This window comes from Geodermatophilus saharensis, from assembly GCF_900188205.1.
Classification (GTDB): domain Bacteria; phylum Actinomycetota; class Actinomycetes; order Mycobacteriales; family Geodermatophilaceae; genus Geodermatophilus; species Geodermatophilus saharensis.
In genome coordinates this window covers 1-226,834 of record NZ_FZOH01000004.1, presented here as the reverse complement: position 1 = coordinate 226,834, position 226,834 = coordinate 1, and the positions used below count along the sequence as shown (strand labels likewise).

Below are 226,834 nucleotides of genomic sequence, written 5' to 3'. Positions count from 1 at the left end.
CGACCTGGCGACGGGCCGTCACGCTGGTTGCTGCACGTCGGTGCGTTGGCCGGTGGGGACGTCGAGTGGCTCCGAGACGGGATGCGGCAGGTCCTCCGGGCCGTGGGGGACTCCGGTGAGAGGCCGACAGGGCGTCCCCGACGGATCGCGCTTCCCGTCATTGGTGTCGGTGGCGGTGGCCACGGGAGGCAGCGGGGCGCCGTCATCCGCGGCCTCCTCGAGGAGGCGCAAAAGGGGCCAGACGGTCTGGACGTCGTGATCGTCGCAGCTAGCCGATCGGACTACTCGGCCCTGCAGGCGCAACGTCGCGCCATGGGCCTCCCTCCGCTGCCCGGCCGACAGGACGGGCTGGCCTCGCGTCTGGCTGAACGTGCGCGCAGCGGGGACCTTGCCCTGTTCATGGGTGCCGGTACGGGTGTCGCGGCCGGACTCCCCACCTGGCGCGGGCTGCTGTCGGCAGTGGCCCGACGGATGGACGTCCCGGGCGGAGTTGATGCCCTCATGCGGCTCAACCCGCTCGACGCAGCGGAGGTCCTGCGTCGGCTGGCCGGTGCTCCGGCCAGCGGAGGAGGCCGCCGGCCGGCTGGCAAGAGCCTCGGTGAGCACGTCGTCGACGCCCTCGGCAACCCGACCCGGTACGCACTCGGACACGTACTGCTAGCGGCATTAGGTGTCGAACAGGTAGTGACCACCAACTTCGACGACCTGTATGAGAAGGCGGTCAAGGCGGTGAACGGCCGGGACGTCCCCTTGGTCCTTCCGGGCGCAGACGCGCGGACCACGCTCACCCAAGGCCGCAGTTGGCTGGTCAAGATGCACGGCGACGCCCGGCGGCCGCACGACATCGTCCTGGACCGCCGTTCGTTCGTCCGCTACGACGCCACGCAACGTCCACTAGCGAGCGTCCTCCAGGCGACATTGATGACAAAGCACCTCCTCGTCGTCGGCGCCTCGATGACCGACGACAACGTCATCCGCCTGGTGCATGAGGTGGCTTCCCTCAACGAGGACCATGGCGCCAGGACCACCATGGGAACCCTGCTGATGCTCGAGCGGGACGACCTCACGGCCCGCCTGTGGCATCCCGAGTTCGAGTCGGTGGCCGTTGGTCCTGCGGCTCCCCCTGAGGAGTCGGACGATCAGCGCCAGCGGCGGTTGACGGCCGCCGGTCGCGATCTCGAGATCCTCCTCGACCGAGTGGCGGTCCTGGCGTCGCGCGAGTCGGCGCACTTGCTCGACCGCAGGTATGCCGACCTTCTCGACGATCCCGCAGAGCGGGAGCTAGCGGAGGCGCTGGCCCGGCTGGAGGGACAGGTGCGGAAGGTCGCCGGGACGACGCGTCGGACGTCTGAGTGGCAGGAGGTCTTGGACGCGCTCCACCGGTGGGGTGCGCACGAGGGCCCGTGACCCGGGCGACGCCGATCGCTGTCAGGCGCCTGCCGGGGCCTGGTCCTTGGCCCACCACAGGAACGCGGATGCGTGCTGGAGGTCGGTGAAGCGCTCTCGCAGCAGGCCGACCAGGAGATCGTTGCTCCAGGCGACCAGTCGCCCGATCGTCCACGAGACCTTCTCGCGTGCCGGCAAGTCCAGGCCGTACACGAGCAGGGCGATCTCCTTCTTGCCACCGGATGGCGTGGAGTACTTGAGGATCGGCAGGAAGCGGTTCGGCTCTACGACGCAGAGGACCCGGGTGAGCAGGGACTCCTTGAAGCCGACCATGCCCAGGCCCCTGCGCTCCTCGACGAGGTCGGTGAAGCGGTCCTCGAGTCGAGTGCCGGCAGGACCGCGGAGCAGGTGGTCGATCGTCCGCCGGAGCCGCTGGGCGGCCTTCTCGGTGCCCATCTCGTTCCAGCCCTGGTTGAACACAGACATGTTTCCGGGATGAGCCCCGACGCTGTTGTTGGCGAACGCCTTGAGGTCCTCCGGATCGGCCTCCCACAGGCCGTCCTCGCTGAAGATCTGCTGGTACTTCGCCCAGTACGGAGCTACCTGCGGGTCCGTCTGCGGTTGCGTCTCGAGAAAGGTGTCGATCAGCGCTTCGACGCGCTGGCGGACCTGGGGGCGCACGTCGTCAGCCGTGGGGAAGGCGCCTTTGAGGCTCTCGTAGCTGGCCGCCAATGCCGGCTTGGCGGGGACGAGAGCCTCGCCGCGTACCCACTCGTGGTCGCAGGCAAGGCAGCGGACCACCAGGCGACCATCGGGGAGCTTCTCGACCCCGTCGAGATCGCCGCTGTCGCAGACCGGACAGGTGGGCAACGCCATGTCGGGGCCTCCGCAGGTGAGTCGGGTGATCGCCGCAGCGGGCGCACGCTGGATGAACTGGCTGACGACGAGGGATCAGGGCGCTGTCATGCCTGGTGTCGCGTGGGGAGTTCCGTGGCGACGGACGCGCGGTCGGCGCCGGCCGCGGCCAGCAGGTCGTCGACCGCCCGGTGCAGCGCCACGGTGATCGAGTGACCCGGCAGCCGCTGCGCGACCGCCTGCTCGACGCTCGTGTAGTACCAGAGCAGCTCGTCACGTGAGGCGTTGAACGTCTTCCAGAAGTCCTGCCCGTACCGGCGGACGTCTGCGGCGATGCACAGCCCGTTGTGCGTCTTGTCCGCTGCGGTCACGAGCAGGGCGTCGAGGGGCTTGTCACTCAGCCCGGCGACGTACGGCCGCTTCCGCTCGGCCCACGTGCCCCTGCGGTTGCCGTCGGCGTCCAGCCCGTCCGAGCAGGCTCGCACTATGTCCGCGACGTCCTCGCCGAAGCGCTCACGGATCTCGGTCAGGACCGTGCCGCCGGTGCCCTTCGGCGCGTCCTCGACGGCATCGTGCAGCAACCCGGCGATCGCCTGGTCCTCGCTGCCGCCGTGCTCGAGGACCAGCGCGCTGACGCTCATGAGGTGCGTCAGGTAGGGCACCCGCGAGCCCTTTCGCAGCTGCTTGCGGTGGTGCTCCGACGCGTATGCCAGCGCCTCGTCATAGCGGCTCGACAGCGGGCCGCTGCCCATCTCCTTGCGCTCCTCGAGTGTCGTCATCCGTCCCGTCCTCTCATCCCTCGGCCACGGCCGCGCCGACCGTCGCCATGTCGTCGTCGTTCATGGGCCGCCCGGACGGCGGCCGGCTAGCTGTCGGGGTCGTCGCCCTCGGCTTGCCTGATCAGGTCCGGCGGTCAGTAGCGCACGGCCCTCATGTCTTCGGTATCCGGCACACGGGTGACGGCCGATGACGACCGACCGCCGGCCGCGGCCACGTCCCTCAGGCGCACGAGAAGCACACGCCGCTCGGGGAGAGCGGAACGTGGTGCACGGGACAGAACTTCTCCGGCCGTTGCGACGCCGCTGACTTCGCACTGCCGCTGTGGCTTGACATCGGCCCCGCGGCCTTCCAGTCGTAGGCAGCAAGCGCCCAACTGGTCATGTCGTTCGTGTGCTCGGCCAGGACGTCGGCGCCCACTCGCAGGTAGACGGTCGACTCCTTGTCCTGGAGTGTTGCGCCCTCGATCTGCAGTGCGGCCGTGCCCGCCTTCTCCGGCGGCAGCGCGATGGAGACGCGGTTGCGGTGCAGGTAGACGGCGATCTCCGACTGCGGCGGGGCGAGGCTGACGTAGTCGTCGCGCCGGCCGGCGTCGACGGACCGCTGCCGGGCGATCGCCAGGGCGAGCGCCCTGATCGCCGGGGCGGGGTCCAGGTCGTCGAGGTGCTCCTGCAGCGTGCTCACACGTCCTCCTCGTCGGTACGGCAGTCGCGGCGGTCGGCCAGCCGGTGCAGCGCCGCGGTGAAGCTCTCGTTCCACAGACCGAGGTGCGGCCAGCGCTCGCGGACGGACTCGGTGGCCTCCTCGACGTCCATGCACTTCTCGCGGATCAGCCAGGCGCAGAGGATGAAGCCGGTGCGCGACGCCCCGCCGTGACAGTGCACGAGGACGCGGTGCCCCTCCTCACGGAACGCCTTCATGTCGCCGAGGACGTCGTCCAGCAGGCCGTCGAGATCCGGATTGTGATCGTCGTCGGTCAGGTAGACCAGCCGGTTCACCTCGTGGGGGAAGGGCTCGCCGAGCCGGCAGAGGGAGACGACGGCGAAGTCCTCGTCGGCGTACCGGGCACCGTCCAGGTCGGCGGCCCAGAGGCCGTCGATGACCTCGGTCGGGCCGAGCCGCTGTGTGGGGCCCGGGTCGTACGTGACCAGCGGGCCGCCGTCGAGAGCGGTGGCCAGCTCCTGCAGCCCGGCCGGCCGCCACACTTTGTCCCCGTATCCGGGGACGGTGCCGTGCACGGCCGTCGCCCAGCGCGCCGGGATGCCGGTGATCCCGTACACGGCCCCGGCGAGGCCACCGGCGACACAGGCGACCGTGTCGGTGTCGCCGCCGAGGTCGATGACCAGCCGCATGACCTCGGCGAAGTCCCTGCCGCGCCGGAGCGCCCACAGGGCCTGACCGAGCGTCGGCCACACGGCGCCGTTGGACTCGGTCGCCTTCCGCGGCGTCCAGTCCTCCGCGAGGACGGCGGACCACTTGCCGCGGTGCTCCTCCGAAACCAGCGACAGGGCCGCAGGGACGGCGGCCAGCGGGTCGCCGTCGTCGAGGGCGACACGCACGAGCTCGTGGAAGACGGCGCAGCCCTCGCCGGCCGACGGGTCGCCGTGCGTGAGAGCCGAGATGCGCCGGGCGGCGTCCACGGTGGCCTCGGTTCCGAACCGGGAGAACCAGATGGCCGCCGGCGTCGTCCGCATGAGCGACCCGTTTCCGGCCGCGCGACCGGTCCGCGCGAAGTGCTCCGCCGCGGCCTGGTCCCACGGCAGGCCGGAGCGGAGGACGGCGCTGGTCTGGATGCCGACGTCCGGCGGGCCGGCCGCGGCCCAGGCGCGGAAGCGGTCGAAGACGTCGGCCTCGTAGAGCCCCCCGTGCTCGACCAGCGAGGTGGCCACGAGCAGCGCCATCTGGGTGTCGTCGGTGAACTCGCCGGGCTCCCAGCCGAGTGAGCCACCACCGCGCATCTCGGTGCGGGCCCCACGGGCCGGGGAGGGGAAGTCGGCGGAGAAGCGGCCGGGCGGTCCGAACTCGAACGGTGCGCCGAGGGCGTCGCCGACGGCCGAGCCGACGAGGGCGCCGGCGACTCGGTGCCGGCGGGAGAGGGGGGCGGTCATCTCAGGCCTCCAGGACGAGGGCGGTCAGGGCGACGGTGCGGCCGTTCCAGTGCAGGGTGTCGACGCGGACCCGGGACCCACCTTCGAGCCGGCGGCCCAGCCCGGGCGTCGGGACCTCGCGCAGCGGCGTCCGTTCGACCCGCTCCGCGAGGGCTCGGGCACGGGCAGCGGGCATCCGGACCGGTGGTGTCCCGACGGCGTCGAGCGCCGCAGCCTGCAGCAGGGCGTCCCAGCTGTCGAGGAGGGTCGTCCTGCTGTCGTACAGGTGCAGGGCGGCGGGACGGCCCCCGATGCCGATGATGACGCCGCGCTGGCCGGCCAGGGGACGCAGTCCGGCAGTCAGGTCGCGGGTCGCGGCCTCCACCCGGTCGAGCCGCTCGGGCAGCGACTCGGTGGCCGAGGGGCCCGCGACGGCGTCGTATCGAGAGACCTGGGCCCAGACCTCGCCCTGGGCGTCGTCCCTCCGCGTCGCGGCCTGCACGGCCAGCGGCGCCCGGCGGGCACGCCGCCGGTGCGCCGAGAGGTCCGTGTGCCAGCGGCGCGCCTCGACGCACCGGCTGGACACGGGCACCACCTGACCCGGCGGGACGAGGAGCGTCTCGGTGAGGACGCGGTGCTGGGCGCCGCCCTCCATGAGCTCGCCCTCGACGAGGAGCGCGGGCCGGGTGCCGCGGTTGCGCACGAGCAGCCGGTCGATCCGGGGCGTGGGCAGCTCCGAGACCTCGACCGAGGCGCTCGTGCCGCTCAGGTAGCCGCGCGGCGTGGACGGCCAGTCGCTGAACAGAGGGGCGATAGACAGTGCACCGCGTGCCTCGACCTGCCCGCAGTGGATCCGGGTGTCCAGGGAAGTAGTCATGTCGTCCTCCGATGGCTCAGAAATACTGAGAGCGGGTGGAGCGGTGCCTGCAGGTGTCACGGTAGAGCGGGGGTCTGACACTTTCCGCAGAACTGCTCGGTGTGGAGCGACCGGTCGGCCGAGGGATCCTGCGGAGGGGGAGCGACTTGGCGCAAAGTAGCGCTATCCTAGGCCCATGGTCAACAGGAAGCGCTCCGGGTACCGCGACAGCTCGGGGCGGACGCTCCAGGACTACCCGCGTCCGTCGGTCGCCGTCGACACCGCCGTCCTCACCGTCGACCGTGCCCAGCAGCGCCTCGAGGTGCTCCAGCACCTCCGCGAGGACGACGGCGAGTGGGCGCTCCCCGGTACGTTCCTCCACCCCGGGGAGACGTTGGAGGCAGGGGTCCGGCGGTCACTGGCCGCCAAGGCCGGGCTCGAGGAGGGCGCCCTCAGCGGGGTGCACATCGAGCAGTTGCGCGTCTTCGACGAGCCGGAGCGCGATCCGCGCGGCTGGGTCCTGTCGGTGGCGCACCTCGCCGTCGTCCCGCGGAGCCGGCTCGAGCCGGTGCTGAGCGACGGCCGGCTCCGTCTGCGGCCGGTCGACGACGTCCGCGGGCTGACCTTCGTCGATCACCCGGCGATCGTCCGCGTGGCCGTCGACCACCTCCGCCGGGAGTACGCGGTGCGACCGGACCCGGCCCGCCTGCTCGGTGCGGACTTCTCCATCCGGGAGCTCTTCGACCTGCACAGCGCCGTGGCCGGCCCACCTCGGCCCGGCGAGCAGCGGCCGTCCATCGACACCTTCCGCCGGTACATGACCCAGGGGGGCTTCATCGAGCAGGCGGAGGGGACGACGGCGGACCGGCGCGACGGCCTCATGGGCGCCCCGGCCCGCCTCTACCGGCGGAGCGCGGCCGCTGCGGCCGAGACCGCGGTCGTGGGGGTGCGGCCGACCCGCCCGACCCGCACGCCGTCCCGCTGGCTGACGCCCGACACGGGCAGGTGGGCGGAGCTGTTGGAGCAGCACCGAGTCCGGCCCGCCCTGCGCACCCTCCTGACCAAGCTGGCGGCCCGTACCCGCCTGGTGGTCACCGACCGCCCGAGCTACCTGACGCTGCACCCCGCCGAGGACCGGCCGGTCGCGGCCTACGTCCACGCCCACCGCATCTCGATGGTCCTGGACCCCGCCGATGCTCAGGCCTTCGCCGAGGAGGACCCGGCGGTGCGGGTGGAGCAGGTCTCCGCGCGGTCGTGGCACGTGCATGTGCCCGACGTGGCGCTGCTGGAGAAGGCGACCCGTCGTCGCACGAGGGCGCACCTCGATCGCGCCCTCGCCCGGTCGGCCGGTGGTACCGCGAAGGGCGGTCCGTCCGGCGACGGACCGCGCTCGTGAGACGCCTGGGACCCCGCGAGACGTTCGACGGCGACACGGGCGTCGCGTGCCCCACCGTCTCGGACGGCCCTGTCACCCTCGACGGCGGGCCGACACCACGGGGGTGCACATGACGGCGCGGGTCTTCCCGGCCGAGCCGGTCTTCGAGTCGCACGCGGAGCGGGAGTTCGCGGAGGCTCTGCGGGACCAGTTGCCCGACGACGCCGTCATGGTGTGCGGTCAGCGGTTCAGCGACCGGCGCGAGGACCGCGAGGCCGACGTCATCGTCGCCTGGCCAGGCTTCGGGATCGCCGTCGTCGAGGTCAAGGGCGGCAGCGTCTCCCTGCAGGGCGCCGAGTGGCGCCAGTCGAGCAACGGTGTGGACCGGCGCATCCACCCGGTGGACCAGGCGGTGCGCTGCAAGTACCTGCTGCGCGACTACCTGCGCCAGGACCGTCGGTGGCGGGCCGGCGACCCGCGGATGGTCCACCTGGTCGCGCTGCCCGCGACCGTGGTCCCCGACGGCTTCGCCGCACCCGACGCCCCGCGGTGGACGGTCATCGACCGGACCAACCTGGCGCAGGCCGCCGCCCGCGTCGCGTCCGCGCTGCGCCAGTGCGAGACGGAGACCGAGCCGCCGACCGCCGACGACGTCGAGGCGTTCGTCGACTGCCTGGCCGGGGTCGGCATCCCGCAGCAGGACCTCCTCGCCCAGCTGCACGAGCGCGAGGCCGAGTGCGACCTGCTCACCCGCGACCAGGCGCGCGTGCTCGACCTGCTGGAGGGCAACCGCCGGGTCGAGATCCGCGGCGGGGCAGGCTCGGGCAAGACCTGGCTGGCGCTGGAGAAGGCGCGCCGTCTCGCCGTCGCGGGGGAGCGGGTCGCCGTCATGTGCTACTCGCGCGGGTTGGCGGAGTTCCTCCGCCGGCGGGTGGCCACCTGGCGGCCGAGGGAGCGCCCGGCCTACGTCGGCACGTTCCACGGCCTCGGCATCGACTGGGGCGTGCCCGCGGGCACCGACGACGACAGCGGCTACTGGGAGCACCGCCTCCCCGAGCAGATGGTCAGCCTGGCCGGAGCCCTCCCCGAGGACGAGCGCTTCGACGCCGTCGTCATCGACGAGGCGCAGGACTTCGCCGAGAGCTGGTGGCCGGCCGTCGTCGCGACACTGCGCTCACCGGAGGAGGGGCAGCTCTACGTCTTCGCCGACGAGGGGCAGCGGGTGTTCGCCCGGCAGGGCCGGCCGACCGTGGCACTGACGCCGGTCAACCTCAACGAGAACCTGCGGAACACCAAGCAGATCGCCGGGACGTTCAGCAGCCTGACGCCGACCCAGATGCGCAACCGCGGCGGCAACGGCGTGCCCGTCCGGTTCGTCCCGTGTGCGAGTGAGGACGCCGTCGGTGTGGCCGACGACGCCGCCGACGCGCTGCTCGAGGAGGGCTGGCCGCACGAGGCGGTCGCGCTGCTCACGACCTACCACCGCCACCCGGTGCAGGTCGAGCGCCAGCGGGACGGGCAGGACGCCTACTGGAAGACCTTCTGGGAGGGCGACGACCTGTTCTACGGGCACGTCCTCGGGTTCAAGGGCCTCGAGCGGCCGGCGGTCGTCCTGGCGGTCAACGGCTTCCGGGACGAGGCGCGCGCTCGGGAAATGCTCTACGTGGGCCTGTCCCGAGCGCGTGACCTGCTCGTCGTCTGTGGCGACCTGGAGCTGATCCGCCGCGTGGGCGGCGAGGCCGTCGTCCGTCGGCTGACCGACGGTTCCTGAGTCAGCGCACCTCGAGACGTCCTACGGGTCGTCGTCGCATGGCACGCTGCGCCGCCCCATTGCACGCCACGACTCGAGGTGAGGCTGACTTGCCGCTGAACACGTCGCTCGCCGTCACTCGCCCCTACTCGGAGCGGCCGGACGCGGACGATCGCGAGCTCTCGGCCGTCAGGCTGGTCCAGGCGCTCCTCGCGGCCCCGGACCTGCTCGTGACCCACCGCAACGAGATGCTGAGGATCGCGCTCTACAAGTACACGGAAGCGCGAAGCGGCAAGTTCGGGCTGCGCTATCGGACCGTCGCAGTGGCCGACACCGCCGTGCCGGTTCCCGTGGTCCACGAGCACGTCCGCCCGCGCCAGGCCGTCGTTGCGGACCTGTGCGCTGTAGGTGACCCGGTACTCGTTCCCCTGATCCTCAGCACCGCAGTCACCTGCCTGGTCACTGACGCCGAGCACAGTGTCCTCAATGCCGTGCCGACGTCGGTGCACGGATGGGCTCGTTACGCCGCCGCAGGGCTCAAGGTGGTCGACCACCTCACCGGCGACGTCGTCGATCCCGCTGTAGAGCCGATGATGAGCCCCGTCGTCGACCTCGACCGTCTGTCGTTCCTGCGAGGTGGAGGTGCGACACCAATCGCTCTTCTGATGGCGTGCCGCCTGGTGAACCTGCAGACGAGCATGGCCTGGGCGGGGTACGCGGCAGCACGGGACTCGAACAGTCCGATAGGGGACTGGCTGAAATCTCGCATCGACACCGGGTGCGAGACCGGGCTGGCGCCGATCACAGCGGCATACCGACTGGGCGCCAGGATCTTCGACACCGCAGTCCTCGCAGCCGCGTCGGACGCGATGGAGGCCGTGTCGACCGGCGTCCTGGGGCGACGGCAGGCAGCTGACCAGCTCGTCCGGACACTCGAGCGCGACGGCGCCCGCCTCCCCCGAGGCGATGCAGCGGTGCTCGCCCGCGCGGCGCTCGAGGCCTCGTGTGCCGATCCTGTGCCGCCATTGCACGAGGTGCTGCGGCGCGCTGACCTGCGATGGCCGCGAGGGGTGGGGGAGGACGCGGACACCTACTCGGTTGTCGACGCATTGACCAACCGGTACAGGGAACCCCTGCTGGACCTCGCTCTCTCCATGTACACATTGCGCCTCCGCGGAGCTCTGCCCGTACCTCCGCCGGGCTCGGTCGTCGACTGGCTCGAGCAGCGCCTCCCGTCCTGAGCGCGACGCCGCGAACCGCGGGGGTGGCGACCTTGCGGGCTCAGGGCACGAGCAGCCCGTGCACCACACGGGTGAACCTGCGACGCCGCGCTCAAGGTTCCTGGGCCCGGCATCGACGGCAGGAGGGTGACGGAGCTCCTTAACCTGGGATCTGGGGTCGAGCTAGCCGGCGACGTCTTCGGTGGCCTGATGGACGGCATCCTGGAGCAGGCCGCGGCGGAGCCGTGGCTCGGTGCGCTGGTGGGCCTGCTGCTCGTGCACGCCGTCGTCCGGAGGATCCCGGGCCTCCTCCACGGGCGGAGCCGTCGCGACCCGCAGCGGTGCTTCCTGCGCGCTGACAAGCGGCTGATCCTCCGGCGTGCCGGTCACCGCTGCGAGCACCACTCCTGGCTCGGCGGCCGGTGCGGGGCGACGGAGGACCTGCAGGCCGATCACGTGCACCCGCACAGCCGGGGCGGGTCGACCAGCGTCGCCAACGGACAGGCCCTGTGCCCGCGGCACAACACGCGCAAGGCGGCGCGCGTGCTGTGGGACTGGGAGCTCCGTCGACTCGAGCGCCGGCGCGCGGCCTACTTCCCGGCCGGTGCTCCGACCGCCGTCGTCCGCCACGCGGACCGGCCGGCACCGATCGGCCCTCCCTACTTGGGATGACGGCAAGCGTCGACGAGGGTCCGCGGGTTTACGACACGAATACGTTCCGGTCGTCGTCCGTCCCCGTCGTGTGTCACGGCGCGTCCGGCGACCAGGGGAGCCGTCACCCACGAGCACCCCTCGTGTCATCCAACTGCGGGCGGTGCGCCTGGGACAGGAGCGAGCGTGGCCGGGCTCATCACCGATCAGGTCGACCTCGGTTACCGCACCCTGCGCATCCCGTGGCGGCGCCAGCTCCGGCTGCGCTGGTACGCCCGCACCGACCGCCGCGCCGGCCTCCCGGTGGGCCTCGACGCCGCCAGCACCCCGGTCCTGCACGAGCTCGTCGCCGAGTTCGGCGACGCCTGCGAGCGGGAGCGCACCCGGTACCTCGCCGACGTCGACGACCTCGTCGTCCGCTCCGGTCAGGTCGAGGCGCAGCTGTCCGCCCTCACCAGCGCCCTGGTGCGCCAGGCCGCCGAGGTCGAGCGCTGCGCCCAGCCGCCGAGCGAGCAGTGGCTGGCGATGCGCTACCCCAACGAGGACGCGATGTCCCCGGCGGCCACCCGGGAGCGCCGGGCCGTCGCGCACCGCCGCCAGCTCGACCGGGCGCGCGCTGCGCACGCCGACCTGCAGGCGCAGCTCGACGCGGCGCTGGCCGACCAGGCCGACCTGAAGGCCCGCCTGCGGAGCAAGGCCGACGTCGCCCGGTCCCGCGTCGTCCGGCTCAGCGAGTTCACCAACCGCCAGGCCGCCGTCTACCGCCGGGCCCTCATCCGTCGGCACGCGGAGCGCGACGAGCTGGTGCGCCGGTGGAGCACCGACCTCGCCCGGCCGCCGGCCTGGGCCGCGGGGGACCCGTCCTTGCCGACCCACGAACCCCAGGGAGTCCTCGCGTGAGCCGTCCGTGGTCCCGTTCCCCGCAGCACGGGCAGCCCGCCGTCACCATCGACGTCGCCTGGCCGCCGGCCGCGCGTTCCGACGTGCGCGAGGACGTCCGGGGCCGGGTGGCCCAGCTCGCCTCCGCCGGCTCGCTCGACGCCGCCAACGGGGACGTCCTCGACGCCTGGCTGGAGGGCACCCGCCGCACCCGGCGCGCCGTCGCCGAGGCCGAGCGCACGCAGGCCGCGGCCGCCGCACAGCGCGACATCGCCCGCCTCGAGGCCGAGGTTCTCGTCGCCGACCAGCGGCTGGAGTCCGCGCAGGCGGAGGTCGAGCACACCGAGCGCATGATCGGCATCCTCGAGGCGCAGCTCCTCGAGCCGGCCGAGCGCGCGCCGGTCGAGTCCCGCGAGCGACGCCGCCGCCCGCGGCCCACCCTGGACCCGCTCGAGGGCCTGGTGCGGCGGCCCTGGCACAGCGCGATCGTCATCGTCCTGCTGCTGCTCGCCGCGGCCGGTGACCTGGCCACCTTCTACATCGTGCTCGCCACCGCCTACCGCGAGGCCGGCGAGCTGATCATCGGTGCGCTGACCGCCGCGTTCGCCGCCGCGTCGGTCGGCCTGATGCACGGCATCGGCCGGGCGGTGAAGGACCTCCGCGAGGCCCGCGGGGGCATCGGCCGGGTGGCCATCGCGCTCATGACGGTCGGCTGGGTGGCGCTCGGCAGCGTCGCCTTCTTCTTCCGGCTCGAGTCGGAGGACGCCGGCGCCACCACCTCCGGCTTCGGCGACGCCGCGACCACGACCACCGGCACGGACCCGCTGCTGTCGGCCGTGCTGCTGGCCGGGCTGTTCCTCGCCTCCGGGCTGCTGGCCTACTACGCCGGCTTCTCCGAGCACCACCCGCGGATGAAGACCTACCTCGCCCTGCGCAAGCGACTGCCGAAGCAGCGCCGGGACGTCGCCGTCGAGACGCGGGCCGTCAACGACGCCCGGCAGAAGCTCGAGCTTGCCCGCGGTGACGCCGAGCGGGCCGCGGAGCGGACCCGCGCCGAGCTCGTCCGCCTCGACGCCGAGATCGACGAGCTCAAGGAGCTGGTGCGCGTCGAGGTGGCGGCCCACCTCGGCCTGCCCGAGGCGACGACGGGTCTCGTCACCGGTCGCGCCGTCACGTCCTGAACGCTGCTCGCACATCCAGAACGGAAGAACCGCACGTGTCGACGTCCCGCCCTGTGCGCCGCCTGCTGACGGTCGCCGCCTCGCTCTCCCTCGTCGTCGGCCTGGCCGCCTGCGGTGGGGACGACGGCCCCGACCCGACCGGTGGCGTCGCCTTCGTGGTCGGTGCCCGCAGCAACATGCCGGCCCCGCACCTGGACGGCCGGGCGCTCGAGGCGCTCGACACCGCGGTCGAGGACCAGTCGCTGGTCTCGATCGTGGTGGCCGACGGTGAGCCGTCCCTGCTCGGGACCATGCAGCTGGTCGCTGAGGGAGCGAACGGCCATGCTCAGGGGGCCAGCCGCGCGGAGAACCGACGGTTCGTGGTCGACGGACTCACGTCGGCGCGGGCCGACGACGAGGAGACCGACCTCCTCGCCGCCATCGACATGGCCCTTCGGAGCATCTCGTCGGCGTCCGGTCAGCACACGGTCGTCGTCATCGACTCAGGCCTGTCCACGGCAGGAGCCTTGGATCTCCGAGAGCCAGGTCTGCTCGACGCCGATCCTGATGCGATGGCTGCTGACCTGAAGACGGCCGGCCACCTACCGGACCTCGAGGGAGTCACGGTCGTGCTCCAGGGGATCGGGGACACCTTCGCGCCGCAGGCTCCGCTCGACCGGCCTCAGCGGACGCAGCTGGCAGACGTGTGGACCGCCATCGTCCGGGCTGCCGGGGCTGATGACGTCGTCGTGGAGGAGTCCCCGCTGACCCAGCCGCCGGTCGGTGTGCTCCCCGTGGTCACGCCGGTGGAGGTGGCCGACGCACGGACCTGCACCGTCACGCTCACCAGCAACGACGTCCGCTTCGCGGCCGACAGCGCGGAGTTCCTCGACCGGGACGCGGCCGTCGGGGTCCTCGCCCCGCTCGCGCGGCAGCTCGGCACGCCCGGCGTCTCGGCGGTGCTCACGGGCACGACGGCGGATGTCGGAGACATGGGCGGGCAGGTCGCGCTCAGCCAGAGCCGCGCCGAGGCCGTGCGGTCACTCCTCGCGGAGCTCGGAGCCCAGCAGGACGCGATGGCCGCCGTCGGTCTCGGCAGCGACTTCCCGGAGTACGTCGAGGACCGCGACGCCAACGGGGACCTGGTCGAGGAACACGCCGCGCAGAACCGGAAGGTCGTCGTCCAGCTCGTCGGCGGCGCCGGCCTCACCTGCGGCTGACCGGGTCCGCGCGCGACTGCTCGGTCGCTACAGCCACGCCTCGATCTCGTCCAGCTGCTCGTGGGTGAGGCCGACGTAGAGGTCCGGCGCGACCACCAGCACGTGCGGGTTCGCGGCCAGCCAGTCGCCGGTGTCGGCGGCCTGCTCGGCGAGGTCGTCGTCGATCCACACGATCCGCCGGTCCGGCTCGGCCGCGGCCACCTCCTGGGCGACGGTCAGCTTCCACCAGCCCGACGCCCCGCCGAACACGCCGAGGAACCCGGTCGGCGCGGCGTCGGCGCGGGCGTGGGTGCGCAGCCCCCGCGGCAGGCCCATCGGCTCGGCCAGCAGGCGGTCGGCGTCGGTGGTCCAGGTGGTCAGCCACTGGATCTCCACCCGGCCCGACTCGTGCAGCTCCCGCAGCCGCGCCGTCACCGTCGGGTCCCACGACAGCACGAACCCGTTGAACGTGCCCCGCCGCCACCCCTCGGGCAGCTCCCGGCGGGGCGTGTTGAGCACACCGTCGACGTCGAGCAGCAGGATCGGGCGGTCACCGGTGGAGCCCATGCCCGATCCTGCGCCCGCGGGAGGCGACCCGGCGACCGGGCGGCTCAGCCGAGCAGGACGGCCAGGTCCTGGTACTCCCGCCCGTCCAGGCACGCGACGCCGGCCGCCAGCGCGCTGCCGTCGGCGGTCAGCGCGACCGGCGCGGGGATCCCGTCGTCGCACAGCGGCACCTCCGCCACCGTCTCGCCGGTGGCGAGGTCCACGGTCGACAGGGCCACCCCGTCCTCCGGCGAGCCGTGCTGCACGTACGCGTGCTCCTCGCCGGGCCCGACCACCAGGTCGATCCCCGGCCCGGGCAGCGAGGCCGAGTCCGCCACGGCGCCGTCCCGCACCGTCACCAGCTGCGCCGACCCCGTCTCCCGGTCGCCGGCGAGCACCGAGACGAGCACGGCCCCGTCGGACAGCACCTGTAGCGCGTAGCCGGTGCTGTCCTGCTGCTCGACCAGCTCCACCGGCGCGCCGACCGGCCGCAGGTCCGCGTCGTACGTCGCCAGCACGACGCCGTCCACGGTGCCCTCGGCGTCGCGGTCGACGCTCACCAGCGCCGCCAGCCCGCCGTCCGGGCGCAGCGCGACGTCCCGCGCCACAGTCTGCCCCGGCGTCGGCACCTGCAGCTCGGCGGACGCGAGCACCTCTCCGGTGGCGACGTCGACGGTCGCCAGCCGGTTGACGGTGTCCCCGTCGACGTACCACTGCAGGCTGGCGGACAGCGTCGCGCCGTCGGGGGAGAGGACCCCGCTGCCGGTGTCGGGCGTGCCCAGCTCGGCGTCGGCCGCGACGCGCACCACCCCCGGCCGGTCGGCGCCCGGCGCGAGCACCGCGAGGGCGAGGTCCTGCTCCCGGCCGCCGTCGCCGCTGCCGGCGTCCCCGCGCTCGGGCAGCACGGGAGCCAGCGCGACCACGGTGCCGTCGGGCGCCACGTGCACCTCGCCGAGGTCGGCGAACGGGGCGCCCTGGACGGTGCGGCCCACGGTCAGGCCGTCGTCGCCGGGGACGAGCTCGACGAGCACGCTGCGTGGCGGGGCGCCCAGGTCACCGGTGAGCAGGGCGACGAAGCCGCCGTCGGGCATGGCGGCGATGTCGGCGAGGCGCACGTCGCGCTCCACCGCGGCGTCGACCTGCACCCGCCCCACCTCGTCGGTGAGCGGTCCGGCGTCGGCGGGCGAGGCCGGACCGGCGACGGCGGCGGACGAGCATCCGGCCGCGAGGACGGCGGAACCGAGCAGGGCGGCGCGGAGCCGGGACGGGCGCATGGGGCGGAGCTCCTGGGGTGCGGGGATCGACGGAAGCACCCTGCGCGGCCGCGCTTGCGAGCCCCTTGCGGATCACCTCGCCGCTCCGATCCGTGCGCAGCAGACCCAGCCGCTCTGCCCCTTGCTCCTTAGACCGTAGTGCTGCGGTGCGTCGTGGCGCCGAAGCCGATGCGGCGGCTCCGTGCTGTTGGCCAAGGTCGCGTCCACAGGAGGACGCTGGATGAAGCAGAGCCAGTTCGACACCTGATGGGGAACAGGGTGAACAGGGGAGTTCTGAGCCTCGCGGCGCCAGTATTGGCCGCTGTCATCACTGTGGGGGGCGCGTGGTGGAGGGAATCTCGACAGAGACGTAGCGCGGAGGAGTACCAGCAACGGCTCCTGAGTCGGGTGAAGACCGAGATGGAGATCATTGACATCTGGATCAAGGCGCAGGCTTCCTTAACTCCTTCATCCCAGGTACCCGAGGGTGTGGCAGATAAGGCCCGTCGTGATCTGGATCAAGCATACGAGCGGATGCTCGCAGTTGGCCCCGAGCGGCAGCGTTCCGTGTCGCTCAGGACTGCCGTATCACGCGTATTGCTCCGCCATGTAAGAGTCACGCCAGCGACTCGTATCCTCCGCTACGTCTACTACATCTTGTTATTCATGGCCATCTTCTGGGGTTCTGTCGGCTTCTCGCAGCCTGGGGCCTGGCGAGGTGTGGCGGCGATCTTCGCAACCCTCACGGCTTATCTGATCCTCGCCGTGTTGCCGGCGCTGATCGTCGCGTGGATCGTCGTCTCCATCTCTAAGCGCCACATCTCGGCTACGGCTCAATGACGTCAGCAGCCGTCAAGCTCGACCCTGCGATTCGCCATGTAGCCGTGCCGGGGTTGGATTCGTCTCGCGAAAACATCGCAAAGATGGCTCGGCGAGGCGGATGGACGAATACGTCGGCCTCAGCCACCTAATGTCCCGAATCGTGTCGGCTACCCTTGCGGCCGGGGCACCGGGATCTCAGTCGAGCAGGTACAGCGCGGTCCCCTCGCCGGCGCAGTCGGCGCCCGCCACCAGCGAGTTCGCGTCGGGAGCCAGCGCGAGGTCCGCGGCGCTGCCCAACAGGCTCTCGCACAGCACGACGTCGGCGACCAAGGCGCCGGTGGCGAGGTCGACGGCGGCAACGGCGGCCCCGTGCTCCCTGCCCGTGTAGGACAGGTACGCGAGCCGCTCGCCGGCAGCGACGGCGATCCCGGCCGCGTGACCCGGCGCGGCCCACCGCTCCAGCACCTCGCCGTCCCGCACGGTGACCAGCTCCGCGTCCCCGCGGTCGCCGGTGAGGGCGACCGCGGCCAGCACGGTGCCGTCGGCGAGCACCTGCAGCGCGGTGCCGGTGCCGGTGGCCTCCGGCAGGTCGTCGGCCAGCCCGACCGGCTCGCCGACCAGCCGCAGGTCGGCGTCGTACTCGGCCAGCGCGACGCCGTCGGCCCGGCCGTGCACCAGCGCGGCCACCCCGCCGTCCGGGCGCAGCGCCAGCCCGTCGGCCACCGGCGGCAGCACCGCGTCGACCTGCAGCCCGGCGCTCGCGGTGACCGTCCCCGTGGCGACGTCGACGGTGGCGAGCCGGCTCCCGGCGGCGGTGTCCCACGCGAGGCTCGCGTACAGCGTGCGGCCGTCGGGGAAGAGGACGCCTGTGGCGTCGTCCGGGGTGCCGAGGTCGGGGTCGGCGGCGACCGGGACCACCTCGGCCTGGTCCGCGCCGGGCCGCAGGACGATGAGGACGACGTCGCGCCGCTCGCCCGACACGACCGGGCCCAGTGCGACGACCGTGCCGTCGTCGGCGACGTGCACCTCGCCGTCGGCATAGGAAGCGATCCCGGTCTCCCGGCCGGCGGTGGGGCCGCTGTCACCGGGGACGAGCGCCACCAGCGCACCGTCGTCGCCGGTGAGCAGCGCGACGAACGAGCCGTCGGGGAGCGCGGCGACGTCGGCGAGGCCCGCCAGGTCGACCCGCCCCAGCAGGTCGCTGAGCGCGGCCTCCTCGGCGACGGCGGAGCAGCAGCCGGTGGCGAAGAGGGCGGCGACGAGCAGCGAGATACAGCGCATCAGCCGAGCAGGAACAGCGGGTCGGCCTCGGCGCCGCCCGGGCACTCGGCGCGGGCGGCCAGGCTGCTGCCGTCGGCGGCGAGCGCGAGCTCCGCGCCGGTGCCGAGCCCGTCGCAGAGGACGACGTCGGCGACCACCTCGCCGGTGGTCAGGTCGACCGTGGCGACGGCGGCGCCGTTCTCCTCCCGCGTGTGGTTCACGTAGGCGTGTCGTCCGGCGGCGTCGACGACGACGTCCCATGCCTTCCCCGGGATGGCCGTGCCGACCAACGCCTCGCCGTCCCGCACGGTCACCAGCCGGTGGTCGGCGCCGTCCTCGTCGACCCGCAGCGCGACCACCGCGGTGCCGTCGGGGAGCACCTCGAAGGTCTCGCCGAGGTCGTAGGACTCGTCGGGCAGCACCTCGACCGGGTCGCCGACGGGCTGCAGGTCGGCGTCGTACTCGACCAGCTGGGCGCCGGACTCCGCGCCCGTGCGGTCGCGGGTGTTCTGCACCAGCGCGACCACCCCGCCGTCGGGTCGCAGGGCCAGCTCGTACACGACCGCGACGCCGTCGGTCTCCACCTGCACCTGCTCGCTGGCGACCAGCTCACCGGTGGCGACGTCGATCGCGGCGAGCCGGTTCACGTACCGGTCCACCTCGACCTCCCAGCGAAGGCTCGCGTAGAGGGTGGTGCCGTCGGCGGACAGCACGCCGGTGCCCTCGTCGGGCGTGCCGAGGTCGGGGTCCGGGGCGACGAGCGCGACGTCGACCTGCTCGGCGCCCGCGGGGAGGAGGGTGACCGCGAGGTCGAAGCCCGCGCCGTCGGCCGACACGACCGGGCCCAGCGCGACCACGGTGCCGTCGGCGGCGACGTACACCTCGCCGCCCAGCCCGTCGCCGGCGTAGGCGGCGCCCTCGGTGACCCGGCCGACGGTCAGGCCGCCGCCGCTCGGGAGCAGCTCGACCAGGACGCTGCCCTGCCGGTTGGCGGTGCCGAGGTTGCCGGTGAGCAGGCCGACGTAGGAGCCGTCGGGGGTGGCGGCGACGTCGTAGAGATCGAGCGTGTCGTCGACGGTGGCGAGGTCGAGCCGGCCGGTGATCTCGGTGAACGGCCCGGCGCCGGCCGGCTGCGCGGAGCCGGCGACGGTGGACGAGCAGCCGGCCACGAGGACGGCGGAGCCGATCAGCGCGGCTCTGGAGCGGGTCGGGCGCATGTGCGGGGCCTCCTGGGCGGTGGGGTCCTCCGCACCCTCGGCCGCGGGGCTTGCCATGGACTTGCCGATCACGTGGGCCCGGCTTCAGCCGATCGGGAAGGCCGCCTCCCGGGGTACGTCTGCTGCACGTTCCTCGGTCAGCCCTGTTGACCGCTTTTCCTGCACCTGCCGAGGACCGTCGCCGCACCGACCTGGTGGTGCACGGCGTGACTCCCGGGCCTCACGGTGCACGTGCGAGCGCTCGCTTCTCGCGTGGTGCCACTGTTCCGGAACTGCGAGGGGTCAAGGTGTCCCGGACCTCGACCCGTCCGTGAGGAGCACCGTGCGCATCGGCACCTGGAACCTGGATCGCTGCCCCAGTTCGACGTCAGAGAAGGGGCAGGAGGTCGCCGCCCGTCTCGACGAGCTGAAGGCCGACCTGTGGCTGCTCACGGAGGTGCACCGGGATTGGGACCCGCGTGGCGGGACCTTCGCCGTGTCGCGTCCGCGCAGCTTCGACCCGGACGCGCCGAAGCGCTGGGCCGGGGTCGAGACGTCGCTGCCGCTGACCACGCTCCCGTCCCAGAGCGAGCACCCCGGCGAGGAGGGTCTCGTGTTGGCCCGAGTGCAGGTCGACGGTCGGGACGTCCTGGTCGCCTGCTCGGTCCTGCCGTGGAGAGGCGCGGAGCAGTACTGGTACGGCCTCCCGGACGGCCAGATCGCGCAGTTCCACTCCGTGCTGGAGCACCACGTCGAGCGCATCCGCACCGAGCGACGTGAGGACGAGCCGCTCGTCTGGGGCGGGGACTTCAACCAGGCGCTCCGACGCCCGGTCTACGGGGGCACGGTGGAGGGCATGACGGCGCTGCAGTCGGCGTTCGAGTCGCTCGGGCTGGTCGCGCTCACCGTGGACGCCGAACACCGCAACGGGCACATGCGCTCGATCGACCACCTCGCCGTCAGCGAGCACTTCACCGTCGCCTCGGCGGAGACGCACCGCCTCACCTGGTCCGACGGCAGGAACCTGAGCGACCACGCCGCCTACACGGTCGACGTCGAGCTGACCGGTCCGGACACCGGGCCGGGTCCGACCGCGGTCGCCACGAGGGACGAACGGTCCAGGTGGACGTCGTGGGCCGGCGTCCGCGGCGTCCTCAGGAAGGGCGAGCAGCCCCCTGCCGACGACGACCTCGACGACTTCGACGAGCAGTCGGTCGTGGCCAGGGCGGGGCAGGAGCTCGTCGAGCGGCTGCTGCGGACCGGCATCGACGGCTTCGGCCCGTTCAAGCCCGCGGCCGAGTCCGCCCGTGAGGCGCTCGAGGGCCGCACGCCGGAGCAGGCCGTGAGTGCGCTCATTCGCAACCACTGCGCGCTGGCCGGCGCCCAGGGCTTCGTGACCAACGTCGGTGGTCTTGTCACGCTGCCCGTCACCCTGCCCGCCAACGTGGGGGCCTCCTACCTCGTCCAGGCCCACTTGGCGGCGTCGATCGCCGCCGTCCACGGGCACGACCTGGGCGGCGAGCAGATGCGGTCGGCCGTCCTGCTGTGCCTGCTCGGCAACGCTGGGACCGAGGTCCTCAAGAGGGCCGGCGTGACCGTCGGGACCAAGATGAGCACGGCGCTGATCAAGCGGATCCCGGTCACGGTGATCCGGGAGATCAACAAGCGTGCCGGGTTCGCGCTGGTCGCGAAGTTCGGGACGAAGCGGGCTGCGCTCACGCTTGCGAAGGGCGTCCCCGTTGTCGGCGGCGTCATCGGCGGGGGGTTCGACGTCGTCGCCACCCGGGCGGTGGGCGCCTACGCCGACCGGACCTTCCGGCCTGTCGTAGCGGACGACGTGCCTGTGTCGTAGCGCGGCGCGGCGACCACGTCGCACGGCTGACGCCGTCCTGCCGACCCCCTGCCGACTCCCTGACGACTCCCTCCGCCTTCCCATCGGGACCTGGGTCCCTACTCCGGCCGGCGCCGCGGCCCTACGTTCCGGGAACCGGGCGCATCGAGACGAGTGGGGGACGGGATGGGCGTTCGCAGGTGGTCGACGGGAGCGGTGCTCACCGTGGGGCTGGTCCTGGCCGCGCCGGTTGCGGCGAGCGCGGCGCCACCGGAGACGACCCCGCCGACCACACCGGCGCAGAGCGGGGGTGGCTGCGCCGCGAACGGAGCGGTCATCGCGGGTGCCGCCCGGGGCGAGGAGCCGTTCGGGGAGACGGTCAGGGAGAACACCCCGATCGCTCCGCTGAACGCGGCGTTCTTCCGGATGTTCTGCACGGAGGCGGAGGACTGATCGCTCTGCCGACGCCGTCCTGACTGTCCGGGGCCCGTGCCGGCCGGGACGGCGTCAGGCGCGCTCGGCGACGGCCGCCAGCCGGTGGAGCGAGGCCTGCAGCCGGTCGGCGGTGGTCGCCCGCGCCCGCGGCAGGCGCTGCTCGTCGGTCAGCTGCGACCAGTCGTAGGTGTGCGTGACGAGGGTCCGGTCCGCGTCGATCGGCTCGAGCTCCCACCGCCAGAGATGTCCCGGCGGTGCCTGACCCGGCTCCGCGGGCCGCCACGCGATGCGCCGGCCCTCCTCGAACTCGACCACGTGGTTCTCCCGGATGTTGCCCCCGGTGAGCGTCATGGTGAAGACGTCGCCGACGGCCCGGACCCGCTGCCCGCCGGCCGCCTCGGCGAGGTTGTCGTTGCCGTCCCACCGCGGCTGCTGAGCCGGATCGGCGATCAACTCGAAGACGCGGGCAGCACCCGCAGCGATCTCCCGGTCGGCGCTGACGACGCGCGGGACCTCCTCGGAGCCGGTCATGCCGTCATGGAAGCACCAGAGAGCGCCAGCCACTGCCAGCACGGTGCTGCCCCCGCTGCTAATCTGCATGCATGCCCGTGTCGATGACCATCCGTGACGTTCCGGACGAGACGCGGGACGAACTCGCCGCTCGAGCTGCTCGGGTCGGTCAGTCGCTGCAGGAGTACGTGCGCGCACAGTTGAACGAGCTGGCCCGGCGGCCCAGCCCCGTAGACCTCTGGGACCGCGTCGAGCACCGGGTTCGGGCGACGGGCAGCCGCCTGACGTCGAAGGAGATCCTCGAGCTCCGCGACGACGACCGGAGGTGACGGTCGTCGTCGACTCCTCCGTGGTGGTCGCCGCGCTGGTGGACGACGGCACGGACGGGACGTGGGCCCGCAGCGGCCTGCGCGGGGAGATGCTCGTGGCGCCGGCTCACCTGTACGTCGAGGTGTCGAACGTGCTCCGGCGCGCGGTCCTCACCGGCCGGCTCGGGCGGGACGCCGCGTCGCTCGCGCACCGCGACCTCGTGCAGCTGCCCGTGACGGTCTTCCCCTTCGAGCCGCTGGGCGACCGCGTCTGGGAGTTGCACCACACCGTCACCGCCTACGACGCCACCTACGTCGCGCTGGCCGAGGAGCTGGACGCCGTCCTGTGGACCCTCGACCGCAGACTCACCAGGGCATCTGGGCCGCGCTGCCGGTTCCGGACGCCGGATCGCTGAGGTCGACCAGCGGGAACGGACCGTTCCGACCTGCGTCGTGGGACGGGTGTGACGACGACGTTCCGGCTCGCGGCCCGGCTGCCGATGGGGCAGGGGAGCGGCGGTCAGACCCCCGTCGCCTCGGGGGAGTGCTTCCGCATGGCTGGACGACGACGGCTCCAGGACCGCCTCGCGGTCCTCGGTGGCGCGCGGCCCGACCTGCTCGAGGCGGCGCCGGGCGCGCGGCCGCGGTTCGCCGCGCTCGGCGGTGTCCTGCTCAGCACGGGCGGCCTCGCCGTCGCCTCGGCGGCCTTCGCGCTGCACATGGCCCTCGGCGTCTGGTGGCCGTTCGCGCTGGTGCTCGGCCTGGGCTGGGGCGCCGTGGTGGTCAACCTCGACCGGATGCTGCTGGTCGGCATGGCGCACGACGCCTCGCTCAAGCGCAACCTCGCCCTCGCCGTCCCGCGGGTCGGGCTGGCGCTGGTCCTCGGCGTCGTCGTCGCCACCCCGCTGACGCTGCAGGTGTTCCACAAGGAGATCGACGCCGAGATCACCGTCATGCAGGCCGAGGCGGCCGACGCGTACCGGCAGTCGCTGGAGGCCGACGCGCGCTTCGCGGGCCTCGACGAGCTGCAGCAGCGGGTGACGCAGGAGCAGGACGTCGTCGCCACCGGCGGGCAGGCCGACCCCGCGCTGGCCGCCGTCCAGACCGAGCTGACCGCCCGGCAGCAGGCCTACGACGCCGCCCTGGCCACCCAGCGCGACCTCGAGGCGCGCGCCCAGTGCGAGCTCGACGGCACCTGCGGCACGGGCGAGGCCGGTACCGGCACCGCGTACGTGCAGGCCCGCGCCGCCGCCGACGCGCAGGCCGCCGTCGTCGCCTCCGCGCGGGCGGAACTCGACGACGCGACCGCGGCCGCCGCGGACGCCGAGTCGCGCAGCGCCGACCTCGCCGCCGCCGCGCTGGCCACCGACTCCGCCGAGCTGAACCGGCTGACGGCGGAGCTCGACCGGCTGCAGGCCGCGTTCGACGCCACCAACGAGGGCTCCGGCGGCATCCTGCTGCGGCTGGAGGCCCTCGACCGGCTCAGCGACCGCAACGCCACGCTGGCCGCGGCGAAGTTCATGCTGTCGCTGCTGTTCATGTGCGTGGAGATCCTGCCGGTGCTGATGAAGGTGCTGCTCAACTTCGGCCCGCCGACCGCCTACGACCGGCTGGCCGCGCTGCGCGACGGCGGCGACGTGGAGATCGAGCAGCTGCAGCAGCAGTCGCGGCGCACGGTGGCCGAGGCCAAGGAGGAGCTGCTGGTCATGGCCGAGCAGGAGCGCCTCGACCGGCAGAAGGCCGCCATCCGCACCCGCCACCTCGCCGCGATGGCCCAGGCGCAGGCCGACGCCGAGGAGGCCGCCCGTCCGCCGGCGCCGCGGCCCGCGCCGCCGGTCGAGGAGCCGGGGCGGCCGCTGTGGGACACCGGCCCCATCCGCCTGGCCCGCTCCGCCGCCCGCACCATCCGGCCGTCCCGGCGGCCGGGCAACCGCGTCCCGGCGTGACGGCGACCTGGGGTCCGCTGCCCGCGAGCGGTTGAAGCGTGTGCGCCGACGCTGCCTCACACGTCCCGTGGTGCGGCGTCGGCGCACACGCTCTCCAGGCCTGGCCGGGCCGCCGGTGGGCTGCGCCGGGTTGGCCGCTCGGATCCGCGAGGTCGTCGTCGGCCCCGCCTGAGTCAGCGCAACGGATCGTCGTCGAGGGACGGGAACTCGGGGACCAGCTCGTCCCAGTCGTCGGGCGCCATGCCCAGTTCCCGGCGGACCCGCCGCCGGGCGACCAGCAGGTGAGCGGCCTCCCGTGCCGCTTCGAGCGACTGGAGCTCATCGGTGTCCTCGACGTCGCCCAGGGCCCTGCGGATGCCCATCGTCAGCCAGCGGTGGGCCTCGCGCAGGTCGCCGTGCAGCTCGTAGTCCTCGCCGATGAAGAGGTAGACGTCCCCGTCGGACGGCCGCTCCCGGCGCACCTCCTCGGCCAGCGCGCGGGCGGCGTCGGCGTCGCCGGCCTGGAGGAGGGCGTGGTGCAGGTAGCAGCGCACGTCGGGCTCGACGGGCTCACCCGTCCCGACGGCGCGGCGGAGCACGCGGACGGCGTCGTGGGCGTCGCCGACCCGGACGAGCTGCTCCCCGGCGGCGACGAGCAGGTCGGCGGCGTTGACCTCGTCGCCGGCCCGCGTCCCCTCCGCTGCCCACGCCTCGAGCCGCCTCGCCACCGCTCGGCTGTCGTCCGGCGTCTGGCCCGGGTGGTGCAACGCCGCCAGGTCGTCCTGCGTGCGCGGCCTCCGCATGCGCCGACCGTAGGGCAGCCGGACGGTGGCCGGCCTCGCGCGGTCGGCCTGTTCAGCCGAGCAGGAGACGCCAGGTCGTGAAGCCGTCCCCGGCCGCGTCGCCCAGCGCTCGCCACTCGGCCGCGTCGGGATCGCCGAGCACGGCGTCGAGGCGCCGGAGCCGCTTGCGGTCACTGCCGACGAAGCGGGCGCGTTCGGCGAGCGGGTCGGACACGAGACTGGTCAGGAACGCGGCGTCGCCGCTGTGCCGTCCCCGGTCACGGTTGTCGGCCGTCCACGCGGCGGCCTTGAGCACCAGGGCGCCGAGGACGTCCGGCACCGGTACGACCGCCGACCTGGCTCCTCTGACGACGGTCAGCCGGACGGCCCGTTCCAGCGCTTGGCGACCACCCTCGACGCGGATCGTCTCGCCCCCCGCCGCCGTGCGCAGGGACCAGCGTGGTGGGGAGTGGTCGGGAGCCAGGACGTCGACGACGGCACCGTCCGCTCCCCGACGGAAGCGGTAGACCTTGCCGGAGCTGTCCGGTTGGGGCTCCAGGTCGAGTTGGCGCACCGCCTGCACGCACCGGCTCAGGCCGGCAGGGTCGGTGAGGAGATCGGCGAGCAGGTCGACGTCCTGACTGGCCCGCGTGGGCGTCCGGCCGGCGGCCAGCCCGTGCAGCATGACCATCTGGCCCCCCACGAGGACCCACCCCGACGGGTCCAGCCGTCCGGCCAGGTCGAGGACGAGGTCCCACAACCTGTCGAGCGCGCCGGTGAGCGGTGGCAGCACGACCTCCTGCGGGACACTCACCCGCGGAAGCCGGCCAGGGCCGTGGTCAGCAGGTCCAGTCCCGCACGTCGGGTGCGGACGTCGGCCGACTCGGCGAGGTCGACCGCCACGACGGCGGCCGGCATGCGGTCCCGACCGATCAGCGGCAGGTCGCTGAACCGGGGGACGCGGACGAGGAGGTTCGGCTCCCCGCGGTCGGACAGACCCAGTTCGCGGCGGAGGGCGCCGAGCGTCTGCGCCGTGCAGTACAGCTCCGCACGAGCGCCGGCGGCGACGACGTCCGCCCCGACGGCATCGGCCGCGGTGATCCCGGAGGCGAGGACTCCCTCAGCGGCCAGCACCCGGTCCCGGTAGGCCGGCAGGACGCGCATGTCACACCGATCGGCGCGCTCGCGGACGGCCGCGACCACCTGCTCGGCGTCGGAGGTCTGGAGCCGCCCTCGCAGCCGCGAACTCGCTGCCCTGTCCACCCAGGGAGCACCCTCACCGGACAGCTCCCAGAGCGTCGCCCAGGCGACCGGGGCGGACAGGACGCGGCCAGGCGTCACGGTGAGCCGGGCGCGCTCGTCGACCGCGTCCTCCGTGAGGACGAGGGTGCGGCCCACCCGCTCGGCCGGCAGTGTCCCGGTCCGGACGAGGCGGCGTACTTCCTGTGTGCTCACGCCGAGACGGGTTGCCGCCTGGTCGACCGTCAGCACGGCTGCCTCCGCTGCAGAAATGACGCGCTAGCGCATCAATTCTGCAACATCGACTCGATGAAGCCGGCTGACACGCCCGCACGGGCAGCTCTCCGGCCGACTCACTCGTTGACGTCGGCGATCCCGATGTCGTTCAGGTCGCTCAACTGTTGCCAGCCGCAGGGGGGGCGCCGTCGGCGCTCACGCTCCGCTGGCCCAGGTGGTGCAGCGCCTCGAGGTCGTCCTGCGTGACCGGTCTCCACGTGACCGCCCCAGGGCCGGATCGGACGCCTGCGACTGATCGTGGGCGCTTGCCCGGCGGGTCAGCTAGGTGCCCATGCCGTGGTCGCCTGCAGCACCGCCTCGGTCAGCGCCTCCGTACGGAGATGCGTGACCTGCTGGTACTCGGGATCGGCCACCATGCGGCTGAACGCCTCGCGGGAGGGATACCGGACGAGCAGCACGGCATCCCAGTCCTGGCCCTGCTCGGCCACGAGCGGGGTGCCGCCGTCGCCGGCGCAGAGCACCTCACCGCCGTAGCGGGGGAGGAAGGTCTCCGACAGCGCCGCGGCGTACCGGTCGTAGGACTCGCGGCCGCCCTCGGCGAACCGGAGCAGGTTGAGCATCACCACCGGCCCGCCCGGGTCCTCCTGCAGGTACCGCTTGAGGTCGGCTCCACGCGGGTCGACAGCCATGTCGCGACGCTAACAAGGTCGTCTGGCGTGCACTTCCGCGGAATTGCACGTCTCTCAGCGCCGCGCGGCGGCCAGGCGCTGCAGCGCGGCGGTGAAGCTGTCGTTCCACAGCCCGAGGTACGGCCACCGCTGGGCGACGTGCGCCGTCGCCTCCTCCACCGACATCCCCCGCTCGCGCACCAGCCAGCCGCGCAGCACCAGCCCGGTGCGGGAGGCGCCGCCGTGGCAGTGCACGAGCACGCGGTGGCCCTGGGCGTGCAGCGCGGCGAGGTCGTCGAGGACGTCGGCCAGCACGACGTCGATGTCGACGTTGTGGTTGTTGTCGGCGATGTAGGCCGTCCGGTGCAGCGTGTGCGGGAACGGCTCGGCGAGCCGGCACAGGCTGATGACGGCGAAGTCCTCGTCGCTGTAGCGGGCGCCGTCGAGGTTGCCCGCCCAGATGCCCGGCAGCACCTCCGCCGGGCCGATCTGCGGGATCACCCCGGTCTCGGCCTGGAAGAACTCCTTGCCGTCGAGCGCGGCGGCCAGCGGCAGCAGCTCCGGCAGCCGCCACACCCGGTCGCCGTGACCCGGGACCCGGCCGTGCACGACCGAGGCCCACCGCATCGGGATGCCGCCCATCCCGTACACCGCGCCGGCCAGCCCGCCGGCCACGCACGCCACCGTGTCGGTGTCCCCGCCGAGGTCGACCACCAGCCGCAGCACCTCGGCGAAGTCCCGCCCGTGCCGCAGTGCCCAGAGCGCCTGACCGAGCGTCGGCCACACCGCACCGTTGGACTCCGTCGCCATGGCCGGCTCCCACTCGGGGGCCAGCACGGTCGCCCACCGGTCCCGGTGCTCGGGCGCGACGAGCGACAGCGCGGTGGGGACGGCGGCCAGCGGGTCGCCGCCGCCGAGGGTCACCCGCAGCAGCTCGTGGAGGACGACGCAGCCCTCGCCGGCCGCCGGGTCGCCGTGGGTGAGTGCTGAGATCCGCCGGGCCGCGTCCGCGGTGGCCGCGGTGCCGAACCGGCTGAACCAGATGGCCGCCGGCGTCGTCCGCATGAGCGAGCCGTTGCCCGCCGCCCGTCCGGTGCGGGCGAAGTGGTTGGCCGCCGCGCGGTCCCACGGCAGGCCCGAGTCGAGCACCGCGCGGGTCTGCACGCCGATGTCGGGCGGGCCGGCCGCCGCCCACGCCGCGAACCGGTCGAACAGGTCTCCCTCGTCGAGCCCGCTGCGCTCGACGAGTGAGGCTGCCACGAGCAGCGCCATCTCGGTGTCGTCGGTGAACTCGCCCGGCTCCCACCCGAGCGCCCCGCCGCCGCACATCTCGGTCGCCGACCCGCGCGCAGGACCGGGGAAGCGGGCGGAGAACGCGCCGGGCGGGCCGAACTCGAACGGCGCTCCCAGCGCGTCGCCCACCGCCGAGCCGACGAGCGCGCCGGCCACCCGGTGCGAGCGGTGCAGTCCCGGTGTCACGCCCGCCAGTCTCCGACGGCGTCGTCGTCCCGCCGCCCCCCGGGTGCCATTAGCGCTACAAAGGCACCAGAGGACCGGCGCGGAGCGACCCGATTCCGGCGCGCACGTGAGACCGTCCCGTCCCGATGTACCGCTCCGACGGCTCCCTGGTCCTGAGCCTTTCCGACCTGACCCGCCACCAGGCCTGCCCGCACGTGACGACGCTCGAGCTCGCCGTCGCCGACGGCCGGCTCCGCCCGCTCGCCGAGGGTCCCGACGACCACGCCGCGCTCATCGCCGACCTCGGCACCGCGCACGAGCTGGCCTACCTCGACGCGCTCGAGGCCGAGGGGCGCAGCGTCGTCCGCATCCCGCCGCGGCTCGACGTCGCCGGCCGCCGCGAGGCCGAGGCGATGACCCTGCGGGCCATGCGCGCCGGCGTCGACGTCATCTCCCAGGCGTCGTTCTTCGACGGCGTCTGGGGCGGCGCGGCCGACTTCCTGCTCAAGGTGGCCACGCCGTCGGATCTGGGCGACTGGTCCTACGAGGTCGCCGACGCCAAGCTCGCCCGCCGCGTCAAGGTGCCCGCCCTGCTGCAGATGGCCACCTACGCCGATCGGCTCGCCGTCCTCCAGGGGAAGCAGCCCGACCGCGTCTGCGTGATCACCGGCGACGGCGTCAGCAACCCGTGGCGGCTGGTCGACGTCGCCGCCTACGCCCGCCGCGCCCGCGCCACCCTCACCGCCTTCCTCGCCGACCCGCCGCCGACCGGGCCCGTGCCGGTCGGCTACTGCAGCCAGTGCACGTGGAAGCCGCGGTGCGACGCCGAGCTGCTCGCCGCCGACGACCTGTCCCTCGTCGCCGGGATGCGCCGCGACACCCGCGAGGCGCTGCGCGCCGCCGGCATCACCACCCTCGAGCAGCTCGCCGGTGCCGACCCGGAGACGCTGCAGGCCGCCCGCATCGGCGCGGCCACCCGCACCCGGCTGCAGGAGCAGGCGCGCCAGCAGCTCGACGAGCGGCGCACCGGCGTCCCGAGCCGCACGCTGCTGCCGCCGTCGGGACCCACCGGCCTGCTCCGGCTGCCCCCGCCCAGCTCCGGCGACCTCTACCTCGACTTCGAGGGCGATCCGCACTCCGCCGACGGCGCGGGCCTGGAGTACCTCGCCGGGATCGGGGACCGCGACGGCGGCTTCACCGCGCTGTGGGCGCACGATCCCGTCGCCGAGAAGCAGATGGTGTGCGACCTGGTCGACCTCGTCCTCGACGCCTGGCGCGCCGACCCCGGCATGCACGTCTACCACTACGCCGCCTACGAGGTCAGCGCGCTCAAGCGGCTCACCGGCCGCTACGGCGTCCGCGAGGCCGAGCTCGACCAGCTGCTGCGCGCCGAGCGGTTCGTCGACCTCTATCCCGTCGTCAGGCAGTCGATGCGGATCAGCAAGGGCTCGTACTCGATCAAGAAGGTCGAGGCGTTCTACGGCCGGCAGCACATCGGCGACGTCGCCGACGCGATGGGCAGCGTCATCGCCTACGAGCAGTGGCTCGCCGACCGCGACCCCAAGCGGCTGGAGGCGATCGAGCTCTACAACAAGGACGACGTCGACTCGACCCGCGAGCTGCACGACTGGCTCGAGGAGCAGCGCGCGGAGCTGGAGCGGCTCTACGGCGGCCAGCCGCGGCCAATGCTGCCCGAGGCGACCGGCCCGGCGCCGCGGTCGGAGGCCGAGGTCGAGGAGCTCGCGCTGGTCGAGCGGCTGCAGGCGGTCGGCTCCGACCTGCTCGGCGACCTCGTGCAGTGGCACCGCCGCGAGGCGCGGCCGGGCTGGTGGGAGTTCTTCGCCCGCGCCGACCTCGACGACACCGCCCTGGTCGAGGACGGCACCGCGCTCGGCCGGCTGACCGCGCCGGTGGAGGTGGGCCAGGAGAAGCGGTCGAAGCTCTACGAGTACCGGTTCCCGCCGCAGGACACGAAGCTCTCGGTCGGGTCGAGCGCGGTCGACGTCGACCAGCGGGTGAGCGTGGGCACCGTCGTCGCGCTCGACGCCGTCGCGGGCCGGGTCGTCGTCAAGACGGCGAAGCCGCCGGTGGCCTCCCGCGGGCTCGGGCCGAGCGGGCCCATCGACGACAAGGGCATGCGGGCGGCCATCGCCGACACGGCCGAGGACGTGCTCGCCGGCCGCGACTGCCTCGGGCAGGCGCTGCTCGAGCGGCGGGTGCCCGCCGACTGCCGGCGGCTGCCGGGGGAGGAGGCCGGCGACGCCGTCGTCCGGCTCGGGCTGCGGCTCGACGGCGAGGTGCTCGCCGTGCAGGGCCCGCCCGGCAGCGGCAAGACCCGGGCGGCGTCGCGGCTGATCCGGGAGCTGCTCGACGCGGGCAGGAAGGTCGGCGTCACCGCCATCTCGCACGCCGTCATCGGCAACGTGCTGTCCGCCGTCGGCCGGCCGGCGCTGCAGAAGTGCGAGGAGAAGCAGGCCTGCGGCGCGCCGGGCGTGGAGTGGTCGAAGGACGGCAAGGAGGTCGCCGCGCGGCTGGTCGACGGCGACGTGTCGCTGGTCGGCGGGACGGCGTGGTTCTGGACGCAGCCCGACCTCGCCGAGGCCGTGGACGTGCTCGTCGTGGACGAGGCGGGGCAGTTCTCGCTGGCCAACGCGGTGGCGGTGGCGCGGGCGGCGCGTTCCCTCGTGCTGCTGGGTGACCCGCAGCAGCTGGCCCAGCCGACGCAGGGGGTGCACCCCGGCGAGTCGGGACTGTCGGCGCTGGAGCACCTGCTCGAGGGCCACCCGACCGTTCCGGTCGGTCGCGGCGTCTTCCTCGACCGGACCTACCGGATGCACCCGGCGCTGACCGCGTTCGTGTCCGACCTGGCCTACGAGGGCCGGCTTGAGTCGGCTGAAGGCCGCGACCGGATCACCGTGCGGCCCGGCGGGCTGGTGTCCGGCTCGGGGCTGGCGGTGCGGGAGGTCCGGCACACGGTGGCGTGCGCGGCGTCGTCGGCGGAGGAGGCGGCCGAGGTGGCCGCCGTGTGGCGGTCGCTGCAGGGCGTCGGCTGGGTGGACGCCGAGGGCGCGGAGCGGCCGATCGGGCCGGAGGACGTGCTGGTCGTCGCGCCGTACAACAACCAGGTGGCGCTGATCCGCTCGCTGCTGCCCGACGGCGCGCGGGTGGGCACGGTCGACCGGTTCCAGGGGCAGGAGGCGCCGGTGGTCGTCTACTCGACGACGTCGACGTCGGCCGAGGAGGCGCCGCGCGGGGTGTCGTTCCTCTACGACCTCAACCGGCTCAACGTGGCGGTGTCGCGGGCGAAGGCGCTGGCGGTGGTGGTGATGAGCCCGCTGCTGCTCGACGCCGCGGTGCGGACGCCGGAGCAGCTGCGGCAGGTCAACGCGATGTGCCGGCTGGCCGAGATGGCGCAGGTCTGACCGGGCCCGCGGGGGGACCGGAGCGGGCCTCCGGCGCGTAGGCTCCCCGCCTCGCACGGGTGACCCCCGACGGCAGCGGAGGCACCCGCGACCTCGTCGAGTTCCCCGGGGGTCCGCGCACATGACCGACCACCCCGTCCCTCCCGACCGGCACCGGCACGCCCACCGCCCGGCGCGCACCGACCGCCGCAGGCCCGTGCTCCTGGCCGCCGTCAGCGCGCTCGTGGTCGCCGCGGTCGTCACGGCGCTGCTCCTCGCCTCGTGGGACGGGCCCGAGGACGCGGCCACCGCGGAGCGGGCGGTGGCGACCCCGGTGGCGAGCACGTCGCCGGGCGCGCCGCCGAGCAGCCTGCCGGTGACGGCACCCGCTGCGACGACGGCCGAGGCGGCGGCGCCCACGCCGGAGGTCCCGCAGGAGTTCGCGGACGCCGTGCAGCGGATCGGCATCCCGCTGGACCCGCACACCGGCTGGGTCCTCGCCGAGGGGATCTGCGTCCGCCTGGGGCAGCCGGAGTACGACCAGTTCCGGATGGCCGAGGGGGTGGAGCGGCTGTTCCCCTCCGTCTCCGACGACCAGGCGCACGAGTTCGTGGCGATGGTGGCCGAGTCGGTCTGCGGGATGTGATCCCCAGGCCCACGGCGAGCACCCGAGGGACCGGCTGCCGGCCTGGAGGAGTGCCGATATCGCGATAAAGGCACTTATGGGGGCGGGGGCTGGCCGCCGAGCACGCCGGCGACCACCGCGGCCGCCTCGTGCCCGGTCCGGACCGCGGCCAGCACCGGCTCCCCGGCGCGCCAGCCGGCCAGCACCCCGGCGGCGAGGGCGTCACCGCAGCCGGTCGTGTCGCGCAGCCGCCCCTCGGGCAGCGGCGCCACCGGCACCTGCCACACACCCGCCGGCGTGAGCACCCGGGTGGGGCGTGCGCCGGTGTGCACGACGACCAGCGGCGGCGCCCACGGGGGCGGGTCGCCGAGCAGACCCAGCACCGCGGCCTCGGCGGCGTTGCAGAACAGGAGGTCCGGCCGCAGCCCGGTGAGCAGCTCGCGGTAGGCCTCGACCCCGTGCCGCTCGATCCGCGCCGCGGCCGCGACGTCGGCGCTGACCGGCACGTCGGCGTCGCGCGCGAGGGAGGCGACGGTCATCAGCGCGTCCGGGAAGCGCAGCAGGTCGTAGCCGTCCAGGTGGACGACGGCGGCGTCGGCGAGCCACCCGGCGCGGACGTCGTCCGGCGTCAGGCCGCCCTCACCCCGGTCGGTGAGCGGCGTCCGCTCGCCGTCGGGGTGGACGAGGACCGTCGACAGCGGCGCCCGGCCGCGGCGGACCACCGCCGTCTGCACGCCCCGCGCGGCCAGGCCGGCGAGCAGCGTGTCGGCGAGCGGGTCCGCCCCGGCCCACCCGGCCAGCCGCGCCGGGGTGCCGAGCCGGGTCAGGGTCGCCGTGACGTTGGCCGGCGCCCCGCCCGCCGTCGTCGTCCGCACCACCCGCTGCTGACTCCCCGCCCGCAGCGGCTCACTGAGCTCGAGCAGCTGGTCGGCGACGAGCTTGCCCACCGCCACGACCGGACCGGAGCCGGCGCGCCGGGGCCACCCGGGGTCGGTCCCGTGGTCCACGGCAACCAGGGTGCCCCGGCCGGGGAGGCCGGCCGGGGCACCCTGCCTGAGGTGCGTCAGGCGACGCGGCGGGCGCCCGCGTAGCTCGGCATCGAGTCGAGGTCGACGACGGCGACCGGCTTGCCGGCGGTCGAGGCGTGGACCATCTGGCCGTTGCCGATGTACATGCCCACGTGCGACACCGGGCTGTAGAAGAAGACCAGGTCACCCGGCTGCAGGTCGGACTTGGCCACCGCGGTGCCGAAGGTCGACTGGAGCTTCGAGGTGCGCGGGATCGAGATGCCGGCCGCCTTGTAGGCGAAGCTGGTCAGGCCCGAGCAGTCGAAGGCGTTCGGACCGGTGGCGCCGTAGACGTACGGGTCACCGACCTGGGCGAGCGCGGTGTCCACGGCGACCTGGGCCGCGGCGTTGGGGGCGACCGCCGGGGCGGCGGCCACGGTCGCGGTCGCCGTCCCACCACCCGAGTTCGCCGAGGCCGGGAGGGGCGAGAGGACGATGCCGGCTCCGGCGATGGCGGCGACGGCGATGCCGCGGAACGAGCGGCGGGTGGTGGACGTGCGTGCAGTCGTCATCGACGACGGTTCTCCTGTTCTCCACGGCCGCCTACCGGGTTAGCTGACGGGTTCGGACGGGGGAGTCGCCCGGCGCGACGGATCGCGCTCCACCCCAGGACTGCGGTGGGTCCCCGGCCCGGGTACCGGCTCTCGTGCCGGTGCCCGGTTCGGCGTGTCCGGCGGGTGTCACACAGGGCGTGACGGAGGACCCTGGCCGGACCGCGACGACGGTAGGGAGGGGTCCCGGACCCCTCAACCGGACCGGGGGTCCGCCACGCCCGGACCGGCTCCCGGGACTTGACACCGGTCGCGAGACGGGACACCGGCTCCGACCAGCACGGACACCGGGATCCCCGCCGTCCTCCCGCCGACGCGCCGTCGCGGACACGCCGGGCGGGAAGAGAAAGGACGCAACGGTGCGTCTGCACGCGCCGTCAGCGGCCCGCCACGCACGGGGGAGCCCAGGCGCCGGGATCCCCACGGTTGCACCGCACGTTGACGGGGCACCGGACAGGCAACCGACAGAGGAGGACCCCGTGGGGATGTTGAGGAAGCTCGTGGCTTCGGGTGTCGCCGCCAAGGTGGTGCAGGAGCTCCAGAAGCCGCAGAACCAGGCCAAGATCAAGCAGTTCATCCGCGACTACCAGAGCAAGAACAAGAAGCGCGGGACGAGCGGTCGCGCCTACTGAGCCACACCGCTCCTCACGCCCCCCGTCCCACACCCGGGACGGGGGGCGTGGTGCGTCTCCGGACCACCCGCGGGTCGGGGGCGACCGGTGGGGACGTAGTGAGTCATGAGGACGACTCGGTTCCGGCTTTTGCCAGTTCCGACACGAGAGCGTGTCAGGGTGCCACCGTCACGCCCGGAGGCGACGCGGCACGTCGTGAGTGCAGCCATCCTCCGCCCCGGGCTCTCACCCTCGGGGGATGTCATGACCTACTCTCCGCCGGTTCCGCAGCAGCCCATGCCGGCTCCCGCCCCGGCCAAGAAGCCGTTCTACAAGAGGGCCTGGTTCATCGTCCTCGCGGTGATCGCCGTCATCGCCATCGTGGCGCCGAAGGGCGGCGACTCGTCGGGTGACTCCTCCACCAGTGGGGACGCGGCGACGACCGGCGGTTCGGCCCCGGCTGACGGTTCTGCCGCACCGGCCGACGAACCGGCCACCTCGGGCGAGTCGGCAGCCGACGAGGCGAGCGTCGGCATCGGCCAGCCCGCCCTCGACGGCGACTTCCAGTTCGTCGTCAACGGCGTCGACTGCAGCCAGACCTCGATCGGGAGCGAGTACCTGAACGAGCAGGCGCAGGGCCAGTTCTGCATCGTCGACCTGGCGGTCACCAACATCGGCAGCGAGGCGCAGAGCTTCCTCGGTGACAACGCCAAGCTCTTCAACGCGGAGGGTCAGGAGTTCAGCGCCGACACCGAGGCCGCGTTCTACCTGCCGGAGTCCTCGTCGCTGTACGAGGAGATCAACCCCGGCAACACGCTCGCCAGCAAGGTGGTCTTCGACGTCCCGGCGGGCATGGTGCCCAGCTCGATCGAGCTGCACGACTCCATGTTCTCCGGCGGCGTCACGGTCGCCCTGGGCTGACCACGACACCACTGCAGGGGGTTCCGCCGTGCCGGCGGGACCCCCTGCAGTGATTCCGGCTGAAGATCACGGTCGGCCGGCGTGGGGGACGTCGACCTCCGTGGCCAGCAGCACCGCCTCTCGGGCCGGCGCGCGGTTGTGCTCGAGGAAGTCCGGCGCCGCGCACATGAGCAGCGTCCGGCCGTCCTCGCCGCCGAGCATGCAGGCGAACACGCCCAGCCCCTCGGGCGCGGCGACGGCGTCGAGGATCTCCCCGCCCTCGGCCACCCGCACGACGCGGCCGCCCACGGCGTCGGCCGCCCAGACGCGCCCCTCGGCGTCGAGGGTGCAGCCGTCGGGCGCGACGACGAGCTGCGCGAGCGCCTCCTCGGTGGTGCGCCCGGTGACCTCGGGGCCGAGGGAGGCCCACACCCGGCGGTTGGTGAGCGAGCCGTCGGGCGCGAGGTCGAACGCGGTGTAGCGGTTGCCGAAGCTCTCCCCGACGAGGAGCGTGCCGCCGTCGGGGGTGATCACCGAGCCGTTCGGGAACCGCAGCCCGTCGGCGGCCACGGACACCGTCCCGTCGGGGTCGACCCGCTTGATCGACGCGGCCGTGGGCGTCCCGCCGCCCATGAGGTCGAAGCCGAAGTCGCCGACGAAGACGTGCCCGGCGTCGTCGACCACGAGGTCGTTGAGGTGCCCGCCGCAGTGCTCCGAGAGGTCGGCGTGGGGCGTCAGCGACGAGCCGTCCCACCGCAGCAGCTCGTGGGTCCTCATGGAGACCACGACCAGGGACCCGTCGGGCAGCCAGCCCAGGCCCGAGGGCTGCCCGGGGACCTCGAACTGCACCGTCTCGTCGCCGTCGGCGGTCACCCGGCTGACCGTCCGCCGGTAGAAGTCCGACACCCACCACGTGCCGTCGTGCCAGCGCGGGCCCTCGAAGAACCCGCCGCCGGTCAGCACCGTCCTGATCGCGCGCTCGGCCATGAGCCACCGTAGGGCCCGGGGAGGACTCAGTCGCCCTTGACGTTGACCACCTGGCGCAGCGTGTGCCGGATCTCCACCAGGGCGGCGGCGTCGGCCATGACGACGTCGATCGCCTTGTAGGCGTCCGGGTGCTCGTCGAGGAACGCGTCGGAGCGGCCCCAGGCGATGCCCGCCATGCGCCGGTCGAGGTCGGCCCGGCTGAACTGCTTGCGCGCGGCGGTCCGCGAGAACGCCCGGCCGGCACCGTGCGGCGCCGACGTCAGCGACTCCGGGTTCCCCCGGCCGACGACGACGTAGGACGCCGCGCCCATCGACCCCGGGATCAGCCCCCACTGACCCCGCCGCGCCGAGATCGCCCCCTTGCGCGACAGCCACACCTCGCGGCCGGCGTGGGTCTCCCGCTCGGTGTAGTTGTGGTGGCACTGCACCACCTGCTCGCGCCGGACCTCCTCGGTGAGGAACCGGGAGACCTGCTCGGCGACGCGGTCCATCATCTCCTCGCGGTTGAGCGCGGCGAACCGCTGCGCCCAGTGCAGCGCCTCGATGTAGGCGGCGAACTCCGGCTCGCCCTCCTCGAGGTAGGCGAGGTCGCGGTCGGGCAGGTCCGTGCCGGCGCAGCGGTCCCGCGCCACCCGGATGTGCCGCTGCGCCAGCCGGTTGCCCACCCCGCGCGAACCGGAGTGCAGGAACAGCCAGACCCGGTCGGCCTCGTCGAGGGAGACCTCGATGAAGTGGTTGCCCGAGCCCAGCGACCCCAGCTGCAGCGGCCAGTTCGAGGCCGCGCCGTCGGCCTGGTCGGCCCCGGGCATCGCCCGCAGTTCCTCCGCGCGCACGGCCGCGGTGTCGCGGAGCTTCCGGTTGTACCGGCCGGCCGACAGCGGGATCGCCCGCGCGATCTGCCCGTGCAGCGTCGCCAGGTTCCGGCCGCGGACGTCGTCGCCGGTGAACTGGGTGCGGACCGCCATCATCCCGCAGCCGATGTCCACCCCGACCGCGGCCGGGATGATCGCCCCGTCGGTGGGGATGACCGAGCCGACCGTGGCCCCCAGCCCCAGGTGCGCGTCGGGCATGAGCGCCACGTGCGGGTGGATGAACGGCATCGAGGCGGTGCGCTCGGCCTGCTCCCGGGTGGCCGGCTCGAGGATGGACGCCCAGTTGAGCAGGCGTTCGGTGATCTGCTCCATGGTCCTTCTTCTTCTCCTGTGCGGGGCCCGGTCCCCGCGGTGCGTCGGTGGGCCGGTGCAGCGGACGCGCTCGGCTCGCGCGCCGCGAGCCGATTACCCCGACGCCGGTCCGCGGACCCCGCCGCACGGTCGCGGTGGTGAGCGAACGGCTTGGGAGGCGCGGTCACCGCCGGTAGCGTCGTCCTCCCCAGTCGTGACCGGGACGAGCGAGGCGACGGGCGCATGGACGGGTCTCCCGACCGCTCGCGGGGCACCACCCTCGGCGAGCGCCTGCGCCGGGAGCGCGAGCGGCTGTTCACCGGCCGGGAGCGGGAGCTGGCGGCCTTCCGGGCCGCCCTGTCCGACGACGCCGTCGCGCTGCTGTTCCTGTGGGGTCCCGGCGGGATCGGGAAGTCCGCGCTGCTCGACCGGTACGCCGAGACCGCGCGCCGCGAGGGCGCCCGGGTGCTCCGCCTCGACGGCCGCGACGTACCGGTGTCGTCGGAGGGCGTCGAGGCCGCGCTGCGGCAGGCGCTGCACCTGCCGGACGACGCCGACCCGGTCACCGCACTCGCCGAGGGGCCGCGACCGGTCCTGCTGGTCGACACCTACGAGCGGCTGGCCCCGCTCGACCCCTGGATCCGGGAGTCGCTGCTGCCGCGGCTGCCGGGGGACGCGCTGGTCGTCGTCGCCGGCCGCGACCGCCCCGCGGCCGGGTGGACCGCCGACCCCGGCTGGCACGGCCTCGCCCGCGTGCTGCCCCTCGACCCGCTCTCACCCGCCGAGGCCCGGGCGTTCCTCACCGCCCGCGGCCTGCCGCGCGAGCGGCACGAGCAGGTCCTCGCCTTCGGCCGCGGTCACCCGCTCGCGCTGGCCCTGGCCGCCGAGGTCGACGGTGACGGCGACGGCGGCTGGGAGGCCGGCGCGGCCGACGTCGTCGCGCGGCTGGTGGAGCGCTTCGTCAGCACCGTCCCCGGCCCGGACCACCGCCGCGCCCTGCAGGTGTGCGCGCACGCCGAGTCGACCACCGAGGAGCTGCTGCGCGCCGCCCTCGACGTGGACGACGCCGGCGCGCTGTTCACCTGGCTGCGCGGCCTGTCCTTCGTCACCCAGGGCCGGTCGGGACTGCACCCGCACGACCTCGTGCGCGACGTCGTCGACGCCGACCTCCGCTGGCGCGACCCCCGGGCCCACGTCGAGCTCAACTGGCGGGTGCGCCGGCACGTGGTGGGGCGGATCCTGCGCAGCCGCGGCACCGAACTGCTCCGGGCCGTCCACGAGCTGTACTACCTGCAGCGCAGCGAGCCGTCGTTCGCCCGCTACCTGCCGTGCGAGGACACCGACTCGGTGTGGGAGGACCGGCCGCGCCCGGGAGATGCCGAGCGGCTGCTCGCGCTCGTCGAGCGCGCCGAGGGACCCGCGAGCGCGGCCGTGGCGCGCTTCTGGCTGGCCCGCCGGCCCGAGGCCTTCCGGGTCTACCGCCCGGCCGGCCGCACCGAGCCGGTCGCCGTCGGCGCCTGGCTGCTGCTGGACACCCGGGACGACGACGAGGTCCGCGCCGATCCCGTGGTGGCCGCCGCGTGGGCGCACACCGACCGCGCCGGCCCGGTCGGCCCGGGCGAGCGGATCGGCATCGCGCGGTTCCTCGAGGACCCCGACCGCCACGAGCGCCCCTCGCCGGTCACCACCCTCATGTCGGTGCGCACCTCGGCGGGCTGGGTCGCCGACGGCGCGGCGTGGACGTTCTGCACGTTCCGCGACGCCGACCTCTGGACCCCGCACTTCGCGCACGTCGACCACGCCCGGGCCGTGGACGCCGAGGTCGGCGGGCGCCGCGAGACCCTGTTCGCCCACGACTGGCGGGCGCGGTCGGTGCGGGCGTGGTTCAACGTGCTGGGCCAGCGCCTCGTCGGCGGCTCCTTCGACCCGGCGGCCGCCGCGGCCGCGCCCCTGCCCGCGCCGCTGCTGGACGAGGCCGCCTTCACCGCGGCGGTGCGGGCGGCCCTGCGCTCCCTGCCGCGGCCGGAGGCCCTCGCCGGCAACCCGCTGCTGGGCTCCCGGCTGGTCCGGGGCCACGAGCCGGCCGTGCACCGCCTCGTCGACGTCGTCGGCGAGGCGGTCGACGCCCTGCGCCGGGAACCGGACGGCGACAGGCTGTACCGCGCCGTGGACCGGACGTACGTGCGGCCGGCGCCCACCCAGGAGCGGGCCGCGGAGCTGCTCGGCGTCCCCTTCAGCACGTACCGGCGTCACCTCGCCGGGGGCGTGCAGCGGGTCGCCGCGCGGCTGTGGCAGCAGGAGCTCGACGCCCGGTCCGCGGCGTGCCGCGGCCGGGCGGGCACCGGTGGGCAGGGGTGAGCAGTCGGCGGGCTGGTGGGTGAGCACCGCCCGGCGGCACCGTCCCTGGCGTCGGACTCGAGGGGAGAGACACATGGTCCCGACGTCGCTGCTGGCCGCCGAGACGGCCGAGCGCTACACCCGTGCCTGGAACGCCCACGACGGGGCGGAGGTCGCCGCCTGCTTCGCCGAGGACGGCACCTACCTCGACCCCACGCTGCCCGTGCCACTGCCCCGGGCGGCGGTCGCCGGGATGGTGGCCGGCCTGGTCGCCGCCTTCCCCGACCTGGTCTTCGCCGGTGAGGACCTCGCCGTCGACGGGAACCGGGTGTTCGCCCGGTGGCGCCTGCAGGGCACCAACACCGGCCCGTTGCCGGGGCTGCCGCAGCCGACCGGAGCCCGGTGCGACCTGCCCGGGATCGACGTCATCACCGTCGACGACACCGGCATCACCAGCGTCGTCGGGTACTTCGACCAGAAGACCTTCGCCGAGCAGCTCGGGCTGCGCGCGCTGGTCGTGCCCGGGGACGCACCCCCGGTGCGGTTCGGGTTCTCCGCCCGCACCGAGCTCGGCCGCACGCAGGTGCCCGGCGCCCTCGCGATGACCACCATCGCGGTGCGGGAGGGGGAGGAGGACGAGCTGAACGCCCGCACCGGTGCGATCGTCGAGGCCCTCGCGGGCGACCCGGACTTCCTGGGGATCGTGGCGACCAACGGGTCCGGCCGGGGGCACACCTTCACCGCCTGGGCGAGCCCCGAGGCGGCGGAGCGCGCGGTGGCCGCCGCCCGGCCGCACCGGGACGCCGTGGCGCGGGTCGAGGACGGCTTCGGCACCGGCGGCTCCACCGGCATCTGGGTCCCGCACCGGCTCAACCCGCAGTGGGCGCGGTGTCCCGGCTGCGGTGGGCGGGTGCGCTTCCCCGCCGGCGCCGCGACCGCCGCCTGCCGCTGCGGTGGCGAGGTCCGCGTGTCCGCCTACCTGTGAGGGCGCCGCTCCCAGGGCGGACCCCGGCGTGCCGTTTCCGTTCCGCCGCCGTCGGGCAGCCCGCTTGGGAGCGGCCCCACAGGGAGGACGAGGACATGCAGGTCGGACTGAAGCTCGCCACCGAGGCCTTCGGGCCCCAGGAGGTCATCCGCCAGACGGTGCGGGCCGAGGAGGCCGGCTTCGACTTCGTCGAGATGAGCGACCACTTCCACCCGTGGCTCGACACGCAGGGGCACAGCGCGTTCACCTGGTCGCTGCTGGGCGCGATGGCGGCGAGGACCGAGCGGATCGGCCTGGTCACCGGCGTGACCTGCCCGATCATCCGGTACCACCCGGCGGTCATCGCGCAGGCCGCGGCGACGGTGCAGATCCTCTCGGGCAACCGCTTCACCCTCGGCGTCGGCGCCGGCGAGCGGCTCAACGAGCACGTCGTCGGCCAGGGCTGGCCGGCCGTGCACGTGCGCCACCAGATGCTCACCGAGGCGCTGGAGATCATCAAGCTGCTCTGGCAGGGCGGCTACCAGACCTACGAGGGCAGGCACCTGCAGCTGGAGGACGCGCGCGTCTTCGACCTGCCCGACGAGCTGCCGGTGATCGCCGTGGCCAGCGGCGGGCCGAACGCCAGCCGGCTGGCCGCCGAGCACGGCGACGGGCTGTTCGCCACCGAGCCGCGCGAGGACCTCGTCGCCGCCTACCGCGACGCCGGCGGCGACGGGCCGCGCTACGCCGAGGTGCCGATGTCGTGGGCGCGGGACGAGGAGTCCGCCGTGCAGGAGGCCCTGGAGAAGAGCCGCTGGGCGCTCACCGGCTGGAAGGTCATGAGCGAGCTGCCCAACCCGGTCAACTTCGACGCCGCCAGCGCCACGGTCAAGCCCGACGACATCCGGCAGCGGTTCTCCTGCGGCCCTGACCCGGAGAAGCACCTGCAGCAGGTGCAGCCCTACCTCGACGCCGGCTTCGACCACATCGTGCTGCAGAACGCCGGCCCCGACCCCGACGGCTTCATCGACGCCTGCGCCGGGGGGCTCCTCGAGCAGGTCAGGAACCTGAAGGCCTCCTGACGACGGCGGCGGCGCGGTGCGTCAGTCGCCGTCGAGCAGCCGCAGCGACGGGCGCGAGGACAGCCGCTTCTCCAGGCTGACCCGGTGCCGGCCCTCGGCGTCGCGGCGGAAGGACAGCGAGTCCACCAGCGCCTGCATGAGCCGCACGCCCGCGCCGCCGTCGCCGTCGAGCCCGGCCCGACTCTCGGCCTCGGCCCGGTCGAAGCCGGACCCGTCGTCGACCACCGTGATCCGGCACAGGCTGTTGTCGATCGCGACCGACACCTCGTACTCGGCGTGCTCCCCGGCGTGCTGGACGACGTTGGCGCAGGCCTCGGTGAGCGCCAGCGTCGTCTCCTCGACCACCGGCCGGGCCACGTGCAGGTGGTCGAGCGCCTGGCGGCACAGCCCCCGCACGAACGGCACGCTGTCGACGTCGACGGGCAGCCGGACGGTGAACGAGATGTCCACGCCGAGCCCCCCTCTCCGACGCCGCGTTACGCTCCCTGGGTCCGTGTCCGTGGCAGAGGGAGCCCGATCGTGCAGTTCGCCGTCCACCGCGCTGCGGGACACGGGCGACCCGCGCTGAGGGTACGCGGTGAGCTCGACATCGCGACGGTGCCCCAACTGGCCCAGTGCGTCGACGCCGAGCTCGCCGCCGGGCCGCGGTCGCTGGTCATCGACCTCACCGACACCGTGTTCATGGACTCCTCCGGCGCCCGCCAGCTCGTCCGCGCCGCCCGCCGGGCGGCCGAGGCCGGCACCTCGCTGCAGGTGGTGTGTCCGCGGGAGAACAAGGCGGTCCGCCTGGTCATCGACCTGCTGGAGCTGCAGCGCCTGGTGCCGGTGGTCGAGTCGGCGAGCCTGACCGACGGGGAGGTCGGGTCGTAGGGTCGGCGGGGTGACCCGGCCGCCCGCGACAGCACCCGACCCGCTCGGCCGACTGGTCGACGGTGACGCCCTCGCCCGCTGCGCGCAGGAGCCGATCGCCGTCCCGGGCGCGATCCAGCCGCACGGCGCGCTGCTCGCGGTCACCGAGCCCGACCTCGCCGTCGTCGTCGCCTCGGCCAACGCCGCCGACGTCCTGGGCACCGACCCCTCCGGGGCGACCCTCGCCGACCTGCTGACCCCCGCCGAGCTCGACCGGCTGCGCGCCGCGCTGGCCGGCGACCTGGCCGAGGCCGATCCGCTGCAGGTCACCGTCGGCGGCCGGGAGGCCGACCTGGTGCTCTCCCGCAGCGGGGGCCTGCTGGTCACCGAGTGGGAGCCGGTCGCCGGTGCCGGGCAGGCCGGCGCCGCCTGGCACCGGCGGCTGCCGAGGGTGCTGCAGCGGCTGTCCGCGCCCACCAGGCTCGAGGGGCTGACCGGCGTGCTCGCCCGCGAGGTGCGCGCGCTGACCGGGTTCGACCGCGTGATGGTCTACCGCTTCGACGCCGACTGGAACGGCGAGGTGGTCGCCGAGGACCGGCGGGCCGACCTCGAGCCCTTCCTCGGCCTGCACTACCCGGCCGGGGACATCCCCGCCCAGGCCCGCGCGCTGTACGCGACGAACTGGCTGCGGCTGATCCCGGACGCCGGCTACACGCCGGTGCCGCTCGTGCCACCGGTCGTGCCCGGCACCGGGGCGCCGCTGGACCTGTCGGGTGCAGTGCTGCGCAGCGTCTCGCCCGTGCACCTCGAGTACCTGGCCAACATGGGCGTCACCGCGTCGATGTCGGTCTCGCTGATCGACCGCGGGACGCTGTGGGGCCTGGTCGCGTGCCACTCCTACAGCGGCCCGCACCGGCCCTCGTACGCCGACCGCACCGCCGCGGAGTTCCTCGGCCGCACCGCCTCGCTGCTGCTGCACACCGCCGTCGAGGCCGCCGACCGCGACGCCGTCGTCGCGGTGGCCCGGCGCGAGGCCGACCTCGCCGGCGCCGTCGGCCGCAGCCCGCGCGCGCCCGCCGCGGCCCTGGTCGACGGCGAGGTGACCGCGCTGGACCTGCTGCCGGCCGCGGGTGCCGCGGTGCGGCTCGACGGCCGGCTGCACCTGCTCGGGACGACGCCCCCGGCCGACCGGGTCGCCGCGCTCGTGCCGGCGGTGCTGCGCGCCGGTGGCGCCACCGACCGGCTGACCCTCGACCTGCCCGGCTTCACCGACCTCGCCGCCGACGCCAGCGGGGTGCTCGCCGTCGAGGTCGGCGGCGGCCGCGGGGACTACCTCGCCTGGTTCCGCCCGGAGACGCCGCGCGAGGTCAGCTGGGGCGGCGACCCGCGCACGTCGAAGGTCACCGACGGCCGGCTGTCGCCGCGGCGCTCGTTCGACCGCTGGACCGAGACCGTCCGCGGCACCGCCCGGCCGTGGCGCGGGCACGAGGTCGCCGCCGCCCGGTCGCTGGCGCGCCACCTCGGGGAGGCGGTGCTCGCCCGCGCCGGCGAGGACGACCGGCTGGCGACCGCGCTGCAGCGCACCCTGCTGCTCGAGGAGTTGCCGAAGGTGCCCGGCGTCGCGCTCGGTGCGCGGTACCGGCCGAGCGAGGCCGACGTCGTCGGCGGGGACTGGTACGACCTGGTGCCGCTGCCCAGCGGGCGGCTGGCCGTGGTGCTCGGCGACGTCGCCGGGCACGGGCTGTCCGCCGCGTCGGTGACCGCCCAGCTGCGGCACGCGCTGCGAGCCGCGCTGCTGCGCGACGAGGGGCCGGCCGCCGCGCTGGCCGAGCTCAACCGGCTGGTCACCACGCTGCTGCCCGGGGAGATGGCCACCGCGGTGGTGGCCCGGCTGGACCCGGCCAGCGGCGAGCTGGCGCTGGCCAGCGCCGGGCACCTGCCGGCCGTGCACGCCGCCGGCGGCTCGGCCGAGCTGGTCGGCGACGGCCGCGGCCCGGCCCTGGGGCTGCTCGACGACGCCGACTACCCGCAGGCGCGGCTGTGGCTGGGCGCCGGCGAGCGGCTGCTGCTCTACAGCGACGGCCTGGTCGAGCGCCGCGACCGCCCGCTGCCCGACCGGCTGGAGGCGCTGCGGCACGCGGCCCTCGCCGCCGAGGGCGGTCCGCAGGAGGTCGTCGACGCGGTGGTCGCCACGCTCGACCCGGCCGGCACCGACGACGTCACCGTGGTCGGGCTCGCCCGCGTCTGAGCCGGCTCAGCCCGGGACCCCGCCGCGGACGAGGTAGCGGTAGGCGGGGGAGTCGGGGTCGAGGTGCTGGATGCGCAGCGGGCTGGCCTCGATCCGCCCCAGCAGGCCGGGCAGGGTGTCGGCGCTGCCCAGCTCGATGCCGGTCAGCGCGGCGCCGGTCTCCCTGTCGTCCCGCTTGACGTACTCGAACAGCACGATGTCGTCGTCGGGGCCGAGGACGTCGTCGAGGAACCGGCGCAGCGCGCCGGGCTCCTGCGGGAACTCCACCAGGAAGTAGTGCTTGAGGCCCTGGTGCACCAGCGACCGCTCGATGACCTCGGCGTAGCGGCTCACGTCGTTGTTGCCGCCGGAGAGCAGGCACACGACGGTCTGCCCGGGCTCCACCCGCACGGTGCCGCCGGTCAGCGCGGCGGTGGCCAGGGCGCCGGCGGGCTCTGCGATGACGCCGTCGACCTGGTAGAGGTCGAGCATCTCGGTGCAGATCCGGCCCTCGGGCACCGCGAGCAGTTCGGCGCCGCAGTCGCGCACCAGCGGGAAGGTCACGTCGCCGGCCCGGCGCACCGCCGCGCCGTCGACGAAGGTGTCGATCGCCGGCAGCTCCACCGGCGCCCCGGCGGCGAGCGCGGCGGCCATGCCGGCCGCCCCGGCGGGCTCCACGCCGACCAGCCGGGTGCCCGGGCTCGCCTGCGCGAGCCAGGTCCCGCAGCCGGCGAGCAGCCCGCCGCCGCCGACCGGCAGGACGACGACGTCGGGGACACGGCCGAGCTGCTCGAGCACCTCGACGGCGACCGTCGCCTGCCCGACGACGACCGGCCACGCGTCGAACGCGGGCACCAGCGTGGCGCCGGTGCCGGCGGCGTGCGCGGCGGCGGCCGCGGCGGCGTCGTCGTAGGTGTCGCCGGTGACGACGAGGTCGACGACGTCCCCGCCGAGCGCGCGGATGCGGGCGCGCTTCTGCCGCGGGGTGGTCCCGGGCACGAACACCGCACCGCGCACGCCGAGCACGCGGCAGGCGTGCGCGACGCCCTGGCCGTGGTTGCCGGCGCTGGCGCAGACCACCCCCGCGGCGCGGGCGGCGGCGTCCAGGCCGCTGATCGTGTTGTAGGCGCCGCGGACCTTGTAGGAGCGGCCGACCTGCAGGTCCTCCCGCTTGAGCCACACGTCGGCGCCGGTGAGCGCGGAGAGCCGCTCGTTGCGCTGCAGCGGGGTGCGCTCGGCGACCCCGGCCAGCCGGCCGACGGCGTCGCGCACGGCGGCGGGGAAGCGGGCCAGCTCCGGCGCCACGGTGGTGCTCACGGCCGTCCATCCTCCCTGCCCCGTGGGGTGCTCCTGCGCGCAGTCGTGCTCTGCACACAGGTGTGTGCAGAGCACGACTGCGCGCGGCGGCCCTCCTGCAGGGTCCCGCCGCGAGCGTGCGAGTGGCGGGGGCAGGAGGGCCCTTCGTCAGGCAGTGACCCGGCCGTCGTCGTGCACGGTCAGCCGGCCGGAGGCGGCCGCGCGGTCGAGCGCCGCGGTCAGCAGCGGGGCCAGCGACGGCGTGCGGCGGCGGTAGCCGAACACCTCGGCCGTGCGCAGGAACAGCTCGTCGTGGCCCAGGCCGCCGGCCTCGCGGCACAGCGCGACCATCGCGTTGCCGACCTCCTGCGCCGGCACCTGCTCCAGCGGCCGGACGCTGCTGGCGCTCTGGCGGCGGTAGACCGTCCAGGTCGCCGGGTCCAGCGACGCCGGCCAGACGACGTCGCCGTCGAGGGTGTGCGCGGGCAGCAGCGCCAGGAGCGCGTCGCGCCGGGCCTCGCCGACCCGGGTCAGGCCGAAGGCGCCGGCGGCCAGCCGGACCAGGCGGTCGCGGTGCACTGGGCCCTCGGCGCGCAGGCCGGCGGCGAGCACCCGGGTGACCAGCCGGGCGTTGCGCGGGTCGACGAGGCCGTCGAGGACCTTGCGGTCACCGGCCGGCTTGGGCGCCCAGGTGCGGAACCGCTGCTCGACCGGCGCGGGGGTCGCCTCGTCGGCCGGCGGCTCCTCCGGGACCGGCGGGACCACGCTCAGCGTCACCGGCGGCGTCACCGGGGCGGGCTCGTCGGTGGCCGGGGCGGGCAGGGGGCGGGGCGCCGGCAGCGCGGCCACGGCGGCCGAGGCGACCGACCGCAGCACCGGAACGCGCGCCGCCGGTCCTGAGCCGGGCGCCGGATCGGGAACGGGCGTGGGCTCGGCGGCCGGCACGTCCTCCACCACGGACAGCGCCGGGGGAGCGGCGGCCGGCGCCGGGACGGCGGCCACCGCGGCGACCAGCCGGTCGAGCACGGCCTCGCGGTCGCGCAGCCACGCGGGCAGCCACACCCGCTCGACCGCGGGCCAGCCCAGCACCCCGGAGAGGACCTCGGCGGGCAGGCCGTCCCGGTCCCCGACGGTGGGCCGGCGGGCCCAGGCGGGGCCGTCGAGCAGCACGGCGACGACCGGGGTGTCCGGGGCGTCGGCGCGGGCCAGCGCCAGGTCGACGCGGCAGTCGGACAGGCCGACGTCGGTGCGCACCCCCAGCCCGCGCCCGCGCAGTGCGGCGGCGATCTCCTCGCGGTGCCGGTCGGGGACCCGCGGTGCCCGGGCCTCCCGCGGCAGCGCGTCGGTGCCCAGCGCGGCCAGGTCGAGGTAGGCGCGCAGGTGCTTGACGCCCAGCGACGAGGTCTGCTCGGCGCGCAGCGCGGTGGGGTCGAAGGAGGTGAAGACGACGACCTGCCGGCGGGCGCGGGTGATCGCCACGTTGAGCCGCCGCTCGCCGCCGGCCCGGTTGAGCGGGCCGAAGTTCAGCGGCAGCACGCCGCGGTCGTCGGCGCTGTAGGCGGTCGACAGCAGCACGACGTCGCGCTCGTCGCCCTGCACGTCCTCGATGTCCTTGACGAAGACCCCCTCGCCGTCGGTGCGCTCCAGCGCCGCGGTCAGCCGCTCGTCGCCGGCGTCGCGCAGCAGCGACTCGACGTAGGCCCGCTGCTGGGCGGTGAAGGTGACCACGCCGATCGAGGGCACCGCGTCCGGGTCGGCGTCGAGGCGGCGGCGGATCTCCGCGACGACGGCCTTGGCCTCCATCGGGTTGGTGCGCAGCAGCCGGCCGGCGCCGGTGCGGTGGAAGGTGCCCTGCACGCGCACCAGCGAGATCCCGTGCCCGCCGACGTCGGCCGAGGGCCGCCCGGCCGCGGGCGCGGGGAACGAGGAGAGCCGGTTGCCGTAGTAGTGGGCGTTGCTGAACGCGAACAGCGACTCGTCGCGGCTGCGGTAGTGCCAGGACAGCCGGTGCCGCGGCACGCCCGCGCGCAGGCACTCGGACAGGACCGACTCCGCGTCCTCGACGGCGGTGCCCGGCAGGCCGGGCAGGTCCTCGCCGGCCGCGGGACCGGACTCGGCCGGCGGCGCGGGGGGCAGCTGCCGGGGATCGCCGACCACCACGGCCGCGCGGGCCCGGCCCAGCGCGCCGACCGCGTCGGCGACCCGCAGCTGGGAGGCCTCGTCGACCACCACGAGGTCGAACAGGCCGGCCCGCGCCGGCAGGAACCGGGCGACCGCGTCGGGGCCGGCCAGCACGCACGGCAGCACCGCGGTGACCAGGTCGCCGTGCCCGGCGAGCAGCGCCCGCACCCCCGGTGCGTCGTCGGTGGGGTCCAGCGCGCGCCGGAGAGCGGCGACCCGCTCGCCCTCCTCCGGACGGCGGGCCGCGACGGCGGCGGGCAGCGCGGCGACGAGCCGGCGGCGCACCGCGCGGGAGGCAGCGGTGTGGCGGGCGAGTGCCCGGTCGTGCGCGTCCGCGTCGAACGCGTCGAGGCCGGTGGCCGCGTGGCGCTCGGCCGCCGAGGCGGCCGCCAGGCCGTGCTCGAGCGCGCGGGTGGCGTCCTCGGCGGGGAGCCGGCCGCTGACCAGCGCGGCGCGGGCCTCGGTCAGACCGGCCGCGCGCAGCGGCTCGAGCGTGTCGAGGAACTCCGCCCACCGCCGCAGCGAGATCAGCCCGCTGTGCTCGACGCCGCGCTCCGGGCGGGTCATCGCCCAGCGCAGCAGCACGCCGTCGTCACCGCACCACTCGGCCAGCCGCGCCGGGGTGCTGCGGCAGACGCGCAGCAGCCGGTCGAGCTCGTCGCGCAGCCGCCGCACCGCGGTCGCGGCCGCGGCGTCGGTGCCGGGCCGGGCGACGACGTGGCGGCGCAGGGCGACGGCGAAGCCGCGGGCGCTGTCGACGACCGCGCCGGCCCGCCGCAGCCAGGCCACCTGCCCGTCGAGGACCGTGGGGTCGAGCAGCGGGTTCCAGCCGGCCGGCACCGACAGCCCGGGGATCACCGCGGCGCGGGCGGCGAGGCCGGCGGCGGCGGTCTGCAGCCGCCACAGCGACGCGGTCAGCTCCGGGACGTCGCCGAGCTTCACGGTCACGCCCGGCCGCAGCACCGGCGCCAGCTGGTCGCGCACCGCGCGCAGTCCCTGCCGGCGGGCCCAGGTGCGGGCGGCCTGCGCGGTCTGCGCGGCGACGTAGAGGTCCGCGAGCGGCAGCGCCAGCGCCTCGGGCGTGGCCAGCTCCAGGCCGGGGTGGACGGCGGAGGTGAACGCGGCCACCTCGGCGAGCACCGCCGTCGTCGCCGCGGTCCAGCGGGCGGTCGGCACCTCGTCGAGGACGTCGAGGCCCACCGGCGGGCCGGCGAGCAGGTGGGCGAGGTCGTCGAGGTCGCCGGGGGTGCGCACCTCGCGCAGCGCCCGCGCCAGGTGCTCCTCGGCCGGCAGCGCCCGCATGGCGGCGTCGACGGCGCAGGCGGCGGCGTGGGCGGCGCGCAGGTCGACCTCGGCGGTGTCGACGAAGGCCCACGGGTGCCGCGGCGAGGGCCGGACGAGGTCGGCGACGTCGGGCAGCAGCGCCAGCGCGCGGCGCACCGCGGCCATCGTCTCCGCCGGCGCCGCGGCGGCGAAGGCCGGCGGCAGCGGCAGCGGCGGCACGCCGTCACCGAGGGCCAGCTGCGCGGTGCGCGCCGAGTAGCAGGACAGGCCCGCGGCGTTGGGCGCGTGCAGCCGGTCGGCGTAGCGGGCCAGGGTCCGGCGGGCGGCGCGCAGGTCGGCGAGGTCCGCGGCGCCGTCGTCGGCCGCGCCGCCGTCCGCCGGCTCCTGCGGGACGCCGTCGAGCGCGGCGAGGACGCGGGCGCGCACCTCGGCGGGGCGGGCGCGCTCGTCGTGCAGGGGCAGGGTGGCCCCGCCCAGGCCGACCGCCTCCAGCCGGCGGGCGACGACGTCGAGCGCGGCCCGCTTCGCGGCGACGACCAGCACCCGCCTGCCCTCGGCGACGGCGCGGGCGACCAGGTTGACGACGGTCTGCGACTTGCCGGTGCCCGGCGCGCCCTCCAGCACGAACGTGCGGCCGGCCACCCCCTCGGCGACGGCGCGCAGCTGGGAGGAGTCGGCGGGCAGCGGGCAGCGGGCGGCCAGCTCGTCGAGGTCGACGTCGACCGCCGCGGCCGGCACCGGGTCGCGGAACGGTGCGGCGGCCGCGCGCGCCAGGTGGTCGACCAGCGGTGCGGCCGTCAGCTCGGCCCACGACGCGTCCAGGTCACGCCACCGGCGGTGCCCGGCCGGCCGCAGCAGGGCGAGGTCGGCGGTGGCCTCGACGCGGAAGGGCAGGCCCGCCTCGGCCAGCGCCTGCCGGACCGCGTCGAGCGCGCCGTCGACGTCCGTGCCGTCGACGGGGTCGAGCCCGGGGACGGTCAGGCCGTGCGCCCGGCGCAGCTCGTCGAGCAGGAGCCCGTTCGGGCTCGCGCCGGCGGTGGGGTCGGCGGTCAGCCGGTAGCCGTCTCCGTCTCCGTCTCCGTCGGGGGAGAGGACCACCGGCAGCAGGACCAGCGGCGAGCGCAGCCGCCGCCCGTCCTGCTCCCACGCCAGGGTGCCGACGGCGAGGTGCAGGTCGCCGGCGCCGGTCTCCTCGCGGGCGGTGCGCGACCGGTGCGCGAGCCCGCGCAGCCGCGGCAGGTAGCCGCCGTCGGTCACGTCGGCGTGCACGGCGCGCCGCTCGTGCAGCACCTCGCCGAGCACGCCGACCGGCAGGCCCCGGGCCGAGCGCACGCCGCCCTCGGCGCCGGAGACCACGAGCCGGTCGCTGGGCAGCAGCGCGACCCCGCCCTCCTCGGCGAGCAGCTCGGTGAGGGTGGCGAGGTAGAGGCCGGGGACGACCAGCGGCAGGCCCGCCCCCTCGGGGAGGTGGAGCAGCCGGTCACGCGCCGCGGGGCCGAGCAGGTCGTCCTGCCACTGCCGCACCCGCGCCGGCACGCCGGCCCGCGCGCCGGGGGCGGGAGCCGCGTGGCGGCCCGCCGGGCGCGCGGCCGGCGGGCGGTACTCGACCACCTGCAGCGCCCCGCCGGGCCCGCGGGTGCGGGCCGGCAGCGGCAGGATGCCGTCGCGGCGGGCGCGGTGGACGTCGGTGACGCCCAGCACCCGGTCCGGGCCGCCGGCCAGCCACGCGTCGCGGGCGGCGCGGTGCAGCTGCTCGGCGTCGGGCTCCGCCGGCTCACGGCTGGTCAGCAGCGTCGTCTCCACCAGCCGCACCAGGCCGAGGTCGACGAGGTCGGCCAGCGGCGCGACGTCGGTGGTGGCGGCGCTCTCCGCGCTGCGCTCCTCCCGCCAGTACCCGAGGAACGCGTGTCCTGCCCCCACCCCCCCGCCGATCCCCTCGGTCAGCCACAGCAGGGTGCGCACCCCGGCGGCCTCCAGCGCGGCGGCGAGCACGACGGTGGTGTCCAGCGGGGTGCCGACCCGCCCGTCGAGGACGTCGCCGGGGGTGCGCACCTTCTGCGCGATGTGCGCCCAGTCCGCGGCCGCCTCGCCGTACCGGACGCCGCGGGCGCGCACCGCGGCGGCGACCGCGGCGACCACCTCGTCGACCCGCTCCGGGCCCGCCGCGTAGCCCTCCAGGGAGGGGGCGCCGGTGCGGTCCCCGAGCAGCGCGGCGGCCTCCTCCAGCAGCGCGCCGACCGCCGGGTGGTTGGGCAGGACGTGCGCGGCGAGCATCTCCAGCGCCAGGGGCAGCGGAGCGGCCAGCCACTGGCCGGCGGCGAGCACCTGCACCGGGACGGCGGTGCCGCCGACGTCGGCGCCGTCGACGGTCACGTCGATCTCGATGACGCCCGGTCGCTGCTCCTCGATCTGCAGCACCGCCGCGGCGTCGACGACCAGGTCGACGTCGCTGAGCACCGTCGTCGCGTCGGCGTCGAGGTCGACGGTCAGCTCCACCGGGCGCCCGATCGGGCCCTCGGCGTCGCGCACCCCGATGCGGACGAGCGCACCGGACACCGCCGTGCCGTGGGTGGCGAACGCCAGCCGGGAGACCACCGGGACGCGGTTGTGGGCGAGGGCGTGGGAGAGCACCGGGGTGCTCGTGGCGGTGATCGCCACGGCCACCCGGGGGGCACCGTCGTGCGGATGCGGCCGGGCGTCGGTGGTGCTCACGGCGCTCTGTCTACCGGCCCGGACGGACCGGTCCGGTCATCGCCGCGAGCGTCTGGGGCGGGTGTGACAGGAGCGCCGAGACGTTGTCCCGCGCCCTGGCGCGGCTGCCGATGGTGAGGTGCCGGAACGGCCCCGTCCCGAGGCTCACCCCGAGCGTGCGAGGGGTGAGGAGGACGGGGTCCTTCGTCAGACGCCGAAGCGCTGCTCCAGGTCCTGCACCTCGGGCAGGCCGACGAGGTCGGTGAACTCGCCGAACGACGGCAGCCCCTCCAGCGGCGGGACGCCCTGCGCCCGCAGCGCCGCCAGCAGTGAGCGCATCCCCGCGGTGGCCGCCAGCAGCGTGCCGATCGGGTAGATGACCAGCGCGAACCCCAGCTCGGTCATCCGCTGCAGCGACAGCGGGGGCGTGCGGCCGCCCTCGGCCCAGTTGAACACCAGCGGCGCCACGCCGGCCAGCGCCGTTGCCACCTTCTCGACGTCGGCCTCGGTGGTGGGCGCCTCGACGAAGAGCAGGTCCGCGCCGGCGTCGGCGTAGGCCCGGGCCCGCTCCAGGGCGTCGTCGGTGCCGCTGACGGCGACCGCGTCGGTGCGGGCGACGATCACCAGGTCAGGGTCGCGGCGGGCGGCGACGGCCGCGCGGATCTTGCCGGCCATCTCGTCGGCGCCGATGAGCGCCTTGCCGGTCATGTGCCCGCACTTCTTGGGCATGACCTGGTCCTCGAGCTGGATCCCGGCCACCCCGGCCTGCTCGTAGAGCTGCACCGTGCGGACGACGTTGAGCGCGTTGCCGTAGCCGGTGTCGGCGTCGGCGACGACCGGCACGTCGACGGCCGCGGCGATCCGCCGGGCGTTGTCGACCATCTCCGCGCCGGTGAGCAGCCCGACGTCGGGGCGGCCGATGAGCGAGGCCGTCGTCCCGAAGCCGGTCATGTAGACGGCGTCGAAGCCGGCCTGCTCGACCAGCCGGGCCGACAGGGCGTCGTAGGCGCCCGGCGCCACCAGCGGTCCCGGCCCGGCGAGCAGCTCGCGCAGCCGGGCCCGCGGAGCCGGGCCGTTCCCCAGCAGATTCCCCACGACGGCCTCCTCGGGCGTGCGGTCCCCGCCGGCCGCGGCGGGGCGCACGCGGCCGGCGGGACGTGTCAGGGACGGGTGCTCAGTGCAGGACGTTGACGCCGTCGCTCATGTAGACGAACACCCGGTGGAAGCGCAGCCCCTCCAGGTAGAAGAAGTTGCAGTTGGTCAGGGTGGTCTCGGTGCCGTCGGTGTCGGTCAGCTCGACGGTGAACTGCGAGGCGATCCGGTTGTTGGCCGGGTCGGCCACGTGGGTGAAGTGGATGTGCCGCATCCGCGGCTCGTAGGTCTTGAACAGGTCCTCGTACATCTGCCGCAGGCCCTCGTCGCGGCCGCGGTGCGTCGAGTGGGCGGACTGGATGGTCAGCTCCGCGTCCTCCGTGAAGCAGTCGAGCACGCCGTCGAGGTCGTTGGCGTCGACGCACGAGAAGTACCGCTCCACCAGGTTGACCAGGTACCCGTAGGTGGCGACCTGGTCGGCCGGACGCGTCAGCGTTGCAGTGACCATGACCTGTCCTCGCTTCCTGGGAGGTCGGCCGGGCGGTCCGGCCGCAGGTGCCGGCAGGGGACGCCGACACGGCCGTTGCATACAGCGCCGACCCGAGGGCGTCATCGGCGGAAGCAGTTTGCACTCCCGGCGACACGGATCGCAACCTCGTGAACTGCTCCGTTCCATCCCCGGTCGCCCTCTTGTGCGTCCTGCGCCGAACCCCTACTTTGCATGCAATCCGACGAGGGATGTGAGCTGTGACACGTCCGCAGACGTCCGCCGAGCGGACGCTGGCCGCGCTGCGCGAGCTGATCATGGGCGGGGACCTGGCGCCCGGTGCGCGCCTCGGCGAGGTCGAGCTGGCCGACCGGCTGGGGGTCAGCCGGACGCCGGTGCGCGAGGCGCTGTCCCGGCTGGCCGCCGAGGGGCTGGTCGAGGTGGTGCCCAACCGCGGCGCCCGGGTGGCCACCTGGACCGTCGCCGAGCTCGAGGGCGTGTTCGACCTGCGGTCGGTGCTCGAGCCGCAGCTGACCGCGCACGCCGTGCCCCGGGCCCGCCCTGCCGACGTCGAGGAGCTCGACGCCCTGGCCCGGCGGATGCACGAGGTCGGCGCGCCCGGGCCGGATCAGGACCTCGACGCGCTGGTGCCGCTCAACCGCGCCTTCCACGACCGGCTGGTGGCCCTCGCCGCGCACCCCGCGCTGGCCGCCGCGCTGGCCGCGGCCATCCACCCACCGATCGTGCGCCGCAACTTCCTCACCTACGACGAGGCGTCGCTGCGCCGCAGCCTGGCGCACCACAGCGAGATCGTCGCCGCGCTGCGCGCCGGCGACCCCGCGTGGGCCCGCGCCGTCATGACCTCGCACATCGCCAACGCCCGCGCCGTCATGGTCCGCGCGGCCCGGCTGCAGATGACCGCCACCGCGATCCGCCAGGAGGAGACCGCATGAGCTACCGGCTCGGAGTCGACGTCGGGGGCACCTTCACCGACGTCCTGCTCGTGGACGAGGACAGCGGCGCGACGTGGCGCGCCAAGACCGCCTCGACCCCGGCCGACCAGGCGGTCGGTGTGCTCAACGGCATCGGCAAGGTGTGCGCCGACGCCGGCATCTCGCTGGGCGAGGTGGCGCAGGTGCTGCACGGCACCACGGTCGCCACGAACGCGATCCTCGAGGGCAAGGGCGCCCGGGTCGGCCTGGTCACCACCCGCGGGTTCCGCCAGGTGCTGCAGATCGCCCGCTCCTTCGTCCCCGGCGGGCTGGCCGGCTGGATCATCTGGCCCAAGCCCGAGCCGCTGGCCGACCTCGAGGACACCGTCGAGGTCGGCGAGCGCATCGCCAGCGACGGGTCGGTGGTGCGCCCGCTCGACGAGGCCGACGTGCGCGCGCGGCTGCAGCACCTGGCCGGCCGCGGCGTGCAGGCCCTCGCCGTCAGCCTGGTCAACTCCTTCGCCGACGCGACGCACGAGCGCCGCATCCGCGAGATCGCCGGCGAGGTGCTGCCCGGCGTCCCGGTGTCGCTGTCCTCCGACGTGCTCCCCGAGCTGCGCGAGTACGAGCGCACGCTCACCACCGTCGCCAACGGCTACGTGCAGCCGCAGGTGGACAAGTACGTCCGCCACCTCTCCGACGGGCTGCGCGAGGGCGGCGTGGCCTGCGAGCTGTCGATCCTGCGCAGCGACGGCGGCCTGCAGTCGGCCGAGGCCGCGGTCGCCGCGCCGGTGACCATGCTGCTGTCCGGCCCGGCCGGCGGGGTGACCGGCGCGGTGTGGGTGGCCGAGCAGTGCGGCCACCGCGACCTGATCACCTTCGACATGGGCGGCACCTCCACCGACGTGGCGCTGGTGCGCGACCTGTCCCCGCGCATCGGCCGCGAGACCAAGGTCGGCGACCTGTCGGTGCGGGCCTCCAGCGTCGACGTCCGCACCGTCGGCGCCGGCGGCGGCTCGATCGCCCACGTGCCCGAGCTGACCCGCGCGCTGCGGGTCGGCCCGCAGTCGGCCGGCGCCGACCCCGGCCCGGCCGCCTACGGCAAGGGCGGGGTGGAGCCCACGGTCACCGACGCCAACGTCGTCCTGGGCTACCTGCCCTCGGCGCTGGCCGGCGGGGAGATCACCCTCGACGTCGAGGCCGCGCGCGCGGCGGTCGGCAAGGTCGCCGAGGCCATGGGGCTGGACTCCCCGGAGGCGGCGGCCGCGGGCATCGTCGACATCGTCAACGAGAACATGCTCGGCGGGCTGCGGCTGGTGTCGGTGCAGCAGGGCTTCGACCCGCGCGACTTCGCGCTGGTCGCCTTCGGCGGCGCCGGCCCGCTGCACGCCAACGCGCTGGGGAAGCTGACCGGGGCGTGGCCGGTGATCATCCCGCCGGGGCCCGGGCTGCTGTGCGCGCTCGGCGACGCCACCACCAGCCGGCGCGACGAGTCCGCCCGCACCGTGCTGCGCCGCTTCGGCCAGCTCACCGACGGCGAGCTCCGGCAGATCCTGCGCGAGCTCGCCGACGAGGCCGGCGAGCGGCTGGCCGCCCAGGGCCTGGCGCGGGCCGACCAGCGGGTCGGGTTCCAGGTCGACGTCCGGTACCACGGGCAGGGCTTCGAGATCCCCGTGGAGGTCGACCCGGCCTGGCTCGACGGCGACGGTGCGCTGGCCGAGCTGGGAAAGGCCTTCGACGCCGAGCACGACCGGCTGTTCTCCTTCCTCCTCGACGTCGACCACGAGCTGGTCAACGCCCGCGCCACCGTCACCGGCCCGCGCCCCGACGTCGCCCCGGTGTGGCTCGAGGAGGGCGACGGCGACCCGAAGGGGGCGCTGGTCACCGAGGCGCCGGTGCACGTCGGCGGCGGGCAGGTGACCGCCTCGGTCTACGACCGGGCGCGGCTGCGGGCCGGGGACGTGGTGCGCGGCCCCGCGATCGTCACCGAGATGGACTCCACCACCCTCGTCCTGCCCGGGCACGCGGCGGAAGTGCACGCGTCCGGGTCCCTGCTGATCACCCCCTCGGAGGGCTGACCCGTGGCCCGGATCATCGAGACCGCCACCGGCGAGGTGGAGCGGGTCGACGTCGACCCGGTCACCCTCGACCTGATCGAGAACGGGCTGCGCAACGCCCGCTACGAGATGGACGAGGTGCTCTTCCGCACCGCGCTCTCGCCCGGCATCCGCGAGCAGCACGACGAGTTCCCGCTGATCGGGGACCCGAGCGGGAAGATGGTCGTCGGCCAGTTCGGCCTGTCCATCCCCGACTTCCTCGACGGCTTCGACGACACCGTCGAGGAGGGCGACGTCCTGCTCACCAGCGACCCCTACGCCTGCGGCGCGGCGATCAGCCACGCCAACGACTGGCTGCTGGTCATGCCGGTGTTCCACGAGGGCCGGGTCGTGGGCTGGGCGTCGATGTTCGGGCACATGTCCGACGTGGGCGGCAAGACGCCGTCGTCGATGCCCACCGACGCCCGGACCATCTACGAGGAGGGCGTGGTGATCCCGCCCTTCAAGCTCTACCGCAGGGGCGTGCTCAACGACGACGCGCTGCGGATCATCCTCAACCAGGTCCGGATGCCCGACTGGAACCGAGCCGACCTCAACGGCCTGGTCGCCGCGTGCCGCACCGCCGCGCGGCGGGTGGTGGAGATGTGCCAGCGGTTCGGCACGGCCACCTACCTGTCGGCGCTCGACGCGCTGCTGCAGCGCAACCACGACGCCATGAAGGTGCTGTTGCAGATGGTGTTCGAGGAGGGCCGCACGCTCTCCTTCACCGACTACATCTGCGACGACGGCGTCGGCAACGGCCCCTACGAGCTGAAGCTGTCGCTGACCCGCACCGGCGAGAAGGTGCACCTGGACTTCACCGGCTCCTCGCCGCAGGCGGCCGGGCCGATCAACTACTACATCAACGAGAACCTGACCCGGATGTTCTTCGGGATCTACATGATCACCGTCGCCGACCCGCAGATCCTGTGGAACGACGGCTTCTACCCGCTGATCGACGTGACCATCCCGGACGGCTCGTACTGGAAGCCCAAGCACCCGGCGGCGCTCAACGGCCGCAACCACGGCATCGGGCGGGTGTTCGACCTGTTCGGCGGGCTGCTGGGGCAGACCAACCCGGCGCTGCTCAACGCGGCCGGCTTCTCCTCCTCGCCGCACTTCATGTACTCCGGCCACTACTCGTCGGGGGAGCGCAAGGGCGAGTGGTTCCAGCTGTACTCGATCGGCTTCGGCGGCATCCCCGGCCGGCCGCTCGGCGACGGGCCCGACGGGCACTCGCTGTGGCCGAGCTTCGTCAACATCCCCTGCGAGTACCTCGAGTCCTACTACCCGCTGCGGATCGAGACCTGGCAGACCGTCCCCGACACCGGCGGCGCCGGGCTGCACCGCGGCGGCAACGGCGTCGACGTCGCCTACGTGTTCGAGGAGCCCGGCGAGATCGCCATCCACGACGACCGCTGGCTCACCTACCCGTGGGGCGTCAACGGCGGCGAGCCCGGCGCGCGCGGCCGCAAGTGGATCGACCGGGCCGACGGCACCCGGGAGGTGCTGCCGAGCAAGTGCCACGGCGTGCCGGTGCGGCCCGGCGACGTCCTGCACTTCGTCACCTGGGGCGGCGGCGGGTGGGGCGACCCGCTGCAGCGCGACCCCGAGCTGGTGGCGCGGGAGGTCCGCCGCGGGCTGGTCACGGCCCGGGGCGCCGAGCGCTACGGCGTCTGCGTCACCGAGGACGGCGAGGTCGACGCCGAGGCCACCGAGACCCTGCGCGACACGATGCGCGCCGACCGGCCGGCCGAGCTGCCGGTGTTCGACATGGGACCGCCGATCGAGGAGCTGCTCGCCCGCTGCGAGGAGGAGACCGGGCTGCCGGCCCCGAAGCGCCCGGTGTGGGCGGCCGGATGAGCGTTGCCGGGCCCGGCCCGCACGGGACGGCGTTCTCCGGGCGGCTGGGCTGGGGCGCCCGCCCGGCGGTGGTCGTCGTCGACCTGTGCCGGGCCTACACCGAGCCGGGCGGGCCGTTCGCCCTGCCCGACCCGGGCCCGGCGGTCGAGGCCGCCGGGGCGCTGGTCGACGCCGCCCGCGCCGGCGGGCACCCGGTGGTGTGGACGGCGGTGCGCTACGCCCGGGGCCTGGCCGACGGCGGGCTGTTCGTGCGGAAGGTGCCGGCGCTGGCCGCCTTCGCCGAGGACGCGCCGGGGGAGTGGGGCGAGCTCACGCTCGAGCCCGGTCCCGGCGAGCCGGTGGTGGTCAAGCAGTACGCCTCGGCGTTCTTCGGGACCACGCTCGCGCCGACCCTCACCGGCCTCGGCGTGGACACCGTCGTGGTCGCCGGTGTCTCCACCTCCGGCTGCGTCCGGGCCACCGCGATGGACGCGCTCAACTCCGGGTTCCGCCCCCAGGTGGTCCGCCAGGCCTGCGCCGACCGCAGCCCCGCCCTGCACGAGAACAACCTCGCCGACCTCGACGCGAAGTACGCCGACGTCGTGGACCTCGCCGAGGCGCTGCCCCACCTGCAGCGCCCCGGCTAGACGACGGCGCCTCCCGGGTGTCCCCCCTCGGGAGGCGCCGTCCCGGCACCCGCCGGGACAGGAGTGACACGGGGGACGACGGGGCGGGTCGCGGACCGGGCTCCGCGCCGCCGCGTGCGTAGGTTCGCCCGGATGCACACCGGCCGCCTCCGTTCGTCTCTCGACACCATCGACGCCCTGGACGCCCTCGACGACGCGCTGGACATCGGCGACACCGACGTGCTGCCCAGCCGCTCGCGTCACGCCGCCCGCTCCGCGCTGCGCCGCCGCTGGGTGGTCGCCGGTGCGCTCGCCCTGGTGCTGGCGGTCGCGGGGCTGGCGGCGCTGGTCGCCCCGGCGGTCCGGGGCGGGGACCCCGTCGACGCGCCTCCGGTGGCCCGGCCCGCGCCCTCGCCGTCGGCCGGCCCGACCGCGGTGACGCCGCCGGCCGCGCCGTCGTCGGTGCCGCCGTCTCCGGTGCCGCCGTCTCCGGCGCCGGTGGAGGCGGTCGCGCCGTCGCCGGCCGAGGTCCCCCCGGCTCCGGCGCCGGTGGCGACGACCCCGGCGCCCGCGCCGCCGCCGGTCCAGCCCCCGGCACCGGAGCCGCCCGCCGATCCCTGCCGGGACAAGCCGGGGCGCGGCAACGGCCACGGGCACGGCCACCAGGGCGGCGACTGCGGCTGAGCCGCCGTGCGAGGGTGGCCGGGTGCCGAGACGGAGCGCGGGGATCCTGCTGTACCGGCGCGGCCCCGGCGGCGCCCCGGAGGTGCTGCTCGGCCACATGGGCGGGCCGTTCTGGGCCCGGAAGGACGACGGCGCCTGGTCGATCCCCAAGGGCGAGCACGACGACTCGGAGGACGCGCTCGCGGCCGCCCGGCGCGAGTTCGCGGAGGAACTGGGCAGCCCCGTGCCGGCGACGTCCCTGACGCCGCTGGGGGAGCTGCGGGCGGGCGCCAAGGTGCTCACCGTGTGGGCCGGCGAGGGCGACCTGGACGCCGCGGCGATCGTGAGCGGCACCTTCCCGCTGGAGTGGCCGCCGCGGTCGGGACGGGTGCAGCACTTCCCCGAGGTCGACCGTGCGGCCTGGTTCGGCCTCGACGAGGCCCGCGCCAAGCTCGTGAAGGGGCAGGTGCCCTACCTCGACCGGCTGGCGGAGCTGCTCGCCGGCTGATCCCGCGCCCGCCGCCGTCGACCGGTCGTCCGGCGTGGTCACCCGGTCCCGGTCACCACGGCGGGCGACCACTCGCGGAGGGCACACGGGTGGGGCGGCCGGGCCTCCCGGGAACTCCTGTGTCCGTGTCAGGCGTCACGTGACACCGGAACGGGGCGGCCGGGCCTAGCTTCCTGCGCGCCGGCGGACCGCCCGCCGGCCCAGTCGAAGCGGGGGACCGATGACCACCTCTCCGTACCCGGGCGCGTCCGCCCAGCAGCCCGGCGCCGCGCCGTACCCGCACTACGGCCAGGCGCCCTACGGCCAGGCGCCCTACGGCCAGGCGCCCTACGGCCAGGCGCCCTACGGCCAGGCGCCCTACGGCCAGGGCGCGGGCTGGACCGGGCAGCCGATGCCACCGGTCCCGGCCGGGGCCTCCTTCCCGCCCTCCGGCCCCATCGGCCGGGTGCGCGGCACGGGTGTGGCGATCCTGCTGACGATCGTGACCTTCGGGATCTACTCCCTCGTCTGGTACTACTCGGTCCACGAGGAGATGAAGCGGCACACCGGCAACGGCCTCGGCGGCGGCCTGGCCCTCGTGATCGCCCTGTTCCTCGGGTTCGTCTCGCCGTTCGTCACCAGCAGCGAGGTCGGCGCCCTCTACGAGCGCGCGGGCCGGGCCACGCCGGTCAGCGGCGCCACGGGGCTGTGGTACCTGCCCGGCGTCGTCATCCTCGTCGGCCCGATCGTCTGGTTCGTGAAGACCAACGGCGCGCTCAACGCCTACTGGCGGTCCCTCGGCGCCGCCTGACCCGCGGCGGTTCCTGATCGCCGCTCCGTGTCGACCTGCTGCTGTCTCCCTGGCCCCGAGGCGGCAGCAGGTCGACGTGCGGCGCGCGACGAGTCGCCCCCGGGAGCGCCGGACGGGGGAACGGCGCGGGTCGATCGGGTGACATCTGCACTCCGGAGCGTGCCGACACCCCCACGGTGCGGCGGCGGCTGCCACCCTCGGCGGCCACCGTCCCCGGGAGGTCCGATGTGCTCCTCGTCCCCCTCCGCCGGCCAGGCCTGCACCTGCGCCCCCGTGTCCCGCCCGGTCGCCACCGCGGTCGTGCGACGGCGCCCCCGCTGGACGCCCGCGCCCGCGGCCAGGTGACGGATCGCTGACGAGTCGTCCCACCCGCCCCACGCGCCGCGGCGACGCCGCCCCGGGTGGCAGGGTCCTCACTCCCCGGGTCCGGACGGACTCGCGCGTACGAGGAGACCCGCGTGCCCTGTGACACCTGCGCCGCCGAGACCCACCCCGGCCCGGTGTGCCGCCGCTGCGCCGCGCTGTCGCAGCTGACCCAGCCGGTGCTGCGGCTGCAGACGCGCCGCCGTCCGCCGGTGCCGCCGGCCGCCCCCGCCCGCTGAACCGTCGCCGCGCCGGCCCGGAGGACGGGCCGGCGCGGCGTGACGCACCTCACCGCTAGCAATCCGCTTGCAGGAGTTAGCAGGCGCGGGGTGCGGGGCATGACCGAGACGTCAGGTCATCCCCGATCGCTGGAGTTCCCCGTCGTGACCGACCACGCCAAGATCGTCAACCAGCTCCGCGCTCTGGTCCTGCTCTCCCAGACCGAGGAGCAGATCGCCCGCACCCGGGTGACCCAGGCCCGCACCGACGCCGTGCGCCGCGAGCTCACCCAGAACGCCGACAACGCCGCCGAGCGCACCCGGCTCATCACCGCCGAGCTGCGCGAGCTCGGGGGCGTCCCCGACGTCGTCACCCCCGTCGTGGGCCGGCTGTCGGCCGTCCTCAAGGCCACCTTCGAGCAGGCCGAGCCCATCGAGGAGGCCCTGCTGCAGGACCTCTCCCTCGAGCACCAGCTGCACGACCGCGCCACCTACCTCAAGGTGCTCGGCCAGGCGGCCGGGCTGGCCAAGGTCGAGCGCCTGGCCGAGGGGCTCATCCGCGCCCACGAGGCCACCATCGAGTGGCTGACCGTCGTGCTGGCCGAGGAGGCCCTGGGCGGCCCCGCCGCGCTGCAGGCCACCCCGTTCCAGCAGGTCGCCGGCGTCGCCGCGCGGGCCGCCAACGCCCCGTACCGCTTCGTCGCCAACCGGGTGAACGAGGCCCTCGACACCGCGCAGCAGCGCCGTCAGCGCGTGGGGGACGAGCTCGGCCAGGTGGCCGGCCGTGCCTCCACCCTCACCGACGCCGTCCGCGAGACGCTGACCGTCGGCCGCGCCGCCACGCTGCGCCGGGCCGAGCGGATCGCCCGTCGTGAGGGCAACCGCACCGCCGCCGACGCCGCGAAGGCCGCCCGCGAGGAGCTCGGCGACGTCTCCGCCGACGAGCTGCCGGTCAAGGGCTACGACTCGCTGTCGACCTCCGACGCCGCGAAGGCCGCCAAGGCCCTGCGCGAGCCGCACGACATCCGCGTGCTCATCCGCTACGAGGAGACCCACAAGAACCGGGCGAGCGTCATCAGCGCCGCCCAGGTCGCCCTCGCCGCGGTCGCCAAGGAGGCCGTGGGCGTCGAGAACTGACGTCCGCCGCTCTCCGGACGGCCCGCACCCACCCCGGGTGCGGGCCGTCCGCCGTTCGGGGAGATCCCGGTCGCAGCGGGTTTGACCCGCCGCGGCGGTCGGGGATCGTGACGGCATGCAGATCACACCCGAGGCCCTGGAGCAGGAGTTCTCGCTCCAGACCGCCGTCACCCGCCTGGACTTCCTGAGCCGGCGGGACTCCGGGACCACCCCCCGCGCCCGGGCGACCGGGAGCGACGACGACTCCTGGAGCTCGCTGCTCGACGACTCCACCTCCCTCGACGTCGCCGAGTCCCTGGAGCTGCTCGCCCTCGGCGAGGTCGTCGCCCGCAAGGCCCACGACAGCCAGCTCGTCGGCTTCCGGGCCGCGCTGCGCGGCGGGGCCGGCTGGGAGGAGATCGCCGCCGCGCTCGACGTCGCCCCGGCCGAGGCCTGGACGGCGTACCACCGCGTCATCGACGGCCAGGAGCGCGCGGGCGTCCTGGACGCGCAGGACGCCGCGGACGCCCGGGCGCTCGCCGGGGACCGCCCCGGGGTCTGACGAAGGACCCTCCGCCCCCCACCACTCGCAGGCTCGTGGCGGGCCCCTGCGGAGGGGCGTCAGCTGACCTCGACGCCGCGCCAGAAGGCGACCCGGCCGGTGATCTCCTTCGCGGCGTCCTTGGGCTGGGGGTAGAACCACGCGGCGTCGGGGTTGACCCGGCCGTCGACCTCGAGCGTGTAGTACGACGCCCGGCCCTTCCACGGGCAGGTGGTGTGCGTGGAGGAGGGGCGCAGCACGTCGTCCCGCACGGACTCGCGCGGGAAGTACGCGTTGCCCTCCACGGTGACGATGTCGTCGGACTCGGCGATGACGGTCCCGTTCCAGGTCGCTGTGGTCATGTCCCGATCGTCCCCCGGCGGACACCGGTGCGGGTGGCGTGCGCCACGCGTACGAGCCGGTGGGCTGGGCATGTGACCGGGAGACGCGCCGACCGCGTCGCCTCCGGTGGCCCCGCCGCCGGTCCGGCCCGTCCCCGACGACGAGGAGCGCGACCGATGTCCCAGGCCGCCCGTCCGCCCGACCCGCAGGACCCGCGCCGGGGCATGCAGCCCCGTCCCAAGCGCGGCCGCGCGGTGCTGCTGGGCACCTTCCTCGGCCTCATCGTGCTCGTCTTCGCCTTCATCCTGCTGGTCAGCCAGTGCAGCGCCGACGAGGACGACGACGGCGCGAGCGGCCCCACCACCACCGTCGTCGTCGAGGAGGGCGCGCCGCCGGCCGGCACCTGACCCCGCCGGCGCCGAGGTCAGCGGTCGAGGAGGGCGAAGGTGGCCACGGCGTGCGCCACGGCCCTGCCGTCCTGCTCGACGTCGGCCTCGCAGATGGTGAGGTGCTCCCCGCGGGTGCGCACCCGGCCGCGCACCTCGAGCCGGCCGGGCTTTCCGGGCCGCAGGTAGGTCACCGTCAGCTGGCTGGTCGCGGGAACCTCGCCGTCGTCGGTGGTGGTGCGCACCGCCTGGCCCATCGCCGTGTCGACGAGCGTCGCGACGACGCCGCCGTGCAGCGTCCCCGCCGGGTTGAGGTGCTCGTCGCGCACCTCGAACGCCAGCGTGGCCGCGCCCTCGTCGCTGCCGGCCAGCCGCGCGCCGAGCCCTCCGGCGAAGCCGCCCACGTCCCCGTCGTCCGCCATGCCCGGGCCGGTACCCGTCAGCCCGCCGGTCACGCCCGGCCCCCGCGTGCGCGACACCCCACGGATCCGCGGGGCGCGGCTATGGTCCGCCGCCGTGTCGATGCGACGGAGGACCTGGGTCTGGCTGGGAGCGGCGGTCGCCGCGGTGGTGCTCGGGGTGGTCACCCTGGTGTGGTTCCAGCCGCAGCGGCTGTTCTACGACAGCCGGGTCGACGAGGCCCTGCCCTCGGCGGCGGCCGGGGCGGCCGACTCGACCGGCAGGATCGGGAGCGCGCTGCCGACCGACCCGGTCGACCTGGCCACCGGCACCTTCGTCTCGCTCGAGCACGAGACGATCGGCACCGCGCGGGTGGTCCGGCTGCCCGACGGGTCGACCGTCGTCCGGCTGGAGGGCTTCGAGACGACCAACGGGCCGGCGCTGTTCGTCTACCTCTCGCAGAACGCCGCCACGGGCGAGGAGGCGGGCTTCGACGACGAGTTCGTCGACCTCGGGCCGCTCAAGGGCAACGTCGGGGACCAGAACTACGTCGTCCCGGAGGGCTTCGACGCGACCGGCTACGTCAGCGTCGTCATCTGGTGCGACCGCTTCGACGCCGCCTTCGGTGCCGCCGACCTCGTCCCGGCGGCGGCTCCCTGAGCCGGCCGCTCAGTCGGCGACGTTCGCGGCCAGCGCCGCGAGCACCCGGCGCAGCTCGGCGACCTCGTCGTCGGTCACGCCCCGGCGCAGCCGCCGGTCGAAGGCGACGGCGGCCTCGCGCAGCCCGAGGAAGAGCTCCTCGCCGGCCGCGGTGAGCGAGACCCGCTGGCCCCGGCGGTCGCCGGGGGCGCGCTCCCGGGTGACCAGCCCGGCGCGCTCCATGCCGTCGAGGTGGTGGGTGAGCGTGGGACCGCGCACGCCGACCACCGCGGCGAGCTCGGCCTGCGTCCGGTGGCCGCCGCCCTTGGCGGCCAGCAGGACCAGCCACGTCGACGTCGACCCGCCGGCCGCGGCGAGCGCCTCGTCGAAGGCCCGGGCCAGGGTGCGCGAGATCCGGGTGACCGCCAGGCCGACGGGTTCCTCGCGGGGCTCGGGCACCTGGCGAGCCTAGCCGGACCGTTAGACGTCGAATGGTTAGACGTCTATCGTCTTGGCATGGCAGGCACGACCCGGTCGCTGCGGCTCCCGCCCCACTGGCGCAGGGCGCTGGTGGTGGTCCACGTCGGCTCGTCGGTCGGCCTGCTCGGTGCCGACGCCGCCGTCCTGACCCTCGACCTCGCCGGTGCCACCGGCGCCGACCCGCCGACGGTCTACCCCGCCGCGGCGCTGCTCGGGTCGGTGCTGCTGGTCCCGCTCGCGCTCGTCTCGCTGACCAGCGGGGTGCTGCTCGGCCTGCTGACGCCGTGGGGGCTGCTGCGGCACTGGTGGGTGGCGCTCAAGCTGGTGCTCACCACGGCCGGGACCGTGCTGGCGCTGGTGGTGCTCACCCCGTCGCTGGATGCGGCGGCCGGCGCCGCGCTCGCGCCCGGGCCTCTCGGGTCGGGGGAGCGGTGGGCGCTGGTGCGCGACTCCGCGGCCGCCTCGGGAGTGCTCGTGACCACGCTCGTGCTGTCGGTGGTCAAGCCGTTCGGCCGGGTGCGCCGCCGGCGCCCGGCCTGAGCGCCGTCCTCAGGCCGGTTCGCGGCGCATCGGCACGTGCGGGATGCCGTCCTCGACGTAGCCCGGGCCGCTGACGCGGAAGCCGAACCGCCCGTACCACTCCTCGAGGTGTGCCTGCGCGCCCATCGTCACGGGGAGCCCCTCGGACAGGTCGATCCCGGCCCGCACCAGCCGCGCCGCCAGTCCACGCCCGCGGGCGCCGGCGGCGGTGGCCACCCGGCCGATGGCGCGGGTGGCGCCGTCGTCGAGCACCCGGAGGGTGGCCAGCACCGCGCCGTCCTCCTCGCCGTCGTCGGGAACCCACAGGTGCCAGGTGCCCGGCTCGACGTCGCGGCCGTCGAGCTCGGGGTAGGGGCACTGCTGCTCGACGACGAAGACGTCGACCCGCAGCCGGCACAGCCCGTAGACCTCGAACGGGGTGAGCTCGGCGAAGCGGGCGGTGCGCAGGAGTGGGGCCACCGGCCCGTTGTAGCGCACCGCCGCGGGGAGCTCAGGCGCGGGCGCGGTAGCGGCGCATCGTCAGCGGGCCGAGGACGGCGACCAGCGCCGCGGCCCACAGCAGCACCCACCCGACGTCGGCGCCGTCGACACCGCCGTGCACCAGGCCGCGCACCGCGCTGACCAGGTGGCTGACCGGGTTGACCTCGACGACGGACCGCAGCCAGCCGGGCATCGTGGCGGGGTCGACGAAGATGTTGCTGCCGAACGTCAGCGGCATCAGCACCATCATCGACCAGCCCATGACCGCCTGCGGGGTGCGCAGCCGCAGCGCCAGGTACGTCCAGACCCAGCCGAGGGCGAAGGCGAAGACCAGCAGCAGCCCGACCGCGGCCAGCAGGCCGACGACCCCGCCGCCGGGACGCAGCCCCAGCGCCATGCCCAGGCCGAGGACGACGACCGAGGCGAGGGTGAAGCGCACGACGTCGCCCAGCAGTGCGCCGACCAGCGCCGAGGGCCGCCACACCGGCAGCGAGCGGATGCGGTCGAAGACGCCCTTCCCGATGTCGGTGTTGAGGGCGACGCCGGTGTACATCGTGATCATGAGGATGCTCTGCACGAGGATCCCGGGCAGGAAGAACTGCACGTAGGCCTCGACCGAGCCGGCCAGGGCGCCGCCGAAGAGGTACGTGAAGATCAGCGTCAGCATCACCGGGAAGACCGTGACGTCGAACAGCTGCTCGGGCACGTGCTTGATCCGCAGCAGCGTGCGCCAGCCGAAGGTGGCCGAGGCCGCGAGCGGGCCCTGCGGCCGGGGGCGCTCCCCGGAGCCGAGCGCGGCCAGCACCGCTGCGGTGTCGGGCGCGGCGAGCGGGGGAGGGGCGCTGTCGAGGGCGGTCATCGTCGGTCCTCCGGGTCGGGGGCGGGCGGAGCGGGGGCGGGCGGGCCGGCGTCCTCGGCGGGCCGGCCGGTCAGGGCGAGGAAGACCTCGTCGAGGCTCGGCTGGCCGAGCGCGAACTGGGCGAGCTCGATGCCGGCGCCCTCCAGCGCGGTGAGCGCCCGCGCCGCCGGCCCCGCCTCGGGCACGCGGGCGGTCAGCGCCGCCGGGTCGCCGTCCTCGGCCACCGGCACGCCCAGCACCCGCTCGAGCAGCTCGCGCGCGGTGCCGCGGCGGGCCGGGTCGAGCACCCGCACGTGCAGCGTGCCCGAGCCCACCGACGCCTTCAGCTGCCCCGGGCTGCCCTCGGCGATGACCCGGCCGGCGTCGATGACCGAGATGCGGTCGGCGAGCTGGTCGGCCTCGTCGAGGTACTGGGTGGTGAGCAGCACCGTCGTCCCGCCGCGGACCAGCGCGCGGACGACGTCCCACACCTGGTTGCGGCTGCGCGGGTCGAGGCCGGTGGTCGGCTCGTCGAGGAAGACCAGGTCGGGCCGGACGACGATGCTCGCGGCGATGTCGACCCGCCGCCGCATGCCCCCGGAGTACTGCTTGACCTGCTTGCCGGCCGCCTCGGTGAGGCCGAAGGCGCTCAGCAGCTGGTCGGTGCGCTGGCGCGCCGCGGCCCGGGAGTAGCCGAGCAACCGGGCCAGCAGCAGCAGGTTCTCCGCGCCGGTGAGGTCCTCGTCGAGGGAGGCGAACTGGCCGGTGAGGCTCACCCGCGCGCGGACGGCGTCGGCGTCGGTGACGACGTCGTGGCCGAAGACCCGCGCCCGCCCGCCGTCGGGCGGGACGAGGGTGGCCAGCATCCGGATGGTGGTGGTCTTGCCCGCGCCGTTGGGCCCGAGGAAGCCGTGCACGCCGCCCTGCGGGATGCACAGGTCGACACCGGCCACCGCCGTCGTCGCGCCGAACCGCTTGACCAGCCCCGTGGCCTCGATCGCCGGGACGTCCCCGCCTCCCGCTGCCTGGTCCCCGGCCGGCACCGTGTCGCCGACGTACGCCGTCACGTGCCCCACCTCCCGCTCCCGTGTCGGTGCCCGCACGGTCCCGCACGGGTCTGACAGGAGGACGCGGGGCCGGTCGGGAACTCATCGGTCCCGCACCCCCGGCGCGTCTGCTTAGGTGTGCCTACCCTGGGCGGCTGACGACACCCGCCGTCCCACGTCTCTTGGAGGACCCGTGACCAGGCCCGGACGGGCGACCGCTGCCGCGCTGACCGCCGTCTGCCTCTCCGGGGCGCTGGCCGCCTGCGGCAACGCCGGGGCTGCCGACACCGACACGCTCACCGTGTACAGCGCCCAGCACGAGAGCCTGGTGCGCACCATGCTCGAGGGGTTCACCGACGAGACCGGCATCGAGGTGGAGTTCCGCGACGGCAACGACGCGGAGCTGGCCAACCAGATCGTGCAGGAGGGCGAGGCCTCGCCCGCCGACGTCTTCCTCACCGAGAACAGCCCGTCGATCGCCGTGCTCGACCGCGAGGGGCTGCTCGCGCCGCTGGAGCAGCAGACCCTCGACCAGGTCGGCGAGCAGTTCCGGCCGTCCTCGGGCACCTGGACCGGCTTCGCCGCCCGCTCCACCGTGCTCGTCTACGACCCCACGGCGCTGGCGGAGGACCAGCTGCCGGCGTCGATCCTCGACCTGGCCGACCCGGCCTGGGAGGGCCGCATCGGCATCGCCGCCGGTGGCGCGGACTTCCAGGCGATCGTGGCCGCCGTGCTGGCGCTGCGCGGCGAGGAGGCCACCCGCGCCTGGCTCGAGGGTCTCGAGCGCAACGCCGCCGTCTACCAGAGCAACACCGCCGTCATGGTCGCCGCCGACGAGGGCGAGATCGACGCCGGCGTCATGTACCACTACTACTGGTACCGCGACCAGGCCGAGGGCGGCCTCAAGGGCGACGACGCCCGGCTGCACTTCTTCGGCAGCGGCGACCCCGGCGCCTTCCTGAGCACCTCCGGCGCCGCCGTCCTCGCCTCCTCCGACCAGCAGGACGACGCCCAGCGGCTGGTCGCCTACCTGACCTCGCCCGAGGCGCAGGCGCGGCTGGCCGAGAGCACCGCCCTCGAGTACGCCGTCGGCGTCGGGGTGCCCTCCGCCGAGGCGCTGCCGCCGCTGGACACCCTGGGCGCCCCCGCGGTCGACCCCGCCTCCCTCGACCAGGAGCGGGTCACCGAGCTCATGCAGGAGGTGGGGCTGCTCTGAGCCTCGCCGCCGGACCCGGCCCCGCGACAGCCGCCGCAGCGGTGTCGCGAGGTCGCCGCGCGTCCCGGGCCCGGCGCGCGCCGGTGACGGTGGCCCTCGCCGCGGCCGTCGCCGCGCTCGCGCTGCTGCCGCTGGTGCACATCGCGGTCGCCGTCGCCGAGGTCGGCTGGAGCGGGGTGGCCGAGCTCGTGTTCCGGCCGCGGGTCGCCGAGCTGCTGGGCAACACCGTCCGGCTGGTCGCGGGCACGGTCGCCGTCACCGCGGTGCTCGGCGTCGGCGCGGCCTGGCTGGTCGAGCGCACCGCGCTGCCCGGCCGCCGCGCCTGGCACGTGCTGCTGGTCGCGCCGCTGGCCCTGCCGGCGTTCGTGAGCAGCTCGGCGTGGATCTCGCTGCTGCCCGGCCTGGACACCTACGGCGGTGCCCTGCTGGTCGTGTCGCTGGCCTACGCGCCGTTCGTCTACCTGCCCGCCGTCGCCGCCTTCCGGGGGCTCGACCCCGCGCTGGAGGAGACCGCCCGGGGCCTGGGCCTGTCGACCTGGGGGGTGTTCCGGCGGGTGCAGCTGCCGCAGCTGCGGGTGGCCGTGCTCGGCGGGACGCTGCTGGTCGCCCTGCACGTGCTCGCCGAGTTCGGCGCGCTGGCCATGCTCCGCTACCCGACCTTCACCACCGCCGTCTACGACCAGTACCGCGCCACCTTCAACGGCCCGGCCGCCACCATGCTCGCCGGGGTCCTCGTCCTGCTGTGCCTGGTGCTGCTGCTGGCCGAGATCCGGCTGCGCGGCACCCGCGGCTACGCCCGCACCGGGGCCGGCGCCGCCCGGCAGCTGCGGCCCGTCCGGCTCGGCACGCTCACCGGCCCGGCGCTGCTGGCCCTCGCCGCGGTGGTGGCGCTGTCCCTGCTCGTGCCGCTCGCCGCGCTGGTGTCGTGGTTCCGCACCGGCACCTCCGCGCGGGTCGACTGGGCGGCGCTGGCCACCACCACCGGGACGACGCTGGCGCTGGCCGCCGCGGCCGCCGCCGTCACCACCGTGCTCGCGCTGCCCACCGGGTGGCTGGCCGTGCGCCGCCGCGGGCCGGTGGCCACCCTGCTGGAGCGCACCACCTACCTGGGCAGCGCGGTGCCGGCGATCGTCGTCGCCCTGGCGCTGGTGGCGGTGAGCATCCGGGTGCTGCCGGCGCTGTACCAGACGGTGCCGGTGCTGCTGGCGGCCTACGCGATCCTCTTCCTGCCCCGCGCGATCGTCACGGTGCGCGCCGCGGTCGAGCAGTCCCCGCCGGTGCACGACGACGTCGCCGCCTCCCTCGGCGTCTCCGCGCCGGCCCGGCTGTGGCGGGTGACCCTCCCGCTGCTGGCCCCCGGCATCGGCGCCGGCGCGGCGCTGGTGTTCCTCGCGGTGGTCACCGAGCTCACCGCCACGCTGCTGCTGGCCCCCACGGGCACCGAGACGCTCGCCACGGCGTTCTGGTCGGCGAGCAGCGCCCTCGAGTTCGGTGCCGCGGCGCCCTACGCCGTCGTCATGGTGCTGCTCTCGGCACCGGCCACGGTGCTGCTCTCCCGAGACGCCCTTCCCCGCGATGCCCGACGAGGTCTGACCCCATGAGCGCGCTGACCGTCACCGGCCTGGCGAAGTCCTACGGCCGCACCCCCGTGCTCACCGGGGTGGACCTGCACGTCCCGGCCGGGACGACCACCGCGCTGCTGGGCCCCTCCGGCTGCGGCAAGACGACGCTGCTGCGGATCGTCGCCGGGTTCGACGACCCCGACGCCGGGAGCGTGGAGCTCGGCGGCCGGGTGGTGGCCGGCGCCGGCCGCGGCGTCCCCGCCCGGTCCCGCGGCATCGGCTACGTGCCGCAGGAGGGCGGGCTGTTCCCGCACCTGAGCGTGGCCGGCAACGTGGCCTTCGGGCTGCCCCGCCGGCTGCGCCGCGACCGCACGCGGATCGCCGGGCTGCTGGCCCTCGTCGGCCTCGACGCCGCCCTCGCCGACCGCGCGCCGCACCAGCTCTCCGGCGGCCAGCAGCAGCGGGTCGCGCTGGCCCGCGCGCTGGCGCCCGAGCCCTCGCTGGTGCTGCTCGACGAGCCGTTCTCCTCCCTCGACGCCGCGCTGCGGGAGGACACCCGCCGTGCCGTCGCCGAGGCGCTGCGGGCCACCGGCGCCACCGCCGTCCTGGTCACCCACGACCAGGCCGAGGCGCTGTCGACCGCCGACCAGGTGGCCGTGGTGCGCGGCGGCACCCTCGCGCAGCTGGCCGACCCGCGCACGCTCTACCGCGAGCCCCGCGACCTCGACGTCGCCTCGTTCGTCGGCGAGGCGGTGGTCCTCGACGGCGCCGCCACCGGCGGTCGGGTCGCCTCCGAGCTGGGCGAGCTGGCGCTCGGGCGGCCCTGCCCCGACGGGCCGGTCCGGGTGCTGCTGCGGCCCGAGCAGCTGCGGCTGTCGGCCGGGGCAGGGGTGCCCGCGCGGGTCCGCGGCGTCGACTTCTACGGCCACGACGCCCGCATCGAGCTCGAGCTGGCCTCGGGGCTGCGGGTGAGCGCGCGCACCGAGGGCGGCGACCTGCCGGCCGAGGGGGCGGAGGTCGGCGTGGTCGTCGCCGGCCCCGCGGTGCCCTTCCCGGCCACGGCGCCGGGCGTGCCGCGGACCTCCGAGCCCACCCCCGCCTGACAGGGGTGCCTTCGTCGCGACATCGGCACCCGTCTCCGGGTGCCGATGTCGCGACAAAGGCACCTCTCGGGCCCTGGGTGACGGGCCCGAGTTAGGTGTGCCTAAGCTCACCGTCGTGGACCTGTTCCTCTTCACCGTGGACGCCGCCTGGGGGCGGGACGTCGTCGCCGCCGGCGCGAGCGGCATCGTCGTCGACTGGGAGCGCCGCGGGAAGCACCGGCGGCAGGCCGGCGAGGGCACCCAGATCAACGGCGACACCCTCGCCGACCTCGTCCGCGTGCGCGCGGCCACCGACGGCCGGCTGCTGTGCCGGGTCAACGCCGCCGGCCCGTGGACGCCGCGCGAGGTCGCCGACGCCGTCGCGGCCGGTGCCGACGAGATCCTGCTGCCGATGGTGCGCACGCCCGAGGAGGTCGACCGCACCCTCGACCTGGTCGCCGGCCGCTGCGGGCTGGGGATCCTGGTCGAGACCCAGGACGCCGTCGAGCGGGTCGCCGAGCTGGCCGCGCGGCCGCTGTCGCGGGTCTACGTCGGGCTCAACGACCTGCGCATCGACCGGCGCTCGACCGAGCTGTTCCGCCCGCTGGTCGACGGCACGGTCGACGCCGTCCGCGCCGCCGTCCCGGTGCCCTTCGGCGTGGGCGGGCTGACCCTGCCCGGCGGCGGCTTCCCCGTGCCGGGGGTGCTGCTGGCCGCCGAGCTGGTCCGGATGCGCACCGACTTCACCTTCCTGCGCCGCTCGTTCACCGCCGACATGGCCGGGCGCGACCCGTTCACCGAGGTGCCGCGGCTGCTGGCGTCGCTGGCCGACCTCGCCGCCGCCGACGCCCTGACCGCGGCCGGCCGGCGGGAGGCGTTCGTCGCCGCGGTCGAGGAGGCCGGCGCCCCCGTGCCCGTTCCCGCGTGAGCGGGCGGGCCCTGGTCACCGGCGCCGGCGGCTTCGTCGGCCGGCACCTGGTGGCGCGGCTGCGGGCCGACGGCTGGGCGGTCACCGGACTGACCCGGGCCGGCGTCGACCTCGCCGACCCCGTCGCCGCCGCGGCGGCGGTGCGGGCCGCCGACCCCGACGTCGTCTTCTCCCTCGCCGCCGGGCGGGCGAAGGCGACCCCCGCCGAGCGGGCCGCGACCGTGGCCGTCAACACCAGCCCCTGGCTGGTCGACGCCCTGCCCGACCGGTGCCGCGCGGTGGTGCGGCTGGGCTCGTCGACCGAGTACGCGGCCGGGCCGGCGCCGCTGGCCGAGGACGCGCCGCTGCGCCCGCGCGGCTTCTTCGGCGCCACCAAGGCGGCCGGCTCGCTGCTGCTGCAGGCCGCCGCCGCCGAGCGGGGGGTGCGCGCCGCGGTGCTGCGCGCCTTCCAGGTCTACGGCCCCGGCGACCACCCGACCCGGCTGGTGCCGGTCGTGCTCGCCGCAGCCCGCACCGGCGCGGCGGTGCCGCTGCCGGGCGCGGTCAGCCGGCGGGACTGGGTGTGGGTGGGCGACGTCGTCGACGCCTGCGTGCGGGCCGCGCTGGCCGACGACCTGCCACCGGGCGCGGTGGTCAACGTCGGCACGGGCGTGCAGACCGACGTCGGGGAGCTGGTCGCCACCGCCGAGCGGGTCACCGGCCGGCCGATCGCGACCGCGCCGGGCGCCCACCCGGGCCGGCACTGGGACACCGCCGACTGGGTGTGCGACCCGCGGGCGGCCCGCGCGCTGCTCGGCTGGGCGCCGTCGGTCGACCTGGCGGAGGGGCTGGCCCGCACGTGGGCGGCGTGACCTCGCTCCGCGTCGCCGTCGTCGTCCCCGTGTACGGCAACGAGGCCACTCTGCGGCCCCTGCACGCCCGGCTCGCGGCGGCGCTCGAGGGTCGGAACTGGCGGTTGCGGCTGGTGGTCGACGCCTCGCCCGACGGCAGCCTGGCGGTGGCGCGGGAGCTGGCGGCCGACCCCCGCGTCGGGGTGACCGCGCTGGCGGTCAACCTCGGCCAGCACCGGGCGCTGGCCACCGGGCTGGCGGCCGAGGACGCCGACGCGTGGGTGTGCCTCGACGCCGACCTGCAGGACCCGCCCGAGGCCGTGCCGGCGCTGCTCGACCGGCTGGCCCGCGGCGACGTCGGTGCGGTGTTCGCCGGACGCCGGGGCCGCTACGAGTCGCCGGTGCGGCGGCTGACCGGCGGCCTGCACCGGCGGGTCGCCGCCGCGCTCACCGGCCTGCCGCCCGACGCCGGCGCCTTCCTCGTCCTGGGTCCGGCGGTGCGCGACGCCGTCGTCGGCGCGGTGCTCGGCGGGGGCGCGCCGAGCGTCGTCCTCGCCGCGGGCCTGGCCGGGACGCGGCTGACCAGCGTGCCGGTGGTCCGCGACCGGCGGCCGGTGGGGGAGTCGGCGTGGACCGCGCGCGCCCGGCTGCGGCAGTCGCTGCGCTCGCTGGCGTGGGCGGTCAGCGGGCCCAGAGCTGGACGACCAGGTCGGTCTTCACCGCCGGCAGGTCCCAGGTCCGGGTCAGCGACAGCCCGGCGTCGGTGAGGATCGCGTCGTCGTCGGTGGGCACCGGCTCGCCGTCGACCAGCCGCCGGACCAGCCAGACGCGGTCGGCGCCGGCGGGGGCGTCGTCGGGCGGGAGGACGACGTCGGGGCGCAGCCGCGGGCCCTCCGTGCGGACGAAGTGGTCGAGCCCCATCGCGGCCCGCTGGTCGGCGGCGACCACCGGCTCGCCGGGGCGCTGCTCGCGCAGCAGCAGGGCGACGACGTCGTCGGAGCGCTCCCGCGGCTCGCGGACGGCCAGCGGGGCGCTGGCCACCAGCGACAGGCCGAGCAGGGCCACGGCCACCGGCGTGCGGGCGCCCCGGGGCAGCGCGGTCACCCCTGCCGCGGCCAGCACCCCCAGGCCGATCAGCCCGGCCAGCAGGTAGCGGGGCAGGTACACCGGCCGGACGGTCTCGGCGGCCAGCAGGAGCAGCAGCGGCACCAGCAGCCAGCAGACGCCGACGACGCGCACCCCGGCGCCGCGCAGCGCGCCGACCACGGCCAGTCCGACGGTGAGGTACAGCAGCGGGGTGCGGCCGCCGGCCCAGGCCTCGACGGCGAGGTCGGCGAGGGTGCCGCCGGTGTCGCGCAGGTGCTCGGCGTTGCGCGCGCCGGTGCCGTTGAGCAGGTTGACCCCGACCAGGCCGACGGCCGGCAGGGCGGCCAGCGTGCCGACGACGGCGACCCTCGTGGCGGCCCGGCCGCGCAGCAGCAGCGCCGCGACGACGAAGCCGGCGAGGACGGTGACGGCGTACCAGTGCGCCAGGCCCATGCCGCCGCCGGCCAGGCCGAACAGCAGCAGGCCACGGCCCTCCTGCAGCCAGCGGGTCAGGCCGAGCAGCGCGCCGCCGGTGGCCAGCACCGCGAGCCCGTAGCTGCGGGCCTCCACGGCCTGCTCGAGCAGCAGCGGCGCGCAGGCGGGCACCAGCCCGGCCAGCACGCCCGTGGGGCGCCCGGCCAGCCGGGTGACCGCCCGCGTGACCAGCGCCAGGCCGCCGGCGGTGGCCAGCACCGACAACACCCGCAGCGACGTGTCGCCACCCAGCCCCGGCAGCGACACCCACGCGTGCACGACGAGGTAGTAGGGCGCGTTGTAGGAGGGCGGGACGTCGGCGAGGTAGCTGGTGACGCCCTCACCGGTGGCGATCGCGCGCAGGATGTCGCCCAGCGGCCGGCGGGCCACCTCGTAGGTGAACGCCTCGTCGAACCACAGCCCGTGGCCGGGGGCGAGCAGGACGGCGCACAGCAGCCCCAGCACCGCGGGAGGCAGCAGCTCGACGGGCGACCAGCGCGGCGGTGCGGGCGCAGCCGGGGCGTGGAGCGTCCGGTCGGCCGTCGCGGTCACGGAGAGGAAGGGTAGGCGAACCTCACCTGCCCGTCGGTGTCGGTGGGGCGGTGGAACATGTCCGGGTGTCCTCGGGCGGCTCGGAACCGACGGCGGGACCGGGGCCGGCGCCGCCGCCGTCGTCGGAGGTCGTGGCGGCGAGGTTCCGCAGGCAGGGGCGGCGCGACACCCGCCACGAGCTGGCGGTGCGCCGGCGGTTGCACGCGCGAGGAGTGCGCTGTCGGGTGGATGTGCGGCCGCGGCCCCGTCCGGAGGCTCGCCCCGAGCTTGCGAGGGGTGAGGGGGACGGGGTCCTTGCCGGGTGTTTCTGGCACGGGTGCCCGACCTGCGGTCACCTGCCGGAGGCCAACCAGGCGTGGTGGGCGGCCAAGCTGGCCGGCAACACCGCCCGCGACCGCCGCGCCGACGCCGTCCTCACCGGGCTCGGGTGGCGCGCGCTGCGGTTCTGGGAACACGAGGACCCCGACGACGTCGCCGACGCGATCTATATCGCGCTCGGTCGCGTTGCTCCTGGTCAGAGCCCCGTTTCTGTCGTACCCCGTGCGTAGGTTCGGGGTCGTGAAGGTCGCGGAGTACGTGTCACCGGTGGAGCGGGCGCTCGCCGGGTGGCTGCTCGCGCGGCCGGCGCGGGTGCAGCGGCTGCCCGTGGCGATGCTGTCCGATGAGCAGGCCGCCGCTGAGTTGCAGCGGGTGCAGCAGCGCCGGGCGATGGAGGCCGCCTACGAGGCGGAGCTGGTGCTGCGGCTGGCCGAGGCCCGGCCCTCCGACCTGGACCCGGCGCCCGGCACGCCGGGCGCCAGGGGGCGCGGGTCGTGGGCGCCGGACACCGAGCTGCCCAGGGTGTCGGAGTTCTTCACCGCAGAACTGGCCGTGATCCTCAACTGCGGCCGGGGTACCGCCAACCACCTGGCCACCCGCGCCTGGACCTACCGCGAGCGCCTCCCCGCCACCTGGGCCGCACTCGCCACCGGCGACCTCGACGAGGCCCGCGCGAAGGCGCTGGCCGACGTGCTGCAGCACACCGACCCGGCCCTCGCCCGCCGGATCGAGGCCGCCGTGCTGCCCGAGGCGGCACAGCTGACCGTCCGGAAGCTCAAGCAACGGGCACTCGAACTCCTGCTGGAGGCCGACTCAGACGCGGTCGACCAGCGGCGCAAGTCCGCCGAACGGCATGCCGACGTGCGCGTCTACCCCTCCCCGTCGGACGGGATGAGCACCATCGCCGCCGAGCTACCCACCGACGTGGCCGCCGCCTGCCACGCGGTGGTCGACCAGCTGGCGCGGATGCTGAAGGTGGACGGTGATCCGCGCCCGATCGGGCAGCTGCGCACCGCCGTGTTCGCCGATCTGCTGCAGCGGCCGTGGCAGCCGGGGACGGCGGTCACGGCGCACCTGCACGTCGTCGCCACCCTGGCCGCCCTGGCCGGGCGGTCGGCGCAGGCCGGTGAGGTGAACGGGCTGCCCATCACGGCCGAGCATCTGCGCGAGCTGCTGCGACAGCTCGACGCGCTGGGCGTGCAGGCACCGCAGGGCGGGTCGGTGACGGTGGCGCTGACCGAGGACGACGGCACGCTGCGTGCGACCGCGACGCTGGACCGGCTGCGCCGGCTGGCCGCCCGCGGCTGCCGAGAGCATCCGGACGCCGAGTGCGGATGTGCGGTGCTCGACCGGCCGGCGGGCCGGGACGGCTACACGCCCTCGGCGGCGCAGCAGGCGTTCGTGCGCACCCGCGACCGCACCTGCCGCTTCCCCTCCTGCGGCCAGCGGGTCGGCTGGGCCGACGCCGACCACGTCATCCCGCACGCCCACGGCGGGGCCGTCGACTGCGCCAACCTCTGCTGCCTGTGCCGCTCCCACCACCGGCTCAAGACCTTCGCCCGCGGCTGGCGCTTCGAGATGAGCCCCGACGGGACACTCACCGTCACCACCCCATCCGGCATCACCCGCACGACCCGACCACCGGGCCTGCGACCACCACCGAAGGCGCCCGAACCACCACCGGAAGCCGACGAACCGGCCGACCCGGACGACGACCCGCCACCGTTCTCGTCGCCGTCTCCCCTGATCCCTGCCTCCGTCAGCTGCCCGGCAGGGCCCCGACCGCTCGGGGTCAGGCGGTGCGCCGGACGTCGTCCGACTTCGCGGACAGCGCCGACGCGACCTGGTCCAGCGACAGGCCGAGCGCCCCGGCGAGTGCCGCCACGGTGAAGAACGCCGGCATCGGGATCCGGCCGGACTCGATCTTCCGCAGCGCCTCGAGGCTCACCCCCGAGGCGGCGGCCACCGCCGCCTGACTGCGCGGTCCACGAGCGGAGCGCAGCAACTCTCCGAGGCGGCGGCCGCGCTCGCGTTCGGCCGGGGACAGCGGCGGGCGCACCATGCCGTGATACTAATACCAGTATACCAATACCGGTCGTCGAGGAGGTCCGGACGATGGTGGAGCTGCGCACGCCCGGGGAGATCGACGCCATGCACGCCGCCGGGCAGGTCGTCGCCCAGGTGCTCACGGCCGTGCGCCGGCACGCCGTGGCCGGTGTGCGCCTGCGCGAGCTGGACGACGTGGCGCGTGACGTGCTGGCCCGGGCGGGAGCGCGGTCGCCGTTCCTCGGCTACCGGCCGCACCGGTCGATGCCGCCGTTCCCCGCGGTCATCTGCACCTCGGTCAACGACGTGGCCCTGCACGGGATCCCGACCGACCGGCGCCTGGTCGACGGCGACCTGCTCAGCATCGACGCCGGCGCCGACCTCGACGGCTGGGTCGGCGACTCCGCCGTCACCGTCCCGATCGGCACGGTCGGCCCGGCCGACGCGGCGCTGGTCGCGACGACCGAGCGGGCCCTGCGGGCCGGGATCGGCGCGGCCGTCCCCGGCGGCCGCCTGGGGGACGTCTCGGCCGCGATCGGCGCGGTCGGGCGAGCGGCCGGCTACGGCGTCAACACCGAGCACGGCGGCCACGGCGTCGGCCGCACCATGCACGAGGCCCCCTACCTGCCCAACGACGGCAGGGCGGGCCGCGGGCTGCGCCTGCGCCCGGGGCTGGTCCTCGCCATCGAGCCGTGGTTCACGGCCGGCGGCGACGACTACCGGATCGACGGAGACGGCTGGAGCATCCGCACGGTCGACGGCAGCCGCGCGGCCCACGTCGAGCACACCGTCGCCATCACCGACGACGGCCCCCGCGTCCTGACCGCCCGGACCGGGTGAGTGCCGCCCGCGCCCCTCGGGTCACTCCCCGCCGGTGCCCCCGCGGGCACGCTGCAGCAGCGGGCTGGCGATCCACAGCCAGCCGAGGAGCACGGCGACCAGGCCGCCGGTGACGAGCGCCTGGGGGAGGGCGAAGAGGAAGTCGACGACCAGCACCACCGCCGACACGATCGCCACCGCCAGGACGCACAGACCCGAGAAGGCCAGGCGGTTGCTCCGCCGCAGCAGGTCCTCCTTGTCGTGCTGCCGGAACAGCGCGCGGTGCTGGGCGGCCGGCGAGATCAGCAGCGCCGTGGCGACGACGGCGGCGACGAGGGTGACGAAGTAGACGTCGCGCTGGAACTCCGTCGCCCGCTCGGTGGCCTGCTGGAAGGGCACCACCAGCAGGAAGGCGAACAGGAACTGCACACCGGGCAGGGCGATCCGCAGCTCGTTGAGCAGTTCCATGAGCTCCCGGTCGATCCGCTCGGCGTGCGTCTCGTCCCGGCCGTCGGCACCCCGCCCGTCCTGGTGCGCGGCAGCCGACCGCCCGCCCGCCCGCCCGCCCGGCCGTGCCCGCTGCCCCGATCCCGTGGTGGCCATCTCCCGGCACCTCCTCCGTCCGCCCCCGCCCACGGCTCCGCCGTGATCCGGCCTGTATGCCCGCCGGACGCCTGGTCGTCACCTGCCGGCCGCCGTCCGGTCACCCGCCGGTCGCCCGATGGTCACCCGATCGGCCGACCGGCGGGTACCGGACCGCCATGACGTCGATGTGGGAACCCATGACCCCCAACGCGAACGGCCCGGCCGAGGAGATCGCCGCGGCCGACCCCGGCGCCGGCGCACCGGCGCCGGCCGAGGGCTTCGGCGTCGCGGGGGAGGACCCCGACCGCTCCGCGGAGACCGACCAGCCCGATCCGACCGAGGAGCAGGCCCCTGCCGTCGAGGACGTGAACACCGCCTTCCGGACTCCCGACCCGACCGACGTCCGCCGTCCCGGCGTCTGACCCCCGGCGCCGGCCGCCGCGGACGCGCGGGCCACGGCGGCCGGTCTCGTACCGTCGGGGTGTGGACCTGCTCGTGCTGACCCCCCGCACCGCCGACGAACTCGACGCCATGCGCGACGCCGGCCGGGTGGTGGCGCAGACGCTCGCGGCCGTGCGGGAGGCGGCGGTCCCCGGCGTCCGGCTGCGCGACCTCGACGACCTGGCGCAGACCTGCATCCGCGAGGCCGGCGCGACGTCGTCGTTCCTCGGCTACAGGCCCGCCTGGGCGCCGACCGCCTACAACGGCGCGCTGTGCCTGTCGCCGAACGAGGTCGTGGTGCACGGCCGGCCCAGCGGCCAGCGGCTCAAGGACGGCGACCTGCTCAGCATCGACTGCGGCGCCGTCGTCGACGGCTGGAACGGCGACGCGGCGATCACCATCCCGATCGGGTCGAGCGGGACCGAGGAGGACGCCCGTCTGGTCACCGCCACCGAGGAGGCCCTGGCCGCCGGCATCGCCGCCGCCGTCCCCGGGGCCACGCTGCTCGACGTCGCGCAGGCCGTCGACGCCGTCGCCCGCCGGTACGGCTTCGCGCACCTGCCCGACCACGGCGGGCACGGCATCGGCCGCGCCATGCACGAGCCGCCGTTCGTGCCCAACCGCCCGCAGACCGGGCTGGACCGGGTGCGGCTGCACGCCGGCAGCACGCTGGCCATCGAGCCGATGCTGCTGGCCGGCGACGAGCGCTACCGGCACAAGAAGGACGGCTGGGCGGTGGTCACCGCCGACGGCCGGCGCGCCGCGCACGTCGAGCACACCGTGGCGGTCACCGACGACGGGCCGGTCGTCCTCACCCGCCTCTGACCGCGGTCACCGGCGCCGGCGGCGGGTCACGGCCCGGCGGACGGCGCGCCGGCCGGCCGCACCCAGCGGCGGCGGCGCCCACGACGTCGACGGCGGCTGCAGGGCCGTGGCCAGCTCCACCCGCAGCAGGTCCACGGCGTCGAGCAGCGCGCCGTGCTGCGACCAGGCGGCCGGGTCCGCCCGGGGATCGACCAGCAGCGCGTCGGCCAGCCGGCCGCGCAGCTCCAGCAGCGTGTCCAGGCACGCCGGGTCGATGCCGGAGGTCGGCCCGGTGCCGTCCGCCACGGCCCCGGCGTCGCGCACGGTGGTCGCGACGGCGAGCAGCACGTCGGCCAGCGCCTGCCGTGCGGGCTCTGCCCAGGCGCGGTCGGCCTCGTCCTCGGGCACGAAGTACGTGCGGTCGAGCAGCACGCGGGCGACGGTCCGCAGGCTGACGTGGACCCGTTCGAGGGCGGTCAGCGTGTTGCGCAGCCGGGGCTGGGCCTCGCGGGCCGCCCGCCCGCGCGGGTTGAGGCGGGCACTCTCCTCGGTGCGGGCCAGCCGGCGGTCGGCCCGGGCCACCTCCGTCCCCAGCCCGCGGGCGCGGGCCAGCAGCTCGTCGGTGAGGCGCCGCGACCACGGGCTCCGGAGTGACGCCGCGAGGTCCTCGCAGAACTCCGCCATGCGCTCGGCCAGCTCGGCGATCGCCTCACCGGCCGGCTGGACGTAGAGCGGCGGCGCGATCACGAGGTTCACCAGGACACCGACGGCCGCGCCCACCAGCGTCTCGGTGACGCGGTCCAGCGCCGCGCTCTCCGCGCCGCCGACGGCCAGCACGAGCATCGCGCTGATCGGCACCTCGAGCAGGTTGGGCCCCAGGCGCAGCAGCCGGCCGACGACGAGCGAGATCGCGACGACGAGGCCGAGGCTCCACCAGCTCAGCCCGACGACGGAGGCGAACAGCGCCGCGATGAGCACACCGGCGGTGACGCTCGCGATCCGCTCCCACCCGGTCGTCAGCGTCTCGTACATCGTCAGCTGGACGACGAGCAGCGCGGTCAGCGGGGCGAGGACCGGCGAGCTGCTGGTGTCCAGCCAGGTCGCGAGCTGGAACGCGAGCACCGCGGCCAGCACGGTCTTGGCGGTGCGCAGGCCGGGGGTGCGCCCCCGGCGCACCAGCCGGGGCAGTCGGCGCGGCAGGGCGTGCGATCCGGCCACGGGTGTCGGTGTTCCCACCACCGGGGCCGGACACGCGCCGGCCGCCGTCCGCGGTGCGCGGACGGCGGCCGGGTGCCGCAGGGATCAGCCGAGGCCGAGGGCGCTCGTCGCGCGGTCCACCAGGTGGAAGTGGCCGACCGCCCAGAACACCAGCGCGGCCGCGGCGAGGCCGCCGACGGTCACCGCGAGCGAGCTGACCGGGTGCTGCCTGGCGTGCCGCCAGGTGTCGACGGCCTTGCGGCGGAAGGTGGCGAAGATCCGCCGCGCCCACTCGAACTCCGTGGACCACACCCAGAGGCCGACCAGGACCGGCGGGATGGTGAGCGGGCCGGGAAGCACCGTGAGCGCCAGGCCGAGCAGCACGAACAGCAGGCCGGCGATGAACACGGCGATCCGGTAGGGCAGCGCCAGCGCCGGGTTCTCCCGGACGCGGTCGCGCCACGACCCCGGCTCCACCGGACGCGGCCGGCCCAACCCGTCGGTGCAGTCGGGACAGCGGGTCGCTCCGCCCGGCCCGTCGTCGTGCCGCCGGCCCTCGCCGGCCCGGTTGCCGGTGAAGGTCACGCTGCGGGTGGCGGTGCGGTCCACGGTTCCCCCGGGGGCTCGCGGTGCGGGTGCGGTGCGGGGTGCGGTCAGCGCGAGACGCCCTTGAGGACCTCACTGGGGCGCTGCTGCTCACCGGCGTAGGAGCTCACCCACACCAGCGCGCCGGTCAGGGCCGGGATGACCCACTGCAGCGTCTGCAGCTGCTCCTGCGCGGCGGCGATCTCGGCCTTCGTGCGCTTGGTCGGCTTGGTGCCCGACTTCGCCGAGGGGTTGTCCTGGCTGTTGACGACCATGCCCAGCGAGCGGCTGTAGGCGGTGGCGCCGAGGGCGGCGGCGGTCAGCAGCGTCTTGGCCGCCGACATGCCGGCCACGCCCTGCTGCTGGGCCACGCGGCCGCGGTTGCCGATCAGCTGGCCCACGCTGCCGACGAGGTGGGCGCCGATCGCGACGGCGTTGACCGGCGTCCAGCGGTTCCAGCCCTCGTTGGCGACCCGGCCGGTGTCCTTGCCGGCCTCGGCGGCGGCGGCGTTCAGGGCGACGGCGTTGGCCAGCGTGCCACCGAACCAGGCGGACAGGCCGAGGTCGTGCAGCGCGCGGGACAGGGTGTTGCGGGCCATGTCGGAACTCCAGGTGCTCGGGGGATCGGAGTTCCCGACCTACCCGTTCCGACCCGCCCCATGCCCGCGGGCGGCGGTTCGGTCGTGCACGACCCGCTGCGCGTCAGGTCCCGTAGCGGACGGCGGCGCGGGCGCGGGCCTTCTCCGCCTCGACGGCGCGGTCCTTCGGCGGGGCCGTGGTGACCAGCGCGTCGAGCAGCCGGGCGGAGGCGGCGGCCACCTCGGCGACGGCGCGGTCGAAGGCCTCGGCGTTGACCCGCGACGGCCGCGTCGAGCCGCTGATCTTGCGCACGTACTGCAGCGCCGCGGCGTGGACCTCGTCGTGGGTCGCCGGCGGCTCGAAGTTCGACAGCGGGCGGATGTTGCGGCACATGCCCGCAGCGTATGGCCGGGGTACGACCGGAGGGCCCGATCCGGGGACCGGGCCCTCCGGTGCCTCAGGAGCGGTAGCCGGCGCGGTCGACCCGGCGGTGGTAGCGGGTGCCGAGCTTGCCGCCGAGCAGCGCGCCGACCAGCGTGGCCACGACGACCGCGGCCAGCGTGACGAGGCCGGCGGTGGTGGCCGTGCCCTCGTCGACCGGGATCCGCGGCAGGTTCAGCTGCTGCAGCACGTTGTACTCCGAGCCGAACGCGTACCCGAGCACGGCCAGCAGCACGACGACCAGCAGGCCGATCACCCACACCGCCAGCCCCTGCTTGACGCCGTCGAAGCGCGCCATCCGGCCGGCGACGTACCCGCCGGCGAGATAGGCGAGGAACAGCACCACCAGCGCGGCGATCGCCCCGCCGAGCCCGATGCCGGCCGCCTGGTCGGTGGCCTCGTCGACGCTGTCGACGCCCTGCGCGAGGCCCAGGCCCACCCCGGCCGCCGACACCAGGGCGATGAGCAGCACGGCCAGCCCGTTGGCCGACAGCCAGCCGAAGAACGCCGCCCCCCACTTGATCCCGCCGAAGCGGTCGCGCTGCGCGTCGACGGCGTCGCGGGCGGGGCCACGGGTGGCGTGCGCCCCCTCGCCGGCCACCGTCGCGTCGTGGTCGTACTGGGTACGGTCGGAACTCGCCACCGGTCCTCCTCGTCTCGTGGACGGCCCCGTCGGGAACGCCTGACCGACCTGCGGGTACCCGGCGGTGATCACCACGAACCGGAGCCCGCCGCGTTCACCCGACAGGAGGGCGCCGTGACGGTCCTGCTCGTCGACGCGGCCAACGTCGTCGGCGCCCGCCCCGACGGCTGGTGGCGGGACCGGGCCGGGGCCACCGCGCGGCTGCTGCGGCGGCTGGCCGCCGTGCCCGGCCGGCGGGTCGACGGCGTGGTCGTCGGCGAGGTGGTGGTCGTGGTGGAGGGCGCCGCCCGCGACGCCGAGGCGCCCCCGGGCGTCCGGCTCGTGCGCGCACCCGGCAGCGGCGACGACGCCCTGGTCGCCACCGCCGCCGACCTGGTGGCGCGGGACCGCGCGGTGCTCGCGGTGACCGCCGACCGGGGGCTGCGCGCCCGGCTGCCGGAGGCGACGGCGGTGACCGGACCGGGCCGGCTGCTCGCCGTCCTCGACCGCCTCGACGTGCCCGATCGCCTCGACGTGCCCGATCGCATGGCGGACAACGGACCTGGGTAGCCGGGGAGCCGTCCACCGAGCCGAGGAGACGTCCCCGCATGCCGCAGACCGTGCTGATCACCGGTGCCTCCAGTGGCATCGGCCGCGCCACCGCCCGCCTCTTCGCCCAGCGGGGCGCGCACCTGGTGCTGCTGGCCCGCGGCCGCGAGGCGCTGGAGGAGACCGCGGCGGAGGTCAAGGAGCAGGGCGCGGCCGACGTCGTCGTGTGTCCGGCCGACGTGCTCGACGAGGAGGCGCTGCGCACCGCCGTCGACGGCGTGGTGACCCGCTTCGGCCGCCTCGACGTCGTCGTCCACGCCGCGCAGGTGGTGGCCTACGGCCGCGTCGAGGACGTGCCCAAGGCGGTCTACGAGCGGGTGGTCGACACCGCGCTGCACGGCACCGCCAACCTCGCCCGCGTCGTCCTGCCGGTGTTCCGCCGCCAGGGCGAGGGGCACCTGGTCGTCGTCAGCTCGCTGCTGGCGTCGGTGACCACGCCGCTCATGGGCAGCTACATCGCCGCGAAGTGGGGCCAGCTGGGCCTGGTCCGGGTGCTGCAGCAGGAGACCCGCGACGTCCCGGGCGTCTCCGTGTCGGCCGTGGCACCCGGCGGTGTCAACACCCCCATCTACTCACAGGCCGGCAGCTACATCGGCCTCAAGGGCCGCCCGCCGATCCCGATCTACTCCCCTGAGCGGGTGGCGCGCTCGGTCGTCGCCCGGCTGGACCGGCCGCGGCGGCTGGTCCAGTCCGGCTTCGCCAACCCGGTGGTCATCCTCGGCTTCCGGCTGCTCCCCGCCGTCTACGACGCCCTGGTCGGGCCGCTGCTGCGGGTGTTCGCCCTCGCCGACGACGACCGGACCCCGCCCACCGAGGGCAACGTGTTCGAGTCGCGGCCGGCCGGCAACGCCGAGCGGGGGCGCTGGCACGGCATCCCCTGAGCCGGCGTTCGTGAACGGGGTGTTCCGTTCCGTCGCAGCCCGTTGACCCCGAACCCGGCACAGCGACAGGCTGGCGCTCCCCGCCGACGGCGGGCCGACCGCGGGAGCGCCCATGACCGCCGATCCCACCGCCCGCCCCACCTCGGCCCGCCCGGCCCACGCGGGCGTGGAGGCCGAGAAGGTCGACGCCGGCTACCTGGAGAAGCGCCGGCTGCGCACCGGCACGGCGGGCTGGCTGCTGCTGGCGGGGCTGGGCGTCTCCGCGGTCATCTCCGGTGACTACGCCGGCTGGAACTTCGGCCTGGGTCAGGGCGGCTTCGGCGGCCTGCTGGTCGCCGTCGTGCTCATGGCGGTCATGTACACCGCGATGGTCTTCGGGCTGGCCGAACTGGGCTCGGCGCTGCCGACCGCCGGCGGCGGCTACACCTTCGCCCGGCGGGCGCTGGGTCCCTGGGGCGGCTACGCGACCGGCGTCGCGGTGCTCATCGAGTACGCCATCGCGCCGGCCGCGATCGCCACCTTCATCGGCGCCTACGTCGAGTCCCTCGGGCTGTTCGGGATCACCGACGGCTGGTGGGTCTACCTCGTCGTCTACGCGCTGTTCATCGGCATCCACCTGATGGGCGTCGGCGAGGCGCTCAAGGCGATGTTCGCCGTCACCGTCGTCGCGCTGGCCGGGCTCGTGGTCTTCCTCGTCGGCGCCGTCCCGCAGTTCGACGCCGGCAACCTGCTCGACATCGCGCCCACCGACGCCGCCGGCGCCTCGTCGTTCCTGCCGTACGGGCTGATGGGCATCTGGGCGGCGTTCCCCTTCGCGATCTGGTTCTTCCTCGCCGTCGAGAGCGTGCCGCTGGCCGCCGAGGAGGCCCGCGACCCGGCCCGGTCGATGCCGCGCGGGATCGTCGCCGCGATGGGCGTGCTGGTCGTGCTCGCCGTCCTCATGCTGGTGTTCACGCCGGGTGCGGCCGGCTCGTCGGCGATCGCGGCCTCGGGCAACCCGCCGGTCGACGCGCTGGCGGCCTCCGACGCGTCGGAGGGCCTGACCCGGGTGGTGAACTACGCCGGCCTGTTCGGGCTGGTGGCCAGCTTCTTCTCGATCATCTACGCCTACTCGCGGCAGACCTTCGCGCTCTCCCGCGCCGGCTACCTGCCGCGGGCGCTGTCGGTGACCAACGCCCGCAAGGCGCCGGTGCTGGCGCTGCTGGTGCCCGGCGCGATCGGCTTCCTGCTGTCGCTGACCGGCCAGGGCGCGATGCTGCTCAACATGGCCGTCTTCGGGGCGACGGTGTCCTACGTGCTGATGATGGTCAGCCACATCGTGCTGCGCCGCCGCGAGCCGGGCCTGCCGCGCCCGTACCGGACCCCCGGCGGGACGGCGACCACCGGCGTCGCGCTGGTGCTCGCCGCCGCCGCGGTCGTGGCCACCTTCCTCGTCGACGTGACCGCCGCGCTGTGGACGCTCGCGGCCTACGTCGTCTTCCTCGCCTGGTTCGCCCTCTACAGCCGCCACCACCTGGTGGCCTCCGCGCCGGAGGAGGAGTTCGAGCTGCTGGCTCGCGCGGAGGAGGAGATGGAGTGACCGTGCGCCGCGCGACGCTGGGCGGGCACACGTACGAGTTCCCGACACTGGTCGAGCTGATGGCGAAGGCCACCCCGCCGCGCTCCGGTGACGTGCTCGCCGGGTGCGCGGCGGGGTCGGCCGCCGAGCGGGTGGCCGCGCAGACCGTGCTCGCCGACCTGCCGCTGGCCACGTTCCTCGACGAGCAGGTGGTCGGCTACGACGAGGACGACGTCACCCGCCTCGTCCTCGACACCCACGACGCCGCGGCGTTCGCGCCGGTGGCGTCGCTGACGGTGGGGGAGTTCCGCGACCGGCTGCTGGCCTGGGCGGCGGCCGGCGACGAGGCGGCGATCAGCGCGCTGGCGCCCGGGCTGACCCCGGAGATGGTGGCCGCGACGTCGAAGCTCATGCGCAACGCCGACCTGGTCGCCGTCGGCCGGCGCACCCGGGTGGTGACCGGGCTGCGCAGCACGATCGGGCTGCCCGGCCGGCTGGCGTCGCGGCTGCAGCCCAACCACCCCACCGACGACCCGGTCGGGGTCACCGCCTCGATCCTCGACGGGCTGCTGCACGGCTCGGGCGACGCGGTCATCGGGATCAACCCGGCCACCGACTCACCGGCCCGCACCGTGGCACTGCTGGAGCTGGTCGACGCGGTCATCAGCCGCTACGAGATCCCCACCCAGTCGTGCGTGCTGGCCCACGTGACCACCACGCTGCGGGCGCTGGAGCAGGGCGCGCCGGTGGACCTGGTGTTCCAGTCGGTGGCCGGCACCCAGGAGGCCAACCGCGGCTTCGGCGTCACCCTCGACCTGCTGGCCGAGGCCCGCGCCGGGGCGCTGGCGCTGGGCCGCGGCACCGTGGGCGAGAACGTCACGTACTTCGAGACCGGGCAGGGGTCGGCGCTGTCGGCCGGCGCGCACCTCGGCATCGGCGGGCGGCCGGTCGACCAGCAGACGCTGGAGACCCGCGCCTACGCCGTCGCCCGGCACTTCTCGCCGCTGCTGGTCAACACCGTCGTCGGGTTCATCGGCCCGGAGTACCTCTACGACGGCAAGCAGGTGCTGCGCGCCGGGCTGGAGGACCACGCCTGCGGCAAGCTGCTCGGCCTGCCGATGGGCGTGGACGTCTGCTACACCAACCACGCCGAGGTCGACGAGGACGACATGGACTCGCTCATGCTGCTGCTCGGGGCGGCCGGCTGCTCGTTCCTCATCGCCGTCCCCGGGATGGACGACGTGATGCTGCACTACCAGTCGCTGTCGTTCTCCGACGTGCTCACCGCCCGCTCGGTGCTGGGGCTGCGGCCGGCGCCGGAGTTCGAGGCGTGGCTGGCCCGGATGGACCTGCTCGACGACGCCGGCCGCGTGCGCGAGCTCGCCCCCGACGCGCCGGCGGCGAAGGCCCTGCTCGCGGCGGCGACCCCGTGACCGGCCAAGGGCTTCATCGCGACGACGGCACCGTCGGGGACGACCCGTGGTCGGTGCTGCGGTCGGCCACCCGCGCGCGGGTGGCGCTCGGCCGGGCCGGGGACGCGCTGCCCACGCACCGCGAGCTGGAGTTCCGCGCCGCGCACGCCGCCGCCCGCGACGCCGTGCACTCCCCGCTCGACGTCGAGGCGCTGCGGGCGGAGCTGGGCGGCGAGGTGCTCGTCGTCGCCTCCGCCGCGCCCGACCGGGCCACCTACCTGCAGCGCCCCGACCTCGGCCGGCGGCTGGCCGACGGGACGGCGCTCCCGCGAGTCGACGCCGACCTGGCGCTCGTGCTGGCCGACGGGCTCTCCCCGCGCGCGGTGCACGAGCACGGGCCGGGGCTGGTCGCCGCGCTGCGCGAGCGGCTGCCCGGCTGGTCGCTGGCGCCGCCGGTGGTGGCCACCCAGGCGCGGGTGGCGCTCGGCGACGCGGTGGGCGAGGTCCTCGGCGCCCGCGCGGTCGTGGTGCTCGTCGGGGAGCGGCCGGGTCTGTCGTCGGCGGACTCCCTCGGGGTCTACCTGACCTGGGACCCGCGGCCGGGACGGGTGGACTCCGAGCGCAACTGCGTGTCCAACGTCCGCCCGCCGCACGGGCTGTCCTACGCGCAGGCCGCCGACACCGTCGCGGCGCTGCTGACCGCCGCCCGCGAGCTCGGCGCCTCCGGGGTGGCGCTCAAGGACGAGGGGCCGGCGCTGCCGCCCGGCGCCGGCTGAGCCGGGGCAGGCGGGGGAGCCGGGGCAGGCGGGGGAGCCGGCGGCGGGGCGGCACCTCGACGGGGCCGGGCGGCTCGGCGTCGGGACCGGTGACCGCCGCGGCGTGCCGCTCGTGCAGCCGGGCGCGGATCTCGTCGGGCGTGTGGGCGCGGCGCTGCCGCTCGTCGCGGACCAGCACCGCGCCGGTGGCCGCGACACCGGCCAGCCCGGCCAGGCCGAGCACCTTCCAGAGCCGCTTCGGGACGCGCACGGTCGCCTACCGTAGCCGCGTGACCCCGCCGCGCCTCCTGCCGCTCGACGAGGCGGTCGAGCTCACCCGCACCGGCGACGTCTGGGTCTTCCGCGGCGCCTCGGTCGCCGACCGCGCCATCCGGGCGCTGACCAACGCACCGGTCAACCACGTCGGCATGGCCGTCGTCCTCGACGACCTCCCGCCCCTGCTGTGGCACGCCGAGCTGGGCCGCTCGCTGCCCGACGCCTGGACCGGGCAGCACCAGCGCGGCGTGCAGCTGCACGACCTGCGCGACGCCGTCCTCACCTGGCGGCAGCGCTACGGACAACGCGCCTGGCTGCGGCAGCTGGTCGGCCCGGCCGACGACGGCGGGGTGACCCGGGAGATGGAGGACGCCGTCCTGCGCACGGTCGCGCGGTTCGACGGCCGGCCGTTCCCGACCACCCGCGGGCTGGTCGGCGGCTGGCTGAACGGGCGGCTGCGCCGGGGCACCGCGGCCGAGACGGTGTTCTGCGCGGAACTGGTCGCGGCCACCTACACGGCGATGGGGCTGCTGCCCGCCGACCGGCCGCGCAACGCGTACGACCCGGGCAGCTTCTGGTCCGGCGACGACCTGCGGCTGCTGCAGGGCGCCACCCTCGGCGCCGAGATCCCGGTCGACGTCCCCGCTCCCTGACCCGGTATCAGCCCGGAACCGTCACACCTCAGGAGTAGGCAGGACCTCACAGAAGACAGCTGCACCGAGCACGGGGAACCGCCCAGGAGGCTCGCCATGGCCACCGCCACCCTCGCCGTCCGCAGCACCGCCCCGGTCGCGCCGCTCTCCCCGATCCGCCCCGCCGGCGACCTGCTCGGCCGGCACCTGCTCGCCGTCGCCTGGGAGCCCGGCGCCGCCCCGCCGCGGGAGATCCGCGTCCGGCCCGAGCTGCTCGAGCGCCTGGCCGCGCAGCCCGGCGGCACGATCCCGGGCCTGCTCGGCGACCCCGCCGGGGTGCCGCTGGTCGCCGACCCCGCCCTGCCCCGCAGCCCCGGCTTCGAGGTCCGCCGGGTCCCGCCGCGCTAGACGAAGGCCGGGGTCGGGGTCGCCGCGCCAAGCCGCAGCACGGTGTCGCCGGCCCGCTCGACAGCGTCGTCGTGGGTCACGCACACCACCACCCGGCCGGCCAGCGCCCGGCGCAGGTCGGCGACCAGCGCGGCCGCGGTCGGCGGGTCCAGGTGGGCGGTCGGCTCGTCGAGCAGGACGACGTCACGGTCGGCCAGCAGCGCCCGGGCCGCGGCCAGCCGCCGCCGCTCCCCGCCCGAGAGCGCCGTGCCGCCCGCGCCGACCGGGGTGTCGAGGCCCTGCGGCATCCCGGCCAGCAGCGGGCCGAGGCCGGCGGCGGTGAGCGCGGCGGTCATCCGCGGCTCGCCGTCGGCGCCGGTCAGCTCGCCGCGGGGTGCGGCCAGCGCCAGGTTCGCGCGGACGGTCGAGGCGAACACGTGCGCCTCCTGCGGCAGCCAGGCCGCCCGCGAGCGGACCCCGTCCCCGGTCAGCGCCGCGGTGTCGACCCCGCCGAGGGTGTAGCGGCCGCCGCGCGGGCGCAGGGCGGCCAGCAGCACCGCGAGGAACGTCGACTTCCCTGCGCCCGACGGGCCGCGCACGACCAGCCAGCCGCCGTCGGCCGCCGCCGACGCGGTCAGCCCCCGCAGCACGTCGGGGCCGCCGGGCCAGCCGGCCGCGAGGTCGGTGACGGCGAGGTCGCGCACCGGCGCCGGGACCGGCCGGGGCTCGGCGGGGTCGGCGGGCACCGGGGCGGTGAGGACGGCGTCGAGGCGGGCGCGGGCGTCGGCCAGCGCGCCGCGGCGCTGCAGCGCGGACACCAGCCCGGCCAGCGGCTCGGCCAGGGCCAGCGGCGCCAGGCCGAGCACCGCGACCTGCGGGCCGGTCAGCCCGGCACCGGCACCGACGGCGGTCGCCAGCACCGCGGCCAGGCCGGTGCCGAGGTCGACCAGCCCGCCGCCCAGCGCACCGGCCCGGGCGCCGGTGGCGGCGACGGCGGAGCGCCGGGCGGCGACGGCGGCGAGGTCGGCGGCGGTGGTGGCGGCCAGGCCGTGGGCGCGCAGGTCGGCCGCGCCCTCCAGCGCCGTGGTGACGTCGCGCAGCGCGGTCACCCGCAGCGTGCCCTCCGCGCGGGCGGCACCGGCGTCGAGCCGGCGGTGCACCAGCAGCACCAGCGCGGCGGTGGCGGCCAGCACGAGGCCGGCGGCGCCCGCGGCGGCAGGGGAGACCAGCGCCAGCGCGGCGACGGTGAGCGCCGGGACGGTGACGGCGACCAGGGCCGGTGGCACCACGCGCACCGAGAGGTCCTGCACCAGCCCGACGTCGCCGACGACCCGCGCCAGCGCGCTGCCCGGCGTCCGGTCGGCGGCCACGCCCTGGGCGGCCAGCGCGCGCCACACCCGCACCCGCAGGTCGGCGGCCATCCGCAGCGCGGCGTCGTGCGCGGTGAGCCGCTCGACCCAGCGCATCCCCGCGCGCCCCAGGCCGAAGGCCCGCACGCCGACGATGGCCACGAGCAGCGTGAGGATCGGGGGCATCTCCGCCGCGCGCACGATCAGCCAGCCGCTCACCGCGGTGAGCGCGACGCCCGCGCCCGCCGACGCGGTGCCGGCCGCGACCGCGCGCAGCAGCGCCCGCCGCGGCCAGCCCAGCGCCGTCGTCGGCACGGGAGTGGCCCCACTGCCCGCGGGATCGGCGATCTCGTCGCCCCGGGGCCCGGGAACCGACGAGACCGCCGATCCCGTCGGGACAGCAGCGGGCACCGCCGGCACCGCGGGCAGCGTCACGGTGCGGTCGGCGAGCTCCGCCAGGGCCGGGTCGTGGGTGACCAGCAGGACGGTGACGGTGCCGCGCAGGCCGGCGAGGACGGCGGCGACGCGGGCGGCCGAGGCCCCGTCGAGGTGCGCGGTCGGCTCGTCGAGCAGCAGCAGCCGGGCGCCGCGGCGGACCCGCACCAGCGCCCGGGCCACGGCCACGCGCTGCAGCTCGCCGGGGGAGAGGGTGGTGCAGTCGCGGCCGGCCAGGTCGCCGGCGCCGACCGCGGCCAGCGCCTCGACGACGTACCCCTCGGCCTCCACGGCGTCCGCGCCGGGCGATGGCGCGGCGTGCCGGCGCAGCTCGTCGGCGACCGTCGGCGCCGTCGTCCGCGGGTGCTGGGCGACCAGCGCCACGCCGCCGCCGGGGACCCCGGTGACCGTGCCGGCGACGTCCGCGGCCGGGTCGAGGGCGCCGGTGAGGGCGGCCAGCAGGGTCGACTTGCCCGAGCCGCTGGCACCGCGCAGCACGACCAGCTCGCCGGGGCGCAGCACGAGGTCGGTGGGCGGCAGCGCGGGCACCGCCCGCCGGGGGTGGCGCACGGTCAGCCCGGTGACGGCGACGTCGGCGCCGCGCGGGTCGTCGCCGTCGGCCGCGGTGACCGGCGAGCGGCCCGCGGGGGCGGCGAGCACCGCGCGGGCCTCGGCGGCGGCCAGCGTCGCGGCCTCCCCGGCGTGGTGGGCGGTGCCGAGCGCGCGCAGCGGGGCGAAGGCCTCCGGCGCGAGCAGCAGCGCGGTGAGCCCGACGGCGAGGTCGAGGTCGCCGTGCACCAGCCGCAGGCCCACGGTGACCGCGACCAGCGCGACCGACAGCGTGGCGATGAGCTCGAGGACGAGGGCGGACACGAACGCCAGCCGGAGCGTGGCCAGCGTCCGCCGGCGCGAGGCCTCGCCCAGCTCGGCGAGCGCGGCCACCTGCTCGGCGGCGCGGCCGAGGCCCACCAGCACCGGCAGCCCGCGGACCAGCTCCGCGACGTGCGCGGCCAGCCGGTCCAGCGCCCGGGCGGCGCCGGCGGTGCCGTCCCGCGTGGCCAGCCCGACCAGCGCCAGGAACAGCGGCACCAGCGGCAGGGTCACCGCGACCAGGCCGGCCGAGAGCAGGTCGGTGGCGGCGAGCACCACCAGCAGCACCGGCGGGACGACGGCGGCCTGCGCCAGCGCGGGGAGGTAGCCGGCCAGACCGGGTGCGAGGTCGGCGAGCCGGGTGGTGGCCAGCACCGCGGCGGGCGCGGGACCGCCGGCGGCGGCGACCGCGGCCGGTGAGGCGGCCAGCCGCTCGAGCAGCGAGCGGCGCAGCGCGTCCTCGGCGCGGCGGGCGTCGCGGACGGCGGCCCGCTCACCGAGCGTCCCGGCGACCGCACGCAGCAGCGCCCCGGCCGCGGCCAGCGCCAGCGGCCCGGTCACCGCGCCGTCGGCGTACCCCGCGGCGCGGGCGACGGCGTGCGCCAGACCGGCCGCCAGCAGCACCAGCCCCGCCGTCGACCCGAGGGCGGCGGCCGCCGCCCGGGCCAGCGCGCCCGGTAGCCCGGGCACGCCGGCCAGCGGCGCGAGCGGACCCCGCAGGGAGCCATCGTCGCGATGTCGGCTCCTCATGCCGCCACCGGCTCGTGCACCGGCTCGGCGGTCAGCCGGCGGCGGAACACCCAGTACGTCCACGCCTGGTAGGCGAGCACCACCGGCAGGCCGATCGCGGCCACCCAGGTCATGACGGTGAGCGTGTAGTCGCTGACCGAGGCCTGCGCGATCGTCACGTCGAACGCCGGGTCGACCGTCGAGGGCACCACCACGGGGAAGGCCGCGCCGAAGAGGGTGGCCGCCGAGGCCACCAGCACGGTCGCCCAGCCGGCGAAGGCCTGCCCCTCGCGGTCCAGCCGCACCCGGGTCCAGGTGACGACGACGGCCAGCCCGGCGGCCAGCCACAGCACCGCGGTGACCGGCGTGCCCGAGCGCAGCTGCACCAGCCCCGCCCAGGCCAGCAGCGGCAGCGCGGCCACCGGCGACCAGCGCAGCGCGAACGCCCGCGCCCGCAGCCGCACCGGGCCGTCGGTCTTGAGCGCGAGGAACAGCGCGCCGTGCACGAGCGAGAAGCCGACCACCGCGGCCGCGCCCAGCAGCGAGGACCAGCCGAGGCCGGCGAACGCGCCGCCGACCCGGGTGCCGGAACCGTCGATCGGCAGGCCGAGCGTGGTGGCGCCCAGCGCCGCTCCCACACCCGCGGCGGCCACCAGCGAGCCGCCGGTGATGACGCGGGTCCACGCGGCGTCCCAGCGCGGGTCGTGCGAGCTGTGCCGCCACTCGAAGGCCACCGCCCGCACGATCAGGCCGAGCAGCACCACGACGAAGGGCAGGTACAGCGCCGGCAGCCAGGTGGCGTACCAGCCGGGGAAGGCGGCGAACACCGCGCCGGCGGCGGTGATCAGCCAGACCTCGTTGCCGTCCCACACGGGTCCGATCGTCCGCAGCATGAGGTGGCGGTCCGCCGTCCTCCGGCCGAGCACCGGCAGCAGCGCGGCGACGCCGAAGTCGAAGCCCTCCAGCAGCAGGAAGCCGGTCCACAGCACCGCGACGGCGGCGAACCACAGGGTCTGCAGGTCCATGGTCAGGCGCTCCTAGTAGGCGAAGGAGAGGACGTCGTCGTCGCTGCGGTCGTCGCCGGGACGCGGGGCGTCGTCGTCCCGGCGGGAGCTGCCCACCGCCGGTGGTGTCGGGGTGGTGTCGCCGGTGGTGACGCCCCGGCGGACCAGCCGGACGAGGAGGAACAGCTCCACCACGGCCAGGGCGCCGTAGAGCAGGCCCAGGCTGATCAGCGAGGTCCACACCTCGGCGGCGCTGATGCCGGGGGAGACGGCCTGGGCGGTGAAGAACCACACCTGCTCGTCCACGGGGACGTCGGGGTTGGGGTAGACGACGAAGGGCTGGCGGCCCATCTCGGTGAAGATCCAGCCGGCGGCGTTGGCCACGAACGGCGCGCCGACGGCGGCCAGCGAGCCGTAGACGCCGATCCGCGAGGTCGGGACCCTGCCGCGGCGGGTGGCCCACAGGGCGTAGGCCGCCACCCCCGCCGAGACGGCACCCATGCCGATCATCAGCCGGAAGCTCCAGTAGGTCACCGCGAGCACCGGGGTGTAGTCGATGGGCTGGCCGGCGCGGTCGCCGAAGCTCGGGTCGTCGGGGTAGGTGGCGCCGTAGACCTCGGAGTACTGCTCCTGCAGGTCGTTCACACCGGGGACGGCGGTCTCGAAGTCGCTGTGCGCGAGGAAGGAGAGCAGGCCGGGCACGGTCCAGCTGTGCACGTCGTCGCACTCGTTGGAGCCGAGCTTGCCCCAGGCGAAGACGGAGAACGGCGCGGGCGCCTCGGTCTCGCACAGCGCCTCGGCGGAGCTCATCTTCAGCGGCTGCTGCTGGTACATGAGCTTGCCCTGCCAGTCACCGGTGACGGCGACCAGCACGAACGCCGCCAGCGAGACGTACCCGCCGAGCCGGACCGAGCGGCGCCACACGGACTGGTCGACGTCGGTGGTCGGCGCCTGCGCCAGCTTCCGCCGGCGCAGCTGGTACAGGCCGATGCCGACGAGCAGGGCGCCGGCGACCATGAGCGCGGCGACGATCGCGTGGGTGAAGGCGGCCAGGGCCGTGTTGTTGGTCAGCACGGCGAGGAAGTCGACCTGCCGCGGGCGGCCGTCCTCGCCGACGGTGACGCCGACCGGGTGCTGCATCCACGAGTTGGCCGCGATGATGAAGTAGGCGCTGACGATCGAGCCGATGACCGCCGCCCACAGCGCGGCCAGGTGCAGCTTCTTCGGGATGCGGCCCCAGCCGAAGATCCACAGCCCGAGGAACGTCGACTCGAGGAAGAAGGCCAGCAGCGCCTCCATCGCCAGCAGCGAGCCGAAGACGTCGCCGACGAAGCGCGAGTACTCGCTCCACGCCAGGCCGAACTGGAACTCCTGGACCAGGCCGGTGGCCACGCCGAGCACGAAGTTGACCAGGTAGACGCGGCCCCAGAAGCGGGTCATCCGCAGCCACTCGGGCTTGCCGGTGCGCACCCACGTGGTGTGCATCACCGCCACCAGGATCCCCAGGCCGATGGTCAGCGGGACCATCAGGAAGTGGTAGACGGTCGTGATGCCGAACTGCCACCGGGCGATGTCGAGCACGTCCACGCGCGCTGCTCCTCGTCTGTGCCGCCTTGCGCCGACACACTCTTTCTACGCTCCGTAGAACGGGTTTTCTACGACCCGTAGACGTTCGGCGTGTGACCCTCCGGACAGGCAGGGACCAAGGTCCTGACCTGCCGGGACGAGCGGTCCGGCGTCGCGCGTGAGCGGCGTTCTACGATGTGTAGAGGACGACCGACAGGAGGAGCCGTGGCGTCGCTGGGAGACCTGGAGCGCACCGTCATGGACGTGCTGTGGGCGGCCGAGGGGCCGGTCGCGGCGGCCGAGCTGCGCGACGCGCTGGCCGACCGCGAGCTGGCCCTGACCACCGTGCACACCGTCCTGTCCCGCCTGGAGACCAAGGGCTTCGTCGAGCACGACGACGCCCGGCCGCGCCGCTTCCGCCCGCGGGCCACCCGCGAGCAGCACGCCGCCGAGCTCATGCACGAGGTGCTCGGCCGCTCCGGTGACCGGCAGGCGGTGCTGGCCCGGTTCGTCGGCGGCGTCGACCCGGAGGAGGCCCGGATGCTGCGGCAGCTGCTGGACGGGAGCGCGCCGGACGCCGGCACCCGCTGACGTGCTGCCCGCGACCGCCGCGGCGCTCGCGGTTCTCGCCGCGGCGCTGGCCTGGCCGGTGCCGGCGCTGCTCGGCCGCGCCCGCTGGCCCCGCCGCGACCCGCTCGTGGCGCTGGTGTGCTGGCAGGCGATCGGGCTGGCCGGTGGCCTGTCGATCATCGGCGCGCTGCTGGTGCACGGCCTGGCGCCGTGGGGTCACTCGCTGCCCGAGGCCGGCGCGGCGGTGCTCACCGGCGACCCGGCCCGCGACCCCGTCCGCGGCGACCACTGGGTCACGCTGACGCTGGCCGCCGTCCTCGCCCTGGAGCTGCTCGGGGTGCTCGCGCTGTCCTGGGCTCGCACCGCCCGCACCCGCCGCCGGCACCGCGAGCTGCTCGAGCTGGTCGTGCGGCCCGCCGACGCCGTCCCCGACGCCCGGCTGCTCGAGCACCCCGCGCCGGTGGCCTTCTGCATCCCCGGCGCCCGCCCGCTGCTGGTGCTCTCCTCGGGCATGGTCGCCGAGCTCGACGACGACCAGCTCGCCGCCGTCGTCGCCCACGAGCGCGCCCACCTGGCCGAGCACCACCACCTCTACCTGCTGCCGTTCGTGGCCTGGGAGGCGGCGCTGCCGGTGCTCCCGGCGGCGGCCCGGGCGCACGCCGCCGTCCGGGAGCTGGTGGAGATGCGCGCCGACGACCGGGCGCTGACCTCGCTGCGCGGGCCGGACCCGCGGCGGACGCTGGCCCAGGCGATCGTCGTCGCGGCCGGTGGTCCCGGTGGCGGGGTGCCGAGCGGGGCGCTGTCGGTGGGCGGCAGCGCCGTCGGCGCCCGGGTGGTGCGGCTGCTGTCCCCGCCGGCGCCGCTGCCGCCGGCGGCCCGCGCCGCCGCGCTGCTGTGCGCGGGCCTGCTGCTGCTCGTCCCGACCGCCCTGCTGCTCCTCCCCGCCGTGTGAGCCGCGCACGTCCGCGGACGTGCACGGCCAGGGGGCGGGGGACCCGTGCACGTCCGCGGAAGTGCTCAGACGGCGGCCAGGACGGCGGGGAGGTCGACGCCGGTGAGCTCGGCGGAGGCCGCCCACAGCCGGGCGGCCAGGTCGGGGTCGCTGGCCGCGCGGGTGCGCCCGACCAGCGTCGGCTCGCCGCGGACCTCGAACGCGCCGTCGGGGCCGGCGTAGCTGCCGCCGGGCAGGTCCGCGGTGGCCACGAACACGGTGGGCAGCGCGCCCTGCGCGGCCGACTGCGCGATCACGCGGTTGCCCAGTGCCATCGCCGCGTGCTTGACCCGGTTGCCGGTCCGGCCCTGCAGCTCGGTCGCCGCCCAGCCCGGGTGGGCCGCCATCGAGCGCACCGGCGAGCCGGCCGCGGTCAGCCGGCGCTGCAGCTCCAGGGTGAACAGCAGGTTGGCCAGCTTCGACTGGCCGTAGGCCCGCTCGGGGGAGTAGGCGCGGCGCTCCCAGTTGAGGTCGGTGAGGTCGATCGAGCCGACGCGGTGGGCCGTCGAGGAGACCGTGACCACGCGGTCGGTGACGTGCCGGAGCAGCTGCACGGTGAGTGCGAAGTGCCCGAGGTGGTTGGTGCCGAACTGCAGCTCGAAGCCGTCGGCGGTCCGGCCCTCGGGGACCATCATGATCCCCGCGTTGTTGACCAGGAGGTCGAGCGGGCCGCTCCACCCGGCGGCGAACTCCCGCACCGAGGCGAGGTCGGCGAGGTCCAGCCGGCGCACCTCGACCTCGCCGGCCAGGTCGGCGGCGGCCGCCTCGCCACGGGCGACGTCGCGGACGGCGAGCACGACGCGGGCACCGGCGTCGGCCAGTGCCCGGGCGGTGGCCAGGCCCAGTCCGCTGGTGGCGCCGGTGACGACGGCGGTGCGGCCGGCCTGGGAGGGGATGGGGATCGAGGGGATCGTCATGCCGAGTGAATGTAGTCGCCGTCAACAATGTAGTCAACGCCTACTCCGAGTACGCTGCCGCGACGTGCGCACCGCCGAGCAGCCCTACCACCACGGGGACCTCCGGGCCGCCCTGCTGGACCGGGCGGCCCAGCAGCTGCGCACCGGCACGGTGGCCGACCTGTCGCTGCGGGCGCTGGCCCGCGACCTCGGCGTCAGCCACGCCGCCCCGAACCGGCACTTCCCCGACCGGCAGGCCTTCCTCGCCGCCCTGGCCCGCGCCGGGTGGGAGCGGCTCGACTCCGCCCTGGCCGCCGCCGACCCCGGGGCCGGCGCCGGGCTGCGGCCCCGGCTGCTCGCGCTCGGCCGCGCGTACGTGCACTTCGCCACCGGGGAGCCCGCGCTGCTGGAGCTGATGTTCGCGGGCAAGGCCGCCGGTGAGTCGCACGAGGGCCCGGGGCTGTCCGGGCCGGACGCGGTGGTCGCCGACGCGCAGGCCCGGGGCGAGGTGCGCGCCGGGGACCCGGCCGCGCTGGCCACCGCGCTGTGGGCCGCGCTGCACGGGGTGGCCGCGCTGTCGGTCAGCGGCGTGCTGCGCGGCGGCGACGTCGACGTGCTGCTCGTGCAGACCGTCGACGCCCTCCTCGACGGCCTGCGGCCCCGGTGAGCGCGGGTCAGCCGGGGACGGCGGAGGTCGCGTTGCCCGGCAGCGGCGCGAACCGACGCAGCCGCAGGCTGTTGGTGACGACGAACACCGAGCTCAGGGCCATCGCCGCACCGGCGATCATCGGGTTGAGCAGGCCGGCCATCGCGAGCGGGATCGCCGCGACGTTGTAGGCGAACGCCCAGAACAGGTTGCCCTTGATCACCGCGAGCGTGCGGCGGGCCAGCCGGACGGCGTCGGCCGCGGCGCGCAGGTCGCCGCGCACCAGGGTGAGGTCGCTGGCCCGGATCGCCACGTCGGTGCCGGTGCCCATGGCCAGCCCGAGGTCGGCCTGGGCGAGGGCGGCCGCGTCGTTGACGCCGTCGCCGACCATCGCCACGGTGCGTCCCTGCGCCTGCAGCCGCCGGACGGCCTCGACCTTGTCCTGCGGCAGCACCTCGGCCACCACGTCGTCGATGCCGACCTCCGCGGCCACCGCGGCGGCTGCGGCGGCGGAGTCGCCGGTGAGCAGCACCGGCCGCAGCCCGAGGTCGCGGAACTGCCGCACGGCCGCGGCCGGGGTCGGCTTGACGGTGTCGGCGACGACGAGCACGCCGCGCGCCGCGCCGTCCCAGCCGACGGCGACCGCGGTGCGCCCGGCCGCGTCCGCGGTGGCCACGGCCTCGGCCAGCTCGGGGGCCAGCGGGCCGACCAGCGCGGGGCGCCCGACGACCACGGGGACGCCGTCGACGGTGCCGCGCACGCCGAGCCCGGCCTCGTTGCCGAACCCGGTGACGGCGGGCAGCGCGCCGAGCCGCTCGCGGGCGGCGGCGGCGACGGCCGCGGCGATCGGGTGCTCCGAGGCGTCCTCGAGCGCACCGGCCCGGCGCAGCACCTCGTCGGGGTCCTCGCCGTCGGCGGCGACGACGCCGGTCAGGCTCATCCGGCCGGTGGTGACGGTGCCGGTCTTGTCGAGGACGACGGTGTCGACCCGCCGCGTGGACTCCAGCACCTCCGGGCCGCGCACCAGGATGCCCAGCTGTGCGCCGCGGCCGGTGCCCACCATGAGCGCGGTCGGCGTGGCCAGGCCGAGCGCGCAGGGGCAGGCGATGATCAGCACGGCGACGGCGGCGGGGAACGCCCCGGCCAGCCCCGCGCCGGTGCCCAGCCAGAAGCCGAGCGTGCCGGCGGCCAGCGCCAGCACCACGGGCACGAAGACGCCGGAGACGCGGTCGGCCAGGCGCTGCACCTGCGTCTTGCCGTTCTGCGCCTCCTCGACCAGCCGCGCCATCTGCGCCAGCTGGGTGTCCGCGCCGACCCGGGTGGCGCGCACGACCAGCCGGCCGCCGGCGTTGACCGTCGCGCCCACCACGGGGTCGCCGGGGCCGACCTCCACCGGCACCGACTCGCCGGTGAGCATCGAGGCGTCGACCGCCGAGGAGCCCTCGACGACCTCGCCGTCGGTGGCCACCCGCTCGCCGGGCCGCACGACGAACAGGTCGCCGGCGTGCAGCTGCTCCACCGGCACGCGGGTCTCGGCGCCGCCGCGCAGCACCGACACCTCGCGGGCGCCGAGCTCGAGCAGGGCGCGCAGGGCCGAGCCGGCGCGGCGCTTGGCGCGGGCCTCGGCGTAGCGGCCGGCCAGCAGGGAGGTGGTCACCCCCGCCGCGGCCTCGAGGTAGACGTCGCCGCTGCCGTCGGTGCGGGTGACGGCGAGGGAGAAGCCGTGGGTCGTGCCGGGCTCGCCGGCGGTGCCGAGGAACAGCGCGTACAGCGACCACAGGAACGCCGCGCCGGTGCCCAGCGACACGAGGGTGTCCATGGTGGCCGCGCCGTGGCGCAGGTTGGTCCACGCGGCGCGGTGGAAGGGCAGCCCGCCCCAGACGACGACCGGCGCGGCGAGCGTCAGCGACAGCCACTGCCAGTACTCGAACTGCAGCGCCGGGACCATGCCGAGCAGCACCACCGGCAGGCTCAGCACCGCCGAGACGACCAGCCGCTGCCGCAGCGCAGCGTCCGGGTCGGCCTCCGGGGCCTCCTCCTGCGGCGGCGCGGGCAGCGCGGCGGTGTAGCCGGCCTTCTGCACGGTGGCGACGAGGTCCTCGGGGACGACGCCGTCGCCGAAGGTGACCCGGGCCTTCTCGGTGGCGTAGTTGACCGTCGCGGTGACGCCGTCGAGCCGGTTGAGCTTCTTCTCGATGCGGGCCGCGCAGGACGCGCAGGTCATGCCGCCGATCGACAGCTCGATCTGCATGGGGCCGGTCACGAGGCGCTCCGGGCGGTCACGGGGAGCACGGCGGTGCGGTCGTCGTCGTCCAGGTGCCGTCGGCGGCGAGGGCCGGGTGCAGGTGCTGGGAGCCGGTGAGGTCGCGGCGGACGACGACGAGGTGCAGGTCCTGCTCGTGCAGGGTCTCGTACGCGGTCACCGGTGCGCCGTCGGGGCCGAGCAGGCGGGACGACAGCGGAACGGCGTCCCCGGCGGGCAGCGCGCCGGCGGCGAGGTCGAGGGTGTGGCCCTCGGTGGAGACGGCCAGGCCGGCGGGCCGGTCGTGCGGCGCCTCCGCAGCGGCCCCGGCGTGACCACCCTCGGTGTGAGGGACGTCGCCGGCGTGCTCCTCGGCGGCCGGCGCGGCGGCCACCGGGCCCACGAGCGCGCCGACGCCCCACCCGGCGCCGTGGGCGGCGGCCAGGCCCAGGGCCGGGGCGGCGAGCCGGACGGGGGCGCGCACGGGAGGGTTCCTCGGGAGGGTCGGCTCAGCGGCCGGCGAGCTCGTACCCGGCCTCCTCGACGGCGGCGCGCACGTCGTCGTCGTCGACCGGGGCGTCGCTGGTGACGGTCAGCCCGCCGCTGGCGAGGTCGACCTGCACGTCGGTGACGCCGGGCAGGTCGCTCACCTCCTCGGTGACGGCGGCGACGCAGTGCTGGCAGGTCATGCCGGTGACGGTGTAGCTGGCGGTGCTCACGGGGGTCCTCCGGGAGGGTCGGGTCAGGAGCGGACGAGCCGGGCGATCGCGGCGGAGGCCTCGCGGACCTTCGCGTCGGCCTCCGGGCCGCCGGTGGCGACGGCCTCGGCGACGCAGTGGGCCAGGTGCTCCTCGAGCAGGCTCAGCGCCACCGACTGCAGCGCCGAGGTCATGGCCGAGACCTGGGTGAGGATGTCGATGCAGTACTTCTCGTCCTCGACCATCCGCTGCAGTCCGCGCGCCTGTCCCTCGATGCGGCGCAGCCGCTTGAGGTGGTCGTCCTTGCGGTGGGTGTAGCCGTGGACGTGGCCGGGGGTGTTCTCCGGGTCGCTCACAGCGGCCACCGTACCCCTACCCCCCAGGGGTGCTCGGGTCCTCGTCCGGGGCCTGCTCCTCCGGGCGGTCGGAGCGCAGTCGGTCGACGGTGTCCCGCAGCCGGTCGTTGGAGGCCCGCGCGTCGGCCAGCTCGTCCTGCAGGCCGACGATGACCTCGGCCGAGGCCAGCGGGTGCCCCTCGTCGAGCAGGCCGCGCAGGCGGGCGGCGAGCACCAGCTGGTGGCGGGAGTAGCGGCGGTGCCCGCCGGGGGAGCGGTGCGGGTGCAGCACCCCGGATCCGTCGAGGCTGCGCAGGAAGGCCGCCTGCACTCCCAGCAGCGCGGCGGCCTGGCTCATGGTGAGGGCGGGGAAGTCGGGGTCGTCGAGCCGGCGCACGGCGTCGGTCGCGGGGTCCTGCGGTCCGGGAGCCCCGGACGCGCCGTCGTCGGCGGCGCGCCGCGCGTCGCTGCTCACGGGGACTCCTCGTCGGCCGGGGTCGTCGGATGGGGTGGCCAGGGGGTGACCCGGGAACGGCGCGGGGCCGGGCCGTGCCGGCCCGGCCCCGCGTGCGGGTCGCCCGATCAGCGCACCGGTCAGCTCTCGACGGCGCGCTGCTCGCTGTCGTGCTCGATGGTCCGCCCCTCGACCTGGGCCGGCACGTCGGCACGGGTGACGGTGATCTTGCGGGCCCGCGCCTTCTCGGCGACCGGGATGCTCACGGTCAGGACGCCGTCGTGGTAGCTCGCCTCGAGCCGGTCGGTGTCGAGGCTGCGGCCCAGCACCAGCTGCCGGGTGTAGGCACCGTAGGGGCGCTCGGCGACGGCCCACTCGGCGTTCTCCAGCTGCGGTACGGAGCGCTCGGCGCTGACGGTGAGCGTGGTGCCCTCGATCGACAGGTCGATCGAGCCGGGGTCGACGCCGGGCAGGTCGAAGTGGGCGACGAACTTGTCGCCGACCCGGTAGGCGTCCATCGGCATGCCCGACAGGGCACGGGCGGTGCCGGTACGGCCGGCGAGCTGGTCCAGCGCGCGGAAGGCGGCGGACGTGGCGGCGAACGGGTCGTACGCGGTCAGCATCGTGTGAACCTCCTGGGAGATCCGGTGTGTGTTCGCTGCCCGAGGATGAACCTCTAGTGGCGACTAGAGATTACCTTGCTCGGACGCTGCTGTAAACATCCGACTGTCACTTTTGTTCCCGTGGCCGGCATCGACCCGGACGGCCGACCCCCGGGATCGGCGCCGCCTCCCGGCCCGGCATCATGACCCCGTCGCGGATCCGGAACGGGTCCGGTCGCAGAGCGGAGGGACCCCGTGACCGACAGCCTCCCGCCGGTGGTCGAGCGCATCCACGAGGAGGTGCTGCGCCGCAACCCCGCGGAGCCGGAGTTCCACCAGGCGGTCCGCGAGGTCCTCGAGTCGCTGGCCGTCGTGCTGCGCCGGCACAGCGAGTACACCGAGATGAAGACCGTCGAGCGGATCTGCGAGCCCGAGCGGCAGGTCATCTTCCGGGTGCCCTGGCAGGACGACTCCGGGGAGGTGCAGATCAACCGCGGCTTCCGGGTCGAGTTCAACTCCGCGCTGGGGCCCTACAAGGGCGGGCTGCGCTTCCACCCGTCGGTGAACCTCGGGATCGTCAAGTTCCTCGGCTTCGAGCAGGTGTTCAAGAACGCGCTGACCGGCATGCCCATCGGCGGCGGCAAGGGCGGCTCGGACTTCGACCCCAAGGGCCGCTCCGACGCCGAGGTCATGCGCTTCTGCCAGTCGTTCATGACCGAGCTCTACCGGCACCTCGGCGAGTACACCGACGTGCCCGCCGGTGACATCGGCGTGGGGGCCCGCGAGATCGGCTACCTGTTCGGCCAGTACAAGCGGATCACCAACCGCTACGAGTCCGGGGTGATCACCGGCAAGGGCCTGGGCTGGGGCGGTGCACTGGTGCGCACCGAGGCCACCGGGTACGGGGCGGCCTTCTTCGCCGAGGCGATGATGGAGGCGGCCGGGGAGTCCTTCGACGGCAAGCGGGTCACCGTCAGCGGCTCGGGCAACGTCGCCGTCTACGGCATCGAGAAGGTGCACCAGCTCGGCGGCACCGTGGTCGCCTGCTCGGACTCCAGCGGCTACGTCGTCGACGAGAAGGGCATCGACCTCGAGGTCCTCAAGCAGGTCAAGGAGGTCGAACGGGCCCGCATCGGCGCCTACGCCGAGCGTGTCCCGTCGGCGTCCTTCGTCGCCGGCGGCAGCGTCTGGGACGTGCCCTGCGACGTCGCGATCCCCAGCGCGACGCAGAACGAGCTCGACGGGGACGCCGCGGTGGTCCTGGCCCGCAACGGCTGCCGCCACGTCGTCGAGGGCGCCAACATGCCGGCCACCCCCGACGCGGTGCGGGTCCTCCGCGAGAGCGGGGTGGCGTTCGCGCCGGGCAAGGCCGCCAACGCCGGGGGCGTGGCCACCTCCGCGCTGGAGATGCAGCAGAACGCCTCGCGGGACCGCTGGTCCTTCGAGCACACCGAGGCGCGGCTGGAGGAGATCATGCGCGGCATCCACGAGCGCTGTGCCGCCACCGCCGAGGAGTACGGCTCCCCGGGCGACCTGGTCCTCGGCGCCAACGTCGCCGGCTTCCTGCAGGTCGCCGAGGCCGTCCACGCCCACGGGCTGGTCTGAGCGGCTCGGGACGCGGGCCCGGGCATGGGATCCGCGGGCAGCGGGCAGTGCGCGTGCATGAGCGAGTCCGTACCGCCCCAGGAGGGAGCGGCTGTCGAGCCACCACACGCCGCGGGCCCACACGACGGGACCGCCCCGGAGGTCATCACCGAGCTCGACGGCGACGTCAGCCGCGTGACCGTCACCGGGGAGCTCACCGAGGCCGCCCGGCGCCCCCTGGTCCGCGTGGTCACCGACCAGCTGCTGTCGGTGCCCACGCTGTCCCGGGTGGAGCTGCTGCTCGGCGGGGTGACGTTCATGAACTCCGCCGGCATGGCCGTGCTGGTGCAGCTGCAGCGCATGACGCAGCCGCGCGCGGTGACCGTCGCGCTGGTCTCCCCGCCGGCCGCGGTCGCCCGTCCGCTGCAGCTGACCGGCCTGTGGCGGCGCTTCGAGGTCGTCGACCCCGACGCCGGGCCGGCCGACGCCGGCGGCTCCCCGCCGTCGGGCGCGCAGACGCGGCGGCCGGACGGACCCGACGGGCGCAGCGCCTGACCCGGTGTCGGGCCGGGTCCGGAGGGGTGCGGCTCCTAGCCTGACCGGGTGCCACCTCCCTCCCACGGTCACTCCCACGGTGCCGACCCCGACGCTCCGCCGCCGAGCCCGGAGACGCTGACCCGCCGGCGCCGTGCGGTGTGGCTGATGCTGCTGCTCCTGGTCCCGGCGGGGCTGGCCACCGTCGTCGGCCTGGTCGTGCTCTGGCCCGGCGGCGAGCCCACCCGCGCCCAGCAGGTGGCCGAGACCTTCCTGCCGCCGGGCACCACCTACCCCGACGGCCGGGTCGTGTCGCTGCAGACCTTCCCCTGCGGGGACCCCGGCACCGCGCAGGCCAGCTGCGCGACCGCCGTCGTCGAGGTGCTCGAGGGGCCCGGCGCCGGGGAGTACCAGCAGGTCGACCTCGCCGCCGACGTCGTCGCCAACGGGGTCGCCGAGGGCGACACGGTCGTGCTCACCCGCGACCCCGGCGCCGAGGGCGGCGCGGGCTACCAGTTCTACGACTTCGCGCGGGCCACGCCGCTGCTGGTGCTCGCCGTCGCCTTCGCGGTCGTCACCGTCGCCGTCGCCCGGCTGCGCGGGCTGGCCGCGCTCGTCGGCCTGGCGTTCGCCTTCTTCGTGCTGCTGCAGTTCGTGCTGCCCGGCCTGCTGGCGGGGTCCTCCCCGACGCTGGTCAGCCTGGTCGGCTCCGCGGCGATCATGTTCGTCGTCCTCTACCTCGCCCACGGCTTCTCGGCCCGGACGACGACGGCGCTGGTGGGCACGCTCTTCGGGCTGGCGCTGGTGACCGTGCTCGGGTCGGTCTCGGTCGGCGTCGCGCGGCTGACCGGGCTGACCAGCGAGGAGACCGTCCAGCTGGCCACCTTCGACCCGACCCTCGACTTCTCCGGGCTGGTCATCGCGGGGGTCGTCGTCGCCGGGCTCGGCGTGCTCAACGACGTCACGATCACCCAGGCCTCGGCGCTGTGGCAGCTGAAGGAGGTCGACCCGGCGATGGGGTGGCGGGACCTCTACCGCCGCGGCATGGCGGTGGGCCGCGACCACATCGCCTCGACGGTCTACACGATCGTCTTCGCCTACGCCGGGGCCGCGCTGCCGCTGCTCCTGCTGTTCGAGCTCTACGCCCAGCCGGCCGGCACCGTGCTCACCAGCTCGGCGCCGGCCGAGGAGGTCATCCGGACCCTGGTCGGCGCCATCGCGCTGGTGCTGGCGGTGCCGGTGACGACCGCGGCCGGTGCGTTCTTCGCCACCGCGGCCGGCACGGCGGCCGGCGCCGCCCCGGAGAGGCGCGTGTCGGCACTGCGTGCGAGGTTCGCCCGATGAGCGCAGAGTTGCTGGCCGCCGCCCGCGCCGCCCCCGGCTTCATGCCCGACGACGAGGGCCGCGCCCTCTACGAGGCCGCCCGCGCCGTCACCGTCCCCGGGCCGCTGCTGGAGGTCGGCTCGTGGATGGGGAAGTCGGCCCTCTACCTCGCCGCCGCCGCGCGGGAGACCGGGCGGCAGGTGGTCACCGTCGACCACCACCGCGGCTCCGAGGAGCACCAGCCCGGCTGGGAGTACCACGACCCGTCGCTGGTCGACCCCGCCGTCGGGCTCGTCGACACGCTGCCGCGGTTCCGCCGCACCGTCGCCGACGCCGGCGCCGAGGACGTCGTCGTCGCCGTCGTCGCCCGGTCGGAGGTGCTCGCCCCGCTGTGGTCGACGCCGCTGGCGCTGCTGTTCCTCGACGGCAGCCACACCGAGGAGTCCGCCCGCCGCGACCAGGACGCCTGGGTGGCCAAGCTGGCCGTGGGCGGCACGCTGGCCATCCACGACGTCTTCCCCGACCCCGCCGACGGCGGCCAGGCACCCTTCGGCGTCTACACGCGGGTGCTGGCCGGCGGCGACTTCACCGAGCTGCCCGGCACCGGGTCGCTGCGGCTGCTGCGCCGTGAGCGCTGACCGGCTCGGGGCGGAGCGCACCGCCGCCCTGGCGCAGATCGCGGCGCTGACCCGCGAGTTCGACGCCGTGGTCGCCGCCTCGCAGGCGTCCAACGCCGACGACGAGCACGACCCCGAGGGCGCGACGATCGCCTTCGAGCGCCAGCAGCTGGCGGCGCTGCTGGAGCAGGCTCGCCGGCGGCTGGCCGAGGTCGACGCCGCGGTCACCGCCGTCGAGGCGGGCACCTACGGGCGCTGCGAGACCTGCGGCGCGCCGATCGCGCCCGAGCGCCTCGAGGCCCGCCCGACGACCCGGACCTGCATCGCCTGCGCGACCTGACCGCTGCCGGGGTCCCGGGCGTGTGCGCCCCCGCCGCTTTCCGGGGCGCGGGACGCGGCGCCGGCGCACACGCTCCCCGACGCGGGCGGGCTCACTCCCCGGTGACGCCGTCGACCGCCTCGCGGAGCAGGTCGGCGTGGCCGTTGTGCCGCGCGTACTCCTCGACGAGGTGCAGCAGGATCCAGCGCAGGGAGAACTCGTCGTCGCGACCCCAGGGCCGGTCGGTGGTGTCGAGGGGCAGCTGCCGCGCGACCGAGCCCACCGTCTCCCCGACCGCCCGCCAGGTGACCCAGGCCGACTCGACGTCGTCCGCGGTCACCGTCGCGGGGTCCACGCGGAACTGCTCGTCGCGGTCGCGGACGACGTCGGGCCACATCCCGTACGGCAGCCCGCCGAAGCCGACCAGCCACCCGGTCTCGACCGCGGCGAGGTGACGCACCAGCCCCAGCAGCGTGACCTCGGACGTCGGCACGGCCCGCGTGGCGAGCTGCTGCGGGGTCAGGCCGGCGCACTTCCACTCCAGCGTCTGCCGCTGGTACCGCAGGAAGGCCGTCAGCGTCGTCGCCTCGTCCGCGGTGATCGGCGGCTGGTCGCGTCGGTCCGGTGGCGTCACGTGCGTCCCTCCCGGGGCTCAGCTGACGTAGCGGCGCGCCGAGCTGCGGCGCTGGACGGCGTCGAGGGCGGCGAAGCGCGCCTCGGCGTGGGCGGGGAGCACCCGCCGCTCGCGCAGCACCCACGGCACCCCGCGGGCGGCGGCCAGCAGGCCCTGCGCGGTCACCCGGTCGCGGGGCAGGGTGGCCAGCAGGTGCAGCGTGCGGCGCAGCGCCGGGCGCAGCGGGCGCCGCAGCCACGTCGTCCAGAGGGTGTTGCGGATGCCGTCGCGGCGCCGGCGGTGGGAGTCGCGGGCCCGCGAGGCCTGGTGGTGCACGGTCAGGGCGGGCAGGTAGCACAGCTCCCAGCCGGCGGCGGCGAGGTCGCCGGCCATGAGCTCCTCCTCGCCGCCCAGCCACAGCCGCTCGCAGAAGCCGCCGACCTCCCCGAAGGCCTCCCGGCGCACCACGCTCGCGCCGGCGAGGAACGAGCCCAGCGCCGGGCCGGGCAGCCAGTCGGCGCCGCGGACGGGGGAGTCGCGCAGCTCCGGCACGATCGGGTCCTCCCGGCCGCCGGGCTCGACGAGGATCCGCGCGGTCACCACGGCCAGCCGCGGGTGGGCGTCGAGGACGTCGGCCGCCGTCCGCAGCGACCCCGGCTCCCACCAGGTGTCGTCGTCGCAGAAGGCCACGTAGGGCGTCGAGAGCCGCGCGACGCCGACGTTGCGGCCGACCGCGCCGAGGTTCACCGGGCTGGCGACCAGCTCCACGGCGGGGAACCGCTCGCGGACGGCCTCGGCGGTGCCGTCGGTGGAGCCGTTGTCGACGACCACCACGTGCGGCCGCTCCGGCAGCTCCAGCAGCCGCGACAGCGCCACCAGCACCTCCTCGCGCCGCTGGTGGGTGATGACGACGACGGCGACCCGCGCATCGGCCCCCGCCTCGACGTGCACCGGCCGGTCGGCCGTCGCCGTCACGAGCCGGCCTCCAGCCGCCGCAGGTCGGCCAGCACCGACGCCGGCACCCGGCGCCGGCGGCGCAGCGCGGCGGGCAGGTCCGGCACCGCCCGCCGCAGCCCGCGCCGCTCGGGGGCGCCGGCCCGCAGCCCGGCGACGACGGTGCGCGCCACGTCGGGCCACGGCAGCCGCATCACCGCGGTGAGCAGCCTGGACCGCCAGATCGCCGCACGGCGGGCGGCGGGGTCGTGCCGGCGGGTCGAGGGGTGGTGGTGCACCGTCACGGCGTCGACGTAGGCGATGTCCCACCCGGCCGCGGCCAGGTCGAGGGCGAGCCGCTCCTCCTCGCCCGGGAAGCGCACCACCGGGTCGAAGCCGCCGGCGGCGAGGAACGCCTCGGTGCGCACCATCGCCGCGCAGCCGATGAAGCCGAGCAGCCGCGGGCCGGGCAGGTGCGGCGGCGTGCCGAGCGGACTGGCCGCCAGCTCCGGGCACAGCGGGTCCAGCCGCTCCTCCGGACCGACCAGCACCCGGGCGTTGAGCACCGCCAGCCGCGGGTGGGCGCGCATGACCGCCACGGCGCGGGCCAGGTCGCCCGGCGCCCACCAGGAGTCGTCGTCGGCGAAGGCGACGAACTCCGTGCCGGCGTGCCCGGCGCCGATGGTGCGCGCGCGGGCGCCGACGTTCTCGTGCAGCGCCAGGACGGTCACCTCCGGCAGGGCGGCGCGGACGGCGTCGGCCGTGCCGTCGGTGGAGCCGTTGTCGACGAGCACCACCGGCGCCTCGTGCCGGGGGAGTGTGGCAAGGAGGTCCTCGCGCCGGTCGCGGCTCATGACGACGACGGTGACGCCGTCGGCGGTCGGGGACGGGGACGTGCCGGGGTGCTCGGTGGTGCTGGTCACGGACGTCGACTGCCCGGTAGCGGCGCCGCCGAACCGGGGGTGTCGACGGTCCCGGGCGCCGGCAGCGCGGCCGGGTCGGCGAACAGCCCCGACGCCGGCGTGGCACCCGAGAGCGCGTCGACGGCCAGCACCACCGCCGCGGCCGTCCAGGTGGTGCGCTCCACCGGCCACCGGGCGTCGTCGGCGTAGACCAGCCCGGTCCAGTAGGAGCCGTCGCCGTGGCGCAGGTGCTGCATCGCGGCCACCTGCTCGCGCGCGGCCTCCGGCTGGCCGGCGACCACCAGCGCCAGCGCCAGCTCGCAGGTCTCGGCGCCGGTCACCCACGGGCGGTCGGCGACGCAGCGGGCACCCAGGCCCGGGACGACGAAGCGGTCCCACTCCGCGGCCAGCCGTGCGCGGGCGGCCTCCCCGGTGACCGCGCCGGCGAGCACCGGGTAGTACCAGTCCATCGAGTACCGCGACCGGTCGGCGAAGGCGGCGGGGTCGGTGCGCAGCGCCGTGCCGAGGTCGGTGACGGCCAGCTCCCAGTCCGGCTGCGGAGACCCGACCAGCCCGGCCAGCGCGATGCCGCAGCGCAGCGCCTGGAACAGGCTGGCGTTGCCGGTCAGCAGCGCGGTGCCGTCGGGAGTGCCGTCGGGGCGCAGCGCCCAGCCGACCGCGCCGCCGGCCAGCTGCATGCGCACCACGAGGTCCAGCCCGCGGCGCACGACCGGCCACAGCTCGGCCACCAGCGCCTCGTCGCGGGTGGCCAGCCAGGAGTGCCAGGTGCCGACGGCGAGGTAGCCGGCGTGGTTGCTCTCGACGGCGGGAGAGGTCTCGGCACCGCCGCGGTACTCGGCGGCCCAGGAGCCGTCCGGGCGCTGCCGGGCGGCCAGCCAGCGGTAGGCGGCCGCCGCGCGGGCGTGCTCGCCGCCCACGTCCAGGGCCATCGCCGCCTCGATCGAGTCCCACGGGTCCAGCTGCCCGCCACGGAACCACGGCAGCGCGCCGTCGGCGGCCTGCTCCGCGGCGATGGCGGCCACCGTCTGCCGCACCGCGGCGCCGTCGAGGACGCCGGGCAGCTCGGGGAGCTCAGCGGGCGGCAGCGGTCTTCTCCCGCTCCGGGAGGGCGCCGGCGGCCACCGCCGGCTTGTCCGCGTAGACGACCAGGCTCTTGCCGATCAGCGGGTCGAGCACCCGTTCGGCCAGCCGGGTGACCAGCGGCCGCCGCGTGAGGTCCCAGACCAGCAGCCGGTGGTAGGCCCGCACGACGGCGGCGTCGCGCTCCACGCCGACCGCGCACTTGAGCCACCAGTAGGGCGCGTGCAGCGCGTGCGCGTGGTGGCTGCGCCCGGGCACGAGGCCGGCGACCCGCAGCCGGGCCCGCAGCGCGTCGCCGCGGTAGATGCGCACGTGGCCGCCCTCGTTGGCGTGGTAGGCGTCCGACAGCGCCCAGCAGACCCGCTCGGGGCCGTACCGGGGCACGGTGACGGCGACCCGCCCGCCCGGCTTGAGCACCCGCACGATCTCGGCCATGGCGCGGGCGTCGTCGGGGACGTGCTCGAGCACCTCCGAGGCGATGACCCGGTCGACGCTCCCGTCGGGGAAGGGCAGGTGCAGCAGGTCGCCGCGGACCACCTCGTACCGGGCGCCCGCCGGCGCCTCGCCGGCCTCGGCGATCGCGCCCAGCCACTGCCTCGTCGTCGCCACCTCGGACACGCCGTGGTCGACGGCGACCACGTGCGCGCCGCGGCGGTAGGCCTCGAAGGCGTGCCGGCCCTCGCCGCAGCCGAGGTCGAGGACGGTGGCGCCGGGCCGCAGGTCGAGCAGGTCGTAGTCGACCGTCAGCACGGGCGCCCCTTCTCCTCCAGCACGCGGGTGTACCAGTCGGCGGTGCGCTCGGCGGTCGAGCGCCAGGTGTAGGAGGCCAGCACCCGGCGGCGGCCGGCGCGGCCCAGCTGCTCCTGCAGCGAGGGCTGCTCGAGCACCATCCGCAGCGCCGCGGTGAGCTCGTCGACGTCACCGGCCCGCACCCGCAGGCCCGCCTGGGTGCCCACGACCTCGGGCAGCGCGCCGGCGTCGGTGGTCACCAGCGGGGTGCCGCAGGCCATGGCCTCCACCGCCGGCAGCGAGAAGCCCTCGTAGAGGGAGGGGATCGCGGCCACGGCCGCCGACTGCAGCAGCCGCACCAGGTCGGCCTCGGGCAACGGGCCGGTGAACCGGACGGCGTCGCGCAGGCCGAGGCGGTCCAGCGCCGACTCGGCCGGCCCGCCGGGACGGGCGGTGCCGACGACGGTCAGCCGCACCGGCCGCTCGGTGCGCAGCTTGGCCACCGCCTCGAGCAGGTGCACCAGGCCCTTGAGCGGCACGTCGGCGCTGGTGGTGACCACGATCGAGTCCGCCTCGCGCGGCCGCCCGGCGGGCGGCGGGGTGAACACGTCGGGGTCGATGCCGATCGGGACGACCTCGACGCCGGCGGCGGGGACCCGCAGGTGGGTCTCGATGTCGCGCCGCGAGCTCTCCGAGACGGTCGTGACCGCGTCCAGGCGGGGGGCGACGCGGGCCTGCATCGCGGTGAACCCGTACCAGCGGTGCAGCGTCAGCCGGCGGCGCAGCGTGGGCGCGGCGGCGAGGTCGAGCTGCCGGTCGATGGCGACCGGGTGGTGCACGGTGGCCACGGTGGGGATCCCCGCGCGGACCAGCCGCAGCAGCCCGTAGCCCAGGCTCTGGTTGTCGTGCACGACGTCGAACTCGTGCCGGCGGGGGAGCAGCTCGCGAGCCGCGCGGAGGGTGAAGGTCAGCGGCTCGGGGAAGCCGGCGGTGCACATCGCCGCCCACTCGGCGACGTCGATCCAGTCGCGGAACTCCGAGGGCCGCGGGGTGCGGAACGGGTCGGGCTCCCGGTACAGGTCGAGGCTGGGCACCCGGGTGAGCGGGACGCCGTCGTCGAGCTCGGGATAGGGCTGGCCGCTGAACACCTCGACGGCGTGGCCGAGCGCGGTCAGCTCCCGCGACAGCGCCCGCACGTAGACGCCCTGCCCGCCGCTGTGCGGCTTGCTCCGGTACGACAGCAGTGCGATCCGCAGCCGTCGTCCCATGCGCCGGACACTACCGACCCCCCGCGGTCCGCCCGCCTGACAGGGTGACCGGCGTGATCCGACACGTCGTGCACTTCACCTGGTCCGACGACGCCGACGAGGCCCGCCGGGCCGAGACCGTCGCCGCGCTGCGCCGGCTGCCCGAGCAGGTCCCGGGGACACTGGCCTTCACCGTCGCCCCCGACGCCGGCCTGGTGGAGGGCAACGCCCACACGGTCCTGGTCGCCGACTTCGCCGACGCCGAGGCGTTCCGCCGCTACGCCACCGACCCGGTGCACCTCGCGGTGATCGCCGAGCACGTCCGCCCGTACCTGGCCGCGCGCAGCGCCGTCCAGTACGAGCCGTGACCCGATCGGGGTGACCGGCCCGCGCCGGCGTCGCGCCGCGGTTACCGTCCGGGCATGAGCGCCCGCCGTCGTCTGCGCACCTCCGCCGGCCTGGCGGCCGCCGTCCTGCTCAGCGGGTGCGGCGGCGGCGACGTCGAGGGCACGGCCTCGCCCGCGTCGCCGTCCTCGGCGTCGGCCTCCTCGTCGGCCTCGTCGTCGTCCTCGGCGTCGCCGGCCTCCGGCGCCGACCTCGCGCCGGGGCTGCTCCCCGCCGAGGCGTTCGGGACGGGCGCGCAGGTCACCCCGCTGACCGAGGCCCAGCTGGCGCAGGGCGCGGCCGCCGCCGGCAGCGCCACCGAGGACCTGCAGGTGACCCCGCCGGAGTGCGCACCCGCGGTGCAGGGGACCCAGCCGTCGTTCGACGAGTACGACGACGTCGCCGCGCAGGTCGCCGTCCTCGGGACGGTCACCACCGTGCAGGCGCTGGCCTCCGGCGGCCCCGCCGAGGACGCGCTGGACGGCTTCGGGCAGCAGCTCGACCGGTGCCGCTCGGTGCAGGTGACCTCCCCGGAGGTCGGCACGGTGACCATCGCCTTCGACGAGCTCACCGTGCCCGAGCTCGGCGACGGCTCGGCCGGCGTCACCTTCAGCACCACCGCGACCGGGCCCGACGGTCAGCAGGTGACCGTGCCGGCCCTGGTCGGGATGGTGCAGGACGGCGACCGGGTCCTCGTGCTGCTCCGCACGGACACCTCCGGCGGCCGGCTCGACCCGACGGCCTTCACCGACCTGCTCGCGCAGGCCCACGACACCCAGGCCGCCGCCCTCGACTGAGGGGAGCAGGGGCCCCGCGGTCGGGCCCGGTGGTCGACGCGCCCGGTGACCGCCACCGGCCCGGGGAGCGGACCAGGGCCCTTGACGGGCGCGACCCGAGGAGGGGGCGGGCAGGCTCCGTGGCGCCAGGACCGGTGCCCGCTCCTCATCTCCCCGGAGGTCCCCGATGTCGACACGGACCGCTGATCTCTTCCTCCTCGAGGACCTCGGGACCGACGGGAGGACCGGTGGCCTGGCCGACCGCGACCGGGACGCGCTGCGCGCCGTCGCCGACTGGATCCGGACCTTCGTCGTCGAGCCGCACGAGGAGCTCGGCCGCCCCGGGCCGGTCTGCCCCTTCGTGCCCACGTCCGTGGCACGGCAGCGGCTGTGGCTCGCCGCCGAGCAGGTCGGCGACGGGGGCGCGCCGCGCGTCGTGGACGTGGTGGAGGACCACAAGCGCCGGCTCCTCGACGCCGGGACCGCGGCCGGCGACGACACGTACGACGTGGTCGTCGTCGTCTTCCCCGACCTGCCCGCGGACCGTGCGGAGGGCGTCTTCGGCGAGGTCCTGCAGCAGATCGCCGTGCCGTCCTACGTCGAGGACGGGATCGTCTTCGGGCCGTTCTACGACGGCAACCGGTCGACCGCGATCTACAACGACGGCTTCCGCCCCTTCCGGTCGCCGGTGCCGTTCCTGTTCGTGCGGCACGGGGTGGTCAGCGACTGGAAGTTCTTCCTCGAGCAGGAGGACTGGCTGACCCACTGGGCCCGTCGCTTCGGCGAGTCGGGGGTCCGCGCGCTCGCCGAGGAGCTCCGCCGGCTGCCGTGGAACGCGCGGCGCGACCGGGTGCCCCCGGCGGAGGCCGTGGCCCGCTGACACTCCCGCCCCGGCCGTCCACAGGGGCGGCCTGGTCCACAGGCCGCCGTGAGGGAGCCCGCCGCACCGCGCGGGACCGCAGGGTCGACGGCGTGCAGAGACCCCCGATCCCCGTCATCCGGCTCGGCGGCACCGGCGAGGTCGCCGCCGCCCTGCCGCACCTGCTCGGCTTCCGGCCGGCCGAGTCGGTGGTGCTGGTCAGCCTGCGCGGACCCGGTGGCAGCCAGGTCGGCCTGACCGTGCGCGCCGACCTCCCGCCGCCGGGGTCGGCCGCCGCGCTGGCCCGCGCCCTCGCCGCCCGGGTCGTCACCGACGAGCCGGACGCCGTGCTCCTCGCGGTGGTCTCCGAGGCCCCCGACCGCGCGCTCCCGCCGGTGCTCCCGGTCGGGTCCGGCGCGGTCGAGGCGTGGCCGGAGCTGCCGCACCGCGACGTGGTGCACGAGGTGGTGCTGGCCCTGGACGGGCGCGACGTGCCCGTCCGCGAGGCGCTGCTGGTCCGCGGCGGCCGGTGGTGGGACTACGACTGCCCGTACGCCTGCTGCGAGCCCGGCGCCGGCACGCCCGTCCCCGCCGGGGCCAGCCCGCTGGCCGCGGCGGCGGTTGCCGCCGGTGCGGTGCTCGCGCCCGACCGCGCCGCGCTGGCCGCCCGCATCGCCCCGCCGGACGGCCCGGCCGCGGCGGCGATGGCCGAGGCCTGCCTGTCCGCCGGGCGGGTGCACGCCGGCCGGCTGCGCGCCTCCGGGCGGGCCGCCGTCGCCGCCGAGGCGAGCACCCTGGTCGTCGATGCCGCGGCCGCCTGCCGGCCCGGACCGGCCACCGCCGGTGCCCGGTTGTCCGACGCCCGGGTGGCCGAGGTGCTGTGGGCACTGACCCTCTCCGAGGTGCGCGACCGGGCGCTGGGCCTGGCGCTCGGCGACGACGCCCCGGCCGCGGAGGTGCTGTGGACCGAGTGCACCCGCCGCGCGCCCGTGCCGCTCGACGGGCCGCCCGCGACGCTGCTGGCCGTGAGCGCGTGGCTGCGCGGGGACGGCGCCACGGCCAACGTCGCGCTCGACCGGGCGATGGCGGCCGACCCCGACGCGCCGCTGCCGCAGCTGCTGGCCGACGGCCTGGCCGCCTGCCTCCCGCCTGCGCAGCTGCGCGCCCTGATCAGCGAGACCCTCGCGCCCGACCCCCGGTCGGCCGGCGCCGGGTGAGCGGCGTGCCGACACCGCCCGGAGGCGGCGCCGTCACAGCAGGGCGGGGCGCTGCCACTCCTGGCCGAGCACGTGCTCGGCCAGGAAGGCGAGCACCGTCTCGTACCAGACCGTCGAGTTGCCGGGGGTGAGCACCCAGTGGTTCTCGTCCGGGAAGTAGAGGAACCGCGACGGCACGCCCCGCTTCTGCAGGTCGTAGAACAGCCGCAGACCCTCGCCGATCGGCACGCGGTAGTCCTTGTCGCCGTGGATGACCAGCACCGGCGTGCGGATGGCGTCGGCGAAGCGGTGCGGCGAGTTCTGCTCGTAGCGCTTCGGGGTGGTGAGCGGGTCGCCCCACTCCTTCTCCCAGTAGTAGGCCGCGTCCGTGGTGCCCACGAAGCTGTCGAGATCCCACAGGCTGGCGTGGGTGACGATCGCCCGGAAGCGGTCGGTCTGGGTGGCCACCCAGTTGGCCATGTAGCCGCCGAACGAGCCGCCCATCGCGGCGGTGCGCTCCGGGTCGAGGTCGGGCCGCTCCAGGGCCGCGTCCACGGCGGCCATGAGGTCGGTGTAGGGCGCCCCGCCCCACTCGCCCCAGCCGCGCCGCACGAAGTCCTGGCCGAAGCCCTGCGACAGCGCCGGGTTGGGCAGCAGCACGGCGTACCCCCGGGCGGCCAGCACCCACGGGCACCAGCGCCACGACCAGGAGTTCCAGCTCATCAGCGGGCCGCCGTGGATCCACAGCACCAGTGGCGCCGGGCTCTCCGTCGAGGCGCCCTCGGGCAGCACCAGCCACGACTGCACCTGCGCGCCGTCGGCGGTGGTGGTGCGGACCTCCGTCAGCGTCCCCGGCAGCCGGCCGACCCCACCCGGCGCGGGCAGCGGCTCGGGGTGCTGGCCGGTCGCCCGCGGGTCCAGCCGCACCGGGACGGGCGGCTCGTCGTAGGCCGAGCGCAGGGCGTAGAGGGCGCTGCCGTCGCGGGCCACCTGCAGGTCGCTGTGGGCACCGTCGGCGGTCAGCCGCACCGGCTCGCCGCCGGCCACCTCCACCCGGAACAGCGCGTGCCGGCCGTCGTCGTCGGCGAGGAAGTACACGGCGGTGCCGTCCGCGGCGAACTGCGGGGCGCTGGGCCACCGGTCGAAGCCGGCGGTCAGCTCCCGGCCCTGCGCGGAGGCGACGTCGACCAGCAGCAGCGTGTAGTCCGGCGGCTCGGCGTAGGTAGTCGTGGTCTCGCGCACACAGACGACCGCGGCGCCGTCGGGGGAGAAGGCGCCGGAGTGGACGTCGGCCAGCGGGTCGTCGACCAGCACCCGGCTGTCCCCGGTCGCCGTCTCCACCAGCAGCAGCCGGGTGCGCCGGCCGGCCGGGCCGTCGGGCACCTGCTCCTCCCGCAGCGCGAGGCGGCCGTCGGGGGAGAGGGTCACCGACTCGCCGGCCCCGAGGGGCGGGCCGGCGTCGGGGGTCAGGTCACGCAGCTCGACCGGCTCGGGCGCCCCGCCCGCCGCGTCCTCCGCCGGCAGGGCGCCGGCCCAGAACAGGTGCGGCACGGCCGGGCCGAGGTCGGCGTCCCAGTACCGCACCGGGTAGGCCTCGTGCAGGATCGCCGACACCCCCGCGTCGCTGCGCGCCTTGCGCCGGGCCTCGTCGTCGGAGGCGTCCCCCGCGCCGGGGTGGGTGGCGGCCACCACGACGACGTCGCCGCTGTCGGCGGCCACCGCGAAGCCGGCCACGCCGCCCGGGCGGGTGACCACCGGGCGCGCCTCACCGCCGCCGGGGGGCAGCGCCCACAGCGCCGGCTTCGGGTCGCCGGCGTCCTTGCCGGCCGCCGGGTCGGGGCGGGCGGAGACGAACAGCAGGGTGCCGTCGGGGCCGAAGGCCGGCGCGGACTCGCCGGGGGCGCTGCGGGTCAGCCGCCGGGGCGGCCGCTGCCCGGCGGGGTCGACCTCCCACAGCGCCGACTGCCACTTCGTGCCCTCGCCGTCGAGCGTCTGCACCGCGACCGCCAGCCGGGTGCCGTCGGCCGACAGCGCCAGGCCGCTCACCCGCGGGATCGCGGCGAAGTCGGCCAGCCGCTCGAAGGGCGAGGCCGGGGGAGTGTCCGCAGGGCTGTCGGCGGGGTGGTCGGGCTGGCTCACCAGGGCTCCTCGCGGGTGGGATCACGGGACGCGGTGCCGTGTCGCGGACGCTGCGCCCACCGTAACGAGCGGCGCCCGGCACCCGCCGGGGAAGCGGGTGCCGGGCGCAGGGTGACGTGCTGGAACGGCCTCGGTGCCGGGACCCGCGCCGAGGCCGCGGGGCGCAGGGGCAGCGGGCTCCGTCCTCAGAGCTGCGCGGCGGCCTCCGCCGGGGTCAGCTCCTCGTCGACCGCGGCGACGAACAGGTGCTGGGCCACGCCGGCCGGCAGCGGGTGGTCGTCGACGGTGACGGTGCCGTTCGTCGACCGGGCCACCACGGTCGCGCCCGGGCGCACCCCCTGCTCGGCGAGCTGGCGCAGCAGCTCACCGTTCTCCTGCAGCTGCTCGCTGATCCGCCGGATCGTCACCCGGCGGCCCTCGGCGGTGGCGGTGGTGGAGAGCAGGGTGAGGGAGTCGAGCACCGCCGAGGTCTCCCCGCCCAGCGCGTCCAGGCCCGGGATCGGGTTGCCGAACGGGGAGACCGTCGGGTTGCCGAGCAGGGTCAGCAGCTTGCGCTCCACCGCCTCGCTCATGACGTGCTCCCAGCGGCAGGCCTCCTCGTGGACGTCGGCGTACTCCAGGCCGATGACGTCGACGAGCAGGCACTCGGCGAGCCGGTGCTTGCGCATGACCGCGGTGGCCAGGGCGCGGCCGGACTCCGACAGCTGCAGGTGCCGGTCCCCCTCGACGGTCAGCAGCCCGTCGCGCTCCATGCGGGCGACGGTCTGGCTGACGGTGGGACCGCTCTGGTGCAGCCGCTCGGCGATCCGGGCCCGGAGCGGGACGATGCCCTCCTCCTCCAGCTCGAAGATCGTCCGGAGGTACATCTCCGTGGTGTCGATGAGGTCGTTCACTGGCACTCCTCCGTGTCGCTCCCGATCCTACGGGCCACCAGCGACCGGGCCCGGCCGCCGCGGGGGCCGCACGGGGCGGCGGCGCAGGTCCGGACCGGGACCGGGAGCCGGGAGAGGGCGGCGGCCGGGCACCGGCGGTAGCGTCCCGGCCAGGGACGACGCCGGGACGACGACGCCTCGGCGGGAGGGTCCCGAGGCGGACAGGAGGGCCCCGTGAGCGACTTGGTGGCCGTCGTCTGGGACGACGCGCTGCTCGGCTACACGCTGGGCGGCGACCACCCGCTGCACCCGGTGCGGCTGGACCTGACGATGCGACTGGCCGACGCCCTCGGCGTCCTGGCGTCGAACCGGGTCGACGTCGTGCGGCCGGCGCCCGCCGGCACCGACCTGCTGACGCTGGTGCACGACGAGGCCTACCTGGAGGCGGTGCGGCGCGCGCCCACCGACCCCGACGAGCGCTACGGCCTGGGCACCGCCGACAACCCGGTGTTCGAGGGCATGTACGAGGCCGCCGCGCTCATCACCGGCGGCAGCGTGCAGGCCGCCGAGCTGGTGCACTCCGGGCGCGCCCAGCACGCGGTGAACATCTCCGGCGGGCTGCACCACGCCATGCGCGACCGCGCGTCGGGCTTCTGCGTGTTCAACGACGCCGCGATCGCGATCGCCTGGCTGCTCGGCCAGGGCGTGGAGCGCGTCGCCTACGTCGACCTCGACGTCCACCACGGCGACGGCGTGCAGGCCGCCTTCTACGACGACCCGCGGGTGCTCACCGTGAGCATCCACCAGACCCCGCTGACCCTCTTCCCCGGGACCGGCTACCCGGAGGAGACCGGCGACCCGGAGAGGGCGCACGGCAGCGCCGTCAACGTGGCGCTGCCCAACGGCACCGACGACCCGGGCTGGCTGCGCGCCTTCCACGCCGTCGTCCCGGGCGTGCTGCGTGCCTTCGCGCCGCAGGTGCTGGTCACCCAGTGCGGCTGCGACGCCCACCACGAGGACCCCCTCGCCGACCTCGCGCTGACCATCGACGGCCAGCGGGCCAGCTACCGCGCGGTGCACGAGCTGGCGCACGAGCTGTGCGACGGCCGCTGGATCGCCCTCGGCGGCGGCGGCTACGGCCTGGTGCGCTGCGTGCCGCGGGCCTGGACCCACCTGCTGGCCGAGGCGGCCGGCGCGCCGCTGGACCCGGTGACGGCGATCCCGCAGTCCTGGCGCGACGACGTCGTCGCCCGCGGGCTGCGCGCCCGGCCGCCGACGCACATGACCGAGGGCGGCTACACCGGCTTCGCCGCGTGGGACCCGTTCACCGAGTCCCGCGTCGATAGGGCCGTCGCGCGCACCCGGCGGGCGTCCTACCCCCTGTTCGGTCTCGACCCGGACGACCCCCGTGACTGAACAGCGGACCGCTCCGCACGAGGCGCCCGAGGAGCCGGCCGCGCCGCGGCCCCCGGCGCACTGGGAGGCCGACATCGTCGCCGCCGACGGCGGCACGGTGCACCTGCGCCCGATCTGTCCCGAGGACGCCGACGGGCTGGTCGGCCTGATGGAGCGCAGCTCCGACCAGACCCGCTACTACCGGTTCTTCGGGCCGATGAAGCGGCTCAGCGACAAGGACCTGCACCGCTTCACCCACGTCGACCACCACGACCGGGTCGCCTTCGTGCTCCTGCTCGGCGACCAGCTCATCGCCGTCGGCCGCTACGACCGCCTGCCCGGCACCACCGACGCCGAGATCGCGTTCCTCGTCGAGGACGCCCACCAGGGCCGCGGCCTGGGCTCGGTGCTGCTCGAGCACCTGGCCGCCGCCGCCCGCGAGCGCGGCATCACCAACTTCGTCGCCGAGGTGCTGACACAGAACAGCCGGATGGTCCGGGTCTTCCTCGACGCCGGCTACCAGGCCACGCGCACCTACGACGAGGGTGTCGTCCACCTGACCTTCCCGATCGCCCCCACCCAGACGTCGCTGGCGGTGGCCTACGAGCGCGAGCAGCGCAGCGAGTCCCGGTCCATCGCGCGGCTGCTCACCCCGTCGTCGGTCGCGGTGGTCGGCGCCAGCAACGACGAGGGCAAGATCGGCAACCTCGTCCTGCGCAACCTGCTCGACCACGGCTTCGAGGGCCCGGTGTACCCGGTCAACCCCGCCGCCCGGCACGTGCGCGGCGTGCCCGCCTACGCCTCGATCGAGGCCATCCCCGGCGACGTCGACCTCGCGGTGGTCGCCGTCCCGGCCGACGAGGTCGCCGGTGTGGTCGAGTCCTGCCGGCGCAAGCGGGTCCGCGGCCTGGTGGTCATCTCCGGCGGGTTCGGCGAGACCGGGCCGGAGGGCCGGGAGGCGGAGCGGCGGCTGGTCGCCTCGGCGCGCGCCTCGGGCATGCGGGTGGTCGGCCCCAACTGCCTCGGCGTCGTCAACACCGACCCGGCGATCCGGCTCGACGCCAGCCTCGCGCCCCACGTCCCCGGCCGCGGCCGGGTGGGGTTCTTCGCCCAGTCCGGCGCGCTGGGCGTGGCGCTGCTCGAGCGCGCCCGCTCCCGCAACATCGGGCTGTCCAGCTTCGTCTCGGCGGGCAACCGCGCCGACGTCAGCGGCAACGACCTGCTGCAGTACTGGGCCACCGACCCCGGTACCGAGGTCGTGCTGCTGCACCTGGAGAGCTTCGGCAACCCGCGCAAGTTCGCCCGGCTGGCCCGCACCGTCGGCCGCACCAAGCCGGTGGTGGCGGTCAAGAGCGGCCGGCACGGCGGGCTGACCCCGGGGCTGGCCGGCACGTCGGTGTCGGTGCCCGAGCAGTCGGTGGCGGCGTTGTTCGCCTCGGCCGGGGTGATCCGGGTCGAGACCGTCGCCCAGCTCTTCGAGGTCGGCATGCTGCTGGCCCACCAGCCGCTGCCGGCCGGCGACCGGGTCGCCGTCGTCGGCAACTCCACCGCGCTGGGTGTGCTCGTCGCCGACTCCGTCCTCGACCAGGGGCTGGCGCTGGCCCACGAGGCCCCGGTCGACATCGGCACCACCGGCAGCCCGGAGGCCTTCCGCACGGCGCTGCAGGAGGCCGTCGACGACGACGGTGCCGACGCCGTCGTCGCGGTGTTCCTCCCGCCGCTGGTGCACACGCCGCCCGACGAGTACGGCCGGGCGCTGGTGGAGGTGTCGCGGGGGTCGGCCAAGCCGGTGCTGGCCACGTTCCTCTCCGCCGAGGGGTTCCCGCCGGAGCTCACCGTGACCGACGCGAACGGCATGCCCGCCCGCGGCTCGGTGCCGTCGTACTCCTCGCCGGAGCGGGCGGTCATCGCGCTGGCCCGGGTGGCGCAGTACGCCCGCTGGCGGCGGCGGCCGGTGGGCACCGTGCCCGACCTGCCCGACGTCGACGCCGAGCGCGCCCGGTCGGTGGTCCGCGGGGCCCTGCTGGAGTCCCCCGGCGGCCGGCAGCTCACCGACGACGAGACGCTGGCGCTGCTGGCCGCCTACGGCGTGCCGCTGCTCGGCACCCGGCTGGCCACCACGGCCGAGGAGGCCGTCGCCGCCGCCGACGCCGTCGGCTATCCGGTGGTGCTCAAGTCCACCGCACCGTGGCTGCGGCACCGCACCGACCTCGGCGGGGTGCGGCTGGACCTCCCCGACGCCGACGCCGTCCGCGCCGCCTTCGAGGCCATCCCCGCCGGCGACCCGGTGATCGTGCAGGAGATGGCCGCCCCCGGGGTGGCGACGGTCGTGGAGGTCGTCGACGACCCGTCGTTCGGCGCGCTGGTCAGCTTCGGCCTCGGGGGAGTGGCCACCGAACTGCTCGGCGACCGCGCCTACCGCACGCTGCCGCTGACCGACCTCGACGCCGCCGAGCTGGTGCGCGAGCCGCGGGCGTGGCCGCTGCTCGACGGCTGGCGCGGGGCCGAGCGGGTCGACGTCGCGGCGCTGGAGGAGCTGCTGCTGCGGGTGGCCCGGCTGGCCGACGACCTGCCCGAGGTGCTCGGCCTGACGCTGTCCCCGGTGATCGCCGGCCCGCCCCACCCCTGGCACGGCGGCCGCTCGCTGGTCGTCGCCGGCGGGACGGTGCGGATCGGACCGCCCACCGCCCGCGTGGAGCCCGGCCCGCGCCGCATGCGCGACTGAGGGTGCGGCTCACCGCCTCCAGAAGAGGTGGTGGGTGACGCCGCTCGGGCTGGGCACGACCTCGCGGTGGAAGCGGTCGAGCAGCTCGTCCGGTGAGGTCCACAGCCGGGAGCCGGCGCCCAGCTCGACCGGCGCGACGGCGACGTGCAGCGTGTCGACGAGGTCGGCGTCGAGGAACTGCCGGACCACCGAGGCGCCGCCCCCGAGCCGCACGTCGAGGCCGCCGGCCGCCGCGCGGGCCTGCTCCAGCACCGTGGCCGGGTCGGCGTCGACGAAGGAGAACGTCGTGTCCGACAGCGTGAACGACGGGCGCACGTGGTGGGTCATCACGAACACCGGCGTGTGGAACGGCGGCTCCTCGCCCCACCAGCCCCGCCACTCGTGGTCCTGCCAGGGGCCGCGCTGGGGCCCGAACTTGTTCCGGCCCATGATCTCGGCGCCGATGCCGTGCGCGAAGTCCCGGGTGAAGTAGTCGTCCAGGCCGCGGCTGCCGCCCGGCCCGGTGCGCCCCGGGAAGCTCGCGGTGGCGAGGGCCCAGGCCATCAGCTCCCGCGGGTCGGCGTGCCCGAACGGCCGCTCGAGGCTCTGCCCCTTCCCCGCGCCGTACCCGTCGCGGGAGACGGTGAAGTTCTGCACCCTCAGCAACTGCGCCACGCTGTCCTCCTCGGTGTCGACGGGCAGACCGGCGCCGGCGCCGGGACTCATCGGCGCGGGGAGGACCCGTCTCAGGGACGGCGGCCGGTGAAGGCGAGCAGCCTGGTCTGGGCGTCGGCGTCGTCGGGGACCGCGACCCGCGGGCCGTAGTGGCCGCTGCCGCGCAGTGCGGCGTCCCACGGCTCGATCCCGGCGAGGAACGCCGCCGCCTCCTCCGCGTCGAGGGTCTCGTCCTGGCCGGTGGCGCGGGCGAGGTCCCAGGTGTGCACCAGCAGGTCCATCAGCCCGGTCATGGCGACGAGGTCCTCGAGCGGCATGTCCCCGGCGCGGGTGCTGGTCGGGCGTCGGGCGAGGTCCGGGTCGGCGAGCAGGGCCCGGATCGCGGCGTCGGTGGCCCGCCAGGCACCCGCGGGGTCGTCGTCGACGGAGGGGATCTCGGGCACCGGCCGGTCCACCGCGGGGAAGTAGAGCGCCGGCATCCACTCCACCAGGTGCCGGACGACGTCGCGGGCTGCCCAGCCCTCGCACGGCGCCGGGTCGTCCCAGCGGCCGGCGGGGACGCCGTCGACCCGCCGTCCGAGGTCGTCGGCCAGGTGCCGCCAGCGTTCCTCCGTCGTCACCACGACCAGCCTCCTCAACCGAACGGTTGATGACGAGCCTGGCCCGGCGACACGCGCCTGTCAACGCCGAGAGCCGGCTCCCCGTGGGGAGCCGGCTCTCGGCGGGGGACTGCTAGGCGAGGTAGTCGCGCAGCGCGTCGGCACGCTGCGGGTCGCGCAGCTTGGCCATCGTCTCGCGCTCGATCTGGCGCACCCGCTCGCGGGAGAGACCGAACTGCTTGCCGATCTGCTCCAGCGTGCGCGGCTGGCCGCCGTCGAGGCCGAAGCGGAGCACCACGACGTCGCGCTCGCGCTCCTCCAGCGTGGACAGGACGGTGCGCACGTCGCCCTTCATCATCTGGAAGGCCACCGCGTCCTCGGCCACCGCGGCGTCGGCGTCCTCGATGAAGTCACCGAGGCGGGACTCCTCGTCGGCACCGACGGTCTGGTCGAGGCTGACCAGGTCACGGCTGTACTCGAGCAGCTCGGTGACCCGCTCGGGGGTCATGTCGAGCTCCAGGCCGAGCTCCTCGGCGGTGGGCTCGCGCTCGAGCTCCTGGTGCACCCGCCGACGGGTCCGCACGACCTTGTTGACCTGCTCGGCCAGGTGCACGGGCAGCCGGATGGTGCGGCCGGAGTCGGCCATCGCGCGGGTGATGGCCTGGCGGATCCACCACGTCGCGTAGGTCGAGAACTTGAAGCCCTTGGTGTAGTCGAACTTCTCGACGGCGCGGATGAGGCCGACGTTGCCCTCCTGGATGAGGTCCAGGAACGTCATGCCGTGCCCGGTGTAGCGCTTGGCCACCGAGACGACCAGCCGCAGGTTGGCCTCGAGCAGGTGCCGCTTGGCGGCCTTGCCGTCGACGGCGAGCGCCTTGTAGTCCCGCTGCAGGGCGGGGGTGAGCTGCCGCTCGGCGAGCAGCCGCTCGGCGTAGAGGCCGGCCTCGATGCGCTTGGCCAGCTCGACCTCCTGCTCGGCGGTCAGCAGGGCGGTCTTGCCGATGGTGTTGAGGTACACGCGCACCAGGTCGGTCGACACCAGGCCACTGGTGTCCGGCTCGCGTCGCGGCGAGCGGACCTCGAGAGCGTCGCTGGGGGAGGACTGCAGGAGCGTCACGGGATGTCTTCGTCCTTGCCTGTGGTTCGGATGCACCGGCCGGCTGTCGGAGGCGGTGGTGCGTCCGCGTCTGGGGTGGGGCGCCGCTGTCCGGGCGGGACCCCGATGTGGTCCGTTGTCGTCCGTTGTGTTACGCCCCGTGCAACGGTCCCGACGGGCCCTGGTGTTCCGCGCGGCCCGACTTCACAGGCAACGCACAGAGCGTGTCTTCTGTCACCACCCGTACCCGGTCCGTCGCCGGATCAGACGTCCAGCAGCAAGGTCATCGGGCCGTCGTTCACCGAGGCCACCGCCATGCGGGCGCCGAACACCCCCGTGGCCACCTCGCTGCCGCGCCGCCGCAGCTCCGCGACCACCTCGCCGACCAGCGGCTCGGCCACCTCGCCGGGTGCCGCGCCGTCCCACGACGGGCGGCGGCCCTTGCGCGTGTCGGCGTAGAGCGTGAACTGGCTGACGACCAGCACCGGCAGCCCGAGGTCACCGGCCGAGCGGGCGCCGTCGTCGGCAGGGAACACCCGCAGCTCGTGGACCTTCCGGGCCAGCGCGCGGGCACGGTCGGCGTCGTCGTCCCGGCCGACGCCGACCAGCGCCAGCAGGCCCCGGCCGATCTCCCCGACGACGGCGCCGTCGACGGTCACCGACGCCGAGGCCACCCTGCTCACCACCGCGCGCACCGGCCCATCCTGCGCCGCGGGCAGCCGCCTCCTCAGCGGCGGGGCGCCTCCGCCGGCCGGGCGCGCCGCGGCGGGCGCTCCATGACCCAGACGTGCGGCGCACCGCCGGGCGGGTCGAGCTCGGCCCGGACGCCGAAGCCGAGCCGCTCGTAGAACCGCACGTTGGCCGCGGACGACGTCTCGAGCACCGCCGTGGCGCCCTCGGCGTCCAGCGCCCGGATCCCCGGGGCGAGCAGGGCCGCGGCGATGCCGCGTCCACGCTCGCGCGGGACGGTGCCCACGCAGCCCAGCAGCCAGTACGGCTCCGGCGGCCGCGCGTGCGCACCGGCGGCCTCCGCTGCCTCCAGCGCCGCGGCGCGGTCCCCCAGCAGCGGGGGGATCCCCTCGGCCAGGAGCCGCCGGGTCGCCGGCGACGGCGGCGGGTCGTCCGGCCGCGCCCAGCAGGCGGCCGCCACGACCGCGCCGCCCCGCTCGGCGACCCAGGTCCCGCCCGCCTCGGCACCGGCGAGCCCGGCCTGGAGCCGGTAGAGCTCCCGGAGCCGCTCCCGCCTGCGGTGCTCCCCGAACGCCCAGCGGATCCAGGGGTAGTCGTCGAACGCCTCGGCGAGGACGTCCCCCACCGCCGCCGCGTCCTCCGTCCTCGCGCGGCGGATCCTCGTGCCCGTCACGGCTCCCTCCTCGTCACCATCGCCCGCAGCCGGTGCCCGTGGGGGAACCCTGCCAGGGCGCGGACGAGCCGGGCGGCCGGCCGCCGCAGCGGCACGACGACGGCGAGCACCACCGCCGACCCGAGGACCAGCCCGTCGACGACGTCGTGCGGCAGGTGGACGCCCAGCGCCACCCGCGACGCGCCGACGAGCAGGGCCAGCGGGACGGCGACCCGCCACCACGCCGGCGCCAGCAGCACGACCGCGGTGGCCAGCGCGGCGGCCAGCGTGGCGTGGTTGCTCGGCAGCGACCAGTCACCCGGCGGCGGGCACTCGACCAGCGCCGTCAGCCCCGGGACCACGCGGCACGGCCGGTCCTGCGCCACCGCCGCCTTGAGCGCCTCGCTCGCGCCGAGCGCGCCGACCACCGCGGCCCCGGCGAGCAACGCGGTGACGACCGGCTCGACCCGGGCCCGCCGGCGCCACGCCGCCGCGGCGAGCAGCAGGGCGAGGGCGACCGGGCCGCCCTCGCTGAGCACCTCGACGCCCCGGTGGACCCAGCCGGGCCGGTCCGCCACCGCCCGCACCACCGAGCGGGCCAGGTCGGGACCGGGGACGTCGTTGGTCAGCAGCAGCACGGCGGCCGCGACCAGCAGGGCGGCGGGCACCAGGACCGGCCGCAGCCGGGGAGCGGGGGAGAGCACGCCCCCGATGCTCCGGCCGCGCAGGCGCCGGTCGCCTCGGACCGCCGGACCGGCCGGGTCTCCTGCGCGAGGAGGAGCAGGGACCGGCCCTCCTCCTCGAGGACCCCTCCGGCGACCGTCCCGCAGGCCGATCCGCCCCGGCGCCGGCGCCCGCAGGCTCGGGACGCCGCAGCAGGTGCGGCACCCGACCACCTCGAGGAGCCAGACCGTGACACCGGTCCAGCAGACGTCCCCGGCCGTCCCCGCCACGGCGGCCGGCACGCCCGCCGCCCGCGGCCGGGCCCTGACCAAGGTCTACGGCCGCGGCGACACCCGGGTCACCGCGCTCGACGCCGTCGACGTCGACTTCCGCCACGGCGAGTTCACCGCGATCATGGGCCCCTCCGGCTCGGGCAAGTCCACGCTCATGCACTGCATGGCCGGCCTGGACTCCCTGACCTCCGGCTCCGCCTGGATCGGCGACACCGAGCTCTCGGCCCTGGACGACCGGGGCCTGACCCGCCTGCGCCGCGACCGCATCGGGTTCGTCTTCCAGGCGTTCAACCTGCTTCCGACGCTGACGGCGCTGGAGAACATCACGCTGCCCATGGACATCGCCGGGCGCACCCCCGACGCGGCCTGGCTGGACTCCGTCGTCGACGCCGTCGGCCTGCGCTCCCGGCTCGGCCACCGGCCGGCCGAGCTGTCCGGCGGGCAGCAGCAGCGGGTGGCGTGCGCCCGTGCCCTGGCCGGCCGTCCCCAGGTGGTGTTCGCCGACGAGCCCACGGGCAACCTCGACTCCCGCAGCGGGGCCTCGGTGCTGTCCTTCCTGCGGACCTCGGTGCGCGAGATGGGCCAGACGGTGGTCATGGTGACCCACGACCCCGCGGCCGCCTCCTACGCCGACCGGGTCCTCTTCCTCGCCGACGGGCGCATCGTCGACGAGATGGCCGCCCCCACCGCGGAGCGCGTCCTCGACCGCATGAAGGCGTTCGACGCCGCCGGCCGCATCGTCGAGGTGGGCTGAGATGCGCCGCGCGACCCTGCGCAGCCTCCTGGCGCACAAGCTGCGCCTGGCCCTGTCGGCGGTGGCGATCGTGCTCGGCGTCGCCTTCGTCGCCGGCACGATGATCTTCACCGACACCCTCGACCGGACCTTCACCGACCTCTTCGAGAGCACCGCGTCCGACGTCGCCGTGACCCCGGAGGGCGGCGCCGAGGGCATCGACGGGCCCGCCGGCACGCTCTCGGTGCCCGGGACGCTGGTCGGGCAGGTGCGCGCCGTCGACGGCGTGGCCGCCGCCGAGGGCTACGTGCAGGCCCAGGGCGTCTACCTGCTGACCCCCGCCGGGGAGGTCCTCGACACCGGCGGCGCCCCCGGCATCGGGATCAGCTGGACCAGCGCGCCCGGGCTCGACACCGGCGAGCTGACCGCGGGCCGGGCCCCCGAGCGCGCCGGCGAGGTGGCGCTCGACAGCGGCAGCGCCGAGGAGGCCGGCTACGCGGTCGGCGACCGGGTGACGCTGCTGACCCCCGGCCCCCGGGTCGAGGCCACCGTCGTCGGCGTCTTCACCTTCGGGGAGGACGGCGGCCTGGCCGGCGCCTCCCTCACCGCCTTCGACGTGGCCACCGCCCAGCAGCTGACGGGCGTCGGCGACGGCTTCAGCGGCATCCAGGTGGCCGCCGCCGAGGACGTCTCCCACGACGAGCTCGCCGACCGGGTCGTCGCCGCGGTCGGCGACGGCTACACGGTCCAGACGGCGCAGCAGCAGGCCGACGAGCAGTCCGCGGCCCTGGAGGAGGGGCTGTCGTTCATCACCGTGCTGCTCACCGCCTTCGCCGTCATCGCCCTGTTCGTTGGCAGCTTCATCATCCTGAACACCTTCTCGATGCTGGTCGCCCAGCGCACCCGGGAGCTCGCGCTGCTGCGGGCCCTGGGCGCCGGCCGGGGGCAGGTCACCCGGTCGGTGCTGCTGGAGGCCGTCGTCCTCGGCGTCGTCGGCGCCACGGTCGGCCTGGCCGGCGGGTTCGGCATCGCGACCGGGCTGCGGGCGCTGTTCGGCACGTTCGGGCTCACGCTGGACGGCGACCTGGTGCTGTCGGCGGACACGGTGGTCTGGTCCTACGCCGTCGGCGTCCTGGTGACCGTGCTCGCGGCCTGGGTGCCCGCCCGCCGGGCGGCCCGCACCCCGCCGGTCGCCGCCATGCGCGACGACCACGTGGCGGTGGAGCGGTCGCTGCGCCGCCGGACCGCTTTCGGCGTCGCGCTGGTCGCCGTCGCGGCCGGTGCCCTGGCCGGCAGCGTGGCGGCCGGTGACAGCGGCCACGCCCCGGCCCTCGTCGGGGTCGGCGGGCTGGCCCTGGTGCTGGGCGCGGTCGCGCTCAGCCCGGTCCTGGCCCGGCCCGTCGTCCGGGTGCTCGGCGCGCCGCTGCCGCGGCTGGCGGGCACGGCCGGCCGGCTGGCCCGCGACAACGCGCAGCGCAACCCGCGCAGGACCGCGGCGACGGCGTCCGCGCTGATGGTCGGGCTGACGCTGGTGACCGGCTTCGGCGTCCTCGGCGCGTCGGCCAACGCCTCGGTCGACGCCCTCGTCGACGACACGGTGCGCGCCGACTACGTCGTCTCCACCGCCGTGGGCCAGCCGTTCACCCCCGAGGTGGCCGACCGGCTGCGGCAGCTGCCGGAGGTCGACGCCGTCCTCCAGCAGCGGTTCACCCAGGTGCGGGTGGACGGGCAGAGCACCTTCGCCGCCGCCGTCGACGCGACCACGCTGGACCGCGGCCTCGCCCTGGAGTACGTCGCCGGCGGCAGCGACGGGCTGGCCGGGCGCGGCCTGCTGGTCGACGAGACCACCGCCGCCGAGCGCGGCTGGGAGGTCGGCGACACCGTCGCGGCCGAGTCGGCCGGCGGTCAGCCGACCGAGCTCACGGTCGGCGGGGTCTACGCCGCCAACCAGGCGGTCGGCTCGATGGTGCTGTCCCTGGACACCGACGCCGCCCTCGGCGGGCCCGCCCTGGACCGCTACGTCTACGTGGTCCTCGCCGACGGGACCGACGCGGCAGCGGCACGCGCGGCGCTGGAGACGGTCGTCGACGCCTACCCGGTCGTCGGCCTCAAGGACCGCGACGAGTTCGCCGGTGAGCAGAAGGCGCAGGTCGACCAGGTGCTGCTGCTCATCAACGCGCTGCTGGTGCTGTCGGTCCTCATCGCCGTCCTCGGGATCGTCAACACCCTGGCGATGTCGGTGCTGGAGCGGACGCGGGAGATCGGCCTGCTGCGCGCCGTCGGCATGGACCGCAGGCAGCTGCGCCGCACGGTGCGGCTCGAGGCGGTGCTCATCTCCGTGTACGGGGCGGTGCTGGGCCTGGGCCTGGGCCTGGTGCTCGGGGTGGGCTTGACCCGCGCGCTGGCCGACCAGGGCATCACCGAGCTGGTCGTCCCCGGCGGTCAGCTGGCCGGCTTCCTGGTCCTCGGGGCGCTCATCGGGGTGGTGGCCGCGGTGTGGCCGGCCCGGCGGGCGGCGCGGCTGCAGGTGCTCGACGCCATCGCCACGGCGTGAGCCGGTCCCGCTGAGGCGGGTCAGCCCGGGAGGGGCACGCGGACGACGAGCCGCGTGCCCCTCCCGGGTGCGCTGTCCACGTGCAGCCACCCGCCGCACAGCAGCGCACGCTCCCGCATCGTCCGCTGCCCGTGCCCGCCACCGCGCGGCGCGCCGGGGTCGAAGCCCCGGCCGTCGTCGGCGACGGTGAGGACCAGCTCCGAGCCCCGCACCTCCAGCGCGAGCTCGGCGCTGCCGGCCCGGGCGTGCTTGACGCAGTTGTGCAGCGCCTCGGCGGCGATGCGGGCCAGGTGCTCGGTGTGCTCCGCGTCCACCGCGGGCAGGCCGGCGGCCAGCCGCAGGCGCACGGGCAGGCCGTCGCGGGCCGTGCAGGTGCGGGCCAGGTCGGTCAGGGCACCGGCCAGGTCGGGGGACCCCCCGCGGATGCCGGTGACCGTGGCCCGCAGCTCGGCGACCGCCTGCCGGGACAGCTCCTCCAGGTCCCGGGCCGCCGCCGCGACCAGCTCCCCGTCCCCGGCCGCCAGGCCGCGCCGCACGGCCTGGGCCCGGGCGTGCAGGGAGAACAGCGACGCGCTGAGCGAGTCGTGCAGGTCGCGGCCGAGGCGCCGGCGTTCCAGCTCGGCGGCCTGGGCCCGCAGCTGCTCGTCGGCCAGCGCGACCGAGGCGTGCGCCCCCAGCGCCGACCACGACGTCAGCTCCGACTTGGTGGGGGCGGTCACCGACGCCGGCATGAGCAGCAGGAGGCACCCCACGGTGCGCCCGCCGCGGTGCAGCGGCAGGGCGGCCGCACCCTGCCAGCACAGCCCGGCCAGGTGCTCGGCCAGCGGGGGTGAGGACCGCTCGAGACGCTGCCGCCCGTCGGAGAGCAGCAGCAGGCGGCCGGCGGTCAGCAGCTCCCCGCCCGGGAGGTCGGAGACGGACAGGCCGGCCTCCGCGACGGCGTCGCCGGTCCCCGGCGGGAGGCCGGCAGACGCGCGCAGCAGCAGCCGGCCCCCGTCGGCCTCGTCGGCCTCGGCGAGCAGCAGGCAGCCCAGGGCCCGCGAGCGGTCGACCGCCTCACGGGCCAGGCTGGCCAGCACCTCCTCGACCGGGGCGCCCTCGGCGATGCCGGCCGCGGCCGCGCCGGGGACCACCGCCTCGGTGTCGGACGGGCCCAGCCCGAAGGTCGGGTGGAACACCGCCGGGGCCAGCTCCCGGTCGCCGACGCGCAGCACCGAGCCCGACCAGGTGATGCCGACCTCGCTGCCGTCCGGCCGGACGACGGTGTTGGCGTAGAAGCCGGTGTCACCGGCCCGCTGGTCGTGCTCGAGCTCCAGCAGCGCGGCCCGCTCGTGCTCGGCGAAGGACTGCAGGTAGTCCTGACCGGCCAGCTCGGCGAACGGGCGGCCGATCACCGCGGCACCCGCCGGGTTCAGGTACACCCAGCTGTGGTCCTCCCCGGTGATGCAGACGCCGTAGTTCGCCGACTCGAGGAGGTCCACGAGCGCGTCGAGTCCGAGCGCGCGGAGCACGGCCCCGCCGTCGGTGCGGTCGGGAGCCGGCGAGCCGGTCCTGGGCGCGGGGACGGCTGCCGCCGGCTGGTGCTGCTCGGGCGCGGCGGCGCCCCGGTGGTCCACGGCCGCACAGGATAGCCAGCGGAACCGCACCGGACTGGAACGTCGACCCGACCGGCCGGCCTCCTCCTCGGGGACGAGGCCGGCGGGGGATCCGGTCCGCACGGAGGAGGCGCCGGCCCGCGGGCGCCGCCTAGCGTGGCCGCGTGCAGCCTCCCGGTGTCCGCCCCGGCACCCCGCGCTGGCAGTGGGGCGCACGGGAGGACGTCGTCCTCGGAGCGCTGGTCGCCCTGTTCGCGACCCTGGCGCTGTGGTCGGCCCCGACCTTCGTCGACTACGACTTCCGGGAGCCCGACGCCCTCAGCGTCGGGCTGGCGGTGCTCTCCGGCGCGGCGGTGGCCGTCCGCACCCGCTGGCCGCTGGCGGCCCTGGCCGTGGCGTCGGTCGCCTCCCTGCTGCCCGTGCAGCAGGGCTACGCGCAGGGCGTGGCCACCCTCGCCCCGCTGCTGGTCACCTACACGGTCGCCGCCGGCCGCCCGCTGCGGCAGAGCGCCGTCGCCACGGCGGGCGCGGGCCTGCTGGCCGCCGTCGTCCTGGTCACCGGACCCTTCGAACCCTCCCTGGCGGACTGGTTCGGCAACGGGCTGCTGCTGGGGACCGGCTTCGGCGTGGGCCGCTCGGTGCGGCTGCGGCGGGAGCACACCGCCGGCCTGGAGGAGCGCAACCGCGCCCTGCTGGAGGCCCGGGAGGCCCGCAGCCGGGCCGTGGAGGTCGACGAGCGGGCCGCCGTCGCCCGCGAGATGCAGGACCTGGTCACCCACGGCCTGACGGCGCTGACCGTGCAGACCGCCGCCGCCCGGCGCCTGCTGCGCAGCGACCCGGACACCGCCGAGGACCTGCTGCGCACGGTGGAGCGCACCGGTCAGGACGCGATCGCCGACATGCGGCGCATCCTCGGCGTGCTGCGCCCCAGTGACGACGCCGCCGACCTGCGGCCGCAGCCGGGCCTGGCCGACATCGACGACCTGGTGGCCTCGGCCCGGGCCGCCGGCCTGCCGGTGGACCTGGTGTCGGTCGGCACCGCGGCCGAGGTCGAGCCCGGGGTCGCGCTGACCGCCTACCGCCTGGTGCAGGAGGCGCTGCGCAACTGCCAGCAGCACGCCGGCCGGGCCGCGGCGACGGTCGTGCTGCACTGGCGCCCCGGGAGCCTGTCGCTCGCCGTCGAGGACGACGGCCGCGGCGCGCGGGACGGAGAGTCCGAGGGCCGGGGGCTGCGCTCGCTGGCCGAGCGCGTCGCGGTCTACGGCGGGCGGCTGCGTGCCGGCCCGCGCGGCGGGGGCGGGTTCACCGTCACCGCCACCCTGCCGACGTCGAGGAGTGCCGCGTGACCATCCGGGTGCTGCTGGTCGACGACCAGCCGCTGCTGCGCACCGGCTTCCGGCTCATCCTGCAGTCCGAGCCGGACGTCGAGGTCGTCGGCGAGGCCGGCGACGGCGAGGTCGCGCTGTCCCAGGTGCGGGCGCTGCGCCCGGACGTCGTCCTCATGGACATCCGCATGCCGCGCATGGACGGCGTCGAGGCGACCCGGCGGCTGGCCGAGCTGCCCGACCCGCCCCGCGTGCTGGTGCTGACCACCTACGACCTCGACGAGTACGTCGTCGACTCGCTGCGGGCCGGCGCCTCGGGCTTCCTGCTCAAGGACGTGCCCGCGGAGGACCTCGTGGACGCCGTGCGCGTCGTCCACCGGGGCGAGGCCGTCGTCGCGCCGCGGGTCACCCGGCGCCTGCTGGACCGCTTCGCCCGGCTGCTCCCGGCCGCCGGGCAGGAGCCCCCGCCGCTGGACGGGCTCACCGAGCGCGAGCACCAGGTCCTGCTGCTGGTGGCCCGGGGCATGTCCAACGCCGAGATCGCCGCGGAGCTCGTGCTCAGCGAGACCACGGTCAAGACCCACGTCAGCAACGTCCTCATGAAGCTCGGCCTGCGCGACCGCGTGCAGGCCGTGGTGCTGGCCTACGAGCGGGGGATCGTCAGGCCCTCCGCCTCCTGAGCGGCCCGCGCGCAGGAGGACACCGCGCGACGTCCTCCGCGGGGAGGAGGGGAGGACGGCACGCGCGGAGGACGACCGGCGGGGCCGGCCGACGCACGCTGGGGGAGACCCGAACGGGCCCGCCGCACCCGCCCGGCGGAGGCCGGCCCGCGCACGCCCCACGTCCGGAGGACCACCGTGGACCCCCTCACCGAGCCCCAGATCCGGCGCTCGTTCGTCAACTGCTCCCGCAGCGAGGCCGCGGCCGCCACGCTGCCGGCCGGCCTGTCCGACCTGCCGTGGGACGACCTGGACTTCCTGGGCTGGCGGGACGCCCGGGCCCCGCTGCGCGGCTACGCCGTCCTGTGGCGGGAGGGCCGCCCGCTGGGCATCGCCCTGCGCGCCGCGGACACGGCGATGTCCGCCCGCACGTCGGCGATGTGCCTACTCTGCCAGACCACGCAGACCGGCGCGGACGTCTCGCTGTTCACCGCCCGCCGCGCCGGGGAGGCCGGCCGCAACGGCAACACGGTCGGCCAGTACGTCTGCGCCGACCTCGCCTGCTCCTCCCGCGTCCGGACCGAGATCCCGCCGTGGCTGCGGGAGCGCGACCCCGCGGAGGTCGTCCCCGAGCGGGTCGACGAGCTGCGCCGGCGGCTGGACACCTTCGTCGGCCACGTGCTGCGTCCCTGACCGGACGTCTCAGGCCGCGCCGAAGACCGCGCGGAAGCCCTCCCGCCAGCTCGGGTACCGCAGGTGCATGCCCAGCTCGCGGCGGGCCCGCGCGTTGGACGCGCCGCGCAGCCGGGTGCCGTAGTAGACCGCCTGCGGGCCGATCTCCCGCTCGGCGACGTCGGCGGGCACGACCGACGGCTCGGGGCCGCCGAGCAGGCGGGCGAGGAAGGGCACCCACTCGCGCATGGGCGCCGGGTCGTCGTCGACGACGTTGTAGACCCCCGGCGCCCCGCGCTCGACGGCGGCGACGGTGACGGCGGCGGCGTCGTCGACGTGGACGAACGGGTAGCGGCCCTCCCCGTCGCCCACGATCGGCTGCCGGCCGGTGCGCACCGCCTCGGCGAAGCCACCGCCGGGCGCGAAGCCGGTGCCGGGGCCGTAGAGGAACCCGTAGCGCAGCACCACGCCGTCGACGCCGTCCGTGCCGAGCACCGCCCGCTCCAGCGCGAGGTTCGCCTGCACGTGCCCGCGCAGCGCGCCCGGGGCGTCGGTGTCCAGCGGCGCGTCCTCGTCGAGCAGCCAGGGGCCGCGCGGCGCGGTGGTGAAGCTGGCGCTCTGGGCGACGACGCGGCGTGCCCCGGCGTCGCGGGCGGCGTCGACGAGGACGGGGGTGACCTCGGCGCGCAGCCGGTTGGTGTCGGCCAGCCAGGAGCCGTAGTCCTGCGCCGGGGTGGCCAGCGCGGTGAGCTGGTGGACGACGACGTCCGGGCGGGCGGCGGTCACGGCGGCACGCAGCGTGGCGGAGTCGAAGGCGTCGACGACGACCGGCTCGGCGCCGGCGGCGCGCAGCTGCTCGACCCGCGCGGGCGAGCGGGTGGTGGCGGTGACCTGGTGGCCGGCGGCGATCAGCAGCGGGAGCACCGGGCGGCCGACGGCGCCGGTGCCACCGGCGAGGAGGACCCGTGCCATGCCGGCTCCTTCCGGGCGTCCCCGGGCGTCCCCGGGCGTCCCCGGGCGCCCGGGTGGGAGCTGGACTCGTCGACCCGAGGCAGGTTAGGCTTGCCTATCCCGACTCGTGGAGGCTCGATGGGACTGCGGCTGCCGCTCGGTCAGATGACCGTGCTCATGGGCTCCGAGAACGCCCGGCGACAGGTCATGACCGCTCTCGACGAGAGCACCGGCCGCTGCGCCGGTGGGCACGGCTCCGTCCCGGTCCAGCGGCTGTCGCCGACGTCGGGCGAGGGCGTCGGCCCGCGGCTGGCCGCGGTGGAGGAGGCCCGTCGCGGCGACGCCTCGATCGTGCTGGTCGACCGGCTCACCGACGGGCTGTCGTCGACCGACCGGCGCGCGGTGCTCAGCGCCGTCCGCTCGGTCGCCGCCCCCGGGCGCGCCGTCCTCGTGGACGACGCCGACCCGGTGGCCGCGCTGTCGTTCGCCGACGGCGCGCTGCGCTCCGCCGGGGGAGCGCTGTCCCTCGAGCCGGTGGGCGGCTTCGACTACCTGGCCTCGTAGGTCAGGCAGTCCGCGGCGTCGGCCCCGGGGCCGACGCGGACGCCCGGCGCGGTGCACTCGAGCTGCTCGTTGTGCCGGCAGTCGGAGCGGTGACAGGCGCCCACCATGCCGGTGCGGTCGAGGCCGCCCCGGAAGGAGATCTCGACGAAGGTGCCGCAGTGGGCGTGGTCGCCGCTGACGGTGATGGCCCCGGCGTGACAGCTGGATCCCGCGTTGTAGGAACAGCTGGTCACGGAGCAGTCCTGGACCTGGGGGAGTTCCTGCATCGTCGTCATGGACCTCAGGGTGACAGCCCCCGGCGCACCCCGCCAGCAAACTGAGGCTGTCCTGACCTGGGGGTTCAGGAACTCCTCCGGTGTGACTCGGCGTGCGTCCCGGGCCGGTCAGCGGCCCGGGTACCGGGCGACCTCGACCTCCTCGAGCTCGTTCCGGTGGAGGGAGGAGGCGGGCTCCCCGTCCACGGACCGCACGTCGATGCTGCGCAGCTCGTCGACGAGGAAGCGGGTGGGCACCCCGCCCAGCTCGATCCCGGGCCGGAGGACGGCCGGCCGTGCCTGCGTCGACGTCGGGACGATCGTGGCGACGCTGCAGGCCAGGTCGGTCGGGCTCAGGACCGGACCGTGGCGTCGGCCGCGTCGCCCGTGCCCACGACGCTCGTTCCCCCGCACCGCCTCACGGCTGATCCGCGCGTCGTCCTCGGTGGGGCGGAGTCCGATGGTCCTGCTCACGGGGCGAGGTCAGACAGCTGCTCGACAGCTGTACGGCGCCCGCCGGTGACGGGGGACCCGATCCCCCGGACGTGCGGCACACTCGCGGCGTGCCGACCCTCCACATCGCGCAGGACGCCGCCGCCGACGACCTGCTCGGCCGCGATCCGCTCGCGCTGCTCCTCGGCATGCTGTTCGACCAGCAGTTCCCGATGGAGCGCGCCTTCGCCGGGCCGCGGCTGCTCGCCGACCGGATGGGCGTGGACGTCCTCTCCGCGGCCGCGATCGCCGACGCCGACCCCGAGCACCTGGCCCGGCTCTTCCAGGGGCCGCCCGCGGTGCACCGCTACCCCGGCTCGATGGCCGCGCGCACCCAGGCGGTCTGCCGGCTGCTCGTCGAGCGCCACGACGGACGGGCCGACGCGCTGTGGTCCGACGCCCCCGACGGCGCGACCCTGCTGCGCCGCATCGGCGAGCTGCCCGGCTTCGGCGCGCAGAAGGCGAGGATCCTCGTCGCGCTGCTCGGCAAGCAGTACGGCGTCACCCCGCCCGGGTGGCGCGAGGCGGCCGGCGGCTACGGCGAGGAGGGATCGCGGCGCTCGGTCGCCGACGTCACCGGGCCCGAGTCGCTGGCCGAGGTCCGGGCCGCCAAGCAGGAGGCGAAGAAGGCCGCCAGGGCCGCTGCGGCGAGCGGCTGAGCAGCGCGGCAACCGGCACCCGATCGTCCGCCCACGCGCCTGCGCGGCTCCCGCTGCGGTGGCACGATGGAGGGCAGACCGGGGGAAGTCGGGAGTCCACCACCGGATGACGGGCAACCGGCCTGCACAGGCGACACCGTGCCGTCTCTGCCTCGATCCGTGAAAGGGATGGGTGCACGTGGCCTCGAGCCAGCAGTCCGCGCGACCCCGCAAGGCCGAGCCGGTGCTGATCACCCAGGCCGAGCCGAGCCTGGTCGAGCAGCACGCCGCCCGGAAGAAGCGTTACGTCATCACCATGGCCGTCCGCGCCGTCAGCCTGGTGCTGGCCGCGGCGACCTACCAGATCCTCTGGCTGGCGATCGTCTTCGCGGTGCTGGGCACGGTGCTGCCCTGGATCGCCGTGGTCATGGCCAACGACCGGCCGCCGAAGAAGAAGCTCGACGCCCACCGCTACGTGCCGCCGCGGCCCGACCGCATCCTGGAGGCCCCCGCGCGCGAGCGCCGCGTCATCGAGGGGGGCCGAGTCATCGACGGCTGAGCCCGCCTCAGCGCGCCCCGGGCCGCCCCACCACGGCGGCGGCCCGCGCCAGGCCGGCGTCGAGCGCCGTGGCCGGGTCCCCGTCGGCCTCGGCCAGCCACACCGACAGCAGGCCCGCGGTGAACGCGTCCCCCGCGCCGGTGGTGTCGACGACGTCCGCCGGGTGCGCGGGTCGGTGCACCAGCGCGCCGGCGGAGGCCCACAGCGCGCCGTCGGCCCCGAGGGTCACCGCGACGGCGGGGTGACGGCGGGCCAGCGCGCGGGCGGCGTCGGCGACGTCGGTGCAGCCGGTGAGCAGCCGCGCCTCGTCGGCGTTGGGCAGCAGCAGGTCCGCGCCGGCGGTGTCGGCGAGCCACCGGTCCACGCCGTAGGAGCTCAGCGGTCCGGTCGAGGCGGGGTCGAGCGAGACGGTGCACCCCGCCACCCGGGCCGCGGCCAGCGCCGCCAGCCCGGCCGCCCGGGGCCGCTCGTCGAGCAGCGTGTAGCCCGACAGGTGCAGGTGGCCGCCGGGCGCGGGTACCGGGACGTCGTCGGCGCGCAGTTCCAGGTTGGCGCCGCGGTCGGCCAGCATGCTGCGCTGCCCGCCGGGCTCGACCAGGCTGACGACGGTGCCGCTGGCCGCGCCGGGCACCGTGCGCACCGCGAGCCCGACCCCGGCGGTGGCCAGGTCGGCCACCAGCGCGGCGCCGGCGGGGTCGTCGCCCACGCAGCCGGCCAGCACCACGGGCACCCCCAGCGCGGCCAGGTGCACGGCCACGTTGCCGCCGGCCCCGCCGCCGCGGCTGCGGATGACCGCCGGCCGGTCCGAGCCGGGCGCCGGTGGCCCGGAGAGCACCGCGACGACGTCGGTGGCGAGGTCCCCGACGACGACGGCCGGGCGCCCGGTGCTCAGCGCGGCGTCCCGGCCAGTGCGGCGGCGATCCGCCCGGCCAGCTCGGCGTTGCGCAGCACCAGCCGCACGTTGACCGCCAGGGTCGCGCCCCCGCTGGCACGGTGCAGGTGGTCCAGGACGAACGGGGTCACCGCCTTGCCGCGTACCCCGGCCGACTCCGCCGCGGCCAGGGCGTCGGCGATGACGCGGTCGTGCAGCTGCGGGTCGAGCTGCTCGTCGTCCGGCAGGGGGTTGGCGACGACGACCGCGCCCGGTGTCAGGTCGCGCCGCGCGGCGAGCACCGCGGCGGCCTGCTCGGCGCTGTCCACCGACCAGTCGAGGGCCGAACCGGAGTCGGCCACGTAGAAGCCCGGGAAGCGGGTCGTGCGGTAGCCGACGACGGTGATGGACAGGCTCTCCATGCGCTCGAGGGTCGCCGGGACGTCGAGGATCGACTTGACGCCGGCGCAGACCACCGCCAGAGACGTCCGCGACAGCGCGGTGAGGTCGGCGGACTCGTCGAAGGTCTCCGCCGACTGGCGGTGCACGCCGCCGAGCCCGCCGGTGGCGAACACGCCGATCCCGGCGGCGGCGGCCAGCAGCGCGGTGCTCGACACGGTGGTGGCGCCCGAGAGCCCCAGCGCCGCGGCCACCGGCAGGTCGCGGACCCCGAGCTTGGCCAGGTCCGGGTCGGCGCACACCCGGTCGACCTGCGCCGCCGTGAGCCCGACGTGCGGGACGCCGTCGAGGACGGCGATCGTCGCGGGCACCGCACCGCCGGCGCGGACGGCGGCCTCCACCTCGTCGGCGGCGGCCCGGTTGTCCGGCCGGGGGAGACCGTGGGCGAGCAGCGTGCTCTCCAGGGCCACGACGGGGGCGCCGGCGTCGAGCGCCTCGGCGACCTCGGGGGAGAGGACCAGCTCGGCGGGGGCGGCGGCATGACGGGCTTCGGCGCTCACCCTGCCATCATGGAGGGCAGGTGGCCGGCGGCCGGCCGCACCCTCGTGGCCGGCCGCCCGGCCGGAACCCGTCGCCCAGCCTGGGAGCAGCCGTGAGCAGCACCGACATCCTCGAGAAGCCCGACGTCCGCGAGGGCGACACCGGCAACGCCAACGAGGTCTTCCACTACGTGCGGAAGAACAAGATCGCCGAGAGCGCGGTCATGGGGACGCTGGTCGAGGCGCTGTGCGGGGAGGTCTTCCCGGTGACGAAGTCCCCGAAGCCGGGCAGCCCCGTGTGCCCCGCCTGCAAGGAGATCTACGAGCAGCTCCGCAAGTAGTCGAAGGACCCCCTCGCCCCCGACCCTCGCTCCGCTCGGGTCGGGCCCCTGCGAGGGGGCGCTCCAGTGCCTCACCTGAGGCCCAGGCGCTTGGCCTCGGCCTCCAGCTCGGCCGCCCGCCGGCGCTGCGCCCGGCGGGTGTGCCGGCGCAGCGGCGCCGGCCAGCGCTCCTGGACGGCGGCGTTGAGCTCGGCGCCGAGCAGCACCGACATGCCGAAGAAGAACAGGAAGAGCAGCGCCGCGATCGGGGTGGCCAGCGCGCCGTAGGGCAGCGCGGCCACCAGGATGTCGGAGACGTAGAGCCGCAGCACCGTCGAGGCGACCATGAAGAACCCGACGGCCAGCAGGGTGCCCGGCAGGTGCCGCCGCCAGGGCAGCCGGCGGGGCAGGACCACGTGGTAGAAGCTCGTCAGCGCCAGCACCAGGCCCACGACCACCAGCGGCCAGTAGACGGCGTTGACCAGCGTGCTCCCGGTCTGCTGCCACTCCTGCGGGAGCAGCCCCACCAGCACGCCGCGGCCGAGCACCAGCAGCGGCAGCATGAGCACCGCCAGCACCAGGCCGACGACGAACAGCCACAGCGCCATGAGCCGGGTGGCGATCGGCCCGCGGACGTCGCGCTGGTCGTAGGCGATGACGATCGTGTTCATGAACGTCGCCGTCGCCGAGGACCCGGCCCACAGGGTGAGCAGGAAGCCGAGGCTGGCGACGTCGAGCCGGCCGGAGGTCAGGATGTCGCTGAGCGTGGGCCGCACCAGCGTGTCGACGACGTCGGCGGTCAGCGCCTGGCTGGAGGCCTCGACCAGCGTGTCCTCGATGGTCTGCACCGACGCGGCGCCGATCCAGTCGCCGAGGTAGCCCAGCGACCCGAGCAGCGCGATCAGCAGCGGCGGCACCGAGAGGATCTGCCAGAACGCCGCCTCACCGGACAGGCCCAGGATCCGGTCCTGCCACGCCTTGGCCACGGTCCGGCCGAGCACCTGCAGCGGCACCCGGACCACCGCCGGCCAGTGGTCGAGCCGGCCCGGCTGCGGGGCCTCGGCGCGCGTGGCTCCCGGGGTCGCGCCGCCGTCGGGACCGGCCGGGGGCGGGTCCGGGACGGCGACGGGGCGGCCGTCACCGGCCGTCCCGCCGGTGCGGGACGGCCCGCCGGCCCGCACGCTGCTCACCGGGCCAGTGTGCACGCCCGGACGCGCCGCCCGCTCCCGTCCGGGAGCAGGCGGCGCGGCGGTCCCCCGGTCGGACGAGCGACCGCGACGCGGGCTCCGGGTCCGGGACGTGGGCTCAGGCCGTCGGTTGCGCCGGCGGCGTGCCGCCGTCCGGGGCCGGCGCCGGGTCGGCCGGCGGCGGCGCGACGCAGCGGATGACCGCCTCGGCCGCGTACGTCGTGTCGAACCTCTCCCGGCGGATCTCGGCGCCGGACTGCAGGTCGCGGAACACCCGGGTGACCGTGACGTCGAAGCCCTGGACGCCGGACTGCGGGATGCAGTCGCCGTCGTCCACCTTCTCCTGCACCGCGGGCTGGCGGAAGTTCGTCCGCGGGCCCTCGATCGCCTCGACCTCGTAGCGCTTGGTCCCGTAGAAGGTGACCGTGATCGACCCGCCGGAGGCCGCGGGCGCCCACTGGGTGTCCACGTAGATCCCGGTGTCGGTGTCGTTGCGCCACTGCAGGTCGATCTGGCCCTCGTACACCGTGGCCTCGCGGCCGGCGGGGTAGCGGCTGATGTAGAAGCTGTGCGGCTTGTGGTAGACGTCCTCGAGGCCGGCGAAGAACACCGCGTTGAACATGGTGGTGGCGAACTGGCTGATGCCGCCGCCGACGGCGGTCGACAGCTCACCGCCGCTGATGACGTTGGCCGGCACGTAGCCCTGCGCGGTGCCGCGCGGGCCGGTGTAGCCGTTGAGGCTGAACGTCTCGCCCGGCAGCACCAGGGCGCCGTCGACCTCCTCGGCCACCACGCGGATGTTGGTGCCGCTGGCGTCGTTCGTCGTCGTGGTGGTGAAGGAGCTGACCTCCTCGCGGATGCCGAGCGCCTCGGCCTCCTGGGTGGTCAGGTCGGCCGGGACGGCGCCGAGCTCGGCGGTGACCGTCCGCGGCGCGGGGTCGGGGAGCACCTCGAGCAGCTGGCCGGCCAGCGCGTCGGGGTCCACGCCGGTGCCGTCGACGGAGGGGACGACGCGCACCGCGCCGTCGCCGACCTCGAAGCGGGCGTCCTGCGGCGGGGTGCCGAAGGCCGCGAAGTCCTCGCCCATCGCCGTCTGCAGCGCGGCGGGGTCGACGGCGACGGCGAGCTCGCCGCTGTCCTGCGGGGTGAAGGTGAGCGAGGCCGCGATGGCCTCGACCGGGATCTCCACCGACGTCGCGCCGTCCTGGCTGGTCACGGTGACAGGGGCTGCCAGCGCGGGGGTGACCGTCTCGTCGAGGACCCGCTGCGCCTCCTCGGTGCCGACGCGGACCGGGATGACGTCGACCGGCAGCTCGATCGGGGTCTGCGGGTCGCCGCCGGAGGCCAGGGCGGTGGTGATGGCCTCGGCGGCGCCCTCGCGGTCCAGCGTGCGCCCGTCGGCCGGCTCGACCACCGACGGCGTGGTGCCCTCGAGGGTGACGGTGGCGTCGACCGGCGCGCGGTCGACCTGCGTGGCGATGGTGTCGACCTGCGCGGCCAGCGCGGTCTCCTCGCCGGTGATGACCGGGGTGACCTCGCGGTCGTCGAAGAAGGAGACCAGGCGCGTCCACGGGTTCAGCGGCTGGTCGTCGGCGGCGTCGACGGTCGCGTCGACGTCGAGGGTGATCCCGGCCGTCGCGGGGGAGAGGGTCGTCTCGACGTCGTCGGCGACGACGACGTGGTCGGCCGACACCCGTGGCGCGAGGCGCTCCTCGAGCTCGGTGGCCGCGGCCGCGTGCGACAGCCCGCCGACGTCCACACCGGCGACGACGGTGTTGCGGGGCAGGTCGTCCCCGGCCACCAGCAGGTCGACGCCGTAGGCGACGCCGAGGACGGCGAGCAGGCCGACGGGGACGAGCGCCGCCGGCCGGCGCCGCCACGGGCGGCGCGGCGAGGCCGCACCGGCCGGCGGCGGGGGCGGCCCGCCGGCCCCCGGGGCCCCGGCGCCGGTCGCCGGGCCGCTCGTGGGGCCGGTCGCGGTGGCGGGAGGCGCGGTGGCGGGAGGCGCGGTGGCGGGAGGCGCCTCGGCCGGCACCGCGGCGCCGGTCAGCGCGACGGTGTCGGAGAGGTCGGCGGGAGCCCGGCCCACGGCGGCGGGCGGGCCGACGTCGACCGGCTCGGTGGCGTGCGCCGTGTCGGCGGAGGCGGGCGGACCGCCGGTGAGCGTCACCGTGTCGTGGACGGGGTCGGGCGCGGTGTCCTCGGCCGGGGAGTCCGTCCCGACGGACTGCTCGGCGTCGCGACGCGCGGCGTCGGCGTCCTCGGCCGGGGCCTCCTGCGGGCCGTCCTGGGAGCCCCGGGGCGCGGGGGCGGCCGGCGGGGCCGGGGCGTCGGGGCCGACCGGCCCGCGGTCGCGCGGGACCGGCCGGGTGTCGTCGGAGAACCCGCCGGGCCCGGACGTCGCCGGCGCCGCACGCTCCGCGGTGGGGCTCTCCGGCGCGGTGCCGTCCGGCGCGGTGTCGTCCGGCGCGGTGTCGTCCGGCGAGGTGTCGTCCGGCGAGGTGTCGTCCGGCGCGGTGTCGTCCGGCGAGGTCGTCTCCCGGGCCGTGGGCGCGGGGGAGGGGGCAGGGTGCTGCGGCATCGGGGTTTCCTCGGGTCGCCGTCGACCGGGGGACCCCGGGAACGACGGAGCCGCCGGGTCCCCGTCCGCACGAGGCGGTCCGGGGACGCCGGCGGCGGCGTCGGGTGAGGGCATCATCGCGGTGAGCGACGATAGCGCCTCCGTCAGTGAGTGAGGCGCTGCTCGCCGTCGGTCTCGATGATGTCGACGGCGATGTCGCGGAGCTTGGACTCGTACTCGCGAGCGTGGTGCCCGCAGAAGACGAGGTCGCTACCGCTGGCGAGCACGACACGCACCTTCGCCAGTGCGCCGCACCGGTCGCAGTGGAAGGGCACGACCAGGTCGTCGGCGGCGGGGGTCGTCGTCAGCGTCTGGGTCATCTGGGTCATCACTCGCTCTCTACCGCACGGACCCGCGGCTGCGGATCGGCCTCCTGCACAGCGCCAGGATGGAGCCTCCTGTTCCCGTGCCTCCCGTCACTGCGGCCGACGCGCCGGTGCTGGTGCGCCGGTGGCCACTGGGACTGGTGGAAGGGGTTCAGCAGGGACGTCACTGGGTGGTGCCGGTCTGTCTGTCTGTGGTGCTGGTGGTGCCGCTGCGCCGGATGGCTTCCGGCTGCCGTGGGTCCGCTGCTGTCTCGACGTCCTCCACGCTACGCCGTCTACCCGGCCGGTGCCGCGGTACACCGCGTGGTCCGCTCAGGCGGGTGAGATCGTGACCATCCCGCAACGCGCAGGACACACGGCCCGACGACGCGCCGTCGGACGCACCGTCGCGGCGGCCCGCGTGCGCTGCCTCCTCGTGGGCCGGGTCCGGCGGGACGAGGCTCCACCGTCGCCGGCCCCGACCGGGGGCCGACGAGGAGCGGGGAACGGCTGGAGGAGACATGAGGCCTGCACGAGCGATCGCGGCGACGGGGAGCCTGGCCGTGCTGCTGACGGCGACGGTGGCGGGGACCGCGGCGGCACAGCCCCCGGAGAAGGGCACGATCGACGACTCGTTCACGAGGGTCGAGGAGGACTTCTGCGGGTCCGGGCAGGACGTGGAGATCGCCACCACCGTCCAGGGCCGGTACCAGGTCACCCTCCACGGACCCGACGGCGTGCCGTACTACCTGGAGTCACTGCGCGTCGAGGAGACCCTCACGCTGCTGGGAGACGAACCGAGGGTGATCGCGAGCTCGGTCGACCGGGTCCTCAACAAGGACCTCCACGTGGTCCAGGAGGGCGACGGGACCCTGACGATCGCCTTCCTGGCCACCGGGGCGTCGACGCTGTACGACGCCGAGGGCACACCGATCGCCCGCAACCCGGGCCAGATCCGCCAGACGATCAACATCGACCTCAACGGGACGCCGGACGACCCCACGGACGACGACGTGACACTCGTCAGTGTGGACAAGGAGTCCACCGGCCGGTCCGACGACTACTGCGAGGCGCTGCTTCCGCTGCTGGGCAGCTGACGTCCGGCGACCGGACACGGAGCAGCCGGGTGTCCGGCGCGGACACCCGGCTGCTCCGGGACGCTCAGTCGAGGTAGTCGCGCAGCACCTGGGAGCGGCTCGGGTGGCGCAGCTTCGACATCGTCTTCGACTCGATCTGCCGGATCCGCTCGCGGGTGACCCCGTAGACCTGGCCGATCTCGTCGAGCGTGCGCGGCTGGCCGTCGGTGAGGCCGAACCGCAGCCGGACGACGCCGGCCTCCCGCTCGGAGAGGGTCTGCAGCACGCTGGTCAGCTGGTCCTGCATGAGGGTGAAGCTCACCGCGTCGACGGCGACGACGGCCTCGGAGTCCTCGATGAAGTCACCGAGCTGGCTGTCGCCCTCGTCGCCGATGGTCTGGTCGAGGCTGATCGGCTCCCGGGCGTACTGCTGGATCTCCAGCACCTTGTCCGGGGTGATGTCCATCTCCTTGGCCAGCTCCTCCGGGGTGGGCTCGCGCCCGAGGTCCTGGAGCAGCTCGCGCTGGATGCGGCCGAGCTTGTTGATGACCTCGACCATGTGCACCGGGATGCGGATGGTGCGGGCCTGGTCGGCCATCGCGCGGGTGATGGCCTGCCGGATCCACCAGGTGGCGTAGGTGGAGAACTTGTAGCCCTTGGTGTAGTCGAACTTCTCCACCGCGCGGATCAGGCCGAGGTTGCCCTCCTGGATGAGGTCCAGGAACGCCATGCCGCGGCCGGTGTAGCGCTTGGCGAGGGAGACCACCAGGCGGAGGTTGGCCTCCAGCAGGTGGTTCTTGGCGCGCTCGCCGTCGCGGATGATCCAGTTGAGGTCGCGACGCATCTGCGGGGAGAGCTTCTGGCCCTCCTCCTCGACCTGGCGCATCCGCTCGGCGGCGTAGAGCCCGGCCTCGATGCGCTTGGCGAGGTCGACCTCCTCCTCGGCGTTGAGGAGGGCGACCTTGCCGATCTGCTTGAGGTAGGCGCGGACGGAGTCGGCCGAGGCGGTGAGCTCGGCGTCCTTGCGGGCCTGCCGCAGCGCCTCGGACTCCTCCTCGTCGTCCCACTCGAAGTCCCCGCCCTCGGCGGTGGCCTCCTCGGCGGCCGGGACCTCGGCGGGCTCGGCGCCGTCGGGACCGGCGACGACCGTCTCGTCGAGGGTGAGGCCCTCGGCGCCGGCGTCGATGACCGCGACGGCGGAGTCGTCGGTGGCGACGGCGGTCAGCACGGTGCCCTCACCGGTGCCCGGCGAGGGGACGGCGCTCGGCTTGCCCGTGGCGGCGGTCGTCGCAGCCGTCTTGGCCGGGGCCCTCTTGCGGGCCACGGGCTTGGCGGCCGCGCCCTCGGCGACGCCCACGGGGGCGCTGGTCCGGGAGGGCCGGGTGCTCGCGGCCACCGTCCGGGAGCGGGTGCTGCTCGCGGCGTCGGTGTCCGGTGCAGGCTTGTCGGCGGGCACTCAGGTTCCTTCCCGTGCTCGGTGCGTTCCCCGGGAGCGGTCTGGCTCCCGGGTAGCGGCCCCTGCCGTCAGCCGCGGGACAGGGAGCCCCGGGGACCGGCGCGGTGTTTGGCCGCGGGGCGGAGGGGGGATGATTCCCGGCTGGGTGGTGACGGGCGGGGGCTTCTCCATTGTAGCGACGTGACGCCGTGTGACCAGCGCCTCGAGCCGCATCCGGTCGCCCGGAAGGGGCGGCCCGGTCCCCGCCACCGGCAGCTCAGGGCTCCCGGTGCTCCGCGGCGGCCAGCGCCGCCCCGACGATGCCCGCGTCGTTCTGCAGCTCCGCGGGGACCACCGGGGTGCGCGTGCTCAGCAGCGGCACCCACTTGTGCGCCTTCTTGCTCACCCCGCCGCCGACGATGATCAGGTCCGGCCAGACGCTGGCCTCCAGGACGTCGAGGTAGCGGTCCACCCGCTTGGCCCAGTGCGGGTAGCTGAGCTCCTCGCGGTCCTTGGCGGCGGCCGAGGCCCGCTTCTCGCCGTCGTGGCCGTCGACCTGGATGTGGCCGAACTCGGTGTTGGGCACCAGGTGGCCGTCGACGAACAGCGCGCTGCCGATGCCGGTGCCGAAGGTGAGCAGCAGGACGACGCCGTCCTTGCCGCGGCCGGCGCCGTAGCGCATCTCGGCCAGCCCGGCGGCGTCGGCGTCGTTGAGCGTCTCGACGGTGCCGGGGACCAGGGCGCTGAGCCCGGCGTCGACGTCGGTGCCGATCCAGCCCTTGTCCATGTTGGCCGCGGTGTGCGCCACCCCCCGCTTCATGACGCCCGGGTAGGTGACGCCGATCCGCCCGGTCCACCCGAAGGAGCCGACGATGCCCACGACGACGTCGTAGACGGCCGCCGGCACCGAGGGCTGCGGTGTCTCCACACGGATCCGCTCCCCGATGAGGGCGCCCTCCTCCAGGTCGACCAGGCACCCCTTGATGCCGCTGCCGCCGATGTCCACGCCGAACCCCTGCACGGCGGCCACAGTAGTGACCGGCGCCGCGACCCGGCGGGGTGCTCGGGCAGGATCGCCCGGGTGAGTGCTCCCGCGTCGCCCGCCGACCTGCTCGACCTGGCCGTCGCCACGGCGCGGGAGGCCGCCGCGCTGATCACCCGCGAGCGCGGGTCGGCCGCGGCCGCCGTCGACGTCAAGTCCAGCCCCACCGACGTCGTCACCGCCGTCGACACCGCCGCGGAGCGGCTGATCACCGGCCGGCTGCTCGCCGCGCGCCCCGACGACGGCCTGCTCGGCGAGGAGGGCGCCTCCCGTCCGGGCAGCAGCGGCGTGCGCTGGGTGGTCGACCCCATCGACGGGACGGTGAACTTCCTCTACGGCCTGCGCGGGTACGCCGTCTCCGTCGCCGCGCAGGTCGACGGCGTCTCCGTGGCCGGGGTGGTGCTCGACGTGCCCACCGGGGACCTGTTCACCGCCACTCCCGGCGGCGGGGCCTGGCTGTCCACCCGCGAGGCGCCGGAGCCGGTGCGGCTGTCCGGCAACCGGCCGGTCTCGCTCGGGCAGACGCTGGTCGCCACCGGCTTCGGCTACCGGGTCGAGCAGCGCCGGGCGCAGGGGGCGGTCGTCGCGCAGCTGCTGCCCGAGGTGCGCGACATCCGCCGGCACGGCTGCGCGTCCCTGGACCTGTGCGCCGCGGCGGCCGGGCGGGTCGACGCCTACTACGAGCTCGGCCTCAAGCCCTGGGACCACGCCGCCGGCGCGCTGGTCGCCGCCGAGGCCGGCCTGGTGGTCACCGGGCTGCCCGGGCGGCCGTTCGCCGAGCCGATGGCGGTCGCCGTCCCGGAGACCGTCGCCGAGCCGTTCCTGGCGCTGCTGGACCGGCTGCACTGAACCGGCTGCACTCAACCGGCTACCGGCTGCACCGGGGACGGCCGGTTCACTCGGAGCAGGCGGCCTCGGCGCTGGCGATCGGACTGAGGGTCGCCGCGACCTGCTCGGGCGAGGCCAGCTCGGTGAAGTCCGGGCCGATCACCAGGTCGACCTGGGCGGTGGCCCGGGTGTCGAGGAAGGTGCCGGCGCCGGGCAGGAACAGCGCCAGGTAGCGGGCCGCGTCCTCGCCGCGGGGACCGTGCCGCACCTCGCCGGTGCCGGTCACCTCGCGCTCGGAGGGGTCGTTGGCGATCTCCTCGACGACGAACCCGCGCGACTGCAGCTGCGCGGCGACCTCCTGGGCCAGCCCGGCGCGGTCGGTGGCGTTGAAGACGCGGACCGACAGCGTGGTCGGGTCCAGCGACGGCGGCGCCGCCTCGGCGGTGGCGCAGGCGGCCTCGTCGGCCTCCGCGCGGTTGCTCTCGTCGGTGAGGACCTTCCACCACACCCCGAGCGCGGCGAGGGCCAGGACCAGCAGGAAGACCAGCGGGGGCACCGGACGGCGGTCCTTCCGGCGCCGCACCGGAGGGCTGTCGGTGGTGGTGCTCACGCTCGTCCTCCTCGGCGCCCGCCCGGACCGGACCGGCGGGTCGCGCGGAGTCTAGGGGCGGCCGCCGGCCTCAGAGGACACCGTCCTCCAGCGCGGCGCGTCCCAGCTCGACGCACGGGTCGATGCGGTCGGCGTACCCGGAGGTGTCCTTGCCCGCCATGGCGCCGGCCGCCGAGCGGGCGACGATGCCGGCCACGATGGCGGCGAACTTGAAGTAGGCGAACCCGACGTACCAGGTCAGGTCGCCGAGGTCGAGGCCGCTGCGCGCGGCGTAGCGGTCGGCGATCTCCCGTCGGGTGGGGAAGCCCGGCAGCGTCGTCACCGGACTCAGCACCGGGCGGGTCTCCCCGGCCTCGGGCCAGTAGACGAACAGCATGCCGATGTCGGTGAGCGGGTCGCCCAGCGTCGACATCTCCCAGTCGAGCACCGCACGGATCCCGCCGGGCCGCTCGGGGTCGAGCAGGCAGTTGTCCAGCCGGTAGTCGCCGTGCACGATCCCGGCCCGCTGCGTGGCGGGGACGGTCTCGGCCAGCCGGGCGGCGAGGGCGTCCATGGCCGGGCGGTCGCGGTCGCGCGTGGCGTCCCACTGCCCGCTCCAGCGGCGCACCTGCCGGGCGAGGAACCCCTCGGGCCGTCCGAAGTCGCCCAGGCCCACCGCCTGCGGGTCGACCGAGTGCAGGTCGGCGAGCACGTCGATGAGCCCGTCGCCGATCGCCCGGCGCTGCTCCGGGCGGTCGGCGTAGCCGGCCGGCAGGTCGGTGACCACGTGCAGGCCGACGACGCGCTCCATGACGTAGAAGGGCGCGCCGAGCACCTCCGGGTCGGTGCACAGGTGCAGCGTCCGCGGCACCGGGACGGCGGTCGGCCCCAGCGCGCTGATCACCCGGTGCTCGCGGGCCATGTCGTGCGCCGTGGCCAGCACCGCGCCGGTGGGCGGGCGGCGCAGGATCACCGCGTCGTCGACCGTGCCGCCGGCCGGGGTGACGACGTAGGTGAGGTTGGACATGCCGGCGGCGATCAGCTCGACGGTGACCTCGCGCCAGCGTGGGTCGCCGAGCACGGAGGCGAGGTACGGACCGACGACGGCGGGGTCAGCTCCCACGGCACTCGACACGGGGCGCAGGGTAGCCTCCGGCACTCCGCCTCCCGACCGCCCGCCGGACCCCCGGTCCCGGCCCGTCGTCGGCCGACGTGCCCAGTGCCTGACGGCGGGCACAAACCGGGCCCGCACGGCGTTCGGGGGGTGCCGGTCCCGCACCGGGTCGACCACCGCGTCGCTCCGGGGCAGGTCCGGCGACCGGAACCAGCGGCCGCCCCCGTCGGCCGCACAGGACGGCGGCGCCCGCCGCCGCCGTCGGACGAGGCGGGCGCGTTCCGCCCGCGACAACCCCGGAGGAGGGGCACACCCCATGGCCACCGACTACGACGCCCCGCGCCGCAACGAGGCCGACGAGCTCGGCGAGGACTCGCTCGAGGAGCTCAAGGCGCGGCGGGCCGAGGCGCAGTCCAGCTCGGTCGACGTCGACGAGACGGACTTCAACGAGAGCCTCGAGCTGCCCGGCGCGGACCTGTCCAACGAGGAGCTGACCGTCCGCGTCCTGCCCAAGCAGGAGGACGAGTTCACCTGCTCGCGGTGCTTCCTCGTGCAGCACCGCAGCCGCCTGGCCGCCAGCCGCGGCAACGAGAACTACTGCCGCGACTGCGCGGCCTGACGAAGGACCCCTCTGCCCCACCGCTCGCAGGCTCGCGGCGGGGCCCTGCAGAGGGGCCGTTGCAGTACGTCACCTGGCTCGGGGTGGGACCCGGGACGGGGCCGGTCCAGCACGTCGCCAGGTGAGTGGCGGGACGCACGGGGAGGGAGCAGCCGATGACCGGGTACGGCGCGCCCAGGGACGTCCCGCCGCCACGGCCCGTGCCGCGGCCGGCCGATCCCGGCCCGCCGGGCGACGTCCCGGAGGCCGAGACCGGGCTGGGCCGCGCCGCCCGGGCCGTCGCCGACGCCGTCTCCGGGCTGCTCGGCGGCACCGCCGACGACGCTGAGGGCCCCGACGGCCCGCGCCGCCCGACGGCCGGCCTGCTGCGCGACGTCGTCGGTGCCGTCGCCTCCGCGGCCGCCGCCGCGACGGCCCGCGGCGGGGACGTCCCCGGCGCCGCCCCTCCTCCCGGCGACGGCGGCGGCCGCGGCCTCGGCCCGGTCCTCGGGGAGCTGCTGGCCACGGCCGCGCCCCGCCTGCCGGTCCGCGACGCCGCCCGGCTGCGCGCCGCCCACCCGGGGCGCTCGGACGAGGAGATCGCCGACGCGCTCACCGCCCGGGCGTCCCGGCTGACCGCCGCGGTCGGGGCGGCCACCGGCGGGCTGTCGGCGGCGCACTGGCTGGTCCCGCCGTCGCTGCTGGCCCTGCCGCTGGAGCTGGGCGCCGAGACGCTGCTGACCGCCGCCGTCGAGGTGGTGCTGCTCGGCGAGCTGCACGAGCTGCATGGCCGGCCCGCGGTGGGCGACGACCGGGAGCGGGCCGCCGCCTACCTGTCGAGCTGGGCCGCCCAGCGCGCCCTCGACGGCGGCGAGCGGCAGGGGCTCGGCGTGGTGCTGGGCACCGCCGGGCTGCGGTCGCTCAGCCGCCGGCTCACCACCCGGATGGCCCGCGGCGTCGGGGCGGCCGCGCCGCTGCTCGTCGGCGCCGCGATCGGTGGCCGCCTCAACCTCAAGGCCACCGAGGCCCTGGCCCGGCGCGTCCGGGCCGACCTGCGCCGTCCCCGGTCGTGAGGAGGGCGTCCTCCTAGGATCGCCGTCGTGGCCCAGCCCCCCGCTCCACCCCCTGCCGTACCCCCTGCCGTCGACGTCCCGGTACGGCTGACCGCACCCGGGGCGCGGCCCCCGCACTACGCGCTCCCCGGCGACGCCGGGGCCGACCTCACGCTCACCGAGGACGTGGAGCTGGCCCCGCTGCAGCGGGCGCTGGTGGGCACCGGCGTGGCCGTGGCCATCCCCGAGGGCTACGCCGGTTTCGTGCACCCGCGCTCGGGGCTGGCCGCGCGGCACGGGCTGAGCATCGTCAACGCGCCGGGCACGGTCGACGCCGGCTACCGCGGGGAGATCAAGGTGAACCTGGTCAACCTCGACCCGGTGGCGCCGGTGACCCTGCGCCGCGGTGAGCGGGTGGCCCAGCTGGTGGTCCAGCCGGTGGTGCGGGCGCGGTTCGTGCCGGTCGAGGAGCTGCCGGCCAGCGTCCGCGGCGAGGGCGGGCACGGCTCGACCGGCACGGCCGGGCCCGGGGGAGAGGAGGCCTGAGATGCCGTTCGGACGACGGCGCAACCGGATCGACCGCAGCCTGCGCGAGCGCGGCGTTCCGCCGGAGCCGCAGCACCGCGAGCGGGAGGTCGACGAGACCACCGGCCCCTTCGACGTCGCCGACGCACCCGAGGACGGCCGGCCCCGCGTCGACCTCGGCGCGCTGCGGCTGCCCGCCGTCCCGGGCACCGAGCTGCGCGTCGACCTCAACCCGCAGCAGAAGGTGATCGGCGCGACGCTGCGCTACGGCGACTCGCTGCTGCAGGTCTCCGCCTTCGCCGCGCCGCGCGCCGCCGGGATCTGGGACGACGTCCGCGCCGACCTGGCCCGCAGCGCGTCCGGCCAGGGCGGGCGGCTCACCGAGGTGGAGGGCCCCTTCGGCCCCGAGCTGGCCGGCACCGTCGTCGTCACCCCGCCCCCGCAGCCGGGCGGGCCGCCGCCGAAGCCGCAGCGGCGGGCCGCCCGCTTCCTCGGCGTCGACGGCCCCCGCTGGTTCCTGCGCGGCATGATCAGCGGCCCCGCCGCGGAGAGCCCCGAGGCGGCCGCGGTCCTCGAGGACGTCTTCCGCCAGATCGTCGTGGTGCGCGGCACCGACCCGATGCCGGTGCGCGAGCAGCTGCCGCTGGCCCTGCCTCCCCAGGCCGCCGCTCAGCTCGCCCGCCAGCAGCAGGCCGCCCAGCAGCAGGCCGCCCAGCAGCAGGCCAGGCAGCGGCCGGCGGCGCCCGGTCCGGGCGCGTGAGCCCGCGGACGGTCGCCTACGGGCCGCACCCCGACCAGTTCCTCGAGTTGTCCCTGCCCGGCGGGGAGGGCGCCGCGCCGGTGGTGGTCGTCGTGCACGGCGGCTTCTGGCGCGCCGCCTACGGCGTCGAGCTGGCCCGCCCGCTGGCCGCCGACCTCGCCGCGGCCGGCTGGGCGGCGGTCGCCGTCGAGTACCGGCGGGTGGGCACGGGAGGCGGCTGGCCGGCCACGCTGGAGGACGTCGCCGCCGCCGTCGACGCGCTCGCCGGCCTGCCCGGGCGCGACCGGCTCGACCTCACCGACGTGACCGTCGTCGGCCACTCGGCCGGTGGTCACCTCGCCGCCTGGGCCGCCGGGCGCGGACGGCTGCCCGCCGGCGCACCCGGCGCGGGGCCGCGGGTGCGGGTCACGGCGGCCGTGCTGCAGGCCGGCGTGCTCGACCTCGACCGCGCGGCGGAGCGGGCACTGGGCCGCCGGGCGACCCAGGAGTTCCTCGGTGGCGAGCCCGCCGAGGTGCCCGACCGCTACGCCGCCGCCGACCCGGTGCGGCTGCTGCCCACGGGCGCCGACGTCCTGTGCGTGCACGGCACCGGCGACGACGTCGTGCCGCCCGAGCAGAGCGAGCGCTACGCGGCCGCCGCGACGGCGGCCGGTGACCGGGTGCGGGTGCACACCGTCCCGGGCGGGCACCTCGAGCCCATCGACCCGGCCGGCGAGGGCTGGGCGGTGGTGCGCGACTGGCTCCGGCGACGGCGGGACGGACGCCACGACGACCGGCGGGACGACCGGCGGGACGACCGGCGGGACGACCGGCGGGACGACCGGCGGGACGGCGAGCGTCCCGGCCCCGGGAGCCGGATTACGCTGGACCCGTGACACAGACGCGTCCCGGCGGCTGGCTCGCGCGCAGGCTCCAGCGACTGACCGCCGACGACTCCACGATCGACGCGCAGGAGCTGCGCGCCGAGACCGACCGCGCCGGCTGCGAGCTGGTGAGCGCCTGCCGCAAGGGCGCGGTGGTCACCGTGACCGGCCGGCTGAAGTCGGTCGTCTACACCCCGCGCGAGACGGTCCCGACCCTCGAGGCCGAGCTGTTCGACGGTTCCGGCTCGGTGACCCTCGTCTGGCTGGGCCGCCGGCGCATCCCGGGCATCGAGCCCGGGCGCACGCTGACCGCGCGCGGGCGGTTCGCCTCCTTCGACGGACGCAAGGTGATCTACAACCCCTGGTACGAGCTGAGCGCGGGGTGACGGCGGCGGCCGACGACGACGGCCGGCGCGAGCCCGGGGGACCAGCGCAGCAGGAGGAGACCGGGGACGCCGGTCCAGGCGTGACCTTCGACCGGCACCTGGTGCTCGAGCAGCTCGGTGGCTGGCGCGGGATGGTCGACGCCTCGCTGCCCACCGTGGCGTTCATCGTCGCCAACGCCGTCGGCGACCTGCGCACCGGCATCTGGTGCGCGATCGGTGCCGCGCTGCTCGTCCTCGCCTTCCGACTGGTCCGCCGGGAGAGCGTGCAGCAGGCCTTCAGCGGCCTGTTCGGCGTCGCCGTCGCCGTCGCGATCGCCGCAGCCTCCGGGCAGGCCCGCAACTACTTCGTGCCCGGGATCATCCGCAACGCCGTCATCGGCGTCGTCCTGCTGGGGTCGGTGCCGCTGCGCTGGCCGCTGGTCGGCGTCCTCGCCGAGTTCCTCGCACCCAGCCACCTCGGCTCCATGGCCGCGCACTCCCTGCCGGGACTGCGGCGGCGGGTCGACACCGCCCGCGCCCGGCTGCACCACCGGCCGGCGCCGGAGGCGGTGCCCGACGGGGTGCCCGGGGAGGCGCCGGGGTCCGGGCAGCGGCCGGTCGACCCCGAACCCGAGCAGCACTGGCGCGACGACCCGCGGGTGGTCCGCGCCTACGGCTGGCTGACGGTGCTGTGGGCGCTGACGTTCCTGCTGCGGGTCGCCGTGCAGACGCCGCTGTACCTCGCCAACGAGGAGGACCTGCTGGGGGTCGCCTCGCTGGTGCTGGGCCTGCCGGTCACCGCGGCGGCGCTGGCGGTGACGCTGTGGGTGGTCGCCCGCCTGCACCGGCACCGCGTGGCCACCGACGGCGGCGCGCCGGGACCGGGCTGAGCGCCCGCTACGCCCAGCGGCGGACGAACTCCACGGTGGCGGCGTCGACGGCCGCGGGGTCGGAGGCGCTGAGGAAGTGCCGGCCGCCCTCGACCACGCGCAGCTCGGCGTGCGGGCTGTTCGGAAACAGCCGGATCTCCTCCTCGGCGTTGGCGACGGAGTAGACGGTGTCCTCGGTGCCGTGCATCCACAGCAGCGGGCAGCGCACGCCGTCGAGGCGGCCGTGCAGCCCGTCCCGGTCGCGCAGGTTGACCGAGGCGAGCCGGAGGCGTTCACGGCCGTCGTCGCCGGCGTAGTTCTCCTGGTGCCGCGCGTGCCAGAAGGCGCGCTCGGCGGGCGGCACGTCCGGGCCGAACCCCTCGGCGAGGACGGCGTCGACCATCTCCGCCGGGACCACCCAGTCGTCCCCGACCGGCGCGGCGAGGGCGTCGATGGCCGGTGTGCAGAAGGCGACGCCGTCCCAGCAGCCCAGGTCGCGGCTGCGCGGGCTCTCGGTGTCCATCGAGGTGCCCAGCGCGACGATGCCCCGGATCCGGTCCGGCGCGAGCACCGCCATCCGGGCGGCCACCCACCCGCCCTGCGAGGTGCCCAGGACGAACGCGTCGGGGATGCCGAGGGCGTCGAGGACCTGCAGGTCGGCGACGGCCGAGTCCCAGTAGGTGAACTGGGCGTAGGAGGCGCGGGTGCGGCCGTGGCCGTACGGCTCCAGGGCGAGCAGGTTCGCGGTGGCGGCGAGCTCGTCGTCGGCGAACTGCGGCCGGTAGAGGTCGGCGGAGGTGCTGAACGAGTTGACCAGGACCAGCGTCGGCAGGGAGGGGTCGTACGGCCGGGCCGACCGGTGGCCGATGACCGAGGTGCCCAGGTGCGGCACCGTGATGGTCTCGGTGGTGGTACCGGTCTCGCTCATGACGCCCCCCACGGCCCGCCCGGACCCGGCCATCGTGGCCGCCGGTCCCGGCGCCGGTCAACGCCCGGGTCAGGCGCCGGCGGGGGAGAGCACCTGCTGCAGCTGCTCCTCGACGTCGGCGTGGGTGACGAACAGCAGCTCGTCGCCGACCTCGAGCGGCTCGTCCGGGCTCGGGGTGATCACCCGGTCGCCGCGCAGCAGCGCGGTGAGCACCGTCTCGCGCGGCAGCGGCACCTCGCGCAGCGGCCGGCCGGCCCACGGGGTGTCCTCGGCGAGGGTGATCTCGACGAGGTTGGCCGCGCCCTTGCGGAAGCTCATCAGCCGGACGACGTCGCCGACGGTCACCGCCTCCTCCACCAGCGCGGCGAGCACCCGCGGGGTGGAGACGGCGACGTCGACGCCCCAGGCCTCGGTGTAGAGCCACTCGTTGCGCGGGTCCTTGACCCGGGCGACGACGCGGTTGACGGCGAACTCGGTCTTGGCCAGCAGCGAGACCACGAGGTTGGCCTTGTCGTCACCGGTGGCCGCGACGACGACGTCGCAGGTGGCCAGCTGGGCCTCCTCGAGGGAGGACACCTCGCAGGCATCGGCCTGCACCCACTCCGCGCCGGGCACCGCCCGGGTGCGGACCTTGCGGCCGTCCTTCTCGATGAGCATGACGGTGTGCCCGTTGGACAGCAGCTCCCCGGCGATGGAGCGCCCGACGGCGCCGGCGCCCACGATGGCCACGCGCATCAGGCCCTGCCTCCCTGGGGGTTCTCGACGGCCTGGTGCACCCGGTCGGAGATCTCGTCGGTGGCGGCGACGACGAGCTGGTCGCCGTCCTGCAGCACGGTGTTCGCCGTGAGCAGCTGCGACTCGCCGAACCGCACCAGCCAGGCGGCGCGGGCGCCGCAGGCGGTCTCGAGGTCGGTGACCCTGCGGCCGACCCAGCCGTCGGTGACGGTCACCCGCATCAGCAGCACCTTGCCGGTGGGCTCGCGCCAGATCTCGCTGACCTTGACCGACAGCAGCTCCCGCATGAGCCGGTTCACCGTCCAGGGCACCGTGGCCACGCTCGGGATGCCCATGCGCTCGAAGACCTCGGCGCGCTTCGAGTCGTAGATCCGGGCGACGACGTGCTGGACGCCGAAGGTCTCGCGGGCCACCCGGGCGCTGATGATGTTGGAGTTGTCGCCGCTGCTGACCGCGGCGAAGGCCCCGGCGGAGTCGATGCCGGCGTCGAGGAGCACCTGCCGGTCGAAGCCGAGGCCGGTGACCTGCCGGCCGGTGAACTCCGGTCCGAGCCGGCGGAAGGCCTCGGGGTCCTGGTCGATGACCGCGACGCTGTGGCCGACCTTCTCCAGCCGCCGCGCGATCGCCGAGCCGACACGGCCGCAGCCCATGACGACCACGTGCACGTGTCGCTCCCACCGCTCGCTCGCGGGCGCCGTCCGCCCGCTCACCGGGCGCGAAGCTACACCCGCTGCCGGGGCAGCGGAGCGCCCGCCGGGGGAGGTCTGACCCCTCCGGGGCGCACCGCCCCTCGGGTGCGGCACCCGGTGCCCCGGCGCTCGTACCATCGCCGCCGTGCCCAGCCTGTCCGACCTCGGACAACTCCCCAAACGGCTCGTCCTGGGCCGGCCGGTCCGCAGCGACCGGTCCGGGGAGTCCCTGCTCCCCAAGTCCCTGGCGCTGCCGATCTTCGCCAGCGACCCGCTCTCCTCCGTGGCCTACGCCACGCAGGAGATCCTCATCGTGCTGACCCTCGCCGGGACCGCGTTCCTGTTCCTGGCGCCGTGGCTGGCCGTCGTCGTCGTGCTGCTGCTGGCGACCGTGGTGCTCTCCTACCGGCAGGTGGTGCACGCCTACCCCTCCGGCGGCGGCGACTACGAGGTCGCGATGAAGAACCACGGGCAGTTCGCCGGGCTCACCGTCGCGAGCGCCCTGCTGGTCGACTACGTGCTCACCGTGGCCGTGTCGGTCTCGGCCGGCACCGACAACATCATCTCGGCGTTCCCCGACCTCAACGAGCACCGCGTGCTCATCGCCGTCGGCCTCGTGACGCTGCTGGCGGCCACCAACCTGCGCGGGGTGCGGGAGTCGGGGAAGACCTTCGCCGTCCCGACCTACCTGTTCGTCGCCGGGATCATGGTCATGATCGTCACCGGGCTGATCCGCGACTTCCTCACCGACTCCCCGGTCCTCGCGGAGAGCGCCGGCTGGTCGATCGCCGCCGAGCCGGGCTACGACCAGCTGGGCGGGGTCGCGCTGGTGTTCTTCGCGCTGCGCGCCTTCGCCTCCGGCTGCACCGCGCTCACCGGCGTCGAGGCCATCGCCAACGGCGTCCCCGCCTTCCGGCCGCCGAAGTCGCGCAACGCCGCGACGACGCTCGCGCTGATGGGCGGCATCGCCGCGACGATGTTCGCCGGTGTCACCGCGCTGGCCCTGCTCGGCGAGGTCCGGTACGCGGAGAACACCTGCGACCTCATCGGCTTCCCGGGTGACTGCGAGACCGACCCGCAGCGCACCGTCATCGCCCAGCTGGCCGCGGCCACCTTCGGCGGCGACCAGTCGGTCGGGTTCTTCTACATCCAGGCGGCGACCGCGCTGGTGCTCGTCCTGGCCGCCAACACCGCCTTCAACGGCTTCCCGCTGCTGGGGTCGGTGCTCGCGCAGGACCGGTTCCTGCCCCGCCAGCTGCACACCCGGGGCGACAAGCTCGTCTACAGCAACGGGATCCTGCTGCTGGCCGGCTTCGCGGCGCTGCTGATCATCGCCTTCTCGGCCGATCCCAACCGGCTGATCCAGATGTACATCGTCGGCGTCTTCACCAGCTTCACGATCGGCCAGTGGGGCATGGTGCGGCACTGGAACCGCGAGATCCGGCTCTCCGCCGACCAGGCCGAGAAGCACCGCATGCGCCGCAGTCAGGTGATCAACACCATCGGCGGCAGCCTGACCTCCGTCGTGCTCGTGATCATCGTCATCACCAAGTTCACCCGCGGCGCCTACCTGGTGATCCTGGTGATGCCGATCCTGTTCGTGCTGATGAAGGCGATCAACCGGCACTACTCGCACGTGGCCGAGCAGCTGCTGCCCGACACCGACTCGCGGCTGCTGCCCAGCAAGGTGCACGCGATCGTGCTGGTCTCCAAGGTGCACAAGCCGACGCTGCGCGCGCTGGCCTTCGCCCGCGCCACCCGGCCCGACGAGCTCACCGCGCTGACGGTCAACGTCGACGACGCCGACACCCGGGGGCTGCAGGCCGACTGGGACCGCTACGACATCCCCGTCCCGCTGACGGTGCTGGAGTCGCCCTACCGGGAGATCACCCGCCCGGTCGTCGACTACGTGAAGGCCGTCCGCCGAGCCAGCCCGCGCGAGCTGGTCATCGTGTTCGTGCCGCAGTACGTCGTCGGGCACTGGTGGGAGAACGTCCTGCACAACCAGAGCGCGCTGCGGCTGCGCGCCCGGCTGCAGTTCCAGCCCGGCGTCATGATCACCACGGTGCCGTGGCAGCTGGAGAGCTCGATCGGCCGCGACGACGACCGCGGTGGCGGCCCCGCCCCCGGCGACCTGCGCCGCGGGCTCACCGACGACCAGGCCGAGGCGACGCCGTATGGGTGAGGACCGCCGCCGTCCCCGGGGACCCCGTCCGCCGCGCCCCGACCGTGGCGGGGGGTGGACCGGGCGGGAGTTCGAGGTGACCGTCGGCCGGGTGGCCCACGGCGGGCACTGCGTGGCCCGGCACGAGGGCCGGGTGGTGTTCGTGCGGCACGCCCTGCCGGGGGAGCGGGTCCTCGCCCGGGTCACCGAGGACCGCCAGCCCGGGTACTGCCGCGCCGACGCCGTCGAGGTGCTCGAGGCCTCACCCGACCGCGTCGAGCGCCCGTGCCCGTACAGCGGGCCGGGGCGCTGCGGCGGCTGCGACTGGCAGCACGTGTCCTGGGAGGGGCAGCGCCGGCTCAAGGCCGACGTCGTCCGCGAGCAGCTCACCCGGCTCGGCCGGCTCGACCCCGCCGACCCGCTGCTGGCGGGCCTGTCGGTCGAGGCGCTGCCCGGCGGCCCGCTGCGCTGGCGGTCGCGGGCACGCTTCGCCGTCGACCGGGCCGGGACGCCGGGGCTGCGGCGGCACCGCTCGCACGACCTGGTCCTCCTCGAGGACTGCCCCATCACCGTCGAGGCGGCCGCCCGCGCGGTGCTGACCCGCCGCTGGCCGGGCGCGGGCGCCGTCGACGTCGCCGTCGACTCCGCGGGCACGGTGACCACCACCCGGCTCGACCGGCGCGGCCTGCCCACCTCGACCCGCGTGCTGCAGCCGGGCGAGCAGACGCCGGCGCCGCCCGCGGGCCGGGCCGGCCGCCGCGCCGCGGGGCGGGACTGGGAGGTCGAGGGCACCGGCTTCTGGCAGGTGCACGAGTCGGCCGCCGACGCGCTGGTGGGCGCTGTCGGGGACCTCGCCGCGGTGCGGCCGGGGGAGACGGTGCTCGACCTCTACGCCGGGGCGGGCCTGTTCGGCGGCGCGCTGGCGCCCGCGGTGGGGGAGTCCGGGCGGGTGGTGTGCGTCGAGGCCGACGCGGAGGCGTGCGCCGCGGCCGAGGCGAACCTGGGCGCGCTGCCGCAGGCCGAGGTGTGGCAGGGCGAGGTCGACGCCGAGGGGCTCACCGGGCTGCTCGAGGAGCTCGGCGGGGGCCCCGACGTGGTCGTGCTCGACCCGCCGCGCGCCGGCGCCGGGCCGGCGGTCAGCCGGGTGCTGGCCGGCACGGGCGCGCGCGCCGTCGTCTACGTGGCCTGCGACCCGGCGTCGCTGGGCCGCGACGTCGCCGTCCTCGCCGGCGCCGGGTACCGCCTCACCGGGCTGCGCGCGTTCGACGCCTTCCCGATGACCGCGCACGTCGAGTGCGTGGCCCTGCTCGTCCCGGCGGCCTGATCCGGAGGGGCCGGATACGGTCGTCGGGTGACCACCTGGGAGTACGCCTCGGTCATCACGGCCAACGACGCCGAGTCGCAGCGCGCGGGGGTGAGCGTCAAGCTTCCCGGCGGGAGCCTCGAACGGCAGAGCGGGGACACCAGCTCGGTGCTCAACCGGCTCGGCGGCGAGGGGTGGGAGCTGGTCAGCTACCACTCCAGCGGCGCCGGCACCTGGGGCTTCGAGCAGTTCTGGCTCAAGCGACAGCGCAGCTGATCACGACCGGGTGGTGGAGGACCCCCTCGCCCCCCGCGGCTCGCACGCTCGCCACGGGACCCTGCGAGGGGGCCGTTCCAGCACCCAGCGGTCGAACACCCGTTCGACCTGCGGCACACTGCCGGTGTGGGAGCGAGCGTGCCGCCGGGCTGGCCGGAGCAGGTGCGCCCGCCGGGCGCGCCCGACTGGGAGCGCAGCGCGGTCACCTGGCTGTTCGACCTGGTGCCACCGGACTACCGCGCGCACGAGGTGCTCCGCCGCTACCCGGTCCTGCTGGCCCGGATGGCCGGGGACCACGTCGGCGCGGGGCTCGCGGCCGCCCGGGAGGGCTGGCGCACCGTCCGGGTCGACCTCGCCGACCACCTGCCGCCGGACGCGCTGGAGGCCGCCGTGGCCGCGTACGAGCGGGAGGGCGCGCGGCTGGCCGCCGCGGCCCGCGGCGTGACGGTCGTGGCCGGGGCGCTGCGCGGCGAGGTCTGGGTGCCCCGCCTCTAGGGCCGCCGCCGGGCCCGGGACTCAGCCGCCGAGCCGGTCGGCCTCCCGGATCCCGACCGCGAGGGCGCCGAGCAGCTCCGCGCGGCCGCCCAGCGAGCCCGGCACCACGGTGAGCTGCTCGGCCGCGGCGGGGATGGCCGACTGCTCCAGCGCCCGCCGCAGCGGCTCTACCAGCAGGTCGCCGGCGGTGCCGAGCTCCCCGCCGACGACGATGCGGTCGGGGTTGAGCACGTTGACCAGCCCGCCCAGGACGACGCCCACCGACGCCCCCGCGTCGGCGATCAGCCGCCGGCAGGCCTGGTCGCCGTCCTGCGCGCCGGCCACCAGCGCGCGCAGGTCGGTGTAGTGCGGTCCGGCCGAGCGGATCGCCTGCAGCAGCGCGCTCCCGCCGGCGGTCAGCTCCAGGCAGCCGCGGTTGCCGCAGCGGCACAGCGGCCCGGCCGGGTCCAGGCTCACGTGGCCCATCTCCCCGGCGGTGCCGGAGACTCCGCGCAGCAGGTCGCCGTCGAGCACCAGCGCGCCGCCCACGCCGGTGGCCATCTTCAGGTAGATCGTCGAGCGCGAGCCGCGGCCGGCGCCCCAACGCACCTCGGCCACGGCGCCGAGGTTGGCGTCGTTCTCCACGATCACCGGGACGCCCAGCCGCTCCTGCAACGCCGGGCCCGGGGTCCGGCCCGACCACGTCGGCAGGATGTTGGAGCGGGCCACGGTGCCGCCGGTGTCGGCGGCCCGGCCCACGACCGGCGTCGGCAGGCCGACGACCGCCCCGACGACGTCGTCGGTGCCGGCCCCGGCCCGGCCCAGCTCGTCCTCCACCTGCGCGGCGACGGTGTCGAGGACCGCGTCGGCGCCGAGGTCGGCGACCGGCAGCGTCGTCACCTCCTCGCCGACGATGCGGTGGGAGAGGTCGGCGACGGCGGTGCGGACGTGGGTGCGCCCGACGTCCACCCCGACGACGACGCCGGCCCGGCGGGTCAGCTGCACCCGCCGGGCGGGCCGGCCGCCGGTCGGCAGTGCGTCGGAGGGGTCGGCGGGTGCGACCAGCCCCCGGTCGACGAGCTCGGTGAGGTACCCGGAGACCGTCGCGCGGGACAGCCCGGTCTGCTCGACCAGCTGGGCCCGCGTGGCCGGGCCGTCGACCCGCAGCGCCTGGACCAGCCGGCGCGAGGGGCCGGTCAGGTCGGGCAGCCACGGCTGTCTCATGGCGTGATCGTGAGCACACCGTCGCCTTCTGTCAATGAACGACGGAAGTGGGTCCCCGCCGGGGAGGACGGGTCGCCCGGGACGGACCGGTCCGGCTCCTGCCGCCGTCGCCGGGAGGGACCCCAGGAACGCGACTACAGTGGATCGGCGGCCGCCGACGAGCCGTGCTCCCGCCGCCGACAGAGAGGACACCGCTGCGCCGTGTCGCTCCTGCGCTCGCTCCGCGACCCCGCCGACCTCCGGGCCCTGCCCGCCGAGCAGCTGCCGGCCCTGGCCGCGGAGATCCGTGACGCGCTCGTCACGAGCGTGGCCCGCACCGGCGGCCACCTCGGTCCCAACCTCGGCACCGTCGAGCTCACCATCGCCCTGCACCGGGTGTTCGAGTCCCCGCACGAGCCGATCGTCTTCGACACCGGCCACCAGGCCTACGTGCACAAGATGCTCACCGGCCGCGTCGAGGGCTTCGAGCGGCTGCGCCAGCGCGGCGGGCTCTCCGGCTACCCCAGCCGGACCGAGAGCGAGCACGACTGGGTGGAGAACAGCCACGCCTCCACGGCGCTGTCCTACGCCGACGGGCTGGCCAAGGCCTTCGCCGTCCGCGGGGACCGGCGCCCCGTCGTCGCCGTCGTCGGCGACGGCGCCCTCACCGGCGGCATGGCCTGGGAGGCGCTGAACAACATCGCCGCCGCGCAGGACCGCCCGGTGGTCATCGTCGTCAACGACAACGGCCGGTCCTACTCGCCGACCATCGGCGGGGTGGCCGACGCGCTCGCGGCCCTGCGGCTGCGCCCGGGCTACGAGCAGGCGCTGCTGGCCATCCGCCAGGCGCTGCACCGGGCCCCGGTCGTGGGCTCGGCGCTCTACGACGCGCTGCACGGGCTCAAGAAGGGCGTCAAGGACGTCCTCGCCCCGCAGGGCATGTTCGAGGACCTCGGCCTGAAGTACGTCGGCCCGGTCGACGGGCACGACGTCGAGGGGCTGGAGTCCGCGCTGCGCCGGGCGCGGTCGTTCGGCCGGCCGGTCATCGTGCACGCCGTCACCACCAAGGGCTTCGGCTACCCGCCGGCCGAGACCGACCAGATCGACGCCTGGCACGCCACCGGGGTGTTCGACCCCGACAGCGGGGTGGGTCCCGTCGCGGCGCGCGACTGGACAGCGGCCTTCTCCGACGAGCTGGTGCGCATCGGCGCCGAGCGGGCCGACGTCGTCGCCGTCACCGCCGCCATGCTGCACCCCACCGGCCTGGCCGCCTTCGCCGAGCGGTTCCCCGAGCGCACCTTCGACGTCGGCATCGCCGAGCAGCACGCGCTGACCAGCGCCGCGGGCATGGCCATGGCCGGCCTGCACCCCGTGGTCGCGGTCTACTCGACCTTCCTCAACCGGGCCTTCGACCAGCTGCTGATGGACGTCGCACTGCACGGGCAGCCGGTCACCGTCGTCCTCGACCGGGCCGGGGTCACCGGCACCGACGGCGCCTCGCACAACGGCATGTGGGACTTCTCGATCTGCTCGGTGGTGCCGGGGCTGCGCATGGCCGCCCCGCGCGACGAGCCGACCCTGCGCGAGGTGCTGCGCGAGGCGGTCGCGGTGTCCGACGGGCCCACGGTCGTGCGCTTCCCCAAGGGCGCCCCGCCGGTCGACGTCCCCGCGCTGGAGCGGCGCGGGCCGGTCGACGTGCTGCGCCGCGACGACCGGGCCGACGTGCTGCTGGTCGCCGTCGGGTCGATGGTGCCCACGTGCCTGGCCGCCGCCGAGCGCGCCGCCGACCACGGCATCGGGGTGACCGTGGTCGACCCGCGCTGGGTGCTGCCGGTCGCCGACGAGCTCGTCGAGCTGGCCGGCGCCCACCGGCTGGTGGTCACCGTCGAGGACTGCGGGCGGGCCGGCGGGGTCGGCGCGACGCTGACCCGGGCGCTGCAGGACCGCCAGGTCGACGTCCCCGTGCGGTCCCTGGGCCTGCCCCAGGCGTTCCTCGAGCACGGCACGCGCGGGCAGGTGCTGGCCGACTGCGGGCTGACCGAGCAGGACGTCGCCCGGCGCATCGCCGAGTGGGCCGCGGTGGTGACCGAGCGCGCGGAGCAGCCGGCCGCCGTCGAGCCGGTGGACGGCGCCCAGCGGTGATCGCCGAGATCCAGGTGGCACCCTCGCCCGCCGGGACGCCGGACGACCCGCACGCCTTCGTCGAGGCCGCGGTGCGGGTCATCCGGGCATCCGGGCTGCGGTTCGAGGTCGGCGCCCTCGGGACGACGCTGGAGGGCGACGCCGACGCGGTGTGGGCGACCCTGCGCGCCGCGCACGAGGCGATGCTCGCCGCCGGTGCCACCAGCGGCATCTCGCACGTGAAGATCGCGTCGGTGGACCGCACCATGGACAGCCTCACCCGCAAGTTCCGCTGAGACGGCCGGTTCCTCACGCGCGGCCCGGTCCGTCGTCCGGTGTGCACTGCCGCGGAAGTGCACACCGGCACCCCCGCGCCGACCCCGCCGTGCGGTGCCCGACCTCACCCCGCAGCGTGAGGTCGGGCACCGCGGCGTCAGGTCGGGCGGAGGTGAGCCGGGACGGCCCGGGACGGCGAACGGCCCGGGCCCCTCGTGCGGGACCCGGGCCGTCGACGTCCGTGCACTTCCGCGGAAGTGCACGGAGGAGGGTCAGGCGGGCAGCGAGGCCACCCCGCGCGGCAGGAACCGCCGGCCGGTCACCCTCTCGGACACGCCGGTGCGGTCGAGGTGGGCGGAGATCCCGCCCAGCCAGAACGGCCAGCCGGCGCCCAGGACCATGCACAGGTCGACGTCCTGCACGGCCTGGACGACGCCCTCGTCGAGCATCAGCCCGATCTCCTGCGCCAGGGCCTCGACGGCGCGGTCGCGCACCTGCTCCTCGCTCAGCGGCGAGTCACCGGCGTCGATGCCCTCGAGCTCGGGGTCGACGACGCCGGGCTCGGAGTACACCGAGGTCTTGCCCAGCTCGACCATCCGCCGCAGCCCCTCGCCGACGGCGAACCGGTCGGGGAAGGCCTCGTGCATCCGCTCGGCCACGTGCAGCGCCACCGGCGGGCCGACCAGCGTGAGCAGCTCGAACGGCGTCATCGGCAGGCCCAGCGGGTCCAGCGCCCGGTCGGCCACGGCCACCGGCGTGCCCTGCTCGACGGCGGCGGTGACCTCGCCGAGGAAGCGGGTGAGCAGCCGGTTGACCACGAACGCCGGGGCGTCGGCGACGAGGACGCAGGACTTCCTCAGCGCCTTGCCGACGGCGAAGGCGGTGGCCAGCGCGGCGTCGTCGGTCTGCTCGGCGCGCACCACCTCCAGCAGCGGCAGGACCGCCACCGGGTTGAAGAAGTGCAGGCCGACCACGCGCTCCGGGTGCTCGAGCTTGGAGGCCATCTCGGTCACCGACAGCGCCGAGGTGTTGGTGGCCAGCACGCACTCGGCGGAGACGACGGCCTCCACCTCGGCGAACACCTGCTGCTTGACCGACATCTCCTCGAACACGGCCTCGACGACGAGGTCGGCGTCGGCGAACGCCGCCTTGTCCAGCGACCCGGTGACCAGGCCGGTGAGCCGGTTGAGCCGGTCGCGGGAGAGCCGGCCGCGGGCGGCGAGCTTCTCCAGCTCCCCGTGCACGTAGCCCACGCCCTTGTCGACGCGTGCCTGGTCGACGTCGGTGAGGACCACCGGCACCTCCAGCTGCCGCACGAACAGCAGCGCCAGCTGGCTGGCCATCAGCCCGGCGCCGACGACGCCGACCTTGCCGACCTTCCGGGCCAGTGACCTGTCCGGCGCGCCGGCCGGCCGCTTCGCCCGCTTGTTGACCAGGTCGAAGGAGTAGAGCGAGGCGCGCAGCTCGTCGCTCAGGAGCAGGTCGGCCAAGGCGTCGTCCTCGGCGGCGGTGCCGGCGGTGAACGCCTCCCCGTCGACGCCGTGGCGGGCGAGGTCGAGCAGCTCGACGGCGCGCAGCGCACCGGGGGAGGCGTTGCGGGTGCGGGCGGCCACGATGCCGCGGGCCCGCTCGATCGCGGCGTCCCACGCCGAGCGGTCGACCTGGGGACGCCGGACCGTCACGTCGCCGTCGAGCACGCCGACGGCCCACTCCAGCGACCGCTCGAGGAAGTCGGCGGGCTCGAGGACGGCGTCGGCGATGCCCAGCGCCGCCGCCTTCGGGGCCGGCGTCATCCTGTTCTGCGCCAGCGCGTTCTCGACGACCACCGTCACGGCGGGGTCGATGCCGATGAGGTTCGGCAGCAGCTGGGTGCCGCCCCAGCCGGGCACCAGGCCGAGGAACACCTCGGGGAAGGCGACCAGCGCCGTCGAGGCGATCGTGCGGTGGTGGCAGTGCAGCGCCAGCTCCAGGCCGCCGCCGAGGGCGACGCCGTTGACGAAGGCGAACGTCGGGACCGCCGAGTCCTTGAGCCGCCGGAACACCCGGTGGCCCGTCTCGGCGATCTCCCGCGCCTGCCCGGCGGAGGTGACCGCCGGGACGCCGGAGAGGTCGGCGCCGACGGCGAAGACGAACGGCTTGCCGGTGACCGCGATGGCCGCCGGCGCCGGGGTGGCTGCTGCGATCTCGTCGAGCGCGGCGTCCAGCGAGGCCAGGCCGCCGGGGCCGAAGGTGGACGGGCGGGTGTGGTCGTGCCCGTTGTCGAGCGTGATCAGGGCGATCTCGCCGGCCAGGCCGGGCACGCGCAGGTACTGCACGTGCGCGTGGGTCACGACCTCGTTCTCGAAGACGGCGGTGGTCACTTGCTGACACCCTCCCAGTTCGGGTTCTCCCAGATGACGCTGGCGCCCATGCCGAGGCCCACGCACATGGCGGTCAGGCCGTAGCGGACGTCGGGTCGCTCGGCGAACTGCCGCGACAGCTGCGTCATGAGGCGCACGCCGGAGGAGGCCAGCGGGTGGCCGACGGCGATCGCGCCGCCCCACGGGTTGACCCGCGGGTCGTCGTCGGCGATGCCGAAGTGGTCGAGGAAGGCCAGCACCTGGACGGCGAAGGCCTCGTTGAGCTCGAAGAGGCCGATGTCGCCGATGGTCAGGCCGGTGCGGGCCAGCGCGCGCTCGGTCGAGGGGACCGGCCCGACGCCCATGACCTCGGGCTCGACGCCGGCGAAGCCGTAGCCGACCAGCCGCATGCCGGCGGTCAGGCCCAGCTCCCGGGCGACCTCCTCGGCGGCGAGGATGCAGCCGGTGGCGCCGTCGTTGAGGCCCGCGGCGTTGCCGGCGGTCACGTGCCCGTGCGGGCGGAACGGCGTCTTGAGCGTGGCCAGCCCCTCGAGGGTGGTGCCCGGCCGCGGCGGCTCGTCGGTGGTGGCCAGGCCCCAGCCGTGCTCGGCCGAGCGGGTCGCCACGGTCACCAGCTCCGGGCCGATCTGGCCGTTGGCCACGGCCTTGGCGTAGCGCTGCTGGCTGGCCAGCGCGAAGGCGTCGGCGCGCTCACGGGTCAGGTGCGGGAAGCGGTCGTGCAGGTTCTCGGCGGTGGAGCCCATGACCAGCGCCGAGCCGTCGACGAGCTTCTCGCTGAAGAACCGCGGGTTGGGGTCGGCGCCCTCGCCCATCGGGTGGCGGCCCATGTGCTCCACGCCGCCGGCGATGGCGACGTCGTAGGCGCCGAAGGCGATGCCGCTCGCGGTGGTGGTGACCGCGGTCATCGCGCCGGCGCACATGCGGTCGATCGCGTAACCGGGGACGGACGTCGGCAGCCCGGCCAGCAGCGCGGCGGTCCGGCCGATGGTCAGGCCCTGGTCGCCGACCTGGGTGGTGGCGGCGATGGCGACCTCGTCGACACGGTCGGCCGGGAGCGCCGGGTTGCGGCGCAACAGCTCACGGATGACGCGGACGACGAGGTCGTCGGCGCGCGTCTCGGCGTAGAGACCCTTCGGGCCGGCCTTGCCGAAGGGGGTGCGCACGCCGTCGACGAAGACGACCTCGCGCAGCGAGCGGGACATGGGACCTCCGCAGCGGGAACGGGAACCGGCCCGGAGAGGGACGCGGCACCGATGAAGTTACCCGTCGGTAACCGCACGGCCAAGCACGGCCGCCCCCTCCGGGTCGGCCGGCGCCGGCGGGACTCCGCGCCTCCCCAGAGGGTCACGGTCCGGCAACGTGCCGGACGCACCCTTGCGACAGGTGTGACGGAGAGCGCATATTGACCGCCGCACTTCTGTAGATTCCCGACGGAACGGTGGAGATCCATGGCGCGACGGCGCACCCTCATGACGGCCCTCGCGGCCTCCCTCGTCTTCAGCCTGGCCGCCTGCGGCAGCGACAGCGGCGGCGGTGACTCCGGTGGCGGTGGGGGCGGCGGCGGTGGCGGCGACTCCGCCGGCCGGGTCGGCGTGATCCTCCCCGACACTGAGTCCTCGGTGCGCTGGGAGAACTTCGACCGCCCCTACCTCGAGGCGGCCTTCGAGGAGGCCGGTGTCGACTACGACATCCAGAACGCCGAGGGCGACGCCCAGCGGCAGGCGACCATCGCCGAGCAGATGATCACCGAGGGCGCCACCGTCCTCGCGATCGTCAACCTCGACTCGGCCTCGGGCGCCCAGATCCAGGAGCAGGCGTCCGCCGAGGGCGTCGCGACCATCGACTACGACCGGCTCACCCTGGGTGGCACGGCGGAGTACTACGTCTCCTTCGACAACACCGAGGTCGGCCGGCTGCAGGGCCAGGGCCTGCAGCAGTGCCTCGAGGCCAACGGCGTCACTCAGGGCAACATCGCCTTCGTCAACGGCTCGCCCGACGACAACAACGCGACGCTGTTCTCCTCCGGCGCGCACGAGGTCCTCGACCCGCTGACGCAGTACACGCAGGTCGCCGAGCAGGCCGTGCCCGACTGGGACAACCAGGAGGCGGCGACGATCTTCGAGCAGATGTACACCCAGAACAACGGCAACATCCAGGGTGTGCTCGCCGCCAACGACGGCCTGGCGAACTCGGTGATCCAGATCCTCGAGCGCAACAACGCCGCCGGCCAGTCCAACGTGACCGGCCAGGACGCCACCGTCGAGGGCCTGCAGAACATCCTCGCGGGCAACCAGTGCATGACGGTCTACAAGTCGGTCCGCGAGGAGGCCAACGCGCTGGCCGAGCTGGCCGTCGCCCTCATCAACGGCGAGGAGGGCGAGACCACCGGCACCGTCGAGGACCCCGAGGGCGGCCGCGAGGTCCCGTCGGTCCTGCTGACGCCGGTCTCGATCTTCCGGGACAACGTCAACGACGTCGTCGAGGACGACTTCGTGAGCGCCGAGGAGCTGTGCACCGGCGACTTCGCCGCCGCCTGCCAGGAGCTCGGGATCGAGTAGTGGTCAGCGGCCGCCGGGGCGTCGATGATGGGCGCCCCGGCGGCTGCTGCACCCGCTCCACCGCCGCACCCGCCCCACCCGCGCGACCGAGAGGCCCGGCGTGTCCGCACCCACCGACCGTCTTGAGAACGGCACCCCCACCCTGGAGCTCCGCGGCGTCAACAAGAGCTTCGGCGCGATCCAGGTCCTGCACGACGTGCACCTGAAGGTCTACCCCGGCCAGGTCACCGCGCTGGTCGGCGACAACGGCGCGGGCAAGAGCACGCTCATCAAGTCCATCGCCGGCATCCACCCGATCGACTCCGGCGAGTTCCTGTTCGAGGGCCGGCCGGTCACGGTCAGCGGCCCGCGCGACGCCGCGGCGCTGGGCATCGAGGTCGTCTACCAGGACCTCGCGCTGGCCGACAACCTCGACGTCGTCCAGAACATGTTCCTCGGCCGCGAGCGCAAGAACGGCTTCGTCCTCGACGAGTCCTCGATGGAGCAGGCCGCCCGGGACACCCTGGCCAAGCTCTCCGTGCGCACCCTGAAGTCGGTGCGCCAGCTGGTCTCCAGCCTCTCCGGTGGGCAGCGCCAGACGGTCGCGATCGCCAAGGCCGTGCTGTGGGAGTCCAAGCTGGTCATCCTCGACGAGCCGACCGCCGCCCTCGGTGTCGCGCAGACCCGGCAGGTGCTCGACCTCGTCCGGCGGCTGGCCGACACCGGTCACGCGGTGGTCTTCATCAGCCACAACATGGTCGACGTCTTCGAGGTGGCCGACCGCGTCGCGGCCCTGTTCCTCGGCCGGATGGCCGCCGACGTCCCGATCTCCCAGGTCGACCGGCCCCAGGTCATCGAGCTCATCACGGCGGGCCGCTCGGGCGACCTGGGCATCGCGCCCGCCGACGTCGCAGCGGTGGAGGTCTGAGCATGTCCAGCACCATCTCCAAGCCGACGAGCGCTCAGGAGCCCGGCGGTGCGCCGTCGGGCTTCGAGGCCGACCGCAGCGCCGACTCCCTCGGCGGCACGGTCCGGGCCTACGTCGACCGCGTCCGGGGCGGTGACCTCGGGGCGCTGCCGGCCGTCCTCGGCATCCTCGCGCTGGGCCTGCTGTTCTTCGTGCTGCGGCCCGAGACGTTCCTGACCCCGCGCAACATGGCGAACCTGGCCGACCAGGCGGCGCCGATCATCATCCTGGCGATGGGGCTGGTCTTCATCCTGCTGCTGGGCGAGATCGACCTGTCCGCCGGTGTGGTCAGCGGCGTCTGCGCCGCGGTCATGGCCAAGCTGCTCGCCGACGCCGGCGCGCCCTGGTACGTCGCGGTGCTCGCGGCCATCGCCACCGGCGTGGTCATCGGCCTGTTCACCGGCAGCCTCGTCGGCCTGATCGGCATCCCGTCGTTCGTCGTCACCCTGGCGCTCTTCCTGGGCTGGCAGGGCTTCACGCTGCGGCTCATCGGCGAGGGCGGCACCGTGCCGGTGCGCGACCCGGTCATCTCGGCGATCAGCGACAGGAACCTGCCGGTCGTCCTCGGCTGGATCCTCGCACTGGTGGTCATCGCCGTGTACGCCGCGCTGCAGCTCAACCGGTTCCGCGTCCAGCGCGCCAAGGGACTCGCGCACGCCCCGCTCGCCGTCGTGCTCGTGCGGATCGGTGTCATCGCCGCCGTCGTCGTGGTGGTCACGGCCGTGCTCAGCGTCGACCGGGCCCCGGCGCCCGGCGTGGTGCTCGCCGGCATCCCGTACGCCATCCCGCTGGTCGTCGTCCTGCTGCTGGTCCTGACCTTCGTGCTCGGCCGCACCAGCTTCGGCCGGCACGTCTACGCCGTCGGCGGCAACGCCGAGGCGTCGCGGCGGGCCGGCATCAACGTCACCCGGATCCGGGTGGCCGTCTTCGTCATCGGCTCGACCCTGGCGGCGATCAGCGGCATCGTCGCCGCCGCCCGGCTCGGCTCGGTGGCGCCCGGCTCCGGCGGTGGGAACACGCTGCTCTACGCCGTCGGCGCGGCGGTCATCGGTGGCACCAGCCTCTTCGGCGGCCGCGGACGGGTGCGCGACGCCGTCCTCGGTGGCCTGGTGGTGGCGATCATCGCCAACGGGCTGGGCCTGCTGGGCACCGAGGCGTACCTGAACTTCATCATCACCGGCGGGGTGCTGCTGCTCGCCGCCTCGGTCGACGCGCTGGCCCGGAGGAGGGCCGCGGCGACGGGTCACTGACGAAGGACCTCCCTGCCCCCGCACGCCTCGCTCCGCTCGGCGCGGGCCCCTGCAGGGAGGCCGTTCCAGCAGCTCACCTCGGGGGCCCGCCGTCCGACCCGGACGGCGGGCCCTCGTCGGTGGGGGCGCCGCTCAGGCGCGGTTGACGGCGTCGGTGAGCAGGTCGCGGGTGAGCTCGACCTGCCACTCGCGCGCGCCCCCGGCGCGCAGCGTCGCGGCGACCGTCTCCGGGTCGCGCGGCTCCGGCGGCGTCCACGCCAGCCGGCGGACCAGGTCGGGGGAGAGCAGGTTCTCCACGGGCAGGTCGTGCTTCGCGGCGAGCTCGGCCAGCCCGGTGCGGGCGGCCTGCAGGCGGGTGGCCGCGGCCGGGTCGCGGTCGGCCCACCGGCTCACCGGCGGCGGTCCCTCCCCGGGGCGGCTGTGCAGGGGCAGCTCCGACTCGGCCAGCGCGCGGCCGCGGGCCAGCGCGCCGAACCAGGTGCCCACGAGCCGGCGGTTGGCCCGGCCGCGGAACACCGGCAGCTCGAGCAGCGCGGCCTCGGTCTGGGGGTCGGCCTGCACGGCGGAGACCATCGCGGCGTCGGGCAGCACCCGGCCCGGGGCGATGTCGCGCCGGCGGGCGAGGTCGTCGCGCGCCTCCCACAGCGAGCGCAGCATGCCCAGCTGACGGCGGTTGCGCAGCCCGTGCACGCCGGAGGTGCGCCGCCACGGGTCCTGCCGCGGCGCCGGCGGCCCGGCGGCGAGGACCGCCGCGAACTCCTGCCGCGCCCACTCCGTCTTGCCCTGCTCCGCCAGCAGCGCGGCGAGCGCGTCACGCAGGTCGACGAGCACCTCGACGTCGAGCGCGGCGTAGACCAGCCACTCCTCCGGCAGCGGGCGGGTGCTCCAGTCGGCGGCGGAGTGGCCCTTGACCAGCGAGTACCCCAGCAGCGACTCCACGACGGCGGCCAGGCCCACCCGCGGCAGCCCGGCGAGGCGGGCGGCGAGCTCGGTGTCGAAGACCCGCGCGGGCACCAGCCCGATCTCGGCGAGGCAGGGGAGGTCCTGGCTGGCCGCGTGCAGCACCCACTCCTCGTCGCCGATGGCCGCCTGGACCGCGGAGAGGTCGTCGAGCGGGACGGGGTCGACCAGGCCGGTGCCGGCGCCGGCGCGGCGCAGCTGCACCAGGTAGGCGCGCTGGCCGTAGCGGTAGCCCGAGGCGCGCTCGGCGTCGACGGCGACCGGGCCGCTGCCGGCGCGCAGGGCGGCGGCGTAGTCGGCCAGCGCCGCGGGGGTGTCGATGACCGGCGGCAGGCCGTCGCGGGGAGCGAGCAGCGGCACCGGGGCGGGTGTGTCGGCCGCCGGTGCGTCGTCGGCCGGGGTGGGGTCGTCGGCCGGTGCGGGGTCGGGCAGGGGCTGGGTGCTCAGTTGCCGTCCACCTTCTCGCCCCGTCTCGTCCGTGCGCCCGCCGCCGCTGCGGCTCCCGGGGCGGCCCTGGCCGCCCCGGTGCGGACCGGGGAGTGCCGGACTCCCCGGTCCGCGATCCTAGTTGCCGTCGTCGACGGAGCCGGAGGGGCCCAGCAGGGAGACCCCGGGCGGGGGGAGCCCCGCCGCGGTGCCGATGACCTCCAGCCAGGCGTCGAGGTGCCGGTCCAGCGCGGTGTCCGCGGCGGTCCAGGAGGCCCGGATCTCGACGTCGACGGTGTGCTCGGGGCCGGCCAGGTCGCCGAAGCGGGTGGAGGCGGTGCGGGTGACGGTCCCGCCCAGGGCGTGCGCGGCGGCACCGGAGCCGGACAGCGCCTCGGTCAGCCAGCTCCACGCGACCTCGGAGAACATCGCGTCGTCGACCATGTGCTCGTCGGTGCTGGCCGACAGGTACCCGACGCAGCGGGTGGTGCCGTGCCACGCCTCGTGACCGGCGGGGTCGTGGAGCACGATGAACCGGCCGACGGCCAGCTCGACCTCGTCGTCGCCCTCGCCCTCGGTGACCCGCACGCCCAGCGCGTGGGCGAACGGCGCGAGCCGCTGCGGGGCGGGGATGGGCTCGACGACGATCTCCGGGCGGACGCGCAGCGCGGTGAGCGCGGCGACACCCGCGACGAAGTCGTCCGGGGGGTCCGTGGCCGCGCGTGCACCGGCACCCTCCCGGGGACCGGCCAGCTTGCGAGGCTCCACGCTCGCAGGGTAGGGCCCCGGGCCCGGTCTGTCTCGGACTCGCCGCAGGTCGGCGGCCCGGGCCGGTCGGCGGGCCGGTCCCGGACGCCGGGCGGTCCGGCACCCCGGCGCTCCGGGTCTGGGAGGATCGGCCGTCGTGAGCACCGCTGCCGCCCGCCCGACGTCCCCCGCCGACTCGGACCTGGTCCGCGCCGCGCGCGGCCTCCCGGTCGACCGGACGCCGGTGTGGTTCATGCGGCAGGCCGGCCGCTCGCTGCCGGAGTACCGCGCGCTGCGCGCCGGGACGGCGATGCTGGAGGCCTGCCAGGACCCCGACCTGGTCACCGAGATCACCCTGCAGCCGGTCCGCCGGCACGGCGTGGACGCCGCGATCCTCTTCTCCGACATCGTGCTGCCGCTGGTGGTGGCCGGGGTCGACATCGAGATCAAGCCGGGGGTCGGCCCGGTGGTGGCCGACCCGGTGCGCACGGTGGCCGACGTCGACGCGCTGCCCGACCTCGAGCCCGACCGGCTGGACTTCCTCGCGACGGCGGTGCGCCGGCTGGTCGCCGAGCTCGGGCCCACGCCGCTGATCGGCTTCGCCGGGGCGCCGTTCACGCTGGCCACCTACCTCATCGAGGGCGGCCCGTCGAAGGAGCACGCCCGCACCAAGGCGTTCATGTACGCCGAGCCCGAGGCCTGGACCCGGCTGCTGGACCGGCTGGCGGTGTCCGCCGCGACGTTCCTGCGGGCGCAGGTCGACGCCGGCGCCTCGGCGGTGCAGCTGTTCGACTCCTGGGCCGGCGTGCTGTCGGCGGCCGACTACGGCACTCGCGTGCTGCCGCACTCCCGCGCCGTCTTCGACGGGCTCGGCGACCGCGACGTCCCGCGCATCCACTTCGGCGTCGGCACCGGGGAGCTGCTGGCGCTGATCGGCGACGCGGGGGCCGACGTCGTCGGCGTCGACTGGCGGGTGCCGCTGGACGAGGCCGCGCGGCGGGTGGGCCCCCAGCGGTCGCTGCAGGGCAACCTCGACCCCGCCGTCCTGCTCGCCGACCGGGCCACCGTCGACCGCGAGGTGCGCCGCGTGGTCGAGCAGGGCCGCGCCGCCCGCGGGCACGTGTTCAACCTCGGCCACGGCGTGCTGCCCGACACCGACCCCGGCGTGCTGACCGCCGTCGTCGAGCTGGTGCACGAGCTGACCCGGCGATGAGCCGGCTGGTCGTCGTCGGCGCGGGGATCACCGGGCTCGCCGCGGCGTTCGCGTGGTCGCGGCAGCGGCCCGGTGACGAGGTGGTCGTCGTCGAGGCCGGCGGGCGGATCGGCGGCAAGGTCGACCGGGTCGAGCTGGCCGGCACCTGGTACGACACCGGCCCGGAGGCGGTGCTCGCCCGCGTCCCCGAGGCGCTCGAGCTGGTCGCCGAGCTCGGGCTCGCCGACCGGCTGGTCGCCCCGTCGACGACGCAGGCGGCCATCGTGCTGCCCGACGGCCGCCACCCGCTGCCGCCGGGCACCGTGCTGGGGGTGCCGACGTCGGCCGACGGGCTGGCCGGGGTGCTCACCCCCGACGGCGTCGCGCGGGTGCGGGCCGAGGCGGGGCTGCCGCCGCTGCGCCTGGACGGCGACGTCTCGGTCGGTCACCTGCTGCGCGAGCGGCTCGGGGACGAGGTGGTCGACCGGCTGGTCGAGCCGCTGCTGGGCGGGGTGTACGCCGGCCGGCCCGACGACCTGTCGCTGGCCGCGACCATGCCGGCGCTGGCCGCGCAGCTGGCCCGCACCGACAGCGTGCTCGCCGCCGCGGTGGCGGCCCGGGACGCCGGCGCGCGCAGCCGCGGCGACGCCGACGGGCCGGTGTTCGTGACCGTCGCCGACGGGCTCGGGGCGCTGCCGCAGGCGCTGGCCGGCGCCTCGGGTGCGCAGGTGCGGCTGCGCACGCCCGCGCACGCGCTGCGCCGGGCGGGCGGGCGGCTGGAGGTCGCCGTCGGCCCGCTCGCGGCGCCGGAGGTCATCGAGGCCGACGCCGTCGTCGTCACCTCGCCGGCCGGCAAGTCCGCGCGGCTGCTGGCCGGGATCGCGCCGGGCGCCGTCGAGCCGCTGCGCGGCATCCCGTACGCCTCGATGGCGGTGGTGGCGATGGCCTTCCCGGCGCAGCCGGTCGACGCCGGGTCGGGCCTGCTCGTGCCCCCGGTGACCGGGCGGCTGGTCAAGGGCGTGACCGTGTCGTCGTCGAAGTGGCCGCACCTGTCCGGCGACGGCCTGGTGCGGGTGCGCGCGTCGGTGGGCCGCTACGGCGACGAGGTGCAGCTGCAGCGCGACGACGACGACCTCACCGCCGCGGTGGTCGCCGACGTCGCCGACCTGCTCGACCTCGAGCGCCGCGAGCCGGTGGAGACCCACCTCGCCCGCTGGGGCGGCGGGCTGCCCCAGTACCTGGTCGGGCACCCGCAGCGGGTGGTCGCCGTCCGGGAGGCGGTGGCCGCGGTGCCCGGCCTGGCCGTGGCCGGGGCGGCCTACGACGGGGTCGGGGTGCCGGCGTGCATCCGCGGCGCCCGCCGGGCGGTCGAGGCGCTGGCCTGATACCAGCCTCCCAGCAAGTCACGTGTCCGCGGTGCCGGGACAGTCGAGCCGACGCCCTGAGAAAAGGGGATCCCGTCAGCTTGACCGGCGATGCGATCCGGCCGATAGCCGGAACAGTTGCGTGCCGCTATAGCCGAGGCCGGCCGCTCGTCGTAGGAGTCGTCGTGGTCGTGGTCCGTCGTGTGGGTGCCGCCATCCTGGCCGTCGCCGCAGTCGCCGTCTGGTTCCTCATGGAGCCCGCAGAGCCGAAACAGCCAGTAGCGCAGGTCCAGGAGCAGGTCAGCGACCGCAGCCGGGAGATCTCCGGTGCACTGGCCGACTACGAGGCCAACGAGCGTTTCACTCAGGGCGCCCCGCAGCAGGCCGTGGTGAACGGTTGGGTGGCCAAGGACCTGCTGACGATCATCGCCGAGCAGCAGAACGAGGCGCTCACCCGTCCCGAGGTGGCGCCCCCAGTGGCGCCCGTGGTGCCGAACGACGAGCGGGTCCCTGCGCTGGTCGGCCTCCTCGTCCTGGGGCTCGCGCTCGCCGTCGCCACGTCGCCCCGCGGTGCCATGACGACCGCCGTCGCCCCCGACCCTCGTGAGGAGGGGTCAACGACGATCGAGGATGTCGACGCCACGGTCGACGCGGCGTCGCTGGCGCGTGCCCTGTGACACGGCAGCCCGGCGACGCTGCCGAGTCGACGCCTGACTCGATCCACGAGGGGTTGCCCCTGATCGGCCCGCCGTCCGGATCTCCTCCGGCCGGTCCGCAGGCCCCCCTCGGGCCACCCGTCCTGCGGCCTCCCGTGACGAACGACTCCCGAGCATGGCTGCCCGCGGCGGTTGGTACCGGTGGTGCGGTCCTCGGCCTGGTCCTCGGGGTCCTCATCGCGGTCGCGGCCCTCGACCCCACCCACTCGGACGAGTACCGGTCCCTCCAGGACCAGATGGCTGCTGAGCAGTCCGGTGCGGCGGCTGCCCAGGAGCAGACACGGTCCGAGGCCGAGGCCGCTCAGGCCACGGCGAGCAGCGCAGCCGCGTCGGCCTCCCGGTACGCGGCCGAGATCGCGCAGCGCGAAGCGGCGGTGGGAGCACGCGAACAGGCCGTGACGGCGGTCGAGCAACAGGTGGCCGCGACGTCCATCGACGAGGGCACGTGGACCGTCGGTCGTGACGTCGAGCCGGGCACCTACCGCACTGCGGAGGCCGTCACCGGTGACTGCTACTGGGGCATCTACCGATCAGGTAGCAACGGCGACGACATCATCGAGAACGACATCGTGAGTGGGGGATTTCCGACCGTCACCCTGAGCGAGGGGCAGGACTTCAAGAACAACGGGTGCGGCACGTTCATCAAGCAGTGAGGGAACCGGCCCACTGCAGCTGCGGCGCCCGCCGGGCGGTCGAGGCGCTGGCCTGACCTGACCTGACAGGGTGTGCCGGTGACCGCCTCGCTCCTCCTGCGGGCCGCCCTGCTCGGCATCGCCGCGGGTGGCCGCAGCTCCCTGGGACTCGCCGCGCCCGCCCTCACCGCCGCGCCCGCCCTCACCGCCTCGCCCGGCGGGCCGGTGCGGTGGGCCGCGCTCGCCGCCGTCGCGGGGGAGTTGGTGGCCGACAAGCTGCCCGCGACCCCGGACCGCACGATGCCGCCCAGCTTCGCGTTCCGGCTGCTCTCGGGAGCCGCCGGCGGGGCGCTGCTGGCCCGGCGCGCCGGCGGGTCCGCAGTGGCGGCGGCGCTCGCCGGGGCGGCCGGCGCCACCGCGGGCGCGCTGGGCGGGCTCCGGTGGCGGCGGTGGGCGGCGCCGCGCCTGGGCCCGCTGCGGCCGGCGCTGGCCGAGGACGTGCTGGTGCTGGCCTCCGCCGCCGCTGCGGTCCGCGCCACACCCAGCGCCCCGGCAGGTCTCCCGCCTGCCGCGGGAGGATGGGGGGCATGAGCGAGCAGACGGAGACGAAGAGCACCGGCAAGCGGGCCAACGAGCTCAACGCCCTCATCCGGTACACGATGTGGTCGGTGTTCCGGCTCGCCCGGCCGCTCCCCGACGAGCAGCGCACCGCCGCCGCCGAGGAGGTCGCCGGGCTGTTCGAGGAGCTGGCGGGCAAGGGCGTGGTCGTCCGCGGGACCTACGACCTCGCCGGCCTGCGCGCCGACGCCGACCTGATGGTCTGGTGGCACGCGGAGTCCCCCGACGCGCTGCAGGAGGCCTACACCCGGCTGCGCCGCACCACGCTGGGCCGCTCCCTGGAGCCGGTGTGGTCGCAGATGGCGCTGCACCGCCCGGCGGAGTTCAACCGCAGCCACATCCCGGCGTTCCTCGCCGACGAGGAGCCGCGCCGCTACGTCTGCGTCTACCCGTTCGTCCGGTCCTACGAGTGGTACCTGCTGCCCGACGAGGAGCGGCGGGACATGCTCAAGGAGCACGGCATGCAGGCCCGGCCCTACCCCGACGTCCGGGCGAACACGGTCGCCTCGTTCGGGCTGGGCGACTACGAGTGGATGCTCGCCTTCGAGGCCGACGAGCTGCACCGCATCGTCGACCTCATGCGCGACCTGCGGGCCAGCCGCGCCCGCCGGCACGTCCGCGAGGAGATCCCCTTCTACACCGGCATGCGCAAGCCGGTCGCCGAGCTCGTCCGCGACCTCGCCTGACGCGCGTGGGTGTGAGCCAGGACGCCCGGCGCCGAGATGCGCCCGAGGGCGGCCACCCGAGCCGGGTGACCGCCCTCGGGCGGGTGCGGGGAGCGCTCAGCCCTCGGCGGGGACCAGCCGGATCGAGACCGAGTTGATGCAGTAGCGGTCGCCGGTCGGGGTCTGCGGGGCGTCGTCGAAGACGTGGCCGAGGTGGCTGTGGCAGCTGCCGCAGAGGACCTCGGTGCGGACCATGCCGTGGCTGCGGTCCTCGCGGAGCACCACGTTGTCGCCGGACGACGGCTCGTAGAAGGACGGCCAGCCGCAGTGCGAGTCGAACTTGCTCTCCGAGCGGAACAGCTCGGCCCCGCACGCGCGGCAGGTGTAGACGCCGACGGTCCTGGTGTCGACGTACTCACCGGTGAACGGGCGCTCGGTGCCGGCCTGGCGCAGCACGGCGTACTCCTGCGGGGAGAGCTCGGCCCGCCACTCCTCGTCGGTCTTGGTCACCCTGGGCTGGGGAGTGGTCGTCATGCCCGGGAGAACAGGCCGGCCGACGGGCGGATTCCCCGCGCGCACCGCCCCGACGAGCCGGGTGAGCAGTCCCGACGGGTCGTGCAGGACGACGAGCCCGTCACCGACGACCCGCGCCGTGCCGGCGTCGACCGGGTCGCCCGCCCAGCTCTCCGGCACCAGCCCGACCTCGACCTCCAGCCCGCCGGGCAGCCGGAAGCGCCGCTCGAGCAGCGGCCCCCAGCGCCGGGTCCGCAGGTCGCCCGCCCCGGCGCCGAGGAGACCGGCCAGCCGGTCGGTGCCGCGGTAACCGTCCCGGTCGCGGGTGACGACGACCAGGTCGACGTCGGAGTCCGGCCGCGCCGTCCCGCGGGCCCGCGACCCCGCGAGCCCGACGGCGACGACGTCCGGGCGGCCCGCGGCCCAGCCGGCCACCCGCCGCAGGAGGTCGCGGACGTCGTCGGCACCGCCGGCCGTCACCGGCCCAGGCCGGCCTCGCGGGCCCGCACGATCGCCTGCGCCCGGTCGGTGACCTGCAGCTTGGTCAGCACGTTGGACACCACGTTGCGCACCGTCTTCGGCGACAGGTACAGCGCCGCGGCGATCTGCGCGTTGGACCGCCCCGCGGCGACCAGGTCGAGCACCTCCCGCTCACGGGCGGTCAGCTGCGGGAACGCCGTCTCGGGACCGGCGGGCCCGGCGGTGAAGAAGTCGGCGATGCGGCGGGCCAGCGCCGCGCCGAACACCGCCCCGCCCGAGGCCACGGTGGTGATCGCGCGCACCACCTCCTCCTGGTCGGCGCCCTTGAGCAGGTAGCCGCGGGCGCCGGCGCGGACGGCGGCGAACACCGTGCCGTCGTCCTCGCTCATCGTCAGCACCACCACGCCCACCGACGGCGCCTCGGCGGCGATCCGCCGGGTGGCCTCGATGCCGTCGAGCACCGGCATCTGCACGTCCATGACCACGACGTCGGGCAGGTGCTCGCGGACCACCTCGATCGCCGCCGCGCCGTCGGCCGCGGTGCCGACCACCTCCAGCCCGGGAACCGAGCCCAGCAGCAGCGCCAGACCGTCGCGGTACACGGGGTGGTCGTCGGCGACGACCACCCGCACCGGCTCATCCGGTTCGGTCACCGGGGACCCCTCCCTCGACGGGCAGCACCGCCCGCACCCGCGTGCCGCCCTCGGCCGGGCAGCTGACCGTGCAGTGTCCGCCCAGCTCGGCGGCCCGCTCGCGCAGCGACACGAGCCCGACCCCGGCGGCCCGGTCGGGCGCGATGCCGGTGCCGTCGTCGGCGACGGTGACCACCAGGGCGCCGTCGCCGTCGCGCTCGACGGTCACGTCCACCCGGGAGGCCCGCGCGTGCCGGGCGGCGTTGGCCAGCGCCTCCGAGGCGATCCGGTAGGCCGCCACCTCCACCGCCGCGGGCAGGTCGCCCACCCCGTCGGCGGTGACGGTCACCGGCACCCGCGGGGCGAGCAGCCGCTCGGCCTGCTGGCGCACCGCCCCGGCCAGGCCGACGTCGTCGAGGGCAGGCGGGCGCAGGTCGTGCACCAGCCGGCGGACGTCGGCCAGTGCGGCGGCGACGTCGTCGCGGGCCTGGCGCAGCAGCCGGTCGGCGTCCTCGGGCCGGGTGGCGGCGAGGTTGCGGGCGGTGTCGATGCGCAGTACCACCGCGCCGAGCGAGGGGCCGAGCCCGTCGTGCAGGTCGCGGCGCAGCCGGCGCCGCTCCTCCTCCCGGGCGGTGACCAGCTGCTCGCGGCTGGCCTGCAGCTGGGCGGCGAGCGCGCCGGCCCGGGCCGCCGCCGCGGCCTGCCGGACGACGTCGGCGAGCAGCCGCTCGTCGCGGGTCACCAGCTGCGCGCGGACGCCGTCGCGGGGGAGCAGCAGCCGGCCGACCTGCTCGTCGCGGTAGGCGATCGGCAGGGAGGTGACGGCGGCCGGCCGGGTGCCGTGCTCGGCGACCAGCCGCCCGCCGTCGGCGGAGTCGACCTCGACGCCGACGTAGGGGCTGCGGAACGCCTCGGCGATGCCCGCGGCGACCGCCATGAGCTGCTCCTCGGCGCCGTCGGTGCGCTCGAGCCGCTCGGCCAGGCCGGAGACGACGCGGTAGGGGTCCTCGCGCTCGCCGAGCACCCACCGGCGGACCAGCCGCCACAGCGGTGCGCGCAGCGGGACGTAGACGCCGGCGACCAGCAGCAGGGTGAGCAGGGTGGCGTCGCGCTCGCCGAAGGAGTCGCCCAGCAGCGTCCCGGCGGCGCCGAGGACGGCGAGGTCGAGGAGCACCACGCCCACGGCCAGCCCGCCGTGGACGAGCGTGCCGCCGAGGAGCCGGTCGACGTCGACCGCCTGCGGCCGCAGGATGCCGACCGCGACCGCCGCCCCGGTGAGCGCGACGGCGGTGCTCAGCGCCGCCGTACTCGGGTCGCCGGGCAGGAGCAGCGTCGCGAGCATGACGAGGACGTCGACGACGGCCGCCCACAGCAGCCAGCGCATCCGGCGCCGGTCCTCGCCCGGCGCGCGCCGGTACCGGGCCACCACCGATGCCGCCGGGACGGCGATGCCGAGCACGGCGAGCGGGAACCCGATCCGCAGCAGCGGGAGCGCCACGGCCGCCGGCAGCGGCAGCGAGGTCAGGTCCAGGTCGAGAGCCCGGTACGCGGCGGGGACGCCTGTGCCCTCGTCCTCGGCGAACGCGATCTCCGCCGGGGTGACCAGCAGCAGCACCGGCAGCAGCGCAGTCGTGGCGAGGCTGACCAGGCTCGCCCGGCGCCAGCGGCCGTCGGGCAGCCGGCCGTCGGGGTAGAGCAGCAGCAGCAGCAGCGGCAGGCAGAGCAGCAGCCCCGACCCCAGCCGTTCCACGGTCCAGAAGGCCAGGCTCGCACCCGCCCTCGGCGGGTCGTCCTGCAGCGCCCAGGTGAGCCAGGACTCCGCGAGCCCGTCGACGGCCCACAGCGTGGCGGTACCGGCGAGCACCCAGGACACCGCGTTGCGCGGCGTCCGCAGCAGGAGCAGCGTCGTGGGGACCACGAGCGCCAGGGCGGGGAGCGTGGCGAGCCAGCCGGGATCGCGTCCCAGCGCCCCACGCACCGTCGACGACGTCTGCGCGTCCAGGACGGCGGCGGTGACGGCCGAGCCGACCACCACGACGGCCAGTGCGGCGGGCGCGGTCCACCGCGTCATCGCGTCGCGCGCGGCCCCGGGGAGCGCCTCCGGAGCCGGTCCGGTCCGCCCGGTCACCGGGGCCTGTACCCGCACGCGCGCATCCTGACCCGGTGGTGTCCCCGCCGTCACGGGTCAGGCGTCCCGTGTCGCCCGGGACACCGACGGGGACCGGATCCGTGGCGGGCGGCCCTGTCGGCCCGGGACGCGTCCCCGCGACGGTTCTCCCAGGCGGCGCACAGGGCGCCGCACGATCCCGGAGGACCTCCCGTGTCGCTCAGCACCACTCCCGCCCCGGCCCGTACCGACGTCTCCTCGCCGCTGGAGGCGGCACCCCGTGCCTCGACCCACCCGGTCCGCAGGGCCGGCATCGCCGTCTCGGCCGGATCGCTCTCGTGGGCGGTCGCCTGCGCCGCCCTCGGGACCACTCCGCCGGCCGGCACCTGGCAGGCCCTCGTGGTCAACCTGACCGCGTTCGCCTTCCAGGGCGGCCTGGTCTTCCTCGTCGCCGCGCAGATGCGGACCGGCGCCATCGGGACCGGCCGGCTCGCCCGGGGCCTGCTGCACGTCGAGCACGCCCTGCTCGCGGTGGCGATGGTGTCGTCGCTGATGTGGGCGCTGACGCCGAGCCTCTACGACACCGGCTTCTTCTTCGTGATCGACCTGTTCTGGCCGCTGTCGATGCTGGGCATGGCCGCGATCGGCGTGCGGATCGCCATCGCCGGCCGGTGGAAGGGGGCCGCGCGCTTCTGGCCGGTGGTCGCCGAGAGCTGGGCGCCGGTCACCGTCCCGACCGCCTTCCTGCTGCCCTCGATCACCCAGTACGTGGGCGCCGCGCACCTGCTGGTCGGCTACGTCGCCCTCGGCGTGGTCCTGGCGCTCCGGCCGGAGCTGACCGGCGCCCGCGACGCCTGACGAAGGGCCCCCGTGCCCCCCACCGCTCGCACGCTCGCGGCGGAATCCTGCACGCGGGCCGATCACCACCTCACCAATGGCCCCGCCACCCCGTGCACCCGGGTGGCGGGGCGCCGTCGCGTCCGGCGGAGACTGGGCCGGTGACCCCGCCCGACCGGCCGCTGCCCGACACGCCGCTGCCCGACACGCCGCTGCCCGACACGCCGCTGCCCGACACCTGGTTCCGCCGCGACCTCCCCGTGCTGCGAGCGGTCGCGCGGCTCGTCGACGGGCCCGACCACGGCGGCAACCCCTACCTCGGGCAGGTGGTCCCGGCCAGCGGACTGCCCAAGCCCGACGTCCTCGCCGCGGCCCGGGCACTGGTCGCCGCCGGCTACGTCGAGGTGCTCACCACCTACTCCGGGGAGATCGTCCGCTTCACCGGGATCTCGCCGGAGGCCCGCCGCCTGGCCGGGCTCTGGCCGACGCCGCAGTCGGAGTGGGAGCGGCTGGTCGAGCAGCTCACCGCCCGGGCGGCCCACGCCCCGACCGACGTCGAGCGGGCCCGCTGGCGGGCGTTCGCCGACGCCGCGGCCGCCGTGGGACCCGACGACGGCGCGCTGCTGATGTCGGCGCTGATCGGCGGGTACGTCCCCCGCGCGCGCTGACCGGCCCGCACACGACAGCGCCCCCGCCCGGCGGAGCCGGACGGGGGCGCTGCGCTGATCAGGGGATCAGAGCGGGTTGACGTTCGCCGCCTGCGGGCCCTTCTGGCCCTGCTCGATGTCGAACGAGATCCGCTGGCCTTCGTCGAGCGAGCGGTACCCGCTGGTCTGGATGGCCGAGTAGTGGACGAACACGTCCGGCCCACCGCCGTCAGGGGTGGCGAAGCCGAACCCCTTCTCCGCGTTGAACCACTTGACAGTTCCTTCGGGCATTGCTCGCTCCTAGCTGCGATGGTGCATCGGGGTCCTGCCAGTGCGCAGGGCCTTCCCGACGCGACGACCCTAGCCGTCCGGAGCCCCGCGTGGGGGACCGGGGCGCTGGTCAGGGTGCCGCGGGCCCGGGCGGTGCCGGGCGCCCGGTCGATGACCCCCGCGGGGCGCGGTCACACCCGGGCGCGCCGGGCGTCACCCGAAGGGGGGTCGGCGGGCGGTCTTGCGCCGATCGTGCGGTTCCGCGGCGCCGCCGCTGCGGCAGCCCGCGCAGGGTCGCAGGTGCCGGGACCGACCCCGGCCCGACCCGAGGAGCACCGCCGTGGACACCACCCCCGACGCCGCCGGCGTCCCCCTGGTGCTGGTCGACCTGGCCGACCTCGAGCCCGCCGACCTCGACGCCCTGCTCGACGACGAGCTCGAGGAGCGTCCGGGTGACGCCACGGAGTTCGCCGAGCTGCTGGCCGACGTCCTGCGCGCCACCGGCACCGCCGCGGCCCTCGCGCACCGCCTCGGCGCGCACGCCGCCCTGCTGGCCGACTGACGCCGGCTCCCCGATCCGCCGGTCCTGGCCCCCGCACCACGGGGGCGCGGGGTCCAGGACCCGGCGACCACTCGCAGCCGACGCCGTCGTCGTCCCGGTCGAACTCCCGGTCCCAGCCCGGGTCCCCCGGCGTGATGGGAGCGGCACCGGCGGCGCGCACGGCGTCGCAGTTCGCGTAGGACGTGGTCACCGGACCGGGTTCGGGTGCCGGCTCGGGGACGGGCGCCGGGGCCGGTGCGGGCGCCGGTGCAGGGGCGGGGACGGGCGCGGGCGCCGGTCGGCCGGGTGCGGCGGTGGTCGGCGCCGCGGTCTGCCGCGCCGGGACCACCACGCCGCCGGGCAGCGGCTCGGCCGGGCAGCCGGCCAGCACCGTGGCGATCGCGTTGCGCTCGGCGGCGGTCGCCCACAGCCCGTAGCCGACCTCCACCGCCACCTGCCGGGCGACGTAGGCGCAGCGGTACGAGCGGTCCGGCGGGAGCCAGGTGGCGGCGTCGCCGTCGCCCTTGGCCTGGTTGAGCGGCCCGTCGACGGCGGGCGTGGTGGCGTAAGCACCCGCACGACGGCGGGATCCGACGACGACGACACGTGGGACCTCCCGGAGGGTGCGCCGGTGCACCCGCGGTCCATGCCCCGCGCCACGGACCGTCCGGTACGGGAACGCCGGGGGCGCCGTGGCGGGCGGGACCCGTGGGGGAGGGGTGGCGGCGCGATCAGCCCTTGACGGCGCCGGAGAGGAAGCCCTGGGTGACCTGGCGCTGCAGGACGACGTAGAGGACGACCACCGGCAGGATCGTGATCAGCGTGCCGGCCGCCAGCGGGCCGATGTCGACCGACCGCCCGCCGATGAACAGGTACAGGCCCAGGGTCAGCGGGCGGTAGCCGCCACCGGGCATGTAGAGCAGCGGCACCAGGAAGTTGTTCCACTGCTGCAGGAAGGTGAACACCGCCAGCGCCCCCATGCCGGAGGTCACCAGTGGCACCATGACCCGCCGGAACAGCTGCCACTCACTGGCGCCGTCCATCCGGCCGGCCTGCTCGAGCTCGGTCGGCAGGTCGGAGAAGAAGGCGCGCATGAACCAGGTGCCGAACGACAGCTGCGTTGTGGCCAGCACCAGGTTGACCCCGAGCAGGCTGTCGAGCAGGCCCATCGACCGCAGCTGGAAGTACAGCGGGACCATGTAGGCGAAGAACGGCACCAGCAGCCCGAAGACCACCAGGTAGAACGCCAGGGTGCGGCCCGGGAACGGCAGCCGGGCGAACGCGTAGCCGGCCATCGTCGACAGCACGACGACGATCACCGTGCTGGGGACGCTGAGCAGGACGCTGTTGAGCAGGTAGGAGTCGAAGTCGCCGACCGTCCAGGCCGTCTCCAGGTTCTCCAGCGAGAAGGAGCTGAACAGGCCGAAGGGGTTGGCGCGGACGTCCTGGGTGGTCTTGAGGGTCGTCGAGACGACCAGGATCACCGGGAACAGCGTGAGCAGGGCGAGCAGCCCGAGCGCCACGGTGCGGCCGACGCCGGGCCGGCCCGGCGCGTACGCCCGCCGCGCCCCGCTCACGCGCCGCCTCCCTCGAGCGAGGCCCGCCGCTGCAGCCGGTTGAGCCACACCGCGACCGGCACGGCGAGGGCCGTCACGACCAGGGCGAGGGTCGTGCCGTAGCTGATCCGGCTGAGCTGGAAGGCGTTGCTGTACGCGTAGGTGCCGAGCACCTCGGTGGCGTTGGCCGGGCCTCCGCCGGTCATCACGAAGACGATGTCGAAGACCGCGAAGCCGCCGATGAGCGTGAGCGCGGTGACCATGAGGAACACCGGCATGATCTGCGGCAGCACGACGTAGCGCAGCCGCTGCAGGTAGTTCGCGCCGTCGAGCATGGCCGCGTCGACCAGCTCGGTGGCGACGTTGCGCAGCGCCGACAGGATGATCACGAAGACGAAGCCGGTGGCCGTCCAGATGGCGGTGCCGAGCACGGCGTAGAGCGCGGTGTCCGGGTCGCCCAGCCAGCCCCGCGCCAGCCCGCCGAGGCCGATCGCCTCGAGCCCGCGGTTGAGCCAGCCGCGGGTCGGGGCGTAGATCCAGCCCCAGACCACCCCGACGGCCACCTGCGGCAGCACGTAGGGCAGGAAGAACACGACCCGGTAGAAGGTCGAGCCGCGCCGGACCCCCCACAGCAGCAGGGCGAGCCCGAGGCCCAGGACCAGCGGCCCGACGGTGCCCAGGACGATCCAGATGAGGTTGTGCCACGCCGCTGCCCAGACCTGCTCGTCCCGGGCCAGCTCGGTGAAGTTGGCCAGCCCGACCCAGGGCGGGCTGGTGTCCAGGCCGTCGAAGTCGACGAAGACGTAGTAGACGGCGTTGAGCACCGGGAAGACGAGGAAGACCGCCATCAGCAGGACGGCCGGCGCGACGAGCAGCACGCCGAGGCGCGCCTGCTCCCGGCGGGTGGCCTCCGAGACACCCGACCGGGCCGGCCGGCGCCCCCGTCGGCGCGACCCCTTCGACGAGGGGAGCGGCGGTGCCGCGGCGGGGGCCGGCGCTGCGGTCACGCCGGCCCCCGTCCGTGGACGTCGCGGTCGGTACCGCGGCTCACTGCTGCGACGCCGCCTGCAGCGCGGCCGCCACGTCGGCCGGGGTCGACTGGCCGGTGAGCACCGCCTGGACGCCGTCGAACATCGCCTCGTTGAACGTCTCGGGCATGAGGACGTCGATGTTGTAGCCGAGCTGGCCCCCGCCCTCGGACAGGGTGGAGACGTCCTCCAGCACCTGGGCCAGCAGCGGGTCGATCTCGAGACCCTCGGTGTCGATGGGGCGCGGCGGGATCGTCGACAGGTTCTCCACCGCCCACTGGCCGTGCTCCTCCGAGGCGAAGAAGTCCAGCAGCGCGATCGCACCCTCGGGGTCGTCGGTGTTGGCCGCGATCATCGGGCCCGAGCCCAGGCCCGCGGCGAAGACGCCCTCACCGTCGGGCGCCGGGAAGGGCACGTACCCGGACTCGAAGTCCGCGCCGACGGCCAGGTCGTTGATCAACCAGCTACCGGTCGGGATCATCGCCGCCTCACCGGAGATGTAGAGGGACGTCATCGTGTCGTAGTCGATCGACACCGGTGACTCGCCGAGCCAGCCGTTCTGGTTGGCCTCCTGCCAGAAGGTGAGCGCGTCCACGACCTCGGGGGAGTCCCAGGACTGCTCGCCGGACAGCAGCGCCTCCATGCCGTCGGCGCCCACGGCGCTCGACAGCGCCATGCTCAGCAGGTGGCTGCCCGGCCAGGCGTCCTGGTCGCCGAACGCCATGCAGACCAGCCCGGCCTCGGTGATGGCCCGGCACGCCGCGCGGAGGTCGTCGAGCGTCCGGGGCGGCTCGATGCCCAGGTCGCCGAGGACCTGGGTGTTGTAGAACAGCCCGACGGTCTCCATCTCACCGGGGATGCCGTACACCGTGTCCTCGTAGGTGACCCGCTCCTTGGCGAAGTCGTAGACCTCCCAGCCGTTCTCCTCGTAGGCGTCGGTGAGGTCGTAGAGCAGCCCGGCCTCGGCCAGCGCCCCGCCGAAGCTCGGACCCGAGCCGAAGCTGATGACGTCCGGGCCCTCCTCCGAGCGCAGCCGGGTCTGCAGCACGGTGCGCATGGTGTCGACGTCGAGCTGCTGCACCTCGACCTCGACGCCCGAGGACTCGGTGAACTCGGCCAGGTGGTCCTCGAGGCGGCTGAGGGCGTCGGCGTCCTCCAGCTGCTCCACCAGGTACACCAGCGAGCCGCCGCCACCACCGCCGTCACCGCCGCTGTCGTCGTCGGAGGCCGTCTGGCCCGTGCACGCGGTCGCGAGCAGGCAGACCAGGGAGGTGACCAGGAGCTTGGAGGAGGAGCGCACAGGGAGGCCCTTTCGACGACGTCGTCTCGAGCGCGGTCGCGCGGAGCGCGAATCGTCCGTCCCGGCCGGATCCGACGTCAAGGAACCACATCGACCGTCACCGGCCCGTGACCGGCGGGGGTGCCGGCGCCCCGGCGCGGCCGGGGCACCGATACTGGGCGGCGGTCCGACCCCTCCCGGACCGGTGGAGGTTCGATGGCGACGGACCGGACGCTCCTGGCGGCCGCGGCCGACAGCGCGGTGACGGTCGGGGGACTGTTCGAGGTGCTGGGTCTGGTCCTCGTCGTGGCGGCCGTGACCGCGCTCAGCCGCCGGGTGCCGGTGGCCGGCCCGATCCTGCTCGTCCTGGTCGGCTTCGCGCTGTCCTACGTGCCCGGCGTGCCCGACTACCGCATCGACCCGAACGTGGTCCTGCTGCTCCTGCTGCCGCCGCTGCTGTACGCCGCGGCCTGGCGCACGTCCAACCGCTCGCTGCGGGCGAACCTGCGGACCATCGGGCTGCTGTCGGTGGGCCTGGTGCTGTTCACGACGGTGGTCGTGGGGCTGGTGGCCTGGGCGGTGGTCCCGGGCCTGCCGCTCGCGGCCGGCTTCGCCCTCGGGGCGGTGGTGGCACCCCCCGACGCCGTGGCGGCCACGGCGGTGGCCCGGCGCACCGGCCTGCCGCGGCGGCTGGTGAGCGTCCTCGAGGGGGAGAGCCTGGTCAACGACGCGACGGCGCTGACCACGCTGCGGGTGGCCATCGCCGCGCTGGCCGGGTCGGTGTCGGTCGCGGACTTCCTCGGGGAGTTCGTGCTCGCCGCGGCCGGTGGGGCGGCGATCGGGCTGGGCGCCGCGTGGGTCGCCGCGCAGCTGCACCGGCGCACCGACGAGCCGATGATCGACGTCGTCCTCAGCCTCCTGACGCCGTTCACGTCCTACCTGCTCGCCGAGGCCGTGGGCGCGTCCGGCGTGGTCGCGGTGGTGACCACCGGGCTGTGGCTGAGCACCCGGTGGTACCGGTACTTCACCGCGGCCTCGCGGACCCTCGCCGACCCGCTGTGGGAGGTCATCGACTTCCTGCTCACCGGGATCGTGTTCGCGCTCATCGGGCTGGAGCTGCCGTCGATCCTCGAGGAGGTCCGCGGGCTGCCGGCCGGCACCGTGGTGGGTGCCGCGGTGGCGGTGACCCTCGCGGTGGTGCTGAGCCGGCCGGCGTGGGTCTTCCCGGCCACCTACCTGGGGCGGCTGGTACCGCGGCTGCGCCGGCGCGACCCGGCGACGCCCTGGCAGTACCCGGCGGTGCTGTCGTGGGCCGGGATGCGCGGGGTGGTCTCCCTGGCCGCCGCGCTGGCCCTCCTCCCGGGTGTCCCGCAGGGGAACCTGCTGGTCTTCCTGACCTTCGTCGTGGTCGTCGCCACCCTGGTCGGGCAGGGCCTGACGCTGCCCTGGCTGATCCGCCGGGCCGCGCTGCCCGGGCCCAGCGCCACCGAGGACGCGCTGCAGGAGGCCGCGGTCCAGCACGAGGCGGCCAACGCCGCGATCAAGCGGCTCGACGAGCTCGTCGCCGGCGACGGCGCGGTGCCGCCCGACGTGGTGGACCGGCTCCGGGACAAGGCGGAGCTCCGCGGGCTGTTCGCCTGGGAGCGGCTGGGCAGCCGGGACCGTGAGCCGCCGTCCACCGTCTACCGGCGGCTGCGCCGGGAGATGCTGGCCGTGGAGCGGGCGGTCTTCCTCCGGGCCCGCGACGAGGGCCGCATCGAGGAGGAGGTCGTCACCGCGATCCTGCGGGAGCTCGACACCGAGGAGATGCTGCTCAGCCGCGGCTGACCGGCCGCCGTCCCGGGACGCCGCGGCCGGCGACCTCGACGGGCCCCGGCGGGCGTGCCAGGGTCGGGCGTGCAGCGGTGACCGCGAGGGTGCCGGCGGCTCCGCCGGGTCGCCCACCGCCCCGGCGGCACCGCGCCGACCGGACGCGCGGACCACCTGGGAGGACGACGTGACCGATCCCGCGGCGACCCCGTACACGACGGCGCAGGACGGTCTGGCGGTGGCCAGCGCCCTGCTGCCGGCCACCGAGGAGCGGGTGACGGCGGTGCACGTCGGCCGCCAGCACCTCACGGTGAGCGCCCCGCCGCACCCCGGCGGCGGCAGCGCCGGACCGAGCCCGCTGGGCCTGCTCGCGGCCGCGCTGGCCTCCGACACCGCCATCACGCTGCGGTCGCACCTGGACAGCACCTACTCCTACGGCGGTGACCTCGAGGTGGTCGTCGCGGTCCGCCCGGGGTGGGTCCTCGACGTCCGGGTGACCTACACCGAGGACCTCGACGCCGAGCAGCTCGACGGTGCCCGCGAGGTCGCCGGCCAGGCGCCCCTCACCCGCGTGCTCGGCACCGGCGTCGAGCTGCGGACGACGTTCGCGCACAGCTCCGCGCTGACCCGCTGAGCGCCGCCCTCAGCGGCCCGCTCCCGGGTGCAGTTCCGCGGAAGTGCACGCTCGAGCGCTGACCCGCTGAGCGCCGCGGTCACCGGCTCCCCGCCGGTGCCGTGCGCGCGTCCGCCGTCCCGGCCGCGGACCGCCCGTCGCGGGCCGAGGGGGTGTGCGGCACGACGTCGCCGTCGGCGAAGACGACGCCGTCGTCGCACCGCGCCTCGATCGCCCCACCGCCGAACTGCTCGGCGTAGAGCCGGGCGTAGAGGCCGCCGAGGGCGAGCAGCTCGGCGTGGGTGCCCCGCTCGACCACCCGCCCCCGGTCGAACACGACGATGGTGTCGGCGGCCAGCACGGTCGACAGCCGGTGGGCGATCGCGATGGTGGTCCGCCCCCGCACGGCCTGCTCCAGGGCCTGCTGCACCAGCCGCTCGCTGGCGGTGTCGAGGGCGGAGGTGGCCTCGTCGAGGATCAGCACGCGCGGGTCGGCCAGCAGCACCCGCGCGATGGCCAGCCGCTGCTTCTCCCCGCCGGAGAGCCGGTAGCCGCGCTCGCCGACGGTCGTGTCGTAGCCCTCGGCCAGGCGCTCGATCCGCTCGTCGATGTTGGCCGCGCGGGCTGCCGCCCGGACCTGCTCGTCGGTGGCGTCCGGGCGGCCGTAGCGCAGGTTGTCCCGCACCGAGGCGTGGAAGAGGTAGGACTCCTGGGTCACCACGCCGATCACGCGGGCGAGGGTGGCCCGGGTCAGGTCGCGGACGTCGTGGCCGTCGAGGGTGACCCGGCCGGCGTCGACGTCGTAGAGGCGGGGCACCAGGTAGGACGCCGTCGTCTTGCCGGCGCCGCTGGGCCCGACGAAGGCGACCAGCGACCCGGCCGGGACGTCGAGGCTGACCCCGTCGAGGACCCACGGCTGGGTGCCGTCGCTGCCGGCGCGGTCTCCGGTGCCGTAGCGGAAGCGCACGTCCTCGAAGGCGACGTGCCCGGCGACGTCCTCCGCCGGCAGGTCGAGCGCGCCGGGCCGGTCCACGATCGCCGGCCGCAGGTCGAGGTACTCGAAGACCCGCTCGAACAGCGCCAGCGAGGTCTGGACGTCGACGCCGACCCGCAGCAGCGCCACCACGGGGAACAGCAGCCGGGTCTGCAGCGTCGTGAACGCCACGATCGTCCCGGGGGTCAGCGTGGCGGCGCCGCCGGCGAGGAAGACCCCGCCGATCGACAGCCCCGCCACCAGGTACACCAGCGCCGGGGTCAGCCCGAAGAAGGCCTGGACGGTGGCGAAGAACGACTGGCCGGTCATGGTCTGCTGCACCTGCAGGTCGGCCTGCCGCGCGTTCTCCGCGGCGTACCGCCGCACCTCGGCGTCCTGGCGGTCGAAGACCTTGGCCAGCAGCACGCCGCTGACCGACAGCGTCTCCTGGGTGATGGCGGTCATGTCGGCCACCGATCGCTGGGTGGCCCCGGCGACCCGGCGGCGGACCCGGCCGACCCGGACCTGCAGCGCGATGAACACCGGCAGCAGCACCACGGCGACCAGCGTCAGCCGCCAGGACAGCACCAGCATGGCGACCAGCGCGCTGACCACGGTCACCACGTTGCCCAGGATGGAGCTCGCGGTGTCGGTGACCACCGACTGCACCCCGGCGACGTCGTTGCCCAGCCGGCTCTGGATCTCCCCGGTGCGGGTGCCGGTGAAGAACGCCAGCTCCATCCGCTGCAGGTGGGCGAACAGCCGGTCGCGCAGGTCGCGCATCACGGAGTTGCCGAGGCGGGTGGTCAGCCAGGTCTGCGCCACCCCGAGGACGGCGCCGAGCAGCGTGACCCCGACGCTCGCGCCGACCAGGACCAGGAGCAGCCCCAGCCGCGGCGGCCCGACCGAGCCGTCCGCGGTGCGCGGGAACAGCGCGCGGTCGAAGACCGCCTGGGTGAGGAACGGCAGCACGATGCCCAGCAGCGAGGAGACCAGGATCGCCACCGCGACGACGGTGACCCGCCGCCGGTAGGGGCGGAACAGCGCCAGGACGCGGCGCCCGGTGCGGTCCGGCGCCGCGGCGCGTGCCGCCGTCGGCCGGGGGAGCCCCGGCGGGCCGGCGGTCATGGTCTGGAGCCTGTCCGACCTCCGGCCGGTCGTCCAGTGCCGCGGCGCGGGTCCGGCGGTGCGCTGTGGGCGAACGTCCGGAACGCCGCCCGCACCGGCCGCGTTGGCCGCGGCATCGGTGATTACACCATTGCACGAGCAGACGATGAGCGGAAACGAGCGACTGCCGCTGCTGCCATTGGACGACACGGTCGTCCTCCCCGGGATGGCGGTGCCCGTCGAGCTGGACGGGGCCGAGGCGCGCGTCGCCGTCGAGGCCGCCGGCGCCCAGGAGGGGACCGGCCGGGTGCTGCTCGTGCCGCGGCTGCACGGCCGCTACGCCGGCGTCGGCACCGTCGCCGTCGTCGAGCAGGTCGGCCGGCTGCCCGGCGGGCAGCCGGGCGCGCTGGTGCGCGGCACGGCCCGCGCCCGCGTCGGGGCCGGCGCCACCGGTCCCGGCGGCGCGCTGTGGGTGGAGGTCACCGTGCTCGCCGACGAGGCCGTCGACGAGGGCGCCCGGGAGCTGGCCCGCGAGTACAGGGGGCTGGTCGTGTCCGTGCTGCAGGCCCGCGGGGCGTGGCAGCTGATCGACGGCGTGCAGCGGGTGACCGACCCGTCCGCGGTGGCCGACACCGCCGGGTACGCGTCGCACCTGACCGCCGAGCAGGAGCTGACCCTGCTGGAGACCCCGGACGTGGCCGCCCGGCTGCGGCTGGCGATCGGCTGGGCCCGGGAGCACCTGGCCGAGCTCGAGGTCGCCGAGACCATCCGCAAGGACGTGCAGGAGGGCATGGACCGCCAGCAGCGGGAGTTCCTGCTCCGCCGGCAGCTGGCCGCCTGAGGCCCCGGGGTCCGGCCGCAGGCACGCGGCCGGGCCCCGCGCCGGGTCAGGTCGTCCGTCCCAGCCCGGCAGCGGAGCCGGGCGGGTCCTGGGTCGTCGCCGTGCGGGCCCGGACGGTCAGGTAGGTCACGCGCGCCACCGACTCGACCACGCCGGCGCTGAGCAGCGCGGTGCTGACCAGGGCGAGGGCGCTCGTGGACTCCGTGCTCAGCTCGCGCTGGACCATCTGCAGGACCACGAGGACGACGAGCAGCAGCACCTCCTGCCAGGTGCGCTCCAGGACCAGCCGGTTCCCCACGCGGCGGGCGCGCCCGAGGAGGTAGCGCCCCCGCAGGACCCCGAGCACCGCGCCGACCACCCCGCCGACCGCGAGCGCGACCAGGTGCGCCGACCCGGCCGCGACGTCCTTGGCCAGCACCCCGGCGACCACGACCACCGCCACCACGGGCTCCAGCCACTGCTGCTGCAGGCGGACGGCCCGCTCCCGGTGGCCCAGGTGGTAGCGGCGGCGCAGCGCCCGCCGCCGCCAGAACGACCATCCGGCCAGCGCGAGCAGCACGGTCAGCGCGACGACCTCGACGACCCCGTTCTCCGCCGGTGCGCCGGACGAGGCGAGGGCCGTCGTCCCCACGGTGGCAGCTGCGCTCACCGGACCTCCCTGCACCGTCGCGGCGTCCGGGAACCGGCTGCCGACCGGGCGGCTGTGCGACCGGAAGCTACCGGTCGGTGCCGACCTGCGGGCCGTTCGGCGCCGCGCTGCGCCATCCGCGGTGGCGGGCCGCCGAGGCTGCCGTCGCCGGTCCCTGCCGACCACCGATGCGGGGGAGGGCTGGACTCAGCGGGCGTCCCGCAGCGGCGCGATGCAGCAGCCGTCGCACGCGTGGGCGGTCGTCGCCCCACCGGCCGCCTGGAGGGCGACGACGTCGTCGGGGTCGGGGTGCCCGACGCCGTGGGGGCAGATGCGGTCGGAGAACCCGTAGGCCTCCCGCCACACCAGCGGCCACGTCCGCATGTGGTGGGCGCTCGGGGAGTGCCGGGAACAGCAGCGCCCCTCGCAGCACGCAGGGTCGTGGGGACCGGCCGGGCTCATGCCGGGTGCGGCTCCGGCCGACGCTGCAGAGGCCGCCCGGCCCGGGCGGACGGCGTCCCGGACGGGCCGGCCGGCGATCGGAGGTGCTCCCGGCTGGGGCGGTGGGGGAGCCGGCGTCGGCTCGGTGACGGCCGGGGGGATGGACACGCCGGACAGCGTCGGGGCACGGCCTGGGGGTTCCCCGGGATCGGGCCTGTGAGTCCCCTGGGAGGCGTGGCGCGGGACACCGGGGGCCGCCGGTGTCCCGGCGCGGTCACCGGGACGGGCCGGTCGACGACCGCCGACGGGACAGCAGGTGCGCGGCGAGCAGCACGGCGGCGACCCCGCCGACCACGGCGAGGGTCCGGGTCGCCGACCACTGGGGGCCCGCGGCCTCGTCCTCCTCCGCGGGTCCGGCGAGGGCCCCGAGTCCCTCGGACAGCGTGACGACCGCGCCGGACCAGTCGCCGGCGTCCAGCCGTGGCTGCACGTCGTCGGCGACGACGCCCTCGACGTCGACCTGGGACAGGGGGAAGGAGTCGTCGACCCACCAGCCGTACTCGTAGGTCTCCTGGCCGACGGCCACGGCGAGCAGGAGGTCGGACTCCCCGAGGCCGGACAGCTGCGCGGTGTCCTCCGCCCACGTGCCGGGGTCGGCGGAGTCGAAGGAGGACACGAAGACCGCGTGCACACCGAGGTCGGCCTCCGCGGCCAGGTCCGCCACGGCGGTCCGGGCGGCCTCCGCCCCGGCGCCCAGGGCCGCGACCTCGTCGGTGACCCGGTCGGTCACCTCCAGCGGGGGTTCGGCCGCCGCCGGTCCGGCGACGAGCGACAGCAGCGCCGCCACCCCGACGACGACCACGGGCCTGCGCACACGACCTCCAGGGGGGAACGGGCACCCGACGCCCGGGAGGCGGACTCTACGTGAGCCCGGCTCCGGGCGACCCCGGCGGCGGCGCCGCGGAGACGGCGTCGACCGTCCGGGGGACACCGGCCGGCACGAACGGCTGCACCGTCCCCGCCCGGGACGGGTCAGGCGTGCGGCGGGCGCGCCCGGTCGACCGGCGCCGCGGGGAGGGCGCCCGGCCGCGGTGGCCCCGTCCCCGCCACCCCGACCGCCACGCCCAGCACGTCGTCGAACCAGTCGACGACGTGCAGGGCGCCGAACCGGCCGATCGCCGGCCCGTCTCCCGGGGAGGGCCCGGGGCAGGGGTCGACCTCGATCCGCGACAGGTCGTCGAGGGTCGCCGCACCCACCTTCACCAGACACTCCTTGCGCACCCAGGAGCGCAGGAACGCCGTCGCCGGGTCCTCGGCCGAGCGCACCCGGCGGATCTCGGCCGGGGTCAGCGTGTAGGTCGGCAGCGGGTGGGGGGACACCGTCGGGCCGGCACCGCGGGCCGGGGGGCCCTCCACGTCGACGCCGACCGGGTGCCGGTCCGCGGCGGCGACGACGGCGCCCCGCGTGTGCGCGAGGCTGACGTGCAGGCCGGGCAGGCCGGCCACCGACGGCCTGCCGTGGTCGCCCGACCCGCACTCCGGGCACCGCTGCACCAGCTCGAGCGTCGCGAGCGCGCGGCCGGCCACCGCGGCGGCGCAGTAGCGGACCAGCAGGTGCGCCGCGGCGTAGGACTCCCGGTCGGCGGGGTGGTGCAGCGCGTCCCGGCGTCGTCGCTCCCTCGCGGTCAGGACGCCGCCGTCGAGGACGTCGAGGACCGCGCGGGCGCGGGCCACGACCACGAGAGGTCCCTGGGGCGCCCGTTCCATCCCGGTTCTCCTGCGCTTTCCTGGACGAGGGGCGGTCGCTGTCAGGTGCGACGGAATCGGCGGACAGTAGTCGTGACCGGGCCAATGCGGACAGTCACGAATCGTGCCAGAGGATTTACGGCGACGTTACGGCTCGGATTCTGTCGGTCCTGCTCAGTGACGAGTCGGGGCGTGTCGCCCGGCAATCGGGCCACTGACCTGGGGACTCGCGAAGCGCCATGTTTAGTGGTCGGTCGGATGTCATGTCGGGGGCTGCAGAGAGTGAGTGTATGACGACGCAGAATGAATGGTCGCACGACTTCAGGGACTTCCCCCACCGGGAGGACGTGCACCTCACGGGGAACTTCACGGTCCCGGCTCCCGTCGGCGAGCCGCCCGGGGACGCCGCTCCCGGCTACCGGCTGCACGACAACTTCGTCGCCGAACTGGGCCAGACCAGCGGCGTCACCCGGTTGAGCCGGTACTTCGAGCGCACCTGCGACGTCCGCCCCTCGGCGACGGCGCTGGAGTGCGACGGCGAGCGCATCTCCTACGCCGACCTCGACCAGCGGGCCAACCGCCTGGCCAACCTGTTGACGAGCCGGGGCGTGGGGTGCGGCGTGCGGGTGGGCATCCTGCTGCACCGCTCCGTGGACACCTACGTCGCGCTGCTGGCCGTCACCAAGACCGAGGCGACGTTCGTCCCCATCGACCCCGAGGCGCCGGCCGACCGGCTGCAGTACATCGCCGAGGACTGCGCGCTGCGCCTGGTGGTGACGCACTCGTCGTTCGCCGCCTCGTGCGCCGCCCTGCCCTGCGAGAGCCTGCTACTCGACGAGGTGGGCCCCGAGCTCGCGGCCCAGTCGAGCGCGCGTCCGGGCACCGAGTCCGACGGCGACCCGGTCTGCTACGTCATCTACACGTCCGGCTCGAGCGGCCGCCCCAAGGGCGTGGAGATCAGCCAGTCGAGCATCTGCAACTTCATCGGCATCGTGCCGTCCCTGTACGGGGTCGAGCCCTCCGACCGCGTGTACCAGGGCATGACGATCGCCTTCGACTTCTCCATCGAGGAGATCTGGCCCACCTGGGCGGTGGGCGCGACGCTCGTCGCCGGTCCCACCGACGGCCGCCGCGTGGGGTCGGGACTGGCCGACTTCCTCGAGGACCACGAGATCACGATGATCTACTGCGTCCCCACCGTGCTGGCGACCCTGGACCGGCTGCTGCCCGCGATCCGCACGGTGAACGTGGGCGGGGAGGCCTGCCCGCGCGAGCTGGTCGACCGGTGGGGGCCGGGGCGCCGGATCCTGAACACCTACGGGCCCACCGAGACGACCGTCACCTGCACCATGGCCGAGCTGCGGCCGGGCAGGCCGGTGACGATCGGGCGGCCCCTGCCCACCTACCGGGTCACCCTGCTCGACGAGGACCGGCGGCCGGTGCCTGCCGGGGAGGTCGGCGAGATCTGCGTCGGGGGTCCCGGCGTGGCCCGCGGCTACGTCAACCGGCCCGACCTCACCGCCGACCGCTTCATCCCCGACCCCCGCGGCATCCCCGGCGAGCGCATCTACCGCACCGGGGACCTCGGCCGGTTCCTCCCCGACGGCGAGATCGAGTACCTCGGGCGGGCCGACAGCGAGGTCAAGGTCCGCGGTCACCGGGTCGACCTGCAGGAGATCGAGAGCGTGCTCCTGGAGCACCCGGCGGTCACCGCCGCCGTCGTCACCCTCCTGTCCTCCGCCGACACCGGAGGGGACCTGGCCGGGTACGTCGTGCTCCGGGACGGCGACACCGCCCGCGCCGACGAGGTCGTCGCCCAGCTGCACGAGCAGGCGGTGCAGCAGCTGCCGCCGTACATGGTGCCGTCCTACCTCGACGTGGTCACCTCGATCCCGATGCTGCCCAGCGGCAAGGCCGACCGCGGCCGGCTGCCCGCGCCCACGCGGCCGCGGCTGATCCGCACCGGCCCGCAGCACGAGCCCCCGGCCACCCCCGCGGAGGCGTGGATCGCCGGGCTCTGGGAGGAGATGCTCTCCCTGCCCGCCGGCGCGGTCTCCGTCGACGCCGACTTCTTCGAGGCGCTGGGCGGTCACTCGCTGGTGGCGGCGAACGTCGTCTCCGCCATGCGGGAGAGCGACCTGGGTGCCGGGCTGTCCATCCTGGACTTCTACCGGCACCCGACCGTCCGCGCCCTGGCCGCCTTCCTCGAGGACGGCGCCGCGCACCGCTCGGACGTCACCGCGACGCTCGAGCCGCGCGAGCCCCGGCCGGCACCGCCGTCCCGCGGCCGGGTCCTGGCCTTCGGCTCGGCGCAGGTGTCGGTGCTCTACGCGATCGTCCTGCTCTTCCTCCTCCCCGTCGCCGTCGCGTACGGCCTCAACGACGGTCAGCCCTCGATCGCCCTGGTCCTCCAGCTGGCCGTCGCGCTGCCGTCGGCCTACCTGCTCCTCCGCTGGGTCCTCCCGGTCGTCGGCGCCCGGCTGCTCGGCCGCGGCCTGCGCGCCGGTGACCACCCGCTGTGGGGCAGCACGCACCTGCGGGTGTGGGCGGTGCAGAAGCTGATGGCCGTCTCCCCGCTGACCGTCCTCAGCGGGTCCCCCTGGGCGGCGACCTACCTGCGCCTGGCCGGCGCCCGGGTCGACGACGAGTGCCACCTCGGCTCGGCCGCCGTCTCGCTGCCGTCATTCCTGCACGTCGGCCCCGGGGCGACGATCGGCTACGGCACCCAGCTGCACGGCCACCGCGTCGCCGAGGGCGTGCTCACCCTCGCCCCCGTCACCGTCGGCACCGGCGCCGTCGTCGGGTCCGAGAGCGTGCTCGAGTGCGGCTCCGAGGTCGGGGAGGACGCCATCCTCGGCGACCAGTCCCTGCTGCCCTCCGGCCACGTCGTCCCGGCGGGGGAGAGCTGGGCCGGGTCCCCGGCACGGCCGGCGCCCGAGGCGATCGACCCGGTCGTCGAGCTCATGGCCAGCTGCGCCGACGCCCCGCGCTCCTGGTCGCGGGGCCTGCTGGCCGGCTTCGCCGGCGGCGTCCTCCTCCTGGAGCTGATGCCGTTCCTGATCCTGCTGCCGGTGGTCGCCGTCGTGTGGTGGGCGCTGCTGACCTTCGGCACCGCGGCGGCGTTCCTCGCCAGCGCGCTGTCCGGGCCGCTGTTCGTCCTCGCCTCCTGCGGCCTGCTGCTGGGCGCCCGCCGCCTGGTGCTCGCCGAGACGCCGGAGGGGGTGCACCACCTGCGCTCCCAGCTGGGCGTCGAGAAGTGGCTCGGGGACAAGCTGCTCGAGCAGAGCCTGCTGTTCACCAACACCATGTACTCGACCCTCTACACGCCGCTGTGGCTGCGGGCGCTGGGCACCCGCGTCGGGGCGGGCGCCGAGGTGTCCACCATCGCCAACATCGACCCGGACCTGCTCACCCTCGGCGAGGGCAGCTTCGTGGCCGACATGGCCAGCGTGGGCAGCGCGACCTACGCCAACGGGCACGTCGCCTTCCGCCGCACCGAGATCGGCTCCCGGGCCTTCGTGGGCAACGCCGCTCTCGTCCCCGCCGGGTCGCGGCTCGGCGAGGGCTCGCTGGTCGGCGTCCGCAGCGTGCCGCCCACGGGCGGGACCGAGCCCGGCACGTCCTGGCTCGGGTCGCCCCCCTTCTACCTCCCCCGCCGGGAGGTCTTCGAGGAGTTCACCGAGGCCCAGACCTACGCGCCCTCGCGGCGGCAGGTCCGCGCCCGGTACGCCATCGAGTTCCTGCGCATCGTCCTGCCGAGCTCCCTGCTCGCCGTCGCGACGTTCGCCACCCTCTACGGCCTGTCCTCGCTGGCGCTGTCGTGGAACACGGCGGCCACGGTCCTGCTCGCCCCGCTGGTGGCCCTGACCTCCAGCGTCCTGGTGGTGGTCGCGGTGGCCGCGCTCAAGTGGGTCGTCGTGGGCCGCTACCGGCCGCGGGTGCGGCCGCTGTGGAGCGGGTTCGTGCGCCGCACGGAGTTCGTCACCGGGGTCTACGAGGCCGCGGCGGTCCCGGCGCTGCTCACCTTCCTCACCGGCACGCCGCTGCTCGGCCCGGCGCTGCGCCTCTTCGGCTGCCGGGTGGGCCGGCGCACGCTGGTCGACACCACCTACGTCACGGAGTTCGACCTGGTCACCATCGGCGACGACGTCTCGGTGGGCGCCAACGCGTCGCTGCAGACCCACCTGTTCGAGGACCGCGTCATGAAGATGGACCACGTGGTCCTGCGCGACCGCGCGAGCATCGGCGACAAGGCCGTCGTCCTGTACGACTCCGTCGTCGAGGGAGACGCCACGCTGGCCGCGATGTCCCTGGCGATGAAGGGCGAGGTGCTGCCCCGGGAGACCACCTGGTGCGGCATCCCCGCCCAGAAGGTCGACCGCGCCCCGGTCGCCGCTGCGTCCCGGCGCGGCCGCCGGCAGCCCGCGGGGGCGAGCCGGCGATGACGACGAGTGCAGAGGGACAGCGGGACCTGGTGACGACGGCGGGTCCGCCCCCGGCGTCCGCCCCGGCCCCGGCGTCCGCCCCGGCCCCGGCGTCCGCCCTGGCGCACGCGTGCGACCCCGAGCCGCCCGGTGACGCCTCGGGCACCCCGGCGACGACGTCACCGGGCCGGCGGGCCGGGACGCGGCTGATCGGGATCGACGCCGCGCGCGGGGTCGCGCTGCTCGGCATGATCGCCGTCCACGTGATGGACCCGGTCGCCGCCGACGGCAGGAACCCCTCCCTGGCCTGGACCCTGGCGGCGGGCAAGTCCGCGGCGCTGTTCGCCCTGCTCGCCGGCGTCGGCGTCGCCTTCGCCAGCGGCCGTCGCGAGCGGCCGCACGGCCGGCTCTGGGCGGCCAACGCGAGCTCGCTCGTCGTGCGGGCGCTCGTCATCGGCGCCGTGGGCCTCGTCCTCGGGGCCGTGGTCCCCGAGGACCTGGCGGCGGTGATCCTGCCGTACTACGCGCTGCTGTTCCTGCTGGCGATCCCGCTGCTGTCGCTGTCGGTCCGCGCCCTCGTCCTGGTCGCCGGCGCCATCGCCCTCGGGATGCCGGTGCTCAGCCACGTGCTGCGGTCGGGCAGCGAGCTGGTGACCGCCCCCAACACGACCATCGGCCAGCTCGCCTCGGACCCGGTGGGCGTGCTCACCGAGCTGGCACTCACCGGGACCTACCCCGCGCTGCCGTGGCTGGCCTACGTGTGCGTCGGGCTCGCGGTGGGCCGGGCGGCGCTCTCCTCCCGCCGGACCGTCGTCGCGATCACGCTCACCGGCGTCGCCCTCGCGGTGACCGCCCGGGTGGTCTCATGGGTCCTCCTGGACGTCCTGGGCGGGCGCGCCGACCTCGAGGAGGTGGCGCTGCGGTCGCTGACCGAGGACCAGTACACGAACCTGCTGGTGTGGGGTCCCACGGGCACCACGCCGTCGGACACCGGGTGGTGGCTGGCGACGGTCGCGCCGCACTCGAGCACCCCGCTGGACCTGCTGTTCACCATCGGGGTGGGCCTGGCGGTCCTGGGGGTCTGCCTGCTCGCCGGGCGGATGACGACCGGCCTGCTGCGGCCGCTCGCCGTGGCCGGCAGCATGACGCTGACGCTGTACTCCCTGCACCTGCTGATGCTCAGCTCGCCCTTCATGCCGGAGGACGACCTGGCCTCCCTGCTGCTGCAGGTGCTGGTCCTGGTGGCCTTCGCCTTCGCGTGGAGCAGCTCCCACGTCCGCGGGCCGCTCGAGGACCTCGTGGCGCAGGCGACCGGCGCGGTCCGGCGACGCGTGCTGGCGGGGCGCGGGCAGCGGGCCGGTGCCGGCGCCTGAGGGGGACCGGCCGCCCGGCCGCGACCTGGCGCTGGTCTACCGCGGCCCCGCCTCGACCCCCGGGTGCCCGGAGGCGGTGGCGGCCGCGCTGCGCCGCAGCCGGTGGGACCTGGAGGTCCGCTTCGTCGGGCCGCGGGAGGAGCTCGCGCTGGAGCCGGCCGTGCTCGCCGGGGCCCGCGTCTACGCCCAGCCCGGCGGCGGTGGCCTGCGGGCGGCCTGGCGGAGGCTCCGCCGCTCGGCGGGCACCGTCCGGGAGTTCGTCCGGTCCGGCGGCGGCTACCTCGGCTTCTGCCTGGGCGGCTACCTCGCCGGCGAGACCCCGGGCTTCGGCCTGCTGCCGGGCGACGCGGACCGGTTCATCTCCTCATCCGGCGCGCGACCGGACCACGACGGCGACAGCCTGGTCGACGTCGACTGGGCCGGACGCCCGCGTCGGGTCTACTTCCAGGACGGGCCGTGGTTCGACCTGGACCCCTCCCGGGGCCCGGCGGAGGTGCTCGCCACCTACGGCAACGGGTTGCCCGCCGCCGTCGTCGCCCCCTTCGGGCGCGGTGCGGTCGGCGTCGTCGGGCCGCACCCGGAGGCCACGCCCGACTGGTACACCGGCAGCGGGCTGCCCGTGCCCGCCGACGTCCGCGCGGACCTCACCCAGGACCTGGTCGACCGGGTCCTGCAGGCCGCGCGCCCCCGGGGCCGCGCGGCCTGACGACCCCCGCGGCCCCGGGGCGGCGGTCAGGAGCCGTCGACCAGCTGTCCCACCGTGCGGCCCAGCCGGCCGTCGAGCCCGTGGCCGACGCCGGCCGGCCACTCGTGCGAGGTGACGACGCCGCGGTCGGCGTAGAAGCGCTCCCCGGCCTGCGCGCCCCAGGAGGCGGTCAGCGGGACGGCGGTGTCGGCGGTGCCGGTGAACCAGTGGCCGCGGACCCCGGCCATGCGGGCGGCGGTCACCGCGGCCCCGCCGTCGGCCGGCGGACCGCCGCCGCCGAAGACCACCCAGCCGCCGCCGAGGCGCATGAGCTCGGGGTGCCGCGGCACGAGGAAGCGGGTGATCTCCTGCGCGCCGGAGGAGAAGCCGGCCAGCCACACCTCGGTGACCGGGTACGCGGCCAGCTGGCGCTCGACCAGCTCGGCCAGGAAGTCCGCGTAGGCGGCGGTGTCACCGGTGTGCCAGCACTCGCAGGACTGGTTGGGGCTCTCGACGGCCAGCGTGACCATGTTGCGGGCGCGGCTGGTCGCGACCAGCCCCGACGGGCCGCCGAGCGCGTAGGAGGAGTCGGGGTTGTCGACGCCGTACTCGCCGGTCCCGTCGACGTAGACGACTAGGCCCACCGCACGCGCCGGGTCGATCCCGCCGGCGTAGACCAGGTAGTTGCCGGTCTGCCCGTTGCCGGCCCGGAACGACTGGCGCGGCTGGTCGGTGTACGACCCGCCCGAGCCACCGGTGGAGCCGCCGGCCGCGGTCGCCGCCGCTGCGGCGGACGCCGGTGCGCCCGACGAGCGGCCCGCCGTCGGGGCGGCGCCGCTGCGCCCGGTGCCGGCGGCCGCGGCGGCCTGCGGCGCTGCGGGCACGTCCTCGGCCACGACGTCGTCGGCCTCGTCGGTGACCGCGTCGTCCACCGGCGCCTCGGCGGCCTCGGTGGGCTCGGTGGGCTCGGTGGCCTCGGCCGCCGGGGTCTCGACCGGCGCCTCGACCGGGGGCTGGACCGTCGCCTCGGCGGGGACCTCCGCCGGCGGGGTGGGCACGGGCGCCGGGACGGTGCTGCTCGGGGCGGCGTCGGCGAGGGGAGCCGACGACGCGGTCCCCGCCTGGCTGCTCGCGTCGGGGGCACCGGACGGGGCGGTGGCGCCGAGCTGCAGGCCGGCGGGGTCGCAGGCGGCGGTGGTCAGGCAGACGAGAGCCGCGGCCGCGAGCACGCCGGCCCGACGACCGGCCGCGGAGAGGGAACTGCGCACGGGTGGGGAAGCCTCCGGACGTCCGCCGTGACGACGGACCGTGATTGCACTGTGACGCTACGAGGCTGACAGATCAACTCCGCGTCGACCAGAGCGGGATGGGTCACACTCGTCCCGTCCGGAACACCCGCCCCACGGGCCGCGGTGCGCCTGCCGATGACCGGCGCCACGTTCGTCGACCGTCCCGCGTGTCGGGCGCTTCGGGGATGATCGGGGGAGATCCGGTCGGAGCCACCCGGTGGCCAGCTCACGAGGACGGGGATGCGCGGAGGACGACGGTGGTCCACGGTCGTCCTGGCGTGGTCGGTGGTGCTGGCGAGCGGGTGCACCGCGACGGCCCCGGACGCGGAGCCGAAGCCCGACGCCCTGGGGACCGAGCTCGCCGAGCCCTGGCCCGACCGCCCGGTGGTGGACCTGCGCTTCGACGTCGCCGAGGACCTCGGCTCGGTCGCCGGGCGGGAGGTCGTCGAGTTCACCCCCGACCTGGACACCTGCGAGCTGGTCTTCCGGGCCTGGCCGAACAAGCCCGCCACCGCGGACGCGGGCAGCTCGCTGACGGTGACCGGTGTGCGCGTCGACGGCCGGGACGCCGGGTTCCGCGAGGTCGCCGCCGGCGCGCCGGAGGACGCACCCGGCACCCTGGTCGAGGTCCCGCTCGAGGAGTGCGTGGCGGCGGGGGAGACCCTGACCGCCGAGCTGCGCTTCGACGTCGTGCTCGGCGAGGAGGTCGACGAGCGGGTCGGGACCTCCTCCGACGCGGAGGTCGCCTGGTTCGCCACGGCGTTCCCCCTCCTGGCGTGGGAGCGCGGGCGGGGCTGGGAGCGCGGTCCCGCCGTCCCGGTCGCCGGGGAGACCGCGGTGAGCGAGGACTTCCGGCTGCGGTCGATGGAGGTGGCCGCGCCGTCGGGCCACGAGGTCCTCGGCGCCGGGCAGGCGGAGGGGACGGAGGACGGTCCCGACGGGACGACCGTGCACCGCTTCACCGCCCCGGCGGTGCGCGACGTCGCCGTCGCGGTCGGGGACCTCGACGTCAGCGAGCGGACGATCGGCGGCGTCCGCGTGCGCGTGGGCCTCGACCGGGACGTGGAGGAGGCGGACGGCGAGGACTGGCTGGACCAGATCGAGGCGTCCACCGGCGACCTCGTCGACCTGCTGGGCCCCTTCCCCTACGAGGACCTGTGGGTGGTGGTGCTCTCCAGCCAGTCCAGCGGCATCGAGTTCCCCGGGGCGATCCAGTTCGGTGACGTGGACCCGGCCGAGCGCCGCGGGCTGGTGACGCACGAGCTCGCGCACATGTGGTTCTACGGGCTGGTGGGCAACGACCAGGGCGAGCACCCGTGGCTGGACGAGTCGTTCGCGACGTTCGCCCAGGTGGTGGCCGACGACGACGAGCCCTACGTCCACGGGTCGGACGGGGACGCCCCGCCGGTGGGCGGGTCGATGACCTACTGGGCCGCGGAGTTCGAGCGGCCCAGCAGCACCTACTACGACACCGTCTACACCCTCGGCGGCGCCGCGCTGGTGGAGGCCCGCGACCGCGCGGGCCACGACGCGTTCGACGCCGCGCTGGCCCGGTACGTCGCGGAGAACGCCCACACCGTCGCCGAGCCCGAGGACGTCCGCGAAACGTTCGCCGACCTGCCGGAGGTCCTCGCGGTCCTCCGGGACGTCGGCGCCCTGCCCTGAGCCCCCGGGCAGGAGCCCGGGGGTCGGCTACCGGCCGCGGACCAGGGCGACCGCACGGCGGTGGTCGAGCCCCGCGCCGGCGGCGAAGGCGTCGGCGAAGCCGGAGGCGTCCACGGCGTCCGCCACGCGGGCGGCCAGGGCCGCCTCACCCGGCCGCGCCGACGGCCAGGCCCGCAGCCCCGCCCGCCGGCGCAGCCCGTCGGCCGCGCCGAGGGCGGTCGCGGCGCGCCGGGCGTCGCCGCGGGCCAGCGCGAGCCCGGCGGCGGCGACCAGGGCGAAGGTGAGGGTCAGCGTGCTCACCTCGGCGTCCTCGCCCCCGTCCGTGGCGGCGGCCAGCAGCGTCTGGGCCTCGTCCAGGTCGCCGGACCGCACCGCGAGGGTGGCGAGCTGGGTGCGGGCCGTCGCCGTCAGCCACTCGTTGTCCAGCCGCCCCCCGTGCTCGTCGACCTCCGCGAGGTGGGCACGGGCGGCGTGGTCCCTGTCCAGCGCCATCTCCAGCATGCCGACCGTCAGGGCGGCGAAGGCGGCGAAGGGCTCGTTCTGGCGGCGGAGGCCGTCGAGAGCCGACGACGCGACCTGCAGCGCGCCGTCGAGGTCCCCGGTGATGGGGAGGATCCACGAGACGGCCAGCTGCGCGGAGTCGACCAGGTACGGGTCGTCGAACCGGCCCTCCAGGGCGCGCAGCCCGTCGACGGCGGTGAGCGCACGGTCGTCGTCGCCGACCTCCACGGCGGTGACGGCCGAGGTGAGCAGCAGCTCGGCCCGGCCCCGGTCGTCCAGTGCACCGGCCCGCAGCTGGACCTCGTCGATCCACGCCCGGCCCTCCGGCATGCGCCCGCGCATCTGCCAGAACAGCCAGAGGATGCGGAAGACGTGGGGGAGCGGCGTGATGTCGTGCGCGAGGAACCACCGGATGGCGACCCGGAGGTTCTCCTCCTCGGTGCGCAGGCGGGCGGCCCACTCGCCCTGGCGCTCGGTGGGCCAGTCGGCGTGCTCCACGAGCCCGCCGAAGTACCGGGCGTGGCGCCGGGCCACGTCGTGGGCGTCCGGGCTGCCGGCGAGGCGCTCGGCGGCCAGTTCCCGCACCGCCGCCAGCATGCGGAACCGGGGACCGGCGTCGGTGAGGTCGATGGTGACCAGGCTGTGCCGGGCGAGGGCGTCGAGCAGGTCCAGGGTGGCGTCCTCGGGCAGGCCGGAGACGTGCGCGGCGGCCTCGGCGCTCCAGCCCCCGGCGAAGACCGACAGGGTCGCCAGCATCCGCCGTTCGGCCTCGGTCAGCAGGCCGACGCTCCACTCGACGGCCGCGCGGAGCGTGCGCTGGCGCTCGGGCAGGTCGACCGGCCCGGACCCCAGGGCGTCGAGGCGGGTGCCGAGCCGCGCGAGCAGCGCGTCGGGGGGCAGCAGCCGGGTGCGCGCGGCCGCGAGCTCGATGGCCAGCGGCAGCCCGTCGAGGCGCCGGCAGATCTCGGCCACCGCCGGCGCGTTGTCCTCGGTGAGCGCGAAGTCGTAGCGGACGGCGCGAGCCCGGTCGACGAACAGCCGGACGGCGGGGAGCGCGGCCAGCTCCTCCGTCGTCGGCAGGTGGGAGGGCTCCGGCACCGTCAGCGGCCCCACCGCGTACTCCCGCTCGGCCCGCAGCCGCAGGGCGGTGCGGCTCGTGGCCAGGATCGTGAGGCCGGGGCAGCGCGCCAGCAGGCCGTCGAGGTCGGCGGCGACGGCCACGACCTGTTCGAGGTTGTCCAGGACGAGCAGCGTCGGCGCCTCCGCGAGGTGCTCGGCCAGCGCCTCCAGGGGTGGGCGCGCGGCGTCGGGCGGGAGGCCGAGGACGGCGGCGACGCGCGGCAGCACCCGCGCCGGGTCGTCGACGGAGGCCAGGGGGACGAACACCGCCCCGCGCGGGTAGCGGGCCTGCACCCGCTCGGCCACGGCGACCGCGAGCCGGGTCTTGCCCACCCCTCCCGGTCCGGTCAGCGTCACCAGGCGCGCCTCGGGGGAGGCCAGCAGCGCCGCGACGGCGGCGATGTCCTGCTCGCGCCCGATCAGCGACGTCGACGTCAGCGGCAGGGACCGCGTCCCCGGCCGGTCCGCGGGCGGGGACCCCGGGGAGGAGCCCGCGGTGTCGGCCGCCCGCTCCGCCGTCGCGAACCGCTCGCTCAGCAGCAGGGCCAGGTCGTCGCGGACCAGCCGGGCCAGCTCCCGGGGGGTGCGGAACGGACGGTAGGAGTCGGTCCCCTCCGACTGGAGTTCGCCGATCATGGCCGTCAGCCGGGCCTCGCGCTCGGGCGCCGGCTCCTTGACGTACAGCAGCCGCGGCATCGAGCCGGACAGCCGGAACTCGTCCTCCAGGCCCGAGACGTCCATGTCGGGGCCGATCCAGCCGTACCGCTGCCAGTAGAGACCGATGAAGACGTCCGACTGCGCCAGGTACGCCCGGTACAGCTCACGGGGTGGGTGCGGCCGGGCGCCGAGCTCGAACATCACCGGCGTGAGCCGCAGCGCCGCGATGGCCCGCGCCACCGCGGCACGCTCCCCGGCGAGCTCGGTGAGGGTGGAGCTCACGAACACCCGCAGCCGCTGGTCGGGCGTCCGGATCACGACCGTGCCCTGCTCCTGCACCGTCATGCGTCCTCCTCGGGGAGGGGCGCCGTCGACGTCCGGCGGTCCGGCGGCGTGGGGACAGCGTCCCGACCGCGACCCGGCCTGGGTAGGGGCTTCCGGCCGCTCCCGGGTCCCGGGCCTTGCCCGCCCGGTCCCCGGTCCCGGGCCTGCCGGGAGACCCGCGGGCGTCCATGGTGTGCTCCGGCGTCGCCGTCCCGGCCTCCCCGTCCACCGGCACCTGAGTGGTGGGCTCGCGCCGGGTCCGGCGGCGAGGAGGAGGGTCTACGCTCCTGCGTGCGTCCTTCGTGGTGGGGCGGGCCCGGCCGGGGGACCCGGCCGGTGGTCCACCCGGCCGAGCACCCGGGGAGTCCCCGATGCAACTGAGCCGATCGGTCATCACCCGTCAGCACGTCGTGGACCTGCTGCGGCTCGTGCGCCTCCGCCCGGAGCAGGAGGCCCGCCTGCTCGCCCTGCCCTACCCGGTCGACTTCGCCGTCGCGGCGGCGGCCTTCGAGTCGGTCGGCGTCAGCCTGGACACGCTGACCGACCGGATGGGGGGCAGCCCCTGACCGCGACCGGTACGCCGCCCCGGCGGCCGTGGCGGGCGCCCACCGCACCGCGCTGAGCCGGCGAGCGGGCCCGCACGACGCGTCGGGCGACGCGCGCCCGACCGGGGAGGAGTCCGTCATGACATCGGTGTCCGAGCGGGAGGCGCAGGAGATCCGGGCGGCCAACGCCGCCGGCGCCACCCCGGTGGTCCTCGTCCACGGCCTGTGGCTGCTGCCGAGCAGCTGGGCGCCCTGGGTGGACCTCTTCCAGGCAGCCGGCCACCCGACGCTGACGCCGGACTGGCCCGACGACCCCGAGACGGTGGAGCAGGCCCGGGCGGACCCGGACGTCCTCGCCCGGAAGTCCCTGCGGCAGGTCGCCGACCACACCGCCGAGGTCGTCGAGGCACTGGACCGGCGGCCGGTGGTCATGGGGCACTCGACCGGGGGGCTGCTGGCGCAGGTGCTCGCGGGCCGGGGTCTGTCGGCGGTCACGGTGGCGATCGACCCCGGGGTCTTCCGCGGCGTCCTCCCCCTCCCGGTCTCCGTGCTCCGGGGGATCGGCCCGTTCCTGGTCGATCCGCGCACCCGCAGCCGGGCGATCACGCTGACCTTCGACCAGTTCCGGTACGGCTGGGCGAACGCGCTCGACGAGGACGAGGCGAGGGAGCTCTACGACCGCCACCACGTCGCCGGCTCCGGGCTCGCGCTCGTGCAGATGGCCAACGCGAACCTCAACCCGTGGACGCAGGCCAGGGTCGACACGAGGAACCCCGACCGCGGGCCCCTGCTGATCATCGAGGGGGAGCGGGACCACACGGTGCCGTGGGCGATCGCGCACGCGGCCTACCAGCGGCAGCGGCACAACCCCGCCGTGACCGAGATCGTGGAGGTCCCGGACCGGGGCCACTCCCTCACGATCGACTCCGGCTGGCACGAGGTCGCCCGGACGGCGCTCGACTTCGTCGAGCGGTGCCTGCGCGGCGACGCGGATCGGCCGCGCCGCCCCCGTACGCGGCGATCGGGTGCCGCGGGGACGACGCCGGCAGGTCCGGGCTGACCCCGGCGCGCTCCCGCCGGGCACCGCGCCCGTCGGTCGACCAGGGGCATCCCCGGGCGCGAGTCCGAGCCGGGGGCACGACCGTGACGTCGGGGGCCACCGCAGTCCGACACCGGGAGACGAGATGGGGACCTACACGACCAAGGACGGCGTCGACATCTACTACAAGGACTGGGGCTCCGGTCAGCCGGTCGTGTTCAGCCACGGCTGGCCGCTGACCGCCGACGCCTGGGACCCGCAGCTCGACCTGGTCGCCTCGGCCGGCTACCGGGCGATCGCCCACGACCGGCGCGGCGGCGGCCGCTCCTCCCAGCCGTGGGAGGGCAACGACCTGAGCACCTACGCCGACGACCTGGCCGGGCTGATCGAGCACCTGGACCTGCACGACGTCGTGCTGGTCGGGCACTCCACCGGCGGGGGAGAGGTCACCCGCTACATGGGCCGGCACGGCACCGCCCGGGTGGCCAAGGCCGTGCTGCTGGGTGCCATCCCGCCGCTGATGCTGCAGACCGACGCCAACCCCGAGGGCCTGCCACGGTCGGTGTTCGACGGGTTGCGGGCCGGGGTGGCCGGTGACCGCTCGCAGTTCTACCGCGACCTGTCGGCGTCCTTCTACGGCGCCAACCGGCCCGGCTCCACCGTCTCGCAGGGCAAGCGGGACGAGTTCTGGCTGCAGTGCATGACCGTGGGCTACAAGGGCGCCTACGACTGCATCGCGGCGTTCTCCGAGACCGACCTGACCGAGGACCTGGAGGCCATCGACGTGCCGACGCTGATCGCCCACGGCGACGACGACCAGATCGTGCCGATCGTGGCGGCCGCCCGGAAGTCGATCGAGCTGGTGCCCACCGCGACGCTGAAGGTCTACCCGGGCGCCCCGCACGGTCTCCACGGCGCCTACGAGCAGGAGTTCAACGCCGACCTGCTGGCCTTCCTGGCCGGCGACGGGCCGACCGGCCGATCCTGAGCCCCGGGGACCGGCTCGCCGATCCGGTCCCCGTGGCGGTTCGCGGATGCCCCGCTCCGGGAGGGCGCGCGCCGGTGGTGGAGCGTCGGGCGCCGCTCCTCCCCGACCTGGCCTGGGCGGCCGGCGTCCGCGCGTGGACGCCCGGCCGCTGCCAGGACGGCGGACGTACCGGCGGATCGTCACGGCGGCGCGCCGCGGCCGGGCGGGAGACCCCGCAGTCCAGGCCGTGCGGGCGGCCCTGCGGGACGTCGCCCTCCGCGCGACGGGCCGGTCGTGAGCGGGGACCGGGGACGCCGGTCGGCGACGGCGTCCCTCAGGCCGGCGGGCCCTCGCCGCGGGTGAGCGCGAGCAGCAGGTCGCGGGTGGTGGCCAGCTCGTCGCGACCCAGCGGCCCCTCGAACAGCGGGGCGATCGACACGCCGTCGCAGGCCCGGAGCACCAGGAGCACCCGCTGGGGGTCGACGCCGTCCTCGGCCAGGGACTCGTTCCAGTGCCGGTACCGGTCCTGCGACCGGCGGGCGGCCTCGGGGAACGAGCCGAGCGTGGCCAGCAGGGTGGCCAGCTCGACGGCCTCCTCCCGTCGCTCGAGGTCGTCGAACGTGGCGTGCACGTAGGCGCGCAGCCGGCGCCCGGGAGCGACGTCGTCGGGGTCGACCCGGTCCTCGACGGCCCGCGTGAACTGCTCGAAGAGGTCGTCGGCGAGCGCCCCGAGCAGCTCGTCCTTGCTCCTGAAGTGGTGCATGAGGCCGCCCTTGGAGACGCCGGCCTCCCGGGCGACCGTGTCGAGGCTGACGCCGGCGCCGTGCACGACCACCGAGCGCGCGGCGGCGTCGAGCAGCGCGCGGCGCGTCCGGGCGGCGTCGCGCAGCGGTCCCGGCACGGTTCCCTCCTCGGGCGGCGTGGACGGCCGCTCGGCGGTCTGCTCTCCGGTCGGGAGCGGGACCAGGGTGCCGCACGGGCCGCCGGGCGGACCGGTGACCCACCGCCCGACCGTGTCCCGGGCCACGGCTCACCGCAGGTAACAAACCGTCTGGTCGGTATGCTGCCTCTCATGAGCAGCGTCGCCCCGCCGTCCGCCGCGGTCCCGGCCGCCCGGGAGGGGGAGGCCCGCCCGGCCGGGGCCCGCGAGTGGGCGGCGCTGGCGGTGCTCGTCCTCGCCGTGGTGCTGCTGGCCGTCGACGGCACCGTGCTCGCCCTCGCGGTGCCCGCCCTCTCCGCGGAGCTGCAGCCCACCGCCGGGCAGCTGCTGTGGATCGGCGACGTCTACGGCTTCGCCCTGGCCGGGCTGCTGGTGCTCATGGGCGGGCTCGCCGACCGCTTCGGCCGCAAGCGGGTGCTGCTCGTCGGCAGCGCCGCCTTCGGTGTCGCCTCCGCCGTCGCGGCGTTCGCGCCGGACCCGGCGACCCTGGTCGCCGCCCGGGCGGCGCTGGGCGTCGCCGCGGCGACGCTCATGCCCTCGACGCTGTCGCTGATCCGCAACCTGTTCCCGGTCGCCCAGCAGCGGACCCGCGCCATCGCGCTGTGGAGCGCCGCGGCCTCCGGCGGTGCCGTGCTCGGCCCGCTGGTGGGCGGGGTGCTGCTGGAGCACTTCTGGTGGGGGTCGGTCTTCCTCGTCAACCTGCCGGTGGTGGCGGTGCTGCTGGTCGGGGGATGGCTCCTGCTGCCGGAGTCGCGCGATCCGCGGCCCGGGCGGCTCGACGTCCTCGGCGCCGTGCAGTCGGTGGTCGCCGTCCTGGCCGTGGTCTACGCGGTCAAGGAGGTCGTCGGCTCCGGCCCCACACCGGTCGCGGGGGCGACGGCGCTGGCCGGGGTGCTGGCCGCGGTGCTCTTCGTCCGGCGGCAGCGGCGGATCCCCTCGCCGCTGGTCGACCTCGGGCTGTTCGCCTCCCGCGCCTTCTCCGGCGCCCTGGCCAGCCAGCTGATCGCGCTGTTCGCGCTCATGGGGCTGCTGTACTTCTTCTCCCAGTACCTGCAGCTCGTACGCGGGCACACCGCGCTGGAGGCGGGGCTGCGGGAGCTGCCGCTGACGCTGGCCTCCCTGGGCGTGCTCGTCGTGGTCGGGCCCCTGGTCGCCCGGGCGGGGCTGGGCCGGGCGATCGGCCTCGGGCTGGCCCTGTCGGCGGTCGGCATGCTGGCCCTCGCCGGCGCCGGGTCGCTGCCCGGCTACCCGGGGCTGGCCGTCGCGCTGGTGGTGCTCGGCGCCGGGTTCGGGCTGGCGTTCACGCTGAGCACCGACGCCGCCGTCGGCGCGGTGCCCCCGCACCGCGCCGGGACCGCGTCGGCGCTGTCGGAGACCTCCTACGAGCTCGGTGCCGCGCTCGGGATCGCCCTCCTCGGGTCGCTGCAGACCGTGCTCTACCGCGCGCAGCTGCCCAGTGACGTCGGCGGCGCGGCGCGGGAGTCGCTGGCGAGGGCCGGTGGAGGGCTCGACGGCGAGGCGCTCGCGGCCGCCCGGGACGCGTTCACCTGGGCCGTGCAGGTCACCTCGCTCGGCGCCGCCGCCCTGCTCGCGGTGGCGGCGGGAACGGCCTGGCGGGTGATCCCCTCGACCCGGTCGCGCACGCCGCACACCTGAGGCGCCACCGCCGCACGGGTCCCGCCGGCCGGCTCCCCGGTCGCGGTCGCCGCCGAGTCGCGCCCGGCGTCCCGGAGCGTTTCCCTGGGACTGCGGCTGTGTAAAAGGTCACGTTCGGCTCTTGTTCCCTTGTCGACTCTCTGGTTCCCTCATGCGAAGCCGGTTTCGAATGACGCAACAGAGATGGGGATCGTCATGGAGAATCCGCGGAAGTCCGCCTCGTCTCCTCCCCGGGCGGGCCAGTCAGGAGCCGTGGGGGCCGATCCGCCGTCCGGCAGGGGTGCGCCGGCCGCCGCGGACCGCCCGGCCGTGCACGCGACGGACGTGACCGTGACCGGCACCCACCCGGCGATCGCCGAGCCGCCGCCCTGTGTCGCCGACAGCCACTGGGCCGTGGACAGGGTGCTGTTCGCCATCGCCGCGGTCATGGCGCTGGGCTTCGTCGCCTGGGGCTTCGTGAGCCCGACGGGTCTCGGCACCGCCAGCACGTCGGCCCTCGGCTGGATCACCGGCAACCTGGGCTGGCTGTTCGTGCTGCTCGCCTCGGCGTTCGTCATCTACGTCATCTGGCTGGCGGCCGGCAAGTACGGGCGGATCCCGCTGGGACGGGACACCGAGCGGCCGGAGTTCCGCACCGTCTCGTGGATCGCGATGATGTTCAGCGCGGGCATGGGCATCGGCCTCATGTTCTTCGGGGTCGCCGAGCCCCTGTCGCACTACGTCTCGCCGCCTCCGCTCACCACCGAGGCGGAGTCGTCGGAGGCGATCCAGACGGCGATGGCGACCACGCTGTTCCACTGGACGCTGCACCCGTGGGCGATGTACGCCGTCGTCGGGCTGGCCATCGCCTACGGCACCTTCCGCAAGGGCCGCCGGCAGCTGATCAGCTCCGCCTTCATCCCGCTGCTCGGCCGCCGGCGGGCCGAGGGGCCGGCCGGCCGCGTCATCGACGTCCTCGCCATCTTCGCCACGCTGTTCGGCTCGGCCGCGTCCCTGGGCCTCGGTGCCCTGCAGATCGGCAGCGGGGTGGAGATCCTCGGCTGGGCCGGGGACGTCGGCAACGGCGTCCTGGTCGCGATCATCGCGATCCTGACGGCGGCCTTCGTCGCCTCGGCCGTCTCCGGCATCGAGCGCGGGATCCAGTGGCTGTCCAACACCAACATGGTCCTGGCGCTGCTGCTCGCGGTGTTCGTCTTCGTCCTCGGTCCGACGATCTTCATCCTGAACCTGATCCCCGACGCGGTCGGCAGCTACTTCTCCGACCTCGGCGAGATGGCCGCGCGCACCGAGGCCACCGGTGGCGACGCGATGGCCACCTGGCTGCGCGGCTGGACGGTCTTCTACTGGGCCTGGTGGATCAGCTGGACGCCGTTCGTCGGTCTGTTCATCGCCCGCATCAGCCGCGGCCGCACCATCCGCCAGTTCGTCACGGGCGTGCTCCTGGTGCCCAGCCTGGTCAGCCTGCTGTGGTTCGCGGTGTTCGGCGGGGCCGGGATCGCCGCCCAGCGCGGCGGCGCCGACATCGCCGGTCAGGGCACCACCGAGGGCCAGCTGTTCGCCGTCCTGGAGCAGTACCCGCTGGCCACTGCCGCGACCGTGCTGGTGATGGTCCTCGTGGCGATCTTCTTCGTGTCCGGCGCGGACGCGGCCTCGATCGTCATGGGGTCGCTCTCGCAGCGCGGCACCCTGGAGCCCAGCCGCTGGGTCGTCGTCTTCTGGGGCGTCGTGATGGGGTCGGTGGCCGCGATCATGCTGCTGCTGGGCGAGGACGGGGCCGCGCTGACTGGGCTGCAGAACCTGACGATCATCGCGGCGCTGCCCTTCGCCCTGGTGATGGCGGCACTGGCGGTGAGCCTGGTGAAGGACCTCCGGCACGACCCGATCGTCCTGCGCGGCAACTACGCCTCCCTGGCGATCGAGCAGGCCGTCGTCGACGGCATCAGTCGCCACGGCGACGACTTCGTCCTGGTCGTGGAGAAGACGCCGGACCCGTCGTCGGGCGCCACGACCGCCGACCCGGGACAGCCGCCCGTGGGCAGCCCGGGAACGGACGGCCAGGTGCCGCCCTCCCCGGGCGGCAACTTCGTGGCATCGCCCGGGGACGGCCCGTCCGTCCCCGCGCGGACGCAGCCGAGGGCGGAGGCGATGGGCCGGCCGTCGGATCCACGCGACTGACCCCTCGCTCGCGGGAGGAGAGCCTCCCGGCACCGGAGCCGCTGCACGCCGCCCCGGTGCCGGGAGGCTCCGCCGTGTCGGGCGCAGCCCCCTGCGGCGCGTGACCGGCGGGACCCGGGTGCCTCCGCCGCACGCCGACCCCCGGGTCGGCGTGCGTCCGGCCCCGGCACCACGCACGGCCGGGGCGTCGCGGGTCCTCACGGCGGGGTCTCCTCCGGGCCGACCGCGGGGCGGAGGGCGGCACGGGGCACGCGCGACCCGTCGGTGACGGGGCCGTGCGGGTGGCCGGTCACGCCCGTGCCCGGGCCGGGACGGCGTCGAGGGGGGCGTCCAGAGGGGGCGTCGACGCCGGAGCGCCGACGGGGCACGACGCCAGGCGCGGCGGTGGCCCGCGGACGGCGCATCGCCGGGCCCTCGTCGGACCCCGTCGACCGCGGCGAGGCCCGGCCGACGCTGCGGTCGGCCGGACCGGGTGCGGGAGTGGCGCGCGAGCCGTTTCGGGGACGACCCCCGGCCGGGGTGGTACCGGCGTCGGCGTCAGGACGCCGTCGGTACCGCCGAGCGCAGCTGCCGGCGCCACCGCGTGAACAGGCGGGGCTGGTTCATCCCGAGGACGGCCACCGGGTGCCCGTCACGCTCGTAGGCCACCAGGAAGCTGCGGTCGGCGAAGCTGCCCTCGACCAGGCGGACGACGTCCCCCTCGCGGCGCGACCCGGCGAACTGGATGCGGGCGCCGTACTGGTCGGACCAGAAGTAGGGCACGGGAGTGGGAGCCGGCCCCCCGGCGCCCAGCAGGGCGGCGGTCGCCGTGGCCGGTTGCTCGAGCGCGTTGGTCCAGTGCTCGGTGCGGACGTGCCGCCCGGCGGCGACCGACCAGGTCGCGGCACAGTCACCGACCGCGACCACGCCGGGGACGGTGGTGGCGCCGCGCGCATCGGTGAGGACGCCGTTGCCGAGGGCCACGCCGGAGTGGGTGAGCCACTCGGTGTTCGGCGCGGCGCCGATCCCCACGACCACCACGTCGGCGGGCAGGCGCGTGCCGTCGGTCAGCTCGACGGCCTCGACCCTGCCGGTGCCGACGAGCCCGGCGACCCCGGTGCCGACGAGCAGCCGGGTGCCGTGGTCGGCGTGCAGCTGGGCGCAGACCGCGCCCAGGTCGGCGCCCAGCGGGCCGGCGAGCGGGACCGGCTGCGTCTCGACGACGGTGACGTCCAGTCCGAGCGTGCGGGCCGTCGCGGCGACCTCGGCCCCGATGAACCCGGCACCGATCACGACGAGGCGCTCGGCGACGGCCAGGTCCTCCCGCAGGGCGATCGCGTCGTCGAGGGAGCGCAGCACGTGCACGCCGTCGAGGCCGTCGCCGCCGGGCAGTCGCCGGGCGCGGGCGCCCGTGGCGAGGACGACGCCATCGGCGCGGACCGCGCTGCCGTCCGCGAGCCGCACCGAGCGGCCGAGGGAGTCCAGGCCGACCGCCGTGGTCCCCAGCCGCCACTCCAGCTGCAGGTCCTCGTCGTCGGGGGCGCCCAGGGCGATGTCCTGCCGTGACGCCGTGCCGGCCAGGAACTCCTTGGACAGCGGCGGCCGGTCGTAGGGGGCGTGCACCTCGTCGCCGATCACCACGATGCGGCCGTCGTAGGACTGGTCGCGGAGTGCCCGGGCGGCGGAGAGGCCGGCCAGGGAGGCCCCGACCACGGCGATCGTGGTGCTCACGCGGCGCCCTCCGCGGCGACCCCGGGCTGCACGTGGACCACGCCGTCGGCCACGACGACCCGGTGCGTGCGGACGGGCGTCTTGGCCGGGGGGCCGGACACCTTCCCGGTGCGGAGGTCGAAGCACGAGGCGTGCAGCGGGCACTCCACCGCGCAGCCGTCCAGCCAGCCGTCGGCCAGCGAGGCGTCCTGGTGGGTGCACGTGTCGTCGATGGCGTAGAACTCGCCGTCGACGTTGAAGACGGCGATGGGCTCGTCGCCCTCGACGCGGATCGCCTCGCCGGGCGGCAGTGCGGTCGTGGGGCAGACCGGGATCATGGGCGCTCCAGGCTCATCTCGTTGCGCTTTATGCAACACTGTGCCGATGACGCAACAGCATGGGCGAGGTCGATCCTGCCCGTCAAGAGAGGCCGGGGTCTCGCCCGGCCGGCGACCTACGCTGACGCCATGAGCGGGCCGCAGGGTGCGAACGGAGAGCGGAACTCGGTCGCCGCGGTCCAGTCCGTGGACCGTGCGCTGAGCGTCCTCGAGATCCTCGCGGCGCACGGGGAGGCCGGGGTCACGGAGGTGGCCGCCGAGCTGGGCGTGCACAAGTCCACCGCCTTCCGGCTGGTCGCGGTCCTCGAGAGCCGGGGCTTCGTCGAGCAGCTGGCCGATCGCGGCAAGTACCGGCTGGGCTTCGGCGTCGTGCGCCTCGCCGGCGCCGCCGCCGTCCAGCTGGACATCGCCCGGGAGGGGCGAGTGATCTGCGAGGCCCTGGCGGCCGACCTCGAGGAGACGGTCAACATCGCCATCCTCGACGGTGACCGTGCGGTGAACGTCAGCCAGGCCCGCGGGCCGGCCGCGCTCAGCACGCACAACTGGGTGGGGCAGGGCACGCCGCTGCACGCGACGTCGAGCGGCAAGGTGCTGCTGGCCCACGCTGCCGACGCCGTCCGCAAGGACGTGCTCTCCCGGGACCTGCAGCGGTTCACCCCCGCCACGATCACCGACCCGGAGGCGCTGCGGCAGGACCTCGACCGGATCGCCGAGCAGGGCTGGGGGTGCACCGTCGAGGAGTACGAGGTCGGGCTCAGCGCCGTCGCCGCCCCGGTCCGGGGCGCGGACGGCGACGTGGTCGCGGCGCTCAGCGTCTCGGGGCCGTCCTTCCGCATGGCGTCGCAGGACTTCCCCGCGCTGGCCCGGCGGGTGTGCGCCGGCGCCGAGGAGCTGAGCCGGCGGCTGGGGTTCTTCGGCCCGTCCCGCTGAGCCCACCCGCGGGGTCGGGTCGGTCCCGGGGGTCCGGGTGGCGGCAGCGGCAGGAGACTGTCGCGGGATTGTTGCGTCCTGCGCGAGCTGCTGAGTAATGTGCAACACACCGGTCGTCTGGAGCTCGCTGGCGGATGACGACCGTGGTTGGTCGCAGACCCTGGGGTCGTGCGACTTCCGGCGCAGTGCTCACATCGCCCGACGGAACCCCGAGGTGCCGTATGACCACCACCGAACAGCCCGCGAGCCTCATCTCCACGTTGCCGGGTCACTACTACACCGACCCGGCCGTCTTCGCGCTGGAGCAGGCGCACGTCTTCGAGGACATGTGGTTCTGCGTCGTGCGCTCGAGTGACCTGCCGACCCCCGGCTCCTTCCGGAAGGTCCAGGTGGGCAGGGAGAGCGTCCTCGTCGTCCGCAGCCGGGACGGCGGGCTGCGCGCGTTCCTCAACGTCTGCCGGCACCGCGGGGCGCAGATCTGCACGGAGGACTCGGGTGCGGTCAAGCGCGCCTTCCAGTGCCCGTACCACGCCTGGACCTACGACCTCGACGGCAAGCTGATCGCGGCCCCGAACCTGACGAAGATGCCCGACGTCGACCGGGTCCAGTACGGGCTGGTGCCGGTCCACCTGCGGGAGTGGCTCGGCTACGCCTGGGTGTGTCTGGCGACGGAGCCCCCGTCGTTCGAGGACGACGTGGTGGGCGCCGTCACCGAGCGGCTGGGGGACGTGGAGTCCATCGACCGCTACGAGCTGGACTCGCTCACCGTGGGCCGTCGCATCACCTACGACGTGAAGGCCAACTGGAAGCTCATCATCGAGAACTTCATGGAGTGCTACCACTGCGCGACCATCCACCCTGAGCTGACCGAGGTGCTCCCGGAGTTCGCCGACGGCTACGCCGCGCAGTTCTTCGTCGGGCACGGCGCGGAGTTCGGGAAGGAGGTCCAGGGCTTCACCGTCGACGGCGGCGAGGGCTTCGACAAGCTCCCCGGCGTCGCCGAGGACCAGGACCGCCGCTACTACGCCATCACCGTCCGGCCGACGGTCTTCGTCAACCTGGTGCCCGACCACGTGGTCTTCCACCGGATGTTCCCGGTCGCGGAGGACCGCACGATCGTGGAGTGCGACTGGCTCTACTCCCGCGACGTGGTGGAGTCGGGCAGGGACGTGTCCCGGTCGGTGGAGCTGTTCCACCGGGTCAACGAGCAGGACTTCGCGGCCTGCGAGCGCACGCAGCCGGCCATGTCCTCGCGGGCCTACGCCAACGGTGGCGTGCTCGTGCCCTCCGAGCACCACATCGGCGCCTTCCACGAGTGGCTGACCCAGCGCCTGTCGGGCTGAGGCGGGACACCCCGAGGGGCCGGGAGGACGAGGTCCTCCCGGCCCCTCGGCGTGGGAGCGGCGGATCCGCTACCCCGTGCCGTCGCCGGACAGGCGGGCCAGCCGGTCCTGCCGCCAGGCCTCCGTCCGCGCCACCTCGTTGAAGGTGGAGAAGTGGAAGCCCCGCAGGTGGTGCCCGGGCTGCCCGAGGGCAGGGGCGAGACCGTCGACGAGCCGGTCCGGCCGGTAGCCGTGGGGGAGGAGGAAGCGCCAGATCAGCCTGTGCTGCTTCGACAGGAACCGGGCCGACTGGCCGAGTCCGAGGCCGGCGGAGATGCGCACCAGCTTCTGGCGCGTCACCGCGCCCGGGAGGCCGATCCGGATCGGCAGGTCGACACCCCGCAGCGCGACCTGCCGCGCCCACGCCGTGATCGCCGCGGCGGAGAAGCACAGCTGGGTGATGACCTCGCCGGCGTGCGGGGCCTTGCGCTCGAGGGCGCGTTCGATCAGCGCCGGGCTGATGTGCCCGTGCCCCTCGGGGTAGCCGCCGATCCCCACGTGCCGGAAGGAGTGGCCGGCGGTCTCCAGCGCCTCGAGCAGACCGAGGGCGTCGGTGAACGTCCCCGCGGGCTCCGGGGCGTCGCCTCCGACGACGAACACGCCGTCGACGCCCGCGGCGTGCAGGTGCGCGACGACGTCGGACAGGTGCGTCGCGTCGCGGACGAGCCGGGCGGCCAGGTGCGGGCTGACCGCGAACCCGTGGCCGGCGAGGCGTTCGGCCAGGTCGAGCGTGGGCGTGAGGCCCCTGGACTGGGTCACCGTCACGGTCAGGGGGACGCTGCGGGGGACGTGCTCGACGACCGCCTCCTCGGTCCCCCGCAGCGGCAGGACCTCGTAACTGGCCCCCCGCAGCGCGGCCTCCAGCGCGACCCGCGCGTCGAGGACGACGCCGCCCTCAGCCGACACGGCCGAGCTCCGCTCCGATGGTCGTGTCCTCGCCGTGCCCGGTGTGCACGACGGTGTCGCCGTGCAGGGTTAGCAGCTTGGCGCGGATCGACCGCACGATCGTCGGGTGGTCGCTGTACGAGCGGCCGGTGGCGCCCGGCCCGCCGCAGAACAGCGTGTCCCCGGTGAACACCGCGGCCAGGTCGGGAGCGTGCAGGCAGCTGCTGCCCGGGGAGTGACCGGGGGTGTGCAGCGTGGTCAGGCTCGTGCCGGCCACCCGGAACCGGGTGCCCTCGGCCAGCGCCTCGTCGGGGCGGGCCTCGGGGTGCACCTCGCCGTGGACCACGTCCCACAGCATCGTGTCGGCGGGGTGGAACCAGACCGGCGCGCCGGTGGCCGCCCGCAGGTCGACCGCGGCGGTGATGTGGTCGTTGTGCCCGTGGGTGAGCACGATCGCGGTCACCCGCCGCCCGCCGATGGCCTGCACGATCGGCCCGGCGCGGTGCGGGGCGTCGATGACGAGCACCTCGGCGTCGTCGCCGACGAGCCAGACGTTGTTGTCGACGTCGAAGTCCTGCCCGTCGAGGCTGAACACCCCGGAGACGACGGTCTTCTCGATGCGGGCGGTCACTTCTCGAACACCACCACGGAGCGCAGCACCTCGCCGCGGTGCATCTTGGCGAAGGCGGCCTCCACGTCGTCCAGGCCGATGGTCTCGGTGACGAAGTCGGCCAGCGGGAAGCGGCCCTGCCGGTAGAGGTCGGCCAGCATCGGGAAGTCCCGGGAGGGCAGGCAGTCGCCGTACCAGCTCGACTTCAGCGCCCCGCCGCGGCCGAACAGCTCGATCATCGGCAGGGTCAGCCGCATCTCCGGGGTGGGCACCCCGACCAGCACCACGCGCCCGGCCAGGTCGCGGGCGTAGAAGGCCTGCTCGAACACCTCCGGGCGGCCGACGGCGTCGATGGCCACGTCCACCCCGAACC

The 226,834-nt window shown here is 75.7% G+C and carries 222 protein-coding genes, 1 pseudogene and 1 riboswitch; of the genes and pseudogenes, 118 read left to right on the top strand and 105 right to left on the bottom strand.

Annotated elements, in window-relative coordinates; all coding sequences use genetic code 11:
* Positions 1-255 precede the first annotated feature (255 nt).
* Positions 256-1,407 (top strand): SIR2 family protein, encoded by a 1,152-nt coding sequence (locus tag CHC04_RS12430; protein ID WP_176449976.1) that lies wholly within the window; start codon positions 256-258, stop codon positions 1,405-1,407.
* Positions 1,408-1,428: 21 nt separating this feature from the next.
* On the opposite strand, the gene CHC04_RS12425 is transcribed toward CHC04_RS12430, so the two are convergent.
* The 5 genes from CHC04_RS12425 to CHC04_RS12405 all read right to left on the bottom strand — a co-directional run bounded on the left by CHC04_RS12425 (position 1,429) and on the right by CHC04_RS12405 (position 5,982).
* A complete protein-coding gene (locus CHC04_RS12425; protein ID WP_089404242.1) occupies positions 1,429-2,262 on the bottom strand; it encodes a hypothetical protein in 834 nt (277 codons plus the stop codon).
* An 86-nt stretch (positions 2,263-2,348) separates the two neighbouring features.
* Positions 2,349-3,020, bottom strand: a complete 672-nt coding sequence (locus CHC04_RS12420) for an HD domain-containing protein (protein ID WP_217897333.1) — start codon at positions 3,018-3,020, stop codon at positions 2,349-2,351.
* Between the two features lie 220 nt (positions 3,021-3,240).
* Positions 3,241-3,702: a hypothetical protein gene (locus tag CHC04_RS12415; RefSeq protein ID WP_089404241.1), complete on the bottom strand. Its 462-nt coding sequence runs from the start codon at positions 3,700-3,702 to the stop codon at positions 3,241-3,243.
* The gene (locus CHC04_RS12410) at positions 3,699-5,126 is read right to left on the bottom strand and encodes an ADP-ribosylglycohydrolase family protein (RefSeq protein ID WP_089404240.1); all 1,428 of its coding nucleotides are present in this window, start codon (positions 5,124-5,126) and stop codon (positions 3,699-3,701) included. Before CHC04_RS12410 ends, CHC04_RS12415 begins: the two co-directional genes overlap by 4 nt.
* Before the next feature lies 1 nt (position 5,127).
* Complete coding sequence (locus CHC04_RS12405; RefSeq protein WP_089404239.1) at positions 5,128-5,982, bottom strand: ARPP-1 family domain-containing protein; 855 nt, start codon at positions 5,980-5,982, stop codon at positions 5,128-5,130.
* 175 nt (positions 5,983-6,157) lie between these two features.
* Between CHC04_RS12405 and CHC04_RS24160 the strand changes: the two genes are divergently transcribed.
* The 7 genes from CHC04_RS24160 (at position 6,158) to CHC04_RS12370 (ending at position 14,216) form a co-directional block, all read left to right on the top strand.
* Positions 6,158-7,357 (top strand): NUDIX hydrolase, encoded by a 1,200-nt coding sequence (locus CHC04_RS24160; RefSeq protein ID WP_176449975.1) that lies wholly within the window; start codon positions 6,158-6,160, stop codon positions 7,355-7,357.
* A 109-nt stretch (positions 7,358-7,466) separates the two neighbouring features.
* Complete coding sequence (locus CHC04_RS12395) at positions 7,467-9,107, top strand: nuclease-related domain-containing DEAD/DEAH box helicase (RefSeq protein WP_089404238.1); 1,641 nt, start codon at positions 7,467-7,469, stop codon at positions 9,105-9,107.
* Positions 9,108-9,196: 89 nt separating this feature from the next.
* Entirely contained in the window at positions 9,197-10,327 is a 1,131-nt protein-coding gene (locus tag CHC04_RS12390; protein WP_089404237.1) for a hypothetical protein, read from the top strand.
* 189 nt (positions 10,328-10,516) lie between these two features.
* Entirely contained in the window at positions 10,517-10,978 is a 462-nt protein-coding gene (locus CHC04_RS12385) for an HNH endonuclease (RefSeq protein ID WP_141233782.1), read from the top strand.
* A gap of 165 nt (positions 10,979-11,143) precedes the next feature.
* Positions 11,144-11,857: a hypothetical protein gene (locus tag CHC04_RS12380; protein WP_089404235.1), complete on the top strand. Its 714-nt coding sequence runs from the start codon at positions 11,144-11,146 to the stop codon at positions 11,855-11,857.
* Positions 11,854-13,017: a hypothetical protein gene (locus CHC04_RS12375; RefSeq protein WP_089404234.1), complete on the top strand. Its 1,164-nt coding sequence runs from the start codon at positions 11,854-11,856 to the stop codon at positions 13,015-13,017. Before CHC04_RS12380 ends, CHC04_RS12375 begins: the two co-directional genes overlap by 4 nt.
* A gap of 53 nt (positions 13,018-13,070) precedes the next feature.
* Positions 13,071-14,216, top strand: a complete 1,146-nt coding sequence (locus CHC04_RS12370) for an OmpA family protein (protein WP_089404233.1) — start codon at positions 13,071-13,073, stop codon at positions 14,214-14,216.
* A gap of 27 nt (positions 14,217-14,243) precedes the next feature.
* On the opposite strand, the gene CHC04_RS12365 is transcribed toward CHC04_RS12370, so the two are convergent.
* Together CHC04_RS12365 and CHC04_RS12360 are read right to left on the bottom strand one after the other, a co-directional pair.
* Positions 14,244-14,762 carry an HAD domain-containing protein gene (locus tag CHC04_RS12365; RefSeq protein ID WP_089404232.1) on the bottom strand — a complete coding sequence of 173 codons (519 nt, stop codon included), beginning with the start codon at positions 14,760-14,762 and terminating at the stop codon, positions 14,244-14,246.
* A 44-nt stretch (positions 14,763-14,806) separates the two neighbouring features.
* Positions 14,807-16,015, bottom strand: a complete 1,209-nt coding sequence (locus CHC04_RS12360; protein ID WP_089404231.1) for a hypothetical protein — start codon at positions 16,013-16,015, stop codon at positions 14,807-14,809.
* A gap of 387 nt (positions 16,016-16,402) precedes the next feature.
* Between CHC04_RS12360 and CHC04_RS12355 the strand changes: the two genes are divergently transcribed.
* On the top strand, positions 16,403-16,834 hold the full coding sequence (locus tag CHC04_RS12355) for a hypothetical protein (protein ID WP_089404230.1): 432 nt from the start codon (positions 16,403-16,405) through the stop codon (positions 16,832-16,834).
* A 177-nt stretch (positions 16,835-17,011) separates the two neighbouring features.
* Here CHC04_RS12355 and CHC04_RS12350 read toward each other — a convergent pair whose 3' ends face one another.
* Both CHC04_RS12350 and CHC04_RS24155 read right to left on the bottom strand, forming a co-directional pair.
* Entirely contained in the window at positions 17,012-18,097 is a 1,086-nt protein-coding gene (locus CHC04_RS12350) for a hypothetical protein (RefSeq protein WP_089404229.1), read from the bottom strand.
* Positions 18,097-19,293, bottom strand: a complete 1,197-nt coding sequence (locus tag CHC04_RS24155; protein WP_217897332.1) for a hypothetical protein — start codon at positions 19,291-19,293, stop codon at positions 18,097-18,099. Before CHC04_RS24155 ends, CHC04_RS12350 begins: the two co-directional genes overlap by 1 nt.
* Before the next feature lie 322 nt (positions 19,294-19,615).
* Here CHC04_RS24155 and CHC04_RS24570 point away from each other — a divergent pair, with 322 nt between their 5' ends.
* Together CHC04_RS24570 and CHC04_RS12335 are read left to right on the top strand one after the other, a co-directional pair.
* Positions 19,616-21,124 carry an endonuclease/exonuclease/phosphatase family protein gene (locus tag CHC04_RS24570; RefSeq protein WP_217897331.1) on the top strand — a complete coding sequence of 503 codons (1,509 nt, stop codon included), beginning with the start codon at positions 19,616-19,618 and terminating at the stop codon, positions 21,122-21,124.
* Between the two features lie 165 nt (positions 21,125-21,289).
* The gene (locus CHC04_RS12335; RefSeq protein WP_141233780.1) at positions 21,290-21,556 is read left to right on the top strand and encodes a hypothetical protein; all 267 of its coding nucleotides are present in this window, start codon (positions 21,290-21,292) and stop codon (positions 21,554-21,556) included.
* Between the two features lie 54 nt (positions 21,557-21,610).
* On the opposite strand, the gene CHC04_RS12330 is transcribed toward CHC04_RS12335, so the two are convergent.
* Positions 21,611-22,069 (bottom strand): SRPBCC family protein, encoded by a 459-nt coding sequence (locus tag CHC04_RS12330; protein WP_089404226.1) that lies wholly within the window; start codon positions 22,067-22,069, stop codon positions 21,611-21,613.
* A 71-nt stretch (positions 22,070-22,140) separates the two neighbouring features.
* On the opposite strand from CHC04_RS12330, the gene CHC04_RS12325 reads away from it, so the two are divergent.
* From CHC04_RS12325 to CHC04_RS12315, 3 genes are all read left to right on the top strand, one after another.
* On the top strand, positions 22,141-22,377 hold the full coding sequence (locus CHC04_RS12325; RefSeq protein ID WP_089404225.1) for a FitA-like ribbon-helix-helix domain-containing protein: 237 nt from the start codon (positions 22,141-22,143) through the stop codon (positions 22,375-22,377).
* Positions 22,374-22,772, top strand: coding sequence for a type II toxin-antitoxin system VapC family toxin (locus tag CHC04_RS12320; RefSeq protein ID WP_089404224.1), 399 nt, complete (start codon positions 22,374-22,376; stop codon positions 22,770-22,772). Before CHC04_RS12325 ends, CHC04_RS12320 begins: the two co-directional genes overlap by 4 nt.
* 138 nt (positions 22,773-22,910) lie before the next feature.
* Positions 22,911-24,302: a DUF4407 domain-containing protein gene (locus CHC04_RS12315; RefSeq protein ID WP_089404416.1), complete on the top strand. Its 1,392-nt coding sequence runs from the start codon at positions 22,911-22,913 to the stop codon at positions 24,300-24,302.
* A gap of 173 nt (positions 24,303-24,475) precedes the next feature.
* Here the strand turns inward: CHC04_RS12315 and CHC04_RS12310 are convergent, their stop codons facing one another.
* The 5 genes from CHC04_RS12310 to CHC04_RS12290 all read right to left on the bottom strand — a co-directional run bounded on the left by CHC04_RS12310 (position 24,476) and on the right by CHC04_RS12290 (position 28,686).
* A complete protein-coding gene (locus CHC04_RS12310) occupies positions 24,476-25,084 on the bottom strand; it encodes a tetratricopeptide repeat protein (protein ID WP_089404223.1) in 609 nt (202 codons plus the stop codon).
* A 52-nt stretch (positions 25,085-25,136) separates the two neighbouring features.
* Positions 25,137-25,877 carry a hypothetical protein gene (locus CHC04_RS12305; RefSeq protein WP_141233779.1) on the bottom strand — a complete coding sequence of 247 codons (741 nt, stop codon included), beginning with the start codon at positions 25,875-25,877 and terminating at the stop codon, positions 25,137-25,139.
* Positions 25,874-26,554: a helix-turn-helix domain-containing protein gene (locus CHC04_RS24565; protein WP_281252229.1), complete on the bottom strand. Its 681-nt coding sequence runs from the start codon at positions 26,552-26,554 to the stop codon at positions 25,874-25,876. Before CHC04_RS24565 ends, CHC04_RS12305 begins: the two co-directional genes overlap by 4 nt.
* A gap of 302 nt (positions 26,555-26,856) precedes the next feature.
* A complete protein-coding gene (locus tag CHC04_RS12295) occupies positions 26,857-27,228 on the bottom strand; it encodes a DUF1330 domain-containing protein (protein ID WP_089404220.1) in 372 nt (123 codons plus the stop codon).
* Between the two features lie 54 nt (positions 27,229-27,282).
* On the bottom strand, positions 27,283-28,686 hold the full coding sequence (locus tag CHC04_RS12290; protein WP_089404219.1) for an ADP-ribosylglycohydrolase family protein: 1,404 nt from the start codon (positions 28,684-28,686) through the stop codon (positions 27,283-27,285).
* Positions 28,687-28,811: 125 nt separating this feature from the next.
* Here CHC04_RS12290 and CHC04_RS12285 point away from each other — a divergent pair, with 125 nt between their 5' ends.
* Both CHC04_RS12285 and CHC04_RS12280 read left to right on the top strand, forming a co-directional pair.
* The gene (locus CHC04_RS12285) at positions 28,812-32,087 is read left to right on the top strand and encodes a TM0106 family RecB-like putative nuclease (RefSeq protein ID WP_089404218.1); all 3,276 of its coding nucleotides are present in this window, start codon (positions 28,812-28,814) and stop codon (positions 32,085-32,087) included.
* A 121-nt stretch (positions 32,088-32,208) separates the two neighbouring features.
* On the top strand, positions 32,209-32,712 hold the full coding sequence (locus tag CHC04_RS12280; protein WP_089404217.1) for a hypothetical protein: 504 nt from the start codon (positions 32,209-32,211) through the stop codon (positions 32,710-32,712).
* 74 nt (positions 32,713-32,786) lie between these two features.
* Here the strand turns inward: CHC04_RS12280 and CHC04_RS12275 are convergent, their stop codons facing one another.
* Positions 32,787-33,698 (bottom strand): carbohydrate kinase family protein, encoded by a 912-nt coding sequence (locus tag CHC04_RS12275; RefSeq protein WP_176449973.1) that lies wholly within the window; start codon positions 33,696-33,698, stop codon positions 32,787-32,789.
* Between the two features lie 56 nt (positions 33,699-33,754).
* On the bottom strand, positions 33,755-34,270 hold the full coding sequence (locus CHC04_RS12270) for a C40 family peptidase (RefSeq protein WP_089404215.1): 516 nt from the start codon (positions 34,268-34,270) through the stop codon (positions 33,755-33,757).
* Positions 34,271-34,282: 12 nt separating this feature from the next.
* A riboswitch (cyclic di-AMP (ydaO/yuaA leader) is annotated at positions 34,283-34,435 on the bottom strand.
* 374 nt (positions 34,436-34,809) lie between these two features.
* Here CHC04_RS12270 and CHC04_RS25290 point away from each other — a divergent pair.
* Positions 34,810-34,941, top strand: a complete 132-nt coding sequence (locus CHC04_RS25290) for a hypothetical protein (protein WP_281252228.1) — start codon at positions 34,810-34,812, stop codon at positions 34,939-34,941.
* A 243-nt stretch (positions 34,942-35,184) separates the two neighbouring features.
* Positions 35,185-35,841 carry a DUF4352 domain-containing protein gene (locus tag CHC04_RS12265; protein ID WP_176449972.1) on the top strand — a complete coding sequence of 219 codons (657 nt, stop codon included), beginning with the start codon at positions 35,185-35,187 and terminating at the stop codon, positions 35,839-35,841.
* A 66-nt stretch (positions 35,842-35,907) separates the two neighbouring features.
* Here CHC04_RS12265 and CHC04_RS12260 read toward each other — a convergent pair whose 3' ends face one another.
* The gene (locus CHC04_RS12260; protein WP_089404213.1) at positions 35,908-36,807 is read right to left on the bottom strand and encodes an SMP-30/gluconolactonase/LRE family protein; all 900 of its coding nucleotides are present in this window, start codon (positions 36,805-36,807) and stop codon (positions 35,908-35,910) included.
* 26 nt (positions 36,808-36,833) lie between these two features.
* Positions 36,834-37,991 (bottom strand): RtcB family protein, encoded by a 1,158-nt coding sequence (locus CHC04_RS12255; protein WP_089404212.1) that lies wholly within the window; start codon positions 37,989-37,991, stop codon positions 36,834-36,836.
* Between the two features lie 222 nt (positions 37,992-38,213).
* Between CHC04_RS12255 and CHC04_RS12250 the strand changes: the two genes are divergently transcribed.
* The 3 genes from CHC04_RS12250 to CHC04_RS12240 all read left to right on the top strand — a co-directional run bounded on the left by CHC04_RS12250 (position 38,214) and on the right by CHC04_RS12240 (position 42,353).
* Complete coding sequence (locus CHC04_RS12250; protein WP_089404211.1) at positions 38,214-40,328, top strand: ATP-binding protein; 2,115 nt, start codon at positions 38,214-38,216, stop codon at positions 40,326-40,328.
* A gap of 73 nt (positions 40,329-40,401) precedes the next feature.
* Positions 40,402-41,292: an ester cyclase gene (locus CHC04_RS12245; RefSeq protein WP_089404210.1), complete on the top strand. Its 891-nt coding sequence runs from the start codon at positions 40,402-40,404 to the stop codon at positions 41,290-41,292.
* A 95-nt stretch (positions 41,293-41,387) separates the two neighbouring features.
* The gene (locus CHC04_RS12240; protein WP_089404209.1) at positions 41,388-42,353 is read left to right on the top strand and encodes a TIGR03557 family F420-dependent LLM class oxidoreductase; all 966 of its coding nucleotides are present in this window, start codon (positions 41,388-41,390) and stop codon (positions 42,351-42,353) included.
* A 21-nt stretch (positions 42,354-42,374) separates the two neighbouring features.
* On the opposite strand, the gene CHC04_RS12235 is transcribed toward CHC04_RS12240, so the two are convergent.
* Positions 42,375-42,803, bottom strand: a complete 429-nt coding sequence (locus tag CHC04_RS12235; RefSeq protein WP_089404208.1) for an ATP-binding protein — start codon at positions 42,801-42,803, stop codon at positions 42,375-42,377.
* Positions 42,804-42,872: 69 nt separating this feature from the next.
* Here CHC04_RS12235 and CHC04_RS12230 point away from each other — a divergent pair, with 69 nt between their 5' ends.
* Entirely contained in the window at positions 42,873-43,223 is a 351-nt protein-coding gene (locus CHC04_RS12230) for an STAS domain-containing protein (protein WP_217897329.1), read from the top strand.
* Between the two features lie 10 nt (positions 43,224-43,233).
* On the top strand, positions 43,234-45,450 hold the full coding sequence (locus tag CHC04_RS12225; RefSeq protein WP_089404207.1) for a SpoIIE family protein phosphatase: 2,217 nt from the start codon (positions 43,234-43,236) through the stop codon (positions 45,448-45,450).
* 6 nt (positions 45,451-45,456) lie between these two features.
* On the opposite strand, the gene ilvA is transcribed toward CHC04_RS12225, so the two are convergent.
* The 4 genes from ilvA to CHC04_RS12205 form a co-directional block, all read right to left on the bottom strand.
* Positions 45,457-46,746, bottom strand: a complete 1,290-nt coding sequence (gene ilvA / locus CHC04_RS12220) for a threonine ammonia-lyase IlvA (protein ID WP_245817146.1) — start codon at positions 46,744-46,746, stop codon at positions 45,457-45,459.
* 147 nt (positions 46,747-46,893) lie between these two features.
* A complete protein-coding gene (locus CHC04_RS12215; RefSeq protein ID WP_089404206.1) occupies positions 46,894-52,902 on the bottom strand; it encodes a DUF3320 domain-containing protein in 6,009 nt (2,002 codons plus the stop codon).
* Between the two features lie 186 nt (positions 52,903-53,088).
* Positions 53,089-53,976 carry an isocitrate lyase/PEP mutase family protein gene (locus CHC04_RS12210; protein ID WP_089404413.1) on the bottom strand — a complete coding sequence of 296 codons (888 nt, stop codon included), beginning with the start codon at positions 53,974-53,976 and terminating at the stop codon, positions 53,089-53,091.
* A 79-nt stretch (positions 53,977-54,055) separates the two neighbouring features.
* A complete protein-coding gene (locus CHC04_RS12205) occupies positions 54,056-54,481 on the bottom strand; it encodes a nuclear transport factor 2 family protein (protein WP_176449971.1) in 426 nt (141 codons plus the stop codon).
* Positions 54,482-54,720: 239 nt separating this feature from the next.
* Between CHC04_RS12205 and CHC04_RS12200 the strand changes: the two genes are divergently transcribed.
* The 10 genes from CHC04_RS12200 to CHC04_RS12160 all read left to right on the top strand — a co-directional run bounded on the left by CHC04_RS12200 (position 54,721) and on the right by CHC04_RS12160 (position 64,176).
* On the top strand, positions 54,721-55,413 hold the full coding sequence (locus CHC04_RS12200; protein WP_089404204.1) for a GntR family transcriptional regulator: 693 nt from the start codon (positions 54,721-54,723) through the stop codon (positions 55,411-55,413).
* The gene (locus CHC04_RS12195) at positions 55,410-57,470 is read left to right on the top strand and encodes a hydantoinase/oxoprolinase family protein (protein WP_089404203.1); all 2,061 of its coding nucleotides are present in this window, start codon (positions 55,410-55,412) and stop codon (positions 57,468-57,470) included. The genes CHC04_RS12200 and CHC04_RS12195 overlap by 4 nt, the downstream gene beginning before the upstream one ends.
* A 3-nt stretch (positions 57,471-57,473) precedes the next feature.
* Positions 57,474-59,351, top strand: coding sequence for a hydantoinase B/oxoprolinase family protein (locus CHC04_RS12190; RefSeq protein ID WP_089404202.1), 1,878 nt, complete (start codon positions 57,474-57,476; stop codon positions 59,349-59,351).
* On the top strand, positions 59,348-59,977 hold the full coding sequence (locus CHC04_RS12185) for an isochorismatase family protein (RefSeq protein ID WP_089404412.1): 630 nt from the start codon (positions 59,348-59,350) through the stop codon (positions 59,975-59,977). The genes CHC04_RS12190 and CHC04_RS12185 overlap by 4 nt, the downstream gene beginning before the upstream one ends.
* Before the next feature lie 132 nt (positions 59,978-60,109).
* On the top strand, positions 60,110-60,640 hold the full coding sequence (locus tag CHC04_RS12180) for a hypothetical protein (protein ID WP_089404201.1): 531 nt from the start codon (positions 60,110-60,112) through the stop codon (positions 60,638-60,640).
* 22 nt (positions 60,641-60,662) lie between these two features.
* On the top strand, positions 60,663-61,127 hold the full coding sequence (locus CHC04_RS12175) for an NUDIX hydrolase (protein WP_089404200.1): 465 nt from the start codon (positions 60,663-60,665) through the stop codon (positions 61,125-61,127).
* A gap of 220 nt (positions 61,128-61,347) precedes the next feature.
* Positions 61,348-61,917 (top strand): DUF4234 domain-containing protein, encoded by a 570-nt coding sequence (locus tag CHC04_RS12170; RefSeq protein ID WP_245817145.1) that lies wholly within the window; start codon positions 61,348-61,350, stop codon positions 61,915-61,917.
* A gap of 458 nt (positions 61,918-62,375) precedes the next feature.
* Positions 62,376-62,519 (top strand): hypothetical protein, encoded by a 144-nt coding sequence (locus CHC04_RS24150; RefSeq protein ID WP_176449970.1) that lies wholly within the window; start codon positions 62,376-62,378, stop codon positions 62,517-62,519.
* Between the two features lie 144 nt (positions 62,520-62,663).
* Positions 62,664-63,635 carry a ferritin-like domain-containing protein gene (locus tag CHC04_RS12165; protein ID WP_217897328.1) on the top strand — a complete coding sequence of 324 codons (972 nt, stop codon included), beginning with the start codon at positions 62,664-62,666 and terminating at the stop codon, positions 63,633-63,635.
* Positions 63,636-63,750: 115 nt separating this feature from the next.
* Positions 63,751-64,176 (top strand): hypothetical protein, encoded by a 426-nt coding sequence (locus CHC04_RS12160; protein WP_089404198.1) that lies wholly within the window; start codon positions 63,751-63,753, stop codon positions 64,174-64,176.
* 59 nt (positions 64,177-64,235) lie between these two features.
* Here CHC04_RS12160 and CHC04_RS12155 read toward each other — a convergent pair whose 3' ends face one another.
* Positions 64,236-64,517 carry a DUF427 domain-containing protein gene (locus CHC04_RS12155; protein WP_089404197.1) on the bottom strand — a complete coding sequence of 94 codons (282 nt, stop codon included), beginning with the start codon at positions 64,515-64,517 and terminating at the stop codon, positions 64,236-64,238.
* Positions 64,518-64,673: 156 nt separating this feature from the next.
* Here CHC04_RS12155 and CHC04_RS12150 point away from each other — a divergent pair, with 156 nt between their 5' ends.
* The gene (locus tag CHC04_RS12150) at positions 64,674-64,904 is read left to right on the top strand and encodes a hypothetical protein (protein WP_089404196.1); all 231 of its coding nucleotides are present in this window, start codon (positions 64,674-64,676) and stop codon (positions 64,902-64,904) included.
* A 17-nt stretch (positions 64,905-64,921) separates the two neighbouring features.
* On the opposite strand, the gene CHC04_RS12145 is transcribed toward CHC04_RS12150, so the two are convergent.
* Complete coding sequence (locus CHC04_RS12145; protein ID WP_089404410.1) at positions 64,922-65,305, bottom strand: PaaI family thioesterase; 384 nt, start codon at positions 65,303-65,305, stop codon at positions 64,922-64,924.
* Positions 65,306-65,405: 100 nt separating this feature from the next.
* Between CHC04_RS12145 and CHC04_RS12140 the strand changes: the two genes are divergently transcribed.
* Positions 65,406-65,942 carry a DM13 domain-containing protein gene (locus CHC04_RS12140; protein ID WP_089404409.1) on the top strand — a complete coding sequence of 179 codons (537 nt, stop codon included), beginning with the start codon at positions 65,406-65,408 and terminating at the stop codon, positions 65,940-65,942.
* Between the two features lie 9 nt (positions 65,943-65,951).
* On the opposite strand, the gene CHC04_RS12135 is transcribed toward CHC04_RS12140, so the two are convergent.
* Positions 65,952-66,380 (bottom strand): MarR family winged helix-turn-helix transcriptional regulator, encoded by a 429-nt coding sequence (locus CHC04_RS12135; RefSeq protein ID WP_089404195.1) that lies wholly within the window; start codon positions 66,378-66,380, stop codon positions 65,952-65,954.
* 57 nt (positions 66,381-66,437) lie between these two features.
* On the opposite strand from CHC04_RS12135, the gene CHC04_RS12130 reads away from it, so the two are divergent.
* Positions 66,438-66,941: a hypothetical protein gene (locus tag CHC04_RS12130; RefSeq protein WP_089404194.1), complete on the top strand. Its 504-nt coding sequence runs from the start codon at positions 66,438-66,440 to the stop codon at positions 66,939-66,941.
* A 9-nt stretch (positions 66,942-66,950) separates the two neighbouring features.
* Here CHC04_RS12130 and CHC04_RS12125 read toward each other — a convergent pair whose 3' ends face one another.
* Genes CHC04_RS12125 through CHC04_RS12115 form a run of 3 tightly spaced genes read right to left on the bottom strand, consistent with a single transcriptional unit; the run spans position 66,951 to position 69,326 of the window.
* Positions 66,951-67,400 carry a GNAT family N-acetyltransferase gene (locus tag CHC04_RS12125; RefSeq protein WP_089404408.1) on the bottom strand — a complete coding sequence of 150 codons (450 nt, stop codon included), beginning with the start codon at positions 67,398-67,400 and terminating at the stop codon, positions 66,951-66,953.
* Between the two features lie 31 nt (positions 67,401-67,431).
* Entirely contained in the window at positions 67,432-68,280 is an 849-nt protein-coding gene (locus CHC04_RS12120; protein ID WP_089404193.1) for an ABC transporter permease, read from the bottom strand.
* A complete protein-coding gene (locus tag CHC04_RS12115; protein ID WP_342743497.1) occupies positions 68,277-69,326 on the bottom strand; it encodes an ATP-binding cassette domain-containing protein in 1,050 nt (349 codons plus the stop codon). Before CHC04_RS12115 ends, CHC04_RS12120 begins: the two co-directional genes overlap by 4 nt.
* A 172-nt stretch (positions 69,327-69,498) precedes the next feature.
* Here CHC04_RS12115 and CHC04_RS12110 point away from each other — a divergent pair, with 172 nt between their 5' ends.
* The 6 genes from CHC04_RS12110 to CHC04_RS12085 all read left to right on the top strand — a co-directional run bounded on the left by CHC04_RS12110 (position 69,499) and on the right by CHC04_RS12085 (position 75,690).
* Positions 69,499-70,521: an iron ABC transporter substrate-binding protein gene (locus CHC04_RS12110; RefSeq protein ID WP_089404192.1), complete on the top strand. Its 1,023-nt coding sequence runs from the start codon at positions 69,499-69,501 to the stop codon at positions 70,519-70,521.
* A gap of 83 nt (positions 70,522-70,604) precedes the next feature.
* Entirely contained in the window at positions 70,605-72,122 is a 1,518-nt protein-coding gene (locus tag CHC04_RS12105) for an ABC transporter permease (RefSeq protein ID WP_089404191.1), read from the top strand.
* A complete protein-coding gene (locus tag CHC04_RS12100; protein ID WP_089404190.1) occupies positions 72,119-73,186 on the top strand; it encodes an ABC transporter ATP-binding protein in 1,068 nt (355 codons plus the stop codon). Before CHC04_RS12105 ends, CHC04_RS12100 begins: the two co-directional genes overlap by 4 nt.
* A 115-nt stretch (positions 73,187-73,301) precedes the next feature.
* Positions 73,302-74,093, top strand: a complete 792-nt coding sequence (locus CHC04_RS12095) for an aldolase/citrate lyase family protein (RefSeq protein WP_245817144.1) — start codon at positions 73,302-73,304, stop codon at positions 74,091-74,093.
* Positions 74,090-74,944 carry an NAD-dependent epimerase/dehydratase family protein gene (locus tag CHC04_RS12090; RefSeq protein WP_089404188.1) on the top strand — a complete coding sequence of 285 codons (855 nt, stop codon included), beginning with the start codon at positions 74,090-74,092 and terminating at the stop codon, positions 74,942-74,944. The genes CHC04_RS12095 and CHC04_RS12090 overlap by 4 nt, the downstream gene beginning before the upstream one ends.
* A complete protein-coding gene (locus CHC04_RS12085; RefSeq protein ID WP_089404406.1) occupies positions 74,941-75,690 on the top strand; it encodes a glycosyltransferase in 750 nt (249 codons plus the stop codon). The genes CHC04_RS12090 and CHC04_RS12085 overlap by 4 nt, the downstream gene beginning before the upstream one ends.
* Here the strand turns inward: CHC04_RS12085 and CHC04_RS12080 are convergent.
* Complete coding sequence (locus CHC04_RS12080; protein ID WP_089404187.1) at positions 75,605-77,035, bottom strand: glycosyltransferase family 39 protein; 1,431 nt, start codon at positions 77,033-77,035, stop codon at positions 75,605-75,607. The two genes, CHC04_RS12085 and CHC04_RS12080, sit on opposite strands and share 86 nt — an antisense overlap.
* Positions 77,036-77,593: 558 nt before the next feature.
* Here CHC04_RS12080 and CHC04_RS12070 point away from each other — a divergent pair.
* Positions 77,594-79,243, top strand: coding sequence for an HNH endonuclease signature motif containing protein (locus CHC04_RS12070; protein ID WP_245817143.1), 1,650 nt, complete (start codon positions 77,594-77,596; stop codon positions 79,241-79,243).
* Here CHC04_RS12070 and CHC04_RS12065 read toward each other — a convergent pair.
* Complete coding sequence (locus CHC04_RS12065; RefSeq protein WP_089404185.1) at positions 79,146-79,415, bottom strand: helix-turn-helix domain-containing protein; 270 nt, start codon at positions 79,413-79,415, stop codon at positions 79,146-79,148. The two genes, CHC04_RS12070 and CHC04_RS12065, sit on opposite strands and share 98 nt — an antisense overlap.
* A 53-nt stretch (positions 79,416-79,468) precedes the next feature.
* Between CHC04_RS12065 and map (CHC04_RS12060) the strand changes: the two genes are divergently transcribed.
* Entirely contained in the window at positions 79,469-80,239 is a 771-nt protein-coding gene (map, locus tag CHC04_RS12060; RefSeq protein WP_089404184.1) for a type I methionyl aminopeptidase, read from the top strand.
* A 21-nt stretch (positions 80,240-80,260) separates the two neighbouring features.
* On the opposite strand, the gene CHC04_RS12055 is transcribed toward map (CHC04_RS12060), so the two are convergent.
* Entirely contained in the window at positions 80,261-80,821 is a 561-nt protein-coding gene (locus CHC04_RS12055) for a DUF6328 family protein (protein ID WP_176449969.1), read from the bottom strand.
* A gap of 179 nt (positions 80,822-81,000) precedes the next feature.
* Between CHC04_RS12055 and CHC04_RS12050 the strand changes: the two genes are divergently transcribed.
* The gene (locus CHC04_RS12050; protein ID WP_176449957.1) at positions 81,001-81,225 is read left to right on the top strand and encodes a hypothetical protein; all 225 of its coding nucleotides are present in this window, start codon (positions 81,001-81,003) and stop codon (positions 81,223-81,225) included.
* 61 nt (positions 81,226-81,286) lie between these two features.
* Positions 81,287-82,069 carry a type I methionyl aminopeptidase gene (gene map / locus CHC04_RS12045; RefSeq protein WP_245817142.1) on the top strand — a complete coding sequence of 261 codons (783 nt, stop codon included), beginning with the start codon at positions 81,287-81,289 and terminating at the stop codon, positions 82,067-82,069.
* A gap of 6 nt (positions 82,070-82,075) precedes the next feature.
* On the opposite strand, the gene CHC04_RS12040 is transcribed toward map (CHC04_RS12045), so the two are convergent.
* The 5 genes from CHC04_RS12040 to CHC04_RS12020 all read right to left on the bottom strand — a co-directional run bounded on the left by CHC04_RS12040 (position 82,076) and on the right by CHC04_RS12020 (position 85,493).
* Entirely contained in the window at positions 82,076-83,266 is a 1,191-nt protein-coding gene (locus tag CHC04_RS12040) for an FUSC family protein (RefSeq protein ID WP_217897325.1), read from the bottom strand.
* Positions 83,267-83,350: 84 nt separating this feature from the next.
* Complete coding sequence (locus CHC04_RS12035) at positions 83,351-83,854, bottom strand: PGPGW domain-containing protein (protein WP_176449968.1); 504 nt, start codon at positions 83,852-83,854, stop codon at positions 83,351-83,353.
* Positions 83,855-83,898: 44 nt separating this feature from the next.
* A complete protein-coding gene (locus CHC04_RS12030) occupies positions 83,899-84,429 on the bottom strand; it encodes a hypothetical protein (RefSeq protein ID WP_089404181.1) in 531 nt (176 codons plus the stop codon).
* 103 nt (positions 84,430-84,532) lie between these two features.
* A complete protein-coding gene (locus CHC04_RS12025) occupies positions 84,533-84,802 on the bottom strand; it encodes a DUF2277 domain-containing protein (protein WP_089404180.1) in 270 nt (89 codons plus the stop codon).
* Between the two features lie 64 nt (positions 84,803-84,866).
* Positions 84,867-85,493, bottom strand: a complete 627-nt coding sequence (locus CHC04_RS12020) for a hypothetical protein (protein WP_089404179.1) — start codon at positions 85,491-85,493, stop codon at positions 84,867-84,869.
* 114 nt (positions 85,494-85,607) lie between these two features.
* On the opposite strand from CHC04_RS12020, the gene CHC04_RS12015 reads away from it, so the two are divergent.
* From CHC04_RS12015 to eutC, 5 genes are all read left to right on the top strand, one after another.
* The gene (locus tag CHC04_RS12015) at positions 85,608-86,042 is read left to right on the top strand and encodes a hypothetical protein (protein WP_089404178.1); all 435 of its coding nucleotides are present in this window, start codon (positions 85,608-85,610) and stop codon (positions 86,040-86,042) included.
* A gap of 38 nt (positions 86,043-86,080) precedes the next feature.
* A complete protein-coding gene (locus CHC04_RS12010; RefSeq protein WP_089404177.1) occupies positions 86,081-86,962 on the top strand; it encodes an SDR family NAD(P)-dependent oxidoreductase in 882 nt (293 codons plus the stop codon).
* Positions 86,963-87,074: 112 nt separating this feature from the next.
* Positions 87,075-88,541: an ethanolamine permease gene (eat, locus tag CHC04_RS12005; RefSeq protein ID WP_176449967.1), complete on the top strand. Its 1,467-nt coding sequence runs from the start codon at positions 87,075-87,077 to the stop codon at positions 88,539-88,541.
* Positions 88,538-89,953 (top strand): ethanolamine ammonia-lyase subunit EutB, encoded by a 1,416-nt coding sequence (locus tag CHC04_RS12000; protein ID WP_089404176.1) that lies wholly within the window; start codon positions 88,538-88,540, stop codon positions 89,951-89,953. Before eat ends, CHC04_RS12000 begins: the two co-directional genes overlap by 4 nt.
* Positions 89,950-90,708, top strand: coding sequence for an ethanolamine ammonia-lyase subunit EutC (gene eutC / locus CHC04_RS11995; RefSeq protein ID WP_089404175.1), 759 nt, complete (start codon positions 89,950-89,952; stop codon positions 90,706-90,708). Before CHC04_RS12000 ends, eutC begins: the two co-directional genes overlap by 4 nt.
* Here the strand turns inward: eutC and CHC04_RS11990 are convergent.
* The gene (locus CHC04_RS11990; protein WP_089404174.1) at positions 90,668-90,958 is read right to left on the bottom strand and encodes a hypothetical protein; all 291 of its coding nucleotides are present in this window, start codon (positions 90,956-90,958) and stop codon (positions 90,668-90,670) included. The two genes, eutC and CHC04_RS11990, sit on opposite strands and share 41 nt — an antisense overlap.
* A gap of 19 nt (positions 90,959-90,977) precedes the next feature.
* On the opposite strand from CHC04_RS11990, the gene CHC04_RS11985 reads away from it, so the two are divergent.
* Together CHC04_RS11985 and CHC04_RS11980 are read left to right on the top strand one after the other, a co-directional pair.
* On the top strand, positions 90,978-91,616 hold the full coding sequence (locus tag CHC04_RS11985) for a hypothetical protein (RefSeq protein WP_245817141.1): 639 nt from the start codon (positions 90,978-90,980) through the stop codon (positions 91,614-91,616).
* Between the two features lie 96 nt (positions 91,617-91,712).
* On the top strand, positions 91,713-92,003 hold the full coding sequence (locus CHC04_RS11980) for a hypothetical protein (protein WP_089404173.1): 291 nt from the start codon (positions 91,713-91,715) through the stop codon (positions 92,001-92,003).
* Here CHC04_RS11980 and cydC read toward each other — a convergent pair.
* Genes cydC through CHC04_RS11965 form a run of 3 tightly spaced genes read right to left on the bottom strand, consistent with a single transcriptional unit; the run spans position 92,000 to position 97,956 of the window.
* Complete coding sequence (gene cydC, locus CHC04_RS11975; RefSeq protein WP_245817140.1) at positions 92,000-95,326, bottom strand: thiol reductant ABC exporter subunit CydC; 3,327 nt, start codon at positions 95,324-95,326, stop codon at positions 92,000-92,002. The two genes, CHC04_RS11980 and cydC, sit on opposite strands and share 4 nt — an antisense overlap.
* A gap of 56 nt (positions 95,327-95,382) precedes the next feature.
* Positions 95,383-96,390, bottom strand: a complete 1,008-nt coding sequence (cydB, locus tag CHC04_RS11970; protein ID WP_089404171.1) for a cytochrome d ubiquinol oxidase subunit II — start codon at positions 96,388-96,390, stop codon at positions 95,383-95,385.
* A 12-nt stretch (positions 96,391-96,402) separates the two neighbouring features.
* A complete protein-coding gene (locus CHC04_RS11965; protein WP_089404170.1) occupies positions 96,403-97,956 on the bottom strand; it encodes a cytochrome ubiquinol oxidase subunit I in 1,554 nt (517 codons plus the stop codon).
* A gap of 204 nt (positions 97,957-98,160) precedes the next feature.
* Between CHC04_RS11965 and CHC04_RS11960 the strand changes: the two genes are divergently transcribed.
* Together CHC04_RS11960 and CHC04_RS11955 are read left to right on the top strand one after the other, a co-directional pair.
* Entirely contained in the window at positions 98,161-98,526 is a 366-nt protein-coding gene (locus CHC04_RS11960) for a BlaI/MecI/CopY family transcriptional regulator (RefSeq protein ID WP_089404169.1), read from the top strand.
* A gap of 1 nt (position 98,527) precedes the next feature.
* A complete protein-coding gene (locus CHC04_RS11955; protein WP_089404168.1) occupies positions 98,528-99,457 on the top strand; it encodes a M56 family metallopeptidase in 930 nt (309 codons plus the stop codon).
* A 65-nt stretch (positions 99,458-99,522) separates the two neighbouring features.
* On the opposite strand, the gene CHC04_RS11950 is transcribed toward CHC04_RS11955, so the two are convergent.
* Positions 99,523-100,413, bottom strand: coding sequence for an oxidoreductase (locus CHC04_RS11950; RefSeq protein WP_089404167.1), 891 nt, complete (start codon positions 100,411-100,413; stop codon positions 99,523-99,525).
* A gap of 64 nt (positions 100,414-100,477) precedes the next feature.
* Here CHC04_RS11950 and CHC04_RS11945 point away from each other — a divergent pair, with 64 nt between their 5' ends.
* On the top strand, positions 100,478-101,059 hold the full coding sequence (locus CHC04_RS11945; protein ID WP_217897324.1) for a TetR/AcrR family transcriptional regulator: 582 nt from the start codon (positions 100,478-100,480) through the stop codon (positions 101,057-101,059).
* Positions 101,060-101,066: 7 nt separating this feature from the next.
* Here CHC04_RS11945 and CHC04_RS11940 read toward each other — a convergent pair whose 3' ends face one another.
* The 6 genes from CHC04_RS11940 to CHC04_RS11915 all read right to left on the bottom strand — a co-directional run bounded on the left by CHC04_RS11940 (position 101,067) and on the right by CHC04_RS11915 (position 105,390).
* On the bottom strand, positions 101,067-103,289 hold the full coding sequence (locus CHC04_RS11940) for a heavy metal translocating P-type ATPase (protein WP_089404399.1): 2,223 nt from the start codon (positions 103,287-103,289) through the stop codon (positions 101,067-101,069).
* 28 nt (positions 103,290-103,317) lie between these two features.
* Entirely contained in the window at positions 103,318-103,764 is a 447-nt protein-coding gene (locus tag CHC04_RS11935; protein WP_089404166.1) for a hypothetical protein, read from the bottom strand.
* Positions 103,765-103,789: 25 nt separating this feature from the next.
* Positions 103,790-103,999, bottom strand: coding sequence for a heavy-metal-associated domain-containing protein (locus CHC04_RS11930; RefSeq protein ID WP_089404165.1), 210 nt, complete (start codon positions 103,997-103,999; stop codon positions 103,790-103,792).
* A 23-nt stretch (positions 104,000-104,022) separates the two neighbouring features.
* On the bottom strand, positions 104,023-104,334 hold the full coding sequence (locus CHC04_RS11925; protein ID WP_176449966.1) for a metal-sensitive transcriptional regulator: 312 nt from the start codon (positions 104,332-104,334) through the stop codon (positions 104,023-104,025).
* A 16-nt stretch (positions 104,335-104,350) separates the two neighbouring features.
* Entirely contained in the window at positions 104,351-104,788 is a 438-nt protein-coding gene (locus CHC04_RS11920; protein ID WP_217897323.1) for a MerR family transcriptional regulator, read from the bottom strand.
* Positions 104,789-104,907: 119 nt separating this feature from the next.
* Positions 104,908-105,390, bottom strand: a complete 483-nt coding sequence (locus tag CHC04_RS11915) for an Hsp20/alpha crystallin family protein (RefSeq protein WP_089404163.1) — start codon at positions 105,388-105,390, stop codon at positions 104,908-104,910.
* A 234-nt stretch (positions 105,391-105,624) separates the two neighbouring features.
* Between CHC04_RS11915 and gdhA the strand changes: the two genes are divergently transcribed.
* The 5 genes from gdhA to CHC04_RS11890 all read left to right on the top strand — a co-directional run bounded on the left by gdhA (position 105,625) and on the right by CHC04_RS11890 (position 109,767).
* The gene (gene gdhA, locus CHC04_RS11910) at positions 105,625-106,974 is read left to right on the top strand and encodes an NADP-specific glutamate dehydrogenase (protein ID WP_089404162.1); all 1,350 of its coding nucleotides are present in this window, start codon (positions 105,625-105,627) and stop codon (positions 106,972-106,974) included.
* 144 nt (positions 106,975-107,118) lie between these two features.
* Positions 107,119-107,508: an STAS domain-containing protein gene (locus tag CHC04_RS11905; RefSeq protein ID WP_342743502.1), complete on the top strand. Its 390-nt coding sequence runs from the start codon at positions 107,119-107,121 to the stop codon at positions 107,506-107,508.
* 48 nt (positions 107,509-107,556) lie between these two features.
* Positions 107,557-108,831 carry a YibE/F family protein gene (locus tag CHC04_RS11900; RefSeq protein WP_089404160.1) on the top strand — a complete coding sequence of 425 codons (1,275 nt, stop codon included), beginning with the start codon at positions 107,557-107,559 and terminating at the stop codon, positions 108,829-108,831.
* Positions 108,828-109,448, top strand: coding sequence for a class I SAM-dependent methyltransferase (locus tag CHC04_RS11895; RefSeq protein ID WP_089404159.1), 621 nt, complete (start codon positions 108,828-108,830; stop codon positions 109,446-109,448). The genes CHC04_RS11900 and CHC04_RS11895 overlap by 4 nt, the downstream gene beginning before the upstream one ends.
* Positions 109,438-109,767 (top strand): TraR/DksA family transcriptional regulator, encoded by a 330-nt coding sequence (locus CHC04_RS11890; RefSeq protein WP_089404158.1) that lies wholly within the window; start codon positions 109,438-109,440, stop codon positions 109,765-109,767. Before CHC04_RS11895 ends, CHC04_RS11890 begins: the two co-directional genes overlap by 11 nt.
* Before the next feature lie 91 nt (positions 109,768-109,858).
* On the opposite strand, the gene CHC04_RS11885 is transcribed toward CHC04_RS11890, so the two are convergent.
* From CHC04_RS11885 to CHC04_RS11860, 6 genes are read right to left on the bottom strand one after another with little or no spacing between them, the layout of a single operon-like run.
* The gene (locus CHC04_RS11885; RefSeq protein WP_089404157.1) at positions 109,859-110,380 is read right to left on the bottom strand and encodes a DinB family protein; all 522 of its coding nucleotides are present in this window, start codon (positions 110,378-110,380) and stop codon (positions 109,859-109,861) included.
* Positions 110,381-110,398: 18 nt separating this feature from the next.
* Positions 110,399-111,334, bottom strand: coding sequence for a glycosyltransferase family 2 protein (locus CHC04_RS11880; protein WP_217897322.1), 936 nt, complete (start codon positions 111,332-111,334; stop codon positions 110,399-110,401).
* Complete coding sequence (locus tag CHC04_RS11875) at positions 111,331-112,215, bottom strand: glycosyltransferase family 2 protein (RefSeq protein WP_245817138.1); 885 nt, start codon at positions 112,213-112,215, stop codon at positions 111,331-111,333. Before CHC04_RS11875 ends, CHC04_RS11880 begins: the two co-directional genes overlap by 4 nt.
* Positions 112,212-113,249, bottom strand: a complete 1,038-nt coding sequence (locus tag CHC04_RS11870) for a prenyltransferase (RefSeq protein ID WP_245817137.1) — start codon at positions 113,247-113,249, stop codon at positions 112,212-112,214. Before CHC04_RS11870 ends, CHC04_RS11875 begins: the two co-directional genes overlap by 4 nt.
* Before the next feature lie 37 nt (positions 113,250-113,286).
* A complete protein-coding gene (locus CHC04_RS11865) occupies positions 113,287-114,045 on the bottom strand; it encodes a class I SAM-dependent methyltransferase (protein WP_089404155.1) in 759 nt (252 codons plus the stop codon).
* Positions 114,039-115,292, bottom strand: a complete 1,254-nt coding sequence (locus tag CHC04_RS11860) for a glycosyltransferase family 4 protein (RefSeq protein WP_089404154.1) — start codon at positions 115,290-115,292, stop codon at positions 114,039-114,041. Before CHC04_RS11860 ends, CHC04_RS11865 begins: the two co-directional genes overlap by 7 nt.
* A gap of 53 nt (positions 115,293-115,345) precedes the next feature.
* Between CHC04_RS11860 and CHC04_RS11855 the strand changes: the two genes are divergently transcribed.
* The 4 genes from CHC04_RS11855 (at position 115,346) to CHC04_RS11840 (ending at position 118,507) form a co-directional block, all read left to right on the top strand.
* The gene (locus CHC04_RS11855) at positions 115,346-115,639 is read left to right on the top strand and encodes a Dabb family protein (protein ID WP_089404395.1); all 294 of its coding nucleotides are present in this window, start codon (positions 115,346-115,348) and stop codon (positions 115,637-115,639) included.
* Positions 115,640-115,693: 54 nt separating this feature from the next.
* A complete protein-coding gene (locus tag CHC04_RS11850) occupies positions 115,694-116,452 on the top strand; it encodes a hypothetical protein (RefSeq protein WP_089404153.1) in 759 nt (252 codons plus the stop codon).
* A gap of 166 nt (positions 116,453-116,618) precedes the next feature.
* The gene (locus tag CHC04_RS11845) at positions 116,619-117,311 is read left to right on the top strand and encodes a DUF6875 domain-containing protein (RefSeq protein WP_089404152.1); all 693 of its coding nucleotides are present in this window, start codon (positions 116,619-116,621) and stop codon (positions 117,309-117,311) included.
* 92 nt (positions 117,312-117,403) lie between these two features.
* On the top strand, positions 117,404-118,507 hold the full coding sequence (locus CHC04_RS11840; RefSeq protein ID WP_089404151.1) for a DUF4192 domain-containing protein: 1,104 nt from the start codon (positions 117,404-117,406) through the stop codon (positions 118,505-118,507).
* Positions 118,508-118,540: 33 nt separating this feature from the next.
* Here the strand turns inward: CHC04_RS11840 and CHC04_RS11835 are convergent, their stop codons facing one another.
* Together CHC04_RS11835 and CHC04_RS11830 are read right to left on the bottom strand one after the other, a co-directional pair.
* Positions 118,541-120,625: an alpha/beta hydrolase family protein gene (locus CHC04_RS11835; protein ID WP_089404150.1), complete on the bottom strand. Its 2,085-nt coding sequence runs from the start codon at positions 120,623-120,625 to the stop codon at positions 118,541-118,543.
* 185 nt (positions 120,626-120,810) lie between these two features.
* Positions 120,811-121,518, bottom strand: a complete 708-nt coding sequence (locus CHC04_RS11830; protein ID WP_089404149.1) for an iron-dependent transcriptional repressor DtxR — start codon at positions 121,516-121,518, stop codon at positions 120,811-120,813.
* A gap of 213 nt (positions 121,519-121,731) precedes the next feature.
* On the opposite strand from CHC04_RS11830, the gene CHC04_RS11825 reads away from it, so the two are divergent.
* The gene (locus tag CHC04_RS11825) at positions 121,732-122,913 is read left to right on the top strand and encodes an acetoin utilization protein AcuC (protein WP_089404148.1); all 1,182 of its coding nucleotides are present in this window, start codon (positions 121,732-121,734) and stop codon (positions 122,911-122,913) included.
* The gene (locus tag CHC04_RS11820; RefSeq protein WP_089404147.1) at positions 122,906-125,617 is read left to right on the top strand and encodes a bifunctional acetate--CoA ligase family protein/GNAT family N-acetyltransferase; all 2,712 of its coding nucleotides are present in this window, start codon (positions 122,906-122,908) and stop codon (positions 125,615-125,617) included. The genes CHC04_RS11825 and CHC04_RS11820 overlap by 8 nt, the downstream gene beginning before the upstream one ends.
* A gap of 9 nt (positions 125,618-125,626) precedes the next feature.
* Here the strand turns inward: CHC04_RS11820 and CHC04_RS11815 are convergent, their stop codons facing one another.
* The 6 genes from CHC04_RS11815 to CHC04_RS11790 form a co-directional block, all read right to left on the bottom strand.
* Positions 125,627-126,271, bottom strand: coding sequence for a dihydrofolate reductase family protein (locus CHC04_RS11815; protein ID WP_089404394.1), 645 nt, complete (start codon positions 126,269-126,271; stop codon positions 125,627-125,629).
* A gap of 71 nt (positions 126,272-126,342) precedes the next feature.
* Positions 126,343-126,891 carry a TIGR03086 family metal-binding protein gene (locus CHC04_RS11810; RefSeq protein ID WP_217897321.1) on the bottom strand — a complete coding sequence of 183 codons (549 nt, stop codon included), beginning with the start codon at positions 126,889-126,891 and terminating at the stop codon, positions 126,343-126,345.
* Positions 126,892-127,003: 112 nt separating this feature from the next.
* The gene (gene sigB / locus CHC04_RS11805; RefSeq protein WP_089404146.1) at positions 127,004-127,987 is read right to left on the bottom strand and encodes an RNA polymerase sigma factor SigB; all 984 of its coding nucleotides are present in this window, start codon (positions 127,985-127,987) and stop codon (positions 127,004-127,006) included.
* 242 nt (positions 127,988-128,229) lie between these two features.
* On the bottom strand, positions 128,230-128,661 hold the full coding sequence (gene dtd, locus CHC04_RS11800; protein ID WP_089404145.1) for a D-aminoacyl-tRNA deacylase: 432 nt from the start codon (positions 128,659-128,661) through the stop codon (positions 128,230-128,232).
* 32 nt (positions 128,662-128,693) lie between these two features.
* Positions 128,694-129,329 (bottom strand): GNAT family N-acetyltransferase, encoded by a 636-nt coding sequence (locus CHC04_RS11795; RefSeq protein WP_089404144.1) that lies wholly within the window; start codon positions 129,327-129,329, stop codon positions 128,694-128,696.
* Positions 129,326-130,012 carry a phosphatase PAP2 family protein gene (locus CHC04_RS11790; RefSeq protein ID WP_217897320.1) on the bottom strand — a complete coding sequence of 229 codons (687 nt, stop codon included), beginning with the start codon at positions 130,010-130,012 and terminating at the stop codon, positions 129,326-129,328. The genes CHC04_RS11795 and CHC04_RS11790 overlap by 4 nt, the downstream gene beginning before the upstream one ends.
* 208 nt (positions 130,013-130,220) lie before the next feature.
* Between CHC04_RS11790 and CHC04_RS11785 the strand changes: the two genes are divergently transcribed.
* Together CHC04_RS11785 and CHC04_RS25285 are read left to right on the top strand one after the other, a co-directional pair.
* Entirely contained in the window at positions 130,221-131,018 is a 798-nt protein-coding gene (locus CHC04_RS11785; protein ID WP_089404143.1) for an ABC transporter ATP-binding protein, read from the top strand.
* Between the two features lies 1 nt (position 131,019).
* The gene (locus CHC04_RS25285; RefSeq protein WP_089404142.1) at positions 131,020-133,551 is read left to right on the top strand and encodes an ABC transporter permease; all 2,532 of its coding nucleotides are present in this window, start codon (positions 131,020-131,022) and stop codon (positions 133,549-133,551) included.
* Positions 133,552-133,571: 20 nt separating this feature from the next.
* Here CHC04_RS25285 and CHC04_RS11775 read toward each other — a convergent pair whose 3' ends face one another.
* On the bottom strand, positions 133,572-135,167 hold the full coding sequence (locus CHC04_RS11775) for a sensor histidine kinase (RefSeq protein ID WP_176449965.1): 1,596 nt from the start codon (positions 135,165-135,167) through the stop codon (positions 133,572-133,574).
* 143 nt (positions 135,168-135,310) lie between these two features.
* Between CHC04_RS11775 and CHC04_RS11770 the strand changes: the two genes are divergently transcribed.
* From CHC04_RS11770 to CHC04_RS11760, 3 genes are all read left to right on the top strand, one after another.
* Complete coding sequence (locus CHC04_RS11770; RefSeq protein WP_141233778.1) at positions 135,311-136,492, top strand: sensor histidine kinase; 1,182 nt, start codon at positions 135,311-135,313, stop codon at positions 136,490-136,492.
* Positions 136,489-137,151: a response regulator gene (locus CHC04_RS11765; RefSeq protein ID WP_089404139.1), complete on the top strand. Its 663-nt coding sequence runs from the start codon at positions 136,489-136,491 to the stop codon at positions 137,149-137,151. Before CHC04_RS11770 ends, CHC04_RS11765 begins: the two co-directional genes overlap by 4 nt.
* 177 nt (positions 137,152-137,328) lie before the next feature.
* A complete protein-coding gene (locus CHC04_RS11760) occupies positions 137,329-137,823 on the top strand; it encodes an FBP domain-containing protein (RefSeq protein WP_089404138.1) in 495 nt (164 codons plus the stop codon).
* Positions 137,824-137,832: 9 nt separating this feature from the next.
* Here CHC04_RS11760 and CHC04_RS11755 read toward each other — a convergent pair whose 3' ends face one another.
* The gene (locus CHC04_RS11755; protein ID WP_089404137.1) at positions 137,833-138,774 is read right to left on the bottom strand and encodes an NAD-dependent epimerase/dehydratase family protein; all 942 of its coding nucleotides are present in this window, start codon (positions 138,772-138,774) and stop codon (positions 137,833-137,835) included.
* Positions 138,775-138,891: 117 nt separating this feature from the next.
* On the opposite strand from CHC04_RS11755, the gene CHC04_RS11750 reads away from it, so the two are divergent.
* Complete coding sequence (locus CHC04_RS11750) at positions 138,892-139,317, top strand: hypothetical protein (protein WP_089404136.1); 426 nt, start codon at positions 138,892-138,894, stop codon at positions 139,315-139,317.
* Here CHC04_RS11750 and CHC04_RS11745 read toward each other — a convergent pair.
* Positions 139,302-139,592, bottom strand: a complete 291-nt coding sequence (locus CHC04_RS11745) for a DUF1540 domain-containing protein (RefSeq protein WP_089404135.1) — start codon at positions 139,590-139,592, stop codon at positions 139,302-139,304. The two genes, CHC04_RS11750 and CHC04_RS11745, sit on opposite strands and share 16 nt — an antisense overlap.
* 108 nt (positions 139,593-139,700) lie before the next feature.
* The gene (locus CHC04_RS11740) at positions 139,701-140,045 is read right to left on the bottom strand and encodes a type II toxin-antitoxin system PemK/MazF family toxin (protein ID WP_245817136.1); all 345 of its coding nucleotides are present in this window, start codon (positions 140,043-140,045) and stop codon (positions 139,701-139,703) included.
* Between the two features lie 89 nt (positions 140,046-140,134).
* Between CHC04_RS11740 and CHC04_RS11735 the strand changes: the two genes are divergently transcribed.
* Both CHC04_RS11735 and CHC04_RS11730 read left to right on the top strand, forming a co-directional pair.
* On the top strand, positions 140,135-140,722 hold the full coding sequence (locus CHC04_RS11735) for an HhH-GPD-type base excision DNA repair protein (protein WP_089404134.1): 588 nt from the start codon (positions 140,135-140,137) through the stop codon (positions 140,720-140,722).
* A gap of 178 nt (positions 140,723-140,900) precedes the next feature.
* Positions 140,901-141,260 carry a DUF3099 domain-containing protein gene (locus CHC04_RS11730; protein ID WP_089404390.1) on the top strand — a complete coding sequence of 120 codons (360 nt, stop codon included), beginning with the start codon at positions 140,901-140,903 and terminating at the stop codon, positions 141,258-141,260.
* A 7-nt stretch (positions 141,261-141,267) separates the two neighbouring features.
* Here the strand turns inward: CHC04_RS11730 and CHC04_RS11725 are convergent, their stop codons facing one another.
* Together CHC04_RS11725 and CHC04_RS11720 are read right to left on the bottom strand one after the other, a co-directional pair.
* Positions 141,268-142,152: a carbohydrate kinase family protein gene (locus CHC04_RS11725; protein ID WP_089404389.1), complete on the bottom strand. Its 885-nt coding sequence runs from the start codon at positions 142,150-142,152 to the stop codon at positions 141,268-141,270.
* Complete coding sequence (locus CHC04_RS11720) at positions 142,149-143,090, bottom strand: pseudouridine-5'-phosphate glycosidase (RefSeq protein WP_176449964.1); 942 nt, start codon at positions 143,088-143,090, stop codon at positions 142,149-142,151. Before CHC04_RS11720 ends, CHC04_RS11725 begins: the two co-directional genes overlap by 4 nt.
* Positions 143,091-143,182: 92 nt before the next feature.
* On the opposite strand from CHC04_RS11720, the gene CHC04_RS11715 reads away from it, so the two are divergent.
* Positions 143,183-143,410, top strand: a complete 228-nt coding sequence (locus tag CHC04_RS11715; protein WP_089404133.1) for a DUF3039 domain-containing protein — start codon at positions 143,183-143,185, stop codon at positions 143,408-143,410.
* A gap of 71 nt (positions 143,411-143,481) precedes the next feature.
* Here CHC04_RS11715 and CHC04_RS11710 read toward each other — a convergent pair whose 3' ends face one another.
* The 3 genes from CHC04_RS11710 to CHC04_RS11700 form a co-directional block, all read right to left on the bottom strand.
* On the bottom strand, positions 143,482-144,579 hold the full coding sequence (locus CHC04_RS11710; RefSeq protein ID WP_245817134.1) for a YihY/virulence factor BrkB family protein: 1,098 nt from the start codon (positions 144,577-144,579) through the stop codon (positions 143,482-143,484).
* 115 nt (positions 144,580-144,694) lie between these two features.
* A complete protein-coding gene (locus CHC04_RS11705) occupies positions 144,695-147,157 on the bottom strand; it encodes a VanW family protein (RefSeq protein ID WP_089404132.1) in 2,463 nt (820 codons plus the stop codon).
* A 143-nt stretch (positions 147,158-147,300) separates the two neighbouring features.
* Positions 147,301-147,525, bottom strand: coding sequence for a DUF7455 domain-containing protein (locus tag CHC04_RS11700; RefSeq protein ID WP_089404386.1), 225 nt, complete (start codon positions 147,523-147,525; stop codon positions 147,301-147,303).
* A gap of 497 nt (positions 147,526-148,022) precedes the next feature.
* On the opposite strand from CHC04_RS11700, the gene CHC04_RS11695 reads away from it, so the two are divergent.
* Positions 148,023-148,598 carry a hypothetical protein gene (locus tag CHC04_RS11695; protein WP_141233777.1) on the top strand — a complete coding sequence of 192 codons (576 nt, stop codon included), beginning with the start codon at positions 148,023-148,025 and terminating at the stop codon, positions 148,596-148,598.
* Positions 148,599-148,662: 64 nt separating this feature from the next.
* On the opposite strand, the gene CHC04_RS11690 is transcribed toward CHC04_RS11695, so the two are convergent.
* Complete coding sequence (locus CHC04_RS11690) at positions 148,663-150,033, bottom strand: RNA polymerase sigma factor (protein ID WP_089404130.1); 1,371 nt, start codon at positions 150,031-150,033, stop codon at positions 148,663-148,665.
* 256 nt (positions 150,034-150,289) lie between these two features.
* A complete protein-coding gene (ppgK, locus tag CHC04_RS11685; protein ID WP_089404385.1) occupies positions 150,290-151,033 on the bottom strand; it encodes a polyphosphate--glucose phosphotransferase in 744 nt (247 codons plus the stop codon).
* 60 nt (positions 151,034-151,093) lie between these two features.
* On the opposite strand from ppgK, the gene CHC04_RS11680 reads away from it, so the two are divergent.
* Positions 151,094-151,903: an inositol monophosphatase family protein gene (locus CHC04_RS11680; RefSeq protein ID WP_245817133.1), complete on the top strand. Its 810-nt coding sequence runs from the start codon at positions 151,094-151,096 to the stop codon at positions 151,901-151,903.
* Between the two features lie 46 nt (positions 151,904-151,949).
* On the opposite strand, the gene CHC04_RS11675 is transcribed toward CHC04_RS11680, so the two are convergent.
* Both CHC04_RS11675 and CHC04_RS11670 read right to left on the bottom strand, forming a co-directional pair.
* Complete coding sequence (locus tag CHC04_RS11675; RefSeq protein WP_089404129.1) at positions 151,950-152,492, bottom strand: LytR C-terminal domain-containing protein; 543 nt, start codon at positions 152,490-152,492, stop codon at positions 151,950-151,952.
* Positions 152,493-152,562: 70 nt separating this feature from the next.
* Complete coding sequence (locus CHC04_RS11670) at positions 152,563-153,606, bottom strand: phosphotransferase family protein (RefSeq protein WP_089404128.1); 1,044 nt, start codon at positions 153,604-153,606, stop codon at positions 152,563-152,565.
* A 295-nt stretch (positions 153,607-153,901) separates the two neighbouring features.
* Here CHC04_RS11670 and CHC04_RS11665 point away from each other — a divergent pair, with 295 nt between their 5' ends.
* From CHC04_RS11665 to CHC04_RS11635, 7 genes are all read left to right on the top strand, one after another.
* Positions 153,902-154,204, top strand: a complete 303-nt coding sequence (locus CHC04_RS11665) for a DUF4193 domain-containing protein (protein WP_089404127.1) — start codon at positions 153,902-153,904, stop codon at positions 154,202-154,204.
* Between the two features lie 155 nt (positions 154,205-154,359).
* Complete coding sequence (locus CHC04_RS11660) at positions 154,360-155,256, top strand: hypothetical protein (protein ID WP_089404126.1); 897 nt, start codon at positions 154,360-154,362, stop codon at positions 155,254-155,256.
* Between the two features lie 27 nt (positions 155,257-155,283).
* Positions 155,284-155,781: a dUTP diphosphatase gene (gene dut, locus CHC04_RS11655; RefSeq protein WP_089404125.1), complete on the top strand. Its 498-nt coding sequence runs from the start codon at positions 155,284-155,286 to the stop codon at positions 155,779-155,781.
* Between the two features lies 1 nt (position 155,782).
* A complete protein-coding gene (locus CHC04_RS11650) occupies positions 155,783-156,520 on the top strand; it encodes a DUF3710 domain-containing protein (protein WP_089404124.1) in 738 nt (245 codons plus the stop codon).
* Positions 156,517-157,395 (top strand): alpha/beta hydrolase family protein, encoded by an 879-nt coding sequence (locus CHC04_RS11645; RefSeq protein ID WP_089404123.1) that lies wholly within the window; start codon positions 156,517-156,519, stop codon positions 157,393-157,395. The genes CHC04_RS11650 and CHC04_RS11645 overlap by 4 nt, the downstream gene beginning before the upstream one ends.
* A complete protein-coding gene (locus CHC04_RS11640) occupies positions 157,392-157,769 on the top strand; it encodes an OB-fold nucleic acid binding domain-containing protein (RefSeq protein ID WP_089404122.1) in 378 nt (125 codons plus the stop codon). Before CHC04_RS11645 ends, CHC04_RS11640 begins: the two co-directional genes overlap by 4 nt.
* Positions 157,766-158,638, top strand: a complete 873-nt coding sequence (locus CHC04_RS11635; protein ID WP_245817132.1) for a DUF3159 domain-containing protein — start codon at positions 157,766-157,768, stop codon at positions 158,636-158,638. The genes CHC04_RS11640 and CHC04_RS11635 overlap by 4 nt, the downstream gene beginning before the upstream one ends.
* Before the next feature lie 7 nt (positions 158,639-158,645).
* Here the strand turns inward: CHC04_RS11635 and CHC04_RS11630 are convergent, their stop codons facing one another.
* From CHC04_RS11630 to CHC04_RS11620, 3 genes are all read right to left on the bottom strand, one after another.
* Entirely contained in the window at positions 158,646-159,545 is a 900-nt protein-coding gene (locus tag CHC04_RS11630; protein ID WP_089404382.1) for an alpha/beta fold hydrolase, read from the bottom strand.
* Between the two features lie 69 nt (positions 159,546-159,614).
* Positions 159,615-160,280 (bottom strand): potassium channel family protein, encoded by a 666-nt coding sequence (locus CHC04_RS11625; RefSeq protein WP_089404121.1) that lies wholly within the window; start codon positions 160,278-160,280, stop codon positions 159,615-159,617.
* Complete coding sequence (locus tag CHC04_RS11620; protein ID WP_281252226.1) at positions 160,280-160,990, bottom strand: potassium channel family protein; 711 nt, start codon at positions 160,988-160,990, stop codon at positions 160,280-160,282. Before CHC04_RS11620 ends, CHC04_RS11625 begins: the two co-directional genes overlap by 1 nt.
* A gap of 124 nt (positions 160,991-161,114) precedes the next feature.
* Between CHC04_RS11620 and CHC04_RS11615 the strand changes: the two genes are divergently transcribed.
* The 4 genes from CHC04_RS11615 to CHC04_RS11600 all read left to right on the top strand — a co-directional run bounded on the left by CHC04_RS11615 (position 161,115) and on the right by CHC04_RS11600 (position 165,207).
* Positions 161,115-163,154, top strand: coding sequence for an APC family permease (locus tag CHC04_RS11615; protein ID WP_089404119.1), 2,040 nt, complete (start codon positions 161,115-161,117; stop codon positions 163,152-163,154).
* On the top strand, positions 163,147-164,457 hold the full coding sequence (locus CHC04_RS11610; RefSeq protein ID WP_089404118.1) for a class I SAM-dependent RNA methyltransferase: 1,311 nt from the start codon (positions 163,147-163,149) through the stop codon (positions 164,455-164,457). The genes CHC04_RS11615 and CHC04_RS11610 overlap by 8 nt, the downstream gene beginning before the upstream one ends.
* Positions 164,458-164,484: 27 nt before the next feature.
* Complete coding sequence (locus tag CHC04_RS11605; RefSeq protein WP_089404117.1) at positions 164,485-164,712, top strand: DUF4177 domain-containing protein; 228 nt, start codon at positions 164,485-164,487, stop codon at positions 164,710-164,712.
* 126 nt (positions 164,713-164,838) lie between these two features.
* Complete coding sequence (locus CHC04_RS11600; RefSeq protein WP_089404116.1) at positions 164,839-165,207, top strand: hypothetical protein; 369 nt, start codon at positions 164,839-164,841, stop codon at positions 165,205-165,207.
* A gap of 21 nt (positions 165,208-165,228) precedes the next feature.
* On the opposite strand, the gene CHC04_RS11595 is transcribed toward CHC04_RS11600, so the two are convergent.
* Positions 165,229-166,410: an ROK family transcriptional regulator gene (locus tag CHC04_RS11595; RefSeq protein WP_089404115.1), complete on the bottom strand. Its 1,182-nt coding sequence runs from the start codon at positions 166,408-166,410 to the stop codon at positions 165,229-165,231.
* A 201-nt stretch (positions 166,411-166,611) separates the two neighbouring features.
* Here CHC04_RS11595 and dxs point away from each other — a divergent pair, with 201 nt between their 5' ends.
* The gene (gene dxs / locus CHC04_RS11590; RefSeq protein WP_089404114.1) at positions 166,612-168,531 is read left to right on the top strand and encodes a 1-deoxy-D-xylulose-5-phosphate synthase; all 1,920 of its coding nucleotides are present in this window, start codon (positions 166,612-166,614) and stop codon (positions 168,529-168,531) included.
* Entirely contained in the window at positions 168,528-168,806 is a 279-nt protein-coding gene (locus tag CHC04_RS11585) for a thiamine-binding protein (protein ID WP_089404113.1), read from the top strand. The genes dxs and CHC04_RS11585 overlap by 4 nt, the downstream gene beginning before the upstream one ends.
* 252 nt (positions 168,807-169,058) lie before the next feature.
* Here the strand turns inward: CHC04_RS11585 and CHC04_RS11580 are convergent, their stop codons facing one another.
* On the bottom strand, positions 169,059-171,146 hold the full coding sequence (locus tag CHC04_RS11580) for a 3-hydroxyacyl-CoA dehydrogenase NAD-binding domain-containing protein (RefSeq protein ID WP_089404112.1): 2,088 nt from the start codon (positions 171,144-171,146) through the stop codon (positions 169,059-169,061).
* Entirely contained in the window at positions 171,143-172,348 is a 1,206-nt protein-coding gene (locus CHC04_RS11575) for a thiolase family protein (protein WP_089404111.1), read from the bottom strand. Before CHC04_RS11575 ends, CHC04_RS11580 begins: the two co-directional genes overlap by 4 nt.
* A 246-nt stretch (positions 172,349-172,594) precedes the next feature.
* Between CHC04_RS11575 and CHC04_RS11570 the strand changes: the two genes are divergently transcribed.
* From CHC04_RS11570 to CHC04_RS11560, 3 genes are all read left to right on the top strand, one after another.
* Positions 172,595-173,704, top strand: coding sequence for a sugar ABC transporter substrate-binding protein (locus tag CHC04_RS11570; protein ID WP_089404110.1), 1,110 nt, complete (start codon positions 172,595-172,597; stop codon positions 173,702-173,704).
* A gap of 100 nt (positions 173,705-173,804) precedes the next feature.
* Positions 173,805-174,611, top strand: coding sequence for an ATP-binding cassette domain-containing protein (locus tag CHC04_RS11565; protein ID WP_089404109.1), 807 nt, complete (start codon positions 173,805-173,807; stop codon positions 174,609-174,611).
* Between the two features lie 2 nt (positions 174,612-174,613).
* Positions 174,614-175,900 carry a sugar ABC transporter permease gene (locus CHC04_RS11560; RefSeq protein ID WP_089404108.1) on the top strand — a complete coding sequence of 429 codons (1,287 nt, stop codon included), beginning with the start codon at positions 174,614-174,616 and terminating at the stop codon, positions 175,898-175,900.
* 132 nt (positions 175,901-176,032) lie between these two features.
* On the opposite strand, the gene CHC04_RS11555 is transcribed toward CHC04_RS11560, so the two are convergent.
* On the bottom strand, positions 176,033-177,220 hold the full coding sequence (locus CHC04_RS11555) for an HRDC domain-containing protein (protein WP_245817130.1): 1,188 nt from the start codon (positions 177,218-177,220) through the stop codon (positions 176,033-176,035).
* A gap of 204 nt (positions 177,221-177,424) precedes the next feature.
* Positions 177,425-178,054, bottom strand: a complete 630-nt coding sequence (locus CHC04_RS11550) for a DUF3000 domain-containing protein (RefSeq protein ID WP_089404106.1) — start codon at positions 178,052-178,054, stop codon at positions 177,425-177,427.
* Between the two features lie 136 nt (positions 178,055-178,190).
* Between CHC04_RS11550 and hemE the strand changes: the two genes are divergently transcribed.
* The 6 genes from hemE (at position 178,191) to hemQ (ending at position 183,241) form a co-directional block, all read left to right on the top strand.
* A complete protein-coding gene (gene hemE / locus CHC04_RS11545; protein ID WP_217897318.1) occupies positions 178,191-179,246 on the top strand; it encodes a uroporphyrinogen decarboxylase in 1,056 nt (351 codons plus the stop codon).
* On the top strand, positions 179,243-180,610 hold the full coding sequence (gene hemG, locus CHC04_RS11540; RefSeq protein WP_089404104.1) for a protoporphyrinogen oxidase: 1,368 nt from the start codon (positions 179,243-179,245) through the stop codon (positions 180,608-180,610). Before hemE ends, hemG begins: the two co-directional genes overlap by 4 nt.
* Before the next feature lie 164 nt (positions 180,611-180,774).
* Positions 180,775-181,266, top strand: coding sequence for a hypothetical protein (locus CHC04_RS11535; protein ID WP_089404103.1), 492 nt, complete (start codon positions 180,775-180,777; stop codon positions 181,264-181,266).
* A 134-nt stretch (positions 181,267-181,400) separates the two neighbouring features.
* On the top strand, positions 181,401-181,958 hold the full coding sequence (locus tag CHC04_RS11530) for an Rv1352/Rv1906c domain-containing protein (protein WP_089404102.1): 558 nt from the start codon (positions 181,401-181,403) through the stop codon (positions 181,956-181,958).
* A 78-nt stretch (positions 181,959-182,036) separates the two neighbouring features.
* On the top strand, positions 182,037-182,528 hold the full coding sequence (locus CHC04_RS11525) for a hypothetical protein (protein WP_141233775.1): 492 nt from the start codon (positions 182,037-182,039) through the stop codon (positions 182,526-182,528).
* Positions 182,525-183,241, top strand: a complete 717-nt coding sequence (gene hemQ / locus CHC04_RS11520; RefSeq protein WP_089404100.1) for a hydrogen peroxide-dependent heme synthase — start codon at positions 182,525-182,527, stop codon at positions 183,239-183,241. The genes CHC04_RS11525 and hemQ overlap by 4 nt, the downstream gene beginning before the upstream one ends.
* 96 nt (positions 183,242-183,337) lie before the next feature.
* On the opposite strand, the gene msrB is transcribed toward hemQ, so the two are convergent.
* From msrB to CHC04_RS11505, 3 genes are read right to left on the bottom strand one after another with little or no spacing between them, the layout of a single operon-like run.
* On the bottom strand, positions 183,338-184,213 hold the full coding sequence (gene msrB, locus CHC04_RS25540; RefSeq protein WP_089404099.1) for a peptide-methionine (R)-S-oxide reductase MsrB: 876 nt from the start codon (positions 184,211-184,213) through the stop codon (positions 183,338-183,340).
* Positions 184,210-184,866, bottom strand: coding sequence for a response regulator transcription factor (locus tag CHC04_RS11510; RefSeq protein WP_245817129.1), 657 nt, complete (start codon positions 184,864-184,866; stop codon positions 184,210-184,212). Before CHC04_RS11510 ends, msrB begins: the two co-directional genes overlap by 4 nt.
* Positions 184,850-186,991 carry a sensor histidine kinase gene (locus CHC04_RS11505; protein ID WP_141233774.1) on the bottom strand — a complete coding sequence of 714 codons (2,142 nt, stop codon included), beginning with the start codon at positions 186,989-186,991 and terminating at the stop codon, positions 184,850-184,852. The genes CHC04_RS11510 and CHC04_RS11505 overlap by 17 nt, the downstream gene beginning before the upstream one ends.
* Before the next feature lie 174 nt (positions 186,992-187,165).
* Here CHC04_RS11505 and CHC04_RS11500 point away from each other — a divergent pair, with 174 nt between their 5' ends.
* Positions 187,166-187,810, top strand: a complete 645-nt coding sequence (locus CHC04_RS11500; protein ID WP_089404096.1) for a hypothetical protein — start codon at positions 187,166-187,168, stop codon at positions 187,808-187,810.
* Positions 187,811-187,950: 140 nt separating this feature from the next.
* Positions 187,951-188,457, top strand: a complete 507-nt coding sequence (locus CHC04_RS11495; protein ID WP_245817128.1) for a hypothetical protein — start codon at positions 187,951-187,953, stop codon at positions 188,455-188,457.
* A 66-nt stretch (positions 188,458-188,523) separates the two neighbouring features.
* Here the strand turns inward: CHC04_RS11495 and CHC04_RS11490 are convergent, their stop codons facing one another.
* Positions 188,524-188,727 carry a cold-shock protein gene (locus CHC04_RS11490; protein WP_012948038.1) on the bottom strand — a complete coding sequence of 68 codons (204 nt, stop codon included), beginning with the start codon at positions 188,725-188,727 and terminating at the stop codon, positions 188,524-188,526.
* Between the two features lie 319 nt (positions 188,728-189,046).
* Here CHC04_RS11490 and CHC04_RS24925 point away from each other — a divergent pair, with 319 nt between their 5' ends.
* Complete coding sequence (locus CHC04_RS24925) at positions 189,047-189,268, top strand: hypothetical protein (protein ID WP_089404095.1); 222 nt, start codon at positions 189,047-189,049, stop codon at positions 189,266-189,268.
* An 82-nt stretch (positions 189,269-189,350) separates the two neighbouring features.
* Here the strand turns inward: CHC04_RS24925 and CHC04_RS25280 are convergent.
* A pseudogene (locus tag CHC04_RS25280) lies at positions 189,351-189,458 on the bottom strand (excalibur calcium-binding domain-containing protein); the annotation flags it as partial.
* A 103-nt stretch (positions 189,459-189,561) separates the two neighbouring features.
* Here CHC04_RS25280 and CHC04_RS25275 point away from each other — a divergent pair.
* Positions 189,562-189,684: a hypothetical protein gene (locus tag CHC04_RS25275; RefSeq protein ID WP_281252225.1), complete on the top strand. Its 123-nt coding sequence runs from the start codon at positions 189,562-189,564 to the stop codon at positions 189,682-189,684.
* Between the two features lie 294 nt (positions 189,685-189,978).
* On the opposite strand, the gene CHC04_RS11475 is transcribed toward CHC04_RS25275, so the two are convergent.
* The 3 genes from CHC04_RS11475 to CHC04_RS11465 are packed head-to-tail and all read right to left on the bottom strand — an operon-like array spanning position 189,979 to position 193,131.
* On the bottom strand, positions 189,979-190,824 hold the full coding sequence (locus CHC04_RS11475) for a carbohydrate ABC transporter permease (protein ID WP_089404094.1): 846 nt from the start codon (positions 190,822-190,824) through the stop codon (positions 189,979-189,981).
* Positions 190,821-191,810, bottom strand: a complete 990-nt coding sequence (locus tag CHC04_RS11470; RefSeq protein ID WP_089404093.1) for a carbohydrate ABC transporter permease — start codon at positions 191,808-191,810, stop codon at positions 190,821-190,823. Before CHC04_RS11470 ends, CHC04_RS11475 begins: the two co-directional genes overlap by 4 nt.
* A 40-nt stretch (positions 191,811-191,850) precedes the next feature.
* Complete coding sequence (locus tag CHC04_RS11465) at positions 191,851-193,131, bottom strand: ABC transporter substrate-binding protein (RefSeq protein ID WP_176449962.1); 1,281 nt, start codon at positions 193,129-193,131, stop codon at positions 191,851-191,853.
* A 195-nt stretch (positions 193,132-193,326) separates the two neighbouring features.
* On the opposite strand from CHC04_RS11465, the gene CHC04_RS11460 reads away from it, so the two are divergent.
* Positions 193,327-194,937, top strand: a complete 1,611-nt coding sequence (locus CHC04_RS11460; protein ID WP_089404092.1) for a Na+/H+ antiporter — start codon at positions 193,327-193,329, stop codon at positions 194,935-194,937.
* Between the two features lie 169 nt (positions 194,938-195,106).
* Positions 195,107-195,553, top strand: a complete 447-nt coding sequence (locus tag CHC04_RS11455) for a hypothetical protein (protein WP_089404091.1) — start codon at positions 195,107-195,109, stop codon at positions 195,551-195,553.
* Positions 195,554-195,632: 79 nt separating this feature from the next.
* Here CHC04_RS11455 and CHC04_RS11450 read toward each other — a convergent pair whose 3' ends face one another.
* On the bottom strand, positions 195,633-197,633 hold the full coding sequence (locus tag CHC04_RS11450) for an ABC transporter ATP-binding protein (protein WP_141233773.1): 2,001 nt from the start codon (positions 197,631-197,633) through the stop codon (positions 195,633-195,635).
* Between the two features lie 145 nt (positions 197,634-197,778).
* On the opposite strand from CHC04_RS11450, the gene CHC04_RS11445 reads away from it, so the two are divergent.
* A complete protein-coding gene (locus CHC04_RS11445) occupies positions 197,779-198,453 on the top strand; it encodes an LON peptidase substrate-binding domain-containing protein (RefSeq protein WP_089404090.1) in 675 nt (224 codons plus the stop codon).
* Between the two features lie 46 nt (positions 198,454-198,499).
* On the opposite strand, the gene CHC04_RS11440 is transcribed toward CHC04_RS11445, so the two are convergent.
* From CHC04_RS11440 to CHC04_RS11430, 4 genes are all read right to left on the bottom strand, one after another.
* Positions 198,500-199,102 (bottom strand): hypothetical protein, encoded by a 603-nt coding sequence (locus CHC04_RS11440; RefSeq protein WP_141233772.1) that lies wholly within the window; start codon positions 199,100-199,102, stop codon positions 198,500-198,502.
* A 186-nt stretch (positions 199,103-199,288) separates the two neighbouring features.
* On the bottom strand, positions 199,289-199,465 hold the full coding sequence (locus CHC04_RS24130) for a hypothetical protein (protein WP_176449961.1): 177 nt from the start codon (positions 199,463-199,465) through the stop codon (positions 199,289-199,291).
* A 331-nt stretch (positions 199,466-199,796) separates the two neighbouring features.
* The gene (locus tag CHC04_RS24125; protein WP_176449960.1) at positions 199,797-200,396 is read right to left on the bottom strand and encodes a TPM domain-containing protein; all 600 of its coding nucleotides are present in this window, start codon (positions 200,394-200,396) and stop codon (positions 199,797-199,799) included.
* Between the two features lie 158 nt (positions 200,397-200,554).
* Positions 200,555-201,289, bottom strand: coding sequence for a 4'-phosphopantetheinyl transferase family protein (locus CHC04_RS11430; protein ID WP_089404087.1), 735 nt, complete (start codon positions 201,287-201,289; stop codon positions 200,555-200,557).
* 269 nt (positions 201,290-201,558) lie between these two features.
* Between CHC04_RS11430 and CHC04_RS11425 the strand changes: the two genes are divergently transcribed.
* Genes CHC04_RS11425 through CHC04_RS11415 form a run of 3 tightly spaced genes read left to right on the top strand, consistent with a single transcriptional unit; the run spans position 201,559 to position 207,771 of the window.
* A complete protein-coding gene (locus CHC04_RS11425; RefSeq protein ID WP_217897317.1) occupies positions 201,559-205,713 on the top strand; it encodes a Pls/PosA family non-ribosomal peptide synthetase in 4,155 nt (1,384 codons plus the stop codon).
* A complete protein-coding gene (locus CHC04_RS11420; RefSeq protein ID WP_089404086.1) occupies positions 205,710-207,065 on the top strand; it encodes a heparan-alpha-glucosaminide N-acetyltransferase domain-containing protein in 1,356 nt (451 codons plus the stop codon). The genes CHC04_RS11425 and CHC04_RS11420 overlap by 4 nt, the downstream gene beginning before the upstream one ends.
* Entirely contained in the window at positions 207,052-207,771 is a 720-nt protein-coding gene (locus tag CHC04_RS11415) for a BPL-N domain-containing protein (RefSeq protein WP_217897316.1), read from the top strand. Before CHC04_RS11420 ends, CHC04_RS11415 begins: the two co-directional genes overlap by 14 nt.
* A 26-nt stretch (positions 207,772-207,797) precedes the next feature.
* Here the strand turns inward: CHC04_RS11415 and CHC04_RS11410 are convergent, their stop codons facing one another.
* On the bottom strand, positions 207,798-209,018 hold the full coding sequence (locus CHC04_RS11410) for an alpha/beta hydrolase (RefSeq protein WP_141233771.1): 1,221 nt from the start codon (positions 209,016-209,018) through the stop codon (positions 207,798-207,800).
* Between the two features lie 261 nt (positions 209,019-209,279).
* Here CHC04_RS11410 and CHC04_RS11405 point away from each other — a divergent pair, with 261 nt between their 5' ends.
* Positions 209,280-210,704: a M1 family aminopeptidase gene (locus CHC04_RS11405; protein WP_141233770.1), complete on the top strand. Its 1,425-nt coding sequence runs from the start codon at positions 209,280-209,282 to the stop codon at positions 210,702-210,704.
* Positions 210,705-210,731: 27 nt separating this feature from the next.
* On the opposite strand, the gene CHC04_RS11400 is transcribed toward CHC04_RS11405, so the two are convergent.
* Complete coding sequence (locus CHC04_RS11400; protein ID WP_089404083.1) at positions 210,732-213,326, bottom strand: DUF4062 domain-containing protein; 2,595 nt, start codon at positions 213,324-213,326, stop codon at positions 210,732-210,734.
* A gap of 350 nt (positions 213,327-213,676) precedes the next feature.
* On the opposite strand from CHC04_RS11400, the gene CHC04_RS11395 reads away from it, so the two are divergent.
* From CHC04_RS11395 to CHC04_RS11385, 3 genes are all read left to right on the top strand, one after another.
* The gene (locus tag CHC04_RS11395) at positions 213,677-213,871 is read left to right on the top strand and encodes a hypothetical protein (RefSeq protein ID WP_089404082.1); all 195 of its coding nucleotides are present in this window, start codon (positions 213,677-213,679) and stop codon (positions 213,869-213,871) included.
* Positions 213,872-213,989: 118 nt separating this feature from the next.
* A complete protein-coding gene (locus CHC04_RS11390; protein ID WP_089404377.1) occupies positions 213,990-214,910 on the top strand; it encodes an alpha/beta hydrolase in 921 nt (306 codons plus the stop codon).
* Between the two features lie 124 nt (positions 214,911-215,034).
* The gene (locus tag CHC04_RS11385; RefSeq protein ID WP_089404081.1) at positions 215,035-215,877 is read left to right on the top strand and encodes an alpha/beta fold hydrolase; all 843 of its coding nucleotides are present in this window, start codon (positions 215,035-215,037) and stop codon (positions 215,875-215,877) included.
* Between the two features lie 313 nt (positions 215,878-216,190).
* Here the strand turns inward: CHC04_RS11385 and CHC04_RS11380 are convergent, their stop codons facing one another.
* The gene (locus tag CHC04_RS11380) at positions 216,191-216,757 is read right to left on the bottom strand and encodes a TetR/AcrR family transcriptional regulator (RefSeq protein WP_176449959.1); all 567 of its coding nucleotides are present in this window, start codon (positions 216,755-216,757) and stop codon (positions 216,191-216,193) included.
* A 171-nt stretch (positions 216,758-216,928) separates the two neighbouring features.
* On the opposite strand from CHC04_RS11380, the gene CHC04_RS11375 reads away from it, so the two are divergent.
* The gene (locus CHC04_RS11375) at positions 216,929-218,452 is read left to right on the top strand and encodes an MFS transporter (RefSeq protein ID WP_089404079.1); all 1,524 of its coding nucleotides are present in this window, start codon (positions 216,929-216,931) and stop codon (positions 218,450-218,452) included.
* A gap of 330 nt (positions 218,453-218,782) precedes the next feature.
* Positions 218,783-220,627: a BCCT family transporter gene (locus CHC04_RS11370; protein WP_245817127.1), complete on the top strand. Its 1,845-nt coding sequence runs from the start codon at positions 218,783-218,785 to the stop codon at positions 220,625-220,627.
* Positions 220,628-221,164: 537 nt separating this feature from the next.
* On the opposite strand, the gene CHC04_RS11365 is transcribed toward CHC04_RS11370, so the two are convergent.
* Complete coding sequence (locus tag CHC04_RS11365) at positions 221,165-222,337, bottom strand: NAD(P)/FAD-dependent oxidoreductase (RefSeq protein WP_089404078.1); 1,173 nt, start codon at positions 222,335-222,337, stop codon at positions 221,165-221,167.
* Positions 222,334-222,654 (bottom strand): bifunctional 3-phenylpropionate/cinnamic acid dioxygenase ferredoxin subunit, encoded by a 321-nt coding sequence (locus tag CHC04_RS11360; protein WP_089404077.1) that lies wholly within the window; start codon positions 222,652-222,654, stop codon positions 222,334-222,336. The genes CHC04_RS11365 and CHC04_RS11360 overlap by 4 nt, the downstream gene beginning before the upstream one ends.
* A 129-nt stretch (positions 222,655-222,783) precedes the next feature.
* Between CHC04_RS11360 and CHC04_RS11355 the strand changes: the two genes are divergently transcribed.
* Together CHC04_RS11355 and CHC04_RS11350 are read left to right on the top strand one after the other, a co-directional pair.
* Positions 222,784-223,584, top strand: coding sequence for an IclR family transcriptional regulator (locus tag CHC04_RS11355; protein WP_089404076.1), 801 nt, complete (start codon positions 222,784-222,786; stop codon positions 223,582-223,584).
* 221 nt (positions 223,585-223,805) lie between these two features.
* A complete protein-coding gene (locus CHC04_RS11350) occupies positions 223,806-224,927 on the top strand; it encodes an aromatic ring-hydroxylating oxygenase subunit alpha (protein ID WP_089404075.1) in 1,122 nt (373 codons plus the stop codon).
* Positions 224,928-224,996: 69 nt separating this feature from the next.
* Here CHC04_RS11350 and CHC04_RS11345 read toward each other — a convergent pair whose 3' ends face one another.
* The 3 genes from CHC04_RS11345 to CHC04_RS11335 all read right to left on the bottom strand — a co-directional run.
* Entirely contained in the window at positions 224,997-225,872 is an 876-nt protein-coding gene (locus tag CHC04_RS11345; protein ID WP_217897315.1) for a methylenetetrahydrofolate reductase, read from the bottom strand.
* Complete coding sequence (locus CHC04_RS11340; protein WP_089404074.1) at positions 225,862-226,482, bottom strand: MBL fold metallo-hydrolase; 621 nt, start codon at positions 226,480-226,482, stop codon at positions 225,862-225,864. The genes CHC04_RS11345 and CHC04_RS11340 overlap by 11 nt, the downstream gene beginning before the upstream one ends.
* On the bottom strand, positions 226,479-226,834 hold a 356-nt coding region (locus CHC04_RS11335), incomplete at its 5' end, for a zinc-binding dehydrogenase (protein ID WP_141233650.1). The genes CHC04_RS11335 and CHC04_RS11340, both read right to left, overlap by 4 nt.

Excerpts from the sequence above, each read along its gene's own strand:
- CHC04_RS11560 (WP_089404108.1), top strand. The coding sequence starts at position 174,614 with ATGTCCAGCACCATCTCCAAGCCGACGAGCGCTCAGGAGCCCGGCGGT.
- CHC04_RS12130 (WP_089404194.1), top strand. The coding sequence starts at position 66,438 with ATGGCAGGCACGACCCGGTCGCTGCGGCTCCCGCCCCACTGGCGCAGG.
- CHC04_RS11385 (WP_089404081.1), top strand. The coding sequence starts at position 215,035 with ATGGGGACCTACACGACCAAGGACGGCGTCGACATCTACTACAAGGAC.
- CHC04_RS12285 (WP_089404218.1), top strand. The coding sequence starts at position 28,812 with ATGTACCGCTCCGACGGCTCCCTGGTCCTGAGCCTTTCCGACCTGACC.
- CHC04_RS11610 (WP_089404118.1), top strand. The coding sequence starts at position 163,147 with ATGGGTGAGGACCGCCGCCGTCCCCGGGGACCCCGTCCGCCGCGCCCC.
- CHC04_RS12170 (WP_245817145.1), top strand. The coding sequence starts at position 61,348 with ATGACCACCTCTCCGTACCCGGGCGCGTCCGCCCAGCAGCCCGGCGCC.
- CHC04_RS12100 (WP_089404190.1), top strand. The coding sequence starts at position 72,119 with ATGAGCGCGCTGACCGTCACCGGCCTGGCGAAGTCCTACGGCCGCACC.
- CHC04_RS11705 (WP_089404132.1), bottom strand. The coding sequence starts at position 147,157 with ATGCCGCAGCACCCTGCCCCCTCCCCCGCGCCCACGGCCCGGGAGACG.
- CHC04_RS12295 (WP_089404220.1), bottom strand. The coding sequence starts at position 27,228 with ATGGCTGTCGACCCGCGTGGAGCCGACCTCAAGCGGTACCTGCAGGAG.
- CHC04_RS11425 (WP_217897317.1), top strand. The coding sequence starts at position 201,559 with ATGACGACGCAGAATGAATGGTCGCACGACTTCAGGGACTTCCCCCAC.
- CHC04_RS11745 (WP_089404135.1), bottom strand. The coding sequence starts at position 139,592 with ATGACGACGATGCAGGAACTCCCCCAGGTCCAGGACTGCTCCGTGACC.
- CHC04_RS12385 (WP_141233782.1), top strand. The coding sequence starts at position 10,517 with ATGGACGGCATCCTGGAGCAGGCCGCGGCGGAGCCGTGGCTCGGTGCG.
- CHC04_RS11860 (WP_089404154.1), bottom strand. The coding sequence starts at position 115,292 with ATGGGACGACGGCTGCGGATCGCACTGCTGTCGTACCGGAGCAAGCCG.
- CHC04_RS11350 (WP_089404075.1), top strand. The coding sequence starts at position 223,806 with ATGACCACCACCGAACAGCCCGCGAGCCTCATCTCCACGTTGCCGGGT.
- CHC04_RS11665 (WP_089404127.1), top strand. The coding sequence starts at position 153,902 with ATGGCCACCGACTACGACGCCCCGCGCCGCAACGAGGCCGACGAGCTC.
- CHC04_RS12245 (WP_089404210.1), top strand. The coding sequence starts at position 40,402 with ATGGTCCCGACGTCGCTGCTGGCCGCCGAGACGGCCGAGCGCTACACC.
- CHC04_RS24130 (WP_176449961.1), bottom strand. The coding sequence starts at position 199,465 with ATGCGGACGTGGCCGCTGGTGTGGCGGGAGGCCTACGGGTTCTCCGAC.
- CHC04_RS12180 (WP_089404201.1), top strand. The coding sequence starts at position 60,110 with ATGCACACCGGCCGCCTCCGTTCGTCTCTCGACACCATCGACGCCCTG.
- CHC04_RS11660 (WP_089404126.1), top strand. The coding sequence starts at position 154,360 with ATGACCGGGTACGGCGCGCCCAGGGACGTCCCGCCGCCACGGCCCGTG.
- CHC04_RS12050 (WP_176449957.1), top strand. The coding sequence starts at position 81,001 with ATGACCCCCAACGCGAACGGCCCGGCCGAGGAGATCGCCGCGGCCGAC.
- CHC04_RS12120 (WP_089404193.1), bottom strand. The coding sequence starts at position 68,280 with ATGACCGCCCTCGACAGCGCCCCTCCCCCGCTCGCCGCGCCCGACACC.
- hemG (WP_089404104.1), top strand. The coding sequence starts at position 179,243 with ATGAGCCGGCTGGTCGTCGTCGGCGCGGGGATCACCGGGCTCGCCGCG.
- CHC04_RS11895 (WP_089404159.1), top strand. The coding sequence starts at position 108,828 with ATGAGCGCAGAGTTGCTGGCCGCCGCCCGCGCCGCCCCCGGCTTCATG.
- CHC04_RS11570 (WP_089404110.1), top strand. The coding sequence starts at position 172,595 with ATGGCGCGACGGCGCACCCTCATGACGGCCCTCGCGGCCTCCCTCGTC.
- CHC04_RS12140 (WP_089404409.1), top strand. The coding sequence starts at position 65,406 with ATGCGACGGAGGACCTGGGTCTGGCTGGGAGCGGCGGTCGCCGCGGTG.
- CHC04_RS12265 (WP_176449972.1), top strand. The coding sequence starts at position 35,185 with ATGACCTACTCTCCGCCGGTTCCGCAGCAGCCCATGCCGGCTCCCGCC.
- CHC04_RS11845 (WP_089404152.1), top strand. The coding sequence starts at position 116,619 with ATGTCGACACGGACCGCTGATCTCTTCCTCCTCGAGGACCTCGGGACC.
- CHC04_RS11755 (WP_089404137.1), bottom strand. The coding sequence starts at position 138,774 with ATGGCACGGGTCCTCCTCGCCGGTGGCACCGGCGCCGTCGGCCGCCCG.
- CHC04_RS11420 (WP_089404086.1), top strand. The coding sequence starts at position 205,710 with ATGACGACGAGTGCAGAGGGACAGCGGGACCTGGTGACGACGGCGGGT.
- CHC04_RS12420 (WP_217897333.1), bottom strand. The coding sequence starts at position 3,020 with ATGACGACACTCGAGGAGCGCAAGGAGATGGGCAGCGGCCCGCTGTCG.
- CHC04_RS12360 (WP_089404231.1), bottom strand. The coding sequence starts at position 16,015 with ATGCGCCCGTCCCGGCTCCGCGCCGCCCTGCTCGGTTCCGCCGTCCTC.
- CHC04_RS12255 (WP_089404212.1), bottom strand. The coding sequence starts at position 37,991 with ATGGAGCAGATCACCGAACGCCTGCTCAACTGGGCGTCCATCCTCGAG.
- CHC04_RS11650 (WP_089404124.1), top strand. The coding sequence starts at position 155,783 with ATGCCGTTCGGACGACGGCGCAACCGGATCGACCGCAGCCTGCGCGAG.
- CHC04_RS24155 (WP_217897332.1), bottom strand. The coding sequence starts at position 19,293 with ATGCGCCCGACCCGCTCCAGAGCCGCGCTGATCGGCTCCGCCGTCCTC.
- CHC04_RS12325 (WP_089404225.1), top strand. The coding sequence starts at position 22,141 with ATGCCCGTGTCGATGACCATCCGTGACGTTCCGGACGAGACGCGGGAC.
- CHC04_RS11445 (WP_089404090.1), top strand. The coding sequence starts at position 197,779 with ATGAGCGGAAACGAGCGACTGCCGCTGCTGCCATTGGACGACACGGTC.
- CHC04_RS12010 (WP_089404177.1), top strand. The coding sequence starts at position 86,081 with ATGCCGCAGACCGTGCTGATCACCGGTGCCTCCAGTGGCATCGGCCGC.
- CHC04_RS12055 (WP_176449969.1), bottom strand. The coding sequence starts at position 80,821 with ATGGCCACCACGGGATCGGGGCAGCGGGCACGGCCGGGCGGGCGGGCG.
- CHC04_RS12185 (WP_089404412.1), top strand. The coding sequence starts at position 59,348 with ATGAGCGTTGCCGGGCCCGGCCCGCACGGGACGGCGTTCTCCGGGCGG.
- CHC04_RS12205 (WP_176449971.1), bottom strand. The coding sequence starts at position 54,481 with ATGGTCACTGCAACGCTGACGCGTCCGGCCGACCAGGTCGCCACCTAC.
- CHC04_RS12145 (WP_089404410.1), bottom strand. The coding sequence starts at position 65,305 with ATGGCGGACGACGGGGACGTGGGCGGCTTCGCCGGAGGGCTCGGCGCG.
- CHC04_RS12260 (WP_089404213.1), bottom strand. The coding sequence starts at position 36,807 with ATGGCCGAGCGCGCGATCAGGACGGTGCTGACCGGCGGCGGGTTCTTC.
- CHC04_RS11940 (WP_089404399.1), bottom strand. The coding sequence starts at position 103,289 with ATGCAGATCGAGCTGTCGATCGGCGGCATGACCTGCGCGTCCTGCGCG.
- CHC04_RS12150 (WP_089404196.1), top strand. The coding sequence starts at position 64,674 with ATGTCCCAGGCCGCCCGTCCGCCCGACCCGCAGGACCCGCGCCGGGGC.
- CHC04_RS11405 (WP_141233770.1), top strand. The coding sequence starts at position 209,280 with ATGCGCGGAGGACGACGGTGGTCCACGGTCGTCCTGGCGTGGTCGGTG.
- CHC04_RS11850 (WP_089404153.1), top strand. The coding sequence starts at position 115,694 with ATGAGCGCCCGCCGTCGTCTGCGCACCTCCGCCGGCCTGGCGGCCGCC.
- map (WP_089404184.1), top strand. The coding sequence starts at position 79,469 with ATGGTGGAGCTGCGCACGCCCGGGGAGATCGACGCCATGCACGCCGCC.
- CHC04_RS11625 (WP_089404121.1), bottom strand. The coding sequence starts at position 160,280 with ATGCGCGTGGCCATCGTGGGCGCCGGCGCCGTCGGGCGCTCCATCGCC.
- CHC04_RS12330 (WP_089404226.1), bottom strand. The coding sequence starts at position 22,069 with ATGACCGGCTCCGAGGAGGTCCCGCGCGTCGTCAGCGCCGACCGGGAG.
- CHC04_RS11490 (WP_012948038.1), bottom strand. The coding sequence starts at position 188,727 with ATGCCCGAAGGAACTGTCAAGTGGTTCAACGCGGAGAAGGGGTTCGGC.
- CHC04_RS11980 (WP_089404173.1), top strand. The coding sequence starts at position 91,713 with ATGGCCACCGCCACCCTCGCCGTCCGCAGCACCGCCCCGGTCGCGCCG.
- CHC04_RS11950 (WP_089404167.1), bottom strand. The coding sequence starts at position 100,413 with ATGACGATCCCCTCGATCCCCATCCCCTCCCAGGCCGGCCGCACCGCC.
- CHC04_RS11595 (WP_089404115.1), bottom strand. The coding sequence starts at position 166,410 with ATGAGACAGCCGTGGCTGCCCGACCTGACCGGCCCCTCGCGCCGGCTG.
- CHC04_RS11915 (WP_089404163.1), bottom strand. The coding sequence starts at position 105,390 with ATGCTGACCGCGTACGACCCGTTCGCCGCCACGTCCGCCGCCTTCCGC.
- CHC04_RS12025 (WP_089404180.1), bottom strand. The coding sequence starts at position 84,802 with ATGTGCCGCAACATCCGCCCGCTGTCGAACTTCGAGCCGCCGGCGACC.
- CHC04_RS12410 (WP_089404240.1), bottom strand. The coding sequence starts at position 5,126 with ATGACCGCCCCCCTCTCCCGCCGGCACCGAGTCGCCGGCGCCCTCGTC.
- CHC04_RS11355 (WP_089404076.1), top strand. The coding sequence starts at position 222,784 with ATGAGCGGGCCGCAGGGTGCGAACGGAGAGCGGAACTCGGTCGCCGCG.
- CHC04_RS12195 (WP_089404203.1), top strand. The coding sequence starts at position 55,410 with ATGAGCTACCGGCTCGGAGTCGACGTCGGGGGCACCTTCACCGACGTC.
- CHC04_RS12160 (WP_089404198.1), top strand. The coding sequence starts at position 63,751 with ATGCAGATCACACCCGAGGCCCTGGAGCAGGAGTTCTCGCTCCAGACC.
- CHC04_RS12155 (WP_089404197.1), bottom strand. The coding sequence starts at position 64,517 with ATGACCACAGCGACCTGGAACGGGACCGTCATCGCCGAGTCCGACGAC.
- CHC04_RS12280 (WP_089404217.1), top strand. The coding sequence starts at position 32,209 with ATGACCGACCACCCCGTCCCTCCCGACCGGCACCGGCACGCCCACCGC.
- CHC04_RS11400 (WP_089404083.1), bottom strand. The coding sequence starts at position 213,326 with ATGACGGTGCAGGAGCAGGGCACGGTCGTGATCCGGACGCCCGACCAG.
- CHC04_RS12270 (WP_089404215.1), bottom strand. The coding sequence starts at position 34,270 with ATGACGACTGCACGCACGTCCACCACCCGCCGCTCGTTCCGCGGCATC.
- CHC04_RS12335 (WP_141233780.1), top strand. The coding sequence starts at position 21,290 with ATGGGCGTTCGCAGGTGGTCGACGGGAGCGGTGCTCACCGTGGGGCTG.
- CHC04_RS11390 (WP_089404377.1), top strand. The coding sequence starts at position 213,990 with ATGACATCGGTGTCCGAGCGGGAGGCGCAGGAGATCCGGGCGGCCAAC.
- CHC04_RS12395 (WP_089404238.1), top strand. The coding sequence starts at position 7,467 with ATGACGGCGCGGGTCTTCCCGGCCGAGCCGGTCTTCGAGTCGCACGCG.
- CHC04_RS12315 (WP_089404416.1), top strand. The coding sequence starts at position 22,911 with ATGGCTGGACGACGACGGCTCCAGGACCGCCTCGCGGTCCTCGGTGGC.
- CHC04_RS11460 (WP_089404092.1), top strand. The coding sequence starts at position 193,327 with ATGGCGACGGACCGGACGCTCCTGGCGGCCGCGGCCGACAGCGCGGTG.
- CHC04_RS24160 (WP_176449975.1), top strand. The coding sequence starts at position 6,158 with ATGGTCAACAGGAAGCGCTCCGGGTACCGCGACAGCTCGGGGCGGACG.
- CHC04_RS12240 (WP_089404209.1), top strand. The coding sequence starts at position 41,388 with ATGCAGGTCGGACTGAAGCTCGCCACCGAGGCCTTCGGGCCCCAGGAG.
- CHC04_RS11395 (WP_089404082.1), top strand. The coding sequence starts at position 213,677 with ATGCAACTGAGCCGATCGGTCATCACCCGTCAGCACGTCGTGGACCTG.
- eat (WP_176449967.1), top strand. The coding sequence starts at position 87,075 with ATGACCGCCGATCCCACCGCCCGCCCCACCTCGGCCCGCCCGGCCCAC.
- CHC04_RS12365 (WP_089404232.1), bottom strand. The coding sequence starts at position 14,762 with ATGGGCTCCACCGGTGACCGCCCGATCCTGCTGCTCGACGTCGACGGT.
- CHC04_RS11630 (WP_089404382.1), bottom strand. The coding sequence starts at position 159,545 with ATGAGCGAGACCGGTACCACCACCGAGACCATCACGGTGCCGCACCTG.
- CHC04_RS11750 (WP_089404136.1), top strand. The coding sequence starts at position 138,892 with ATGGGACTGCGGCTGCCGCTCGGTCAGATGACCGTGCTCATGGGCTCC.
- hemQ (WP_089404100.1), top strand. The coding sequence starts at position 182,525 with ATGAGCGAGCAGACGGAGACGAAGAGCACCGGCAAGCGGGCCAACGAG.
- CHC04_RS25285 (WP_089404142.1), top strand. The coding sequence starts at position 131,020 with ATGCGCCGCGCGACCCTGCGCAGCCTCCTGGCGCACAAGCTGCGCCTG.
- CHC04_RS11695 (WP_141233777.1), top strand. The coding sequence starts at position 148,023 with ATGAGGCCTGCACGAGCGATCGCGGCGACGGGGAGCCTGGCCGTGCTG.
- CHC04_RS11450 (WP_141233773.1), bottom strand. The coding sequence starts at position 197,633 with ATGACCGCCGGCCCGCCGGGGCTCCCCCGGCCGACGGCGGCACGCGCC.
- CHC04_RS12250 (WP_089404211.1), top strand. The coding sequence starts at position 38,214 with ATGGACGGGTCTCCCGACCGCTCGCGGGGCACCACCCTCGGCGAGCGC.
- cydB (WP_089404171.1), bottom strand. The coding sequence starts at position 96,390 with ATGGACCTGCAGACCCTGTGGTTCGCCGCCGTCGCGGTGCTGTGGACC.
- CHC04_RS12065 (WP_089404185.1), bottom strand. The coding sequence starts at position 79,415 with ATGGTGCGCCCGCCGCTGTCCCCGGCCGAACGCGAGCGCGGCCGCCGC.
- CHC04_RS12310 (WP_089404223.1), bottom strand. The coding sequence starts at position 25,084 with ATGCGGAGGCCGCGCACGCAGGACGACCTGGCGGCGTTGCACCACCCG.
- CHC04_RS11375 (WP_089404079.1), top strand. The coding sequence starts at position 216,929 with ATGAGCAGCGTCGCCCCGCCGTCCGCCGCGGTCCCGGCCGCCCGGGAG.
- CHC04_RS12405 (WP_089404239.1), bottom strand. The coding sequence starts at position 5,982 with ATGACTACTTCCCTGGACACCCGGATCCACTGCGGGCAGGTCGAGGCA.
- CHC04_RS11430 (WP_089404087.1), bottom strand. The coding sequence starts at position 201,289 with ATGGAACGGGCGCCCCAGGGACCTCTCGTGGTCGTGGCCCGCGCCCGC.
- CHC04_RS12350 (WP_089404229.1), bottom strand. The coding sequence starts at position 18,097 with ATGCGCTGTATCTCGCTGCTCGTCGCCGCCCTCTTCGCCACCGGCTGC.
- CHC04_RS12425 (WP_089404242.1), bottom strand. The coding sequence starts at position 2,262 with ATGGCGTTGCCCACCTGTCCGGTCTGCGACAGCGGCGATCTCGACGGG.
- CHC04_RS11575 (WP_089404111.1), bottom strand. The coding sequence starts at position 172,348 with ATGTCCCGCTCGCTGCGCGAGGTCGTCTTCGTCGACGGCGTGCGCACC.
- CHC04_RS11700 (WP_089404386.1), bottom strand. The coding sequence starts at position 147,525 with ATGACCCAGATGACCCAGACGCTGACGACGACCCCCGCCGCCGACGAC.
- CHC04_RS11360 (WP_089404077.1), bottom strand. The coding sequence starts at position 222,654 with ATGATCCCGGTCTGCCCCACGACCGCACTGCCGCCCGGCGAGGCGATC.
- CHC04_RS12030 (WP_089404181.1), bottom strand. The coding sequence starts at position 84,429 with ATGGCCCGCAACACCCTGTCCCGCGCGCTGCACGACCTCGGCCTGTCC.